The following is a 224,789-nucleotide window of genomic DNA, read 5'->3' as shown; positions in this document are numbered from 1 at the left end:
CGCGGCTGATGGCCAGGCCCAGGCCGGTACCGCCAGCGCCGGTCTTGGTCGTGCTGCTCTGGATGAACTTGTCGAAGATGGTTTCCAGCTCTTTCTCGGGGATGCCCGGGCCGGCGTCGGCGACGCTGACGTGCACCCACTCCTGGCCGTCCTGTTCCGCCAGTTGCGCCTGCACCCGGATTTCCGCGCCGTTGGGGCTGAACTTGACGGCGTTGGACAGCAGGTTGCGGATCACCTGGCCGATGCGGAAGGGGTCGATGTCGGCCGCCAGCATCTCCGGCGAGCATTCCAGATCGATGCGGATCTGGTTGAGCGAGGCCAGCGGCGTCATTTCGTCGCAGGCTTCGCGCAGGCACTGGGTGAGGTTGCCGCGGCTGATGGTGTAGTCCATCCGGCCGACTTCCATCTTGGCCATGTCCAGCAGGTCGTTGAGCAGGGTCAACAGGCGGCTACCGCTGGTGTTGATGCGGGTGAAGTACTGCTCCAGCTTGACTTCGCCCAGGCTGTGCGCGCGCAGCTGACCCATTTCGGTAAAGCCGAGGATGGCGTGCAGCGGCGTGCGCAACTCATGCGACATATTGGCCAGGAATTCGGTCTTGGCGCGGCTGGTTTCCTCGGCCAGGATCTTGGCGTGGCGCAAGGTCTCCTCCACCGAGCGTTGCGCCGAGATGTCCTGATACACCCAGATGGTGCCCAGCTTGGGCACCGAGGGATTGACCGCCTTGCCGTGCAGCCGGCACCAGAACAGCTTGTTCTTGCCGGTGCGCAATTGCAGTTCGGTCTGCACCACCTTGCCGTCGTTGAGCAGACTGTACAGGGCCCTGCCGGTGCGCTCCCATTGTTCGCGGCTTTCGAAATAAGGCATGGTGGAGTGGCCGATCACGTTGCGGCCCTGTTGCTGGAACAGCTCGAGGAAGGCGTGGTTCACCTGTCGCAGGTTGCGGTCGACGATGTAGGCCATCGCCAGCGGGCTGGCATCCAGCAGCGCCGCCAGCTGCCGGCTTTGCACTTCCACCTGCTCGGCCAGACTGTTCTTCAGCCGGATCAGCGCCTCTTCCTGTTCTTTGCGCAAGGAGATGTCGCGGCAGACGGTGACGTAGAACCAGTCGTCCGGCATCACCACCCGGCTCAGCGACAGCTCTACCGGCAACTGCAGTTCGTCGCTGCGCAGCAGGCTGGTTTCGAATGGGCGGCCTTCGTGCTGGCGCGCGATCTGTTCGAACACGCTGTTGGGGTCAGGGTTGTACAGCTCGGGGAACAGCACGCCGACCGGCAGGTTTTCCAGCGATTGCGCGCTTTGCTCCACCAGCCTGGCGGCGGCGGGGTTGGCCTGCATGATGTGGCCGCTGCGGGCGATCAGGATGATGGCGTCGGAGCTGGCCTGCAGGATGGCGCGCTGGCGAGCCTCGCTTTGCGCCAGCGCCTGTTCCGACATTTCCCGGTCGCCGATCTGTTCGCGCAGCGTGCGGTTGTTCTGCTCCAATTGCTGCTGTTGCAGCTGGAGTTGCTTGCGCAGCCGGCGATTGGCCTGCAACTGGCGCTGCTGCAGCAACAGCAGCAGCGCCAGCGTCCAGGTCGAGGCGATCAGCAGCGTCCAGGCCATGCTGCTGAGCAGCGGCCGCACCGGTTGCAGCGAATAGGCGCCCAGCAGCAGCTCATTGCCGCCGACCTTGCTGCGGCGCGAGAACATCGGCGGCTCGGTGGGGATGGGACGGCCCGGCGACGAATCCAGCAGTGGGATGTCCGGCTGGCTCTTGCTCCAGATCAGCAGCCGGACATGGTGCAGCGGATTGTCGGTGATCAGTTCGTTGCCTATCGGCTGCATCAGCTTGTCCTGGCGCAGATTGAGCAATAGCAGCGTATGGTCGTCTCCCAGCCGGGTGATGATGTCGAGCCGGGTACTGCCCGGGCCGGACGGCTGGCTGGGCAGCAGCATCGGCTGGTCGCTGCGGCGCGCCAGGTCCAGCAGCCATTTGGAATCGCCCTGGTGGCTGAGGTCCAGCCCCTGCGGCAGGGCATTGGCGTCGTCTGGCAGGTAGCTGGCCACCGGGTAGTATTGCAGCTGCGCCGGGCTGAGTTGCAGGTGCTGGTTTTTCAGGAAACGTATGCTGGTGGCGATGCGGTTTTCGAAGGCGTCGCGCTGGTTCTGCTCGACCAGCGCCACGGTGCCGATGCCGGCGAACAGGCTGTCGTCGCGAACCACGCGGCGGGCCAGCTCCGACAGGCCGTGCGCCTGGCTGTTGCCGGCCAGCTGTTGCGCCATGATCCGGGTATGCTCCAGAGCGTCTTCCAGTTGCAGCACCACCAGGCCGGTGCCCAGCGCCCCCCAGTGCTGCTGTTCCTGCAGCCGTTCGGCGCGATCATGCTCCAGCAGCAGCCAATATTCGGTGAGCAGCAAGCCGGCGCCCAGCAGGCAGCCCAGCAATAGCGAGGTGAGTCGGTTCAACCTCGGCATCTGTTTCCTCGTCAGCGCTCGCTCAATTCTTGATACAGGGCCTCGAATTCACGGGACAGCTTGTGGCGCGGGTCCAGGTACACCATCGGGCAGGCGGCCTGATGCGATTCGCGTATCTTGACCGACGCCGATAGCGGCGAGGCCAGCACTGGCAGCCCCTCGGCCTTCAGTTCCTCCACCAGCCGCACCGGCAGGCTGGCGCGCGGTTGGAACTGGTTGACCACGATGCCTTCTATGTACAAGCCGGGGTTGTGGTCGGAGCGGATCTCGTCGGCGCTTTCTTTCAGGTTATAGAGGGCGTGCCGGGAGAATGCATCGCAATCGAAGGGGATCAGGCAGCGGTCGGCGGCGATCAGCGCCGAGCGGGTGTAGAAGTTCAGAGCCGGCGGGGTATCGATCCAAATTTCATCGTAGTGCGGCGCCAGCTGGTCCAGCGCCTCCTTCAGCTTGAACATCTTGTAGCGCGATTCCAGCTTGGCCATCAGCTCGGCCAGTTCCGGCTGCGAGGCCAGCAGCGACAGGCCGTCTATGCCGGTGGCGCGGACGAAGTCGCGCGGCTCCTTGCCGAACAGCGAGATGTTGAGCATCTGCTGGAACAGGTCGGCCACGCTGGGGCCGGCCTGTTTCCATGCCTCGCCCAGCAGGTAGTGGCTGGCATTGCCTTGCGGGTCCAGGTCGATCACCAGCACGCGCCTGCCGCGGCTGGCCGCCACGGCCGCCAGGTTGACGGTGATTGTGGATTTGCCCACCCCGCCTTTCTGATTGAATACCACGCGTCGGATAGTCATGGGGGATCCCTGTTGATTGGCGGTGCGGTGGGCGATTTCAGAAGCCGGGCTGTCCTTTGCAGACCAGCAGCATCTGCTGGTAGCTGGCCGAGTTCTGCACGACGGGCATGGCTTTTATTTGACTGTCATTATAGGAGAAGCTGGCGATCTGGCGGCCGTTTTCATCGAACAGCACCATGTCCAGCAAGCGGAACGTATGCTGGGAACAGTCGATCCGCCAGCTATTGAGCGACACCTTGTGGCGCGGCGTGGAGAGGAAGTTTTCCTGCTTCAGGTTGAAGATGGTCTTGCGGTCGCGGAATGTGACCAGCGGGCCCTGGCGCTTGATAGACAACTGGTCCAGTTCATTGAGGATGTTGCCATTGGGCGAGACGCCCAGATTCTGCCAGTCGGCGCTTGCCGGGGCGGCGGAGGGTTCCGCCGGTTTGACGGTGGCCGGGGTGGTGGCTGGCTGCGGCGTGGTGGCACAGCCGGCAAGCAGTAGCAGGACGAGCAGGGGGGCGGAACGAATGCGCATGATGATCTCCAGAATATCCCGCCAGTGTCGCATAGCCGTCCGCAAGGGGAAACCGGCCGGAAGGTTGCGGCACGAATTTGCGAAAAGCGCGGAACTTTATCGCGGCGAGGCCGGTCTGTCACAGTGCGAGAGCATTTTTCCTCTTCGTTTCACATTGTCTCCATCCAACTTGTGGCCGCCATGACCTGGCGGCTTCTTTTTTGTCCCGTCGCATCCACCGCTGCCGCTTGCCGTACAATGGCGTTTTTTCCCGCAGATCGCTTCCGGCATGCACGACGCAGTCTCCATCCTCAATCATATTTTCGGCTATCCCGAATTCCGCGGACAGCAGCAGGAGATCGTCGAGCAGGTGGCGCACGGCGGCCACGCGCTGGTGCTGATGCCTACCGGTGGCGGCAAGAGCCTGTGCTTCCAGATTCCGGCGCTGCTGCGCGACGGCGTGGCCATTGTGGTGTCGCCGCTGATCGCGCTGATGCAGGACCAGGTGGCTACCTTGCAGGAACTGGGCGTGGCGGCGGCCTGCCTCAACTCCGCCACCTCGCCAGATGATGCGCGCGACATCGCCCGCCAGGCGCGCGCCGGCACGCTGGATCTGTTGTACGTGGCGCCGGAGCGCTTGCTGACGCCGCGCTTCCTGGAGTTTCTTTCCAGCCTGAACATCGCGCTGTTCGCCATCGACGAGGCGCATTGCGTCAGTCACTGGGGCCACGACTTCCGGCCGGAATACCAGCAGCTGGGACTGCTGGCCGAACGCTTCCCGCAGGTGCCGCGTATCGCGCTCACCGCCACCGCCGACGAACAGACCCGGCTCGACATCATCCACTATCTGCAACTGGCCGAGGCGCGGGTATTCCTGTCCAGCTTCGACCGCCCCAACCTGTTCTACCAGGTGGTGGAAAAGCACAACGCCAAGAAGCAGCTGCTGGACTTCATCCGCCAGGAGCACGCCGGCGCCACCGGCATCGTCTACTGCCTGTCGCGCAAGCGGGTGGAGGACACCGCGCAGTGGCTATGCGACAACGGCATCGAAGCCTTGCCCTATCACGCCGGTCTTAGCCACGCCCAGCGCGAGGCGCATCAGCGCAGCTTCCTGCGCGAGGACGGCATTGTGATGGTGGCCACCGTCGCCTTCGGTATGGGGATCGACAAGCCGGACGTGCGCTTCGTCGCCCATATCGACATGCCCAAGAGCCCGGAAAACTTCTATCAGGAATCCGGCCGCGCCGGCCGCGACGGCCTGCCCGCTGCCAGCTGGCTGTGTTACGGCCTCAACGACGTGGTGCAGCTGCGGCAGATGATAGAAGGCGGCGAGATGGCTGAACTGCAGAAGCAGGTTGAGCTGTCCAAGCTGGATGCGATGCTGGCTTTCTGCGAGGCCGCCAGCTGCCGCCGTCAGCACATTTTGGCCCATTTCGGCGAAGACAGCCGGCCCTGCGGCCATTGCGACAACTGCCTGCATCCGCCCATCACCTTCGACGCCACCGTGCCGGTGCGCAAGCTTTTGTCCTGCATCTATAGGGTCGGGCAGCGCTTTCCCACCGGGCATGTGATAGACGTGCTGCTGGGCCGGCAGAACCAGAGCGTCAGCCATCACGGCCACGACCAGCTCACCACCTATGGCATCGGCAAGGAGCTCAACCAGCGCGGCTGGCGTTCCATCGTGCGCCAGCTGGTGGCCCGCCAACTGGTACAGGTGGACATCGCCCGCGGCCAGTCGCTGGTACTGACCGACGCCTGCCGCTCGCTGCTCAAGGGCGAGGAGAGCATCCATCTGCGGCCGCTGGCCGACGAGAAGAAACCGCGCGGCAGCGCCGCGACCGAGCGCTGGCTGCGCACCGAGCGCGAAGAGCGGCTGTGGCAGGCTTTGCGCCGCTGGCGCCGCCAGGTGGCCGACGAGCACAATGTGCCGGCCTACGCGGTGTTCTCCGACCGCACCTTGCGGGATTTGGTGGAAAAGCGCCCGGACAGCCAGGCTGGCCTGCGGCATATCTACGGTCTGGGCGAGCTCAAGCTTGCCCGCTATGGTGATGCGTTGTTGCAATGCCTGCGCCAGGCGCAGGAATAAGCCATCTCACGCTATGGCTGACCAAATTCTTATATAATTAGTCGCATATTTGTAAGTTATGGAGAGTTGCATGGCTGTGAATCTGAATCCGCCGCAGGCTGATCTGCTGCCGCCGCTTGCCGGCGTTGAATTGCTGGTGGCGGAAGCTGGCATCAAGACCCCGGGACGCAAGGATGTATTGGTGGTGCGTCTGGACAAGGGCAACACCGTCGCCGGCGTGTTCACCCGCAACCGTTTCTGCGCGGCGCCGGTGCAGCTGTGCCAGGAGCATTTGGCCGCCGGCGTGCAGATTCGCGCGCTGGTGGTGAACACCGGCAACGCCAACGCCGGTACCGGCGTCGACGGCCGCCAGCGCGCGCTGAGGGTGTGCCAGGCGGTCGCCGCGCAGAGCGGCTTAGAGACCGAGCAGGTGCTGCCGTTCTCTACCGGGGTGATTCTGGAGCCGTTGCCGGCCGACAAGATTATCACCGCGCTGCCGACGCTGCGCTCTGCCAGCTGGGCCGATGCCGCCCAAGCGATCATGACGACCGACACCATCGCCAAGGCGGCCAGCCGCACGCTGCTGCTGGATGGCCAGCCGGTTACCGTCACCGGCATCGCCAAGGGCTCGGGCATGATCCATCCCAATATGGCCACCATGCTGGGATTCGTCGCCACCGACGCGGCCATTACCCGCCCGCTGCTGAACCAGTTGCTGCGCGAGGTGGCCGACCTCTCCTTTAATAGTATTACGGTGGATGGCGACACCTCCACCAACGACAGCTTCATCCTGATCTCCACCGGCAAGAGCCAGGCGGGGCTGATCGACTCGGTGGAGCAGCCGGCCTACCAGCAATTGCGCCAGGCGCTGCTGGCAGTGTCGATTGAGCTGGCGCAGGCTATCGTCCGCGACGGTGAGGGCGCCACCAAGTTCATCACCGTTGAAGTCAACGGTGGCCGCTCGGTGGCCGAGTGTAAGGACGTGGCCTACGCCATCGCCCGTTCGCCGCTGGTGAAAACCGCCTTCTTCGCGTCCGATCCCAATCTGGGCCGCCTCCTGGCCGCCATCGGTTATGCCGGTGTTGCTGATCTGGATGTCGACCGCCTGTCCTTATATCTGGATGACGTGTTGGTGGCCTGCAATGGCGGCCGCAGTCCGGACTACCGCGAAGAGCAGGGACAGGCGGTGATGAACCAGAGCGAGATCACGGTCAGGGTGGAACTGGGGCGCGGTGCCGCCAGTGCCCGGGTCTGGACCTGCGACTTCTCCTATGAGTATGTGCGCATCAACGCCGACTACCGCAGCTGATCCCCTTATATAGATAAGTTGCAAAACCGGCTATCTGTGCAAAAAGCTCCCTTCCGAGGGGGCTTTTTTCATTTCAAGCCATGAGTACGCCCGGTCTGCCGGCCATTTCGTTGGATGGTTCTGGTGGGAAATAAAAAATTTCATATTCATATATTGTTGCTTATCAGTAATTTGCGCTGCATCTCGTGAAAAACGTGCGTTTTTCTCAAAAAAGCAGTTGACCGAGGGTGAGGGCGCAGGTATAGTTCGTCTCCTCAGCTGACGCAGCGAACGAAACAAGCCGAACGAAACAGGTTCCGGCGGTGTTCGAAGCGGCCGGCACTGCTCTTTAACAGAACGAATAACCGATAGGTGTAAGTGCTTGGCGAAAGCCAAAAACTTGCACTGCAAGAGACAAGAAATACTTGTTTTATTTCTTTGAACTTGCGTGCCAGAAAATTTGCTATGAGATTGAACTGAAGAGTTTGATCCTGGCTCAGATTGAACGCTGGCGGCATGCTTTACACATGCAAGTCGAACGGTAACAGGGAGCTTGCTCCGCTGACGAGTGGCGAACGGGTGAGTAACGCATCGGAATGTACCGTGTAATGGGGGATAGCTCGGCGAAAGCCGGATTAATACCGCATACGCCCTGAGGGGGAAAGTGGGGGACCGTAAGGCCTCACGTTATACGAGCAGCCGATGTCTGATTAGCTAGTTGGTGAGGTAAGAGCTCACCAAGGCGACGATCAGTAGCGGGTCTGAGAGGATGATCCGCCACACTGGGACTGAGACACGGCCCAGACTCCTACGGGAGGCAGCAGTGGGGAATTTTGGACAATGGGCGCAAGCCTGATCCAGCCATGCCGCGTGTCTGAAGAAGGCCTTCGGGTTGTAAAGGACTTTTGTTCGGGAGGAAATTCCGCTGGTTAATACCTGGCGGGGATGACAGTACCGGAAGAATAAGCACCGGCTAACTACGTGCCAGCAGCCGCGGTAATACGTAGGGTGCAAGCGTTAATCGGAATTACTGGGCGTAAAGCGTGCGCAGGCGGTTTTGCAAGTCTGATGTGAAAGCCCCGGGCTCAACCTGGGAACGGCATTGGAGACTGCAAGACTAGAGTGCGTCAGAGGGGGGTAGAATTCCGCGTGTAGCAGTGAAATGCGTAGAGATGCGGAGGAATACCGATGGCGAAGGCAGCCCCCTGGGATGACACTGACGCTCATGCACGAAAGCGTGGGGAGCAAACAGGATTAGATACCCTGGTAGTCCACGCCCTAAACGATGTCAATTAGCTGTTGGGGGTTTGAATCCTTGGTAGCGTAGCTAACGCGTGAAATTGACCGCCTGGGGAGTACGGCCGCAAGGTTAAAACTCAAAGGAATTGACGGGGACCCGCACAAGCGGTGGATGATGTGGATTAATTCGATGCAACGCGAAAAACCTTACCTGCTCTTGACATGTACGGAACTTGCCAGAGATGGCTTGGTGCCCGAAAGGGAGCCGTAACACAGGTGCTGCATGGCTGTCGTCAGCTCGTGTCGTGAGATGTTGGGTTAAGTCCCGCAACGAGCGCAACCCTTGTCATTAGTTGCCATCATTAAGTTGGGCACTCTAATGAGACTGCCGGTGACAAACCGGAGGAAGGTGGGGATGACGTCAAGTCCTCATGGCCCTTATGAGCAGGGCTTCACACGTCATACAATGGTCGGTACAGAGGGTCGCTAAGCCGCGAGGTGGTGCCAATCTCATAAAACCGATCGTAGTCCGGATCGCACTCTGCAACTCGAGTGCGTGAAGTCGGAATCGCTAGTAATCGCAGATCAGCATGCTGCGGTGAATACGTTCCCGGGTCTTGTACACACCGCCCGTCACACCATGGGAGTGAGTTTCACCAGAAGTGGGTAGGCTAACCGCAAGGAGGCCGCTTACCACGGTGGGATTCATGACTGGGGTGAAGTCGTAACAAGGTAGCCGTAGGGGAACCTGCGGCTGGATCACCTCCTTTCTAGAGAAGGCGATCGTCAAGTACTTACAGCCTATCGGTTATTCTGTTAAGGGCAGCCAGCTCCTTGTGGGGCTGGCGTAGAAGTTTACTGGGTTTGTAGCTCAGCTGGTTAGAGCACTGTGTTGATAACGCAGGGGTCGTAGGTTCGAGTCCTACCAGACCCACCAGTTGGGGGATTAGCTCAGTTGGGAGAGCACCTGCTTTGCAAGCAGGGGGTCGTCGGTTCGATCCCGTCATCCTCCACCACAACTCAAACACAAGCGAACTCGGAAGAGTTTGGTTCTGTTTGCGTTGTAATTTTAACGCCCGATCTTTAACAAACTGAAGAAGCCGAATATATAAGACGGCGAAATGAAAGCGTAGAGTTAATTCTGTACGCGGACAAATCGTCATCTTGGGTATTTGATTGTATCTAAGGCTGCGTCGCCATATCAAAAGGGGCGGTGCAGTCGTCGCGCAAACACGCTCTGTCATGAAGTGACGTAGGTTACTGAAATGATAGGGTCAAGCGACTAAGTGCATCTGGTGGATGCCTTGGCGATCACAGGCGATGAAGGACGTGTAAGCCTGCGAAAAGCGCGGGGGAGCTGGCAATAGAGCTTTGATCCCGCGATATCCGAATGGGGAAACCCGGCCCTTAGGGGTCATCCCAGACTGAATACATAGGTCTGAGGAAGCGAACTCAGCGAACTGAAACATCTAAGTAGCTGAAGGAAAAGAAATCAACCGAGATTCCGTAAGTAGTGGCGAGCGAACGCGGAACAGCCTGTATGTGATAGAGATTGAGTTAGTGGAAGGTTCATGGAAAGGACCGCCGTAGTGGGTGATAGCCCCGTACACGAAAACGCATTCTTGGTACTAAGCATACGAAAAGTAGGGCGGGACACGCGAAATCCTGTTTGAAGATGGGGGGACCATCCTCCAAGGCTAAATACTCGTGATCGACCGATAGTGAACCAGTACCGTGAGGGAAAGGCGAAAAGAACCCCGGGAGGGGAGTGAAATAGAACCTGAAACCGGATGCATACAAACAGTGGGAGCGGACTTGTTCCGTGACTGCGTACCTTTTGTATAATGGGTCAGCGACTTACATTCAGTGGCAAGCTTAACCGAATAGGGGAGGCGTAGGGAAACCGAGTCCGAATAGGGCGAATCAGTCGCTGGGTGTAGACCCGAAACCGAGTGATCTATCCATGGCCAGGATGAAGGTGCGGTAACACGCACTGGAGGTCCGAACCCACTAGTGTTGCAAAACTAGGGGATGAGCTGTGGATAGGGGTGAAAGGCTAAACAAACTCGGAGATAGCTGGTTCTCCCCGAAAACTATTTAGGTAGTGCCTCATGTATCACTTCCGGGGGTAAAGCACTGTTATGGCTAGGGGGTCATTGCGATTTACCAAACCATGGCAAACTCTGAATACCGGAAAGTGCCAGCATGGGAGACAGACAGTGGGTGCTAACGTCCATTGTCAAGAGGGAAACAACCCAGACCGCCAGCTAAGGTCCCAAATGATCAGTTAAGTGGTAAACGAAGTGGGAAGGCATAGACAGCCAGGATGTTGGCTTAGAAGCAGCCATCATTTAAAGAAAGCGTAATAGCTCACTGGTCGAGTCGTCCTGCGCGGAAGATGTAACGGGGCTCAAACTGATAACCGAAGCTGCGGATGGGCACAGTCAAATGTGTCCGTGGTAGGGGAGCGTTCTGTAGGTCTGTGAAGGTGTGTCGAGAGGCATGCTGGAGATATCAGAAGTGCGAATGCTGACATGAGTAGCGATAAAGCGGGTGAAAAGCCCGCTCGCCGAAAGCCCAAGGTTTCCTACGCAACGTTCATCGGCGTAGGGTGAGTCGGCCCCTAAGGCGAGGCTGAAAAGCGTAGTCGATGGGAAACGGGTTAAAATTCCCGTACTTTTGTGTAGTGCGATGTGGGGACGGAGAAGGTTAGGTCAGCAGACTGTTGGAATAGTCTGTTCAAGCCGGTAGGTGTGAAGAGTAGGCAAATCCGCTCTTCTTTAACACCGAGACGTGATAACGAGGGTCTACGGACCTGAAGTGACTGATACCACGCTTCCAGGAAAAGCCACTAAGCTTCAGCTACACAAGAACCGTACCGCAAACCGACACAGGTGGGCAGGATGAGAATTCTAAGGCGCTTGAGAGAACTCAGGAGAAGGAACTCGGCAAATTGATACCGTAACTTCGGGAGAAGGTATGCCTGTTGTGGTGTAAGACTTCGCGTCTGAAGCTATGACAGGTCGCAGAGAATCGGTGGCTGCGACTGTTTAACAAAAACACAGCACTGTGCCAACACGAAAGTGGACGTATACGGTGTGACGCCTGCCCGGTGCCGGAAGGTTAAGTGATGGGGTGCAAGCTCTTGATCGAAGCCCCGGTAAACGGCGGCCGTAACTATAACGGTCCTAAGGTAGCGAAATTCCTTGTCGGGTAAGTTCCGACCCGCACGAATGGCGTAACGATGGCCACACTGTCTCCTCCTGAGACTCAGCGAAGTTGAAGTGTTTGTGAAGATGCAATCTACCCGCTGCTAGACGGAAAGACCCCGTGAACCTTTACTGTAGCTTTGCATTGGACTTTGAAGTGGTTTGTGTAGGATAGGTGGGAGGCTATGAAGCCTGGACGCTAGTTCAGGTGGAGCCAACCTTGAAATACCACCCTGACCCCTTTGAGGTTCTAACCTTGGTCCGTGATCCGGATTGGGGACAGTGCATGGTAGGCAGTTTGACTGGGGCGGTCTCCTCCCAAAGTGTAACGGAGGAGTTCGAAGGTTACCTAGGTACGGTCGGAAATCGTGCTGATAGTGCAATGGCAAAAGGTAGCTTAACTGCGAGACCGACAAGTCGAGCAGGTGCGAAAGCAGGACATAGTGATCCGGTGGTTCTGTATGGAAGGGCCATCGCTCAACGGATAAAAGGTACTCCGGGGATAACAGGCTGATACCGCCCAAGAGTTCACATCGACGGCGGTGTTTGGCACCTCGATGTCGGCTCATCACATCCTGGGGCTGTAGCCGGTCCCAAGGGTATGGCTGTTCGCCATTTAAAGTGGTACGTGAGCTGGGTTCAAAACGTCGTGAGACAGTTTGGTCCCTATCTGCAGTGGGCGTTGGAAGTTTGACGGGGGCTGCTCCTAGTACGAGAGGACCGGAGTGGACGAACCTCTGGTGTACCGGTTGTCACGCCAGTGGCATCGCCGGGTAGCTAAGTTCGGAAGAGATAACCGCTGAAAGCATCTAAGCGGGAAACTCGCCTGAAGATGAGACTTCCCTGGAGGCTAGACCTCCCTGAAGAGTCGTTCGAGACCAGGACGTTGATAGGTCGGGTGTGGAAGCGCTGTGAGGCGTGAAGCTAACCGATACTAATTGCTCGTGAGGCTTGATCCTATCATTTGAGTGGCTTGGGAAACTGAGTGACGAAGATGGAGTGTGAGTGCGACACAATTGAGTACCCGAAAAAATATTCAGAACGCGTTGAGAGACGAGTTCAGGCTTCTTGAGTTTGTACCAGTTTATGTCTGGTGGCCATAGCGAGGTGGTCCCACGCCTTCCCATCCCGAACAGGACCGTGAAACGCCTTAGCGCCGATGATAGTGTGGCATTCGCCATGTGAAAGTAGGACACCGCCAGACGCCCGATAGCGGAACCCCAGCTCAATGAGCTGGGGTTTTTGCGTTTGGCGCGCCGGATGAGTTTGTTGAAACCCCATGGACCGATTCCATGGGGTTTTTGCGTTTGGGGCTGATCGCCCGCCCGCGCCCGTCGTGCCGGCTTCTCCCCAAGACTGTCAGGATTCTCGCCGGGCTATGCCGTTTCTGCGGTCTCAATTGCGCTCGCCATGGGCAGGCAAACTGTTGTGGCCGGGCTAGCGGATGCCGTTTGCTAGGCTTGCGACCGCTTGTCGCGATTGTCAGTACTTTCGTCGGGGCGGCTTGCCGAGGCGGATGGCGTTTCTTCTATGCTTACATGAATGCTGGATGGATGGCGGCGCGACTTGAGCGGGAGGCCGGGCGATGACGTGTTGGCGGCGGCGGGCGGAAACGGGCTTTACCATGTTGGAGGTTCTGATCGCCCTGTTGGTGCTGGCCATGGGGGTGTTGGCGGCGATTGCGGTGATGCTCAACGCCGAGCGCGCCAGCGGTTCCAGCTATCTGCGCCAGATGGCGAATCAGTACGCCTACGATATGGTCGACCGGATGCGGGCCAACTCCGCGCAGGTTAGCGCCGGCTCCTACGATGTCGCCTCCGGCGTCAGCGCATCCACTTTCCAAAGCAACTGCGTGGCCACGGTCTGTACGGCGTCGGCGATGGCCACCTTCGACAAGTACCAGTGGCTGACCGATCTGCAGAATAATCTGCCGAACGGCACCGGCAGCATCTACCAGCCGGCCAGCGGCGCGACCACCGAGCGGGTAGTTCAGGTTTGGTGGACCGATGGCAATGCGGCGAGCGGCGGAGCGGTCCTCACCCAAAGCGTGAGGACCATCATGTGAGACAAATACGCGGGCAGCTTGGGTTTTCGCTGGTTGAGCTGATGGTGGCGGTCACCATCGGCCTGCTGTTGCTGACGGCGCTGGTCGGCGTGATGGTGGCGGGACGCAAGGATTATTCGACCGACTCGGGCCAAGGGGAGCTGCAGAATGCCGGCGCCACCGTTTCCGGCCTGTTGTCGCAGACCGCGAGGGGAGCCGGTTTCTTCGGCTGCTCCGGCGCCACCACCACCAATGCGCTGGTGGCGGCCAACGGCTTGCTGGGAAATTTCAGTTCCCCGGTTACCGGGTACGACGCAGTGATCGCCTCTTCCACGCTGACGCTGAGCAGCCTGAACGGCAGCAACGACAGTTCTTTGACGGACTGGAGCCCGGCGCTGGACAGCAGTCTGCAAGGCAAGGTGCAGCCAGGCAGCGATGTGCTGGTTTTCAGCGGCCAGACCAATGGCACGGTGCCGGTATGGGTCAGCGTCTACGCTTCGGCGGGCTCCACCTCGCTGCAGGCCTTGTCGGCATCCGGGGTGGCGGCAAGCAACCTGTTGTCGGTCTCCAATTGCGGCCACTCTTCGATCATGCAGGTCGGCAGCGTCGGCAGCGCCAGCGGCGGGAGCCTGATCAATCTCAACCAGGCGCTGGACAGCGATTATCCGGTCGGATCGGTGGTGGCGCTGTTGTCGCAAACGGCGTATTTCGTCGGCCAGGCTTCCGGAGCGCAGAGCGCCTTGTATCAGGCGGTATATAACGGCACGGGCAGCGGCTGGCAGGTGACGCCTATCGTCCCCGGAGTGGACATTATGCAGGTGTGGTATGGCATAGGCAGCGCGCCGGGTTTGACCACCGAGTATCTGCCGGCGAACCAGGTGAGCAACTGGAGCCAGGTCAACAGCCTGCGCATAGCGGTGCTGCTGGAGGGGCCGCAGGGTACGGCGCCGATCAGCAAGACAGGGGGGAGCTGCGCCAACCAGACGCAGTGGACGGTGCTGGGCAATACCGTCAACGTGCCTTGCGATACCCGTCTGCGCCACGTCTATACCATGACCGTATCCTTGAGGAACGCAGGGCTATGAATCCGCTACGACAACGAAGCCGGGAGCGCGGGGTGGTGCTGATCGTCGCGCTGATCTTCATGCTGGTGATCATGATCCTGGGGCTGGCCGGCAGTTCGCAATCGCTGAGCCAGCTGCACATGGCCAGCAACAATGTGCAGTACCAGAGCAATCTGGAACTGGCGGAGGGGACCTTGCGCCAGGCCTACTCCTCGATGCTGCAGGGGGTGTTCGCCAGCCAGACCTTCACCGTGGCCGGCAGCAACGGTTATTACCAGTTCAATGCCAGCGCGGTGCCGGCCTGGCAGCAGAACCTGAACACCTCGTCGTTCTGGACCAGCACTTCGACGTCTATCCCCGGCTATACCGGCACGCCGCCGATTTCCGGTGTGACCAGCAGCTATGTGGTGGAAAGCATGCCGGCCTCCTGTCGGGCGGGAACCAGTTGCGGCAATCGCGGGATCTATGGCCAGACGGCCGGCGGCAACAATTACCGCGTGACGGCCCGGGTGGTGACTTCCAGCGGGGCCAGCCCGGTGGTGGTGCAGGCAATCTTCACGCAGTGAGGCGGATATGACTGACTGGAAACCGGCAGTAGGCATCGCGGCCCGCATTCTGTTGCTGGCGGGGCTGGTGCTAGCCGCTTATTGGGTGAAGGGCGGCGGGTCGACCGCCACGCTGGCGATCTCTCAAGTGCCGCTGACCATCACCACGCCGGCGCGGCCGCAGGTGGTGATCGCCGTCACCAATTCCGAATCGATGGACGGCAGCACCATCACCTATTGCAATGGCACGGGCAATAGCGCCGCCAACTGCAGTAACGGCTTCTCCACCACCTACACCGGCCGCGGCGGCGCCTTGATGACCGGTTCGGGGGCGGTGGGCGGTTTGAGCGGCTCGTCCTCGCCAGTCAACTATCCGGTGCCGTCCGGCTTCACTCCGCCGGTCAGCGGAGGGGCGACCGGCAGTTCGCAGCCTTATACCTCGACCTCGGGTTTCCAATTGGTCGACAACAGCCCGTCCCGGCTGAACGTCGCCAAAGCCGGCGTCCTGTCCATCCTCAACACCTACCTGGCGACGACGGACTTCGCCCTGCTGTCCTACCAGATGAGCAATACCAGGATGTATACCACCTGGGTGTACTACATGTCGCCTGCCGGCGGCTTCACCTTCACTAACACGCCCACCGCCACCAGCGGCACTGATACGGTCTACAACCCCTGTTACAACTATCTCACCTCGTCCTCAATGACGGTGGCGAGTAACTGCGGTTCAATCGCGTTGGCGCAGGGTCTTAGCGGATTGTCGGTCAACGGTAGCCAGTACATGACGGTGGCGGCGACCAGCGACGATGCCAATATCAACGATGTGTTGTATTCCTCCTCGCTCAACCCGGTGTTTATGACCTATGGTACGGTCAGTCCCAGCAATCCCTACACTTATTACTCGTTGAGCAGCTACAAGTCCGGGTCGGTGTCTGTGTCCTACAGCACGATGGCGCCGGGCGGGAGGACCAATTGGGGTACTAGCCCGACCAACGCCGGCTACGTGCCTTACGCGCCGCAGGTGATGTATGTGCAGCGCGGCTGGGGCTATGGCGGTTCGCAGTCGTATTCTGCCGCCAGCGCCAACGTGGCGATGACCAGCCTGAGCAGTCCGTCATCCTCGCAGCTGACCAGCGCTTACAACACCTTTACCCCCTATTTGCAGCCGGAGACCAACTCCACCAGCAGCTCCGAGATCAAGGCGGCAGCCGGCCAGTCGCCGATCTATGCCTTGCTGAAGACGGCGCAAACCTCGTTCAACAGCTCCAGCTCGTCCAGCAGCGGCTGCACCTCGCAGAAATACGTGGTTCTGGTAACCGATGGCCTGCCCACTCAGGACAAGAGCGGTTACTTCTGGCCGCCGGCCGGGTCCGCCGCGGCCAGCGGCTACGGCGTGACCGCCAGCTTCAATGCCGACGGTTCGCTGAACATGACCAGCGGAACCAACGACCAGGCGCTGATCGACGCCGTTACCCAGATTCAGACGCTGGCGAGCAGCGGCATCAAGACCTATGTGATTGGCCTGGGGGCCGGGGTGGCGCCGGCGGAGAACCCGACCGCGGCGCAGGTGCTGACGGCGATGGCGGTGGCCGGCGGCACCGGCTCCTACTATCCGGCGGTGAATGCGGCGGCATTCTCCAGCGCCTTGAGCAGCATCCTGGTGCAAATCCAGAAGGGCAGCTACGACCAGGCCTCGGTGGCGTTGAACAGCACCACGCTGAGCACCAATTCGCAGGCTTTTCTCGCCAGCTTCAATCCCAGCGACAGTCCGTACAACGACTGGACCGGCAATCTGGCCGCCTATTCGCTCTCCACCAGCAGCGGCCTGAATGTCGGCACCAGCGCCAACTGGCAGGCGCAGACCCAGGTGGACACCTTCTCCAGCAGCAACGCCTGGCAGAATACCCGGCTGATCGCCACCTGGGACGGCATCAACAACAAGGGCGTGCCTTTTGAATGGCCGGCCACCGGGGTGACGGGCATCAACGCCACCCAGCAGCTGCAATTGCAACCGTCCGATCTGAAAGGCAGCCTGCGGCTCAATTACCTGCGGGGCGACAAATCGCAGGAGGCGCAGAACGGCGGGGGCTTCCGCAACCGCAGCCACCTGCTGGGCGACATCATAGACAGCGGTCCGGTCTATGTCGCCAAGCCGGACGGGCCTTATAGCGACGCCAGCTATCTGAGCTTCATCAGCGCCAACGCCAGCCGCACGCCGCTGCTTTACGTCGGCGGCAACGACGGCATGCTGCATGCGTTCAACGCCAGCACCGGGAACGAGGCTTTCGCCTTCATTCCCAACGGCGTGTTCGCCAACCTGTATCAGCTGACCAGCACGTCGTACAACAACAACCATATCTATTTTGTCGATGGCTCGCCGCAGGCCGGCGATGTGATGTTCTCCAACGGCTCCTGGCATTCCATACTGGTCGGCGGCCTGGGCGGCGGCGGCTCGACCGTCTACGGGCTGGATGTCACCACGCCGTCCAATTTCACCACCGAGACGGCGCTGGCCAGCTCCGTGCTGTGGGAGTTCAGCGATAGCGGCCTGGGTTACACCTACGGCCGGCCGACCATCGCTCGCGTCAACGCTTCATCCTCGTCCTTTGCGGTATTCTTCGGCAATGGCTATGCCAGCAGTCTCAACCACGCGATCCTGTACGCGCTGAATCCGCAGACCGGCGCGACCCTGGCCAAGATAGACCTGTGCAGCTCGGTGCCGTCGGCCTGCAGCAGCAGCGCGCCGCAGGGGCTGTCGGCAGTGGTGGCGATCAACAGCAGCGGCAACGCCGGCGCGGCAGTGGACATGGTCTACGCCGGCGATCTGCAGGGCAATCTCTGGGCGATCAATGTTAGCAGCGCCAATCCGGCCAGTTGGACCGTTCGCCTGCTGTTCTCCGCAACCGACAGCAGCGGCAACCGCCAGCCCATCACCGCCGCGCCGGCGGTCACCTTGAACCCCAACTTCCCCAAGCAGAAGGGCACGATGGTCTACTTTGGCACCGGCCAGCTGCTGGCCCAGGCCGATCTGACCAACACCAACACCCAGGCCTTCTATGGCGTATACGACAATCTGAGCATTTCCGGCCTGACGCCGTCCAACCTGGTGCAGCAGACCGAGTCGCTGGTTACCACCGCCCAGTCCGGTTTCTCCAACGTCGCGGTGACGTCCACCACCTATAACTGGCAGAGCCCGAATCCGCCGCTCAGCTGTGTGGTGGGGCGCACCTGCCCGACGCTGTATGGCTGGTATTACAACTTGAACTTCGCCGGCAGCGGCACGCGGATGCTGACCGATCCGCAGGTTTTCTCCGGCAATGTGGTGTACACCACCTTCGCGCCGTCCTCCACGCCTTGCACCAGCGGCGGGCTGTCGTTCCTGATGGCATCCAGCTACATCACCGGGGGGCCGCCGGCCCAGCCCTTCCTCGACGCCAGCGGCAACGGGGTGGTCAACGGCCAGGACGTCTACAACCAGTTGCCGGTGTCGGGGGTGCAGCTGGGCAGCTTCTTCGCCTCCACGCCGGCCTTCGTCACCTCCAACCAGGGCGGGTACAGCGCCAGCGTCCTGGTGGGCGGGGGCAATGGCAACAGCACCAGCAATTGCGCCAATGGCAAGCTAAGCTGCACCAGCAGCAGCCCGTCGCAGCAGTACTACTCCTGGAGCGGCTGGTGGCAGATACAGTGAGCGGGCTGGGCGGACGGAATGAGTACCGGACAAGGAGGATGGCGGATATGCGCGGCATGACCCTGGTTGAGCTGATGGTGACATTGGCGATCGTCGCCATTCTGGCGGCGATCGCCTATCCCTTGTACACCAACTATCTGCAGCAGTCGCGGCGCGGCGACGCCTGGCAGGCGCTGACGACGGCGCAGTCGCAGATAGAGCAGTGCTATGCCCAGTATTTCGCTTACAACAATGCGGCCTGCACCGTGACCGCCAGTTCGCCCAATGGCTATTATCAGGTGCAGATCGCCTCCGCCACCACGTCCAGCGGCTATGTGCTGACTGCCACGCCGGTCGCCAGCGGCCTGCAGGCGACGGACAGCACCTGCAGCAGCTTCAATGTCAGCAACAGCGGCCTCCGCAGCGCGGCGAACGCGCAGGGCGCCGATACCAGCAGCACTTGTTGGCCGCATGATGCGAGGGGATGACATGGGCGGAAAGAGCCGGGGATTCTCGCTGCTGGAGCTGATGGTCACCATTGCGGTGCTGGTGATCCTGCTGACCGTGGCGATGCCGGCCTGGCAGACTTTCGTGCAGAACCAGCGGCTCATCACCACCCGCGACAACCTGATCAATGCGATGAGCCAGGCCCGGGCGACGGCGATCAACGACGACGATGTGGCCACCATCTGCCCATACAGCGCGGCGTCCAGCAGCAGCTGCGGCAGCAGCTGGAGCGCCGGCTGGGTAATCAGCGAGCAACTGGCGAGCGGCACGGTGCTGTTGAAATCGCAGCCGCTGGTCTCCGGCTCCTCCCCGACCATAGGCACCCTGGCGGCGGGAACCTCCAGCGGCACCATTGCCAGCGTCAGCTTCAATCCGCGGCCGCCGTATGTGGCGGTGGCGCAGACCGGCGATTTCCGCATCTGCGACAGCCGCGGCGCCAGCTTCGCCCTGTCTTTCAATCTGCAGAGCACCGGCTATGTCCAGTCGGCCGCGAGCGCCGGCGCAACGTTGAGCGGCGCCGCGCTGAGCTGTCCCTGAGCGGCGGGAGTTGGGCAGACGCGGGCGACGGTGGTATGCTTCGCGACTCGTCCCATTTGCGGGCGCGCCCGCGGTTGCAGCCTTGTCTCCCGCCCGCGCCGGCATGATTCGCGCAAGGAACAGCATGACTTACCCGATGCCGTCGTTTGAAGACAAGATCTGTCCGCCGGAACAGCTGGCCGAGCGTCTGGCAGCGCTGCCGCGTCCGCTGGTGTTCACCAACGGCTGCTTCGACATCCTGCATCGCGGCCATGTTACCTACCTGGCGCAGGCCAGGGCGCTGGGCGCCAGCCTGGTGCTGGGCTTGAATACCGACGCCTCGGTCAAGCGCCTGGGCAAGGGCGACGACCGGCCGATCAACAACGAGTTGAACCGCGCGGCGGTGCTGGCGGCGCTGGCAAGCGTCAGCCTGGTCACCTGGTTCGACGCCGACACCCCGGCCGAGCTGATTGAGCAGATCCAGCCCGACGTGCTGGTGAAGGGCGGCGACTGGACGGTGGCCAACATCATCGGCAGCGCCGAAACGCTAGCCCGCGGCGGCCAGGTGCATTCCATTCCCTTCCTGTTCGACACCTCCACCACCCAGACGCTGAACAAGATCCGCGCCGGCGAGGGCAGGACGTGAGCGAGCACGCGTTCGCGGTGCTACACCACCTGTCAGACGGCCGCTTCCACTCCGGCGAAGACATCGCCCAGGCGCTGGGCTGTTCCCGGACCCTGGTGTGGCAGGCGGTGCGCGCGATCGAGGCCGATCTCGGCCTGACCGTGTTCAGCGTGCGCGGCCAGGGCTACAAGCTGGCGCAGCCGTTTTCCTGGCTGGACGTCGCCAGCGTGCGCGCCGGGCTGTCCGATGCGGCCGCCGACACCTATACCCTGGCGGTGGCCGAGCGCACCGATTCCACCAATAGCCAGTTGATGGCGCGCGCCGGCAACGGCGGGCTGCACGGGCTGGTGCTGGCCTGCGAGCAGCAGACAGCTGGCCGTGGCCGCCTGGGCCGGCGCTGGCAGGCGCGGTTGGGCTCCGGCCTGACCTTCTCGCTGCTGTGGCGCTTCGAGCGCGGTATGGCCGAACTGGCAGGACTGTCGCTGGCGGTGGGGGTGGCGCTGGCGCGGGCCTTGCGCGGGCTGGGCGCGCCGGTGCGCTTGAAATGGCCGAACGACGTGCTGCTGGACGGCAAGAAGCTGGCCGGCATCCTGATCGAGCTGTCCGGCGATGCGCTGGGGCCGGCGGCGGTGGTGATCGGCATAGGGCTGAACGTAGACGACCCGGGCGTGGTCGACCAGCCGGTGGCCACGCTGCGGCAAGGCGGGGTGGCGTTGGAGCGCAACCGCATCCTGGCGGCGCTGCTCAATGAATTGCAGCCGGTGCTGTCGGCGTTCGACCGCGACGGCTTCGCCCCCCTGCGCGATGAATGGTGCGCGCTGTCCGCGCATCAGCAGGCGCCGGTGCGGCTCAGCTTCTCCCATGGCCAGCCGGTGGATGGCATCGCTTGCGGCGTCGCCGACAACGGCGCCTTGCGCGTAGAGACTGAACAGGGGACGCGGACCTTCCATGTCGGAGAGGTCAGCCTCAGGGAACGCCAATGAAGTTATTGATAGATGCAGGCAACAGCCGGGTGAAGTGGGCGGCGTATCGCGGTGCGGAGTGCGTGGCGAAGGGCGCGGCCGAGCATGGCGAATTGGCCGGTTTGGCCGAGGTTTGGGGCAAGCTGCCCCTGCAGGGCGCCTGGATGTCGTCGGTGGCGCGCCAGGAGGTGGCCGACGCGTTGGCGGCGGCGCTGAGCTGTCCGCTGCACCGCATTCATGCCCAGAGCCAGTTGGGCGAGGTGTGTAACCATTATCGCAACACCGCCGAACAGGGCGCCGACCGCTGGCTGGCGATATTGGCCGCGCGCGAGCTGTGCCGCGGCGACGTGATCGTCGCCTGCGCCGGCACCGCGCTGACGGTGGAAACGTTGACCGCTGAGGGCGATTACCTGGGCGGGTTGATCCTGCCCGGCCACGGCCTGATGCTGCAAAGCCTGGCGCAGGGCACCGCCAATCTCGACCGCCAGGCCGGCGAGGTGGTGGATTTCCCGCGCGGCACCGAGGATGCGCTGGCCAGCGGCGTGATGGCGGCGCTGGTGGGAGCCATCGAAGGGCAGCGGCGCAAGTTGGCGGAACAGACCGGCCGCGAACCGGCGACGGTGATCCTGACCGGCGGCGACGCCGGCCGCATCGCGCCTTGGCTCGCCGCTCCGCTTGAGATCGTGGATAATCTGGTGCTGATGGGTTTACTCAAGGTGGCGAACGCGTGATCAAGTGGTTTGTGGCGCTGGTGGTGGTGCTGAATCTGGTGGTGGCCATGTATGGCTCCTTCAAGCAGCGGCCGCCTATGGATGTGCATGCGCAGGAGGTGAGTCCCGGCCAGGTGAAACTGTTGCCGACGGGCTGGACGCCGGACGCATCGGCCGCGCAGGCCAGCGCGCCGCATGCGGCGGCGAGCACGCCCGCGGCGCTGGCGAAAGCGGCATCGGCTCCGCATGAGGCGGTGAAAGCCGCAGGCAAGGCGGCGGCCAAGCCTGTCGCCAGCGCGCCCAAGGCGCTAGCCAAACCGGCGAAGCCGGAGCTCAAGCCTGCGGCCAAGCCCGAAGCCTCCGGGGCGGTGGCAGTCAAGGCCGCGGAGGCCAAGCCGCTGGCCTGCTATCGTTGGGCCGGCCTCAACGACAGCCTGCTGGCCCGGGTGAAGGGCGGCGTGCCGTCGCTGAAGCTGAAGTCCGGCCAACTGCAGCAGGACAGCAAGGAAGAAAACAAGGGTTCGGGCCGCTTCTGGGTGTATTACCCGCCGCTGGCCACCCAGTCCGAGACCAAGACCCTGTCCGCGGAATTGAAAGACAAGGGCTTTGACAACTACATCGTCAGCGGCGACGAGTTCAAGGGCAATCTGTCGCTGGGCCTGTTCGGCAAGGAGGACGCCGCGCGCACGCTGGTGGCGCGGCTGAAGGCCGCCGGCTACGACAAGGCGGTGGTCAAGTCGAAGGACCAGCCGGTCAAGCAGACCACGCTGTCCTTCAAGGATCTGGACGCGGCGCAGGCCGAGCATCTGAAGGCGCTGCAGAAGCGGCTGACGCCGGGCATCGCGCTGAAGGGCTGCTGATTCCCGCCGCGATGTGAGGCAAGTTTGATCCGGCGGCTTGCCTCTCGGCATGTTGCGGCGCAGTATCGGAAACGGCGACAAATTGTCGCCGTTTTCCTCGTCTACTGCATATGGCGCGATACTTCCACATTACCAGGCTGCTGGACCGCGGCCGCTTCAACGACAGGGTGCTGCGCCAGCTGGGCTGGTCGATGGCCTTCATCGCCGGCGCCATCAACGCCGGCGGCTTCCTGGCGGTGCACCGCTATACCTCCCACGTTTCCGGCGTCGTCTCCGGCATGGCCGACGCCTGGGCGATGGGAGAGGTGCGGCTGGCGCTGTCTCTGCTGGTGATGCTGTGCTGCTTCATCGGCGGCGCGATGCACAGCACCTGGCTGATCCTGTGGGCGCGGCGGCAGCGGCTGCGCGGCGGTTACGGCGTGTCGATGATGGAGGAGGCGGCGCTGCTGTTGCTGTTCGGACTGCTGGGCGCCGGCTTGTCGCTGCACAAGGGCCTGTTCACGCCGCCGACGGTGATGCTGCTGTGCTTCATCATGGGCATGCACAACACCATCGTCACCAAGCTGTCCGGCGGGCTTCTGCGCAGCACCCACATGACCGGCATCGCCACCGACATCGGCATCGAGCTGGCCAAGATGAGCTACTACAACCGCCAACAGGGGCCGCGGGTCCAGGCGGTGCGCGCCAATCGGAGCAAATTCCGCGTCTACAGCCTGATCTTGCTGTCCTTCTTCGCCGGCGGGGTGGTGGGCGCATTGGGCTTCAAACACCTGGGTTTCGGCTTCACGCTGCCTTTGGCGCTGCTGCTGTTCCTGCTTGGCCTCAGGCCGGCCTGGTACGACGTCAAGCTGCGCTGGCGCTGGTGGCGGATCCGGCTCGCGGCGGCCAAGGCGCAGTCCGGCGCTTTGCGCCGGACTTGAACTACGTCCCTCATCCCGGCACACTGCGGGTTTCCGCGCCACGGGGCGCGGCAGCCTCAAGCCGTCGGCTGTGAAAGATGGACGGCAATCGCCGCAATTGTCATGAAAAATCATGGTTTTGAATGATTTCGGCGTACTCTCGCCTGGAGAGTGGAATGAGTGAAGAAATGATCTACGGCGACGGCGCCATCCGCCGTCAGGGCCTGTACGGCTCGTCCATCGAAAACACCTATGCCGGCGTGCTGTCCTTCATGCGCCGCAACTACAGCCGCAATCTGGAAGGCGCTGACGTGGTGGTGTCCGGCATCCCGCTGGACCTGTCGGTGACCTTCCGTTCCGGCGCGCGCATGGGCCCGCAGGCCATCCGCGCCGCCAGTGTGCAACTGGCCGAGCTCAAGCCCTACCCGTGGGGCTTCGATCCGTTTGAAGACCTGGCGGTGATCGACTATGGCGACTGCTGGTTCGACGCGCACAATCCGCTCACCATCAAGCCGTCCATCATCGAGCACGCCCGCACCATCCTGGCCTCCGGCGCCAAGATGCTGACCTTCGGCGGCGACCACTTCGTCACCTACCCGCTGTTGATCGCGCACGCCGAGAAATACGGCAAGCCGCTGGCGCTGCTGCACTTCGACGCCCACTGCGACACCTGGCCGGACGACAGCCCGGACAGCCTGAACCATGGCACCATGTTCTACAAGGCGGTGAAGGAAGGCCTGATCGATCCGAAGAAATCGGTGCAGGTGGGCATCCGCACCTGGAACGACGACTTCATGGGCCTGAACGTGCTGGGAGCGCCGTGGGTGCACGACAACGGCGTCGACGCCACCATCGCCGAGATCAAGAAGACCATAGGCGACGCGCCGGTCTACGTGACCTTCGACATCGACTGTCTCGACCCGTCGTTCGCGCCGGGTACCGGCACTCCGGTGCCGGGCGGCCTGACCACCGCGCAGGCGCTGAAGATCATCCGCAATCTGGGCGATCTGAACATCGTCGGCATGGATGTGGTGGAAGTGGCTCCCAGCTACGACCAGAGCGAAATCACCGCGCTGGCCGCCGCCCACATCGCCTGTGACATGCTGTGCCTGATGCGCAACAAGAAGGTGGCGGGCACGTTGTAAGCGGATTGCCGCAGCCGGAATCAGCCGACCACCCCGCGGGGTGGTTTTTTCATGGCGCGCCAAAAGAGGGCTATGTTGAATGGTAGGCGGAAGAAATGACAGGGGATTGATTGCCGGGACCGGTAGCCGCGACGCAGGCAAGCTGCCGCAGCGATGGGAGCGGAGGTGAGAATAGCGTGGACCATACACTTGAGACTGGCGTTGTTGGCGGGGGCGATGGCCCTGCTGCTGTCGATGCTGTCGGTCTGGTGGGGGTATCTGGATAGTTGCCGGGCGTCGCAGGCTGATGGCGAGCGCGCGGTGCTGCAGCTGATGGCGGTATTGCGCAGGCCGGCGGCGGCGGCTGCTGCCAGCGGCAACCGGCCGCTCGCCGCGGAGGTGGTGGCTAGCCTGACGAGCAGCGACTTGGTGCGCTATGCCCGCCTCACCGGTCGCAATGGGCTGGATGTCCGCGCCGGTCTGAGCCGGCATCAACTGCGGCATTGGCTGGCCTTGCCGTCGCCCTCCGCCTCTGGCGAAGCGTCCGGCTGGCTGGAGGTCGAGCCGGACCTGCCGCGGATGGCCGAGCAGGCGCGGCTCAATGCCTGGCATGCGGGACTGTTGCTGGCGGGGCAGGCGCTGATCGTCGCGCTCACGGTCTACCTAGCGGCCAGTGGCCTGGTAAGCCGTCCATTGGCGGGCTTGTCCTCCCGATTGCATCGCATCCTGCCCGGTTCATCGGAGCGGCTGTCCTTGCGCGCGCGCTTGCGCGGCAGCGAACTGAAGCGGCTGACCGACGACATCAACGGCCTGCTCAACACCGTGCAGATGGTGGTGAATATCGAGAGAGGCCTGCGAGAGCATCTGCGCTTGCTGGAAAAGCGCTTTCGCGGCGTGTTCGAGCATGCCGGCGTCGCCATCCTGCTGATGGACGGCAATGGCAAGCTGCTGTTGTCCAATCCGGCGTTCCGGCTATTGCTGGGGCGGGAGGTGGCGCCGGATGAGCAGGGAGAGTGGATTCCCGAGTTGCTGCTGCAGCCGCAGCGGCTGTGGCTGCGCGCCGACGAGAGCCGCCGCAGCGGCGCGCCGATGGCGGAGGATCTGCAAACCGGCCGCGGCTGGCTGCATGCGATCGTGAGCGCATGCCTGGATGACGATGGCCGCCAGCTGTACCAGTGCCTGTTCTACGATATCAGCGAACGCAAGGCCTCGGAGGAGGTGATGCGGCGGATGGCGGACTACGATCACCTGACCGGGGTCTACAGCCGCCTGGCCGGCGAGCAGTTGCTGACGCGGCGCGTGGCGCAGGCGGCCGCCTCCCATCACTCGCTGGCGGTGATGATGCTGGATCTCGACCATTTCAAGCTGATCAACGACAGCTACGGCCATGAGGCGGGCGATGCGGTGCTGAAAGAGGTGGCGCGCCGCCTGCGCGCCCTGCTGGTCCAGGACGAATTGCTGGTGCGGCTGGGCGGCGACGAGTTCATGGTGGTGTTGAGCGGCGGCGAGGCGGTTCCGCGCGCGGTGGCGCTGGCCGGGCAGATGCTGGAGGCCGCCGCCGCGCCGATTGCGCTGGGGCCGGAGCGGCAGGCGCGGGTGGGCGCCAGCATCGGCATCGCCTTCTACCCCGAGCACGGCGACACCGCCAGCGATCTGCGCTGCAACGCCGACCGCGGGATGTACGAGGTGAAGCGGCGCGGCCGCAACGATTACGCGATCTTCAGCGGCAAGCGCCAGGATGTGCCGCCCAAGGTCGACGCCGACGACTGAGCGCCGCCTCAGGCCAGATGCGGCGCGGCGCGGCACAATAGCAAGCCCAGCAGCGCGATCTCGCACACCTCCACGCCCGCGCCCAGGCAGTCGCCGGTCATGCCGCCCAGTTTGCGCTGCAGATACGCGCGCCAAGCCAGGCCCGCCAGTGGCGCCAGCAGCAGCGCCGGCGCCAGCCAGGCCGACAGCGCCATGAGGGCGGCGCCATTGAGGGCCATGCCGGCCCAATCCTTGCGCCAAGCGAAACGTTCGCCGCTGCCCGGCGCCAGCGCCGGCAGCGTGGCCGACCAGAACACCGCGAAGGCGCGCGCCCAGGCTGGAACCAAGAGCAGGCCCCAGGCGGGAGAGCCGCCGCGGGCGATCAGCATCAGCAGCACCAGCTTGGCTATCACCGCCAGCAACAGCGACAGCACGCCGAAGCTGCCCAGATGCGGGTCTTTCAGCACCTCGAAAAAGCGCTCGCGCGAGCGGTGCGCCGCGCCTAGCGCGTCGGAGAGGTCGGCCAGGCCGTCCAGGTGCAGGCCGCCGGTGATGGCGACCCAGGCGAGCAAGGCCAGCAGCGCCGCCAGCCAAGGGTCGACCTGGGCGCCAAGCCGCATTGCTGCCAGCAGCAGCGCGCCTATGATCAGGCCCACTGCCGGAAACCAGCGCGCGCTGGCGGCCAGCCATTCCGGGCGGAAATCCGCCAGCTGCGGGGTGGGCAGCCGGGTGAGGAACTGCACCGCCAGGATCAGTCCACGCATGAGGACTCCAGCCGCAGCAGATAGGCTGGATGGTCTTCCAGCATCGACAGCTGAACGAAGCCGCCGCGCTGCACCGTCATCAGCTTGGCGACGGAGAAGTCGGTGCCCAGCAGCTCCGCCATCAGCACCGTGATCACGCCGCCGTGGGTCACCAGCAGGCGGTGGCTGCCGCGCGCGGTGGTCATCCATTCGGACAGGCCGGCCAGCACCCGGGTGCGGAACTGCTCGTAGCTTTCGCCACCGGGCGGGGTGAAGCCGCCGTCGGCCAGTTGCTGCCTCCAGTCGGGATGCTGGTGTTCCAGCTCTGCCAGCGGCTGGCCGTCCCAGTCGCCAAAGTCGATTTCGGCGAAGCGCGGGTCCACTTTAAGGGCCAGCGAGCCGGAGAGCGCCTGGCGCACCGCGAATTCGCGGCAGCGCTGCAACGGCGAGCTGGCGATGGCGGTCACCGGCGCCAGGCTGCTGATGCGCTGCCAGCTGCGCGCCAGCTGCTGTTGGCCGTGTTCGGTCAGCGGCAGGTCGGTCAGGCCGATCAGGCGGCCGTCGTGGTCGATCTCGCCATGGCGCAGCAGGGTGAGGGTGTACGGATTCATGCCGATTGGCCGCTGATGCCCGCCTCGGCGAAGGTGGCCATCTCGTTGTGCAGTCTCACCGCCATTTGCAGCAGCGGCACGCACAGCGCGGCGCCGGAGCCCTCGCCCAGCCGCAGCCCCAGATCCAGCAGCGGATGCAGCTGCAGCGCCGCCAGCGCCAGATCGTGGCCGGACTCCGCCGAGCGGTGGCTGGCCAGCAGCCAGTCGTGCAGCGACGGCTCCATCGACTTGGCGCACAGCGCGGCGGCGCTGGCGATGAAGCCGTCCACCAGCGAGGGCACGCCCAGGCGGGCGCCTTCCAGATAGAAGCCGGCCATCGCGGCGATTTCCAGTCCGCCCAGCTCAGCCAGCGTGTCCTGGCCGCTGAGGTTTTCCCAGGCGACCCGCGCCAGCGCGGTCTTCACCACCCGGCGCTTGTTGGCCAGGCCGGCATCGTCCACGCCGGTGCCGCGGCCCACCACCAGTTCCGGCGCGGCGCCGGTGAGGCGGCAGATCAGCGCGGCGGAGGCGGTGGTGTTGCCTATGCCCATGTCGCCGGCGATCAGCAGGTTGGCGCCGGCCTCCACCGCGCGGCGGGCGGCGGCGCGGCCGGCCTCCAGCGCGGCCAGGGTGTCCTCGGCGCTAAGCGCCGACTGCTTGGCCAGATTGTGGCTGCCGGCGCGCACCTTGGCGTGGACGATGGGCAAGGCGGCCACGTCGCCGGCCACGCCCACGTCGACGACTTCCAGCCTGGCGTCCAGCGCGCGGGCCAGTACGCAAATGGCCGCGCCGCCATTGGCGAAGTTGCGCACCATCGCGGCGGTGACTTCGGCCGGAAAGGCGGATACGCCTTCGACGGTGACGCCGTGGTCGCCGGCGAACACGGTGATGGCGGGTCGCAGCGGCTCGGGGCAGGCGCGGCCTTGCCAGGCGGCGAAGCGGCAGGCCAGCTCCTCCAGTTGGCCCAGGCTGCCGGGCGGCTTGGTGAGTATGGCCTGGCGGCTACGGGCGGCGTTGCGGGCGGAGAGGTCCAGGGGTTTGCTGCTGTTCATGGTCGAGCCTGCTGGAAGACGGGGCCGAGAGGCCCGGTGATCGATGAAATATGCCTGCCGCCGGCACCGGCGGTTTGGACTCTAAGCATATTACCGCTTGAGCGATGCCGCCATAAGCCCGGCAAGGTATAATCCGCCGCTTGCAGGTGCCCGCAGCCGCCAAATCAGGCGCGCGGGTGAAACGGGAAGCCGGTGGACAATCCGGCGCTGCCCCCGCAACGGTAAGGTCTGGCGCCACGCGCCCAGGCGGCATTCACACGCCACTGTCGGTTTCGACGGGAAGGCATGCCGCTGGCAGGACCAAGCCCGGAGACCGGCCTGCAGCAACGTCCGGATGGAAGCCGGACGGCTACTGGAGTATCGCGGGGAGGCGATCCGACAGACGGTCCGGCATCGCCGCGGCGCGCTCTCAAGTCATATCCTCTTCGCACTCGCGATTTCCCGCCAGGCGGGACACTGTTCAAACCGTGGAGTGTGTTTCATGTTCAAGCCTCAAACCTGCGCCGCCCTGGTGGCGATGGCCTGCGCCGGCCTTGCCCAGGCCGCCGATCTGCCCGAATTCGCCGGCGATCCGGTGATCGTCACCGCCAGCCGCGCTCCCCAGCCCTTATCCAAGACCCTAGCCGACGCCACCGTGATCACCCGCGAGGAAATCGAGGAGAGCGGCGCGCAGACTCTGCAGCAGGTGTTGTCGCGCCAGGCTGCGATAACAATCACTGGCAATGGCGGCCCAGGAACCCTCAGCAATATCTTCATGCGCGGGACCAACAGCAGCCATACGGTGGTGTTGGTGGATGGGGTGCGTATTTCTTCGGCTACTTCTGGTACGACGGCAATCCAGAGCATTCCGTTGGAGCAGATCGAACGCATTGAGATCCTGCGCGGCCCGGCTTCCAGCCTGTATGGCGCCGATGCGATAGGCGGCGTGATCCAGATCATTAGCCGCAGGGGCGAGGGCGAGCCGCATTTCAACGCGGGTCTTGAGGTAGGCAATCGCGGCACTGGCAAACTGACCGCCGGTGTTGCGGGGGTGCAAGGCAATACGGCTTATAGCCTGCAGTTGAGCCATGCGCAGTCGGATGGTTTCTCGGCTACCAATCCGAGCAATGCTTATTCTTATAATCCGGACAATGATGGCTACAACACGGATAGCTACAGCGCCAATCTGACCCAAACGCTTGCGCCGGGCCACGATCTGACGGTGCGGCTATTCCAGAGCTTTGCCAAGGCCGACTTTGATCAGAACCCCATTGGCCAGGATTGGACTAAGACCCGGCTGACTGGCCAGAGTCTAGAGTCGAAAAATCAGTTCACCGATATCTGGACCAGTACGCTGCGTTTCAGCCACAGCCAGGATAAGCAGGAAACCTTCAGCGACGTCACTGGTGGCCAGCGCAACAGCCTGTACCAGACCACACAGAACGAGTGGTTGTGGCAAAATGACCTGTCGACTGATTTCGGCAAGTTCATACTGGGAGCCACGCATGGCGATCAGAAAGTCGAAAGCGATAGCGTGTTTACCAAGAATACGCGCAGCACCAACGCCGGTTTCCTGACTTATCAGTTGGACCTGGATAAATACCTGCTGCAAGCCAGCGTGCGGCGCGATCATGATGACCAGTTTGGCGGCAAGACCACCGGCAAGGTCGATTATGGCTATCGTTTCGCCGAAGGCTGGCAGATTCGGGCCGGGTATGGTACGGCTTACAAGGCGCCGACCTTCAATGACCTCTACTACCCGCTGGCCTACGGTTATCAGGGCAACCCTAATCTGAAGCCGGAGAGCTCGATCAATACCGAGCTGGGGCTGGAATATCGGCATCAGGGTAGCTCCTTCCGTCTGACAGGTTTCCATAACCAGATCAGCAATCTGATCTCCTCTGGCTCGCTGGGCAATGGCATCAGCACTTCGCTGAATATCAAACACGCAACCATCCGTGGTTTGAGCTTGGAGGGGCAGACCAAGTTGGCGGATGTTGATCTGAGCGGCAACGTCACCCTGCTGGACGCCCGCGACGACTCGACTGGTCAATGGCTGGCTTTCCGGCCGCGCCAAAGCGCCAACTTCACCGCCAGCCGTGATTGGGGACGCTGGACGACCGGTGTGGAGCAGCAGATCGCCTCGGTTCGCTACGACAATTATTCCAATGTGACGTTGCATGGCTATGGCGTGACCAACGCCTATGTCGATTACCATTTCGCCAAGAGCTGGACCGCCACTGCTAGGGTGGAAAACCTGTTTGATCGCGAGTATCAAACTGTCTATGGCTACAACACCGGCGGCTTGGGGGCCTTCCTCGGTGTGCGTTACAGCCAGTAAAGGTATAAACCATGCCCCATCTGATCAGCGGCGGCGCCCGCAGCGGCAAGAGCGCTTATGCGGAAAGCCTGGCGCGCCGGCATCGCGGCCCGGTGCGCTATCTGGCCACCGCCGAGGTGCGCGACGCCGAATTCGCTGCCAGGGTGGAACGGCACCGCGCGCAACGGCCGGCGCACTGGCAGCTGGGCGAGGCCGGCCGCGGCCTGGCGGCCGTCATCGCCGCCCATGACCGCATCGACGGCTTGCTGCTGGTCGATTGCCTGGGCATGTGGCTGATGCGTTTCTTCGGCGCCGAAGGCTTCGATCAACCCGGCTATGATGCCGAGCGCGATGCGCTGCTGGCGGCGCTGGAGCAAGGGCGCGGCGAAATCCTGCTGGTCAGCAACGAGGTGGGCTGGGGCGTGGTGGCCGGGGATGCAGAAACCCGCCGCTTCGTCGACGAGCTGGGGCGGCTCAACCAGCAGGCGGCGGCGCGTTGCGACCGGGTGACGCTGATGGCCTGCGGCCTGCCGCTGGCCTTGAAGGGAAACGTGGAATGAAACATTGGCTGGGCCTGCTGGGCCTGTTGCTGGCGGGCATCGCGCAGGCCGCCATCAGCGTGACGGATGGCGCTGGAAACGTGGTGACGTTGCCGCAGCCGGCGCGGCGCATCGTCAGCCTGGCGCCGCATGCGACGGAGCTGCTGTTCGCGGCCGGCGCCGGAGATAGGGTCGTGGCCACCGTCGAATACAGCGACCACCCGGATGCAGCGAAAAAGCTGCCGCGGGTAGGCGGCTTCACCGGCTTCAGCCTGGAGGCGGTGTTGCGCCAGCGCCCGGACCTGGTGGTGGCCTGGCGGGACGGCGGCACGCCACGCGAACTGGAGCGCCTGCGGCGCATGGGCGTGCCGGTGTTCATCAGCCACCCGCTGCAGCCGGGCGATGTGGCGCTGGAAATCGGCGAGCTGGGCCGGCTGTCCGGCACCGAGGCGACCGCGGTGCGGGCCGCCGCCCAATACCGGCAGCGGCTGGCGGCGCTGCAGCAGCGCTACGGCGGCCGCGCGCCGGTGCGGGTGTTTTACCAGTTGAGCCAGACGCCGATTTTCACCATCAGCGGCAAGAGCTATATCGATGCGCTGATCCGCATCTGCGGCGGGGTCAATGTGTTTGCCGACCTGCCGCTGCCGGCGCCGCAAGTGTCCACCGCCTCGGTCGTGGCGGCGCAGCCACAGGCCATCCTGGCGGCCGACGAGGCGACGCTGGCGATGTGGCGGCGTTGGGGCGGCGTGCCGGCAGTGGCCCACGCGGCGCTGTTCGCGCTGCCGGGCGACGCCATCAGCATTCCCGGGCCGCGGTTGGTGGAGGGCGCAGCCGCCTTGTGCGAGCGGCTTGACGCCGCGCGCCAGCGGCTGGGTTTGACGCCCAACTAGCCGCCCGTTATCCTCGCCGGCATGGACAATGAACTGGAATATCTGGAATCCCGCGTCGCGGCGCTGATCGCCCGCATCCGGGAGTTGGAAACCCAGAACGGCCGCTTTGCCGAGGCGCTGTCCGAAGCGCTGAAGGAAAATGCCGAGCTGAATTTCCGCGTCAACGAAACCCGCAGCCGGGTGGCGGCCCTGGTGGCCCGCCTGCCGGGCGCGCCGGAGGATGAGCAATGAGCGACGTGGTTCAGGTCGAGATCGAACTGTTGGGCCGTCATTTCACCATCGGCACGCCGCAAGGCGAGCAGGAAACCCTGTTGGAGGCGGTGCGTCTGCTGGAGGGCAAGATCTCCACCATCCAGCAGCACGGCAAGGTGATGGACGCCGACAAGATCGCCATCATGGCCGCGCTCAACATCGCGCACGACCTGCTGAAAACAAAAGTGGGCGAGGGCTTGGAGATGGCGGCGTTTCAGCGTAAGATACGCGATATGGGCGAAGCGGCGGATGCCGCGCTTCGCCAGAGTCAGCAACCGCTGTTCTAGCGACAGCCGGTTTCAGGCTCGCACTACAGGTCAGTTTATCCCCTGCGGTGCTCGTGACGGCGCACAATTCCTTTGTACCAATGCGTTCGCTTCTGGTTGCCAGCGTGAGACATGGGCGTGCCGCGTTCCTTCGTGAACGCGCCCGAAATGTCTGGCAGGCGGCCCATCCTGGAAACAGGGTACAAGCGAATTTAGCCCGAACGGCACTCGCGGGGGTCTCCCCCCCATGACCGATATCTCCCAAAAAATCGATAAGCCGGCGCTGCGCCGTGAGCTCCGACGCGCCCGCATGGCCTTGACGCCGGCCTATCGCGCCGCCGCGACGCAGGCCATCGCCCGTCACGCCTCGCGCCTCTTGAGGCGCGGCAAGCGCATAGGCGGCTATCTGGCCGCCGGTTCCGAGCTGGATCTGGCCGCCTTGCTGAATGCCGCCTTGTGGCGCCGCGCGCGGGTCTATCTGCCGCAGATTCCGCGCCGCGGCCGCCGGCTGTGGTTCACCCGGCTGGGCGCGGCGGACCGCTGGTATCTGCATCCCCGCTACCGCATTCTGGAATACGCCGGCGCCCGCTTGCGCGCCGAACGGCTGGACGTGGTGTTCGTGCCCTTGCTGGGGATAGACGGCGATGGTTACCGGATAGGGCAGGGCGGCGGATTTTACGACAGCACGCTGGCCTTCCGCCGTCGCCACGCCCTGCACGGCAAGCCGCTGCTGGTGGGCGTGGCTTTCGATTGCCAGCGGGTGGCGGCGCTGCCGCGCGAACCCTGGGACATTCGTCTGGACTATCTTTTGACCGAGTCGGGCCTGCGGCGGCTGAGCGCGCGGGGAGAGGATTGATGCCGCTGCTATTGCTGCCGCTGCTGGCCGCCAGCCTGCTGGGCAAGCTCAGTTGGTGGTGGTGGCTGCCTTGCGCGCTGGCGGCGTTGCCGACATTCGCCGCCTACTGGTGGGACAAACGCGCCGCCTTGCGCGGCGCCTGGCGCATACCGGAGGCCAGGCTGCAGCTGTTGCATCTGGCCGGCGGCTGGCCGGCCGCTTTTCTGGCGCAGCGCTGTTTCCGCCACAAGACCCGCAAGCAGCCTTTCCTGCTGATCTACCGGCTGGCGGCGCTGGCCAATCTGGCGCTGCCCTATGCATGGTTATGGTTTTACCGGCCATCCTGACCCGGATGGGCGCGGCTCAGCGCCAGCCGTAGTGCGGGCCGTAATAATAGTAGGCCGGCGCCACCGGCACCACCACCGCGGGCCTCACCACGACGGGCGCGATGCCCACTCGCGGCGGCTCCACCACACAGCCGCTCAGGCTGCCGATCACGGCGATGGCCAGGATCCATTGTTTCATTTTCGTTCTCCCGATTCTGCTATGGGCCGGACCACGCGCGGATCCGGTTGAAATCAGCATACGCCGCAATCTTTCCAGTAAGATTGAGCAAGTCTTTCTCCTTTTGCTCAGCGATTAACAGATATTGCCCATGCGCTACTGGCTGATGAAGTCCGAACCGGACGAAACCTCGATCGACCACCTGGCCGCGGAACCGCTGCGGCTGTTCGAATGGACCGGCGTGCGCAATTACCAGGCGCGCAACTTCATGCGCGACGACATGCGGCCGGGCGACCTGCTGCTGTTCTGGCACTCGTCCTGCCCGGAGCCGGGCATCGCCGGCATCGCGGAGGTGGCGGCGGCCGCCCACCCCGATTCCAGCCAGTTCGACCCCGACAGCCCCTATCACGACCCCAAATCCGATCCGGCCAGCCCGCGCTGGCAGTGCGTGGACGTGCGCTTCGTGAAAAAGACGCGGCTGGTGCCGCCGGCCGAGCTGCGCGCGCATCCGGCGCTGGACGGCATGGCGGTGCTCAAGCGCGGCAACCGCTTGTCCATCACGCCGGTCAGCGCCGAGGAATGGGCCTATCTGACTGCGCAAGTGCTCGGATGTTGAGCCTGCCCTTGATCGCCGCGCTGCTGGCCTGCGGCGCCGTCGCCGGTTTCCTCGCCGGCTTGCTGGGCGTCGGCGGCGGGCTGGTCATCGTGCCGGTGCTGGCGGGCGTGTTGTCCGCCGCGGCGCTGGGCGGCGAGCATGCGCAGCACCTGGCGGTGGGGACTTCTCTGGCGGTGATGGTGTTCACCAGCGCGTCCAGCGTGCGCGCCCACCATCGCAAAGGCGCGGTGGATTGGCGCATCGTGCGCGGCATGGCCCCGGCTATGGTGCTGGGCACCTTTGCCGGCAGCCTGCTGGCGGGCTGGGTACCCGGGCTGGCGCTGCGCTGGTTCTTCGTGGTCTATGCCTACGCGGTGGCGGCGCAGATGCTGATCGGCCGCCAGCCGGCCGCCGGGCGCGAGATGCCGGGCTGGGCCGGCCAAGGCGCGGCGGGAGGCGTCATCGGCATGGTTTCCAGCTGGGTGGGGATAGGCGGCGGCTCGATGAGCGTGCCTTTCATGAGCTGGTGCAATGTGCCGGTGCCCAGCGCCATCGGCACCAGCGCCGCGCTCGGCTGGCCGATCGCGGTCTCCGGCGCGCTCGGCTACCTGATCAGCGGCTGGACGGCCACCGGCCTGCCCTGGGGCAGCGCGGGCTTCGTCTATCTGCCGGCCATGCCGGCGCTGATGGCGATGACGGTGCTGCTGGCGCCGTTCGGCGCCCGGATGGCGCACCGGCTGCCGGTGGCGCGGCTGAAGAAGGCGTTCGCGCTGCTGATGGCGGCGATGGCCAGCGAGATGCTATACCGCCTGCTATGAACGCCTTGTTTTTGTAAAGAAATCGGACATCCTGTCCATTTCATCCCGTCCCCTTTTTACCGCTTTTGCCGATATAATCGAGTCATTCTTCCCGAATTTCTGAATAAAAAAGACACCGGACATGCAAGAACACTACTCCCCGCGCGAGCTGGAAAGCGCCGCGCAGCAGAAATGGCAGAAAACCGCAGCCTTCAAGGCGGTGGAAGACGTTTCCCGTCCCAAGTACTACGCGCTGTCGATGTTCCCGTATCCGTCCGGCAAGCTGCACATGGGCCATGTGCGCAACTACACCATCACCGACGTGCTGGCGCGCTTCAAGCGCTTCCAGGGCTTCAACGTGCTGCAGCCTATGGGCTGGGACGCCTTCGGCCTGCCGGCCGAGAACGCGGCGATGAAGAACGGCGGCGCGCCGGCCGCTTGGACCTACGCCAACATCGAATACATGAAGACCCAGCTGGACAGCCTGGGTTTCGCGCTGGACTGGGAGCGCGAGCTGGCCACCTGCAAGCCCAACTACTACCGCTGGGAGCAGTGGCTGTTCACCCGTCTGTTTGAAAAGGGTGTGATCTACAAGAAGAACGGCATGGTCAACTGGGACCCGGTGGACCAGACCGTGCTGGCCAACGAGCAGGTGGTCGACGGCCGCGGCTGGCGCTCCGGCGCGCTGGTGGAAAAGCGCGAAATCCCGATGTACTACTTCGGCATCACCCAGTACGCCGAAGAATTGCTGAACGACCTGGACAAGCTGGAAGACTGGCCGGAACAGGTCAAGACCATGCAGCGCAACTGGATAGGCAAGAGCCATGGCTCCGACGTGTCCTTCGCCTACGACGTGGCGAGCGTCGGTCACGAAGGCGTGATGAAGGTCTACACCACCCGTCCGGACACGCTGATGGGCGCCACCTACGTCGCCGTCGCCGCCGAGCACGCGCTGGCGGCCCAGGCCGCAGCCGGCAAGCCGGAGCTGCAAGCCTTCATCGCCGAATGCAAGGCTGGCTCGGTGGCCGAGGCCGATGTGGCCAAGATGGAAAAGAAGGGCATGGACACCGGCCTGTTCGTCATCCATCCGCTGACTGGCGAAAAGCTGCCGGTATGGATTGCCAACTACGTCTTGTCCGGCTACGGCGAGGGCGCGGTGATGGCGGTGCCGGCGCACGACGAGCGCGACTTCGAGTTCGCCAACAAATACTCGCTGCCGATCAAGCAGGTGATCGCCAAGATCGCAGGCGACGGCGGCTACGACGCGACGCAATGGCAGGAGTGGTATGGCGCCAAGGACGACACCGTCCATACCGTCAATTCCGGCAAATACGACGGACTGGGCTACCAGGCGGCTTTCGACGCCATCATCGGCGACCTGCAGGCCAAGAACGCCGGCCAGAAAAAAACCCAATACCGCCTGCGCGACTGGGGCATCAGCCGCCAGCGCTACTGGGGCTGCCCGATTCCCATCATTCATTGCGCGGTTTGCGGCGACGTGCCGGTGCCGGCCGATCAGCTGCCGGTGGTGCTGCCGGAAAACGTCATCCCGGACGGCAGCGGCTCGTCGCTGGCCAAGATGCCGGAATTCTACGAGACCAGCTGCCCGAAATGCGGCGGCGCGGCCAAGCGCGAGACTGACACCATGGACACCTTCGTGGAGTCCAGCTGGTATTACGCGCGCTACGCCAGCCCCAATTGCGACACCGCGATGGTGGACAAGCAGGCCGCCGACTACTGGCTGCCGGTAGACCAGTACGTGGGCGGCATCGAACACGCCATCCTGCACCTGTTGTACGCGCGCTTCTTCAACAAGCTGATGCGCGATGAAGGCCTGGTCTCCACCGACGAGCCGTTCAAGAAGCTGTTGTGCCAGGGCATGGTGATCTGCGAAACCTTCTATCGCGACCTGCCCAACGGCAGCAAGGACTGGATCGCGCCGCAGGACGTGGTGCTGGAACGCGACGCCAAGGGCAAGATCGTCGGCGCCACGCACCGCGTCGACGGCCTGCCGGTGGTGGTGGGCGGGGTGGAGAAGATGTCCAAGTCCAAGAATAACGGCGTCGACCCGCAGGAATTCATCGAGAACTACGGCGCCGACACCGCGCGCCTGTTCATGATGTTCGCCGCGCCGCCGGAGCAAAGCCTGGAATGGTCCGACGCCGGGGTGGAGGGCTCGTTCCGCTTCCTCAAGCGGCTATGGAAAGTGGCGCGCGAGCATGTCGAGGCCGGCGTGGTCGCGCCGTACGCCGGCGGCGACTTGAACGCCAGCCAGAAAGAGCTGCGCTTCAAGCTGCACGCCACCATCCAGAAAGTGGCCGACGACTACGGCCGCCGCCAGCAATTCAACACCGCCATCGCCGCGGTGATGGAGCTGCTCAATACCTACGACAAGGCCGATACCCGCGGCGCGGCCGGCCGCGCGGTGGCGCAGGAAGTGCTGGAAGCCGTCGCCATCATGCTGTCGCCCATCGTGCCGCACATCACCGATGCCATCTGGAGCCAGCTCAAGCCTGGCACCGACATTCTGGCGCAGGCCTGGCCGGCGGTGGACGAGGCGGCATTGGTGAAGAGCGAGATCGAGCTGATGGTGCAGGTGTGCGGCAAGCTGCGCGGCAGCGTCACCGTGGCCGCCGACGCCGGCAAGGATGTCATCGAGGCCGCGGCGCTGGCGCACGACAACGTGCAGAAGTTCATGGAAGGCAAGCCGGCCAAGAAGATCATCGTGGTGCCGGGCCGCCTGGTGAACATCGTAGTCTGAAAACCGGCCGCGGCGCGGGGCAGCCTGCTCTGCCTTCGCCGCTTTGCCTGGCGGGCCTTCCGCCATCTGGGGAGTGATATGAAACAAAGCCTGAACTGCCTGTTGCTGGCCGGCCTGGTCGTGCTGCTGAGCGCCTGTGGCTTCCATCTGCGCGGCCTGGGCGGCACCATCAAGGAGTTGCCGTTCTCCACCCTGTATCTGGAGGCGGCGAATGTCAGCATCGGGAGCGATTTGCGCACCGTGCTGGCGCGCAACCCGAAGCTGACGCTGACTGCGGGTCCGAAGGAGGCGCAGGCGGTGGTCAGCGTGCTGAACGAGAACCAGTCCAAGGACATTCTCACCATCAACGCCGGCGGCAAGATCAACGAGTACCAGCTGACCTATACCGCCACGGTGCGGGTGGTGCTGGGCGGAGTGCCGATCGAGCCGGACATGGATGTGAGCGTGCGCCGCAGCATGAACTATTCGGATAACGCGGTGCTGGGCAAGGAGCAGGAGGAGAACCTGCTATGGGCCGACGCGCGCCGCGACGCCGCCGAGCAGATCGTGCGCCGCCTGGCCTATCTGAAAGTTCCGTCCGCCGCGCCGGCCGGACCGCAAAGCCTGAAGCCGGCCAATGCCGTCCCTCAGCCCTGACGCGCTGAACGCGGCGCTGGGCAAGGGACTGGCGCCGTTGTACCTGGTGCACGGCGAGGAGGCGCTGCTGGCGCTGGAGGCTGCCGATGCGGTTCGTCTGGCGGCGCGGCAGGCGGGCTATCTGGAGCGCGAGGTGCTGACGGTGGAGGCGGGTTTCGATTGGTCGCAGCTGGTCGACGCGATGAGCAGCGTGTCGCTGTTCGCCTCGCTGAAGCTGCTGGAGATCCGCATTCCCGGCGGCAAGCCCGGAACTGAGGGCAGCGAGGCGCTGCAGCGTTTGGCGGCGAATCCTCCCGAGGACACCATCGTCCTGATCACCCTGCCCAAGCTGGACAAGACCCAGCAGCAGGGCAAGTGGTTCGTCGCGCTGGAAAAGGCCGGCCTGGCGGTGGAGGCGCGGCCGGTGGGGCGCTCCGAACTGCCGGGCTGGATTGCCCGCCGGCTGAAGGCCCAGGGCCAGCAGTTGGGCAGCGAGGCGCTGGAGTTCTTCGTCGAGCGGGTGGAGGGCAATCTCTTGGCCGCGCGCCAGGAGGTGGACAAGCTGGCGCTGCTGTACCCCAAGGGCGAACTGAGCCTGGCGGATTTGCAGGTGGCGGTGGCCAATGTCGCGCGTTTCGACGTGTTCCAGCTGTCCGAGTCCTGGCTGGCGGGCGATACGCCGCGGCTGATGCGGATGCTGGATGGCCTGATGGCCGAAGGCGAGGCGCCGGTGCTGGTGTTGTGGTCGCTATCCGAGGACGTGCGCATGCTGCTCAGGCTGCGCCAGGGGCTGAAGGACGGCCGCCAGCTGCGCGACATGGCGCGCGAGCTCAGGCTGTGGGGCGACAAGCAGAAGCTGGCCGAACCGGCCTTGCGCCGCATCGGCCCGCGCAAGCTGATGCAGGCGTTGTCCGAGTGCGCGCGCATCGACCGCCAGATCAAAGGCGTGGAGCCGGGCGAGCCCTGGCAGACCATGCGGGCATTGGCGACCTTGCTGGCCGCCTGAGCCGATGTCTACTATCACGACGGGTCGCAAATGCGGCCTGTTTTTTTATGCATTGGCGAAGCGTGCGCGCTGGGCAGCACTGCCATGCAATACGCCAAGCGTAGCGAGCAAGGTCAAGCCGGCCAGGCCCGCGGCGAGTAGGCTGAGTCGCTCCAATGATCCGCCTTGATCCAGCAGCCCACCGGCCAGCCAGGCTCCCAGCGCGTTACCCAGATTGAAGGCAGCGACATTGAACGTGGAGGCGCGAGCTGCGGCTTGCCCCGCCAGACGGATCACCAGTGCCTGCAACAGCATGCACAAGGCGAACGCCATGCTTCCCCACATCGTCATCAGCGTTAGCGCCAGGCTCAGCCGCGCGGCGAGCAGATAAAAGCAAATCAGACTGGCGCATAGCAGAAGCAATGTCAGCACCAGACCACGGCTCAGGTTCCAGTCCGTCAAGCGGCCGCCCAGCCACCCGCCTATCACCAAACCCATCCCGCACAGCAGCAAGACCGGGCTGGCGTATTCCAGCGGCAGGCCACTGATCTGGTTCAATAGCGGCAGCAGATAGGTGAAGAAAGCAAACATGCTGCTGGCAGCCAGCACGCTGCAGAGCAGCGCGCACCAGACCATGCCAGGTAGACGCGGTGGCTGGATGCCGGTCTGTTTGTCGCCGGTCCGGTCCGGGACCTGCCAGCGTATCAACAGCAAGGCGACTATGCCCAGCGTCATCACGACGGCGAAACTGGTCCGCCAGCCGCTCAGTTGGCCGATCAGCGTGCCCGCCGGCACGCCCAGCACATTGGCTAGCGTCATGCCAGAAAACATCAAGGCCATTGCGCGTCCCTCCATGCCCGGCGGCGCCAGCCGCGACGCCATGACCGCTGCGGCGCCGATGAAGCTGGCGTGGCAAAGCGCGGTCAGCACGCGCGCAAGCAATAAAGGCATCAGTTTGGGTGCCAGCAGGCAGGCGAGGTTGCCAGCGATGAAAATCAGCATCAGCGCCATCAAGGCGCGTTTTTCCTCTAGGCGGGCAATGAGGCCGGCCAGCAAGGGGCCGCCGGCCACGACGCCCAGCGCATAGGCGGAAACCAGATAGCCGGCGCGGGGCAGGTCGATTCGTAAATCTGCAGCGATGATGGGCAGCAGGCCCATGATGACGAATTCGGCGGTGCCGATGGCGAAAGCGGCTACCACCAGCGTCAACAAGGCGGGGCTCAACAGGCGTGGAGAAGACATGGCGATACCTGGGTGCAAGAAAAGCTCCAGCCTAACCGCCTGCTCCGGCCGGAAACAGCCAGCGGCCGCTCCGCACTCTGCGGAGCTATTTGGCATGAATGGCGTTACACTTTCCGCTCCGGAAAGGAGGGAATGTGCTGGCTTCAATCAGTGATCTGGCGGTGTTCATCGCGGTGGCCGAACAGGGCAGCTTTGTCGGCGCCGGACGGGTGTTGGGCGTGTCGGCGTCGGCAGTGGGCAAGCGCGTCGGCCGCCTGGAGACGGCGCTGGGCGCGCGGCTCTTGCAGCGCAGTACCCGCGCGCTGGCGTTGACGGCGGAAGGCGCGACAGTGTTGAGTCGCGGCCGGCGCATGCTGGAGGAGGCCGCAGCCATGCGCGCGGAACTGGAGCGGGCGGGCCGCTTGCCCGACGGCCTGTTGCGGCTGAGCCTGCCGCCGATAGGCGGGGTAATGATGGCGGAGCTGGCGGCTTTCCAGCAGCGCTACCCCGAGGTGTCGCTGGAGCTGGACTACAGCGAGCGCAATGTGGACCTCATCGAGGAGGGCTTTGACGCCGCCATCCGTGTGGGCACGGGCGATGGGGGCAAGCTGCGCAGCCTGGCCTTGCCGGGTTTCCGCCGCCTCATCGTCGCCGCGCCGGACTATCTGGCCCGCCATGGCCAGCCGGACATCCCGGCGCAGCTGGCGGGCCACAGGCTGATCCATTACCGCTCGCCCAATAGCGGCAAGCTGGAGGCGTGGCCCTTGGCCGATGCCGTTCTGCCGCGCGCGCTGGTGTGCAACAGCGTGCATGCGCGGCTGGAGTTTGTGTTGCAGGGACAAGGCATTGCCTGTCTGCCGGATATCTCCATCCGCCGCGAACTGGAAGATGGCAGCTTGCGGCCGCTATTGAACAGTGAAAACGGAGAGGAGATAAGGCTTTGGCTGCTGTGGCCGTCGTCGCGCGGCATGTCTGCCCGGTTGGAGGCGTTTGTCGGCTGCATGCGCGAGTGGGCGGCCGCATGCTGTGGATAAAATCGTCATCGCGGGATAGTTGTTGATAAGTTGAATGGCTCGCCGGCGCGCAGCAATCGGAGGTGCGGAGCCCCATCCGACTGGCTAAGTTTAAAACGTTGATCTATTGGCGGAGGCGAAGGCATGAGCGGATTGCGCGACTGGACGGGCGGACGCTTCCACTATGCCTGGATTGCGATTGCCGTGACCTTCCTGGTGATGCTGATCACCGCCGCCATCCGCTCCGCTCCCGGGGTGATGATGGTGCCGCTGGAGCATGAGTTCGGCTGGAGCCGTTCCGCCATCTCCACCGCGCTGGCGATCAACCTGGCGCTGTTCGGCCTGATGGGGCCGTTCGCGGCGGCGGCGATGCTGCGTTTCGGCTTGCGCCGCACGGTGTTGGCGGCGCTGGCCATGCTGGCGGCCAGCGTGGCTTTGTCCAGCCTGATGCGCAGCAACTGGCAACTGCAATTGTTGTGGGGGCTGATGGTTGGCTGCGCCACCGGGGCGACCGCCATGACGCTGGGCGCATCGGTGGTCAGCCGCTGGTTCGTCCGCCATCGCGGTCTGGCGATGGGCATCCTCACCGCCAGCTCCGCCACCGGCCAGCTGGTGTTTCTGCCGCTGATGGCCTTTCTGACCGAACAGCATGGTTGGCGCAGCACGGTGTGGCTGCTGGCCATCGCTGCCGCCTGCATCATGCCGCTGGTTGTCTTGCTGTTGCCGGAGCGGCCGTCCAGCGTGGGTTTGCGCGCATTGGGCGAGCCGGAAGACGCTCCGCTCCAGCCGGCTCTGCACCACAACCCGGTGCGGATAGCCTTCGACGCGCTGGGCCGCGCGTCGAAGTCGCGCGACTTCTGGCTGCTGTTCGCCAGTTTCTTCGTCTGCGGCGCCAGCACCAATGGCTATATCGGCACCCATTTCATCGCGATGTGCGGCGATTACGGCCTGACGCCGGTGCGCGGTGCCAGCATGCTGGCTGCGATGGGCATGTTCGATCTGCTGGGCACCACGTTGTCGGGCTGGCTATCCGACCGCTTTCCTCCGCAAACCCTGCTATTTTGCTATTACGGCCTGCGCGGGCTGGCGCTGATCTACCTGCCGTATGCCTTCGGGCTGGAATATTTCTTTGGCCTGCCGCTATTCGCCTTGTTTTACGGGCTGGATTGGGTGGCGACGGTGCCGCCTACCGTGAAGCTGACCACCAACAGTTTCGGTAGCCAGCAGGCGCCGGTGGTGTTTGGCTGGATCGTCGCCGGGCATCAGCTGGGGGCGGCTTTTGCGGCGCTCGGGGCCGGGATGCTGCGCAACAGCCTGGGCAGCTACACGCTGGCGACGATGATTTCAGGCGGACTTTGCCTGTTGACGGCGGTCTGGGTGCTGTTGATCAACCGGCGTCTGCGCGGCTGGCGGATGGCTTGAACCGTGAGTTTGTGGATAAGGCCGGGTTTTGTGGTTTGCTGTGGATAACTGAGGCGCGTTTTACCGTTCCCGGCGTCATTGCTGGATAAGGTGCGGGCAGCTTGCTGCCCATGCATTAAAAATAGGCACTGGCGTGCCGGTGCAGTGCGTCGTTTTGCGTTCAATACCTTAAAGGGGGCTATATGGGCACTTGGTATGTGAGAGCGTGGGCGTTTGCGGCTATCGTCAGCGCCATCGGCCATCTGACGGCGCCGCAATTCATGGCGGCGGGCACAGTCTGGGCGGTGTCGGAGGGCTGGCAGTGCGAGATCGCGATTTTCGATCTGGTATTGGCGACTTATCTATTGTGCCGGCTGCACGCCGAGCCGGAGTCCGAGCGCCAGTTGGTGGGGCTGCTGTGCGGGCTGTCCTTGCTGCTGGGGCTCAATCACCTGTATGGCGGGTTGCTGGGCCACTGGGGCTATCTGCATATTGCGGGCGTGCTGGCCAATGGCCTGGCGGTGCTGTTGGGCATCGGCCTGCTGTGGCCGCTGAGGAGGAGCCGGGTGAGCGCCGCGCTGAGCAAGCGCCCGCAAGGCTAGGCGCGGCGATGCGCGACGGGGCCACGCGTTCGGCGTGGCTTTGTCATTCGCGGTGGTAGGGATGGTTGTTGAGGATGGAGTAAGCGCGGTAGATCTGTTCGGCCAGCATCACCCGCACCATGCCATGCGGCAGCGTCATCGCCGACAGCTGCAGCAGCACCTCGGCGCGCTGCTTCAACTCCAACGACAGGCCGTCGGCGCCGCCGATGATGAATACCACGTCGTCGCCGCCGGCCATCCATTCCTTCAATCCCTCGGCCAGCTTGAGCGAGGTCCAGCTCTTGCCGCGCTCGTCCATCACCACCAGCCGCGAACGCGGCGGGATGGCGGCGATCAGGCGTTCGTGCTCGGCGGCGATGCCCTTTTCCGCAGTGACGCCGCCGCCGCGTTTTTCCGGTTTGATCTCTTTCAGTTCCAGCGTGATGTCGCGGCCGAAGCGTTTGGCGTAATCGGAATAGGCTTCGTCCACCCAGCGCGGCATCTTGGTGCCGACGGCGAGAATGGTGATTTTCATCGGGAATGGGGCTTGCGGGATGAAACGGGAAAGAGGATGACGGGGAAGGGCCTCCCCGTCAGCGCGTCAGCGGTTTATACCGCCGACCACGGCTTGGCGGCGCCGATGGCGAAGCTGGGCTTCTGGCCGCCCCACAGCGCCTCGATGTCGTAGTAGTCGCGCACGGCCGGCAGCATTACGTGGATCACCACGTCGCCGGCGTCAACCAGCACCCATTCGCCGCTTTCGTGGCCTTCGCTGCCGACGATGTCCACGCCGGCTTCCTTCAGGGTGACCTGCACGTTGTTGGCCAGCGCCTTGACCTGGCGGTTGGAGTCGCCGGTGGCGACGATCATGCGCTGGAACAGCGAGGTGAGGTTGCTGGTGTCCAGCTCGATGATGTCCTTGCCCTTGATGTCTTCCAGGGCTTCCACTGCCAGTTTGCTGATTGCTTGAATATCCATGATTCCTTTTCCTGTGCCGGTACGTAGCAGGCACAGGCGCCGGCAAGAGGTACCACAAAGAGCGAGGGCGGCTGCGCCGCCGCCCGTTTATTGGTATAGCCGCTGCTGGCGAATGTAGGCCAGCACGGCCGGGTCGATCAGGCCATCCACCGGCTGCCCGGCGGTCAGCAACGCCCTCAGGCGGGTGGCGGACAGATCGAGCGGCGGCAGGGCCAGGGGGCGGATTGTACCGGAAGCCGTTCGATTTGAAAAATCAGATACTTGGCGGGCTTGCCACTGCTGTTGCACTTCCGTCGGCAGCGTCTGCCAATCGAAGCCGGGACGCATGGCGACGGCGAGGTTGGCGAGCTGGAACAACTGGCGCCATTCCTTCCAGCTGTCGAGGGTGGCCAGCGAGTCGCCGCCGATCAGAAACCACAACTCGGCGCCATCTCCCAGCTCGCCGCGCAGCTCGCGCAGTGTGTCCACGGTATAGGCCGGGCGGCGGCGGCGGATTTCGCGGTCATCGACTTGAAACCGGGCGTCGCCGCTTATCGCCAGCCTCACCATTTCCAGCCGCTGCTCGCCGCTGGCGCGCGCGCCGCGGGCGCGGTGGTAGGGCAGGCCGGCGGGGATCAGCAGCACCCGGTCCAGCGCCAGCTCTTCGGCGAAGGCGCGCGCCATGCGCAGATGGGCCAGATGGATCGGGTCGAAGGTGCCGCCGAACACCCCGATGCGCGCGCTCATGCGGCGGTGTGGCTCTCTTCGCCGTAGCCGTTGATGATTACTTCCAGCCGACCGGTGGACGGGTGGATCACCAGGCCGTGCACCGGAATGTCCTTGGGCATCAGCGGGTGGTTGCGTATGGTCTGCACCGAGTGGCGCACGCTGTCGGAGACGTTGTCGAAACCTTTCAGCCAGTTGTCCAGGTCGATGCCGGCATTGCGCAGAGTGGCGATGGTCTCTTCCGGGATGCCGCGCTCCACCGCGTGGTCGAGGATGTGCTTGGGGTCGATTGCGCGCATGCCGCAATCGCGGTGCGCCACCACGCAGATCTCGTCGGCGCGCAGCTCGTACACGGCGACGATCAGGCTGCGCATCACTGAGCCCCAGGGGTGGGTGATCAGCGCACCGGCGTTCTTGATCAGCTTGGCGTCGCCGTTCTTCAGGCCCATCGCCTTGGGCAGCAATTCCACCAAGCGGGCGTCCATGCAGGCCAGCACCGCCAAGCCCTTGCCGGGAAACTTGTCGGTCTTGTATTGCTCGTATTCGCGGCTTTCGACAAAGGCGCGGTTGTGGTCGAGCAGGGTATTCAGTCGGTCCATGCTTGTGGTTTTCCTGTGCAGATGACGGAAATGGAACGTATTCAGCTGTATTTTCCCGCATCGCCGCCATGACGGGTAGGAAAACGCAGCTCAATGCGCTCTAGAGGTTTTGCTCCAGTCCGCGCGGCATGCTATCACCAGTTGCCCCCGCCGGGGTGGAATTTGCGGCATTGGCGACGGAAATAACTGGAGTGGCGGCCGGCTCTTTTCAAGAGCGCCGCCGCCGGGGCGGCGCGCTGCCGGGCGCAAGGTTTGATCCAGGTGCTTGCCGGGGAGGGCGGGCTTGCCTAGAATCGCGCCTCCCTAATATTAATGACCGCTTATCTGGAGCGCTTTCGTGAACGAAAAACTGGCCAACCCGGCGCCGCTGGGCCTGATGGGCTTCGGCATGACCACCATACTCTTGAATATCCACAACGCCGGCTTTTTCCCGCTCAGCGCCATGGTGCTGGCGATGGGCCTGTGCTACGGCGGCCTGGCGCAACTCGTCGCCGGCGTCATGGAATTCCGCCGCGGCAACACCTTCGGCGTCACCGCCTTCCTGTCCTACGGCCTGTTCTGGCTGAGCCTGGTGCTGCTGCTGGTGCTGCCCAAGCTGGGCCTGGCCGACGCCACCCCGCCAGGCTATATGGCCTGGTATCTGCTGCTGTGGGGCGTGTTCACCTTGTTCATGCTGGCGGGCACCGTCAACTATCCGCGCATGAAGCAATTTGTTTTCGCCTCGCTGACCGTGCTGTTCTTCCTGCTGGCGGCGCGCGACTTCACCGGCAGCGCCGCCATCGGCGTCATCGCCGGCTTTGAGGGCATCGTGTGCGGCGCCAGCGCTGTGTATCTGGCGATGGCCACCGTGATCAACGAGCAATACGGTCGAAGCGTGCTGCCGATCGGCGCGCGCTGAACGCATCCGTCGGCGCCAAGCGCTGCCGTCCGCCTGTCGCAGACGGGCGGCATTTTTCATTCCGGAGCGCCGAACGCCAAGCATGGCTTCAGTCATGGCGCCGGCGGCCGGGGGGGCTAATGGCGATGCCGGCTGCGCCACAGCACCGCCGCCTGCACCAGAGCCGCCAGCAGCAAGGCGAATAGAAAGGCCGGTGCCAGCGCCATCCCGGGCAGCGCCCAGGCCAGGCTTAGGCAGAAGGCGACAAAGGCGTAGAAACCCTGCACCATGCCGCGCAGCAGCCGCACCGTGGCGGCGCTGCCGGCGCTCTGCTGGCTGAATACCGCCAGCACGCTGCCCAATACCGGAAACACCGCCAGCAGGCCGCTCAAGGCCGGACCCAGGCTGGCGGACACGCTGGTGATCAACAGTACCAGCGCCGCGCCGGCCAGCATCCGCGGCGCCATGCCGGCCTCGCGCAGCACGGCGCCGGGATCGGGAGGCGGCGGCTTGGGAAACAGATAGCCGGCGGCGGGCAGGAAAGCCAGGCCCAGCAGCGCGCCCTGCCCGGGCGACAGCCCGGCCAGCTGGCTCAGGCCGACGGCGGCGGCGTAGCCGGCCAAGCCCAAGGCCAGGCACGCCGGCCAGCGCCAGCGCAGCGCCGCCCAGCTGTAGGCGATGCCGAAGGCGATATTGGTGCTGGTGCCCAGCGCCGCGGCCAACGCGGCGCGCTGGGCGAAGGCCGGGCCGTGCTCCAGCGCCAGGATCAGCAGGATCGAGCCGGTGATCACCGGAAAGCCGGCCAGGGCGCCCGCCACCGCCGGACCCCATTTTTTGGCGGCGGCGCTGATCAGCCAGATCAGCGTCGGCACCAGCAGTAGTTTCAATAACAGCATCGAGTCTTTCTACCAGCGCGACAGGTGGTCTTCGGTGACGCCGGCCAGTTGCCGCACCGGATGGCGCTCGCCGCTGGCGGGATCGGTCAGGGTGCCGTCGAAGCGGCCTATCGGCTGCACGTACCGGCTGGCGGCGATGAGCAGGTTCTTGTCCTCGCGCCGCGCGCCTTCGGGCGTGAAGGCGAGATCCACCAGCCCGTCCTGGCTGCGGACGCGCCACGGCGCCAGCGGGTCGTCGGCCAGGTAGTCGAACTCCACCGCGCCGACGCGGAACAGCCGGCCGTCCAGCCACACCGCGTTTTCCGCGTTGCCCATATAGCCTTGTTGCAGATTGAACCCCATATGCCGGCCATGGGCGCTGGCCCAGCGCCAACGGGTTTCGCGCGCCAGCAGGCCGTTGGAGTAGTCCAGCGAGGCCGCCGCGCCTGACAGGGCGTAGCGGCCAGCCGGGCCGCGCGCCTCGCCTTCCACCGTCAGGCCGCCGCTTTTGTGGGTGCTGTGCGCCAGGTAGTTGGCCGGCGCGACCACCGCCAGCACCGGAGGCATGGCTGCCAGCGAGATGGCGGCGTCCAGCTGCAGTTCGCGGCTGTCCAGGCTCAATCGCAGCGTGTCGCCGTCGCGGGCGAAGCGCAGATCGACCCCGCCGAAGCGGAAATGGGCGTCGCCGAATGCGCGGTCGGCGACGCGGATGCCGACGCCGGGCAAGCCGTTGGCGCTGGCGGCGGCCGCCACCCGGCGGCTGCGGCGGTCGAACAGATAGGCGAAAGCGGTGCCGTTCCAGCCCACGTCCACCACCGCCGCGGCGATGAGGAAGTCGTCATGGGCGATGGCGGCGTATTGCCAGCGCTTGTGATGCAGGCGGCGGCCCAGCCGTTGCAGCGGCGACATCGCCAGGCCATTCCAGCTCAGGTCGGGAATGATGCCCTGATAGACGCCGAAGTCGGCCTGACCGGTTTCGGTGGCGAGCCTGGGCGGGGCAGGGGGGAGAATGGACATGGCGGCGGCTGCGGGAGTTCTGACTGCAGTCGAGTCTAGCTGGAATCCGCGTGTCATGACAGTCCGGCGGCCGGGCAACAATTGTTTAGCTTTGATCAAGGCGACAGGCATGCAACTTACGCGGCTTCGCGGCTATCATAAGCCCCATGATGAAACGCCGCCTGCTGTGCGCGCTGCTGGCCTCCGTGCTGGCGCAGCCGCTGATCGTCCGCGCCGATCTGCCCGACCTGGGCGAGATTTCCGACGCTTCCCTGTCCCTGACCGACGAGGCCCGCATCGGCCGCGACGCGCTGCGCGCGATGCGCGAGGCCGGCGACGTGCTGGACGATGCCGAGGTCAGTTCCTACCTTAACGATATCGGCGGCAAGCTGTCGGCGTCGGTGACGCTGCCCGGCGTGCATTTCACCTATTTCTGCGTCGCCGACACCGGCATCAACGCCTTCGCCATGCCCGGCGGCTACGTCGGCGTCAATATCGGCTTGATTCTGGCCACCCAGAGCGAGGGCGAGCTGGCGGCGGTGATGGGCCATGAAACCGCCCACGTCGCCCAGCGCCACATCGCGCGGATGCAGGCGGCCAGCAGCGCCACCAATCCGCTGTTGCTGTTGGGCACCATCGTCGCCGCCGCGCTGGCGGCCAAGGCCGGCAGCGGCGAGGGCGCGATGGGCGCGGTGTCGGCCGGCATGGGCCTGTCCATTTCGCGCCAACTGGCGTTCTCGCGCGATTTCGAGCGCGAGGCCGACCGCGTCGGCATGCAGTTCATGGGCAATGCCGGCTACGATGTGCGCTATATGGCGACCTTCTTCCAGCGCCTGGAGCAGGCCGGCCGCTACAGCGACACCATGGCCTACGCCTTCCTGCGCACCCACCCGGTGACGGTGGAGCGGATCAGCGAGGCGCAGAACCGCGCGCTGGACTATCCGGTGCGGATGCGCGCCGACAGCATCGACTATCTGCTGGTGCGGGAAAAGCTGCGCACGCTTACCATGACGCCGGACGAGGCGCTGTTCTACTACAACAGCACCCTGCAGCGCGGCCTGTACTTGAACGAGGGCGCCAGCTGGTACGGTCTGGCGCGCGCCAAGCTGTTGCAGCACGACCGCGCCGGCGCCAGCGAAGCGCTGGCCAAGGCCCGCGCCAAGTTGCCGGACAATCCGATGTTGTATGGGCTGGAGGTGGAGATCGCCCGCGACGGCCGCGACTGGAGCGCGGCGGCGGCGGCGGCGCGCAACGGCCTCGCAGCCTTCCCGCGCAATACCGCGCTGCAGCTGTCGCAGATCGACGTCGCGCTGGACGGCGGCGACCGCGCCGGCGCGCAGAAGCTGCTGCGCCAGCAACTTAACGACCGCAGCGCCGATCCGGCGCTGTACCGGCTGCAGGCCAAGCTGTACGCCGACAAGGACCCGCTGCGCTACCACGAGGCGCTGGGCAACGCTTTCTATTACGAGCAGCGCTATTCATCGGCGCTGGAGCAGTACCAGCTGGCCAGCCAGGCCAAGGGCGATGACTTCTACCTGCGTTCGATGCTGGAGGCGCGCTTGCGCGAAGTGGAGCGGCTGGCCAAGGACGAGCGGAAGGCTGCGCGAAATTGAAACAATTGTTTCAAGTTCGCGCTTCTTATCGCAAAAAAACAACATGATGCGGCGCAGCATCGGTTTGTTTCGCGACTTCCCGCCGTCTTAGCCGCTGTCGGCTATTCCTTTGCGAATCCTTCCGGACGTACACTGGCTGGGTCGTAGCGAACACATTCGCAAATGAACATTTTTATTTGCGAATGTGTTCGTTTATAATCTCAAATCAAATAATTGGCTCGCTTTCGAGCCGATAGCATAATTGCGGGGCCGGCCGGTACTGACGCGGTCCCCGATGTCACCCGCTGTGAGGACCAGAGATGGCTGCAACTTTCCCTGACGATATCGATCCGTTGGAAACCCAGGAATGGACTGAAGCGCTTGAGTCGGTGCTGGATAACGAAGGCCCGGAACGCGCGCATTACCTGTTGGAAAAGCTGGTGGAGCGCACCCGCCGCCGCGGTGCCCACCTGCCGTTTGACGCGACCACCGCGTACCTGAACACCATCCCGGTCGGCAAGGAAATCAAGTCGCCCGGCAACCACGAGCTGGAACACCGCATCCGCTCGATCAACCGCTGGAACGCCGCCGCCATGGTGCTGCGCGCCGGCAAGAAGGATCTGGAGCTGGGCGGCCACATCGCATCGTTCCAATCCTCCGCCACCCTGTACGACGTCGGCTTCAACCATTTCTGGCGCGCCCAGAACGACGAGCAGGACGGCGATCTGATCTACTTCCAGGGCCATATCGCGCCCGGCGTCTACGCCCGCGCCTTCATGGAAGGCCGCCTCTCCGCCGCCCAGCTGGATAACTTCCGCCAGGAAGTGGACGGCCAGGGCCTGCCGTCCTACCCGCATCCGTGGCTGAAGGACGATTTCTGGCAGTTCCCCACCGTATCGATGGGCCTGGGCCCGCTGATGGCCATCTACCAGGCCCGCTTCCTGAAGTACCTGGAAAGCCGCGGCCTGGCCAAGACCCACGGCCGCAAGGTGTGGTGCTTCTGCGGCGACGGCGAGATGGACGAGCCGGAATCGCTGGGCGCCATCGCCATGGCAGCGCGCGAAGGCCTGGACAACCTAGTGTTCGTCATCAACTGCAACCTGCAGCGCTTGGACGGACCGGTGCGCGGTAACGGCAAGATCATCCAGGAACTGGAAGGCGACTTCCGCGGCTCCGGCTGGAACGTGCTGAAAGTCATCTGGGGCTCGCGTTGGGACCCGCTGCTGGCGATGGACACCAAGGGCCTGCTCAAGAAGCGCATGGACGAGTGCGTCGACGGCGACTACCAGACCTTCAAGTCCAAGGACGGCGCCTACGTTCGCGAACACTTCTTCGGCAAATACCCGGAGCTGCGCGAAATGGTGGCCAATATGTCGGACGAGGAAATCTGGAACCTCAACCGCGGCGGCCACGACCCGCACAAGGTGTACGCGGCTTACCATGAGGCCACCCACAATGCCAACGGCCGCCCGACCGTGATTCTGGCCAAGACCATCAAGGGCTACGGCATGGGCGCCTCCGGCGAGGCGATGAACATCGCCCACCAGGCCAAGAAAATGGATCTGGAAAGCCTGCGCAAATTCCGCGACCGCTTCGGCATCCAGGTTTCCGATGAAGATCTGGCCAAGGTTCCGTACTACCTGCCGGCGGAAGACAGCCCGGAAATGAAGTACATGCGCGAACGCCGCGCGGCCCTGGGCGGCTACCTGCCGGCCCGCAAGCCGGTGAAGACCGTGCTGGAAGTGCCGCAGCTGTCGGCATTCGACGGCCAGCTGCAATCGTCCGGCGAGCGCGAGTATTCCACCACCATGGCCTTCGTGCGCATGCTGGGCACCCTGCTGAAGGACAAGAACATCGGCAAGCGCGTGGTGCCGATCGTGCCGGACGAGTCCCGCACCTTCGGCATGGAAGGCATGTTCCGCCAGTACGGCATCTGGTCCACCCAGGGCCAGAACTATGTGCCGCAGGACGCCGATCAACTGATGTTCTACAAGGAATCCAAGGACGGCCAGATCCTGCAGGAAGGCATCAACGAGCCGGGCGCGATGGCCGACTGGATCGCCGCGGCGACCAGCTACGCCAACAGCAGCCAGCCGATGATTCCGTTCTACATCTACTACTCGATGTTTGGCTTCCAGCGCATCGGTGATCTGGCCTGGGCTGCCGGCGACATGCGCGCCCGCGGCTTCCTCTTGGGCGGCACCGCCGGCCGCACCACGCTGAACGGCGAAGGCCTGCAGCACGAAGACGGCCACAGCCACATCCAGGCCGGCCTGATTCCGAACTGCATCAGCTACGATCCGACCTACGCTTATGAGCTGGCTGTGATCATCCAGGACGGCCTGCGCCGCATGTACGTGGAACAGCAGGACGTGTTCTACTACCTGACGCTGATGAACGAGAACTACGCCCACCCGGCGATGCCGGCGGGCGCGGAAGCCGGCATCCTGAAGGGCATGTACCTGCTGCAGGACGGCGGCGACGCCAAGGCCAAGGTGCAGCTGATGGGCTCCGGCACCATCCTGCGCGAAGTGCTGGCCGCGGCGGATCTGTTGAAGAACGACTTCGGCGTGGCCGCCGACGTCTGGAGCGTGACCTCGTTCAACGAACTGCGCCGCGACGGCATGGACGTGGCCCGCCACAACCTGCTGAACCCGGTGGGCGAACAGCGCGTGTCCTACGTCGAGCAGCAACTGGCCAGCCGTCAGGGTCCGGTGGTTGCCGCAACCGATTACATCCGCAACTACGCCGACCAGATCCGCGAATACGTGCCTGGCCGCTACGTGGTGCTGGGCACCGACGGCTTCGGCCGCTCCGACAGCCGCGCCAACCTGCGCTCGTTCTTCGAGGTGGACCGTCACTACGTGGCGGTGGCAGCGCTGTCCGCCCTGGCGCGCGACGGCAAGATCGAAGCGGCCAAGGTGGCCGAGGCGATCGCCAAGTACGGCATCAAGGCCGACAAGCTGGCGAGCTGGAAGGTTTAAGCCGCCGACCGGGTAGGTCGCAGGCTCCGGCAGCCGGGCGGGAACGCCGGGAAGCGCCGGAGCTTGCGCCGTAACGAAGCCGAATATCGACGGGCCGCCAGCCTGCGCAGACCAAGCGCTGCGCAGACCAGGGGGACCGCTCCACGGATGGAAAGCTCATGAGCAATCTGATCGAACTGAAAGTGCCCGACATCGGCGGGCACAGCAATGTAGACATCATCGAAGTATTCATCTCCGCCGGCCAGACCGTGTCGGTGGATGACTCCCTGATCACCCTGGAAACCGACAAGGCGACCATGGAAGTGCCGGCCGAAGCCGCCGGCGTGGTCAAGGAAGTGAAGGCCGTCGTAGGCGGCAAGATTTCCGAAGGCGACGTGATCGCCATCATCGAAGTGGGCGCGTCCGCCGCCGCGCCGGCTCCGGCCGCTGCGGCCCCGGCGCCCGTCGCCGCTCCTGCCGCGGCCCCGGCAGCCGCGCCTGCGCCAGCGGCCGCTTCCGCCGCCCCGGCCGCCAGCGGCCGCAGCGAAATCCGCGTGCCCGACATCGGCGGCCACAGCGGCGTCGACGTGATCGAAGTGTCGGTGAAGGTGGGCGATCAAATCGCCGTCGACGACAGCCTGATCACGCTGGAAACCGACAAGGCCACCATGGAAGTGCCGGCCACCGCCGCCGGCAAGGTGGTGGAAGTCAAGGTCAAGGTCGGCGACAAGGTCGGCGAAGGCGATCTGATTGTCGTGGTTGAGGGCGCTGTCGCCGCTTCGGCACCTGCCGCAGCCCCGGTGCCGGCTGCCGCCCCGGCTGTTCCGGCTCCGGCGGCCGTTGCGCCCGCCGCCGCGCCGGCCGTGGCGCCGGTTGCAGCCGCGGTGTCCGCCGCCATCGACGAAATCGCCTTCTCCAAGGCCCACGCCGGTCCGTCGGTGCGCCGCCTGGCGCGCGAACTGGGCGTGGACCTGGGCAAGGTCAAGGGCAACGGCCGCAAGGGCCGCGTCACCGAAGACGACGTCAAGGCCTTCGTCAAGGGCATCATGCAGAACCCGGCCGCGCTGGCTCCCGCCGCGCCGGCAGGCTCCGGCTCGGGCCTTGACCTGTTGCCGTGGCCCAAGGTGGACTTCGCCAAGTTCGGCCCGATCGAAACCAAGCCGCTGTCCCGCATCCAGAAGATCTCCGGCGCCAATCTGTCGCGCAACTGGGTGATGATCCCGCACGTCACGTTCAACGACGAGTGCGACATCACCGAGCTGGAAGACTTCCGCAAGACCGTGGGCAAGGAATGGGAAAAGTCCGGCCTGAAGATCAGCCCGCTGGCCTTCATCATCAAGGCCGCGGCCGAAGCGCTGAAGGCCTTCCCCAACTTCAATTCCTCGCTGGACGGCGACAACCTGGTGCTGAAGCAGTACTACCACATCGGCTTCGCCGCCGACACGCCGAACGGCCTGGTGGTGCCGGTGATCAAGGACGCCGACAAGAAGGGCCTGCGCCAGATCGCGCAGGAGCTGACCGACCTGTCCAAGCTGGCCCGCGAAGGCAAGCTGAAGCCGACCGACATGCAGGGCGCCACCTTCACCATCTCCAGCTTGGGCGGCATCGGCGGCACCAGCTTCACGCCTATCGTCAACGCGCCGGAAGTGGCCATCCTGGGCGTCTGCAAGTCGCAGATCAAGCCGGTGTGGAACGGCAAGGAATTCGAGCCGCGCCTGATGTGCCCGCTGAGCCTGTCCTTCGATCACCGCGTGATCGACGGCGCCGCAGCCGCGCGCTTCACCGTGCACCTGGGCAAGCTGTTGACCGACGTGCGCCGCCTGATCCTGTAATGGTAGGGCGGACGCCCCGCCGGGGCGCTCCGCCTTCTCCTTGCCGCTTGGAATACGGCGGAACGCCCGCGCCGCGGGCTTCCGCCCTACGGATGGAAAGCCATGAGCAATCTGATTGAATTGAAAGTCCCGGACATCGGCGGCCACAGCAACGTGGACGTGATCGAAGTCTTCGTCAAGCCGGGCGACGTGATCGCGAAGGACGACAGCCTGATCACGCTGGAAACCGACAAGGCCACCATGGAAGTGCCGGCTGAAGCCGCCGGCACCGTCAAGGAAGTGAAAGTCGCCGTCGGCGGCAAAGCGTCCGAAGGCGACGTGATCGTCATCATCGAAGCCGCCGGCGCAGCCGCGGCTCCGGCAGCGCCCAAGCCGGTGGAAACCGTGGGCGTCGCCTCCGCCACCACCCAGGCCGGCTTCGCGCCGCAAGCCGCTCCGGTAGCCGCCTCGCACAGCGGCGGCGCCGATGTGGAATGCGACGTGATGGTGCTGGGCGGCGGCCCCGGCGGTTACTCCGCCGCCTTCCGCGCGGCCGACCTCGGCCTCAAGGTCGTCATCGTCGAGCGCTACTCCACGCTGGGCGGCGTCTGCCTGAACGTGGGCTGCATCCCGTCCAAGGCGCTGCTGCACAACGCGGCGGTGATAGACGAAGTGAGCCACCTGGCCGCCAACGGCATCAAGTTCGGCAAGCCGGAAGTGGACATCGACATGCTGCGCGGCTACAAGGAAAAGGTCATCGCCAAGCTGACCGGCGGCCTGGCCGGCATGGCCAAGGCGCGCAAGGTGGAAGTGGTGCGCGGCGTCGGCCACTTCCTCGACCCGCACCATATCGAAGTGTCGGTCACCACCGGCAGCGGCAGCGAAACGACCGGCGACAAGAAGGTGGTCAAGTTCAACAACGCCATCATCGCCGCCGGTTCGCGCGTGGTGAAGCTGCCCTTCATCCCGAACGACCCGCGCGTGGTGGACTCCACCGGCGCGCTGGAGCTGAAGTCCGTGCCGGGCAAGATGCTGATCGTCGGCGGCGGCATCATCGGCCTGGAAATGGGCACCGTCTACTCCACGCTGGGCGCGCGCCTGGACGTGGTGGAAATGATGGACGGCCTGATGCAGGGCGCCGACCGCGACCTGGTGAAGGTATGGCAGAAGTGGAACGCCCACCGTTTCGACAACATCATGCTGAACACCAAGACCGTGGGCATCGAGCCCAAGGAAGACGGGGTTTGGGTGACGTTTGAAGGCGCCAGCGCGCCGAAAGAGCCGCAGCGCTACGACATGGTGCTGTACGCCACCGGCCGCGCGCCCAACGGCAAGCTGCTGGGCGCGGAAAACGCCGGCATCGCGGTGACCGACCGCGGCTTCATCCCGGTGGACAAGCAGCAGCGCACCAATGTGCCGCACATCTACGCCATCGGCGACATCGTCGGCCAGCCGATGCTGGCGCACAAGGGCGTGCACGAGGGCCACGTGGCGGCGGAAAATTGCGCCGGCCAGAAGGCCTACTTCGACGCCCGCGTGATTCCGGGCGTGGCTTACACTGATCCGGAAGTGGCTTGGGTGGGCGTGACGGAAGACGATGCCAAGAAGCAGGGCCTGAAGATCGAGAAGGGCGTGTTCCCATGGGCCGCTTCCGGCCGCGCCATCGCCAACGGCCGCGACGAAGGCTTCACCAAACTGATCTTCGACGCCGAAACCCACCAGATCATCGGCGGCGGCATCGTCGGCCCGCACGCGGGCGACATGATAGGCGAGGTGTGCCTGGCGATCGAGATGGGTTGCGACGCGACCGACATCGGCAAGACCATCCACCCGCACCCGACGATGGGCGAGTCCATCGGCATGGCGGCGGAAGTGGCGCACGGCACCTGCACGGACCTGCCGCCGCAGCGCAAGAAGTAAGGTTGGATCGGCGGTCATTTGATCGCCGTCGGATGAAGAAAGGGCAAGCCTGGGGGCTTGCCCTTTTGTTTTGATTGGATTGCATGATGATTGGGTTTTGTGGCGGAAGGCTGCCAAGCAGGTGGTTCGCCTCCACGGGTAGGGTGCGTCACCCCGCAGGGGCGACGCACCGGTTGTTGTGTCGCGGTTTTGTGTCCGCTTCGCGGATGATGATTTTCATGGCGGGGCTGCCCGCCGGGCAGGTCAGGGAGCTGTCTCGCCAGCTCCCCGACACCCCTAGGCGACCCCAACAGCGCGGCGAAACCCCGTCTCCAAAGCCATTCCCAAGGAGCCGCCGGAACTAGCGGGGCGCTAACGTCGCCCCGCGTCGGACAGCCGGCGTCTTAAAACCTTGGGAATGGTTTCGGAGCCGGCTTGCGCTGATGGGGAATGGTGGCGAGTCGGTTCGGTTTTGTGCTCAAGATGGCCTGGGATTCGTTGGCGTGTAGGTTGGCGCTGAGCACAGCGAAGCCCAACGTTTACCGCGGGTGTGCTGGAGGCAGTCCATGCGTTATCGTCGTTCAATGGCAGAAGGCGGCACATGGTTCTTCACTGTCAACTTGGCGGATCGGCGACAAGATTATCTGACTCGCCATATCGACGTTTTGCGGCAGGTTGTTCGCCAAGTGCGAGACCGCCATCCATTTGAGATCGTCGCCATGGTGGTGTTGCCGGATCATTTCCATGCGGTATGGGCCTTGCCGCAGGGCGACGCGGATTACGCGACAAGAATGGCTCTGATCAAGGCGGCATTTTCGCGCAATCTACCCAAAGTCGAACGCATCCGGGAGAGTCGAGAGCGCAAGCGGGAACGCGGCATCTGGCAGCGGCGGTATCGGGAGCATCGGATTCGCGATGAGGCGGATCTGCAGGCGCATGTGGATTATATCCATTACAACCCGGTCAAGCATGGTCATGTGGAGCGGGTGGCGGATTGGCCGTATTCCAGCTTCCATCGCTATGTCAGGTTGGGGTGGTTGCCTGAGGGTTGGGCAGGGGAAGGTGTTGTGGTGCAGTTGTAGGAGTAGGGCGCGGTGAACGTTGGGCTTCTGCGCTCAGCGCCAACCTACGATGGAGCCCAACTTACCGGGTTAAAGGGCATTTCTTTGTTTCAAAGATTTATTGATTATTTTTTCGCAAATTTCATTCGCATTGATTATTTTTATTATCTTCTGATAGGCATCCATACCAAGGGTTAAAAAAATCTTTCCAAACACTTCATCAGCAAAGCTACTGGATATAATATCAATTCCAGATAGATCAATAACGCAGGTGTAACTGTTATGCATATTGATTGGGTTTTGTAATTTTGATCTGACAAATTCCCCTGCTAATCGATTACCAAAAGCAGTACTTTCGTTTTTCATGACAAAATTTATTTTGTCCTCCTTTTCATCTTCATATCGTTTCTCAATCCTTGTCCATGGCGTGTAAGTTTTTCCTTCAAATTTTAATGCATTTTCTAATAAATTTGGGATGGAGAAATCTATTTCAGAAACTATTATTGTCCCATTATATGGTACTTTTGTATTTTTGGTAATCTTGTCTCGGTTATCTGCTTCTAGAAAGGCATTCCCTGATCTGATTTGAAATTTCCCCCCGCTTGCTGTACATATTTGATAGCTGCCAAACAATCCATTTCCCTGTCCTTTTGTTTTGTCTCTAGTGACACCCTCTTCAATTGATTGCATTAAGGCTTCCATGTCCGATTTAATCGTCGGTATGCCTTTTCGAAGAGTTTTGGGAATGCCATCACCTGAGTCACAGACTACAAACGATATCTTTTTTTGTTTGTGATGGAATTTGGAGACTTGAACAAGGCCTCGTCCTGAGTTAGCATGCATCAAAACATTATCTGTAATTTCATTGATCGCCCATTCAAAAGCAACAAAATCACCGCGCTCAATTCCATTGGAACTGGAAAGCAATACATTCACGATATTACTTACGGCATCGGACTGTTGTTGTGTGTTTTCGAATAGGGTAGCTGGAACTTGCTTAAAGCCTTTGAAGTCACTTTGGGCGTGGTTGGATGGATCAATGTGATATGCCCAATTTGTATTTGAAAATAATCGGCTAAGTTTTAAATCGGCAGGAAATATCAAATTGGCATCAATGTCTTTTGTGCGTAGCTCATACATGTAGTCACAAATAGCTAACATAAACTCAGGAGCAACAATTTTTGTATTTGCGAAGTTAAGCATGACATCTCGATATCCGGCTACGCTTGTTGCCTGATGTATTGATGCCAATGCTTCATCTATATCTGATAGATGTAATTTCTCAGGGAATGTTATTTTGTTTCCACTTCGATTGAACTTCATATTCACATTCCATATCTTACCCCTTTGGTCTTAATTGTTAATTTTACCCGACATTTAAAAATAGTTTACTTTTTTGTCAATAGTATATAGTTGGATTAATTTATAATGATTCAGCCGCGTATCTTTACGTGAGCAAAGATACGCGCGCGATTATGGTATTTAATTTTTCTTACTTTTAAAATGACTATCAAATAATAGTTCATGTCAGAATTGTTTCCCATATAAAGATTGCTAAGTATAAATGCTTATAAATATTGCGAATGGATTGGAGTGGCGGTATTTTTATGATTTCGCGTTTAGGACGATTGATTACTATAAAGTTGATAGCTGCAGAACCAAATCGACTTGACACTACTCCCCCATCAGCGCAAGCCGGCTCCGAAGCCATTCCCAAGGTCTTAAGTCGCCATTTGTTTGAGCAGGGCGACGTTAGCGCCCCGCGAGTTGGGCGGCGCCTTGGGAATGGCTTCGGAGACGGGGTTTCGCCGCGCTGTCGGGGCGGCCTGGGGGTGCAGGGGGCTGGCCGCGCAGCCCCCTGGCCCGCCCTCTGGGCGGAACCCAAACGTGATAAAACGACATGTTCCGATCAGAGATACACTGCGGTATCAAGTAGTACAAGCTGCTGATTACGCATCAATACTTAATACATTGACATGCCAGGGGAAGGGGCTTAGTTTGGAGGCTCTCTCAAAGCATAAGCTGCACCCGCCCAGTTCTGGCGGTATCATTACGCCTTCTTTCTAGGCGTGCGTTCGCACGTCGCAAGAGATCAAGGGGGGTGTCGGGTATCCGCAAGGACCCGGACGACTTATGCCGTTGAGAGCGCCCCCACCCCGATACGGTGGATTTCTCATCTCAAAGCATAAGGAGGCCATCATGGCCATGATCAATCGTATTGCTGAGGCGCTTCTTGTCCTCAGTCGCTTCCCGCTACATACCGCTAGTCCCCAAGCATCCAGCCAGCTTGAGGAGGCCCGGTCATGAACCACCACCTCGACCTCTCCGTAAACCTCCCCCTCCGCCTCGACTACGCCAAAAACTTCCCGCTGCGCGTCATCCGCCGCGAGGAGGGCTTCTGGTTCGTCGCCGCCGAAATCGCCGCCTCGATGAAGCAGGAAGTGGAAGACCTGCTGCACACGCTGGAACAACCAGCCGGCCGCTTGCTGCTGCTGGCCGGCGAGGACGAACCGGTGCTGTGCTTGTCCGAAGGCGAGTTGGACGAGGTGGTCAGAAGAATCAAGAAGCCGGGCGCGCGGCGTTTGCGGCGCTGGTGGCAGGAACAGACGCGGCCGGCGCTGCTGCATGAGGGCGGGCCGGCCACCACGGCGGAGAGTCTGCATCTGGCGCTGGCCTTGGCTGCCGAGGCGGCGCAGCAGGTGGGCAGGGCGGTGATGGAGGCGGTGCTGCGCGGCCCCGGGCCTTGGCAGCATTCGCGCTGGGTGGTGGCCCTGGATTACGAGCGCCACAACAAGCAGCGCTGGCCGCATGGCAAGCTGATCGGTCTGACCAGCTCCGTCGCCACGCTGGAGGGCTTGGCGGAGCTGATTGCCGAACCGGGCAGGATGCCGGTGAACAATACCGATCTGGTCAAACTGGCTTCCGCCTGCCATTTGCGGCTGGCGGAACGGATGGGGCGGATGGCCGGTTGATCGTACAGAGGGTTCATGATGCGGGGCAGGCTGGTGGCTGCCCTGTTTTCTGCGGCTGAGCGGCTGGTTTGGCTAAGCAGCCTAGCGCCCTTCGCCCTTTCCCGCAGGCGGCTCCACCCCCACTACCCGGTCGCGGCCGCCGTCCTTGGCCTGGTACAGCGCCTTGTCCGCCCGCGCCAGGGTGTTGTGGATGCGCTCGCCTTCCGCCCACAGCGTGACGCCGACCGAGAAGGTCTGGTTGTCAGGCAGGTTTCGCCGCAGCGAGTCGATGCGGGTCATCGCTTGCGGCAAGTCGCAGTCCATCAGCGCCAGCACGAACTCCTCGCCGCCGAAGCGGGCGAACAGGTCCGATTGCCGCATCCGCGACTTGATCAAAATGGATACTTCCCGCAGCAGGCGGTCGCCTTCCGGGTGGCCGTGACTGTCGTTGAATTGCTTGAAATGATCCAGATCGAACAGCGCCACCGCGATCGGCTGGCGGTAGCGCTTGGCTGCGGCCAGCATCATTTCTATCTGGATGTCCCAGGTACGGCGGTTGGGCAGCTGGGTCAACTCGTCGGTGCCGGCCAGCGACTCCAGCTTCTGCATCAGGCCGCGCATCTGGCTCAGCCATTTGTGCAGCAGCCGGACCAGCAGGATGCCCATGGCGCTGGCGATGATCCACATCACCAGCATCATCCAGCGGGCGACGATGCCGTAGGAGTTGGATTGCGCCACTTTCTTCATCAGGTCCAGCGTGATGGATACCGCCAGCGCGTTGGTGTTTTGCGAGATGTGGTTGAAGATCTGGATCTCCTCGCCCATCACCAGATTGGACGCCTTGTCGCGGGCGGCGGGCGCGCCGCTGCGGTACATGGCGATGATCTGGGCGTCCAGCGCCATGAAGCTGTCGAAATCCTGTTGCACGCTGTCCAGCAGGTTGCGCTGGTCGCCGGCCAGCGGCATCGTGCGCAGAACGTGAATGTCGCGGCGGAAATTGCTGGCGGAGCGCAGGAATTCGGCGCGGGATACGGCGTCGTTGCCGGCGGCGCCATCGACGTGGCGGATGATGTCGAAGGCGTAGCCGGTCTGCCAACCGTTGAGGTCGGCGGCGTCGAACTTTACCGCCATCGCCGCCTGGGCGATGGAGATGTAGTCGACGATCTCCGACCGGCCGTTTTCCTCCAGCTTTTCGATGTAAAACGACAGCACTGGCAACAGGCCCATGCAGATCAGGATGGGAGCGGCCACCATAATGGTCTTCAGGATGATGCCCTTGTCGCTTTTGTCGAACATGGCGGCCTCGCCGAAGTTTTAACGGACATTCACAAGCTTTGCGCGCAAGACGAGGCGGTGCCGATGTTTGCCCGGCCGCAGCGGCCGGCCGCAAGGCGGATGGCGGCGGGCTGGAGCCTGCCTGATTCACGATAGATGGTTTTGCCGTGGTCGCGGGCCGGGACGCGGAAATGTCCCGTTTTTGCTAAACCATCGACGCCAAGCATGCCGTATGGCCATGGCTTCGGCATGACGACGCGGTTTGCCGCGTGATGGCCGTTGCGAGCGACGATGCGGGCAAGACGGTCGTTGCGGGCCATGGGACTGGGCGCCGCCGGTGCAAGTGAACGGTTGCGGTTGGGTCCGCATGGACGAGGCGCGGATTTTCATGGTTTCATCATATTGTCCGCCATTGAACTACCTGATGCGCGCGGCTGTCTGACACCCCTTGTTCGACAATCGTTTGCCGTCGCCAGCCCGACCGACTTCCGTTACCATGCAGCATTCCCCAATGAACCGGACCATGCCAAGCGCTTCCCTCGTTTTCGACCGCCCGCATCCCCTCCGCCGCTGCGTCCGCAACGGGCGGCTGCTGGCGTTGGCGGCCTACCTGCTGGCCGCCCAGGCGCAGGCCAAACTCGACTACACGGTGGAGATAGACGCGCCGTCCAATCTGGCGCAGTTGTTGCGCGACAATCTGGAGCTGGTGGAAAACCAGCAGGATCCGGATATCGACCAGAGCTGGCTGGAGGCGCTGGTGAAGAGCACGCCCGACGACGCGAAGAAACTGCTGGAGACCGAAGGCTATTTCGGCGCCAACGTGGATGTGGCGCTGCAGAGCGGCAACCGGGTTAAGGTGAGGGTCGTGCCGGGCGAGCCGGTGCTGATCGACGATGTCACCATCCGCCTGGATGGCCCGATCCGCCAGGAGAGCGACTATCAGCAGCGCTTCGCCCAAGTGCTGGAGGCCTGGTCCTTGCCGATGGCCGCGCCGTACCGGCAGACCGATTGGGACGTCAGCAAGCGCGCGGTATTGCGCAAGGTGCAGGCCGACCGTTTTCCCAAGGCGCGCATCGTCAGCAGCGAAGCCAGGATAGATCCGTCCACGCGCCGAGCCGTGCTGGAGGTGGTGGTGGACAGCGGTCCGCTGATCCGCTTCGGCGCGATCAAGGTCAACGGTCTGAAGCGCTATCCGGAAAAACTGGCCACCGGCATGGCCGATTTCAATTCCGGCTCGCCCTACCAGCAGGACAAGCTGCTGGCTTTCCAGTCGGCGCTGGAGCAGTCGCCGCAGTTCTCGTCGGTGATCGTCAGCGCCGATTTCGACCACATCGCCGACAACCGCGTGCCGGTGACGGTGGATGTGGTGGAGCTGCCGAAGAAAAAGCTGGAACTGGGTCTGACCTATGATTCCGACGTCGGACCCGGCGTGCGGGTGGGCTACGACCACTACAATCTGTTCCAGCAGGGCTGGACCGGCTCGGCCTTGATCGACTGGAAGCGCGAGCAGCAGTCGCTGAGTTTCGGCCTGGGCTTCCCGCGCGAGTCGGACGGCTATTCGCACTCCCTCACCAGCTCGTTCAAGTCGGAAGACGTGCAGGGCGTGAAGACCAAGACCATAGACGCCGGCGCCTGGCGCCTGCGCAGCCGCGGCAATATCGAGGCGCGGATGGGGGTGGAGTTCCTCAAGGAAAGCGCGGAGGCCGGCGGCGTCACCTCCAGCGACACCCACGTCACCCAGCTGGTGTACGGCTGGACCCAGCGCGCGGTGGACGACTTGATGCGGCCGCGCAACGGCTATCTGCTGGATGGCCAGTTGTCCGGCTCGCTGGGCGCGCTGGCCTCTTCCACTTCCATGGTGCGCGCCTATGGCCGCGCGGTCGGCTACTGGTCGCCCTTCCCCAAGTACGGCACCTTCGTCGCCCGGCTGGAGCTGGGTCAGGTATGGGCCAAGGAGGGCGCGCAAGTACCTTCGGCGCTGCTGTTCCGCGCCGGCGGCGCCAATAGCGTGCGCGGCTACGATTACCAGAGCCTGGGCTTGCCCGGTCCCAATGGCTCGGTGCTGGGCGGCCGGGTGGTGGCTACCGGCAGCGTGGAGTACCAGATCCCGGTAAAGCCGGACTGGTATCTGGCGCTGTTCTCCGATGCCGGCAATGCCGCCGACAGCTGGAAGGGCTTCCAGACCATGCGCGCCAACGGCGTGGGCGTGCGTTGGATGAGCCCGGTGGCGCCGCTGTCTTTCGATATCGCCAAGGCGGAGGGGGACGGCAAGATACGCTGGAACCTCAGCCTGGGCCTGGCTTTCTAGACCGCTGCAATCATGAGCGAAAATCTAAACCATACCCCCGAAACGCCGGAAACCGCGCCCGCCGCGCCGGTCCGGCCGCGCCGCTGGCGCATGGCGTTCTCTTGCCTGGCGCTGCTGCTGGCGCTCTTTCTGGCCGCGCTGGGCTGGCTCAGCGCCAGTCCGGCCGGTTTCGCCTGGGCGCTGGGCCAACTGGGCAAGCTCACCGGCCAGCAACTGAGCGTGGGCGCGGCGCAGGGTACGCTGTGGCAGGGCTTCACCCTGCGCGACATCCGTCTGCGCAGCGCCGCCGACGACGTAGACATCGAATCGCTGCGGCTGGACTGGCTGCCGGCGGCGCTGTGGCGCGGCGAAGTGCACGTCCGCCGGCTGGCGCTCGGTCATGTGCGGGTGCTCAGCCGCCCGGCGCCGGAGCAGAAGAGCGCGCCGTTTGAAGCGCCGCGTTCGCTGGCGCTGCCGTTCCGGCTGAAGGTGGACCAACTGAGCTTGGCCAGCCTGACGCTGGAGCCGGCGCATTTCAGCCTGTACCGGCTGCAGGCGGCATACGATTACGACGGCGCGCGCCACCGGCTGCAATTGCAGCGGCTGGACTCGCCCTGGGGCGAGGCGCGCGCCGGCCTGACCCTGGCCGCCGCATCGCCGTTCGCCTTGTCCGGCCAATTGGCCGCCAGCGGCGAGCTGGAGCAGGTGCCGGTCAAGGCCAGGCTGGACCTGTCCGGCAATCTGCTCAAGCCGTCCTTCTCCGGCGAGATGGACGGCAAGGGCGTCAGCGTGGACCTGAGCGGCGCGCTGCGGCCCTTCGACGCCAATCCCTTCAACCGCCTGGTGCGGCTGGACGCCCGCGTCGGCAACATCAATCCGCAAGCGATACTGCCCAGCTGGCCCAAGGCGCGGCTCAGCTTCGCGGTGTTCGCCGAGCCGGACGCCGGCCAGCGGGTGAAGGGCGGGCTGACGCTGGTCAACACCGATCCCGGCCCGCTGTCGGCGCAGCGTCTGCCCTTGTCGCTGCTGGTGGGCGAATTCCGCGCCGACGAGCAGGCGCTGGAGCTCTACAACAGCCATGCCGAGCTGGCCGGCGGCCGGCTGGGCCTGTCCGGCGAGATCAGGCCGGACCGGCTGAAGCTGGCGCTGGATCTGGACCGGCTGGCCTTGCGCCAGCTGCACGCCTCGGCGCCGGACGATGCGATCAGCGGCCGCGTGACCGCCGAAGGCGAGTTCAGCGCTCCGCGCTTCGACGCGCAGCTGAAAGGCAAGTGGCTGCAGGCCAGCGCGCTGGCCGAGCTGAGTGGTGGCAAGCAGCCGGCGCTGCTGTTGAAGAAGCTGGAGCTGGGCGCCGGCAGCGGCGTGGTCAGCGCCAACGGCAAGCTGAGCCTGTCCGGCAAGCGGCTGTTCGAACTGAACGGCAAGCTGGGCCACGCCGACCCGTCGCGGCTGCTGGACAGCCTGCCCAAGGGCGACCTCAACGCCACGCTGAAAATGGCCGGCCAACTGGCCGAGCCGATGGAGGTGGGCGCCAAGCTGCAGTTCGCCCCCAGCCGGCTTTCCGGCGCGCCGCTGTCCGGCAGCGCCAGCGTGCTGCTGGGCGAGACGCGGCTGAAACAGCTGCTGCTGGACCTGAAGCTGGCCGACAACCGGCTGCAGGCCAGCGGCAGCTACGGCGTGGCAGGCGACAAGCTCAAGCTGGCGGTCAACGCGCCGAATCTGTCGCTGCTGGGGCCGGGTTTCGCCGGCACCGTGCAGGGACAGGGCGAGCTGGGCGGCGTGCCCAAGGCGCCGCTGCTTAACGCCAAGCTGCAGGCCGAACGCTTGCGGCTGCCCGGCGGAGTCACGCTACAATCCATGCAGTTCGCCGGCAACATCAAGGCCGACCAGGCCAGCCCTTTCCAGCTGAGCCTGGACGTGGCCGCGTTGCAGGTCGGCGATTTGCGCGCCGAACAGCTGCATGCCCGCTCGGCCGGCACCCGCGCCCGCCACAGCCTGCAACTGGACGGCCGCTTCCATCTGGAGCAGCAGAATTACGCGTTGCAGCTGGCGGCGGCGGGCGGACTCAGCCTGGACAACCGCTGGCAGGGCAGCCTGCAGAAGCTGGAGTTGGCTGGCAAGCCAAGTCTCAGCCTGCAGGCCCCGGCTGATCTGGCGCTGGGCGCCGACGGCCAAGTCAAGCTGGGCGCCGCTCGCCTGGCGCTGCTGGGCGGCAATCTGAACCTCGCCGAGCTGACGCGCCAGGCGGGCGGCGCGCTCAGCAGCCATGGCAGCGCGCGCGGCCTGCGCCTGAGCGAGCTGGGTCCGTGGCTTAAGCTGCCGGTGGAGCAGAACCTGCAATTCGACGCCGACTGGAGCCTCAATCCTGCCGGGATCGGCCAACTGGCGCTGTGGCGCAGCGGCGGCGACGTGCAGTTGCCGCTGGAAAAGGGCAGGCATGTCGCGCTGGGCCTGAAGACCGCGCGGGCGGAATTGAAGCTGGACGGCAGGCAGCTGGCCTTCAATGTCAGCCTGGACAGCCGCTTTGCCCAGGCCCAGGGCCAGGGCAGCCTGCCATGGAACGGCGGCCGCATCGACGGCCATACGCCGTTGTCCGGCACGCTGCGCGCCAGCCTGCCGTCGCTGGCGGCGCTGGCGGAGCTGACCGGCCCGGGGCTGGAGCTGGCCGGGCAATTGTCGGCCAACCTGGAGCTGAGCGGCCCGCTGCAGATGCCGCAGGCGCAAGGCCAGATACGCGGCGACAAGCTGAAGCTGGCCGACCGCCGCACCGGGGTGTCGTTGGCCGACGGTAGCCTGCTGGCGCGGATGGACGGCCGCCGGCTCACGCTGCAGCAGCTGCGTTTCATCAGCGGCAAGGGCGAGGTGAACGCCAGCGGTTCGCTGGATTTCAGCGATGCCCAGCCCGACGCCCGGGTCAAGGTGACGCTGCAGAAATTCAGCGTGTTCGACCGGCCCAACCGCCGGCTGGTGGTGTCCGGGGAGAGCGAGCTGGCCTTCGTCGGCGGCAAGTTGTCGCTGACCGGCCGCATTCGCGCCGACCAGGGCCGGGTGGGGCTGCCCAAGCTGGGCGCGCCTGATCTCGGGGCCGATGTGGTGGTGCTGGGGCGGCCGGCGGCCGAGCCTTCGGCCTTCGCCGCCATGCCGCTGACGGTGGCGCTGGACCTGGACCTGGGCGAGCGCTTCCGTTTCTCCGGCCAGGGGCTGGACGTCGAGCTGTCCGGCCTGGTGCACGTCAGCGCCAATCCGGGCGAGGCGCCGGCGGCCAGGGGCCAGGTCAAGGTGGACAAGGGCCGTTACAAGGCCTACGGCCAGGATCTGGACATCACGTTCGGGGCCATCACCTTCAACGGCCCGCTGGACAACCCGCTGCTCAATGTCCAGGCCAAACGCCGGCTGTCGCCGGTGGGGGCGGGGGTGGAGGTCAGCGGTTCGGTGGCGGCGCCCAAGGTGCGGCTGATCACCGACGACCCGATGACCGACAAGGACAAGCTGGCCTGGCTGGTGCTGGGCCGCGCCGCCAGCGGCGACCGCGACAACAACGATCTGGCGGCCTCGGCCGGCATGATGCTGGCCGGCTCGATCAACGATCACATCGGCCTGTTCGACGACCTGGGTGTATCCAGCCGCAAGGAGAAGACGTTGGCCAACGGCACGGTGAGTCCGGCGGAGCAGGTGGTGACGGTGGGCCGCCAGCTGACGCGCGAGCTTTACCTGGGCTACGAATACGGCATCAGCAGCGCCGACCAGGCGGTGAAGCTCGCCTACCAGCTGTCCAAGGGCTGGTCGGTGGTGTTGCGCGCCGGCACCGCGATGTCGGCCGAATCGCGCTATACGCTTCGTTTTGATTAGTAATGTCTAGTTATTTGACCTTGTTGCTGTTGGCAGATGCTAAAATGGCCAGATAGTACAAGGTAGCAGGCCGCAGTCGGCTGGCGCCGATTGCAGCCGGAATGGGAGGCTGCCGGCGAACCGCCGGCGGCCTTTTGTTTTGCGTATGGTTATTGGTGCGATAGATGCAGCGGCTCAATTCGGTAGTGATTGCAGGTTTGGCCTTGTTGGCGGCGGCTTGCGCCGATCCGGGCGCGCAGAGGCCGCAGTCGCGGCTGCTGGATCCCAACAGCTTGGACGCCGGCAGACTGATACAGCAGGCGGCGGCCAAGGCGGCTTGGCCGCAGGCCGACTGGTGGCGCGGGCTGCACGACGAGCAGCTGAACCGGCTGATCGCCGCCGCGCTGGCGGACAATCCCAGCCTGCATGCCGCCGAGGCGCGGCTGCGCCAGGCGCAGGCGATGTCAGGCGTGGCCGAGGCCGCCACCCGGCCACAAGTGGGCGGCGAAGCGTCGTTCACCCGCCAGCGCTATTCCGAACAGGATTTCATCCCGCCGCCGGAAGCCGGCAATTATTCCTGGTACAACCACGCCGCCCTCAACGCCAGCTACGACCTGGACCTGTGGGGCCGGCAGCGCGCCGCGCTGTCCGCATCGCTGGACGAGGCGCAGGTGCTCGCGGCCGAAGCGCAGCTGGCGCGGCTGAATCTCACCGCCGCGGTGGTGCGCAGCTATGTGCAGCTGGCTTTGCAATACGCCGAGAAAGACCTGCTGCAGGACAATCTGACGCAGCGCGAGCGCAGCTGGCAGCTGGCGAAAAAGCGCAAGGCGGCCGGTCTCGCCACCGAGGCCGAGGTGCTGCTGCTGGAGGCGCGGCTGCCGGCCGCGCGTAACCAGATCGAGCAGGTGGATGAAGCCATCACTCTGCTGCGCAACCAGCTGGCCGCGTTGTGCGGCCAGGGGCCGGCGGCGGGGGAGGGCCTGCTGCGGCCGACGCTGCGGCTGGACGAGGCGGCGCCGCGCCTGCCCAGCGCGCTGCCGGCCGAGCTGGTGGGCCGCCGGCCCGATGTCTCCGCCCAGCGCTGGAAGGTGGAGGCCGAAGCCAGGAAGATAGACGCGGCCAAGGCGGCCTTCTATCCCAATATCAATCTGTTGGCCTTCGCCGGCTTCCAGTCGATAGGCTTCGACAACTTCCCGTCCGCCGCCACCGCGGTGCGCGGCATCGGCCCGGCGGTCAGCCTGCCGATCTTCGAGGGCGGCCGGCTGCGCAGCGCGCTTTCCGCGCAGACCGCGGCCTATGACGCTGCGGTGGACAGCTACAACGCCAGCGTGGTGCGCGCGCTGAACGAGGTGGCCGGCGCCATCGCCAAGGTGGAGTCGCAGGCCGGGCAGCAAAAACAGACCGAACAGGCGCTGGCTTCGGCGCAGAAGGCGTTCAAGCTGGCGTTGCAAGGCTACCGCGCCGGCCTGTCCGACCAGGATAACGTGATCGCCGCGCGCTTGGCTTGGCTTGCCGCCCAGCAGCAACTGGTGCGGATACGCAGCGAGCGGCTGGACAGTTTCGCCGCGCTGATGAGCGCGCTGGGCGGCGGCGCGGCGGTGCACCAGCCTGCTGAGGAACAGCCGCAATGAGCGGCGGCCTGCTGGCGGCCGGCCGGCGCGTCGGCCGCGACTGGCTGGCCACCGAGGGCGAGAACTGGAGCTTCGTCGCCAAGACGCTGCTGGCGGCCTTCGCCTCGCTGTGGATCGCTTTCCGCCTGGGTTTCGATTCGCCCAGCTCGGCGATGACCACGGTGTTCATCGTCACCTTCCCGCGCAGCGGCGCGGTGCTGGAGAAGAGCGCCTACCGGATTCTGGGCACGCTGGTGGGCAGCGCGGCGGCGCTGGGCTTCGTCGGCCTGTTCGACGGCCAGGCGGCGCTGCTGCTGATCAGCCTGGCGCTGTGGGTGGGCGTGTGCACCGGCGGCGCCACCCTGTACCGCGACTCGCGCTCCTACGCCTTCGTGTTGTCCGGCTACACCGCCTGCATCATCGCGCTACCGGCGCTGAACCATCCGATGGCGGTGTTCAATCTGGCGGTGACGCGGGTGTCGGAGATCTCGCTGGGCATCCTGTGCTGCGCCATCGTCAACGACTTCATCTTTCCGCGCCACCAGGGCGATCTGGTGGTGAGCACCGTGCGCGGCCGCTACCACGGCTTCGCGCTGCTGTGCCAGCAGGCGCTGGCGCAAAGACTGGACGCGGCCACGCTGGAGGCCACCCAGCTGCGCTTCGCCTCCGACATCGCCGCGCTGGAGGCCGGCCGCGCCGCGGCCTTCTTCGAGGCCGGCAATGTGCGCGCCCGCAGCGATCAGCTGCACGCCTTCAACGCCACTTTCATGGCGGCGCTGACCACCTTCCATACCCTGCACCGGCAGATGGAGCGGCTGCGCCGCGACGCCGCCTCGCCGCTGCCGGAGCTGTTCTATCCGCTGTTCCTGCAGGCCTCCGCCGCCTTGAGCAACGAGGACGGCCCGGCCCGTACCGCGTTGGAGGCCGGGCCGACGCTGGCGCGGCTGGACGCGTTGCGTCCGGTGTTGCGTCGGGAACTGGGCGACGCGCGCGCGAGCCTGCTGGCGCAGCCGCACGACGAGGGCCTGCGCATAGAGTTCGATACCGCCAGCGAGCTGCTGACCCGCTTCGTCGAGGAGATGCATACCTTTACCGCGGTCTATCACGGCTTCCGGCAGCGCAATCCGCTGCAGGTGGACGCGCTGGCCTATTCGCCGCGCACGCCCGGCGCCATAGCGCTGGCCAGCGGCGCGCGCGCGGCGCTGACCCTGCTGACGCTGTCCATCGCCTGGTACTGGCTGGCCTGGCCCAGCGCGCTGGGCGCGGTGCTGCTGGCCACTATCTTCTGCGGCCTGGCGTCGTCGTCGCCGCGGCCGCTGCTGATGGTGAAGCAAATCCTGATCGGCTTCGCGCTGGCCACGCCGCTGGCCTATGTTTGCACCTTCCATCTGCTGAACCAGGCCGACAGCTTCCCGCAACTGGCACTGGCGCTGACGCCCTTCCTGGTGCTGGGCTGTTATCTGAAATGCCTGCCCAAGGCCGCAGGCATGGGCACCGGCATCACGCTGCTGATGGCGCAGGCGGTGAATCCGGAAAACATGATGAACTACGACGTGGTGGCCTTCTTCAACGACGGCATCGCCCGCCTGCTGGGCCTGGCGCTGGCCGGGGTGTTCTTCGTGCTGGTGTTGCCTGAGCACACCATGGGCTCGCGCCGCCATATCGCCGCCGCCTTGTGGCGCGAGGCGCTGAACGCCTGCCGCGCCGCGCTGCCGCACCTGAAGCAGCGTTACGGCAACCGCGTGCGCGACCTGCTCAACCAGTTGAACGCCGCGCCGGGATCGGCCGACGATCCGGCGCGCCAGGCCACCATCAGCCAGGCGATCACCCTGCTGGAATTGGGGCTGGCCATCATAGACTTGCGCACGCTGGCCGGCGACGCCGCGCAGAAGCCGGTGCGGCGCGCGCTGGACGACAGCGTCGCGGCGCTGGCCGCCTATTTCGCCGCACCGCAGGCATCGCGGCGACAGCAGGCGATGATGGCGCTGCTGGCGGCCGGGCCGCCGATACGCGCGGAGCTGGAGATCGCGCTGCCGGAGGCCGCGCAGAGCCTGAACCGGGCGCTGGCCACGCTGCACCTGATCCATACCTCGCTGCTGGACGCTATGCCGCAGCCCGATGCCGGCGAGCCGGCGGGAGACACCCATGCCACATGAAATCGCCGTGTTCGGCATCCTGATGCCGACCTTGCTGCCGCTGTTCGTGCTCAGCATGCTGTTGCAGATCGGCCTGGACTGGGCGCTGGGGCGGCTGGGGGTGTACGAAAAGGTATGGCACCCGGCGCTGTTCCGCTGGTGCCTATTGATCGTGATCTTCAGCGGCCTGTCGCTGCCGCTTTACCGTTGACAACGCATACTGGATTCCTCGCAATGGTCGCAAAATCGATTACCCGTTACCTGATCACCCTATTGCTGCTTGCCGCCGCCGTCTGGGCCGGCAAGGCGCTGTGGGACCACTACATGCTGTCGCCGTGGACCCGCGACGGCCGGGTGAAGGCCGACGTCGTCACCATCGCCGCCGACGTGTCCGGCATCGTCACCCAGGTGGCGGTGAAGGACAACCAGCCGGTGCGCCGCGGCGACGCGCTGTTCGTCATCGACTCCAGCCGCTACCAGGCGGCGCTGGCCCAGGCCGAGGCGACGCTGGCCGGCCACAAGGCCGACAAGAACCGCCGTGGCAAGGAGGCATCGCGCCGCGCCAGCCTGGACAGCGCCATCGTCTCCACCGAAAGCCGCGAGAGCGCCGACTTCGCCGCCGCTGCCGCCGCGTCGCAGTACCAGGCCGCCGTCGCCGCTCGCGATCTGGCCGCGCTCAACCTGCAGCGCACGGTGGTGCGCGCGCCGACTGACGGCTATGTCACCAACCTCAATGTGCATGTCGGCGATTTCGCCGCCACCGGCGCCCCGAGGCTGGCGCTGATAGACAGCGGCTCTTTCTACGTGGATGGCTATTTCGAGGAAACCAAGCTGCCGATGCTGAAAGTGGGGGCCAAGGCCGAAGTCACGCTGCTGAGCAGCGGCCAGCGCTTGCGCGGCCATATCGCCAGCATCGCCCGCGGCATCACCGACCGCGACGCCGGCACCGGCCGCGAATTGCTGGCCGACGTCAACCCCACCTTCAACTGGGTGCGGCTGGCGCAGCGGGTCCCGGTGCGCATCCAGCTGGACGAGCAGCCCAAAGGCCAGCCGCTGATCGCGGGCCAGACCTGCACGGTGGTGGTCAGCGGAAAATAGTCTATTTGCATTGCCAATGCGCTTGCGATTGGCCGTCTTTTATCCTTTATGGATTTTCTGCGCCTGCCGGTGATGGTAGGCTTGGCGATTTGCGGCGCTCCGCTGGCATGGGGCGCCTGACGGGATAAAGAGCAGAGAGGCAGGCGGCAAGATGAAGGAGATTGCAAAACTATTGTTCGGCGGGCTGGCGCTGGCCTTGTGCGCCACCGCGCAGGCGGCGGCCGATCCGATCCTGATAGTCAAAGGGAAGATCGGCGTATTCAACAATGCCAGCCGTACCGAGTACCGCTTCGATGAAGGCAGCCTATTGCGGCTGCCGCAGCGCACCATCAGCACCAAGACTACCTGGACTGCCAAATCCGCTTTTTCCGGCCCGGCCATCAGCGATATTCTGCGCGTGGTTGCGGCTGGAGGCTCGCAGATAGATGTGGTGACTTACGACGAGTACAAGGTGACGCTGCCCTTGAGCGATCTGGAGCGGTACCACCCTATCATGGCCAGGTTCATCAACGGCAAGCCGCTGCAGCGGCGCGATTTCGGCCCCTTGTGGGTGATGTACCCGGTCAGCGATTTCGCTGAACTGCAGAAGGTGAAGTCGGACGCCAAGCTGGCTTGGCAGGTCAAGTACATCGTGGTGCGCTGATGAGGATTCTCCCCGTGCACCAGGGGCGGCAGTGGCTGGTCTTTTTCTTCCTGGCCGTTTTGTTGCCGATGCTGTGTTTCTTCTATGTGCAGAGCACGCTGTTCTCCAAGCAGGCGCTGGAGCAGGCGGCGGGGCCGGGAGAGGGGTATTACTGGGCGGCGTCGCAGTACCGCTATGCGGTGCAGCGGCTGTATGGCGAAGCCAATGCCTACGCTCTGCGGATCGAGTCCTTCGACGATTTGCAGATCGCCTACGATGTGCTGGAATCGAAATATCTGGTCTTGAACCGCTCGGTCTCGCCGCAGCTGCGAAAAAATGCCGGGTATGCGGCGCTGCTGGAGCAAATCGCCGGTTTCATGCAGCGCGGCAAAACCTTGTTCCCGGCGATACGCCATGACGCGCATGCGATGACGGCGTTGCAGCAAGAGCTGAATGCCATGTCGCCGGTGATTGCGGAACTGGTGATGGCGGCCCATCTGGAGGAGGTCAGGCTGCGGGATTTGTCGATAGAGCAGACCCTGAGACTGCGCAATTTCGCCTTGGTCAGCCTGATCGTCTGGGTGGTGCTGGTGGTGTTTCTGGCGCGGGAGCTGCTGAAGGCGATACGGCGGCAGGAAATCATAGAATTGCAGCAGGGGGTGATCGCAGCGGCCAGGCAGGCGCAGGAGGAGGCGGTGCAAACCGCGCTAGCGCGCTCCACCATGCTGTCCACCGTCAGCCATGAGATATTGACGCCGCTGCACACGATACAGGGCGGCGTGGAGCTGCTGGCCGACATGGCGGCGGAGCCGCGAACGCTAAGGACGATAGCCAATGTCAGGACCGCGGCGGATTATCTGTCCAAATTGATGCAGGATCTGTTGGATATGGGGAGGCTGGACGCCGGCCGCATGATCCTGCGGCCGACGACCTTCGATGCGAGCCAGTTGATCGCGAGCGTGGTGGGTGAGTTTCAGCAGGCGGCCATGGCCAAGGGCGTCGCTTTGGCATTTGTGGCGGAGGAGGAGATGGCGCAAGCCGTCCATGCCGACATGACGCGGGTCCGGCAGGTGGCCAGCAATCTGATTTCCAACGCCCTGCGCTACACCGATAGCGGGGAAGTCCGCGTGGAGCTGGGGCTGGAGCCGACGTCCTCCCGGCCTTGCCTGGTGTTGACGGTCTGCGATACCGGCATCGGCATCCCTGAAAGCGAACAAGCGGCCTTGTTCGACGCGTTTATCCAGGCGAAGGGCTCCAATCGCGGCGGCGCGGGAATGGGGTTGGCGATTGTGAAGAAAATCGCGGCGTTGATGCAGGGGGAGGTTCGCTTGGCCGGCAGCGAGGTGGGCAAAGGCTCGGTGTTTGTCGTCCGGCTGCCGGTGGAGCTGGTTTGAGCCTGGCTTAGGCCTGCTCCCTTAAATCCTTTTTCAGCTGCGCGATGATGGGTTTGAACAGGCCGGTTTTCTGGAAATAGCGGACGCCGTGGCGATCGATGGCGCGTTCGATTTCCAGTTCGCTGGTTTCTCCGGTCATCAACATGATGGGGGTGCCGGTGGCGTGGCTTTGCCTGATTTCCTCCATCAGCGCTTCGGTGGTCTCGCCGCGTCCCATCGACCAGTCCAGAACGAAGGCATCGTAGCGCACCTGTCGCAATGCTTGGCTCAAGTCGGCGGTGCGGGTGAAGGTGTCCGCTATGTAGCCGGCGTGCTCAAGAAAGCCCTGCATCACTTCCGCAGTCTCGGCCCTGTCGTCCAGCACTGCAACCCGGTATGCGCTTATCGATGCATCGAGGAGCAGGTGGGCGTATACGCGGTGCAGAGCGGCGCCGACGGGCGCCTCGTCGAGCGCGCCTATCCACCAGTTATTGTTCTCGTCGCGCCATCCGACAATTCGTGCGTTTAATGCACGATCATTGCGAGATATCCATGCGATCAGCGCACTTCCACTGTCATTCGGCCCCGGCATCCTGGCGGCGACGGCGATGGCTTCCTGCTCGGGGAGCCGGTCGCAGAGCAAGGTGGCATGGACGCCCAGGCCCTGAAAGGACGGGCCCGGCAGATGATGGGCGCAATGTTCGTCTTTCAAGCCCAGTAGGTAGTCGCTCGAACAGCCCATCGTTTTGGCGACCTTGGCCACTTCTTCGATATTAAAGGCTATTCCGCCTTTCAGTTTGCGGTTCGCGCTGGAGAGATCGATATCGAGCAGGGTGCGGAGCCATACCGTGCGTTCGCGCTCGGCGATGCCGCGAGATTCCAGCAGTTGAACAAGCCGGGCTAGGAAGTACGACTTGAAGTCGTCGATCATATCGGCGCTTTCATCTGCATTGACGGGGGCGAAAATGCTATCAGCAATTGGCAGGACTGACAAACCCGCGTATTTTTTCTAGCGATGGTTAATTGCGTAATTCGCACACTTTTATTATTAAGAGTGCGATAAATGCAAATTTTATGGCATTGGGAAATCGAGTGCTGGTAAGGTGTCGCTGTTGCGCGGCGTGGTTGGCTGGTTTTTATAGTCGGGGCCGATCCGTTGCCGATGCTGCAATTCGCCGTAGTGGCTTGTTTGGATATTGGAAGGGTGAGTTGCGCTAAATAAACTTGTTAAAAATGTCTAAATAAAAATAGTTTTGTGAGTGATTTGATCGGCTATGACCTGTTTTTAAATGCCGATTGAAAAATGCGTGAGTATAGATAGAGGGCAGGCGTCGTAAATGGTTTCGCTGCGGTTGCCATGAATTTGATGGGCGGCGGCAGATTTTCCGCGGCGCTTGCCCTGGTCGGCATCAATTTAGGAGTCGAGGTGTAAACAATGGCATCAACACATCTGGTTCAGAGAATAGAAGACGACGACTTTGCCCTGGATACGATTAATGGCAGGCGCGTCATCGTGACTTGCCCATCGATCCTGGGCGGCAAGGGCTCGGATTGGGAGGGGGCGATGATTTTTGGCCGGGAGTATCTGGTCGATTTGCTCGCGCTCGGCCTGGCGCATCGGGTGTTGAATTTTGCCGATGTGAAGATGGCGATGCTGAAGGCCGGGGAGCATATCGCGGCGCAGAAGGTTTGATGGTGCCCGGCCCGCCTGCCTCGCGCGGCGGTTCGGACGGTTTGCATGCGGTGGGCGTCTGGAGCCTGTAGCGATTGACGGGTGCGCTGCGGCAATATTGCTATGTATATATAGCTATGAGATAGTAGCAATATGAAAACACCAGAGCTGATGCCCACTGTCGAGGCCACCCGGTTGCGTATGCAGCTGATGGCCATGGTGCGCCGGCTGCGCCGACAGGCCAGCCAGGACGTGCTGCCATTCGGTCTGCTGACCGTGCTGGGCGCGATAGACCGCGCCGGCGACGATATCACCCCTACCGAACTGGCGCGGCAGGAGAGCATGCGCTCGTCCAATCTGGCCAGCGCCTTGCGCGAGCTGGAGGCCGGCGGGCTGATCTTGCGCCAGTCCGATCCGGAAGACGGCCGCCGCGTGCGGGTGCGTCTGTCCACGGTCGGAGCGGCGGCATTGCGGCGCAACCGCCAGTTGCGCGACGGTTGGCTGCAGGCGCAACTGGCCGGATTGGCTGAGGACGACAGGACGCTGTTGTTGCGCGCGGGCGAGCTGCTGGAGCGGCTGGCCGCCGCCGAATGATGGCCGCGGCGGCATCCCGCCGCCGCGGATGGAGTGTTCTTGAAAGGATGAGCGCATGAAAACCGCATTGCTGACGCTGGACTACATCATCGACATCATGCATCCGCAGGGCAAGACCGCGCGTTGCGCCGGCCACGCGACCGAGCGTGGCGTGATCGCCGTGGCCAACCAGGCCATCGCGCTGGCGCGCCGGCAGCAATGGCCGGTCATCCACGTCAAGGTGGGTTTCTCGCCCAATTATGCCGAAATGCCGCAGGGATCGCCGATTTTCAGCCGCGCCCGCGAACTGCAGGCGCTGAACTTGGAAGATGCGGGCACGGCGTTTCATCCCGACCTGGATGTGCGACCGCAAGACGCCATTGTCGTCAAGCACCGCATCAGCCCGTTCTACGCCACCGGCCTGGAGGCGGTGCTGCGCGCGCAGCGCATCGAGCGGCTGGTGGTGGCCGGCGTCAGCAGCACCTGGGCGGTGCAGGCGGCGGCGCGCGACGCGCACGACCGCGACTACCGGGTGCTGGTGCTGGAGCCGGCTTGCGCGGCGGCCAATGAGGAAGAGCACCAGATGTCGATGAAGCAGCTGGCGGCCATCGCCGGCATCTTGGATCTGGAGCAGTTGGAAGCGCTGTGATGGCAAGCTGGAGCCGGCAATTGGCGGCGCGCTGCGACGGCTATCTGGCCGCGCGGGTGGCGGCGCTGATCCTGCCGGCCCTGCTGTTGGGGCTGGCCAGCGGCGACGAGCGTTGGCTGAAGGCCGGCATGATGGCGGTGTGCTGCCTGATCGCCGCCGAGCGGTCGCTGCTGGGGTGGCGCGCCGCCGCCGGCCAGGCGTTGTCGGCGGCGGCGGGTTATCTGCTGCTGGCTACGCTCTGGCGCTGGCCGTGGGCGTTCGCGCTGGCATGCGCCGCCATGGCCGAACTGGGCTGCCGGCTGGGCGCGCGTCAGGCGCGCTGGCGCTCGGCGGCCAATTTCACTTTTATCGCCGCCCTCTACCTGGGCTGCGAGGCGGCTGCGGCGCCAGGGATGGACCCGCTGGCGGCGTTGCCTTATCTCGCGCTGGGCGGCGCCGCGGCCGTGCTGTTGCGCGGCATCGGCGGCCGGCCCGGTCCGCTGCCCGGTTCCGCTTCGGCGCCGGGCGTCTCGCCGACCCTGGGTCTTGCGGCCTTGTGCGTGGGGCCGCTGGCCTGGCTGGCGGCGCATTACCGGCTGCCGCACAGCCAGTGGCTGGTGTGGTCGGCGGCCAGCGTCTGCGTCGGCGGCCTGGCCGCCATCCGCGCCAAATGCTGGCAACGCGCCAGCGGCGCGATGTTGGGGGTGCCCTGCGGGGTGCTGCTGGGAGCGCTGCTGCCCGCTTCGGCAGCCTCGCTGATGCTGCTGGGGGCCGGCGCGCTGCTGAGCCTGGCGTTGTTCCGCGATTACCGGCCGGCCTTCGCCGCCCGCAGCGCGCTTGCCGCCGCGCAATTGACGCTGATCGGCGGCGCGGCCGCGTTACGCTTGCTGGACGTGGGCCTGGCCGGCGCGCTGGTGTGCCTGATGCTGGCGCTGGGTCAGTGGCTGGCCGGCCGGACTTAGGCCGGTAGCAGCGGTTGCTGCGCCTCCAGCCGCCGCGTCATCATTTCCTCCGCCAGCGGCGTGCCTAGCAGATAGCCCTGCATAGCCTCGCAGCCCAGTTTTTCCAGGAAGTGCTGCTGGGTCTCGTTTTCCACGCCTTCCGCCAGTGTCTCCATGCCCAGCGCGCCGGCCAGATGGATGATGGCGCTGACGATGGCGGCGTTCTCCTCGTCGCCGGGCAGGTCGGTGATGAAGGATCGGTCTATCTTCACCGTGTCCGGCGCGAAGCGCTTCAGATAGGCCAGGCTGGAATAGCCGGTGCCGAAATCGTCCACCGACAGCCTGACGCCCATCGCCTTGATCACCGCCAGCTGGCGCGAGGCCAGGTCGGCGTCGGTCATCAGCGTGCTCTCGGTCACCTCCAGTTCCAGGCAGTGGCCGGGCAGGCGGTTCTTTTGCAGCGCGTCGCAAACGTCGTCGATGAAGTCGTGGCGCATCAGCTGGTGGGCGGAAACGTTGACCGCCACCCGGATCGGTCCCAGGCCGTCGCTTAGCCACTGGCTGGCCTGGCGGCAGGCCTCGTTCAGCACCCAGCGTCCCAGCGGCACGATCAGGCCGGTGTCTTCCGCCACCGGGATGAAGCGGGCCGGCATGATCAGGCCCTCGTCCGGGTCGCGCCAGCGCAGCAGCGCCTCGCAGCCCAGCAGGCGGTTGCCGGCCATGTCATATTGCGGCTGATACACCAGATACAGCTGCTGCTGCTCCATCGCCCTGCGGAGGCGGTTTTCCATCAGCAGCCGCTCCGCCACCTGGGTGTTCATCTCGCGGGCGTAGAAGCGGAAGGTGTTGCGGCCGTGCGCCTTGGCGTGGTACATCGCCAGATCGGCGTTCATCAGCAGGTTCTGGATGTCGCTGCCATCGTCCGGCATCAGGCTGATGCCTATGCTGCAGCTGACCACCAGCGAGTGCTCGCCGATCTGGAACGGCTGCTGCATGGTGCGCAGGATGCGCTCCGCGATCTGCGCCGCCTCGCTGGGCTGGTTGATCGCCGGCAGGATCAGCACGAATTCGTCGCCGCCAGTGCGGCCGACCGTGTCCAGGCCGCGCACCGACGAGGCCAGCCGCCGCGCCACTTCTTTCAGCAGTTCGTCGCCGGCGTTGTGGCCCAGGGTGTCGTTGATGTTCTTGAAGTGGTCGAGGTCGACGAACAGCACCGCCAGCTGGTTGTGCTGCAGCTCGGCCTGGCGTATCGCCTGGTGCAGGCGGTCGTTGACCAGCACTCGGTTGGGCAGGTCGGTCAGCGCGTCGTATTCGGCCATGTGCTGCACCCGCGCCTCCTGCTCCTTGCGTTCGGAGATGTCGGTGAACAGCGCGACGAAGTGGCTGATCGCGCTTTGGGCGTCCTGCAGCACGCTGATGTTGACCCAGCAGGGGAAGTGCTCGCCGTTTTTGCGCTGGTTCCAGATCTCGCCGGCCCACTGGCCGCGCTGGCGCAACGTCTGCCACAACTGCTGGAAGAAGGCCGGATCGTGGCGGCCGGAGAACAGCAGCGAAGGCTTGCGGCCCAGCACCTCGTCCTCGCTGTAGCCGGTGATGTGGCAGAAGGCGCGGTTGACAGTGAGGATGCGGTTGTCCGGGTCGGAAATCAGGATGGCCTCGTTGCTGGATTCGAACACCTGGGCGGCCAGCCTGAGCTGGCGCTCGGTCTGGCGGCGGCCGCTGATGTCGCGCGCGGTGGCGCACAGATAGCTGTCGCCCTCGTATCGCAACTGGTTGACGGTGATTTCCAGGTACCGCTCGGCGTCGCCTTCGCCGTGGCGGGTTTCGAAGGTCAGCGGGAAGGCGCCGGGTGGGTGGCGGAACAGCTGCTCCACCAGCTGCGGCTGCCGGCGCAGCGCCAGGTTGCAGTACACCACCTCGCCGCGGCTGCTTTGCAGCGCCACCAGGTCGGTGGCGTTGTCGATCATGAAATGGCTGAGCCGCAGTTCGCGCGCCTGCTCCTTCAGCGACAGGTGGCTCTGCGCCAGGTCGTGCTGGTAGCGCCGCACCAGCGCGCCCACCCAGCGCACGAAATACCAGCAGAACAATCCGGCGCACAGCATCGCCACCAGGGTCATGCCCAAGGTGGTGACGATGCGTTCGGCCAGGCGGCTTTTCAGCCGCTGGGCGGCGCGCAGGCCGTCGTCCTGTATCGTCTGCACCTTGAGGCTGGTGACCAGGGTCCAATCCCAGCCCGGCAGCTGCCGGGTGTAGGCGAGATAGGATTCGGCCGCGACGCCGGCCTCGTCCTGGCGGCTGTACTCCAGGAAGCCGCCGCGCTTGCCTAGCTGGATCAGCTGCTGCGCGCGGTTGCTTTCGGCCGCTGGCAACGCCCGGTAGGACTTGCCCACCAGCGACGGCCGGGTGGGGTAGAGCCGGATGATGCCCTGGCTGTCGATGATCATCAGCTCGCCGCCGTCCTGGCCGAAACGCATCCTGGCAAGCGTGTCCAGGCCCTGCTGCTGCAGCGCGGCCTCGACATTGCTGATGTATTCGCCGCTGCCCAGCAGCCAGTTGTAGGGCAGGAAGCGGCGGGCGTAGGTGATCTTGTCGTCCATGCGGCGGCTGCCGGGGAGGTACCAGCGGTAGGCGGAGAAGCCGCGCCCTTCCGGTTTGGCCACCGAGTCGATCAGGCTCTTCATGATGTAGCGGCCGCGGTCGTCGCGGCTGTCCAGCAGCGAGCGGCCCTCGCGCTCCGGCGCGGTGGGCAGCAGCACGCAGCGGCCGTCCAGGGTGTCGATGAAGAAATAGCCGCGGCCGTCGAAATAGCGCAGCGGCCGTAGCGCCTCGACGATCAGCTGGCGGACGCGCGCCGGGTTCTGCCGCGCGTGTTCGCGGCGCCAGATGGCGTCGGCCAGGCTCCAGGCCTGGTCCACTTGTTCCTGCAGCTGGTGTTTGACGGTGTCGTTGGTGCGCTCGCGCAAGGCCGACAGCAATAGCGCGGCGTGGTCGGTGTAGGCCTGCAGGTTGTCGCGCGCGCGCGCGGCGGCTTCCTGTTCGATATTCTGTCGCCCGGACTGGAAGTCGTGCCAGCTCATCATCAAGAAATAGCTGGTCAGGGTGAGGGCCAGCGCAAACACGATGGCCAGGGTGCCGAACAGTTGCAAGCGCGATAGCCTGGCTTGGTTCAACTCCATCACGGTCTCGGGACTTCAAAGGGATGATCAGTATACGGGATTATCCTGAATGTCATGAAAGATTGTCGGGCGGCGCGGACGGTTTTCCGTTAGAATCGCGACCGGAAGTCAGTCAGACAGTCGCCGCGCCCGCAAGGGCGGGGAGGAAAGTCCGGGCTCCATAGAGCAGGATGCCGGTTAACGACCGGGCGCCGCGAGGCGACGGAAAGTGGAACAGAGAGCTGAACCGCCGATGGCCGGACTTGTCGTCCGCAAGGACGACAAAGTCTTTTCCAGCAGGGCTTGCCCCGCTGGAAGATCCGCAAGGGAGGCACAGGCAAGGGTGAAAAGGTGTACCGGGCTGGTCAAAGCCAGCCGGGACAGGCGGGGCGACCCGCTTGCGGTAAGAGCGCACCGCGGACGTGGCGACACGGACGGCAGGCTAAACCCCATCCGGAGCAAGACCAAATAGGGGGGCGCTAACGCGGCTCGCGTTGTCCCCGGGTAGGTTGCTTGAACCTGTCGGCAACGGCAGGTCTAGAGGAATGACTGTCCAACGACAGAACCCGGCTTATCGACTGACTTCCACCCCATCCTGAATGGCCGATTACCCCCGGCTATCGATCCTGCCTAAAAAATAAGCAAATACTTTTCCCGCTTCAGGGGAAACGCTATACAATACCGACCCTTCCCAGCCATTACCCATATCGAACTTGTCATGCAGATAGGACCGTACCAACTGAAAAACCGGCTGATCGTGGCGCCGATGGCCGGGGTGACGGACAGGCCGTTCCGCATGTTGTGCAAGTCTTTGGGCGCGGGCATGGCGGTGTCGGAGATGATCACCTCCAACAAGGCCTTGTGGACCACCAAGAAGACGTTGCGCCGCGCCGACCACAGCGGCGAGGTGGAACCGATCTCGGTGCAGATCGCCGGTTCCGATCCGGCGCAGATGGCGGAGGCGGCGCGCATCAATGTGGAGCAGGGCGCGCAGATCATCGACATCAATATGGGTTGTCCCGCCAAGAAAGTGTGCAATGTGGCGGCCGGTTCGGCCTTGCTGCGCGACGAGGCGCTGGTGGCGCGCATCCTGGACGCGGTGGTGAAGGCGGTGGACGTGCCGGTGACGCTGAAGACCCGCACCGGCTGGAGCCCCGAGCACCGCAACGCGCTGCGGGTGGCGAAGATGGCGGAAGACTGCGGCATCGCCGCGCTGGCGCTGCATGGCCGCACCCGCGAGGACATGTACCGCGGAGACGCCGAGTACGACACCATCCGCGCGGTGAAGCAGGCGATCCGCATTCCGCTGATCGCCAACGGCGACATCGATACGCCGGCCAAGGCGCGCCGCGTGCTGGACTACACCGGCGCCGACGCCATCATGATAGGGCGCGCCGCGCAGGGCCGGCCGTGGATTTTCCGCGAGATCCAGCATTATTTGGACACCGGTGCCGAATTGCCGGCGCCGGAAGTGGGCGAAATCCGCCAGTTGCTGCTGGGCCATTTGGACGAGTTGTACCAGTTTTACGGCGAATACTCGGGCTGCCGCATCGCCCGCAAGCACATCGCCTGGTACACCAAGGGCCTGTCCGGCAGCAACGAGTTCCGCCAGCAGATGTACCGGCTGGAAAGCACCGAAACGCAGCGCCAGGCTGTGAACGAGTATTTTGGGCGGTTGGCCGATGTGTCCGATCGTCTAATCTACGTAGTCGAAGATGAGAACAGGATGGACCACGACCGGCAAGCCGGCGTGGAGGGAGAGGCCTGCGACCATGCCAGCTGATACCGCGGCGTTGGCGAACCGGCTTCCTGGGGACTCCGAAATCTGGGCACCAATAATAAACATGCAAAACAACGAACATATCGCGCAGTCGGTACGGATTGCGATGGAGCAGTACTTTCGCGATCTTGACGGCGAGGCGCCGTCGGCGATCTACGACATGGTATTGGCCTGTGTCGAGAAGCCGCTGTTGGAGGTGGTGCTGATACACACCCAGGGCAACCAGACGCGGGCGGCGGAGTTGCTGGGCTTGAACCGCAACACGCTGCGCAAGAAGATGAAGTCGTATGATTTGATTTGAAGATAAACCGGCCAGACTGCTGACACAGGATGGCCGGTTTTTTTTGTGTGTATCCTGTTAACGCGGTAGAGAATCATGACCAAAATCGAACGTGCGCTGATCAGCGTGTCCGACAAGAGCGGTGTGCTGGAATTTGCCCGTGAGCTGGCCAGCCTGGGCGTGCATATCCTGTCCACCGGCGGCACCGCCAAGCTGCTTCTGGACGCCGGCCTGCCGGTGACTGAAGTGTCCGACTACACCGGCTTTCCGGAAATGCTGGACGGCCGGGTGAAGACGCTGCATCCCAAGGTGCACGGCGGCATCCTGGGCCGCCGCGATCTGCCCGAGCACGTGGCCACCATGGCCGAGCACGATATCGGCAACATCGACCTGGTGTGCGTCAACCTCTACCCGTTCGAGGCCACCATCGCCAATCCGGACTGCGCGCTGGAAGACGCGATCGAGAACATCGACATCGGCGGCCCGACCATGGTGCGCTCCGCCGCCAAAAACTGGGCGCATGTCGCCATCGTCACCGACAGCGCCGACTACGCCGCGCTGACGGCCGAACTGAAAGCCAACGCCGGCCAACTGTCCAAAGCCACCCGCTTCGAGCTGGCCAAGAAGGCCTTCACCCATACCGCCGCCTACGACGGCGCCATCTCCAACTACCTGACCAGCCTGGCCGACGGCGTGGTGGCGGGCAAGCCGGAGCGGGTGGCCTTCCCCAACCGCCTCAACGCCCAGTTCATCAAGATGCAGGACATGCGCTACGGCGAAAACCCGCACCAGGCCGCAGCCTTCTACCGCGACCTGGACCCTGCCGCCGGCAGCATCGCCCATTACAAGCAACTGCAGGGCAAGGAGCTGTCCTACAACAATATCGCCGACGCCGATGCCGCCTGGGAGGCGGTGAAGACCTTCGACGACACCGCCTGCGTCATCGTCAAGCACGCCAACCCTTGCGGCGTGGCCGTCGCCGCCGACACGCTTTCCGCCTATAAGCTGGCCTTCGCCACCGACACCACCAGCGCCTTTGGCGGCATCATCGCCTTCAACCGCCCGGTGGACGCCGCCACGGTGGAGGCCGTCACCGGCCAGTTCCTGGAAGTGCTGATCGCGCCGGCCTTCACCGACGAGGCCAAGTCCATCATCGCCGCCAAGAAGAATGTGCGGGTGCTGGAAATCCCGCTGCAAACCGGCGCCAATCGCTTCGAGCTGAAGCGCGTCGGCGGCGGCGTGCTGGTGCAGACGCCGGACATCCGCAACGTGACGCCGGAAGAGCTGCGGGTGGCCAGCAAGCGCCAGCCGACCCCGCAGGAACTGTCCGACCTGCTGTTCGCCTGGCGCGTGGCCAAGTACGTCAAGTCCAACGCGATCGTGTTCTGCAAAGGCGGCCAGACCGCCGGCATCGGCGCCGGCCAGATGAGCCGCGTCGACTCCACCCGCATCGCCGCGCGCAAGGCGCAGGACGCCGGGCTGAGCCTGGCCGGCGCGGTGGCGGCGTCGGACGCCTTCTTCCCGTTCCGCGACGGCATCGACGTCATCGCCGAACAAGGCATCAAGGCCATCATCCAGCCGGGCGGCTCGATGCGCGACGAAGAGGTGTTCGCCGCCGCCGACGAGCACGGCATCGCGCTGGTGTTGACCGGCGTGCGCCATTTCCGCCACTGAGCATCGCCGCAGGCCGCCGTGGCCATGACGGAAACGGCGGCAATGAAACAGACTTGGCGTTATGCTATTCAGGTAGTCGCCGAGTGACGACGGCGACGGCCGGCCAGAGAGCCGCCGTCGTCCGCCCAAAATAGGATCTCACCCATGAAAGTTCTCGTGATCGGTTCCGGCGGCCGCGAACACGCGCTGGCCTGGCGCATCGCCAAGTCCAGGCGCGTGTCCAAGGTGTTTGTCGCGCCGGGCAACGCCGGAACCGCGCTGGACCCCAATTTGACCAATGTCGACCTCAACGGCGTCGACGCCTGGCTGGCCTTCGCCAAGCAGGAAAAAGTGGATCTCACCGTGGTGGGGCCGGAAGCGCCGCTGGCCGCCGGTGTGGTGGACGCCTTCCGCAGCGAGGGGCTGAAGATCTTCGGCCCCAGCCAGTATTGCGCGCAGCTGGAAAGCTCCAAGGATTTCGCCAAAGCCTTCATGCAGCGCCACGGCATTCCCACCGCCGCCTACCAGACCTTCCGCAGCGCCACCGAGGCGCATGCCTATGTGAACGAGCGCGGCGCGCCCATCGTGATCAAGGCCGACGGCCTGGCCGCCGGCAAGGGCGTGGTGGTGGCGATGACGCTGGACGAGGCGCATGCCGCCATCGACGACATGCTGCTGGGCAACAAGATGGGCGATGCTGGCAGCCAGGTGGTGATAGAGGATTTCCTGCAGGGCGAGGAGGCCAGCTTCATCGTGATGGTGGACGGCGAGCACGTGCTGCCGATGGCCACCAGCCAGGACCACAAACGCCTGCTGGACAACGACATGGGGCCGAACACCGGCGGCATGGGCGCCTACAGCCCGGCGCCGGTGGTGACGCCGGCGGTGCACAACCGGGTGATGCGCGAAATCATCAACCCCACTGTGCTGGGGATGAAGAAGGACGGCCATCCGTACACCGGCTTCTTGTACGCCGGCCTGATGATAGACGCCGACGGCAAGCCGCATACCATCGAGTTCAACTGCCGCTTCGGCGATCCGGAAACTCAGCCCATCATGGCGCGGTTGAAAACCGACTTCACCATGCTGCTGGAGGCCGGCATCAACGGCAAACTGGACAAGGTGGAAGCAGAGTGGGACCGCCGGGTGGCGTTGGGGGTGGTGCTGGCCGCCGCCGGCTACCCGGACGCGCCGCGCAAGGGCGACGCCATCCACGGCATTCCGCATGAAAGCGACGACGGCGTGGTGTTCCATGCCGGCACCGCGCTGGACGGCGAGCGCCAGCTGCGCAGCCACGGCGGCCGCGTGCTGTGCGCGGTGGGTCTGGGCGACAGTGTCAAGATGGCGCAGGGCAAGGCCTATGCGTTGGCGGATGCGATAGACTTCGCCGGCAAGCAGTACCGCCGCGACATCGGCGCAAGGGCGATAGGCCGCAAGGTCTGAGCGCTGCGTCGCAAGCAGAACAGCGCCGCCGGGCGCTGTTTTTTTGCGGGCCGGCGGCTCTTTATCATATTTTGATGCGCCGGCCAGGGATTTAGATGAAGGCTTGATACCTGGAGACATACATTAACAGCATGCCCATCCGGCATTTCGAAAGGGGTGTCGCCATGTATGTTCCCGACAATGAAGCCAGCCTGCCGGCAGAACCGGAGCCCGGAAGTCGCAGCCGGCTGATGCATTTTCTGACGCACGAACGCCGCTGCTGGTGCCGTCTGGCGTACTGGTTGAAGCAGTTCAACGCCGAGGCCGGGCCGCCGCCGCGCTGTTACGCCTGGCGCGCCGCGCCGGAAGATGTGCCTGAAGATCACGAGGATTTGCTGTTGCATTGAGGTGTCGGTCCGTCGCCGGAGTCGACCGATATCCCGCTAGTCGATTCCGGCGTCTCTCATCGCCATTTCCCCGCCTGTGTTTTTCCCCGGTTGCCGGTACAATGGCGGCTTCCTGTTTTTGTCTGGCCTGATCAATCATGAAGTCCGGTAGTCCGTTGCCGCGCCTGCCCGGCAGACGCCTGCAGCAGCGAGCACGCGCTCAGTTGCGCGATGGCGGCGTGATCGCCTATTCCACCGAATCCTGCTACGGCCTGGGTTGCCATCCGCTGGACGTCCGCGCGATACGCCGGGTGCTGGCGATCAAGGCGCGGCCCAATCACAAGGGCCTGATTGTCATTGCCGCCGACTTCGCGCAGATCCGCCATCTGGTGAAACCGCTGAATGCCGCAGAGCGCGCGGAACTGGAGCGCCATTGGCCGGGTCCATATACCTTTTTGCTGCCGGCGTCGCGGCGGGTGCCGCCCGCGCTGCGCGGCCGGCACGACAAGATCGCGGTGCGGGTGAGCGCCCACGGCGAGGCGGCGGCGTTGTGCCGCAGCCTGGGGACGGCGCTGGTGTCGACCTCGGCCAACCGCGCCGGGCAGAAGTCGCTGAAGACGGCGCAGGCCTGCCGCAAGGCGTTCGGGCGCAAGGTGCTGACCTTGCCCGGCCGCATCGGCAAACGGCGCAAGCCGTCCACCATCATCGATCTGGAAAGCGGCCGCGTGTTACGCTAGGCCATATGTGAATTGAGGAAAACGCTGTGCAACAGATTTCATTTATTAGCCTGATCCTGAACGCCAGCCTGATGGTGCAACTGGTGATGGCGGGGCTGGCGCTGACCTCCCTGCTGTCGTGGGCGCTGATTTTCAACAAGATCTCGGTGCTGCGCGCGGCCAAGCGCCACAGCGAGGAATTCGAGCGCAATTTCTGGAGCGGGGCGGATCTGAACCGCCTGTACGAGGATGTCTGCCGCCGCAGCGACACGGTGGGCATGGAGCGCATCTTCCAGTCGGGCTTCGCCGAATTTCTCAAGCAGCGCGGCCGCAGCGGCGCCGAGCTGTCTGACATCATGGACGGTTCGCGCCGGGCGATGCGCGCGGCGGCGCAGCGCGAGCTGGATACGCTGGACAGCCACACCTCCTTCCTGGCGACGGTGGGCTCGGTCAGTCCGTATGTCGGCCTGTTCGGCACGGTGTGGGGCATCATGCATGCCTTCATTGGCCTGGGCAACGCCGGCCAGGCCACGCTGAGCACGGTGGCGCCGGGTATCGCCGAGGCGCTGGTGGCCACCGCCATCGGCCTGTTCGCCGCCATTCCGGCGGTGGTGGCCTACAACCGCTTCGCCACCGACGTCGACCGCCTGGCCACCCGCTTCGACACCTATATGGAAGAGTTTTCCAACATCCTGCAGCGGCTGGCCACGCGATAGGGCTTGCCGCCGCCGCTTGCATACGACATGGTCTGGGTTCGAACCAATCGGACCCTGCCATGCCTTTTTCACGCCTCGCGCCGCTGACCCTGGCGGCTTTTTTCGCCCTCTACCTGATCTGGGGCTCCACCTATCTGGCGATACGGATAGGCGTGGAGTCGTGGCCGCCCTTGCTGATGGCCGGCATCCGTTTCCTGCTGGCCGGCAGTCTGATGCTGGCCTTTTTGCGCTGGCGCGGCCAGCCGTGGCCGACGGCGGCGCAGTTGCGCGGCGCCATGCTGCTGGGCGTGTTGATGCCGGCGATAGGCAATGGCCTGGTGACGGTGGCCGAGCGCGAGGTGTCGTCCGGCGTGGCGGCGCTGGTGATCGCGACGGTGCCGCTGTTCACCCTGTTGTTCGCCGGTCTGTTCGGCCACAAGGCGCGCAAGATGGAGTGGGCCGGCATGTTGCTGGGTGTGGCCGGCATCGTGCTGCTCAACCTGGGCTCCAGCCTGCGGGCCAGTCCCCAGGGCGCTTTGTTGCTGCTGTTGGCCTCCGCCGGCTGGGCGCTGGGTTCGGCCTGCAGCCGCAAAGTGCCGCAGCCGGCGGGAGCGATGGGCAGCGCCTGGACCATGATCTTCGGCGGCCTGGCGCTGCTGCTGTCCAGCGTCGCCGTCGGCGAGCGGTTGCAGGCCTGGCCAGGCGCGGCGGGCTGGTCGGCCTTGCTGTACCTGACGGTATTCGGTTCCATGCTCGGCTACAGCGCCTACCTCTATCTGCTGAAAACAGTCTCCGCCGCGGCCGCCACCAGCTACGCCTACGTCAATCCGGTGATCGCGGTGCTGCTGGGAGCGGTTTTCCTCGGCGAACAGGTTGGAGGGCAGGAAATGCTGGCGATGGCGGTGATCGTGGCGGCGGTGGTGCTGATCAGCTGGCGGCGCTAGCCGCAACGCAAAACGCCGCCCGGTTTGGGCGGCGTGGCGGTTTCAAGCCGGGGCGCTGATCAGATGGCCTGCCACAGCGAAGGTTGGCTGGCCGGCGTCCAGCCGGCGCCGGCCCAAGCGGTGTGCGGCTGCAGGCAGCGGTACTTCTTGCCTTGGTAGCCCACTATCTGGCCCGCCTTGTAGGCCGCGCCCTCCACCCAGGCATCCCCCACCGGCGGCGTAACGCCGGTGTTGCCTTTCTTCAGGTCGATGTTGTAGGCGTAGCCCTTATAGCTGTCGTTGAGGTAGACGCGGTTGGCGGTGGCGTCCTTGACCGGGGTGATGGTCACGTTGCGTTGCTTCTGGTTCATCACGCCGATGCGGATGGACTGGGAAGCGGCGTTGACCTTGACCGCCAGCTCGTACGGCCAGTTGGCCGCCTGGCCGCTGGCGGCGGTCAGGTTGACGGCGTGGCTTTCGGCATCGCGGCCATGGCTGTCGAACACGCGCAGCGTGGCGCTGCTGCCTGCCGGCAGGTTTTCATGCGCGGCGACATTGCCGATTTCCTTCCAGGGATTGGCTGCCGGAGGCGGTTCCGGAGTGGTGGCGCCGCCGGAGAACTTCACGTCCGAGCAAGAGTAGAACGCCTCTTCGCTGTCGGCGCGCTTCCATACGTTGAAGATGATGTGCTGGCCGGTTTTGCCCTGCGGCAGCTTCATCGTCATCTTGTAGCGCTTGTTGGCGTCCAGCGGCGGATTGCCGTTGAAGGTGCCAAACAGCTCCAGGTCCGACCATTTCAGCGGCAGATCCGGGTTCCAGCCGTTCTTGGTGACGTAGAACTTGAAGTACTTGGTGGAGTGCGGCGCGCTGGCCTTGTAGACGAATTCGAAGTTGCCGTTGGCGTCCGGCACGATGGCGGAACTGGGCCAGTCGCGGCGCGCCAGGTTGAAGCCCTTGAACTCCGCCTTGCCGCCGCCGCACAGCGTGCCATCCGGCACCACCGCCTGGTGGTTGTCGCCTTGCGGATTCTGGTTGATGCCGTTCCAGTCATACATCGCCTGCGTGCCGCCCACCTGCCTGGCGGCTTGGCAGGCGGCGGTTTTCGGCGATTCCGGGCCTTCCAGGAAGCAGCTGTAGGTGCGGTTGACCGGAACCTCCATGGTCCCATGCGCCCACAATGGGGCGCTGAGGCAGCTTAGCGTCATCACGGCGGGGAGATGCCAATGCGTTTTCATGCGAACTCCTTGTTATGAGTGGTATGCAAGTGCCAAGTCAGCAACAGGACTGGCGGGGCTCATCAAAGTGGTTGATGATTTAAAATTCGATACAAATTTTAAACATTAGTTTACTAACTGGTATTAGTGCCAGCTTCCGCCCGCGCGCTCGTCCTGGCCTGATTCTTGCAGGGATCGCCATTCGCTTGACCTGTTCTCTCGGGCTGTTCCAGCCCAATCCCCACTTTTTGCCAATACAAATCAGCGTGCTGTCGTTTTGTTGCCATGCGGCGAATGTGAACAGGGGATGTCCTGAAAAATGGTATTGACGTGGTATTAATGTGGTATTAACGTTCGCAGTGTAGAGGCGGCATGATGGCGGCTTCGGGATACCGGCGACCGGAGACTAGGCTTACACTGCAATTTTCAGACCACTTGCAGACGACTATGGAAAACCGCTGGCTTGCATTGAAACCGGACGAAAACCTGAGTACCCCGCTGTATCTGCAGCTGTCGCGCAAGCTGGCCGACGCGATCAACGCCGGCTGGTGGCAGGCGGACGAGGCGCTGCCGTCGGAGCGGACCTTCTCGGAAGAGTTGGGCATCTCGCGCGTCACGGCGCGCAAGGCGATGGACGTGTTGCTGGAGCAGGGCATGATCCGTCGGCGCCAGGGCTCTGGCACCTTCATCACCCCCAGGCTGGAGCAGCCGCTGTCGCGGTTGACCGGCTTCACCGAGCAGCTGCGGCTGCGCGGTTTCGTGCCCTCGTCGGTGTGGCTGGAGCGCGGAGTGTTCGCTCCCAGCAACGAGGAGCTGATCCGATTGGGCCTGTCGCCGACCTCGATGGTGGCGCGGCTGAAGCGCCAGCGCTTGGCCGACGGGGTGGTGATGGCGATTGAAATGAGCACGATGCCGGTGGCGTATCTGCCGGATCCGCAGGCGGTGGGCACCTCGCTGTACGCCCATCTGGACGCGGCGGGACACTCGGTGGTGCGCGCGCTGCAGCATATCCGGGCGGTGAACGCCTCCGGCGATGTCGCCCACCTGGCCGGCATCCGGCCGGGCGAGGCGATGCTCTTGATCACCCGGATAGGCTTCAATGCCGACAACGTGGCGATCGAGCTCACCGACACTTACTGCCGCAACGATTATTACGATTTTGTAGCCGAACTGAAACGATGACCCAGAACCTGACCTTGCAGGGCCGCATCCTCACAGCCTCCGGCTGGATGGATGGCCGCGTGCACCTGGCCGACGGCCGCATCGCCGCGATAGACGCCGGCCTGGCTTCGGGCCGGCAGCCGGAACGCTACATCCTGCCCGGCTTCATCGACCTGCATGTGCACGGCGGCGGCGGCGTCGACATCATGGAAGGCGGCAACGCCATTTCCCATGTCGCCCGGCTGCATGCCCGCTTCGGCACCACCTCGCTCTTGGCCACCACCATGACCGCGCCGCCGGCCGAAATCAGCCGGGTATTGGCCGATCTGGGCCGCAACTGCAAGGAAAGGGCGCCCGCCGGCGCGCGGGTTCTGGGCGTGCACCTGGAAGGCCCGTACATCAATCCCGGCAAGCTGGGCGCGCAGCCGGACGACGCCTGTCAGGCGGCGATGGCGCAGATCGACGCCTACCGCGCGCTGGCGCCGGTCGCGCTGATCACGCTGGCGCCGGAAATCCCCGGCCATCTGGACATCATCCGCACGCTGAGCGCGCAGGGCGTCAGGATGCAGATGGGCCATACGCTGGGCAGTTACGAACAGGCCGTGGAGGCGCTGCAGCACGGCGCCTCCGGCTTCACCCATCTTTTCAACGCCATGACCGGCCTGCACCACCGCGAGCCGGGCGTGGTGGGCGCGGCGCTGGCGCATGCCGAATACGCCGAGCTGATTCCCGATTTGCTGCACGTGCATCCGGGCGCTATCCGCACCGCGCTGCGCGCCATTCCGCGCCTGTACTGCGTCACCGACTCCACCGCCGCCGCCGGCATGCCCGACGGCGAGTACAAGCTGGGTTCGCACTCGGTGACCAAGTGCATGGGCGGCGTGAGGCTGGCCGACGGCACGCTGGCCGGCAGCACGCTGACCATGGACCAGGCGTTGCGCAATCTGGTGCAGATCGGCCTGCCGCTGGCCGACGCTTCGCACCGGCTGTCGCTGTATCCGGCCGACTATCTCGGCCAGTCCGAGCGCGGCCGCATCGCCACCGGAGCATGGGCCGACATCGTGGTGATGGACGCCGATCTGAATTTGCAGCACGTCTACGTAGAGGGAGAAGAGATTGGCCTCGTTGATGCTTGAAGAAGCGCTGTACGCCGCCGAGGCGGTCGCCGCGCAACACATGTACGCCGATGAAGGCCTGGCCGCGCTGGGGCGCGAGCTGGCCCGCATCGCTCCCAAGCTGGCGCTGACGGTGGCGCGCGGCAGTTCCGATCACGCCGCCAATTACTTCGCCTATCTGGTGATGCAGCGCCTCGGCATACCGGTGGTGTCGCTGCCGATGTCGCTGGTGACGTTGCATCGCGCGCCGCTGGCGGTGGACGGCCAGCTGGCGCTGGCGGTGTCGCAGTCGGGCCAGAGCCCGGACCTGGTGGACACCATGAAGGCGCTGTCGGCCGGCGGCGCGCATACTGTGGCGCTGGTCAACAAGCAGCAGTCGCCGCTGGCCGCTGCCTGCGACTGGGCGGTGCCCTTGTGCGCCGGCGAGGAAAAGAGCGTGGCCGCCACCAAGAGCTATATCACCGCCTTGTCGGCGGTGGCGCGGCTGGTGGCGCACTGGCAGGCCGACGAGGCGCTGCTGGCGGCGCTGGCCAATCTGCCGCAGCGGCTGAGCGAAGCGGCCACCCACGACTGGTCGCGCGCGGTGGAAGTGCTGGCGCCGGTTGAACGCATCATGGTGGTGGGGCGCGGCCTCGGCTTTGCGGTGGCGCTGGAGGCGGCGCTGAAATTCAAGGAAACCTGCGCGATCCAGGCCGAGGCCTTCTCCGGCGCCGAGATCAAGCACGGCCCGATGGCGCTGATAGACGACGGCTACCCGCTGTTGATCTTCGCGCCGCGCGGGCCGGAACAGCTGGGGCTGATCGCCTTGGCCGAGGAAATGCGCGGCCGCGGCGCCCAGGTATTGCTGGCCGCGCCGGAGGACGTGGCCAGCCGCGACCTGACGCTGGCTGTGGCCGACGACGAGGCGCTGGACCCGCTGCTGGCGATCCAGAGCTTCTACCTGATGGCGGCGCGGCTGTCCGAGGCGCGCGGGCTGAATCCCGACCTGCCGCGCCATCTGTCCAAAGTCACCTGCACCCGCTGAGGACGCAGGCTTTCCACCGGGGACGCCGCGGCCTGAGTACGGCGCGGCCCCGAAATAAAAAGAATTGAATAAGGCATTCCGATGACCACGACGCTCGAATTGCTGGCCCCGTTTTCCGGTCCGGCGGTCCCGCTGGAGCAGGTGCCCGATCCGGTGTTCGCCGGCCTGATGATGGGCGACGGCCTGGCGATCGAGCCTTTGTCGTCCACCTTGCTGGCGCCCTGTAGCGGCGTGGTCAGCCAGTTGGCCCGCACCAGCCACGCGCTGACGCTGACCGCCGACAATGGCGCCGAGGTGCTGATCCACATCGGCATCGACACGGTCAAACTGGAGGGCCGCGGCTTCACGCCGCTGGTCAGGCAGGGCGACCGCGTGGCGCAAGGCCAGCCCTTGATCGAGGTGGATCTGGACGCGGTGGCGCGCCAGGTGCCATCGCTGCAGACCATGTTGGTCATCGCCAATTCCGAACAGTTTGCTTTCCCCCGCCGTGCCGAAGGCCTGCTCGCAGCGGGTCGTTCGCACTTCCTGACCCTGGCGGCTCGCGGGATGTCTCCCTCCGCGAGTCCGCCGGCGGCCCGGAATGCCGCGGCGAAGCGGTGGTCCGCCACGAGGGCGGGCTGCACGCGCGGCCGTCGGCGCTGGTGCAGCAGGCGGCCAAGGCGTTTGCCGCCGAAGTCGCCATTGAATTTGGCGGCCAGCGCGCCAACGCCAGGAGCGTGGTGGCGCTGATGGGCCTGGGCGTGGCCGAGAGCGACCGCGTGGCGGTGATCGCCGGCGGCGCGGATGCCGCCGCGGCGCTGGAGGCGGTGTCGCAAGCGCTGCAAACCTATAGCGCCGCCGGCCATGCTCCCGCCGCGGCCATGGCGGCCGTAGTCGAGGTGGAAGGACGCATCGCCGGCGTCGCCGCCGCTCCGGGGCTGGCCATCGGCCAGGCGGTGCGGCTGGACGCCTTCGACATGCCGCTGCCCGAGCGCGGCCAGGACGCAGAGGCGGAACGCTCGCTCTTGGCTGCCGCCCAGCTGCAGGTGCGCGGCGCCATCCAGCGCGGCATAGATGCGGCGCTGCGCCGCGGCGCCACCGCCGAGAGCGACATTTTCGCCGCCCACCTGGCGCTGCTGGACGATCCCGAATTGCAGGCCGCGGCCGAACGCGGCATCGATGCCGGCCTGAGCGCCGGCTTGGCCATCCGCCAGTCCATCCGCGCGCAGTGCGCGGTGCTGTCGGGGCTGGGCAACCAGCTGTTGGCCGAACGGGTGGCCGACCTCAAGGATATCGAACGGCAGCTGCTGCGCGCCTTGTACGGCGACGCCGGCGCCGCGCCGGAGCTGTTCGCCGCCTCCATCCTGGTCGCCGATGACCTGGCACCGTCGGAACTGACCCGGCTGCCGCGCGAGCGCGTGGCCGGCATCCTGACCGCCGCCGGCGGCGCCAGCGGCCACGTCGCCATCCTGGCGCGGGCGATGGGCATTCCGGCGCTGGTGGCCTGCGGTCCGGCGGCGCTGGCGCTGCGGCATGGCCAGCAATTGATTCTGGACGCGAGCGCCGGCCTGGCCAATCCGCAGCCGGACGCGGCCGAACTGGCGGCGGCGCGCGCAGAAATCGAGCAACTGGCGGCGCGCCAGCGCGCGATGCAGGCCTCGGCCAACGCTCCGGCCATCACCCGGGACGGCGTGGCGATCGAGGTGGCGGTCAACATCGCCAACGCCGACGACGCGCGCGAGGGCGTGGCGCACGGCGCCGACGCGGTGGGCCTGCTGCGCACCGAATTCCTGTTCATCGACCGCTGTCAGGCGCCGACCGAAAGCGAGCAGACCGAAGCCTACCAGGCGGTGCTGGACGCGCTGGACGGCCGCAACGCCATCATCCGCACGCTGGACGTCGGCGGCGACAAGGATGTGCCCTATCTGCAGCTGCCGCCGGAGCCGAACCCGGCTTTGGGTCTGAGGGGCATCCGCACCGGCTTCGCCTATCCGGAGATGCTGGACACCCAGCTGCGCGCGCTGCTGGCGGTGAAGCCGCTGTCGCGGCTGCGCATCCTGGTGCCGATGATCGCCGACGTCGGCGAGCTGATCCGCCTGCGCGAGCGCATCGAGCAATTGGCCGCGGGGATGGGCGTCGCCGAATTGCCGCAACTGGGCGTGATGGTGGAGGTGCCGTCGGCGGCGCTGCTGGCCGACCAGTTGGCCAGGCACGCCGATTTCCTGTCGATAGGCAGCAACGACCTGACCCAATACACGCTGGCGATGGACCGCTGCAACGCCACGCTGGCGGCGCGCATCGACTCGCTGCACCCGGGCCTGCTGCGGCTGATCGCCATCACGGTGGAGGGCGCGAGGAAGCACGGCAAGTGGGTGGGGGTATGCGGCGCGATGGCGTCCGACCCGCAGGCGGTGCCGGTACTGCTGGGCTTGGGCGTGGCCGAGCTGTCGGTCAGTCCGCGGCTGGTGCCGGAGGTGAAGAACCAGCTGCGCGGCCTGTCGCAGCAACAATGCAAAATCGAAGCGGAACGCCTGCTGAGCCTGAGCTCGGCGCAGGCGGTGCGCGGCAGGGTAGTGGAGTTGTGGCCCGCCGCCTGAGGCGGGCATGAGGAGCGTTGGCGTGATGTGCTGGTGAGCCGCCGCGAGACAAGACGGCGCCAGATTAACCTGGGAGATATATGGTGAGTACTCTGAACAAGTTTGCCGGCATCCAGCAATTGGGGCGCGCCCTGATGCTGCCGATCGCCGTGTTGCCGGTGGCCGGCCTGCTGCTGCGGCTGGGCCAGCCCGACCTGCTCGACATCAAGATGATGGCGCAGGCTGGCGACGCCATTTTCAGCAACCTGGCGCTGATCTTCGCCATCGGCGTGGCGGTGGGCTTCGCCAAGGACAACAACGGCACTTCAGGCCTCGCCGGCGCCATCGGCTATCTGGTGATCACCGCGGTGCTCAAGACCATAGACGCCAAGATCAATATGGGCGTGCTGTCCGGCATCCTGTCCGGCCTGGTGGCCGGCGCGCTCTACAACCGCTACAAGGACATCGCGCTGCCCAGCTACCTGGCCTTCTTCGGCGGCAAGCGCTTCGTGCCCATCGCCACCGGCTTCGCCGCGCTGATCCTGGGCGCGGCGCTGGGCTATGTCTGGATGCCGGTGCAGAACGCCATCGACAGCACCGGCCACTGGATGATAGGCCTGGGCGAAGTCGGCGCCTTCGTGTTCGGCGTGCTCAACCGCCTGCTGATCGTCACTGGCCTGCACCATATCCTCAACAATATCTTCTGGTTCCAGCTGGGCGACTTCACCGACGCCGCCGGCAAGGTGGTGCACGGCGACCTGACCCGCTTCTTCGCCGGCGACAAGACGGCCGGCATGTTCATGGCCGGCTTCTTCCCGGTGATGATGTTCGGCCTGCCGGCGGCGTGCCTGGCGATGTACCGCACCGCCAAGCCAGAAAACAAGGCGGCGGTCGGCGGCCTGCTGTTTTCGCTGGCGCTGACCGCGATGCTGACCGGCGTGACCGAGCCGGTGGAGTTCGCCTTCATGTTCCTGGCGCCGGCTCTGTACGCGATCCACGCGCTGTTGACCGGTTTGTCGATGGCCATCATGCATGCCCTCAATGTCAAGCTGGGCTTCGGCTTCTCCGCCGGCCTGTTCGACTACGTGCTGGGTTTCGGCATTTCGACCCACCCCTGGTATCTGCTGCCGGTGGGCGCCGCCTACTTCGCGGTGTACTACGGCCTGTTCGTGTTCTTCATCCGCAAGTTCGACCTGAAAACCCCGGGCCGTGAGGACGGCGCGATGTCGGCCGCCGTCAGCGTCAAGGGAACCGAGCGCGCGCGCGGCTTCATCGCCGCGCTGGGCGGCGCCGCCAATCTGAAGAACGTCGACGCCTGCACCACCCGCTTGCGGCTGCAGGTGGCCAGCAACGACAAGGTGAACGAAGCGGCGCTGAAGGCGCTGGGCTCGCGCGGCCTGATCCGGCCCGCCGCCGGCAGCGTGCAGGTGGTGCTGGGGCCGGAGGCCGACCTGATCGCCGACGAGATCCGCAATGCGCTGGGCTCGGCCGCCGCGCCGCAGGCCGCGGCCGAGACGCTGGTTTCCGCCGCCGCCGCCAGCGGCGCCAGCATAGACAAGGGGCGCTGGGTCGCAGCGCTGGGCGGCGCCGACAATGTGCGCAAGGTGGAGGCCGTCGCCGGCAGCCGTTTGCGGGTGGAAGTGGCTGACAGCGCGCGCGTTGATCAGGCCGCCTTGCAGCAGCTGGGAGCCAGCGGCGTCACCGCGGTTTCCGCCACGCTGCTGCACATCGTCCTGCAGGGCGACGCAAGCCCCTACGCCGCTGTTTTGCAAGGGTGAAGGCGTAATTTCACCAACTCTTGATGTAGCGAGTTGATTACAGCGTCAAATCGGTGGAAAGTGACAGCGCAGGGCGGGTAACGGCCTGCGCTGTTTTGTTTTGCGCCCGCCCGTGGAATTTGCTTTTTCGGTGGCGAGGTTCAGACCATCGAATCGTTCATTGAGCTGTCACAAGCTGACAAGGAGACTTCATCATGGCAATCAAAGTGGGTATCAACGGTTTTGGTCGCATCGGCCGCATGGCGTTCCGCGCCATCGCCAAGGACTTCCCTGAAATCGAAGTGGTCGGCATCAACGATCTGCTCGACCCGGAATACCTAGCCTACATGCTGAAGTACGACTCGGTGCACGGCCGCTTCAACGGCGAGGTCAAGGTGGAGGGCAACAGCCTGATCGTCAATGGCAAAACCATCCGCCTGACCGCAGAGAAAGACCCTGCCAACCTGAAATGGAACGAGATCGGCGCCGACATCGTCATCGAGTGCACCGGCTTCTTCCTGACCCAGGAAAGCTGCCAGAAGCATATCGAGGCCGGCGCCAGGAAAGTGGTGCAGTCGGCGCCGTCCAAGGACGACACCCCGATGTTCGTCTACGGCGTCAACCATCAGAAATACGCCGGCGAGGCCATCGTCTCCGCCGCTTCCTGCACCACCAACTGTCTGGCGCCGGTTGCCAAGGTGCTGCACGACAACTGGGGCATCAAGCGCGGCCTGATGAGCACCGTGCATGCCGCCACCGCCACCCAGAAGACCGTCGACGGCCCGTCGTCCAAGGACTGGCGCGGCGGCCGCGGCATCCTGGAAAACATCATCCCGTCATCCACCGGCGCCGCCAAGGCGGTGGGCAAGGTGATCCCGGAACTGAACAAGAAGCTGACCGGCATGGCTTTCCGCGTGCCGACCTCCGATGTGTCGGTGGTGGATCTGACGGTGGAGCTGGAAAAGGAAGCCGACTACGCCGACATCTGCAAGGCGATGAAGGAGGCTTCCCAGGGCGAGCTGAAGGGCGTGCTGGGCTACACCGACGAGAAGGTGGTGTCCACCGACTTCGTCGGCAACACCGCGCCGTCCACTTTCGACGCCGACGCCGGTATCGCGCTGGACAAGACTTTCATCAAGGTGGTGGCCTGGTACGACAACGAATACGGCTATACCTGCAATATGCTGCGTTTCGTCAGGCACGTCGCGGGTTGAGCAGTATGTAAGGGAGAGTTGTTCTCTGTTCCGGCCGGCGCCCGCAAGGGCCCTGGCCGTTTTTTGCGCCTACTCGTCCTGCTGCAGCGCCGGCATCCTGGGCGAGACCGGCATGTCGATGATGATGGAGGTCTTGGTGTCGCCAAACTGCATCAGCCTAGCGATCAAGGCCTGCAGCGAAGGCATGGTGTCCACCGCCACCTTGATCATCAGTCCGCTGGTGCCGGTGATCGATGCGCATTCGATCACCTCCGGCGTATTGCGGATCTGCTCGATCACCAGGTAGTACTCCAGATGCTTGACTGTTAATTCGATCAGGCAGGAGATGGGCAGGCCCACCCGGCTGGGATCGATCTGAGCGCGGTAGCCGGTGATCACGCCGGCCTGCTCCAGCTTGGCCACCCGGTCGGCCACCGCCGGGGCGGAAAGGTTCACCCGCCGCGCCAATTCGGCGAAGCTGATCCTGGCATTTTCGTGCAGCGCAGCGAGGATTTTTCGATCAAATCTGTCCATGTTTCGATTCTAAGTAAATATGACGAAATAAACATCAAAAAAAAGGCAAAAAAAGAAAAAAACCAATGATTGAATGAGGATTGGCCGGCATTTGCTACGTAGAATGCAGCCCGTATCAAGGAGAAAGCGGCACGTCCCGCCGCGGTCTCCGTCCAAGATTGGTTGCGGATGAGCGAGTCGCTCGACCCCCTCATTTGAGACTGTCCTGGTGATCTCTTTGTCCCTGGTCTCTTGTCAGATCAAACGTTTTTGACGACGACCATTCCGGGTCTGCCCATTCGGCAGGCCCGTTTTTTTTTGTCTGGCGGTGGCGGGCCGGATGGAAGACAATCCGGGCGCGGGAACTTTCCAAGACATGTCATATTACTGTCATCAAGCGTTTGTATCCTTGCCACACAATCAAACGAGGATAGCCGAACCATGGCCGCCAATATCTTGCTTGTCGAAGACGAACCGGCGATTCAGGAGCTGATCGCCTTCAACCTGGCCCAGGCTGGCCACCATGTGTTGCGCGCCGGCACCGCCGAGGCTGCGCTCACGCTGGTGCGCAACGCGTTGCCGGACCTGGTGCTGCTGGACTGGATGCTGCCGGGCGCCAGCGGCGTCGATGTGGCCAAGCGCCTGCGCGCCGACGAGCGCACCCGCCATATACCCATCATCATGCTGACCGCCCGTTCCGACGAGCAGGACAAGATAGTCGGTCTGGAAACCGGCGCCGACGACTACATCACCAAGCCGTTCTCGCCGCGCGAGCTGCTGGCCCGCATCAAGGCGGTGCTGCGCCGCCGCGCGCCGCAAATGACCGACGACGCGGTGGACGTGCAGGGCCTGCGGCTGGACCCGGTCACCCACCGCGTCACCGGCAACGGCAACGTGATCGATCTGGGGCCGACTGAATTCCGCTTGCTGCACTTCTTCATGACCCATCCGGAACGGGTGCATTCGCGCGCCCAGCTGCTGGACCAGGTGTGGGGCGACCACGTCTTCGTCGAAGAGCGCACCGTCGACGTGCATATCCGCCGGCTACGCAGCGCGCTGGAGAATACCCGGCACGATGGCCTGATCCAGACCGTGCGCGGCACCGGCTATCGTTTCTCCGTGCAACAGTGAGGCTTGATGCGCGAATTTCTGCAACGAACCCTGCTGTGGCTGGTGACCATCGTCATCATCAGCGGCGGTTTCTGGGCGCTGTCCTCGGCCACTGACGCGCTGCTGGCGCTGGCCATCGCGCTGGGCGCCTGGCTGGCCTTCAACCTCTACCACATCGCGCTGCTGCTGCGCTGGCTGCGCCACCCGGTGCCGGAGCGGGTGCCGGATGGCTTCGGCGTCTGGCATTCGGTGTTCATGACGCTGTACCGCACCATGCGCAACCAGAGTCAGAGCAAGAAGAAGCTGACCCATGTGCTGGAGCGCTTCATCAATGCCGGCGAGGCGATGCCTGACGGCGTGGTGGTGCTGGACGAGCACGACCGCATCGAATGGGTGAACCCGATGGCGGTGGAGCATCTGGGGCTGGACCGCAAGCGCGACGTCGGCAACCAGATTCTCAACCTGATCCGCCAGCCGGCCTTCCACGGCTATATGAAGACCGCCAGCTTCAGCCAGCCGCTGGTGCTCAGCTTCTCCCAGCCGCGCGAACTGGTAATTTCGCTGCAACTGGTGCCGTTCGACTCCACCCGCAAGCTGTTGCTGACCCGCGACATCACCCAGCTGGAGCGGGTGCAAACAGTGCACCGCGATTTCGTCGCCAACGTTTCGCACGAATTGCGCACGCCGCTGACGGTGGTGGGCGGTTTTCTGGAAACGCTGGGCGACATGCCGGAAGTGGACGACCGCACCTTCCGCCAGTTCCTGCCGATGATGATGGAGCAATCGCGGCGGATGCAGAGCCTGGTGGAGGATTTGCTGGCGCTGTCGCGGCTGGAGAACAGCCCCAAGACGGCGAGCTCGGAAAAGGTGGACATGCGCGACATGCTGGACACGCTGATGGTGGAGGCCGAAGGTCTGTCCCAGGGCCGCCATCAGGTGAAGCTGGCGGGCTGTTGCGACGCCGGCTTGTGGGGCAGCGGCCAGGAGCTGCACTCCGCCTTCGGCAACCTGGTGTCCAACGCGGTGCGCTACACGCCGGAGGGCGGCAGCATCACGCTGGCCTGGCTGGAGGAGGGCGAGCAGTTGCGCTTCTCGGTCAGCGACACCGGCATCGGCATTCCGCGCGAGCACATCCCGCGGCTGACCGAGCGCTTTTACCGGGTTGACCGCGGCCGCTCGCGCGGCAGCGGCGGCACCGGCCTGGGCCTCGCCATCGTCAAGCACGTGCTGGCGCGCCATCACGCCCGGCTGGAAATCAAGAGCGAGCCGGAGCGCGGCAGCACCTTCAGCGTGGTGTTCCCGCGCGAGCGCCGCAACGACAGCCAGGCGGCCTGAGCCATCTTCGATCCAGCGCAAGCCGCCGCGACAATTTCCTTGGCGCGGCGGTGTCGGCGCGCTACGATGTGGAACCCTTTACGTTAAGCAATCGCCTGGACCGCATCACCATGAACCGACTTCAAGCCATCCGTCCGTTCGGCCAACGCATCTGGCTGGACAACCTTTCCCGAGAACTGATCGCCTCCGGCGAACTGGCGCGCCTGCTGGCCGATGACGGCATCGCCGGCGTCACTTCCAATCCGGCCATCTTCTACAAGGCCATCAGCAGCGACGCGAGCTATCAGGGTGAGCTGGAGGTTCTGAAGCAGAACGCCGCGCTGTCGGCCGAGGCGCGCTACGAAACCCTGGTGGTGGCCGACATCCGCGCGGCCTGCGACCTGCTGCTGCCGCAGTATGAGTCCAGCCAAGGCAACGACGGTTACGTCAGCCTGGAGGTGTCGCCGGAGCTGTCCAACGACGAAGCCGGCACCCTGGCCGCCGCCCGCCGATTGTGGGCCGAGATCGGCCGCGCCAACGCGATGATCAAGATTCCCGCCACCGCCGCCGGCATCCGCGCTTTCCAGCAGCTGACCCGCGAAGGCGTCAACGTCAACATCACGCTGCTGTTCTCGCTGCCGCAGGTGGAAGCGGTATGGGATGCCTACATCGCCGGCCTGTCGGCGCGCCTGGCCGACGGCCAGGCGGTAGCCGGCGTCAAGGCGGTGGCCAGTTTCTTCCTGTCGCGGGTGGACAGCCTGCTGGACCCGCAAGTGGCCGCGCCGCACCAGGGCAAGGTGGCCATCGCCTTGTCCAAGGCCGCCTACGCCCGTTACCAGCAGCGTTTCCACGGCGAAGAGTTCGCCAAGCTGCGCGCCGCCGGCGCCCGTCCGCAGTTCCTGCTGTGGGCGTCCACCGGCACCAAGAACCCGGCCTACCGCGACGTGTTGTATGTCGAGAGCCTGATCGGCGACGAGACCGTCAATACGGTGCCGGACGCCACCCTGGCCGCTTTCCGCAACCATGGCGACGCGGAGCTGACGCTGCCGCTGGCCATGGACGAGGTGCAGGCGCTGCTGGCCGAGGTGGAGGCCGCCGGCATCGACCTGGCCGCCGTGGGCGAGAAGCTGCAGAAGGACGGCCTGAAGCTGTTTGAGGACGCGTTCACCCAATTGCTGAAGCTGACCGCCTGAGCCGGGCTGCGCGCAATGAAAAAGGGTTGCCGGCGCAAGCGGGCAACCCTTTTTTCGCAGCCGGACCGGATCAGTCGGCCAGATGGCGGCGCTCGGCCATACGGGTGCCGGCTGCGCGCAGCTCCTGCTCGCTCAGCGCCTTGGCCGCGGTGGGAAATAGCCAGGCCTCCTCGGCGGCGGCGTGCTCGCGGTATTGGCGGGCGAATTCCTGCAATTCGTTCCTGCTGATCTGTTTGATGCGGCCGTCGCGCAGCGACATCAGATCGTCGCGGATGGCGTTCCAGCACGAGTGCAGGTAGCCGTGCTCGGCTGTCAGCTGTTCCAGCCGCGAGGCGGCGGTGGGAACGCGCTCTTCTATCAGCGGGAACAGCTCCTCCTCCTCGTCGGTGTGGTGGGCGGGGCCGGCGATGTCGAAATAGCGCACCACGCTGTCTATCGCGTTGCGGGCGGCTTCGTCCACGCCGTGCTCCTCGATGTACGGTGGCAGCTTGTCCAGCTGGTCGCAGAAGCGGCGGATCTTGTCGTGACAGGCCTGCAGCATTTCCAGCGGTTGTTCGAAGCTGGGCGCCGCCGCGTCCCCAAGGGTGTCGAGCGTGAGCATGAGGGTGGTCTCCTGCGTTGGTTCTGGCATGATTGTGGCTCAATGCCGAACCCATGGACATGACGCGCCTCAAGCATAAGTTCGATGTGGCTGAACGATCTGCCGCTGACGGAATGCGTGGCGCAAGTTCTTGATACTGCTTTGCGCGATGGAACACAAGCCGGATTTGTACGGGGCAGTCCGGAACCTAGATGACCGAGGACGAGTATGGATTTGCCGTTTGAAGTGAGGGCGCTGGACCGGGACGACGCGGAGCTGGCGCAGCGGGCCTTACAGCTGCAATTCGCCGCCCACCGGGTGGAGGTGGCGTGGCTGGATTACCCGGCGCTGCCGCTGTTGTGGACCGATCTGGCGGCGTTGCGTTCTTGCCGCGACCGCATCCTGGCGGCCTTCGAAGGCGGGGCCCTGCGTGGCCTGCTGGTGGTGTCGCGCCGGCTTGACGGCGGCCTGCACATCGAGCGCACGGTGGTGGACCCGGAGCATTTCGGCGCCGGCTGGGGCTACCGGCTGCTCAACCACGCGCTGCATGGCGAAGCGCGCGCCAGCGTCGACACCGCGGAAGTCAACCAGGCGGCGATCGCGCTCTATCACAAGGCCGGCTTCGTGCTGGAGCGGCGCTGGAACGTGCCGGACGGGCTGGTGCTGTGGCGGATGGACTACCGGCCCGCCACGCCGCCAGCCTTGGCGCTGGGGGCGGACGGCTGGATGCGCGGCGCCCTGCAGCAGGCATCGCCCAATTGCGACGAGCGCAGCCCCGGCTGCGTCCCCGAGCTGCTGGTGATCCACAACATCAGCCTGCCGCCTTGCCGCTATGGCGGCCCCGGAGTGCAGCAGCTGTTCGGCAACAGCCTGAATCCGGACGACGATCCCTACTACCAGAGCATTCACCAGTTGCGGGTGTCGTCGCACTTCTTCATCCGCCGCGACGGCCGGCTGCTGCAGTTCGTGCCGGTGGGGCAGCGGGCCTGGCATGCCGGGGTGTCCAGCTGGCGCGGGCGCGAGAAGTGCAATGACTTCTCGATAGGCGTGGAGCTGGAGGGCTGCGATTTCGAGCCGTTCAGCGAGGCGCAGTACCGGATGCTGGCGGCGCTGAGCGCCGAACTGCGCCGCCATCTGCCCTTGTCGGCGCTGGCCGGCCATGAGCACATCGCCCCGGGGCGCAAGACCGATCCCGGTCCCTGGTTCGACTGGGCGCGCGCGCAGGCGGAGTGCGGCCTGGCGTTGTAGCGCCGTCACTTCAGCGTCAGATAGGGGCGGGGGTGGTCCTGGAAGGTCAGTTCTGCGTCCGGCAGGATGAAGGCGGCGTAGAGGAAGCCGATGTAGAACGCCAGCTCGTCGGACAGCTTGCCGATGACGTCCAGATTGCTGAGCAGGTCCCGGCATGGGATGCTGACCCTGGCGCTTTCGTCGGCGACGAAGGACACGTTCTTGTCGAAGGCGATGCTCTTCAGCCGGAAGTCGCCGCCTATCGCGATCTGGCTGAAGTCGTATTGGGCCAGCAACGGCGGATGGCGGCGGGCCACCTTGCCGGCCACCACCCCCGCCAGCAGGATCTCGTCCTTGTCCAGCCCCTGGATGTCCTGCAGCTTCACCATCTTGTCCAGCGCGATCCGGTAGGTCTTGGCGGTATTCACCAGCCGGATGGTGATGGCGTCGCCGTCGATGTCTTCTATGGTCAGCGGTTTCATAGCACGCCCAGGATCAGCGCCGCCTTGGCTTCCAGTTCCTGCTGCTCCAGCTGCGCGCTGGAGTGGCGGGTGAGGGTGCTGCCGACGCGGGTGGTGGCGACGCCGTCCCGGATCAGCGCGGTGCGGATGATGGTGCCCAGGTTCACTTCGCCGGCGGCGGTGAGGTAGCCGAACGCTCCGCCATACCAGTGGCGGCTTTCCTGCCCGGCCAGCAGCCGCGCGGCGTCGGCGGCGGGGGTGCCGATGATGGTGGCCGGCCACAGGTGGTCGGCGATCGCGTCGCCCGGCGTGCATCCCGCCTTCAGCGTGGCGCCGACATGGGCAGAGGTGTGGAAGACATTGGCGAACTTCTCGATCTCCTTGGCGGCCAGCAATTCGACATCCTGGCAACTGGCCTCCTTGGCCGCGATGTCCGCCCGTATGCACTCGGCCAGTTCGAAGCCGTCTTTTTCCGATGCCAGCAGCGTCTCCATCCGCAGGCGATCCTCCTCTTCGCTTCTGCCCCTTGCCGCGGTGCCGCAGATCGGGCTGGTTTCCACCCGTCCGCCGTGGATGCGCAGGAACATCGCCGGCGACGCGCCCGCCAGCTGAAAGGCTCCGGCGTCGAAGAACAGGTTGTACGGCGCCAGGTTGTTCTCCTGCAAGGCCCGGTAGATCTGGTAGGCGCTGCGGGTGGTCGGGCGGCGGATGACGAAGCTGGGGTTGACCGAACGCAGCGCGCCATCGGCTATCCGCAGGCTGACTGCACGGTATATCTGCTCGTAAGGCTGGCAACGTCCGGCGGCGAAGCGGTCGATGTCGATGAAGCGCGCGAGGTCGGGCGGCGGCGGCGCCTGGCCGTCGTCTGCCGCCGGGCCGATGAAATAGCCGCGCGCCTGGCCATCCGCCAGCAGCCGCTCCGGCAGATGGAAGATGCCCAGCAAGTCGCAGGGCAGGCCCAGTTGGGCGTGGATCAGCTCGTAAGCGAAAAATCCGTACAGGCCGAAGCCGGCGTCGGCCTGGAAATGCGCGGGCAGTTGGCGCAGTTGCTCCAGCCTGTGCCTGAGCGGCGCGGCCGCATCCAGCGCCAGGCTGCGGGCTTGCTCGTCGCGCGCGTCGCGCCGCAGCGGCAGGCGCGCTTCCAGCGCCTCGAGCATGCGCCGGCCATTGCCGCTGCGCGGCAGCAGCACGATGCTGTCGGCGAAGAACAGCAAGGTCAGCGACGCCTGTTCCACCCGCCGCGACTGGCGGCGGTACTTGCTGGTGTAGTCGTAATTGCTTTCCAGCGCGAACAGCGGCGGGGCGGCGGCTTGGTCGGAGGGAGGGCGGTCATGCAGGAGGATGGGATTCATACTTGCAGATACCGTGAGGAAAATTTGACTTTCTTGCTGGACGGCGCGGGTTCCAGCCAGGCCTGGTAGCGGTACAGCAGTTGGACGATGTATTGCGAAATCCAGGACAGGATCACGGTGGACGAGAATTTGAACACCAGGCTGAAGGCGAAAATCTTCACTATCGTCGCAAACGGAAACACGCCGTAGAACGCGATCATGAAGCAGATGGCGGTGTACACCACTTCGCCGACGATGGAGGAGAAGATGTCGCGGATGAAATAGAAGCGGCTAGACCACAGGGTCTTCAGATAAAGCAGGAAGCGGGTGTTGAACTGGCTGCCAATCAGGCAGCCCAGCGCGAAGGAGACGGAGCCTCTGACGATGTGTTCGCTGATCAGGATGTAGCTGCTGTTCAGCGCCTCGCAATGGCTGCGTTCGCCGGCCAGCGCCATCAGGCTGCAATCGCGTTGCGACTGGCTGAGCGCGGAGAAGGAGACGGCGAAGATGATTTCCGCCAGGCAGGTGGCGAACAGGATCTGGTTGGAGCGGTTCTTGCCGTAGACCTCGGCGATCGGGTTGAGCAGCATCAGGATGATGGGCATGGTGAACGTGCCTAGGCTGGCTTCCGTGCCGAAGATCTGGATCACCTTGTAGGAAGTCAGATTGGAGGCGATGGCGGAAACTAGTATCAAGAAGGACAAGATGACGATGGGGTCTATGGCGGTCATGGTTTTCGCCGCCAGTTCTCTGACTATTTTCATTTGTTTTTCCTGAATGTGATGCCGATAATTTTTCCAAGCGGCGGGTGGCCGATATTGCTCAGCGCAAGATAGGAATGATTGAGGTAGGCCAGATTGACGCCATGTTTTATTTCTGTCTGGATCAACAGCACGGAACGGTCTGGAAAAATCGCAGGCCGGAATAGGGACTGATCGATGGCCAGAATATTTTCTTCCGCCATTTGTTCCAGCAGCACATATTCATCCCATACCGGCTGTGAGGCGTGATGAAGCGAATCCAGTTGAGCCAAGCTGGTAATGACGGGCGCCATCCGATTATTGGTTGGCGGATTGTTTCCGGCCAGACTGATATCCAGCGCATTGCTAATTGCGCTAGCGTTGCTGAATGTCAGCTCGCGCGCGTCGTACAGTCCCTTGTGCAAGGTGGATTGTTTGATGCCGGTGATTCTTGCCAATTCGCTGATGGATAACTTTCGGTCGCGGATTTTCCTGATGGCCGCTTGTTTGAATTCATTCAGGAAGTGATTTTTTTTGGCGGGGTCCTCTGCATGCACTGTGCGATTTCTCCTATCGAGTCAGTCTTGTTTTTGATTGTATGGCGCATGTATGTACATGCCGATCTGAAAATTCGGTGCAGGATCAAGGTATTGGGTACTGGCAACGGGATTTCACTTCATGCTACATTGGCATGGTTAATGACATATGTCATATAAAGTTCTTGTTTGGTTTATTTTTGATGAGACTGTTCGATATGTGATTTTTTCTTTGAATGATTGACAGCCATCCGAATGACCAGGCAGCAAGAAAGTGAGTGGGTCGTGTGGAGTGCGAGTCGATACCAACACAGGCAGAGCATTCAATTCAGTGGGTATTAAAGAATGAAATTCTATGCTTTTGGAATTGATGATTTCAATACTTCAGGTGAAATAAATTTCAACTTGATGCGGGGCAGGACCCGGATGGGATTGGCCGTGGAGCGTGTTTCATGCGCTTATCGGCGGCTAGTGGCGCGGCGGAATTCGGGCTGGCGGGCTTTTTCCAGGCGCGGCGCGCATCTGTGGCGCGGTGGATGGGGTGGACGTGCCGGTATTTTGATCGTTCAGGAGAACGTTTGATGGTGAACGCATTTATCCAGACTGTGTCCGGCCGCTATCTCAATGTGCTGGACCCCAAGCCGGACGACATCGACATCGCCGATATCGCCCATCATCTGGCGCACATCTGCCGTTTCGGCGGCGCCTGCCGCCAGTTTTACAGCGAGGCCGAACATGCGATCCGGATGGCGGAGATATTGCCGCCGCGGCTGCAGTTGGCCGGCCTGCTGTATGGCGCGGCCAAGGCGTATGGCGGCGAGGTGGTGCGGGCCGACTCTTACGACAGGCCGATGTCGTGCCGGGTGACGGAGGTGGTGGAGGCCCGCTTCCGCCTTGACCTGTCCGGCGAGGACCGGGCGATGCTGGCGATGGCGGATACCCGCCTGCTGGCAACCGAGCGCCGTGACCTGATGCCGCCGGACAATGTGGAATGGCCTATCCTGATGGGCGTGCCGCCGCTACCCGACCGAATTTGGCCGATGACCATTTCCCAGGTGCTGGCGACGTTTTGCACGGTTTACGAGCAGTATTTGTGCTGGGGGGACAAGAGGGACGCGCCCCTGCGCAGACTGAGGGGCAGAGGCTGAGAGCCGGATTGCCGGATAAACCAAGGCGCGCCGTTGCGGCGCGCCTGGTGTTTTGCGGAGCGCCGCCGTCGCGCTTACAGTTCCACCTGGGCGCCCAGCTCCACCACCCGGTTGGTGGGCACTTGGAAAAAGTCGGTGGCGCGCATCGCGTTCTTGCTCATCCAGACAAACAGCTTCTCGCGCCAGCGCGCCATGCCGGGGCGCTCGGTGGGAACAATGGTTTCGCGCGACAGGAAGAACGAGGTGTCCATCAGCTCCAGATCGAAACCTTCCCGCTTGCACATTTCCATCACTTCCAGCACGTTCGGGTCCTCCTTGAAGCCGTAGCGCGCCATCACGCGCCAGAACGAGGCCGACATCTGCACCACTTCCAGCCGCTCGTCGTCCGCCACGTAGGGCACATCCTCGGTGCGCACCGTCATCAGCACCACCCTTTCGTGCAGTACCTTGTTGTGCTTTAGATTGTGCAGCAGCGCGTGCGGCACGCCGTGCAGCGTGCTGGTGAGGAACACCGCGGTGCCCTCCACCCGCGCCGGCGGATAGGCTTCCAGGTTCTGGATGAAATCGTCCAGCGGCAGCGCTTGTTCGCGCAGGCGCTTGAACAGCAGTTCGCGGCCCAGCTTCCAGGTGCTCATCAAGGTGAAGATCACCATCCCCATCACCAGCGGCAGCCAGCCGCCGTCGGCCACCTTGTGGACGTTGGCGGCGAAGAAGGCGGTGTCGATCACGCCGAACAGCACGGTGATGCCCAGCGCCAGCGGCAGCGGCCAGCGCCAGTTGACGCGCGCCACCACGAAAAACAGCAGGGTGGTGATCAGCATGGTGCCGGTGACGGCGATGCCGTAGGCGGCGGCCAGGCTGGACGAGGTTTTGAAAGTCAGCACCACCACCAGCACCGCGATCAGCAGCGCCCAGTTGATGAAGGGCATGTAGATCTGGCCGATTTCCTTTTCCGAGGTGTGGTTCACCTCCAGCCGCGGGCAGTAGCCCAGCAGAATGGCCTGGCGGGTCAGCGAATAGGCGCCGGAAATCACCGCCTGCGAGGCGATCACCGTCGCCAGCGTGGCCAGCACGATCATCGGCAGCAGCGCCCAGTCAGGCGCCAGCAGGAAGAATGGGTTCTTGATGGCGGCCGGATTGTGCATCAGCAGCGCGCCCTGGCCGAAATAGTTGAGCGCCAGGCCGGGCAGCACCAGCGCGAACCAGGCGCGGCGGATCGGCGTCTTGCCGAAGTGGCCCATGTCGGCGTACAGCGCCTCGGCGCCGGTCAGCGCCAGCACCACCGAACCCAGCGTCAGGAAGGCGTGGAAGCCGTGCTTGTGCAGGAAGACGAAGGCGTGCCAGGGGTTGAGCGCCTGCAGCACCGCCGGCTGCTGCAGGATCTGGTTCAGGCCCAGAATGCCCAGGATGGCGAACCAAACCATCATCACCGGGCCGAACAGCAGGCCGACGCTGGCGGTGCCGTGGCGCTGCAGCAGGAACAGACCCACCAGCACGCCCACCGCCACCGGCAGCACGTAGGCCTCCATGCCGGAGGAGATGACTTCCATGCCCTCGGCGGCGGACAGCACCGACACCGCCGGGGTGATGATTGCGTCGCCGTAGAACAGCGCGGCGCCGAACAGGCCGAGCATCACGATCTTCCAGCGCGCGGCGTGGGTGGTGTAGTGGCGGGCCAGCGCCATCAGCGCCATGATGCCGCCTTCGCCGCGGTTGTCGGCGCGCAGCACGAAGGCCACGTACTTGATCGACACCACGAAGATCAGCGACCAGAAGATCAGCGACAGAATGCCGAATATGTTGTCAGGAGTGGTGGGGATGTTCTGGCTGACGAAACACTCGCGCAAGGTATAGAGCGGGCTGGTGCCGATGTCGCCGTAGACGACGCCGAGCGCGGCCAGCGTCAGGCCAGCCATCGCCTGTTTGTTGTGATCCTGCATAAGTTTCCATAACGGTTGTGCATCGCTGTCCGCATTGCCGCAGCGACGTGGGGGCCCGGAGGCATTCATGGCAGCCGCCATTACCCTCATTGTTGATGATGGTGGCGGAATAAAAAAGCCATAAAAACTCCGGCTGCGCGCAGGTTACTCCAGACGCGGGGTCGAGCCAAGTACAGGCTAGGACGGTGTGCACACGGTTGTTGTACTGCAGCAACTGGAAAAAAGCGCCGGCCTCGGCGATGGCGCCGGCGCCGGCGCTTGGCCGCCAGCCCCGGTCAACGCTACAATCGAAGCCATTTAGCCGAATTCCAAGGACGCACCATGCGCGCATCGCAGTTTTTCATTTCCACTCTGAAGGAAGCTCCCGCCGACGCCGACATCACCAGCCAGAAACTGATGATCCGCGCCGGCTTCATCCGCAAGCACGCCGCCGGCATCTATTCCTGGATGCCGATGGGCCTGCGGGTGGTGCGCAAGGTCGAGAACATCATTCGCGAGGAAATGAACCGCGCCGGCGCGCTTGAACTGTCGCTGCCGGTGGTGCAGCCGGCCGAGCTGTGGCAGGAAACCGGCCGCTGGGACGCGATGGGCGCCGAGCTGCTGCGCTTCAAGGACCGCCACGAGCGCGATTTCGCGCTGCAGCCGACCGCCGAGGAGGTGATCACCGACATCGCCCGCCGCGAGCTGCGCAGCTACCGCGCGCTGCCGAAGAGCTTCTACCAGATCCAGACCAAGTTCCGCGACGAACGCCGTCCGCGCTTCGGCGTGATGCGCGGCCGCGAGTTCACCATGAAGGACGCCTACTCCTTCGACCGCAGCGCCGACGATGCCGGCAAGAGCTACGAGAACATGTACGCGGCCTACCGCCGCATTTTCGACCGCATGGGCCTGACCTACCGCGCGGTGGCGGCCGACACCGGCGCCATCGGCGGCGACCGCTCGCATGAGTTCCAGGTGATCGCCGACACCGGCGAGGACGCCATCATCTACTGTCCGACTTCGGAATACGCCGCCAACATCGAGCTGGCCGAAGCGCTGGCCCCGGCCGGTGAGCGCCCGGCCGCGTCGGCCGCGCTCTCCAAGGTGCACACCCCCAAGGTCAAGACCATCGCCGAGCTGGTGGACTTCCTCAAGATCGACATCAAGCAGACCGTCAAGGCGGTGGTGGTGGAGGGCGAGCAGGGCGACGCGGTGCTGATGCTGGTGCGCGGCGACCACGAGCTGAACGAGGTGAAGGCGCAGAAAGTGGCCGGCATCAAGAACCCGCTGACCTTCGCCAGCCCGGCCGCCATCCGCGCCGCTTTCGGCGCCAACCCCGGCTCGCTGGGCCCGGTGGGCTTCCAGGGCCGCGTGATCGCCGACCGCACCGTGGCCAAGATGGCCGATTTCGTCATCGGCGCCAACGAGGACGACCAACACTACACGGGCGCCAACTTCGGCCGCGATTGCGCCGAGCCGGAAGTGCTGGACATTCGCAACGTGGTGGCAGGCGATCTGTCGCCGGACGGCAAGGGCGTGCTGGCGATCCAGCGCGGCATCGAAGTGGGCCACGTGTTCTATCTCGGCACCAAGTATTCGGCAGCGATGAACGCCACCTTCCTCGACGAGGACGGCAAACCCAAGCCGTTCGAGATGGGCTGCTACGGCATCGGCGTCACCCGCATCCTGGGCGCCGCCATCGAGCAGAACTACGACGACAAGGGCATGATCTGGCCGGACGCCATCGCGCCGTTCTCCGTGGTGATCTGCCCGGTGGGCTATGACCGCTCCGAGGCGGTGAAGGAAGCCGCCGACAAGCTGTATGCCGAACTGGCGGCCCGCGGCGCGGACGTGATCCTGGACGATCGCGGCGAGCGCCCGGGCGCGATGTTCGCCGACTGGGAGCTGATCGGCGCGCCGCACCGCGTCACCATCGGCGACCGCGGCCTGAAGGAAGGCAAGGTCGAGTATCAGCAGCGCCGCGACGCCGAGGCGACCGCGGTGGCCGCCGATGCTATTCTGGAGCATATCGTCGGCAAACTGGCCTGATGAAGACACGCCTGCTGTTTCTGCCCCTCTGCCTCGTGCTGGCGCATGCGCCGGCATGGGCCGGCGCGCAGAAGGAGGAGGCGCTGTCGGCCAATGTGGCGTCGGCGATGAGCCGCTCGGTGTCCGACGTCAACGCGCCCCGGCTGGTGTTCGACGATGCCCGTCAGGGCCGGGCCTGGCTGGCCGAGATGTCTGCCCGGCTGCAGAAGCGCATCCCCGATCCGTGGGTGCGTGAACGCCTCCTTACCGCCATCCAGTACGAGTCCACCCGCGCCGGGCTGGACCCGCAGCTGGTGCTGGGGCTGATCCAGGTGGAAAGCGGTTTCAACAAGTACGCGATCTCCGGCGCCGGCGCGCGCGGCCTGATGCAGGTGATGCCGTTCTGGACCCGCCATATTGGCACGCCGCAGCACAATCTGTTCGACCTCAGCACCAATCTGCGCTACGGCTGCACCATCCTGCGCCATTACCTCGATGTCGAGCACGGCAACCTCTATCGCGCGCTGGGCCGCTACAACGGCAGCCTGGGCAAGCCGGAATATCCCAATCTGGTGATGGGCGCCTGGAAGGCTCGCTGGCATTGGGAAATGCCAGCCGCGTTGCGGACGGCGTCGCTGCCATGAAAAAACCGGCCTGTCGGCCGGTTTTTTTCGCGCTTCAGTCTTCCTGCGCCTGCAACATCTTCTTCAGCAGCCGCGCCAGCGTGGCGCGCTCTTCCGCGTCCAGCATGTCCATCAGTTCGGCCTCGGCCGCCAGGTGGTGGCCGGCGGCGTCCTCTATCACCTGGAAACCCTTGGCGGTGAGGGTGACGATCACGCCGCGGCGGTCGTCCGGGTCGGGCGAGCGGCTGACCAGCGCGGCCTCTTCCAGCCGGTTGATGCGGTTGGTCAGCGCGCCGGACGAGATCAGCACCATGCCTTGCAGCTGGTTGGGCGAAAGCTGGTAGGGTTCGCCGCCGCGGCGCAGCGCCGCCAGCACGTCGAATTCGCCTACATTTAAATTGTGCCGGGACAGATCTTGCAGCACCCGGCGGGTGATGAAGTATTCCATCCGCACGATGCGGCCGATGATCTGGGTGGAGGAGGTATCGAGGTCGGGACGGACTTCGTTCCACAGGGCGACGATACGGTCAATCTGGTCTGGTACTTGCTGCATGCTGCTGGTTCCTGATCCAAAGGTAAACGCGGCAAACGGGACGGGCGCAAGAGTATCACGACTTGAAAATATACTATCTTCATTTAAAGACAAGTTGTTGAGGGCGGCTAGCTCGGCTTGCGGCGGGATCGAGATTTGCCTGGGCAGGCAAACGGGGTTATATTTGCAAGTGAAGATTCTTTATATGAAGATAATTGCCGGAGGTGGAACGCCGCCGGCGCGATACAGCCGCGGCATGCGGCGGGAGTGAAGCTTGAAGACAGCGGTGCGCGGCGATGTGCTGACTTTCCGGGGCAACCCGTTCCGGGAGGCCGAACAGGACAGCCTGGTGTTCCAGCGCGATGCGCTGGTGGTAATGGAAAACGGCCGCATCGCGGCATGCGGGCCGGCGGCGCAGCTGTTGCCGACGCTCGGCGCCGACGCGGTCTTGGCGCATTATCCCGACCATCTGATCCTGCCGGGCTTCATCGACTGCCATGTCCATTATCCGCAGACCGAGATGATGGCCGCCTATGGCGAGCAGCTGCTGGACTGGCTGCAGCATTACACCTTCATCACCGAGCAGGGTTTCGCCGACGAGGCCCACGCTCGCGAAGTGGCGCGGGTATTCCTCTCCGAGCAGCTGCGCAACGGCGTCACTACCAGCTGCGTGTTCGGCACCGTGCATGCCGGCTCGGTGGATGTGCTGTTCGAAGAGGCGGCGCGCATCGATCTGCGCATCCTGGCCGGCAAGGTGTGCATGGATCGCCATGCGCCGGACGCGCTGCTGGACACGCCCTTGACCGCCTACGAGGAATCGCGCGCGCTGATCCGGCGCTGGCATGGCCAGGGCCGCGCCGAATACGTGATCACCCCGCGTTTCGCTCCCACCTCCAGCCATGGCCAGCTGGAAATGCTGGGCGCGCTGGCGGCGGAGTTTCCCGACGTGCCGATCCAGTCGCACATCGCGGAAAACCTGGACGAAATCGCCTGGGTAAAGCAGCTGTTCCCCGATTGCCGCGATTACGCCGGCGTCTATCAGCGCTACGGCCTCTTGCGGCCGCGCGCGATCTACGGCCATGGCATCCACCTGTCCGACACCGAGCTGGAGATGTTCCACGCCAGCGGCGCCGTGCTGGCGCATTGCCCGACCTCCAATTTCTTCCTGGGCTCCGGCAGCCTGGACCTGCGCCGCTGCGTGCTGGGCGATCGCCCGGTGAAAGTGGGCCTGGGCAGCGATCTGGGCGCCGGCACCAGCTTCTCCATGCTGCAGACCATGAACGGGGCCTATATGGCGGCGCAGAGCCACGGCAAGCCCTTGTCCGCCGCGCAGGCCTTCTATCTGGCCACCCGCGGCGGCGCCGAGGCGCTGGGCATAGCCGACCGCGTTGGCAGCGTGGAGGCAGGTATGGAGGCTGATCTGGCGGTGCTGGACTTGCGCTCCACGCCGCTGCTGGATTTCCGCATGCGCTACGCGAGGGATCTGGGCGAGGCGATGTTTGTGCAGATGATGCTGGGAGACGACCGCGCGGTGGCGGCGACCTATGTGGCGGGAAAACGAGTTTACCAGCGGCAGCCAAACTGATTGTCTGCGGCGGCATGCCTCCCCATGGAGTGGGCGCGCGGCGCGGCAGCGCTATGGATTGTGGATAATTTCCATTTTTCCCGATGTTTGTGGATAAGCCCACAGCGTGGCGCGGATGGCTATGATTTTGCGAGAAAGGTCAGAATGACCGACAGTGCCGAGTCGCTGGCCTCATTCAATACGTCGTGGCCGGCGAATTAAGCAAGTGCGCATGTTTCGCGCGAGCCTGAAACTGGCTCATCTCGTCCAGTTCTAACAGGAAATCGCGACTCCCACCCGAATCAACAAAGTAGGGATGGAGATCTGGCTAATGCTCTCATTGGGCTAGTCTTGGCCTGATTCATCTAGCCAGAGAGCTTTGCCTTCTTGAACCAGCCGGTCGAAATCTGGCTCGGGATTGACCCGCTCATAGTGATCGACCGCGTCAGGAAACCGTAGCCGCCATGAGCGACTATCGATACGGGCATAACGATGCCGAGCCGGCGCCCCGGCAAGCAAGCGCCGGTGCGCGCCGGCAGCGATCAAATGGCTGATGCGCGGATGCCGGGCGGCTGCCAGTCTAAATGCCGCGATGCCGAGAACGATGGCGTCGGGCAAATCAAGCTGTTCGCATAGCGCGGCTACATCCGCTTGGTAGCGCCGTTAGCTGAGCGCATCGCTGCCCAATGTGGAACGCCCTTGGCCTCGCAAATCCATTCCGACCAAGCGCAAGCTCGATGGCAAGCGTTCCAGCAAGGCATTGCAGACCGTCAAACATCCAAGCCCGCCGTGCAGAAACAGCAAAGGCTGGCTCGCAGGGTTGCCGCACTCTTCATAATAAATTTGCGCATGGTCTACTGACAAATGGCCGCCATTTTCATGGGTAAAAGGAATAAATAATCTCTGAATGTTTTGCATTTGAATTTTATGCCTTTGGCTTGACAGATTTTGTCAGCAGCGGCGCGGAACCCCCTTACTGCCTCATCGCCACCGCAATCCGGGTGAAGGCGTTCATCAGCGCGATGGCGAAGGTAAGGTCGGAGATTTCCGCGTCGTTGAAGTGTTCGCGCAGCGGTTGATAGACGCTGTCCGGCGCGCGGCTGTTGGCCACGCCGGTGACGGCTTCAGTCCAGGAGATGGCGGCCGCCTCCCGCGGCGAGAGAACTTCCGCTACGTCCCAGCCGGCCAGCGCGTCCAGCTTTTCCTGGCTTGCGCCGCGGCCGCGCAGCGCCTTGCTGTGCAGTTGCAGGCAGAAGGCGCAGCCGTTGAGCTGGGCCACCCTCAGGTAGACCAGCTCCACCAGCGACAGCCCCAGGCTGCTCTCCGACAGCGCGTTCTTGCAGGCGATCAGCCCTTGATAGGCCTTGGGCGATAGCTTGGCATAGTCGATTCTCATCATGTCATCCTTTCTGGTTGAGCGCCTGTTGAAGCGGCGGCGCAGGCGCGCCGCCGCTTCAACAGGCGCTGGGTGAGTTTGCGCCCGGCCGCGCCAGCAGCTCCGCGCCGGGAGCGACCCGCTGGGCCGACAGCAAGGCGCGCTGCCAACGGGAAACGAATCCGGCTTGCAGGTCCGGGCTTAGCCTGCGGACCCAGGCGGTCATCCGCAGCGAGAGCAGCAGGCGTTGGCGTAGGGTTTGGCTCAATGGCGGCGATCTGCATTGGTTTCGATGAGCGGAGTCTAGTAAAAAGATGATTGTGAAAATAGAATCAAAAAATCAATTTCAAATTCCATTTTTGCAATCATGCTGGATGATCTGGATCTGTTTGTGGCGATTGTGGATGCCGGCAGCTTAAGCGCGGCCGCCAAGCGGCATGGCATGCCGGCGCCGACGCTGACCCGGCGCCTGCAGGCGCTGGAAGCGAGGCTGGGCTGCAAACTGCTGAACCGCAGCGCGCGGCGCATGGTGCCGAGCAACGAGGGTTGGCAATATTACGAGCAGTGCAAGCCGCTACTGAGCGCGCTGCGCCAGGCTACCGATTCGCTTGATGCGACGCTGAACCGGGTGGAAGGGCTGGTCAAGGTGATGGCGCCGGTCAGCATGGCCAACGGCCTGCTGCTGCCGGTGTGGCAGCGTCTGCTGCAGCGCCATCCGCAGGTGAGGCTGGAGCTGCTGCTGAACAACGGCATCGGCGACGTGCTGGAGGCGGGCGCCGATCTGGCGATCCGGGTGGGGCCGCAACCGGATTCGCAATTGAACCAGCGCCGGCTGGGGCAGGTCAGCGCGGTGCTGGCCGCCGCGCCGTCGTATCTGGCGGCGCGCAGCTGGCCGCAGTCGCCGGGGCAACTGGCCGGGCACGACCTGTTGCTGACCACGCCGCTGCAAAACTGGAAGCTGCATCATGTCGACACCGACGAGCCGCAGCCGTTGCCGGACGGCGCGCGGCTGTTGGTCAACGATATGTTGCTGGGGGTGAGCCTGGCGGAGGCTGGCTGCGGCATCGTGTTGTGTCCGCTTAGTCAGTGCCGTCGCCAGTTGGCGTGCGGCAGCCTGCTGCGGGTGATGCCGGATTGGCGGATTCCGCCGCGGCCGGTCTATGCGCTGTGGCCGCAACGGCGGGCACTGCCGGCGCGGGTGCGGGCGTTGCTGGACATCCTGCTGGAGTTCGCGGCTGAGGAGCCGCTGTTGCAAGCGTGAGCCGGTTCAGGCCTTGCCGCCGCGCGTCGGTTTGGGCAGCAGCACCAGGCGGGTGCCGGCCAGACGGTCGTGCAGGTGGCGCTTGTCCTTGTCGTAGTAGCGGGCGAGGAAGGGCAGCAACCACCAGATCAGCGCCAGCCATTTGACGGCGGGATGGTCGCCGTAGCTGCGCTGCCAACCGAGGTAGGAAACCACCGGCAGGCCGATGAACAGCATGGCGGCGATCAGGAAGCGCGCCAGCGCCTGCTGCCAGCGCAGCAATTGGCCGTCGGCGGACACCAGGCGGATGTACCAGGTCTTCATCGCCACCGTCTGGCCGCTCCTGGTCCAGCAATAGCCGAAGTAGGCGAACAGTGCGGCGGCCACCACCAGCTGGATCAGCGTGTGCAGCAGAACCGAGTCCCGGCCCAAAACCAGCTGCAGCGGGGTGAGAGCGGCGCTGACCACCAGCATGATGGCGACCAGCAGCAGCGATTCGTAGAACAGGCTGGCCAGGCAGCGGGACAGGCTGGGGACGGTGGATGGGTTCATTTGGTTTGCGAGGCTTCCGGTATGGCGCTGCGTTCGCGCAGGCGCCGCATCACCAGTTCGCGCTGTTCCGGCGGCAGCTGCTGCAGCTTTTTCCAGTTGGCGCGGATCTGGTCGCGCTGCGGCTGGCTCAGCTCGGACCAGGTTTTCAGTTTCTGCCGCACCCGCTGCTGCTGCTGGGGCGGCAGGCCGATGAAGCGGGGAACGATGGCCAGCAGGTTGCGTTTCTTGTCTGGCGCGTAGCGGTTCCATTCCGCCGCCAGCGGCGACAGGACTTGCTGCTGTTCGCTGTTCAGTTGGTCCCAGAGCGGGTCGGCGGGAGGGGAGGCGTGCGATGACTGCGGGACGAGCAGGCTGGACAGGGAGAGCAGGGCGCAGGCCAGGCGTCTGGCCTTATTCATGCAGCCCCCGGCTGAAATTGGGCTCCAGCAGGGAGTTCAGCGGCAGGTCCTGCGACAGCACCGCGGCGTCCACCGCCTCGCTTTCCACCAGCAGGCCGTCCAGCAGCATCAGGCCGGCGCCGGTGACCACGGCGAAGCCCAGCGCCGCGCCGCCGCGCTTGATCAGCACGGTATGGCGCTGCGCCCATAGCGCCAGCCTTTCCTGCAGGCTGATGTTCTCGGCGGCGCGCTGATCGAAGCGCTGCATCGCCCGGACGCGGGCCAGTTTCAGGCGCTCCAGCTGCTCATGGGTGGGTTCGGCGGTGGGGGTGTCCAGAATACGGGTGATGCGGGCTGGCAAATGGTCGCCCTGGCTATCGTTGGCATGATTCATAGCAGTACTCCCTTTTGCGCAAGAATGGCGGCCAGGGTGTGGTTGGCGCGCGAGCAGTGCGTCTTGACGCTTCCCTCGGAACACCCCATCACCTGGGCGGTTTCGGCAACATCCAGTCCCTCCCAGTAACGCAGCAGGAAGGCCTCGCGTTGACGGGCCGGCAGGAGCTGCAGCGACGCGTCTATCATCAGCGCCACTTCCTTGCGCTGGTACCATTGCTCCGGATTGGTGTGCGCCTCGTCGGCGGCCACATCCAGGGTTTCCAGCGGATCGAGGCTGTCATCCTCGGCATGGGTGGGGATCAGCGAGGACAGCAGGGTGCTGACGAAGCTGCGTACCTTGCTGCGTCGGTAGTGATCGCGGATGGTGTTCTGCAGGATGCGCTGGAAGATGAGCGGCAATTCCGCGGCCGGCGCGTGGGCGTAGCGGTCGGCCAGTTTCATCATCGAGTCTTGCACGATGTCCAGCGCATTGTCTTCCTGGCGTACCGCGTACAGCGCTTGCTTGAAGGCGCGTTTTTCTACCGACTGCAGAAAGTCGGCCATTTCCTTGCGGCTTGCCATCTGTGCGTTTCAGGTTGATGCCAACCTGGGATGTTAACAGAGCAGGAATCACTAGGCTAGCACGAGTTTTTCTCCTGAAATAACCGTGATTTAGCGCTTTTTTGCACCTGCACAAAAGCACTTGACCATGCTTTGAGCAATACGATAAGGTCTTTGAGCAAACGGGATGAAATCAACATGAAATAGAGGCGATATGCAGATATCGGGCGCCGAAATAGTAGTCCGCTGCCTGCAGGAAGAGGGGGCCGAGTTCGTATTCGGCTATCCGGGCGGCGCGGTACTGGAAATCTACGATGCCATCTTCCGGCAAGACAAGTTCAAACACGTGCTGGTCAGGCACGAACAGGCGGCGGTGCATGCCGCCGACGCCTATTCGCGCTCCAGCGACAAGGTGGGCGTGGCGCTGGTGACCTCTGGTCCCGGCGCGACCAATGCCGTCACCGGCATCGCCACCGCCTATATGGACTCCATCCCGCTGGTGGTGATCTCCGGCCAGGTGCCTTCGCCTGCCATCGGCCTGGATGCGTTCCAGGAGGTGGACATGGTGGGCATCACCCGTCCCTGCGTGAAGCACAACTTTCTGGTTAAGGACGTGGGCGAGATCGCCTCCACCATCAAGAAGGCGTTCTACATCGCCAAGAGCGGCAGGCCCGGTCCGGTGGTGGTGGACATTCCCAAGGACATCACCCAGCAGCGCGCGGAATTCCATTACCCGGAAAGCGTGCACATCCGCTCCTACGTGCCGGCCACCCGCGGGCACAGCGGACAGATCAAGAAGGCGGTGAACCTGCTGCTGGACGCCAAGCGTCCCTTCATCTATGTCGGCGGCGGCGCGGTGCAGGGCCGCGCCGAAGCCGAAGTGACCGAGCTGGTGCGCTCGCTCAATCTGCCGTGCACCAACACGCTGATGGGCCTGGGCGCCTATCCGGGCTCAGACCGCCAGTTCCTCGGCATGCTGGGCATGCACGGCACCTATGAAGCCAATATGGCGATGCAGCACTGCGATGTGCTGGTGGCCATAGGCGCGCGCTTCGACGACCGCGTGATCAGCGTGCCGTCGCATTTTCTCGGCCGGGCCAAGAAGATCATCCACATCGACGTCGACCCGTCGTCGATCTCCAAGCGCGTGCGCGCCGACATACCCATCGTCGGCGACGTCAAGCTGGTGTTGAAGGAGATGCTGGAGCAACTGCGGCAGTCCGGCCAGAAGCCGGACGGCTCGGCGCTCAACCAGTGGTGGCGGCAGATCGAGGAATGGCGCGGCCACAACTGTCTGCTGTACGCCCCGTCCAGCGAGCTGATCAAGCCGCAGTACGTGGTGGAGCAGCTGTACCAGATCACCGGCGGCCAGGCCATCGTCACCTCCGACGTCGGCCAGCACCAGATGTGGGCGGCGCAGTACTACAAGTTTGACCGTCCCAAGCAGTGGCTGAACTCCGGCGGCCTGGGAACCATGGGCTTCGGCCTGCCGGCGGCGATAGGCGCGCAGCTGGCCAACCCCGGCGCGCAGGTGGCCTGCATCACCGGCGAGGGCTCGATCCAGATGAACATCCAGGAGCTGTCCACCGCCAAGCAGTACCACACTCCGGTGAAGGTGCTGGCGCTGAACAACCGTTACCTGGGCATGGTGCGGCAGTGGCAGGAGTTCTTCTACGGCACCCGTTACTCGGAGTCGTACATGGACGCGCTGCCGGACTTCGTCAAGATCGCCGAGGCCTACGGCCACGTCGGCTTCCTGGTGGAGAATCCGTCCGATGTGGAGCCGGTGCTGCGCGAGGCCTTCAGCGACAAGCTGAAGGAGCGCCTGGTGTTCATCGACTTCCGCACCGACCAGTCGGAGAACGTGTTCCCGATGATCCAGAACGGCAAGGGCCTGGATGAGATGGACCTGCCGCCGCACATGCGCGACATCCAGCAGGTGCCTTTCGAGAACAACCGTGACTACGGCAATATGTGCTAAGGCGGGCGGCATGCGACATATTTTATCCATACTTCTGGAAAACGAAGCGGGGGCCCTGTCCCGCGTGGTGGGGCTGTTTTCGGCTCGCGCCTACAACATCGATTCGCTGACAGTGTCCACCACCGAGGACCCGACGCTGTCGCGGATGACCATCGTCACCCACGGTTCCGACGAAGTCATCGAGCAGATCACCAAGCAGCTCAACAAGCTGATCGAGGTGGTCAAGGTGATAGACCTCAACGAATCCGAACACATCGAACGCGAGATGATGCTGATCAAGGTCCGCGCCGTAGGCAAGGACCGCGAGGAGATGAAGCGGATGGCCGACATCTTCCGTGGCCGCATCATCGACGTGACGGAAAAGACTTACACCATCGAGCTGACCGGTACGAGCGAAAAGCTCGGCGCCTTTATCGAGGCGGTGGACCGCACAGTGATCCTGGAAACGGTCCGTACCGGCGCATCCGGCATTGGTCGAGGCGAGCGGGTTCTGAAAATCTGAGCGGGGCTTTGCAGTCCCTTAGCAAACAAATACCAAGGACATTAGAGAATGAAAGTTTATTACGACAAGGACGCCGATCTCTCCATCATCAAGGGCAAGAAAGTGGCCATCATCGGCTACGGCTCGCAAGGTCATGCCCATGCGCAGAACCTGAAGGAATCGGGCGTCGACATCGTGGTCGGCCTGCGCAAGGACGGCGCGTCGTGGAAGAAGGCCGAAGCGGCCGGCCACAAGGTGAAGGAAGTGGCCGAGGCGGTGAAGAAGGCCGACGTGGTGATGATCCTGCTGCCGGACGAGTCGCAGCCGGACGTCTACCACAAGGACATCGCCCCCAATCTGAAGAAGGGCGCGGCGCTGGCCTTCGCCCACGGCTTCAACATCCATTACAACCAGATCGTGCCGCCGGCCGACGTCGACGTGATCATGGTGGCGCCCAAGGGCCCAGGCCACACCGTGCGCTCCGAATACCTGAAGGGCGGCGGCGTGCCGACCCTGATCGCCGTATACCAGGATAAATCCGGCAAGGCGCGCGACGTGGCCCTGTCCTACGCCGCGGCCAACGGCGGCACCAAGGGCGGCGTGATCGAGACCAACTTCCGCGAGGAGACCGAGACCGACCTGTTCGGCGAACAGGCGGTGCTGTGCGGCGGCGCGGTGGAGCTGGTGAAGGCTGGTTTCGAGACGCTGGTGGAAGCTGGCTACGCGCCGGAAATGGCCTACTTCGAGTGCCTGCACGAACTGAAGCTGATTGTCGACCTGATGTACGAAGGCGGCATCGCCAACATGAACTACTCGATCTCCAACAACGCGGAGTACGGCGAGTATGTGACCGGCCCGGAAGTGGTGACCTCGGCCACCAAGGAAGCGATGAAGAAGGCGCTGTACCGCATCCAGAGCGGCGAATACGCGAAGATGTTCATCCTGGAAGGCAAGACCAACTACCCGAGCATGACCGCCCGCCGCCGCCTGACCGCCGCGCATCCGATCGAGAAGGTCGGCGCCGAGCTGCGCGCGATGATGCCGTGGATCGCCAAGAACAAGCTGGTGGACCAGTCGAAGAACTGAGCTGTCGGTTTGAACTGCTGTTGTGAGAAAGCCGGGCGCGATGCCCGGCTTTTTCATGCGCTCGGTTGGATCACTCGGTCGGGAAGGCCGGCACCGCTCCGCTTTGCCAGACGGCGGTGATCAGGTTTTGCAGATTGAACATGCTGTCGTAGAAGCTGTTCGGCATCATGTTTTTCGGTTGCGCGGTGTTGAAGCCGGTTTGCAGCTCGGAGATGAAGCCGCGGAAGCCGCTGCTCAGCTGGTTTTGCGCCGTCGCCTGCACCGCCAGTTGCTGCTTGTCGGGATGGGGGATCAGCGGATAGGTGGCGGGAGTCCATGGCGACAAGCCGCCCTGGAGAATATCCAGGATCAGATTGAATTTCAGGAAATGGCTCTGCGCCGGATCGAAATCGCTGGGGTCGTAATTGGCCGGTTTTTCCTTCGGCGGCTGGTCCTTGGGCGGAATCTCCTCGGTGGAGCGGTTGCCTTCGCCCTGTTTGACGATTGCCTGCATCGCTGCCAACGCCTCGTCCAGGCTGTTGATGATCTGGCTGAAACCGACGCTCGTGTGATTCTTCTGGCTGTAATCGGTGAAGTTGGCTTGTTGCTTGTCATTCTTGGTGGCGCCGATGTATAGCGTCTTCCATTGCTGGCTGATGGCGATTTCCAATGCCTGGTACAGCTCGCCTATCGAGTTGTAGCGGGTCTGCTTGTTCCAGTCCGGCTTGCCGGGCGGTTCCGGCAACTCGATCACACAGAACAGCTTCAGCTGGTTGACGTCCAGCGCGCCCAGCTTGACCTGGTAGCCGGCGTATTTGGGCGGCACATCCGGCTTGAGGAAGGGAATGCCTGCCGTTTCCTTGTAGGTGGGGAAGGGATAGCGGGGCGCATAGCCCAGCGCGTTGCACAGGTTGGAGACCAGTTCCAGGTGCAGCATCTCCTGGATCACCACGCTTTCGATCAGCTTGGCCGCGGCGGGGTAGGCTTTTTGATTGCCGGCATCCAATCCCTGCACCGAGTAGAGGGCGGTCAGGTACAGCGGAATGGTCCACAGTTCGACATCCACCGCGGCCTGCAGGTTGTCGTACAGTTCCTGTTTGCTCCAGGTGGCGGGATTGCTGATCCTCATGTTCAGTATGTCGGCGATGTGCATGGCTGGAATCTCCGGTTCGGCATCAAATGAAAGGCGCTCGCGGCTACCGGGCGTCGGCCAACGCCATGGCGCGGCAGCGGGAAGGCCTAATCATTTTTGGATAGCCAGCCATGCATTCCAATCGGATAGTTATTTCTACCTAGTAGCAAATTGTCTGCAGATTTCGAACCGCATGGCTTGCCGGACAAGAAAAAACGCGGCTGCAAGCCGCGTTTGTCCGATTGAGACCGCGCAGGCGAACACTCAGTCCGCCATCGCCTCGCCCAGCCTTACCGGGCTGGCGGCGCGCCACTGCCGGTTGAAGGCCAGCGGTCCTTGCGGGAACAGCAGCACCACGGTGGAGCCCAGCAAGAAGCGGCCCATCTCCTCGCCCTTGGCAAGGCGGATGTCCTGAGCGCGGTAATCCCACTTATGCACATCCGGCCGGCGCGGCGGGTTGACCACGCCGTGCCAGACGGTGGCCATGCTGCCGACGATGGTGGCGCCCACCAGCACCATCACGAAAGGTAGACCCTGATTGTCCTCGAACAGGCACACCACCCGCTCGTTGCGGGCGAACAGCCGGTCCACGCCGCGCGCGGTGGCCGGGTTGACCGAGTACAGATCGCCAGGCACGTAAGTCATCTCCAGCAAGCGTCCATCGCAGGGCATATGGATGCGGTGGTAGTCGCGCGGGCTGAGATAGATGGTGGCGAAGCGGCCGTCGGCGAAACAGGCGGCCAGCTCGGCGTCGCCGGCCAGCAGCGCCGTCGCGCTGTAGTCGCGGCCCTTGGCCTGGAAGATGCGGCCGCTGTCTATCGGCCCCAGCTGGCTGACCGCGCCGTCCACCGGACAGACCAGGCGCGCGTCGGCCAGCTGCCGCGCGCCGGGCTTGAGCGCGCGGGTGAAGAAGTCGTTGAAGCTGGCGTAGGACGCCGGGTCGCTGTTTTGCGCTTCGCTCATGTCCACGTTGTAACGGGCGATGAAGCGGCGGATGGCGGCCGTGGTGAAGCCGCCGCCTTTCCAACTGGCGAAGCAGCCGGCGAGTCGGGTCAGCACCAGCTTGGGCATCACGTGCTGCAGCAGCACGAACAGGCGTTCGGACACGGGCATTTCCTGATGATGGGTTAACCGCCCATTATATCGCAGCTAAGCACGGCTGGCCCGCCGTCAGCCGATGACGCGGCGCTTTCGCGCGGGCTATGCCGATTTCCCCTAATGGCCGAGCGCGCGACAGGAGGCGCCGCAGCCATCTGGCGCTGCGCTGAATAGCGGGCCGCCAGCGTGCGCCTTGGCGACGATGGCCGCGCGTTTCGACTGGATCAAAAATGGTAGCCCAGGCCGATGGACACCTCTCGGATATGCGCGTTGAAATAAGCAAGGTCCGAGTTGAAGCGGCCATAGTTGCCGCTGAGAAAGGCGGACCAGGCCTTGGCGCCGAGCAGGTTTTTCCGGGTCAGGCCCAGGCTGAGCAAAGCGTCGCGGCTATCGGCTTTCTGGCCGGCGAAAACCGGATTACCGGCTTGATAGCGGGTGCGAAGCGCGACGAGGGAAACCGTGGCATCCCAGTCCGCGCCTTGGTAGGCGTAAGCCAATTGCATCCCGTAGCGTCGGGTGCTCATGGCCTTGCCATCCAGATCTGCGCGCGCGTATATCATGCCGGGGGTCAGCGTATGCGCGCCCTGGCTGTCCAATTTCCAGGCATAAGAGGCTTGGACGCCGTAGTTGTTGCCATTGCGCTGCAGCAGGGCTTGATCTGCCAGCGTCAAGCCTTGCGCCTGTCCGCTCCGCTCATTGCCCAGCTTTTGCCTGGCGTAGCTGAAGTTGGCGCTGAACGGCGTATTCAGGATGTTCGACCAGCCCAGCGCCAGACCCGCGTTTTTCAGCTTGCCGTCCTGGCGGGCGACATTCAAAGCATAAGGGTCCAGCCAGACTTCGCTCTCGCCATAAGTCAGCGCTGCCGATACCGCGCCGACTTGCGGCAGTTGCTGGCGCACGCCCAACTGCAGGCCGCCTCCCGCAGCGAAGGTGCTGGTATTGGAGGGCGAGATGAAGAGCCGGGTGCCTGTGCCGGCGAAGCCATAGCTCCATTCGCCTTCGACCAGGGGGGCAGTACCGGATTGCGAGGCCGGCGCTTGCGTCAAGCTGGCGGCGCTGGGGCGACCGTCGTTTGGCGCCTTGAGGAAATTGCTGGCCAGTTGATAGTGGCTGACGCCTAGCTGTAAGGCCCCGGAGAAACCGTCTTGTTCATTCTCTGCGGCGACTGCCAGCAAAGGTGCGCTCAGCAGTATCAATACGGCATGATGTTTCATCGGATATTCCTTTGGATGGAGTTAAAAGAGCGGGTCGCCGGGCGGGCAATTCATCCTGGCGTTGGATGGCCAAGCCGATTGTCTGTCTTGAGTGCGCGACCATATACTCGATGGCCAGCGCAAAGAGAGGGCATCCCGTTTGCATGGCGCAAGTATGCGTATGCCAACCTTTTGCTAAGCCAAAGATTGTCGCGGTGAAAACGAAAATGCATCTATTGATTGTTGAGGATGACTTGGACCTGGGGCGGGCTTTACAGGCCGCGTTGAAAGCCGAAGCGGTGACGACCGAGTGGGTGCGGAAGCTGGCGGATGCGGATGCCTTGTTCGAGCCGGACCGGTTCGATTGCGTATTGCTGGACTTGGGCCTGCCGGACGGCAGCGGCTTGGCATTGTTGCGCGCCTGGCGGGCCAGGCAGATCGCCGTGCCGGTGATCATGATCACGGCCAGCGCCGATTTGAACGATAAATTGGCGGGTTTGGACGATGGCGCCGATGATTATCTGTGCAAGCCGTTCGCGGTGTCGGAAATGGTGTCGAGAGTGCGGGCGGTATGCCGCCGCAGCGCCCGCCAGGCCAGCGAAGTCTGGAGCCTGGGCGCGCTGAGCCTCAAACCCCGCGTGCACTTGGCTTGGCTGGACGGCCTGGCGTTGGACTTGTCGCCTCGCGAATTCCGTTTGCTGGTGGAACTGGCGCGCGACCCTGGCCGCATCGTGTCGAAAACGGTGCTGGGGCAACGCCTGGAGCCGCTTGGCGATATTGTCGATGGCGCGACGATAGAGGTGCACTTGTCCAATCTGCGCCGCAAGATAGGCGCCGAACGCATCCGCACCGTGCGCGGCGTGGGCTATCAATATGTGGTTTAAGCGGCTGGCGGATGGTTTGGCGCCGTCGTTGACGAGGCGGGTCTTGCTGGCTTTGTTGCTGGCTTTCGCCTTGATATGGCTGGTGCTGGTCGGGCGGGAATACCATGAGTCGAGGTCATCGGAATCCCGCCGCCAAGTTTTGTGGAAAGTGGCCGATCTGCTTTCCGTGGTGCTGTCGCCCGGCGGAATGGAGCGCAATCGGCAAGCCTTGGAGACGGCGGATCGTTTGTTCAACGCATCGCGGCGCATCAACGTGGCTGCCAAGGTCGAGGTCGATTACCCGGGCGATTTATTGATTTCCGCGCGCACGCGGCAAGGCGAGCGGATCTACGCTTCGCCGGGCATCCCGGCCATCGCGCTGCCGGCGCGCGATTTGAATAAGGGCGTGGTGCAGCTGCAAGGAAAAGCGTATCGGGTGGCGGAGCGTCTCTATCCCGCTGGATATTTGACTGTGTTCGAACCGCTGATTCCAGACGAGGAAGTACTGCCTTTCATCACTAAGCAATATATCGCGCCCCTGGCCATCTCCTTTTCGTTGATCCTGCTGCCGCTGTGGCTCGCCATTTCGCGCGGCTTGCTGCCGCTGAGGCGCTTGGCCGATTATCTGAACCGTCGCGCCTCCGATGATTTTTCTCCTTTGTCCATGCGCTTGCCCTACCGTGAGTTGAAGCCGATTGTCGAGGCGCTGGATCAGTTGCTGAGGCGCAGCCGCGACAGCATCGCTCGCGAACGCGCCATCGTGCAGGATGCCGCCCATGAGATGCGCACGCCATTGGCCGTGATTTCCACGCAGGCGCATGCTTTGGCCCGCGAGGAGGATGCCGAAGCCAGGCAGCAAAACCTGGCCGCTTTGGAGCAGGCGGTGGCACGCCATTCCCATTTGGTGCAGCAGCTGTTGCGGCTGGCGGCGCTGGAAGGCGTGGAGAGCGAGCGCCGGCAACAGGTCGATCTGGTCGAGGTGACGCGCAATGCCTTGATCGGCTTGTCGCCGCGGGCGGAAGAAAAGGGCATGGAGCTGGAGCTGGACTCGCCAGATGGCTTGCTGGCCAGCCTGGCCTTGGTTTCCTTCCTCTCGATTGTGGACAATTTACTGTCCAATGCGGTGGCGTATGGCCGCGCCGGCGGTCGCGTCCAGGTGCGCCTTGCCGCCGCTGATGGATGGATAGAGTTGGCGGTGGCGGATGACGGGCCTGGCATCGCCGTCGACGACAAACCGCATCTGTTCGAGCGCTTTTACCGGGGCAAGACGGCATCTGCGCCAGGTTCCGGCCTGGGGCTCGCCATTGTTTGGCAGGCGGTGCGGGCGCAGGGTGGCCGCATCCGGATGACGGAGGGGCTGGAAGGCCGGGGCGTGGCGTTTCATGTCAGCCTGCCCTGGTTGTCGCCAAGTTAGATGCTTTGCCACGGTTGTGCGGGTGCCAGAGGGCCCTTTTTTTACGATTAAATTCTACAATTTGTCTAAAAAATAAAGTTAGACATGTCTTGTGACGAATTTGACACAGATTTTTCCTGTCAAATTTGACCTTGTGTCTCATGTTTGAGTAGTCTGGTTCAAAACATGCTGCAGGAGCACATTGATGCAAGTGGATATTGAACGACTGGTCGCGGACTTCGGCGGGCCGAGCCATCTGGCCGACGAACTGAACCGTCTGTTCCCCGACGAGCCGGTGAGCCGCGCAGCGATATACAAATGGAGGGAACGCGGCAGCCTGCCGCTGGTGCAGCTCAGCCGCCTGGCGCAGCTGGCCGCAGGACAGGGCAGGCGCTTTGATTTCAACGACTATCTGGTCGGCGAGCCGGCACAGGGAGCAGGGAGAACTATCGATATGGGCGACCGCCTCTATATTTTCGACACCACCTTGCGCGACGGCGAGCAATCGCCGGGCGCCTCGATGACCAAGGAAGAGAAAATCCGCATCGCGCGCCAGCTGGAGCGGCTGGGCGTGGACATCATCGAGGCCGGCTTTGCCGCCGCCAGCCCCGGCGACTTCGACGCCATCCGTTCGATTGCCGAAACGATCAAGGAATCCACCGTCTGTAGCCTGGCCCGCGCCAACGAGCGCGACGTGCGGGCCGCCGGCGAGGCGATCAAGCCGGCGGTCCGCGGCCGCATCCACACTTTCATCGCCACCAGCCCGATCCACATGGAGAAGAAGCTGCGGATGAGCCCGGACGAGGTGGTGGAGGCGGCGGTGAAGGCGGTGAAGATCGCCCGCGAATACACCGACGACGTCGAGTTCTCCGCCGAGGACGCGCTGCGTTCCGACATCGATTTCCTCGCCCGCATCTTCGGCGCGGTGATCGAGGCCGGCGCCACCACCTTGAATGTGCCCGACACCGTGGGCTACGCGGTGCCGCGTCTGACCGAGGCCTTCTTCCGCGAGTTGATCGCCCGCACGCCCGGCGGCGACAAGGTGGTGTGGTCCGCCCACTGCCACAACGATCTGGGCATGGCGGTGGCCAACAGCCTGGCGGCGGTGCTGGGCGGCGCGCGCCAGGTGGAGTGCACCATCAACGGCTTGGGCGAACGCGCCGGCAACGCCAGCCTGGAAGAGATCGTGATGGCGGTGAAGACCCGTCGCGACGTGTTCGGCGTCGACAGCATGGTCGACGCCACCCAGATCGTGCCGGCGTCCAAGCTGGTGTCCACCGTCACCGGCTACCCGGTGCAGCCCAACAAGGCCATCGTCGGCGCCAACGCCTTCGCCCACGAATCCGGCATCCATCAGGACGGCGTGCTCAAGCACCGCGAAACCTACGAAATCATGTCGGCCGAGTCTGTGGGGTGGAGCGCCAACCGGCTGACGCTGGGCAAGTTGTCCGGCCGCAACGCGTTCAAGACCAAATTGGCCGAACTGGGCATCGTGCTGGACAGCGAGGAGGCGCTCAACGCCGCCTTCGCCCGCTTCAAGGAGCTGGCCGACAAGAAGCGCGAGATCTTCGACGAAGACCTGCACGCGCTGGTGTCTGATGAGATGGTAGCCGACCACGAGGCCTATAAGCTGGTGTCGTTGCAAGTGGCCACCGAAACCGGCGAGCCGCCGCTGGCGCGCATCGTGTTCGCCGAGCGCGGCCATGAGGTGAGGGCCGAATCCAGCGGTTCCGGCCCGGTGGACGCGGCGTTCAAGGCGATAGAGAGCGTGGCGAACAGCGGCGCCGAGCTGCAGTTGTACTCGGTCAACGCCATCACCAAGGGCACTGAGTCCCAAGGCGAAGTCACCGTGCGCTTGGAGCTGGACGGCCGCATCGTCAATGGCCAGGGCGCCGACACCGACATCATCGTCGCCAGCGCCAAGGCCTATTTGTCGGCGCTGAACAAGCTCAGCAGCGAGGTGAAGGTGCACGCCCAGGCCATCGTCTGATTTTTCGATTTCCCGGCGCGGCGGCGCGGTCCGGGGGAGGCGGCAAGGTTTTCCATCCCGTTCTTGTCGTTGCGCCCACCGGCCCGCCCGCCTAACCGAAAGGCTTTCACTCCATCCCGCGTGAAATCCGCAGGCCCATCCGGCCAAACCATTGCGCCCACGCTCACAAGGCAGACGGCACAACGCCGACCCACGAGGTCGGCGTTGCCACGTCGCGGCGCTGCGGCTTCAGGTTGCCAACACGGGCTGGGCCGTCTGCAGCAGCTTGCGGTAGCCGGCCATCTTCACCCAATGCATCAGCCACAACACGAGGGCGGGGATGAAAGCAATCAGATTGGCGTAAGGCACGAAACACAACGCCAGCAGGATCACCAGCGCCAGGCTGATGCCGGCGGCGCCGTCGCCCGCTAGCCCGCGTTGCGCCAGCTCCCGCTTCAGCGCGCGGGACAGCAGGATGATGTAGACCATGTACCAGATCGCGCCGACGAAGGGAATCAGCGCCAGCCAGATCAGGCCGCCGGCCAGCGGCCGGTTGATCTCGCTCACCGAGTCCATAGTCTGGTGCAGGGTCAGGTAATAGAAGATGCCGACTGCCAGCGCCAGCGCGCCGATCACCACCAGCACCATGATGCCCATGCCGCCCAGCGCGGCGGCGGCTTCGCTTTCACTCATGGTTTGCTCCTCCTCGGGGTTGGGAGCTTGATTCTGGCATGGCGGTTGCGTTGTTTCTTGTGGCCAACCCCAGCATTTATGCCACTTCACAGCCGTTATTTCACCATTCTCCACGATGCGCCGCGGATGCCGGCGCTCGTGACAGCATGCGCGCTCTGGTGTAGAACTGCGGCTGTTTGGCCATTTTCACTCCGGCATGTCGATGCCGGCGTTTTTGCACAGGAAGCCACCGCCATGAAGCAGGGATTTTTCATTACCGGCACCGACACCGAGATCGGCAAGACTCACGCCGCGGTCGCCTTGATCCATCACCACCGCCAGCAAGGCCGCGGGGTGCTGGCGATGAAGCCGGTGGCGTCCGGCTGCGAAATCCTGGCCGACGGCAGCTGGCTCAACGACGATGTGGCCCGGCTCGCCGCCGCCAGCGGTCAGACCGATCTGGAGCTGATGAACCCCTACCGCTTCCTGCCACCTGTGTCGCCGCACATCGCGGCGCGCCAGGCCGGGGTGGAGATCGACCTGAAAGTGATCCAAGAACATTGCGACCGCTTGCAGGCACAGGCCGACGTTCTGCTGGTGGAGGGAGCGGGAGGCTGGCTGGCGCCGCTGTCGGACAGTCTGTTCATGGCCGATCTGGCGCAGGCGCTGGCCTTGCCGGTGATCCTGGTGGTGGGCATGCGGCTGGGTTGCATCAATCACGCGCTGCTCACGGCGCGGGCGGTGCTTGACAGCGGCTTGCCGCTGGCCGGCTGGGTGGCCAACTGCGCGCAGCCGCCGCAGGCGGCCTATGCGGAGAATCTGGCTACGCTGCAACGCCACATCCCGGCGCCGCTGCTGCTGGAGATTCCCCACCAGCCTTGAGTCTGTGCGGTGCCGGGAACATCCGCGCCGTTTGCCTGACAGATGCTGGGGGGCATCCGTTGCCCCGCATCCGATCATCCAGTCAGGGAAAGATATGAAAAAACTGTCATGCGCGGCGGCCGGTTTGCTGGCCGCCGTTTGCGTCGCCGGGCCGGTGCAGGCCAAAACCATCTGTACGGCGCTGGCCGACGCCGATACCGGCGACATCCTGCTGCGGCAGGGCAATTGCAGCGAGCGCGTCACGCCGGCCTCCACTTTCAAGATTCCGCTGGCGGTGATGGGCTACGATTCGGGCTTCCTCAAGGACGCGCACGCGCCGGCGCTGCCGTTCCGCCAGGGCTATGTGGACTGGGGCGGCGACAACTGGCGCCAGAGCACCGATCCGACGCGCTGGCTGAAATATTCGGTGGTGTGGTATTCGCAGCAGATCGCCCATCAGCTCGGCGCTGACACGCTGAGCCGCTATGCCCGGGCCTTCGGCTACGGCAACGCCGATTTCGCCGGCGACCCTGGCAAGAATAACGGTTTGGAGCGGGCCTGGATCGGCTCCTCGCTGAAGGTTTCGCCGCTTGAGCAGTTGGCCTTCCTGGGCAAGTTGCTGAAGGACCGGCTGCCGGCATCGCCGCAGGCGCAGCAAATGACGCGCCGCATTGTCGAACAGACCGCCTTGCCCGGCGGCTGGACGGTGCACGGCAAGACTGGCATGGCCTACCCGCTGCTGCGCGACGGCGCGCAGGACCAAGAGCATCCCTATGGCTGGTTCGTCGGCTGGGCGGAGCGGGGCGAGCGCCGGCTGGTGTTCGCCCGTTTGATCCAGGACGACAGGAAAGAGCCCGGCACCGCCGGCGTGCGCTCGCGCGAGGCCTTTCTGAAGGAGCTGCCGGCGCTGGCGGCCGGTTTGCCGCGCTGAACGCTCAATGCTCCATCAGGGCGTTGGCCAGCGCCATGAACGGTACTTGTTCGTGAGGATGCAGCTTGTCGATGCGCAGGGCGATCTGGCGCGCCAGGTTGCGCAGCCGCCAGCGGGTTTCGCCGATGACGCACCAGAGCTCGCGCTGCAGCTCGTCGTCTTTCTGGTCGTGCGGCAGCTCCCCGGCTCCGGTACTGGAAATGGCACGCTGTATGGTGTTGAAGCGCTGCATGCTGCCATCCAGCAGCTTGCGCGCCGGCGGGGACTGGCCGATGTCCAGTTCCGCCATCGCCCAGAAGCGCTGGGTCAGCCGGCCTATCTGCTGCAACAGTCGCTGCACTTGCTTGGACAGGTCGGGTACGTTCACCGGCGGCGGCGGCAGGTGCTTGCTGCTGAGCCGGTTGATCCGGCATAGCGTGGACACGATGTCGTAATCGAATTCGCCCGGCAGGATTTTCAGCGCGATGTCTATCCGCTGCGGGAAGAACGGCTGGCGGCCGAGCAACTGGCAGATGGTGTCGGCCAGCATCAGGACCTGGCCGCCCGGGTTCAGCTTGTCGCCCTGCGCGCTCAGCGGGTAGCCGCTGCCGTCCAGCCGTTCGTGGTGCTGCAGCACCGCCAGCGCCACCGGCCGCGGCTGTTCCAGCTCGCCCAGCGCCAGCAGCAGCTGGCAGCCCAGTACCGGGTGGTTGACGACGTGGCGCCACTCCTCCGGTTGCAAGGTGTGCTCGGCGGCCAAGTAGGCCGGGTCGATGTAAAGCTCGCCTATGTCGTGCAGCAGCGCGGCCAGCGCGACCTGCTGCTGCTCCTGCGGCGACAGGTTGAGATGGCGTGCCAGTCCAAGCGGCCAGCGCGACCTGCTGCTGCTCCTGCGGCGACAGGTTGAGATGGCGTGCCAGTCCAATGGACAGCAGGCAGACGCGCAGCGCGTGGTCCAGTTCGCCGCGTTGGTGCATGATGGCCAGCCAGATGGCGATGGCGCCCTTCAGCGGCAGCAGCTTCAGAATGGCGATGCTGAGGCCGCACTCGTCGGCTTGGCCGAGCAGCGCCTGCAGGAAGCGCGACTCCTGCAGCAGCAGCCGGCTGCGCTGCGGCAGCAGCAGGCGCGGTTCGAACGCGTCTATCCGCAGCAGCTTTTCCAACGGCTGCTTCAGCCGGCGCTGTGCCAGCATTGTTTTCCAGCTGGCATCAGGCATGTCGCCGGCAGGCAGCAGTACGCGTCCTTCCTGATCCAGCGCGTCCTCGATCAGAACCGGCCGATAATCGTCCCGCAGCGCCAGCAAGTGGTCGAGCCAGTGGGGGTTGACCGTGGTGAAGTCGTGGTCGCTCATCGGTGGCGGGCATTCGAAAAAGGGCGGGGCGTTTTTCAGTTAAGGCGATCTGGCCGCGCATGCAAGCCGCTGGTCCGCACTTATCCTGATGTCTCGCTCTGCTACGCCGCATCATGACACCTTCTTGTTTTTCCCCGCCGAACTCCTACGATGAAAGCATGCCGGCTCCAGCCGGCGGCTGTGCATGCATTTCATTGTGTCGGTCATTTGACCACTAGGGGGCGACATGGCTTGTTTGCGCATTCTGTGCTGTTTGCTGCTGGCGGTGGGAAGCGCGTCGGCGGCGGAGTTCAACCTGCAGACGCCGGTTACCCCGCTGGCGCGCACCGAATATCATCTCCACACCCTGCTGTTGATCATCACCGGCGTCATCTTCGTCGTGGTGTTCCTGGTGATGCTGTACGCCATCGTCCGCCACCGCAAGTCGGCCGGCCACGAGGCCAAGCAGTTTCATGAAAACACCACGGTGGAGATCATCTGGACCGTGGTGCCGCTGCTGATCCTGATCCTGATCGCCCTGCCCGCCACCCGCGCGGTGCTGGCGCAGAAGGGCACCCGCAGCGAGGACATGACCATCAAGGTCACCGGCTACCAGTGGAAGTGGCGCTACGACTATCTGGACGACAATTTCGGCTTCGTCAGCCACTTGTCCACGCCGCGGGAGGCGATCGAGGGCAAGATCGCCAAGCCGGCGAATTATCTGCTGGAGGTGGACGAGCCGCTGGTGGTGCCCACCAACCGCAAGATCCGCCTGCTGCTGACCGCCAACGACGTCATCCACTCCTGGTGGGTGCCGCAGCTGGGCGTCAAGCAGGACGCCGTTCCCGGTTTCCTGCGCGACAGCTGGATGCTGATCGAGCAACCGGGCACCTACCGCGGCCAGTGCTCCGAGCTGTGCGGCAAAGACCACGGCTTCATGCCCATCGTGGTGGTGGCCAAGTCGCCGGACGACTACGCCAAGTGGCGCGACGCCAAGATCAAGCAAATGGCCGCCAGCGCCGACGATCCCAACAAGGTGTGGCAGCTGGCCGACCTGAAGGCCCGCGGCGAAAAGATCTACACCCAGAACTGCATACCCTGCCACCAGGCCAACGGCAAGGGCATACCCGGCACCTTCCCGGCGCTGGACGGCTCGCCTATCGCCACCGGCGACAAGGCGGCGCATATCGAGATCGTGCTATTCGGCGGCAAGAAGAATCCGGCGATGGCGGCCTGGGGCAAACAGTTGTCCGATACCGACATCGCGGCGGTGGTCACCTACGAGCGCAACAGCTGGGGCAACCATACCGGCCAGGCGGTGCAGCCCAAGGAAATCAAGGCTGCGCGCGGCAAGGCGGCATAAGGAGACGTCATGGCAATTGCAGAAACCACCCACGCCGGCGGCGCCCACCACGGCAAGCCACACGGCATCATGCGCTGGCTGATGGCCACCAACCACAAGGACATCGGCACGATGTACCTATGGTTCTCCTTCACCATGTTCCTGTCCGGCGGCGTGCTGGCCTTGTGCATTCGCGCCGAGCTGTTCAGCCCCGGCCTGCGCTTCTTCCAGCCGGAGCTGTTCAACCAGTTGACCACGCTGCATGGCCTGATCATGGTGTTCGGCGCCATCATGCCGGCCTTCACCGGCATGGCCAACTGGATGCTGCCGTTGATGATAGGCGCGCCAGACATGGCATTCGCGCGGATGAACAACTGGAGCTTCTGGCTGCTGCCGCCGGCGGCCTTGCTGCTGCTGCTGTCGTTCGCGGTGCCGGGCGGCGCGGCGGCCGCCGGCTGGACGCTGTACGCTCCGCTGTCCACCCAGATGGGGGTGGGCATGGACATGACCATCTTCGCCATCCACATCCTGGGGATCAGCTCCATCATGGGCTCGATCAACATCATCGTCACCATTCTCAATCTGCGGGCGCCGGGGATGACGATGATGAAGATGCCGATGTTCGCCTGGGCGTCGCTGATCACCGCCTACCTGATCATCGCGGTGATGCCGGTGCTGGCCGGCGCGGTGACCATGGTGCTGGCCGACCGCCATTTCGGCAGCCACTTCTTCAATGCCGCCGGCGGCGGCGATCCCATCCTGTACCAGCACGTGTTCTGGTTCTTCGGCCACCCCGAAGTCTACATCATGGCGTTGCCGGCTTTCGGCATCGTCAGCCAGGTGATTCCCACCTTCGCCAGGAAACCGCTGTTTGGCTACACCTCGATGGTCTACGCCACCAGTTCCATCGGCGTGCTGTCCTTCATGGTGTGGGCGCACCACATGTTCGCCACCGGCATGCCGGCCACCGCCCAGCTGTTCTTCATGTACGCGACGATGCTGATCGCGGTGCCCACCGGGGTAAAAGTATTCAACTGGATCGCCACCATGTGGGAAGGCAGCATGACCTTCGAGACGCCGATGCTGTTCTCCATCGGCTTCATCCTGCTGTTCACCATCGGCGGCCTGTCCGGCATCACCCTGAGCGTGGCGGCGGTGGACATCCAGCTGCACGCCAGCTACTACGTGGTGGCGCATTTCCATTACGTGCTGGTGGCCGGGGCCTTGTTCAGCCTGTTCTCCGCCATCTACTACTGGTTTCCCAAGATGAGCGGACGGATGTACAACGAGAAGCTGGGGAAATTCCATTTCTGGTGGTCGATGATCTGGTTCAACGTCACCTTCTTCCCGATGCACTTCCTGGGACTGGCCGGCATGCCGCGCCGGATCCCCGACTACGCGCTGCAGTTCACCGAGTTCAACCAGATAGCCAGCGTCGGCGCCTTCATGTTCGGCTTGGGGCAGCTGATTTTCCTCTACAACATCCTGCATTCGCTGCGGCATGGGGCCATCGCTCCGCAACGGCCATGGGAGGGGGCGAACACGCTGGAGTGGGAGCTGCCGACCCCGGCGCCCTACCACAGCTTCGAGCAGGCGCCGAAGCTGGAGGTGGGAGAGAACGGTGTGATCCTGTCCTGCCGGCAGGACGGCGGCTCGCACCCACATTGAGGATTGCGCGATGGACATGGCCAGGATGCAGCAACGCAATCTACGCCTGATGGGGCGGCTGATGGTGATTGCCGCGCTGATGTTCGGCGTCGCCTGGGGCATGATCCCCTTGTACCGGATCGTTTGCGAACAGACCGGCCTGAACGACGTGGTGAAGGCGGATGAACTGGCCAAGGATGATCTGGTGGCCGGCGGCGGCGAAGTAAGCATGACTTTCGACTCCACCGTGCAGGCTGGGCTGCCATGGCAGGTGAAGCCGCTGACCACCCACCTTAAGGTCAGGCCCGGCACCTTCGTCCAAGTGCAATACCAGATCACAAATGCCAGTTCGCGCGCGGTGGTGGGGCAGGCGCTGCCGCGCTATCTGCCCGGCGAGGCGGCCCAGTACGTGAAGAAGCTGGAATGCTTCTGCTTCACCCAGCAGCGCTTCCTGCCCGGTCAGACCCGCACCTTCCCGGTGGTATTCGTGATAGACAAGGCGCTGCCGGCCTCGATCACCAGCATCACGCTGGCTTATACGGTGTTCGACGTGCCCGGCCAGGGAGGAGGGGCGTCATGAGCTGGGGACAGGGGGTCAGGGCGGTGCTGGGGGCCTTCATCGGGGTGCGCAAGGGTTCCGCGGCCCGAGTGGATCAGATATTGAAGCCGTGGCAGTTGATCGCAACCGCCTTTCTGCTGATGGCGGGTTTGATCGCGCTGCTGTTGTTGGTGGTGACCTGGGTGACCAGCTAGGAGAGAGGCATGGCAACTGAGCAAATGGAGTCTGTCGCCGATCAGGACCGGTACTTTGTGCCGCCGCCGTCGCGCTGGCCCGCGGTGGGCGCGGTGGCGCTGTTCTGCATCGGTCTGGGGGCGGCGTTCGCGGTCAACGGCATGCTGCTGGGCAAGCTGTCGCTGGGGCTGGGCTTCCTGATCCTGGTGTTCATGCTGGTGGGCTGGTTCGGAGACGTGATCCGCGAAAGCCGGCTCGGGGTGTATCTGGGGCGCGAGGACATGTCCTTCCGCTGGGGGATGGGCTGGTTCATCTTTTCCGAAGTGATGTTCTTCGGCGCCTTCTTCGGCGTGCTGTTCTGGGTGCGCACGGTGTCGGTGCCGTTGTTGGGCTCGCTGGACTACAAGATGCTCTACCCGGATTTCGAGGCATCCTGGCCGTTGTCGACCGGCCCCGGCATCAGCCAAGCCTACCAGGCGATGGAGGCCTGGGGGCTACCGGCGCTCAACACGCTGATCCTGCTCAGCTCCGGCGCCACCGTCACCTGGGCGCATTGGGGCTTGCTGCAGGGCAAGCGCGGACAACTGAAGCTGGGTTTGCTGTTGACGGTTCTGCTGGGATTCACTTTCCTGACCTTGCAGATGCACGAATACGGCCACGCCTTCTCGGTGCTGCACCTGACTTTGGGCTCGGGAGCCTACGGCATGACCTTCTACATGCTGACCGGCTTCCATGGCCTGCATGTCCTGCTGGGCTCAATCATCCTGCTGGTGGTGTGGCTGCGCAGCTTGAATGGGCATTTCGACGCCAGCCAGCATTTCGCTTTCGAGGCGGCAAGCTGGTACTGGCATTTCGTCGATGTGGTATGGCTGCTGTTGTTCATTTTCGTCTACTGGCTATGAACCGCATGGAGCCTTCAAACCTGGTGCGGGCGCCACCAACCGAACAGCGCGCCCAGCAGCAGTAGCAGAAACAGGCCGATAGAGAGGCCGACCCGCAGGGTCAGCGACCTGACCAGACGTTGAGAACCATGCTCCGCCTTGAGCAGTCCGGTCAACCCCCAGAACAGCGCCAGGACGATACAGGCCAGCAAGAACAGGATGACGAGTTTCATGACCGTATCCTCCACACATTCCGATTCGGAAAAAAAGCAGGCCAGACCAGGGTGGCAGCGGCTGCTATGGCTGTTTCTGCTGCTGATCACGCTGTTGCCTTATGCCTTGGCAGTATGGCAGTGGCAACGGGGTCAAGACAAGGAGCTGCTGCTGCGCTCGCTGACCAGCGCGATGAGCACGGCGCCGGTGGGTCTGGTGTACCGCGAGGTGGAGCCGCCGCCGGAGTTCACCCGGGTGAGGCTGATCCAGGGCGAGCCGGCCGGGCCGCTGCTGGAGTTGCGCAACAGCTATCTGGGCGGCCAGAGCGGCCGCCGCATCCTGCAGCCCTGGCGCCAGGGGCCGGACCGGTCTCTGATCCTGCTGGATCTGGGCTGGCTGGTGGATGGCGCCAGGGTGCCGGACTTCAAGCCCGAGCAGATCCAGCCGCAAGGCTACCGGATGCCGACCCCCCATCACTTTGTCCTGTCCGGCGCGGTCAAGGGCGTGGCGGGGCCGGTGGACGAAGTGGACGAGGCCGCGCTGCGCCGCCGTTATCCCGGGCGCTGGTTCCAGGGCGTGGTGGTGCTGGAAAACTCGCCCGATCCGCTGCTGCACTGGCCTGTGGTCCCGGAATTCATGCCGGACCGGCACTATGCCTATGCCATCCAGTGGCTGCTGCTGGGCTTTTGCCTGACCGCCCTGAGCTGGCTGATGTGGAGGCGCAGACATGAAATCCATTAGGCGCGGGCAAAAGGTGTTGATCGCGATGGGCCTGCTGTGCCTGGCGCCGGTGCTGGCGGCGTGGCTGGCCTATGCGCTGCTGCCGCCGGGAGGCGGGCGCAGCTACGGCCAGCTCTTGCCGACCCACCCCTTTGCCGCGGCCGGCCGGCCGGAGTGGCCGCGTGGCAAGTGGGTGCTGGCTTCGGTGCTGGGGGCGGATTGTCACAACCGCTGCCAGCAGCGCTGGTATGCGATGCGGCAGATCGAGCGGGCCCAGGGCGAGGCGGCGGTTCGGCTGACCCGGGTGGCGCTGCTGGTGTCGGCGCGGCCGGCGGCGGTGGATGTGCCGCATCAGCTGCCCCATGTCGCCGACCATGCGCTGCCGGCGGGCAACCAGGGCTTCTATCTGGTGGACCCCTTGGGCAATCAGGTGATGTTCTACCAGGACGGCGCCGATCCGCGGCGCATCATCGACGAAGTGGCGAAGGTGTTGAAGGTGAACAACGGTTTGGGCTGAGCCGGCGGCTGACCGGCGGACGCGTTGTGCTATGTGGGGGCGCTTGTCATGCGGAAGCTGGTTTGGCTGGCCTTGCTGCTGGCCGCTATCGTGGTGCCGTTGGGCGCCTATGTCCGATTGTCCCATGCCGGCCTCGGCTGTCCCGATTGGCCCGGCTGCTATGGCCAGTTGTCGCCGTCGCATGCGGCCGGCCCGATCCAGCAGGCCCAGGCATTGGCGCCGGACGGCCCGGTCAGCCCCGGCAAGGCCTGGCGCGAGATGTTGCACCGTTATCTGGCAGGCAGCCTGGGGCTGCTGATCGCCCTGATCGCCTGGCGGGCATGGCGGGAGCGGCGGCAGCGCCTGCCGGCCAGCCTGCTGCTGCTGGCGCTGCTGATGCAAGGCCTGCTGGGCATGCTGACCGTCACCCTATTGTTGAAACCGGCGATCGTGACATCCCATCTGCTGGGCGGCATGTGCGTATTGCAAATTCTGGCCTGGATGGCGCTGGCTCCCGGACTGGCCGCGGTTTCCGCGCCGCCGCTGCTGCACCGGCTGTCCGGCCTGCTGGTGTCGGCACTGGTGCTGCAACTGGCGCTGGGCGGCTGGGTGTCCAGCAATTACGCGGCGCTGGCCTGCCAGGGCTTTCCCGGCTGCAATGGCGACGCCTGGCCGGCCCTGCGTTTCGATCACGCTTTCCATCTGCTGCGCGAGCTTGGCGAGGCGCCGGACGGCAGCCTGCTGGATTTCGCCAGCCTGGTGACCATACATTGGCTGCACCGCTTGGGCGCGCTGGCGGTATCCTTGCTGCTGCTGTCGGTGCTGGCGCAGGGCTGGCGATTGCCGGCACTGAGGCGGCACCTGGCGTGTCTGGGCGCAGCCTGGTTACTGCAACTGGGGCTGGGCATCGCCAATGTGCTGTGGCAGCTGCCTTTGCCGCTGGCGGTGGCGCACAATGCCGGCGCGGCGCTGTTGGTGATGGCCGCGCTGTTGTTGCTGTCGCGCTTGCGGACCTGGGCGCCGGTCGCGCGGCGCGCGTCTGCCGCCGTCGCGGGAATGATCAGACCGGGAGAGGGCCGATGAGCGAACTGAGTTTGCCGCAGTGGCGGCAGCATGCGCAGGCCTTGTGGCAGTTGTCCAAGCCGCGGGTGGTGGCGTTGATCGTGTTCTGCGCGGTGATCGGCATGTTTTTGGCCAGTCCCGGGCAGCCGGATGCCGCCGTGGTGGTGCCGGCCACGCTGGGCATCGGGTTGGTGGCGGGGGCCGCGGCGATGATCAATTGCCTGGTGGAGCGCGGCATCGATGCCCGCATGCGCCGCACCGCGCGGCGCGCCACCGCCACCGGCGAAGTGGGCGGCCTGGAGACGCTGCTGGTGGCGCTGGCCTTGGGCGGCATGGGCCTGTTTCTGCTGTTCGTCGGCTGCAACGCGTTGACGGCCTGGCTGACGCTGGCCACTTTCGTCGGCTACGCCATCGTCTACACCTTGCTGCTCAAGCCCAATACCCCGCAGAACATCGTGATCGGCGGCGCCAGCGGCGCCATGCCGCCGGTGCTGGGCTGGGCGGCGGTCAGCGGCGAGATCAGCGCCTTCGCGCTGGTGTTGTTCCTGATCATCTACGCCTGGACGCCGCCGCACTTCTGGGCGCTGGCGCTTTACCGCCGCGACGACTACGCCCGCGCCGGACTGCCGATGCTGCCGGTCACCCATGGCCAGCGCTTCACCACGCTGTCCATCGTGCTGTACACCCTGCTGCTGACGGCGATCACGCTGCTGCCAGTGGCTTTGGGTGAGGCGGGCTGGATTTACATGGCGGTGGTATTGCTGCTGGACGGCAGGATGCTGTTCCTTGCTGTCAGCCTGCATCGCCAGTATGCTGACGCTCTGGCGCGCCGCACGTTTGGCTGGTCGATCTGGTATCTGACCTGCCTGTTTGCGGCCTTACTGATTGATCACTACTGTCTGATACCCCTCACCTGATGTCCAAAATCCTGCAGATGCTGTTTGGCCTGCTGATGGCTTTCGCGCTGTCGGCCTGTGCGCCGCCTACCGTCAACTTCAAGGGCACGGCGCTCGACGACGATTCCATGGGCGGCAATTTCACGCTGACCGACTTCAACGGCCAGCCGCGCAGCCTGGAGTCCTTCCGCGGCAAGGTGGTGGCGCTGTTTTTCGGCTATACCAATTGTCCCGACGTATGCCCGACCACCATGCTGGAGTACGCAGCGGTGATGAAGCAACTGGGCGCGGATGCGGACAAGGTGCAGGTGTTGTTCGTCAGCGTCGATCCCGAGCGCGATACGCCCAGAGTGCTGGCCGGCTATGTGCCGCATTTCGACAAGCGTTTCATCGGCCTGACCGGCACGGTCGAACAGATCGAAAAAGTGAAGAAACAATACAAGGTGGTGGCGCAGAAGGTGCCGACGCCCGGCGGAGGCTACAGCGTGGACCATAGCGCAGGGTCTTATCTGCTGGACCGGGATGGCAAGCTCAGGGTGTTCCAGTCTTATGGCACACCGGCGGCCAACCTTGCTTATGATATCAAGCAGTTGATACGCTAAACTTGGCGTATCACTCTCATTCGCAGACATGAAGGTCGGAACATCGTGAGCAACGAAATCTCCCCTGGCAGTCCGACAAACCCGCATCAACCGCTGGATCTGGCCAGGTTCACCCTGGCCGCGCCGGCGGAAATCGCCCAGCACCTGGCGAATATCGCCAAGCATGGCCATATGGTGACGGTTTTTGCCAACAAGGGGAAAAACTTCATCCTGACGCGCCTGCTCAGTGTCGACTATCAGGCCGGGCAGTTCACGTTCGACTGGGGCGCGGAGGAGGAAACCAATGCCCAGGTGCTGAACAGCGAGCGCAATGTGTTCGTCTGTTCGCCGGAAGGGGTGAAGACCCAGTTCGTTACCGGACAGGTGAGCAAGGTGATGCTGGAGGGCCGCCCAGCCTTCCTCTGCGAACTGCCGGAGCAGGTGATCAAGCTGCAGCGGCGCGAGTTCTTCCGCATCCAGACGCCGCTTGGCACGCCGATCTTCTGCCATGTCGCCGATTTCAACCAGCGCGAGATAGATCTGGCGTTGTTCGACATCAGCCTGGGCGGCATGAGCCTGTGGCTGCCGGCGGTGGACTCCCCCGGCTTCGACATCGGCCAGCAGTACCGCCAGTGCACGATAGACCTGAAACCGTTCGGCATGCTCAAGCTGGGCATAGAGGTGCGCCACCGTCTGACCGCGCACATGCGCAACGGCAACGAGGCGATGCGAATAGGCTGCTCCTATCTCAACCTCACCCCGGCGATGGAAACGCTGATCCAGCGTTATGTCGGCTTCCTGGAGCGCGAGCGCCGCGCTCTGGTCGGCTGACCCGCAAGACCCACCATAACTTTTTCGTAGTAGAAACATCATGAAGCTGACCATTGCCCTGTCCAAGGGCCGCATCTTTGAAGAAACGCTGCCCTTGCTGGCGGCTGCCGGCATCGTGCCGGCGGAAAATCCGGAATCCTCGCGCAAGCTGATCATCGGCACCAATCATCCCGAGGTGCAGCTGGTGATCGTGCGCGCGTCCGACGTGCCCACCTATGTGCAATACGGCGCGGCCGATCTGGGGATCGCCGGCCGCGACGTGCTGATCGAGCACGGCGGCGCCGGTCTGTATCAGCCGCTGGACCTCAACATCGCCAAGTGCAAGATGATGGTGGCGGTGCAGGAAGGCTTCGACTACGACGCGGCGGTGCGCCACGGCGCGCGGCTGAAGATCGCCACCAAGTATCCGCAGATCGCGCGCGAGCACTTCGCCAAGAAGGGCGTGCACGTCGACATCATCAAGCTGTACGGCTCGATGGAGCTGGCGCCGCTGGTCGGCCTGGCCGACGCCATCGTCGACCTGGTGTCCACCGGCGGCACCTTGCGCGCCAACAAGCTGGCCGCGGTGGAGCACATCATCGACATCAGCTCGCGGCTGGTGGTGAACCAGGCGGCGTTGAAGCTGAAATACGACGCGATCCAGCCGGTGCTGGACGCCTTCGCCGGCGCTGTGCCGGCCTGATCATCCGCCTGAATCGCAGGCGACACCGGTCAACCGAAACCACGCGGCCGGCGTTGGCCCTTGTTCAGGCTCCAAGCATCAGAGAATCATCATGTTGAAACTGTCTTCCTCCCAGCCCGATTTCGCCGAGCGCCTCAAGGCGTTGCTGGCGTTCGAAACCGCACAGGATCCGGCGGTGGACGCCGCGGTGGCGGCGATCTGCGCCGATGTGCAGCGGCGCGGCGACGCGGCGCTGGTCGAGTACACCAACCGTTTCGACCGCATGCAGGCTGCCGGCATGGCCGACCTGACGCTCAGCCGCGCCGAATTGGAAGCCGCGTTCAAGCGGCTGCCGGACGCGGTGCGCAACGCGCTGACCGCCGCCGCCGAGCGGGTGCGCCGCTACCATGAAAAGCAGCTGGCGCACTCCTGGAGCTATGAGGACGAGGACGGCACGCTATTGGGCCAGCAGGTGACGCCGCTGGACCGCGTCGGCATCTACGTGCCGGGCGGCAAGGCGGCCTATCCCAGCTCGGTGCTGATGAACGCGCTGCCGGCCAAGGTGGCCGGCGTCGCTGAAATCATCATGGTGGTGCCGACTCCGGGCGGTGAGCGCAACGATCTGGTGCTGGCCGCGGCTTATATCGCCGGAGTGGACAAGGTGTTCACCTGCGGCGGCGCCCAGGCGGTGGCCGCGCTGGCCTATGGCACCGAAACCATTCCGCAGGTGGACAAGATCACCGGCCCGGGCAACGCCTACGTCGCCGCCGCCAAGCGTCGCGTGTTCGGCGTGGTGGGCATCGACATGGTGGCCGGCCCGTCGGAAATCCTGGTGATCTGCGACGGCGACACGCCGCCGGACTGGGTGGCGATGGACCTGTTCAGCCAGGCCGAGCACGACGAGATCGCCCAGGCCATCCTGCTGTGCCCGTCGGCCGACTACATCGCCAGGGTGGAAGAGAGCATAGCCCGCCTGCTGCCGCAGATGCCGCGCCGCGCCATCATCGAAGCCAGCCTCGGCAACCGCGGCGCGCTGATCGCGGTGAAGGACCTGGCCGAGGCCTGCGAAATCTCCAATTACATCGCGCCGGAACACCTGGAGCTGTCGGTGGCGGATCCGGACGCGCTGCTGGGGCAATTGCGCCACGCCGGCGCCATCTTCATGGGCCGCTTCACCTCGGAGAGCCTGGGCGACTATTGCGCCGGGCCCAACCACGTGCTGCCCACCAGCCGCACCGCGCGCTTCGCCAGCCCGCTGGGCGTGTACGACTTCCAGAAGCGCAGCAGCCTGATCCGCGTGTCGCAGGCCGGCGCGCAGAAGCTGGGCCGCATCGCCAGCATCTTGGCGCACGGCGAGGGCCTGACCGCCCACGCCCGCGCCGCCGAACTGCGGCTGGACGATTGAAGCGCAACGGTTTCGTCCGCGCCGGACACGGCGCGGACGGCTAGAGCGACGGGCCGGTAGCCCGCCGCAGTTGAACGCGGTACGATGAAGCCGCTGCCCGCAACGCGGGCGTACCGCATCGCCACACCGCCGCAAGGCCAGATCATGACGACGAAACTTTCAGCCCGACAACTCGTGCGCGAGGAAATCACCGCCATCGGCGCCTACCCGGTGGCCGACGCCAGCGGCTACATCAAGCTGGACGCGATGGAAAACCCGTGGCCGCTGCCGCTGGAGCTGCAGCACGAGCTGGCGGTGGAACTGGCCCAGGTGGCGCTCAACCGCTATCCCGACCCCAATGGCGGCGGGCTGAAGGAGCAACTGCGCCAGGCATTCGCCATTCCGGCCGCGGCCGACATCCTCTTGGGCAACGGCTCGGACGAGCTGATCACGCTGATCACCCAGGCGCTGGCGCGCCCGGGCGCCAAGTTATTGGCGCTGGAGCCGTCGTTCGTGATGTACAAGATGAACGCGCTGCTCTCCGGCCTGCAGTACGTCGGCGTGCCCTTGAGGGAAGATTTCACGCTGGATCTGCCCCTGTTGCTGGCGGCGATAGCGCGCGAGCAGCCGGCCGTGGTGTTCGTCTCCTATCCCAACAATCCCACCGGGCCGCGTTACGCGCGCGAAGAGGTGCTGGCGGTATGCCGCGCCGCGCCGGGGCTGGTGGTGGTGGACGAGGCCTACCAGAGCTTCGCCGACGACAGCTTGATGGATTTGGCCGGCGAGCTGGATAATCTTCTGGTGATGCGCACGCTGTCCAAGCTGGGCCTGGCCGGCATCCGCCTGGGCTACGCCGCCGCCAGCCCGGCCTGGATCAATGAGCTCAACAAGGTGCGCCCACCGTACAACGTCAATGTGCTGACGCTGGCCGCCGCCGGCTTTGCCTTGCGTCATCTGGACGTATTCAATCGCCAGGCGGCGGAATTGCGCGCGGAACGCGGCCGTTTGTTCGCCGAGCTGTCGTGCCTGCCTTTGGTGCGCGCCTTCCCGTCACAAGCCAATTTCATCACCATCAGGGTACCGGACGCGCCGGCGTTGTATCAGCACATCAAGCAGCGCGGCATCCTGATCAAGCAGCTGCACGGCAGCCATCCATTGCTGGCCAACTGCTTGCGCCTGACCGTGGGCAGCCCGGACGACAATGCCGCGCTGCTGTCCGCCATTCAACGTTTTTTCGCCTGAATCATGAGAACCGCCACCGTCACCCGCAATACGCTGGAAACCCAGATCACCGTCAGCCTCAACCTGGACGGCACCGGCGTCGGCCGCTTTGAAACCGGCGTGCCCTTCCTGGACCACATGATGGACCAGATCGCCCGCCACGGCCTGATCGACCTCGACGTCAAGGCCGTCGGCGACCTGCACATCGACGCCCACCACACGGTGGAAGACATCGGCATCACCCTGGGCCAGGCCTTTGCCAAGGCGATAGGCGACAAGAAGGGCATCCGCCGCTACGGCCACGCCTATGTGCCGCTGGACGAGGCGCTGAGCCGGGTGGTGATAGACTTGTCGGGTCGCCCGGGCATGGTTTACAACGTCGAATACACCCGCGCCAGCATCGGCCAGTTCGATGTCGACCTGTTCTCGGAGTTTTTCCACGGCTTCGTCAATCACAGCATGACCACGCTGCATATCGACAATCTGCGCGGCCACAACAGCCACCACCAGGCCGAGACCATCTTCAAGGCCTTCGGCCGCGCGCTGCGGATGGCCTGCGAGGCCGACGAGCGGATGGCGGGTATCACGCCGTCGACCAAGGGAACCTTGTCGGCATGAAAGTCGCGGTCATCGATTACGGCATGGGCAATCTGCATTCGGTGCTGAAGTCCCTGCAAGCCGTCAATGAAAACGGCGCCGACATTTTCCTTAGCAGCGACCCGCACGCCATCGTCAAGGCTGATAAAGTGGTGTTTCCCGGCCAGGGCGCGATGCCGGACTGCATGCGCGAACTAAACCGCCACGGCCTGGCCGACGCGGTGCGTGAAACCACGCAGAGCAAGCCTTTTTTTGGTATCTGCGTCGGCGCGCAGCTATTGTTCGAGCATAGCGAGGAAGGCGATACCGCCGGCCTGGGCCTGTTTCCGGGCAAGGTTGTGCGCTTCGCCGACGATCTGGTCGCCGGCGGCGAGCGCCTGAAGGTGCCGCACATGGGATGGAACCAGGTCTACCAGACCAGCGCCCATCCGCTGTTCGCCGGCATCGAGGACGGCGAGCGCTTCTATTTTGTGCATAGTTACCACTTTGCGCCCGGCGATGCGTCGCTGACCCTGGCGGAAAGTGATTACCCCGAGCGTTTTTCCTGTATCGTCGGGCGTGGCAATATTTTCGCCACGCAGTTTCACACCGAAAAGAGCCACCGGGCCGGACTTCAGATGATGAAGAATTTCCTCGCCTGGGACGGCAGTCTTTAACTTACGTTTGATTTAGCACCATGCTGCTGATACCCGCGATAGACCTGAAAGACGGTCAATGCGTACGCCTGAAACAGGGCGTGATGGACGACGCCACCATCTTCTCCGACGACCCGGTCAAGGTTGCCGCCCACTGGCGCGACCAGGGCGCGCGGCGCCTGCATTTGGTCGACCTGAACGGCGCCTTCGCCGGCAAGCCCAAGAACCTGTCGGTGATCCGCGACATTCTGGGCGAAGTCGGCGAGGACATGCCGGTGCAGCTGGGCGGCGGCATCCGCGACCTGGACACCATCGAGGCCTACCTCGACATGGGCCTGTCCTATGTGATCATCGGCACCGCCGCCGTCAAGACCCCGGGCTTCCTGCACGACGCCTGCGACGCCTTCCCCGGCCAGGTGATAGTCGGCCTGGACGCCAAGGACGGCATGGTGGCGATCGACGGCTGGGCCAAGATCACCAACCATAACGTCATCGACCTGGCCAAGCGCTTCCAGGATTACGGCGTCAACTCGGTGATCTACACCGACATCGGCCGCGACGGCATGATGAACGGCGTCAATATCGAAGCCACCGTCAAGCTGGCGCAGGCGCTGACCATTCCGGTGATCGCCTCCGGCGGCCTGACCAACCTCGACGACATCCGCGCGCTGTGCGCGGTGGAGGACGAGGGCATCGAGGGCGCCATCACCGGCCGCGCGATCTACGAAGGCAGCATCGATTTCGCCGCCGCCCAGACGCTGGCGGACGAGCTGGCCGAATAACCACGGCTGAAGGCGGCGCGCAGCCGGCTGCCGGGTTCGCACCCGAGGCTTGGCTGTGCGCCGCCGGTTTCTGGACACACACATGCTTGCCAAACGCATCATCCCCTGCCTGGACGTGACCGCCGGCCGCGTGGTCAAGGGCGTCAATTTCGTCGGCCTGCGCGATGCCGGCGACCCGGTCGAAATCGCCCGCCGCTACAACGAGCAGGGCGCCGACGAACTGACTTTCCTCGACATCACCGCCAGCGTTGACCAGCGCGACATCATCCTGGACGTTATCGAGGCGGTGGCCGACCAGGTGTTCATCCCGCTGACGGTAGGCGGCGGCGTGCGCACGCTGGCCGACATCCGCCGCCTGCTCAACGCCGGCGCCGACAAGGTCAGCATCAACACCGCCGCCGTGACCCACCCGGAATTCGTGCAGCAGGCTGCCGACCATTTCGGCAACCAGTGCATCGTGGTGGCGCTGGACGCCAAGGCGGTGACGCCGGAAAACGACCGCTGGGAAGTGTTCACCCACGGCGGCCGCAACCGCACCGGCCTGGACCCGGTGGCGTGGGCGCGCAAGATGCAGGCGCTGGGCGCCGGCGAAATCCTGCTTACCAGCATGGACCGCGACGGCACCAAGGCCGGCTTCAACCTGCCGCTGACGCGCGCGGTGTCCGACGCGGTAGGCATTCCAGTGATCGCCTCCGGCGGCGTCGGCAATCTGCAGCACCTGGTGGACGGCGTGGTGGAAGGCCATGCCGACGCGGTGTTGGCCGCCAGCATCTTCCATTTTGGCGAATACACGGTGGGCGAAGCCAAGCAGGCGATGCGCGCCGCCGGCATCGAGGTGAGGCTATGAGCTGGCTGGACGAAGTGAAGTGGGACGACAAGGGCCTGGTCACCGCCATCGCCCAGGATGCGGCCGGCGGCCGCGTGCTGATGGTGGCGTGGATGAACCGCGAAAGCCTGCAGCTGACCGCCGATACCGGGATTGCCCATTATTTCAGCCGCTCGCGGCAGAAACTGTGGAAAAAGGGCGAGGAGTCCGGCCACCTGCAAACCGTCAAGGAGCTGCGGCTGGATTGCGACGGCGACGTCATCGTGATGCAGATAGAACAAATCGGCGGCATCGCCTGTCACACGGGGCGGGAGAGCTGCTTTTACCGCAAATTCGACAACGGCGGCTGGGTGACGGTGGATGCGGTGCTGAAAGACCCGCAGCAGATCTACCAGGCCTGAGTTGCCGCCGCTCAACGTCGCCCGCGCCGGAAGGAGTACAATGCCAGTCCGGGCCGGCATGTTATCAAAATGCCATGCCAGGGCCGCATACTCGCCGGATGACGGGCGCAAAGGATATGAATATGACGCCGGATGTGCTGAAAAACATCGCTGACACGCTGGAAGCCCGGCGCGAGGCCAGTTCCGAGTCCTCCTACGTGGCGTCCCTGTTCCGCAAGGGCGAAGACGCCATCCTGAAGAAGGTGGCGGAAGAGGCGGCGGAAACGCTGATGGCCTCCAAGGACAAGGACAAGCTGCACCTGGTGCGCGAAGTGGCCGATTTATGGTTCCACACCATGGTGCTGTTGACATATCATGGCCTGCGCCCCGAGGACGTGATAATGGAGCTGCACCGCCGCGAAGGCATTTCCGGCCTGGACGAGAAAGCCTCGCGCAAACCTTCTGCCTGATTACGGAAAAAAAATGAGCGATTGCCTTTTCTGCAAGATCGTGGCGGGCCAGATTCCCGCCAACAAGGTGTACGAAGACGACGACGTGCTGGCTTTCCACGACATCCGTCCGATCGCGCCGGTGCATTTCATGATCATCCCCAAGCTGCATGTCGATTCTCTTGCCCATTGCGGCCCGGAGCACGAGGCGCTGCTGGGCCGGATCCTGACGCTGGCGCCCAGGCTGGCGCGCGAGCAGGGCCTGGAGGCCGGCTTCAAGACCGGCATCAATACCGGCCGCGGCGGCGGCCAGGAAGTGTTCCACCTGCACGTGCACGTATTCGGCCACAAGGGCTGATCGCGACGCGCGGCTTCGCGCCGGGCCGCAGTCCGGCGCCTGTTTCTTGAAAAGGAAGAGTCACAATGGGTTCTCTCAGCATCTGGCACTGGCTGATCGTGCTGCTGATCGTGGTACTGGTGTTCGGCACCAAGAAGCTGCCCAACATCGGCAAGGATCTGGGCAATGCGGTCAAGGGCTTCAAGGAAGGCATGAACGAAGGCGGCAAGGGCGCGGCCCAGCAGCAGCCTCCCGAGCAGACCGGCCGCATCATAGACGGCGAAGCCGACAAGAAATAACCACGGTGACGCGGCGTGCTTGACATCAGCTTTGGCGAATTCATCCTGATAGGCGTGGTGGCGCTGGTGGTGCTCGGGCCGGAGCGCCTGCCGACGGTGGCGCGTACGGTGGGCGCCCTGGTGGCGCGCGCGCAGCGCTTCGTCGCCACGGTGAAGGCGGACATCCACCAGCAGGCCAATCTTGGCGGGCTGGACAGCATACGCCAGGACCTGCAGGACGCCGCCCATACTTTCCGCGGCCAGTTGGAGGCGGAGGTGCAGGAAGTGCGCCAGGCGATGGACAGCCACGCTGCCGAGGCGCGCGCGCTGGCCGAGGAGGCGGCGGAGCCGTTCGACGAGGCCGGGCGCACCATACACCAGAGCCTGCATCCGCAGCCGGAAAGCGCCGCGCCCGCGATGGCGGCGGCGGCCGCGCCGCGCGACGAAAACCAGCTGGACCTGTTCGACGGCACGCCGCATGCCGCGCCGGCTCCCCTCCCACCCACGCACCCGTCCTCCGCGAATGAATGAACAACCGCTGCTCGCGCATCTGATCGAGCTGCGCACCAGGCTGGTGCGCGCCCTATTGGGCATCGCCCTGGTCTTCTTCGGCTTGTTCCACTGGTCGTCCGACATCTACCACCTGCTGGCCAAGCCGCTGCTGGACGCGCTGCCACAAGGCGGCAGCATGATCGCCACCGAAGTCACCTCCACTTTTTTCGTGCCGATGAAGGTCACCATGCTGGTGGCTTTCCTGGTGTCGCTGCCCAACACCTTGTACCAGGTGTGGGCCTTTGTCGCGCCGGGCCTCTACAGCCATGAGAAGAAGCTGGTGGCGCCGCTGGTCGTGGCCAGCCTGCTGCTGTTCCTGCTGGGCATGTCCTTCGCCTATTTCCTGGTGTTTCCGGTGGTGTTCCACTTCATGTCGGCGGTGACGCCGGCCGGGGTGAGCATGATGACCGACATCGACAAATACCTGTCTTTCGTGCTGGGCATGTTCCTGGCCTTCGGCACCACCTTCGAGGTGCCGGTGATCGTGATCCTGCTGACGCGGATGGGCGTGGTGACGGTGGCCAAGCTGCGCGAGGCGCGGCCGTACATGATCGTCGGCGCCTTCGTCGTCGCCGCCATCGTCACGCCACCGGATGTACTGTCGCAGACCATGCTGGCGGTGCCCTTGTGGCTGCTGTTCGAAGTGGGCGTGCTGGCGGCCACGCTGATGGAGCGAAAGGCGCGCGCGCGCGAACAAGCGGAGTCGGCGCCGTGAACCGCGACGCCTTCCGCCGCGGCGCGGCGGCGGCGCTGATCGCGCTGATCCTGCTGACCCTGGCCTGGGAGCTGTGGCTGGCGCCCTTGCGCCCGGGCGGCTCCTTTCTGGCCTTCAAGGCCTTGCTGCTGCTGCTGCCCTTGCGCGGCATCCTCGTCGGCAGACTCTATACCTATCAGTGGTCCAGCATGTTCATCCTGGCTTTTTTCAGCGAAGGCGTGATGCGAGGCTGGGCTGACAGCGGCTTGGCGCGGCAGATTGCCTTGGGTGAAATTCTACTTAGTACACTATTCTTTATCTGTGTATTGGGATTTGCCAGGAGCTTCAAGCGTCGCGTTTGACCTGAGCGCGCAGAGATATCCGACCGGCGGCCCATGCCGCCGGTTTTTTTTTGAGGTTTTTGATACTGCATTGACGTGAATTCAACCGTTGGGGATGTTGTAACTGGTTTGTAATGTCAGTCGTCAACTAGAATCGCAGCACTAAAACGGATCGGGCTCAGCCCGGCCAGATTCAATCTCATCGGGTATGGGGAAATACCATGCGGAATTTGTCTATCGCGGCCAGGATCACCCTGGGTTTCGGCTTGTTGCTTGCGGCTCTGATTTGCACCGGCTTGCTGACTCAGCTCGGGCTGAGCAAGATTTCCAAACGGGTGGAGGAGGTCAGCTCGCACGACCTGGTGTTCTACACCGACATCGTCCAGTTGCAGCGCGCCATGGGCAATCTGCGGCGCTTCGAAAAAGACTACTTCATCAATATCGCCGACGACGCCAAGCGCGCCGACTACATGGGCAAATGGAAGGGCGCCCAAGCCGACGCGCAAAAGGCGATCCAGCAGGCGGGCAGCCATCCGCTCAATGACGATGCCTCTCAGCAGCTCGCCAAGCTGTCCACGCTGCTGGCCGGCTATGCCGACGGCGTCGGCAAGGTGTCCGGCATGGTGGAGGGCAAGCGGGTCACCGCCACCGCCGACGCCAACAAGATGCTGGAGCAGTACAAGGACAATATCCACCAGATGGAAGGCGTCAGCGAGGGCCTGGGCAAGGTGGCCGCCGACGCGGTGGGCCAACTGGACGACCAGATCGACGCCACCGCCGCCGGGGTGCGCAATCAGCTGCTGACGGAAATCGTCATCGCGCTGCTGGCCGGCATCCTGGTGGCATGGTTCATCATCGCCTCGATCCGCCAGCCGCTGCTGCAGATGCGCGACGCCAGCCACGAGCTGGCCGACCAGCGCAACCTCAAGCTGCAGCTGCCCGATTTCGGCCAGAACGAGCTGGGCAATGTCGCGGGATCGCTGACCAAGCTGGTGGACACGGTGCGCGCGGTGGTGGTGGAGTCGCAAGGCCACTCCACCAGCCTGGCCAAGGCGGCCAACCAGCTGAGCAATGTCAGCGAGCACGTGTCGTCGGCGTCGGCCCATCAATCGGAGGCGGCCTCCAGCGGCGCGGCGGCGATCGAGCAGATGTCGGTCAGCATCAATCTGGTGGCCGACAGCACCCAGGACGTCGAGCGCCAGGCGCGCTTGACCATGGAGCAGGCGACGGCCGGCAACGAGCTGGCGCAGAAGGCGGCCGGCGAAATCCGCCAGATCGCCAGCAGCATCACCGAGACCGCCGCCGTGATGGAAGGCCTCAACCAGCGTTCCGCCGATATCGGCGACATCGTGCGGGTGATCCACGACATCGCCGACCAGACCAATCTGCTGGCGCTGAACGCGGCGATCGAGGCGGCGCGCGCCGGCGAAATGGGCCGCGGCTTCGCGGTGGTGGCGGACGAGGTGCGCAAGCTGGCCGAGCGCACCAGCCAGGCCACCACTGAAATCTCCAGCCATATCGACGGCGTGCTGGCCGATACCCAGCGCGCCTACCAGAGTATGCAGCAGGCCAACAACCGCACCGAGAGCGGGGTGGTCAGCGCTTCCAGCGTGGCCGACGCGTTGCAGCAGATCCGCGATCTGGCCGGACAGTCGGTGGAGCGCATCAGCGACATCTCCAGCGCCATCAAGGAGCAGAGCCTGGCCAGCCAGCTGGTCGCCCGCAATGTCGAGCAGATTGCGCAGATGAACGGCCAGACCACCCAGGCGGCCAACGAGGCCAGCACGCTGGCGTCCGAGCTGCAATCGCTGTCGCACGAGTTGGACGGCTGCCTGCAGCGTTTCCGCACCTGAACACAGACGGAAGACGCGTAAAACGAACGCCCCGGCCGGATGCCGGGGCTTTTCATTGATCAGGCGGTCATTGCAACGCCAGCGCTGCCAGCGTGTTGGCGCGCAGCGCCCGTCGCAGCTCGCCTTGTTCGATGCCGCGCAATTCGGCCAACACCTCGACGAAGCGGGCCAGTTGCGCCGGTTCGTTGGGCACGTCCTGCGCGTATTCCGGGCGGATGTCCGGCGCGTCGGTTTCCAGCACCAGGCTTGCCAGTGGCAGCGCGGCCGCCAGCGCGCGGATGCGGCGCGAGCCGCTGTAGGTCATCGCGCCGCCGAAGCCCAGCCTGAAGCCCTGGCGGATGAAGGCCTGCGCCTGCTGTTCGCTGCCGTTGAAGGCGTGGGCGATGCCGCCTTCCACTTTCTGCTCGCGCAAATGCTTGAGCACCCGGTCGGCCGAGCGGCGCACATGCAGCACTACCGGCAGGCCGTGCTTGCGCGCCAGTTTCAGCTGCTCCGCCAGCAGGGCCTCCTGCTGCGCCGGGTCTAGCTGGGGCAGGTAGAAGTCCAGGCCGATTTCGCCGACGGCGACCGGCGCATGGGCGGCCAGCGCGGCATCCAGCTGCACCAGGTGGTCGTCCAGATGCCGCTCCAGGTAAATGGGATGCAGGCCGAAGGCGATCCAGCAGCCGTAGCGCTCGCGCATCGCCAGCACCGCGGCGAAATTGTCCGCCGCCACCGCCGGCACCAGCAGCTGGCCGACGCCGGCGGCGCGCGCGCGCGCCACCACGCCGTCCAGATCATGCGCCAGTTCCGGCGCGTCCAGATGGCAGTGGCTGTCTATCAGGCAGCCTGGCGGCGGCAGGGCGTCGAAGCGCATCTCACAGTTTCCAGGTAAAGCCCAGCAGCGTTTGCCAGCCGGCGGTGTGGCTGCCGGTGTTTTCCGCCGCCCAGCGGCTGCCGGCGCCGACATCCAGCGTCCAGCGCTGTCCCAGCGGATGCGACATCACCAGCAGCAGATTGCTCTGCTCCAGCTGCCAGCCGGCGCCGTCGTCGCTGTGGCCCAGCGACAGCCGGCGCGTCTGGTTGGCCAGGCTGGCCCAGCCCAGCAGGCTGAACTTCTGGCCGCGCCAGTCGAAGAGCGGCGCGTCCAGGCTGGCCACCAGCAGGTGGCCGGGGTGCTGGTCGCCGATGCGGTCGGCGTAGCCGAAGGACAGGCTGCCGTCCTTGGGCAGGTCGAAGCCGTAGCGGGCCACGCCCATGCTTTGCGACACGCCGCCGCCCAGGCTCCAGATCGGCTCGCTGGCCACGCCCAGCGACACCCAGCCGGCCGGCGCCGGCAGCGCCCAGCCGCCTTCGCCGTCCTGGATGTACAGCGCGCCGAAGCGGGTGCGGTATTGCATGTCCACGCTGGGCTGCAGCCGGGACGAGTTGCCGTAGCTGGTCTGCCGCGTCATCAGCTCGGTGCTGATCGACAGGTCGAGGTCCTTGCCGTCGTCGGCGCGGCAGGGCAGGGTGGCCAGCAGCGCGCAGGCTGCGGCCAGGAATTTCATCAGGCTCATCAAGTCTCCCGTTAACGGGCCCTAGTCTACGCTTTCCGGCTGCATCTGTTGCAGCAGGTAGAGGCGCTGGTAGATGCCGCCTTGCAGCATCAGCTCTTCGTGCGTGCCGGTTTCGGCGATGCGGCCATGGTTCAGCACCACGATGCGGTCGGCGTCGCGGATGGTGGACAGGCGGTGGGCGATGGAGATCAGCGTGATCTTGCCGGCCAGCCGGCTCAGCGCCTGCTGCACCAGCTGCTCGGTGGCGCTGTCGATGTGCGAGGTGGCTTCGTCTAGCAGCAGGATGCGCGGCTGGCCGGCCAGCGCGCGGGCGATGGCGATCAGCTGCTTCTGGCCGCTGGACAGCCGCGCGCCGCTTTCGCCCATATTGCTGTCGTAGCCGTTCTCCAGCGACAGGATCAGCTCGTGCACGCCGGCGGCGCGGGCGGCGGTTTCGATTTCCTGCTGGCTGAGGCCGCGGCCCATGTCTATGTTGTCGCGGGCGCTGGACGCCAGCAGGAACGGGTCTTGCGGCACCAGGCCGATGCCGGCGCGGAAGGCGGCGTCGCCTATCTCGTCCAGCGGTTGGCCATCTATGGTGATTTCGCCCTGCTGCGGCTGGTAGAAGCGCAGCAGTAGCGACAATAGCGTCGACTTGCCGCTGCCGGTGTGGCCGACGATGCCGATGAAGCTGCCGGCCGGGATGTCCAGCGACAGCTCGTGCAGTACCGGATGGTCGGGCTGGTAGCCGAAGCGCAGTCGGCTGAAGCTCACCGCGCCGGCGCCGATCCGGCCTTTTTCTTCCGGCATGGCGGCCAGCGGCTCCTGCAGCAGCTGGCTGACTCGCGAGGCGGCCACCACCGCCTGCTGCAGCTGGCCGAACTGCAGTGTGATCTGGATCAGCGGCTCCACCACCCGGCCGATGTAGCCGACAAAGGCGTACAGCACGCCAATTTCCATGCCGCCCAGCTCGCGCAGGCCAAAGCTGTAGATCACCACCGTCAGCAGCAACACGTTGAGCAGGTCCAGCGCCGGGCGCAGCAGCCAGGCGTTGGCGGTGAGTTCGCGCAGGCGGGCGCGGTAGTAGCGCTGGTTGACGTCGTCGAAGCGCTGGACGAAGCGGCCTTCGGCGTTGCTGGCCTGCAGCACGCCGATGCCGGCGATGGATTCCGCCATCTGGGCGTTGATGTCGCTGCGCAACGCGCGGGCGCGCGCCACCGACGGCGCGCTCAGCCGCTGGTACAGCCAGACGATGCCGAAGGTGGCTGGAAACAGCAGCAAGGAAACCAGCATCAGCCGCCAATCCAGCCAAGCCATCGCCGCCAGCGCGCCCAGCACCACGATGCTGCTGTTGAGGATAACGAACAGCGCCTGCACGTACAGCGCCTTGACCGACTCGGTATCGTTGGTGACGCGGCTGACCAGCTGGCCGGTGATGGCCTTGTCGAAGAAGGGCATCGGCAGGCGGATCACATGGCGGTACACCTGCTCGCGCAGGCGCAGCACCGAACGCATCGCCACGCCGGCCAGCCGCGTCAGCTGCAGGTAGCGCAGCGCTGCGGCGGCCAGGCCCAGCAGCAGCACGGTCGCCAGCAGGCCGCTCATCGCCGGCAAGTCCAGCTGGCGCGGCAGCAGGTAGCTGTCGATGAATATCTTGCCCAGCAGCGGCCCGGCGGCCTCCAGCAAGGCGGCGATCAATAACCAGAAGGCGCCCAGCTTCAGATGGCGCAGGTCGGGGCGGGCGGCTTCGCGCAGCAGTTGCAGCGCGTCGCGACGGTTCACGGGATTGGCGTCAGATTTCATCCAGGCTGGCCTCCAGTTGTTGATAGCGCCACTGGCTGGCGTACCAGCCGTTTTGCGCCAGGAGGGCGTCATGGCTGCCCTGTTCGCTGATGTGGCCGTTTTGCAGCACCACGATATGGTGGGCGTCGGCCACCGCCGACAAGCGGTGGCTGACGATGATCACGCTGCGGCCCTGCCGGGCGGCGCGCAGGTGCTGCAGAATCTGGCTTTCGGTCTGGGTGTCCACCGCGGACAGCGCATCGTCCAGCAGCAGCAGCGGCGCGTCGGCCAGCAGCGCGCGGGCGATGGCCAGGCGTTGGCGTTGGCCGCCGGACAGCGCCACGCCCTTCTCGCCTACCGGCGTGGCGTAGCCCAGCGGCAGGCGCAGGATGTCGTCGTGCACCGCCGCCAGCCGCGCCACGCGCTCGATGTCTTCCTGGCCGGCTTCCGGCCGCGCCAACGCGATGTTTTCCGCCACGCTGGCGGAAAACAGGAAAGCTTCCTGCGGCACCCAGCTGATGGAGCCGCGCAGCGTGGCCAGCGTGTAGTCGGCGACGTCGCCGCCGTTCCAGCGGATGGCGCCCTGCTGCAGCGGGTATTGCCGCATCAGCAATTTCAGCAGCGTGGATTTGCCGCTGCCGGTGGGGCCGACCACGCCCAGCGTGTGGCCCACCGGCAGCCGGATGTCCAACTGGCGCAGCGCCGGCTGGGCATCGCCCGGGTAATGGAAGGTGAGCTGGTCGAAGGCCAGCAGGCCCGGCGACAGCTGTGCAGCCTCGCCCAGGTCGGGTACCGAGGGTTCGGCGTCCAGCACCGGTTGCAGCCGCTGCCAGGCGGCGCTGCCGCGCTGCAGCAGCGACAATACCCAGCCGGCGGCGAACATCGGCCAGATCAGCTGCACCAGATACATGCTGAAGCTGGTGAGCGCGCCTATGCTCAGTTGGCCGTGCCATACCAGATAGCCGCCGACGGCCAGCGTGATCACGGTGGCGCTCACCAGGGTGGCGCCCACCACCGGCTCGAAGGCGGCTTCCCAGCGCTGCGCCTCGAAGCTGTGGTCGGAGGCCTCCGCCGCCAGCCGCGACAGCTCGGCGTCGTTGCGCGCCTCCAGGCCCAGCGCGCGCAGGGTGCGCACGCCGGTGAGGGTTTCTTGCACATGGTCGTTGAGCTGGCCGAAGCTGGTGAGCGCCCGGCCCCAGGACTGGTGGATGTGTTCGGAGATGCGGGCGAAGCCCAGCGCCATCAGCGGGAAGGGCAGCAGCGCCGCCAGCGCCAGCTTCCAGTCCACGCCCAGCGTCATCATCGCCAGCACCAGCACCAGAGTGAGCATGCCGTCGAAACCGGCCAGCATCGCTTCGCCTGCGGCCATCTCCACCGAATCGATGTCGTTGGTGGCGCGCGCCATCAGGTCGCCGGTGCGCTGCTGCTGGAAAAAGCCCGGCCCCTGGCGCGATAGCTGGCGGTACAGCCGGGTGCGCAGCTCCACGCCCAGCTGGTAGGAGGTGGAAAACAGCTGCAGTCGCCAGCCCACCCGCAGGAAATAGATGGCCAAGCCCATGCCCAGCAGCTTGGCCAGTTCCCATAGCAGCGCTTCGCCGCCCAGCTTGCGGGCCACCAGCGCGTCGACGATATGGCCCACTTCGCGCGGGATCATCACGGTTAGCGCCGCCACCGCGGCCAGCATCAGCGCGGCCAGCAGGTAGGAGCGCATATGGCGCCGGACGAAGGAAAACAGCAGGCGGGAAAGATTCATGGGCGGGTCTTGGTTGGGGCTGGCGGTTTTAGAGTGCACATTCTAAGCAAAGGCCATTGTCATTGCCAGCCAGGGATTGTGACTAGTGCAGGTAGATTCCATGACGCGGCGGCGGCGCCACTTCCAGCGGCAGGCCCTGCATCTCGCGCAGCGACGATTCGATGCCGTGGCACAGGGTGGAGAGCGGCAGGTCGTTGCCCACGGTGCCGAACGGTTCTTCCAACTCCTCGGCTATCTGCTCCAGCGCGAAATAGGTGTAGGCGATGAACACCGCGATCGGCGGCGTCAGCCAGCCTATGCTGCTAACCAGCCCGGCCGGCAGCAGCAGGCAGTACAGGGTGACGGTGCGGTTGAGCAGCACCCGATAGGTGAAGGGGATGGGGGTGCCGGCGATGCGTTCGCAGCCGCCGAGGATTTCCGACAGCGTGTTCAGGTTGCGGTCCAGCGCGTGCCACTGCAACTCGCTGAGCTTGCCCTCGCGCTGCATCCGTTGCGCCTGTTCGCCCAGCCACAGCAGGATCAGCGCCGGGCGGAAGCGGCCGGCGGCGATGGTCTGGTTGACTTCCGGGGGCAGCAGCCGTGCCAGGTGGGCATCGGCCGGCTCGCCCCGCAGTTGCGCCTTGAGCGCGTAGGCGAAGGCGCAGCAGCCATCGACGAACCGCCGGCTGTCGGCGCCGCGGCCGGCCAGCGAGATCATTTGCCGCGCCAGCGAGCGGCTGGTGATGACCAGGCTGCCCCACAGCTTGCGCGCCTCCCAGAAGCGGTCGTAGCTGACCGAGTTGCGAAAGCCCAGGAAGATGGCCAGCGACACGCCCAGCAGGGTGAAGGTGGGGATGCTCAGCGACGAGTCGGCCAGGCTGTGCAGCCACCAGTGGCGGATGGCGGATGCGATGACCGCCAGCGCGAAAACCAGCAACAGCCGCGGCAGGATGCGCGGCAGCACCGAGCCGTGCCAGACGAACAGCAGGCGGAACCACGAGGGGATGTTGCGGACTATCATGGCGCGGCGGCATCAGACGGAGATGCTGAATGGTACACAAATATCCGCGTATTGACTGTGTCTATCCGCCGTCGGCGGCCGATGGCGCCGGCAGGGTCAGCGGCTGGTTGATCAGGCCGGTGTTCTCGTCGCGGCTGTCTTCGCTCAACCGCCATTGCAGTACGCGGCCATTGCGGTCGAATAGCACCACCAGTTCCTTGATCTGATGGTTCTGCGCGCGCAGCCAGATGCCCAGATCGGTGAAGTTCTGCGCCTTGGGCGTGTATTTGTCGGAACGGTACACCCACAGCTCGCGGCCATTGCCGAAGGGTATGCTGTCGTCCGGCTTGCCCAGCAGCGCCTGCAGCGGCTGGCGGCCGGCCGGCTCTCGGCTCAGCAGGGCGGTGATTTTGGCGCCGTCGGTATCCTGCAGCTTGCCGTTGCCCACGGTGGCGCAGGCGCTCAGGCCGAGCAGCATCGCGCAGGCCAGCGCGCATCTGCGGCGGGTAGTGGCGGCGCGGCGGAAAATCGTCGTCATGATTTGGCCATATTGTCGAAAATCACCAGCGTGTCATCCGGCCAGTCGGCGGAGTCCAGCGGCAGCGAATACAGGTATTCGCGCGGGTATTGCCAGGCGAAGAAGGGGCTGGGTTGCAGCACGCTGCCGTACAGCCAGACGGCGGGCAGGGTGAGCCGTTGTTCGCCGTGCGCCAGCTGGATGGAAAATACCGGCTGATCGGCGATGAACAGGTAGTGGAAGGGCTTGGTCTGATAAGGGCTCTTTTCCACCTGCAGCCGGCTGAATTGGTTCAACTGGTCAAGCAGCGCCAGCGACGCGCCGCGCAGGCAGTCCTCCATTTCCTCCAGGCAGTTGGCCTTGCGGTTCTTGGGCTGGCAGCTGTCGTGGTCGCCCAACTGGTTGAGTCCGCTTTTCAGGTCCACCAGACATTCCAGCCGCAGGTCGCCCAGGCGGCGACTTCCTGGCGGCAGGCCCTGGGTGCGGATGTCCGGCCGCCAGGCGATCTGTGCGGCAGGCCCGCGCGGGATGGCCACAATGCTTTGCCCGGCGGACAAGCCGGTGGGGTTGAAGCTGGAGTCCTGTCCCAGCTGCAGCATGGTTCTGCCGGCGGAGCCCTTCATCCACAAAGACACTTCCACGGCGGCGCCGTGTCCGCCGGCCGCCAGCACCCGGTAGCGCAGGCTGGCTTTGGGCGCCAGCTGGCGCTGCTGCTCGAAAACCGTCACGCCGTGGCTGAAGACGGCGGTGGGACGGGTGAAGCTGTCGGCAATGGCGGCGGTGGCGGGTATGGCGGACAACACGAGCGCCAGACCCGCGATGGCGAACCGAGCGCCGGCTGCGGCAAGGAATTTCACGCTGACTCCCTGGGAAATTTTATAGCATCGTCATTTTATGTCGGCAATCATACCACACCGAAAATGGCCGAAGTGCAAGCAGGAAGGCAGACCGCGGCCGAGTTCCGCTAAAGCACTCCCTGCGCATTGCAATAAACATGCATGGCCGGTTATTTTGATCTGGCCGAAAATAACCTCGTCATTGTATTTGATGGTTTTGATTGCCAATTCATTTGCCGGATTGGAAAAATGTAAAACCGCTATTACAAGGTTTGATTCACCGCCTGCGCTGGTTTATAGTCTGCGCCATCATTGATAAAGCAAAGGTTCATCGTGAACAACGACGACAGTAGTCGATCTACGATTGCAATGTCGCTTTGCCGGATTCCGCAGAACTGATTTTCTCTGCCGCGTCCTGCAAAGCCAGGATGTGGTTGCCCAGGGCCGTTTCAGGCCTGCCCGCTTCCCCTCCAGTATTCGGCCCATACGGGCCCGCCATGCGCGTCAGCGCATGCTTGATCGATCCGCCATTCCTTGTCGTTTTGCATCAAACCAGCATGCCTTCGGGCTGCTGTCCATCATTCCGCCACACGGAGGCTGTCATGCCCGAAGAGCCAGAACCTCGACCGTGCCGGCCGGCGCGCCTACGCGACTGATCCCGCCCGGATGGCGGGGCCGCCCAGCGCGCCGCCGACACCGCATTTGAATAGCCTGCCCGATTTTTCTTATTGCCCGTTTTGAATCTGGATTCAATGCGCCGATAAAGCGGGTTATTCCATACCTTAATTGCCCGTTTTAAAAATCGGAATGCAATGGCATCGCCTTTTATTTGCCAAGGCGGTGTGGCCGGCTGCGCCTGACGACTTGCGCCGCCGCGCCTCGCCATTTCTTCCCGGCGCGTCCGCCGATATGGACGTGCCGCCCGCTTCAGCAGAGGACGCCGTAATGAATCAAGAACAACTGCAAGTTTCGCTCCGCGCCCAGCTGCGCGCTTTTGACGGCGACGCCTTCGACCGCCTGACCCGCGCGTTGCCGCTGGCCGACGTGGTGGAAGCGCTGATGGCGCATCCGCCGGAGGCGGTGTCCAGCCTGTTGCAGGCGATGCGGCCCAAACTGGCGGCCGAGGTGCTGGCTCTGCTGCCGTCGGAGAGCCAGGACGAACTGCTGCAACGGCTGCCGCAGCAGGTGGTGGTGGCGATATTCGAGCGCCTGCCGTCCGACGTGCGCGCCGACCTCTACAAACGGCTGGGCCAGACCGCGCAAAGCCGGCTGTTGCTGGCTTTGGGCCAGATGGTGCGCGACGACATCCTCAAGCTGTCCAGCTATGGAGAAGACACGGTGGGATCGGTCACCAGCTCCGACTACGCCGCCATCGCCCCGCAACTGACGGTGGCGGAGGCATTGGCCGCGCTGCGTGCCGGCGCGCAGGACACGCGGCAGATAGAAGTGATCTACATCCTGGGCCACGAGCACCAGCTGTTGGGCACCTTGACCTTGCGCGAGCTGGTGCTCTCCCCGCTGGAGGCTAATGTTTCCGAGCTGATGCAGCACAATCCGGTACATGCCGAGGCCGGCTGGGCGCGCCACCGCGCCGCCGACATGATCCGCCACTACGAATTGCTGGCGCTGCCGGTGCTGGACGACGCCCGCCGCATGATAGGCATCGTCGCGATAGACGACGCTATGGATATCGAACGCGAGGACGACACCGGCCGGCTGGCGAGCTTCGGCGGCGCCGCGCCGCTGGACCGGGGCAATCTGGACGTGGTGAATTCCAGCATCAGGCGCATGTTCTCGGTGCGGGTGTTCTGGTTGCTGATCCTGACGGTGTTCGGCGCCATCACCAGCACCTTTGTCGCCCACCAGGCAGAACTGCTGAGCAATGCGGTGATCCTGGCCGCCTTCATCGCTCCCATCGTGGACATGGGCGGCAACGCCGGCAGCCAGTCGGCCACCCTGGTGATCCGCTCGATGGCGCTGGGCCAGCTCAAGCTGCGTTGGCAGGACGTGTGGTTCATCATCAAGCGCGAGCTGCCGGTGGCGGCGGCGCTGGGTGTGGCGGTGGCGGTGCTGGACATGGTGCTGTCGCATTTCAGCAAGGGCGTGGGTGGCGACATTCTGCTGGTGGTGGGCCTGAGCATGATGCTGTGCACGCTGGCCGGCGGCGTCATCGGCGCGCTGCTGCCCTTCCTGGCCAAGCGCCTGGGCACCGACCCGGCCACGCTGAGTTCGCCCTTGATCACTTCCATCATGGACATGCTGGGGGTGTTCATCTACTTCGGCCTGGCCTACGCCTTCCTGGGCCATCTGCTGGCCTGACCCGCCGCGCGCAGCGGGTCATCCCAGGCCGGGATGGCCTGTCTTCCGCGCTCAACTCCACTTGAGCGCGCCCTTTTTCCATTCGTAGACAAAGCCTATGGTGAGGATGCCTAGAAACACCGCCATCGCGCCCAGGCCGAACAGGCCCAGCTCATCCTTCAGCGTGACTGCCCACGGAATCATGAACGCCACTTCCAGATCGAACAGGATGAACAGGATGGCCACCAGGTAGTAGCGGACGTCAAAGCGCATCCGCGCGTCTTCAAAGGCAGAGAAGCCGCATTCGTAGGACGAGAGCTTTTCCGGGTCCGGCCGGTTGGGGGACAGCAGCTTGCCCAGCAGCAGCGGCAGCACGCCCACCAAAAGCCCGACCAAGATGAATAACAAGATGGGAAAGTAGTTCTGCAGCATGTTTCTGTCTACTCCTGTGCAGGGGGTGGAACAGGAATAGACCGCCGCAGCTTATCAAGTGCCGGCGGAAACGGTAAAAGTTTGGTAAAAACGCAGCCGTAATAACAAAGGCCATCCGCTGGATGGCCTGAGTTGATGTTGTCGCGCGCTGGGCGCTGGCAATCTGGCGTCGCAACCTGTTGCCGTCTCGCAGTGTGGCCGTCGCCGGGGTCCTGGCCTAAGGCGCGGTCGGGTGGAAGCTGCGGATGGTTGAAAGGCTGCGGCGCGAGCAAACGATATTCTGGATCGAATGGTGCGCCTGGGTTTGCCGCTATTTATCTCCTCGCGGTGAGATTATCGGAGCTGCTGGCTTTATATCGGTCTTTTATAGCTGGCCTAAATAGCTGTTTTCATTATTTTTTGTTACGGCTGGTACGGTTCTTGTTTGGCGAGGGGCGGTATGGCGGATGCGCGCGCGTGGCTGCTTGCCCGCCGCGGCGAAAGGCCATGCCCGCCGGTCCAGGTTTACAGCACCTTCCTTATTTGGCGGCAAGCCTGATCTAGTTGCTCCTGCAGCGGTTCCAGCAGGCAAGCCAGCCGGCTGGCCTGAACCGCTTTCTCATCGGCGTGGCTCCGCAGCCGCTGGCCAGCGCCTTCACGCCATCGTCGAGTACGTCGCCCAGCGCATCATGCAGATCCAGCAATTGCCGCGCCGTGTTTTCCAGCTTGGGCTGGGGCGCTTGCGCGCAATTCAGGCGCAGCGATTGCAGCTGTTGCTGGATATGGGCCAGGGTAAGGTGGGCGTCGGGAGGAGCGTTGAGCTTGGCCCGGCTGCTGAGGATATTTTGGGGGATGGGGAAAAGCAGGGATGAAGCGAGGCGCTGCATAGCGAGGCCTCCTGTGTGAGTTAGGCCAGCTGCCCCGCTACTAATCGGGGGTAGCAGGCGCATGGCAGGGTTAGCAGACCGGACACCGGACCGGCAGCCTGTAGGCTTCCCACCTCGGCGCGCCATGGTAAAAGGCGCACGCATGGCGTGAAGGCATGATCGCTGGCGCGATGGTGCCCACCTGTGTCTTCAGGCTGCTAAACCCGGTGCCGCTATTGAACAGCACAGGAAGATTGTGGGGGGAAGGCGGGTAGGGGAGTCAACCAAAGGAAGGGTACCTTGGGTTGATGGGGCTTTTGGAAATTGCCGGTAACCGGTTTAGCATGCTGGTAACCGTGATGCGCATCTAGAGAATTGGGGGCATATTGCTAAAAGTTGAGTGATGCGATAACACCTCATAATTATTGCAATAGTCAAATCATTGGCTGTTTAAAATAATTTAGCTAGGCATGCGAAGCGGTATTAGACCGTATGCCGTTGCACGCTCTAATAATTGACTTGTCGTGTTTACATCGAATTTTACATACAGTCTATCGCTAATTGCTGTTTGCACTGCTCGAATTGAGATATCCTTGTCATGAATTATAGACAATATTCTTGCTATCTCTTTGGGTGACTTATAGATGGAAAGATAATAAATAATCTCTTGCTCTCGATTGCTCAGGCTGATTTGCTCTCTATTTATTCTGTCACTTTTCTGATTTAAACCAAGACGTTGATCCAGGATAGAAAGCTTAGTGTGCTGCGCTTCGTTCATGAATTTGTCAACCAAATCAGCTAACTGCAAATGTAGTCTGTCAATACTTCTCTCGCGCTCTATCTCCTGCAACCGCCGCTCAATTGTTACATCCTTACAGAAGCCCACAAGTCCCACGATCTCGCCATCTCGCATGAGGGGATGCTTGATGGTTTCAGACCAAACGACCTCACCGTCTCCAGACGGAATCTGTTCCAACCTTGATACCGTTTGTCCTGCTTCTAAGACTTGCCTATCATCTCTCTCGAATAACTCCCAATTGCGTGCCCAAGGTAGATTGATATCACGTTTTTCAAGAAGGCTATTGATATCTTCGATATCAACCATGTCTAAAAACTTCTGATTGCAGCCCATGAAGTATCGTTCAGCATTCTTCCAGAATGTAGGAACCGGGCTATAGTTTATGATCTGAAAGTACTTGTCTGTCTTGTCCATACCGCTTTCCAATATCTGCATCTTTAATCCAGGCGACAAAGGCATTTACTTCGTCCCCACCTTCGTCCGGTGCCCAATCGGCAAATGTTCGATCCGCCTCCGGGCGCCCGTAAATAAAATTACAGTTTCGTATCTCAAGATACGCACAGTCAGACAGGGGGACATAACTGTGATACTGATTGCGTTGTATCTCTATCACGCGATTGCTGTACTGACTCATTTCAACTTTATTCAATATCTTACCTGAGTCATCGAAGATGATGACAAGCATTTCTCCCGATATCCAAGTAACCAGTTCCCATTGGTTATCACTTTCATGCTTATGCGGTTTGATGTAGGAGTCCGATGCCATGCAGTTTACGAAACGCTGTGGAATCTCGTCGTAGCTGTTGTGAACGAGTATCGGGATGCGCTTCCGAGGCGCCCTTTTGCTTTCTTCTATTACAGCTTTGATGTAGTCATTGCTGATAAGTTTAGATTGAATTGGCTGCATGCGAATTGTTCTTTCTAGAACTATTTGGGGCGATACTCTTAAAATATCATACTTTTATGCCATTGGGAACAGTTGTTATTGCGTCATAAAGTTTTTTAAAACCATATAAAATTCCGCCATCTTTGCTCGTTGGAATTTTTTGCCATGAATCCAGAAGAATATGCGCATAAACACCCTTCCTGTGTAGGACTGTTGTCTTTCAAGAATTTGTTCGCGCAAGTGGTCTCGCAGCATGTTTCATCATTGCCCGATGACGAACTGTGCCAGCTTGATGCGTGTGAGCGGAAGCATGGCAAGATCTCAGATATGGTCTGCATAGATGAGGTGTCGGTTAGCGATATGCTTGCATCGCCCTTTTATCAGCCAAGAGCTGCTGTTATCGCCTACATCAACCGTAAACCAGTGCTCTATTACACAGGGGCCGGTATCTACCAGTGGAGCGATACGCTCGATAAAGAATGCTTGAGCTACTGGATAAGCTACCCGGAGCTGCCACCTGGCTGGGAACTTAACTAAAATGGTACTCGAATTTTCGCGGGTGAGGAGTCTTAGGCTGGTGAGTGAGGAGGACTGCAATGATACGGTTGTGTTGTTCACCAGTTGCATTAAGCCCCAAGAACTAGATAGTGTGGATATTGACTGTTACAAGGTTAGTAAAGCAGATATGGCATTGATCCGTGATGCTTTTAAGAGATAATAAGAAGAAGTGTGAGGAATAGAAGCCCGCGTAAGCGGGCTTTGTTTTTATTCTTGACTATCTTGTTTTTAACCCCTGCCTTGCTGCTGGATGAGGCCCGCCCAAAGCCCGGTGGCGCGGGCTTTGGGCGGGTTTATGCGGTTGCATGATTAGCGGCACATGAAGCGCGGGGGGCGAGGCGGGGCTTCGAGGGCGCGCGCTGGGTGCTGGGTAAAAGAAGCCGTTAACACCCCGTAGCGCTGCCTGGTGCGGCAAACCTGCGGGACAGTTCATTGTAGGGTAGCGTTCAGTGGCGGGTGTTTATGAGGCAAGCAGGTGGTGAAACTTGAGCGTTAGCCTGGAATGGCAGGAATCGACCCTAAGCTGCCGTTGGCCGAACAGAAAAGCGGACACTAGCCGGTAGCACAGCATGCAACGAATCGGGAACCTTGGTACTTGCCAATTTAGACATCCAAGTGATCGAATTGTCAGAAGCGTTCAGAGCCAGCACTCTTTGACTCCATTCTTGAGTCATGCGGTCCACAGTATCCGTAGCTAGACACTAAATGCCTCTTCTTCATGTCATCGATTATTTCTACAGTAATCTTGAATAGATTACCCCGAATAGTTATTGGAACATGCTTGCCGGATGGGTATTCGGGCCTGAAATCAAGTTCAATTACTGCGCAGGATACCCAAGAAACTAGAATGGCCCTCGCAATAAGATGCCTCTGCATTAAAAAATAATATCCAGTAACAAGTTTGGAAAGATCAAGACTGGCAGGTACGATCGATTTTGCAAGCAATTCAATGCGCACTGCATTGGTTTCATATTGTTGTGCAAGCAAACATAGCTTTCCGATACCCCAATATCCTCCTACGTCATTATTTCGACTTATGAAAGAACCCAATAGGCCAGATGCGATGCTCTTAAGTTCTTTCCTACGCGCCATGGGAACTCCTAGCCTTATGTGTTGGTTGCATAAGCGATACGTACTTTAGCTTGCCCGTACGTTCTAATGACTGGTATGTGGCGAGCCAATTGAGAGACTGTTGCTGGCCGCTAGCTGCCATCATTACCTTCATTTAACACGCTTGTCCTCGACCCAATGGGGGCATGTACATGCCAATGAGAGCTAAGTCTTACATAAAGAACTCTTCTTGAGGAACGTCTAAATCCAGTGCCCCAAAGACAAAAGTAACCTTTGCACCTCTCATGAATGGAAGTAGTTCAAGATCACCTAGAATGATGCCATATAGGGTTTGTGCGCTATGACAGGAAAAGACCGCCTCGGCATCTCCGCCGTCAATTGCCATGTCATCTCCCAAATACTCTCCAGCCCCGTTTCTCTCTAGAATTGGGCGCAATTTATCAATAAACTCGCTATAAGGAATAATGTCTCGGATACCGTGCTTAAAATTGATAATAACGTGCTCCATCGAATGCCCCCAACTCCTGATCTTAATATTGTGCTGCTGCTTTTGGCCGAAAGTGGCCGTATTTTTCTGCCTTGCTAAGCGACGCCGTTCTCTTGATGCCTACCTAAGAATTCAGCCCACTACTGCATCATTTTCCTACGCTCTTCCAGATATTCTGCCCTGTGATATGCAGCCCTAACCTTATTGCGTTCTGCGTGTGCAAGCTGCTTCTCTATGATATCTGGATCGAAGCCTTCTTCATTAAGAACTGTCGAGGCCAGAGCGCGGAAGCCGTGAGGGGTTGCCGTGCCTTTATAGCCCATGCGGCCCATGGCATAGCCCAGGGTGTTCTCGGACATCGGCTTTTTGAGGTCTGTCACAGCGGGGAAAAGCAGGGCGCTTCTGCCGGTCAGAGGCCGCAGTTCTTGCAGTAGCTCCAGTGCCTGGCGTGATAGCGGTACAAGGTGAGGTTCGCGCATCTTCATGCGCTCGCCCGGGATACGCCATTCGGCGCGCTCTTCGTCAAACTCTTCCCAGCGTGCGGCGCGCAGTTCGCCAGGACGGACAAAGGTCAGCATCAGCAGATGCATGGCAATGCGTGTCGGGATATAGAGCGGCTCGGCCGCCAGGCGGCGGTAGAACTCGCGCAGCTCGCCGCGAGGCAGCGCTGGGCGGTGTTCTACCTTCTTTGCGCGTATCGCCCCAACAAGGTTGATTGCTGGGTTATCCGTAGCTCTGCCAGTTTGGATGGCAAAGCGGATGATGGCGCTGATGCGCTGCAAAACTCGTTGTGCAGTTTCTACCGCGCCGCGCTTCTCGATTTTGAGAATGGTGTTCAGGATCAGGGGGGCTGTCAGGTCGGGTACGGGCAGCTTGCCCAGGTCGGGGAAGGCGTCTATCTCCAGCGAGTCCATCACTCGCCGCGCATGATCTGGCGTCCAGCGGTCGATCTGCTTCTCATGCCATTCTCTGGCAACCAGCTCGAAAGCGTTGGTTGCCGCGATCTGGGCGACAACCTTGGCTTCTTTCTTGGCCTGGCTGGGATTGATGCCTTGGACGAGCTGTACTCGCGCCTCGTGGGCTTTCTGGCGTGCATCGCTCAAGCCGACAGCGGGGTACTTGCCCAGGGCCAGGATGCCGGCCTTGCCTTGAAAGCGGAAACGGAAGCGCCAGAGCTTGCCGCCGGATGGGGACACTTCGAGATAGAGGCTTTCGCCGTCGGCGAGTTGGTAGGGCTTGTCTGGGGGCTTGGCTTGCCGGATAGCAAGGTCGGTCAGGGCCATGTGCATAGATTCCTGTGTATAGATTCGCTCTTGGTGGCGATGGGCGCGCAGCCTTGAGCTGCAGGCCTCTGAGGAGGGTGTGTATAGATTTTAGCCCTGCGTTGGCATCTATACACGGATCTATACACAAAAATGCTGGATCTGGCTGGATGAGTCCGGACGGAAATGGACAACAAAAAACCCGCAAAGCCTTGTACTGTGCGGGTTTCCTGGTACTTCTCGGACTCTCTCGGAGTTGTCGCTGGTGCCAGAGTCTCTCTCGAAAACATCATTCAATGCATTGAAATTATTGAAGTATTTTTTATTATAAAAATTAAATACCAACAAATGTACCAACATTGATGCGTCTTTGGTCAAAGTCAGCTTGATTGGACTCAAGACGGTGTGAAGGTCGGTAGTCTTTGAAGGGATCGAATTGGTTCTCTAATGTATTGAATTAATTTAGTTTAATTTTTGGAAGCCATTTCATCGTCCCCGACAGGGATTGAATAGTGTCTATGCCGTATTGTTTAAAATGGGATTTTGTAATTGATCTGTCTGAAGTGCCCCCGTTTGTGCCCCCAGCATCCAATTCTATCCATGAATGTACGGCAGCTTGCAACCAATCACCCCGCGTGAATGAGGTATCAGTTTTTCATAGAGGCCGATAGACGATCTCGAAGTTGGGCCCTAGCTCGTCCTGCAATCGTTGCAGCATAAGCTGTGCGGCAATCTCAAAACGGAGGGTCTCATCCTTGCTCCAAGGGCTCGGATCTAGTGGATAGTCCCAATTGAGTGATTGGTCATGCCAAGCAGAGATGTCGCTAAGGTCGCTCTTGGTTGCCTCAGACAGCGGGAGGATATTTTCAATTGGACCGACACAAAATGTAGAGCGTTTTATTTCATTATCAGCCCCAAGGCAACCGCCAGACCACTATCAAACGAACCCGGTAGATGGGTGTCATTTTTTCCTAGTGTGCTATAGAGTCTGTTTTCTTACGTTGTATATGCAAGTTGTGATAACAACCCCAATCAATTTTCGACTCTACATGCCATTTATGACTGATTAAGGGTTGCATCGCGTATATGTCGATTTATATAAGATTACGCAGTGTTTCGCTGAGGGCCTTGGTTAGGTATCCTGATTCCAGGCCCATAAATCATAACCTCTGAGCCTTGTTTTTTTTCTTGAGCCGTATAGCTTAGGAAATATTCATCTTGGCGATAATCTTGATAAATTTCTCTTATTTCTTTTGTGTCGTCATATGAAACAATCCATGGGTGGCTTACATTGGACAATGCAGTCGCAATTTGTACATGATCATCGTGGTTGTAGAAGTTTCGATAAAGCCCAGATCCTTTTATATAGTACGGTGGGTCTAGATAGATCAATGTTTTCTCTGGAAGTGACGGAGTAATTTCAGTTATTAAAGAAACCGCATCTAAATTGTAAACATTGATTCTATCTTGAAAACGACCAATGAGTTCTATTCGGCGAATGAGGTCTTCTTTGTTGTAACGAACATCGAGCTTCCACTTTCCAGATTGAGCCTTTCCTCCAATTACTCCTGCATTTAATATGCCAGAACGATTTGTTCGGTTTAGAAAGAATGTCGCTAGAGCAACTTCCAACATTGAATGTTGCTCAATGTTTGATAGAATTCCTTTCATTTTATGCCAATTGTCCATCGTGACCGGGGTGTCATGAATCAGCCGGCAGATATCCTCTGTGTGATGGATTGCAGATTCCCAGAATGCAAAAATTGCGGGATCTATATCATTGATATAGATCCTAGAAGCATATTCGTGAAATAGTAACTCTAGCGCGACTCCCGCACCACCAGCGTATGGTTCAACATAGTGTCCATCAAGGAGGTCGTTAGCTTCAAAGACCTGTTTCACGAAATGTGCAAATTTACCCTTTCCCCCGGGATAACGCAGGGGAGTGGAGAATGCTTTAACGCCCATATGCAACCTGTTAATCGCTCATTGTTACTTCTATGAGAACACATTTGTCCATAATTGGACAGAAAATCACCTTTTCCATATTGCTTCAAGCATCGGTCGATACTCATCCGCAATATCCTTGAGTTCTGATGGAATAGGGGGTGTAGCACTGCTGTGTACAAATTGATTGAAATGGTCGACAGATCCTACCGAGTCATGAGTGCCTGCACGTTTAATTAAAGATCTTGATTGTTGCTTTGTGATTAAATTTAGGTTTTCCAAATGTTGAGCAACAGCTTTGACTTTGGCTGAAAGTTTGTCGTCATCCGTAATGGATTTTTTGTTATCTTCTCTTATGATCGGATTGCCAAGATCTCTTTGTCGATGAGCAAAATCATCACAGCTAACTTCAATAAAAACACGAAACATTACCGCTGTGGCGTTAGGTACAGTCTCGACTTCTAAATTCATTCTAAGTTCTCTGTAGATTTCATTTATTCTATTATTTGAAATGCTTAAAGACCAGGGGATTAGATATTTTCTTGCTCGAGAGGATGGTTTGGCTTTCGCTCGCTTCTCTGCGGGAGGTTCAGAGTTATTATTGTCTTCAGTGTTGTTGTTAATTTCATTTTCTACTTCAGGACCATCGGTAGAAGTTGATTCATTTTCTGCTTCTTGTCCTGATTTAGAATAGCCATTCTGAGTGTTATTGTTTTCAGCATGTGAGCTTGCGCTGTTTCCACTCATTTGAGCAGCTTTTGCTAAGGTATTTGGGTGAATGTCTTGAGGTATGCGTGCAACAAATCTACATCGATCGGCATCGCTGCGAATATCATTCACGTTATAGCCTTCGTTTGTAAATAAGTTAATAGCAAACTCTACGGATGGCGCAATAAATTTTAGATCAAGAGTGTGTACTAATTGCTTGTTTTCGACTTTTAATTGAAATGCATCTTGGGCAGGTGTCGACGAAAACAAACGCGTTAAAGTAGTTACATCGATAGAGAAAACACCTTCAACAGCCTCTTTAGAAAATATTCTTTCATTTTCTTTTACTAGGTTGCGAATTTGACGACCGATTGATTCAATTCCAGTCTGTCTTCCTCTTCGCTCATCTCGAATGTCACTATCCCAATTTACTCGACCTACACCACCATTTTGGCCTGTATGTTTTAGTTCAACCCATATGTCGCCAGCTTCTCTAGATGAAACTATACTGCATTCAATTTCAATAGGAAGATTGCCATTTAACTTCTTTTGTATTGCAATGAAACCCTTTACTAGTCGCTCGTCAGGGCACAAGTCGGGCTTCTGAATAAGTTTAAGAGCAGTCAGTCTACGATTTCCTTCCAGAACGATATAGCTCCCATCCTGATCAGGCGTTACGAGTTGCAGCTCAGTTGGATCTAGTCCATATGTGACAATATGATCTGCAAGTTTGAGTATTTTTTTTGCATCATCAGGGTCTGCCATCATGAAATTAATTGCCTCACGCTGATTTTGCGCTATGTCACCCCCAAAGCGAACATTCTCTTGGTCTAGTTTTATTAGATTTAGGGGTATTAATTCAATTTTACGTTTCATGACATTTTGCTCAGTATTAATTTTTTAGTTTGAAAAGGATAGTTTAGTTTATTGGCACATTTGAATTTATTTTATGTGGTGCCCTCGAAATAGGAAAGCTTCCAATGCCTTATGATATATGTTGGGTTTCTTGTCCTGCTTGGCAACACTTATGTAATCAATCAGGTACCCTCATATAACAAATCCCACCGAAACCGTGGATACCCCTCTCGAACCCTTGCCAGGCAAGGCTTTCCGCCCCACGGTTTCGTCCACGCCCTTTTTGCCGATTCCGTGGGCGTTCCAGAAACCTCAATAAAATCAACACATTGAAGGAAGAAGCCAATCCACCATTTCCACCGCTTGCCGTGGTGAAACCGTGGATGCGTTTTTCCGCTCCGTGGCCATTCCGTGGATGGGCCTATCTTCCCTTTTTCACTGCTTTCTTTCTCTATCTATTTGTTTTTATAAAAGAAGAAGAGAAGAGGAGGTCAAGTCGGTCAAATGACTATTTTAGCAAATCGTGGGCAAACCGTGGATATTGGGAGCAAACCGTGGATTTCGACAGCCAAACCGTGGGCCATGTTTTCTCAACAATCAATGACTTAGCGTCAAGAGGACACGCCATCCATGGATTTTTCCTCTGTGCTCCCCACCCTGATGGCCCGGAAACCGGCGCTTTTCGTTCGATTTTTCCATAATAGACTTGCCCTTGTCATAATCAAGGTCAGGAACGCCCAAGTTTTTGGTGACGTGCCGACAGCACAAGCAACAGCCCGCGCGGGGCGGGCTGTCGTCGGGGTGGGAAGGAGCGAGGGTTTAGCGCTGGATGTCCGGCGCGGCGTACAGGCCCAGCTTTTCCAGCTGCGCCAGGCTGATGGCGGTCAGATGGCCCTGGCGCCGGCCGTGGATGGTCTTCTCGACGCCATCGGCCAGCACCACCGGGCTTTGCAGCAGCTGGTTCTTGAAGATGCGGCCGGTCTTCACCGGCAGCGCGTCGAACTTGGCGCGCAGATGCGGCGCGGTGGAGAGATGGTCCATCACATGGTTCGGCCGGATGAATAGCGCCATTTCGGTGTGGCCGTCGGCATGCTTCACCCGGTCCCAGCAGTGCGGGTAGTCGTAGCGCCTGGCCTCCAGCTCGGACAGCAGGATTTCCATGATCCACACCCAGGGCAGGCGGCTGCCGTCGGTGTCCACGATGTGGCTGTTCATCTCGGCCAGCAGGTCTTCGATGAAGCCGCCTTGCTGCGGGTCGAGGTCGGCGAACTCGCACAGCAAGGCCCAGCTGCACAGCAGGGCGGCGTAGTTCTCCATCATCCGCCGCGCGGTGGCGTCGCCGGCCGGGGCGCGGCTGTGCCGCTCGCACACGCCCAGGTAGTGGCGATGCAGATCGCGCAGCCGGGCCGGCTCGACGTCGGCCAGGAACTGCAGCCAGGGCCACAGCGGGAACACCGGCAGATCATGCGGAATGATCGCCCCTTGCCGCTCTTTCGACAGGCTGCTGCGGCACAGCTTGGATTGCAGGCTTTGCGCGTCCACCTCTTCGCCGGCCAGCAGCACCGGCGCGCACATCAGATAAGGCGTCAGGCTGGCGCCGACGCGGGTGAACTCAAAGCGATAGGTCGATTGCAGCAGCGCGTCGATGTCCGACAGCACCGTCTTGGGCAGCTTGGAGAATTCATCCCAGCCCACCGGCTGAGAAGTGAACGACACCGACGCGCGGCGGCGGTGGTCGGTTTTCAGCATCTGGCCGGACAGCACCTGAAACGCCAAGGTCGTCTGCAGGCTCTCCAGCAGCTTGGACTTGCCCGATCCCTTCTCGGCCTGCATCTGGAAGTGCGGATAGTAGCCGAGCAGGTTTTTCAGATGGGTGCCCAAGCCCCAGACCAGCACGATGGCGGCCGCATTGTCGCGGAAGGTGTCCTGATACGCCTGAATCACCGTGCGCGCCTGCTGCTGCGTGCCGCGCGGGAAGGTCAGGTTGTAATAGAGGCATTGCTTCTGCGGCTCGATGAAATAGCAGTCTTGCCCCTCCTGCGCCGCCAGCGCGCCGGCCTTCCACGACAGGCCGACGAAGTTGACCACATCGCGCGCGCCCAGGTCGGCGGCCCGCTCCATCAGATTGACCAGGCGCTGGAACTGCGCCGGCTTCCAGATCGCGCCGAAACGCCCCTTCCACCATTCCAGGTTGTACAGCTTGTCGTCGGTGGCCACTTCTCGATGCAATACCGTGCCATGCCGCGCCAGCTGGGCGCTGATGCCGAACACGGTTTCCGGCTGATGGTCGGCCGCGCCGCTGATGGTGGCCAAGTGGCTCTGAATGCGCAGCCGCGACAGGCTGGCCACGCGGAAGGAGCATAGATCGCCCAGGGTTTCCGAACGCTTGCCGTCGTCGTCGGTTTTGAACTCGTCCACATATTGGGTGAAGTCCTCCTTCACCCGGAAGCGCCAGTACACCGCGAAGTCATGGCCCGGCAGCTGCACCCGCCGCGTGCCTTCCAGCCGCTCGCCGCCGCCCGGCATGCCCGGCACCAGCCACGGCTCCAGCTTGCGCAAGCGCGCGGTCAGCACGTCCTTGCCATGGCGCTGCAGCACATCGTTGATGTCCTCGCCTTCGTCCCATTCCTGCATGTCCACCAGCAAATGGCCGATGTCGGCGGCAATCAGCTTCTCCGACAGCTTCCAGGCGGCGGCCAGGCCCGGCCGCAAGCCGGTGGCCGGGTTGACCGGGTCGCTGTGGTCCAGCGCCACTAGCACCCGCTTGCCGCGCAAGGCGGTCCAGTCGATGCTGTCCACGTTGCCGACGCCGCGCAGCGCCAGCGCCGCCACATCGGATGATGCGCAGCACTCCACCGACAAGGCATTGATCGGACTTTCCACGATCACCACCATCCGCGCCCGCTTCAGCCGCGCCGGATCGCTGCACCAGCCATGGCCCTCGCGTTCGCCCTGGCATTGGGCTTTGACCCCGCCATTCAGGGCCGGATCGACATAGCGCAGATCCACCGCTACCAGCCGGCCGCCGCTGCGAACCAGAAAGGCGACGGCCGCGCCGCCGTGGCCGACTTCGCCAGCGGCCACCTTGGCGCTGTGCCAATCGTTCCAGCCCAGCGTCTTGCATTGGATGGCGCGGCGAATCACCGCCTCGTCTATGCCCCGGCCGGCCAGGTAGGGAATCACTCCCTCCGCCTTGGCCAGGCAGCGTTCGCCGATATAGTCCAGCGTGGACTTGCGCGCCGGTTCAGCCCTTTCTTTCATCGCCGGTTTCGGTTGCGGCATGCCGTACCAGTCGCCCAGCAGCTGGGCCGCCGCCAGCGGGCTGGCCAGCTCCGGCCGGCAGAACTGCACCAGGTCGATGCAGCTGCCGCCGGCGTCGCCGCTCCAGTCCTTCCAGCCGCGGCCGTCGGCGAAGATCGACAGCGAGGCGTTGCTGTCCGGGTGATGCGGGCTGTGATAGTTGCCCTTGCCGCCCTGGCGTTTCAGGCCCAGCCGCTCGGCCAGGTCGTGCAAGTCGATGGCGGTCTTGAGCTGGACGAACCACTGGCCCAGCTCGCTGTTTGGAAGGCGGGCATTCATCGCAGACCTTTCGACGACAGGGAAACGATAGACAAGCCGGTAGCGGCTCGCCCGCGAAGGGAGAGAATCAAAAGCGTGTGCATGGGATTGCCTTAGAGGATTTGGCCGATTTCGGAGCAGGCGTGGACCACCTGCTGTTGCAGCGGGGCCAGCAGGCCGACCACGCGATTGGCCGGCAACGGCCGGTCCTCGGCATGGCGCAGCAGATCGAGCAGCCCTTGCAGCGTCTCGGTGGTGCCGGACAAGCGGCAGATGCCGCCGGACACCACGTCTTCGACGGATTCGCACAGGCCGGCCAGCTGGGCCACCGGCTCGCGCAAGGCGGCGTACTCCGGCAGGACGGTCAGCTGTTGCAGGCGGGACAGTTCCCGATGGATGGCGGCCAGCGCCAGCGGGGCGAGGATGGGCAGGGTGCTCATGCGATCACCTCCACGGCAAAGCCAGCGGTAGTGCGATGAAACACCGCGCGTTGGCCCTGGGCCACCAGCAAAGCGGCGAGCGCGCGGGCTTCGGCCTCGTTGGGCAGGGTGGAAATCGGGCGGGTAGTGTGCGGAAATAGGGCGCGGAGAGTGCGCAGGGTGATACGGGGCATGTTGGGCCTCCTTACTGAGCGTTAAGCCCGTCCCTCGTCGCCAAACGAGGGTGGCAGGCACATGGCAGGGTTGGCGAACCGGCAGTAAGGAACCGGCATACCCGAAGGTATCCCCACCACGGCCCGCCATAGAAAAGGACGCACCAATGGTGTGTAACGGACGTAAAAATAGCCGCAATAGGCGGCTGTCCGCCTTACTGTACAGGTCGCCAAACCCGGTCGCGCTATTGAACGCGACAAGGTAATGGTGCGGGAATCGCGCGGGACTGTCAAGCATGTGATTCACATATTGGATTTGAGCGGTGCATTTCATACGGATATAATGGGCGTTAGATGGTTTGAATTATGGCGATGGAATCAAGGCCCTGGCAGGGGCCTTTTTTATTTTGGAGTGGCAATGGCAGGTGCATTTAGTTTTGTGGTGTGTCCGAAGTGCGGCGAAAAGGGAACGGCTAAAGTCAGAAGTAGTCGCCAGATAACCAAAAACTTTACCGAGTACTATTTGCGGTGCAGCCACTGCGATGGAAAAATCAAAGGGTTTTATTCGGTTGAAAGCCATATCTGGCCAAGCAAATTGTGGGATGAAGACAAAATCCGCAGCGAGTTCAAACCCTGGCAGGTAGTGGAAAACATCTTTGAAATTCATCAGACTTACAAAGCGCGAACCAAGGATGCCAAGGCTGAAATCGCCAGGTTAAAAACCGCGTTGAAGGCGGCTAAAGATGAAGTCGAAAACATAGAGCGAACCTATAATTTATTGCTGGATATTGGCCATGAAGCCAGTGCCAAACAGAGAATCTGAAGCGTCAAAACGGCCCGCCCTAAAGCGGGCCATTTCTTTTACTTCAACACGGTATGGCGGATGCGCCCCTGGCCAGTGGTCAGCGCCAGGGCGGGCGCAGTGGCCAGCCCCGGCAGCTGGCGCAGCTGCTCCAGCGGAATCGCCATCCCGCCCTTGATCGGCTGGGCCAAGGTGCGCGGATCGCCCTCCAGGGTCTTGTACTGGTGGCAGCAGTCGTCATTGCTGCAGTTGTAGTAAATCTCCTTGCTGGTGGCGCTCATCATCCGGCTGGTGCGGACCCGCGACATAGCGCCGCACAGGGGGCAGGGGAAAGCCATCTCGCGTCCTTTAGCAGTCGGTGTGTTGGGGAATGTCGCTCAGCGTGCGTTTGCGGTGGCTGAAGCCCGGCTGGTCGCGCTCGGCGTTGCCGCAGCCCTCGCAGACTTTGCCGGTGTTGCGCTCCACCCGCACCGCCTTATCGTCCCAAAGCTCGATCATGTCGCGGTCCTTGAGGTGGGTGACTTCCAGGCCGGCCAGGCCGTTGCGGCTCAGCCAGTCCTTGACCTTGCCGATCTGGTTCGGGTCGGCGGCGCGGGCGGTAAAAATCCGCACCTCGTAATCCCCCTCATTCAGCCAGGCTTTGACCCGGTTCATCATCGCTGCCACCGGCCGGCCTATCATGCCGAAATTGCCGTGGCTCACTTGCGCCAGCGTACCGTCCAGGTCCACACCAATCCATTTAGTCATCTTGTTCATCCCGGTTCTGTTTATCAGTTATTGGTTAGCGGCTTCCAGCGCCTGGCGACGCTCGGCAAAGGCTGCTTTCTGCTTGTTGTACTTGCAGAGGCTCAGGCCTCGGGCCTCCTCCAGGCCATGCGCCCAGGGCACGGCTTGATGGACCGAGTCGGCGTGATGGTCGTACTGGTAGCTCGACAAGCGCCGGGTCAGCTGGGTATTGAATTCCGACAGCGCGGCGGCTTGGGCGCTTTCAAAGCCCAGCTGTCGCCAGGTGGCAAACTGGCCTTCGCGCAGCAAGCCATCCTCATGCATGGCCAGCGCCTTGAGCAGCGGCTCCAGCTGGCTGGCCTGATCCAGCAAGCCGGCGGTGTAGACCTGCAGCGCGTATTGGCGTTTCTCCACATAGTCGCGGCCGATATCCAGCATCGCCAGCGCGGCCTCGTCGCGGTCCAGCTCCAGCTCGGCCAGGAAGGTGCGGTAGTCTTCGGCCTCGCTGTAGGCGGCGCGCTCCTCGGAGCGCAAGTCCTGCATTTGCTTGGAGGGCTGGCCCATCATTTCGCGCAGCAGCGCACGGGCTTTGCCGCGCAGGGTCTTGGCCTTTTGCTCGGCGTCGTCGGCCGCCTGCTGTTGCTTGGCGAACAGCTCGGCTTTGCTCTGGTGGTCTTGCTGGGCTTGCTGATAGCTGGCGAACAGCTGTTTGCAGATATCCAGTTGCTCGCACAGGTAGGCATTCCGTTTCGGGTCGGTCAGGTGCATGGGAAGGTTCCTTGTGGGTTAGGGTTGACGGGCGGCGATGCGCTCGGACATCCAGCCTTCGATCTCGGAGGACAGCCAGGCCACGCTCTTGCCGCCCAAGGACACCGGGGCCGGGAAGTGGCCGCGCTTGATGGCGTCGTACACCGACGAGCGGGACAGGCCGCAGGTGGTGATGACTTCCGGCAGTCGCAGAAAGCGCAGCGGCTGGGAGGGAGAGGGGGCAACAGCATTCATGTTTGGCGTCCTTGTCGTCTTGTCTGGATAGCAGGGGATGCAGCCGGATACGTCGGTCAGCGGGGCCAGTATCCAGCAAAAAACAAATGCTGTTTTGGGGCGGTGTTGTGTGGGATAGCCACACAACAACGAAACTTTTGGAGCTGAAAAAACGCCGTTTCGGCTATTGACGGGCAGAAAGTTTCGTTAGGCGTTTAATGGGAGGCGAGGGGCTAAAACGGGCAAATGGACGGCGTCGGACGCAGGGGGACGGCGCGGGAAGGATGCGAACGGATCAAGGCAAGGGAGAGGGCAGGACTACGCGGCCAGGCGGTGGCGGCCGGCGCGGAGACTGCATGCGCAGAGTGCATGAAAACGCATGAGTTTGCAGAGGGGGCCAGACGTGAACAAAGCCCGGTGGCGCGGGCTTTGGGCGGGTTCATGCGGTTGCATGATTAGCGGCACATGAAGCGCGGGGGCGAGGCGGGGCTTCGATTGCGCGCGCTGGGGGGCGGGCTACTTGGCTATATGAATGCACATAATGTCATAATTATGCATCTGGTTGTTCGGGGATGAAATTTTGCTGGTACTTACCGAGGTTTGAGTTTCTGGTGAGTGAGATATATGTTGAGCTTATAATCACTGGGGTTGTAAGACCAACCTGCCATGCAGCAATTGTATTATTTATTCCATATATCCCAGCAATAATAATTCCTATAAGTGGCAAAAACAGAAGGCCGAATATCATTAAAAATATGGCTAAAAAATGATCCTTGCTAATTAGATCTTTGTCAAACGACTTGTAGAATTTATGAATGTAATAGCCCCAGAGGCATAGGCCACCAAATGCAGAGGAGGCGACGACGGTTCCGGGCATGGCAGTCGCTGAATTCAGCACATCGTTAAAAATGCTGATAATCCAGTTGATGAGGCGGTCGTGTAGAGAAAGAGTAATGCTTTCACTCATTGGTGTATTCTTTCTTTCTCATGAAGTTCATGATTCTAACCGTAAGTGGTGTTCGTTTTTTGTATCGATCAACTGTTACATATAAAGGCTTGTTTTCCTTTTTTACGCCAGGGACGATCATGACTTTGCTTTTTAGGAATTCGTCACCATTAAGAGCTGCTTGTACTATGTTGAGAGGAATTCCTGTTTCTCTGGAAATTCCATTAACTGTTCTGGATTTGTATTTTGTGTTTTCAACTGCTGCAAGAATTTTCTTTACTCTTGAGCTAACTTTTACATTTCTGCTCATGGACTCCTCCTCGATTTGCTATGTTGGTAAATGAGCTAGTGACTGAAGAGTTTATTGGGGTGTACAGTAAGAGCTTTAATGATAAAGCTAGTCTGGCTATTAATTTGCTGTGGTCATTTGGGAGAGTAATGCTGTGCAAGTAATGCCTTCAGACTGTGCGTTGTTGCTTTTAAATAACTTTTTAGCATATTTTGAGCCGCCTGCCTTATAGCGCTGTAGTGCGCTACCATATAGTTGTTCCTATTCTTGGTGGGTGGCATTGTCATTTTTGATGCCTACCTAAGAATTCAGCCCACCACTGCATCATTTTCCTACGCTCTTCCAGATATTCTGCCCTGTGATATGCAGCCCTAACCTTATTGCGTTCTGCGTGGGCAAGCTGCTTCTCTATGATATCTGGATCGAAGCCTTCTTCGTTAAGAACTGTCGAAGCCAGCGCGCGGAAGCCGTGCGGTGTCGCAGTGCCTTTATAGCCCATGCGGCCCATGGCGTAGCCCAGGGTGTTCTCGGACATCGGCTTTTTGAGGTCTGTCACAGCGGGGAAAAGCAGGGCGCTTCTGCCGGTCAGAGGCCGCAGTTCTTGCAGTAGCTCCAGTGCCTGGCGTGATAGCGGTACAAGGTGAGGTTCGCGCATCTTCATGCGCTCGCCCGGGATACGCCATTCGGCGCGCTCTTCGTCAAACTCTTCCCAGCGTGCGGCGCGCAGTTCGCCAGGACGGACAAAGGTCAGCATCAGCAGATGCATGGCAATGCGTGTCGGGATATAGAGCGGCTCGGCCGCCAGGCGGCGGTAGAACTCGCGCAGCTCGCCGCGAGGCAGCGCTGGGCGGTGTTCTACCTTCTTTGCGCGTATCGCCCCAGCAAGGTTGATTGCTGGGTTATCCGTGGCTCTGCCAGTTTGGATGGCAAAGCGGATGACGGCGCTGATTCGTTGCAGTACGCGCTGGGCGGTTTCCACCGCGCCGCGTTTCTCAATCTTGCGGATGGTATCCAAGATCATCGGGGCGGTGAGTTGGGAAATCGGCTGCTTGCCGAGGTCGGGGAAGGCGTCAGCCTTGAGGGAGTCGAGAATTCTGACAGCGTGGTCATCGGTCCAGCGTGGCAGCTGTTTGTCGTACCACTCGCGGGCGACAATCTCGAAGGAGTTTTCAACGGTGAGCTGCCTTTCGCGCTTCTGCTCTTTCTTGGCTGCGTTTGGGTCGGTCCCTGCAGCCAGCAGTTTGCGCGCGGCCTCGCGCTTCTCCCGTGCGTCTTTTAGCGAGGTGGCGGGGTAGACGCCGAAGGCGAGGGTTTTCTGCTTGCCATCGAAGCGGTAGGCCATGCGCCAGTACTTCGCGCCGTTGGGCATCACCCACAGAAAGAGGCTGCCTCCATCTGCCAGCTTGGCAGGTTTTCCGTCTTCCCTGGGCTTGGCATTGCGGATGGCGGTGTCTGTAAGCGGCATGTTGGCATTTCCTGCTGTTGGTATCAGCAGCGATGGTATCTCGTACCAAAATATATACCAACATTTTGCGCCGGCTTTGGCTGGATGGTGCTGGACGGAAATGGACAACAAAAAACCCGCAAAGCCTTGTGCTGTGCGGGTTTCCTGGTACTTCTCGGACTCTCTCGGAGTGATCGCTGGTGCCCAGAGTCGGACTCGAACCGACACGCCTTGCGGCGGGGGATTTTGAATCCCCTGCGTCTACCAATTTCGCCATCCGGGCGACACCTGCGAGACACGGATATTAACCTTGCGCCAACGGCTTGTAAATAGTCGGCGCTCAGTCTTTTTTCATTTTCAGCGCGTGGTCATATAGCTGCTTGCGGTTGGCGCCGGTGATCTGGGCGGCCAGCGTGGCGGCTTGCTTGGTGGGCAGCTCCGCCGCCAACAGTTGCAGCACGCGCACGGTTTCGGCTGGCAGCGCGTCGTCGCTGGCTTCCACCGCCGGCGCGGCGTCTATGATCAGCGCGATTTCGCCGCGCTGCTGGTTGCTGTCGGCCTTCACCCACTCCAGCAGCTCCGCCGCCGGCAGCGCCTGGAAGGTTTCGAAGGTTTTGGTCAGCTCGCGGCTGAGCATCACCCGGCGCTCCGGTCCCAGCTCCGCCACGATGTCGGCCAGGGCGTCCACGATGCGGTGCGGCGCTTCGTAGCAGATGGTGAGGTGGAGAGCGTCCTGCCATTGCTGCAGCGTCTTGCGGCGCTCGCCGCTTTTGGATGGCAGAAAGCCGTGGAACAGGAAGGTGGGCGCGGTGAAGCCGCTGGCGGATAGCGCGGCGATCACGGCGCTGGCGCCGGGCAGCGGGCGCACCGGATGGCCGGCGGCGCGCACGGCTTCCACCAGGCGGGCGCCGGGGTCGGATACCGCCGGGGTGCCGGCGTCGGACACCTGAGCGACGATCTGGCCTTCGCCCAGCCAGCGGATCACCTGTTCCGCCATGCTGCGTTCGTTGTGTTCGCGCAGGCTGACCAGGCGCTTGGCTCGTATGCCATATGCGGATAGCAACTGGCCGGTAACCCGAGTATCCTCGGCGCAGACGACATCCGCAGCCTCGAAGACCGCCAGGGCGCGGGCGCTGATGTCGGCCAGATTTCCAATGGGCGTGGCCACCACATATAATGTGCCGCGACAGAAACTTTCCCTGGCAGCATCAAGCAGGTGGGCGAACGAAGTATGCAAAGACTGACTCCGCTGTTGGTTGGCGTCTTGTTGACGTGGTTGACGCCGACAATGGCGCAAACCCCCGACTATATCATCCAAAGCAATAGCGCGCCGATCCGCTCGCTGAGCGCGCCGCCCGGCCAGATGCCGCGCTTGGAGCCGGCTCCGGCCGCCGCCGCGCCTGTCGGCAGCCCGCAATCGTCCTTGCCGACCAGCGCGCCGGCAGCCAGGGCCCCTGCCCGCGCCAGGGTGCGCATCGGCGTGATCCTGCCGGTGGAGTCGTCAGCGTTGGGTGAGGCGGCGGCGGTGGTGCGCAGCGGCGTGGAGGCGGCGGCGCAGGTGGACCAGAGTGCTGAGCTGATCAGCGTGGACGCCACCACCGACAATGTGGTGCAGCGCTACCGCGCGGCGGTGGCCGATGGCGTCAACGTGGTGATCGGCCCGCTGTCGCGCGACGCCATCGCCCAATTGGCGCCGTCGGTGACGGTGCCGACGCTGGCGCTCAATTCCGTCGGCCGCGAGGTGGCGGCCAATCCCAGGCTGTATTCGCTGTCGCTGATCGTGGAGGGCGAGGCCCGCCAGCTGGCGCGGCTGATGCGCGACGACGGCCGCACCAGCCCGATGCTGGTGGTGGGTCGCGACGCGCTATCGCAGCGGCTGGGCGCAGCCTTCGCCGACGAGTGGCGCGCGCTGACTGGCAAGCCTGCGCTGCAGCAGCCGTTTGACGCCGACAATCTGCCTGCGCTGCTGCAGGCCAGTGGCCAGGCCGACGCGCTGGCGCTGGCGCTGGACGCCGCGCAGGCGGCGAAACTCAAGGCGGCGCTGACGCCGGACATGCCGGTGTACGGCACTTCGCAATTGAATGTGGGCGGCAGCCAGCCGGAGTTGGCCGGTGTGCGCTTCATCGACATGCCATGGTTCCTGATGCCGGACCATCCGGCGGTGAAGCGCTACCCGCGCCCGGCCAACGCGCTGACGCCGCAGACCGAGCGTCTGTACGCGCTGGGCATCGACGCCTACCGGCTTGCGGTGCAGATGGCCGGCAGCCGTCCCGGCGCGATCATCCGGCTGGATGGCGTGACCGGCGATTTGAGGCTGGGCCGCGACCGGGTGTTCGAGCGCCAGCTGCCCGCCGGTGTGATGGGCGGCAACGCGCTGCAATGAACCAGGCCGGCCGCGAAGCCGAAGACCGCGCGCTGGCGCTGCTTGAGGCCCGCGGCCTGAAGCTGGTGGCGCGCAACTGGCATTGCCGCGGCGGCGAGATCGATCTGATCATGCGCGATGGCGGCTGCTGGGTGTTCATCGAAGTCCGCCATCGCGGCGGCAGCCGCTTCGGCAGCGCCGCCGACAGCATTACCCAGGCCAAGCAGCGGAAACTGCTGCTGGCTGCCGAGGTCTATCTAGCCAGCCACAATATCGACGCTCCCTGCCGTTTCGACGCGGTGGTGAGCGTGGGCGGCGATCCGCCGCAGTGGCTGAAGAACATTTTCACGCAGTAAGTAGAGAAAAGGGGATCCCCCAATGGATCTGATTGACCGGGTCAACGGCCACTTCCTGGAAAGCATCGCCACCAAGCAGGAGGCGATGGAACTGCTATCGCCGGGCGTGGCGGCCGCCGCGGAGCGCATGGTGGCCTGCCTGATGAACGAGGGCAAGATTCTGGCCTGCGGCAACGGCGGCTCTGCCGCCGACGCCCAGCATTTCGCCGCCGAGATGTTGGGCCGCTTCGAGAAGGAGCGCCCGGGCCTGGCGGCGATTTCGCTGGCCACCGACACTTCGGCGCTCACCGCAATCGGCAACGATTACGATTTCGACATGGTGTTTTCCAAGCAGGTGCGGGCCTTGGGGCATACCAACGACCTGCTGCTGGCGATCTCCACATCCGGCAATTCCGCCAACGTGATCGAAGCCATCTACGCCGCGCATGAGCGTGGCATGAGCGTGATCGCGCTCACCGGCAAGGACGGCGGCAAGATCACGGAAATCCTGTCGCCGGAAGATATCCATTTGAACGTGCCGTCGCTACGCACCTGCCGGATCCAGGAAGTGCATATCCTGCTGATCCACGCGCTATGCGATGCCATCGACTGCATGCTGTTGGGAGGGGAGTGAAATGAAGCGTAGCGTATTTGCGTTGTTGCTGGCGGCCGGTTGCGCCAGCGCCTTGAGCGGTTGCGTGGGCCTGGTGGCGGCTGGCGCCGCCGGCGGCGCGCTGGTGGCGTCCGACCGCCGCACCAGCGGGTCTTATGTGGATGATCAGGGCATAGAGCTGAAGTCCGGCGAGCAGATCGCCAGCCGGCTGCCGTCGGCCCACGTCAACCGCACCAGCTTCAACCGCGCGGTGCTGCTCACCGGCGAGGTGCCCAGCGACGAGGCGCGCCAGCAGGCCGAGTTGATCGCGCGCGGCATCCCCAATGTGCGCCGCGTCTACAACTATACGGTGGTGGCGCCGGTGTCCGGCTTCTCCGCGCGCAGCAACGACACCTGGATCACCAGCAAGGTGCGCGCGCGGCTGCTGGACGGCAAGGGCGTGAATCCCAACGACGTCAAGGTGGTGACCGAGGCCGGCGTGGTCTACATGCTGGGCCTGGTGACCCAGGGCGAAGGCGCCGAAGCGGCGCGCGTGGCCAGCGAAACCGCCGGCGTGCAGAAGGTGGTGACGCTGTTCGAATACATTCAGGATGTGACCCCGGCGCAGTAAGGTCGGGACGGCGGGAAGGAGAAGGGCGGCCCAGGCCGCCCTTTTTCATACCGTGCTGCTTTGCGGCACCAGCAGGTCGGCGCACAGCACATGCATGCACTCGTCGATCTCTATCGCCATCGACATCGTCAGGCAGGAGCGCGGATCGGTCATCGACAGGTAGGGCTCGCTCATGTACAGCACGCCGGGCTGGTCGACCGCGTGCTGGAAATAGCTGCGGCGCGACCACACCGCGCCGGTGGTGTCGGCCAGCGGCGCGTAGCGCGGGTCGGTGGCGGCGGGCGACTGGCGGCTATTGAGGTTGCGGCCTATCTGCCGGCCTTCGCTGTCCAAAAGGAAGCAGCGGATCACGTCCGGCAGGCTCAGCATGGGTTTGGCGGCTAGGTCGAACGGCGTGCCCTGCATCAGCGAGATGGCGCTTTGCACGAAGCATTGCCGCGCCAACTCGATCTGGCGGCGGGTGAGCTTGCGCTTGAGCAGCGAGTGCGCCATCAGTTCATCCCAGCGCTCGTCCAGCCTGGGGGTGATGATCTCGTCGCTGGTCGGCTGCTCGGCCGGATGGGCGATGAAAAAGCCCTGGATCAGGTCGCAGCCCGAGTCCATCGCAATCAGCACGTCGCGTTCGGTTTCTATCCCTTCCACCACCACCAGCGCACCAATTTCGTGCATCAGCCGCACCAGCCTGGTCAGCAGGCTGCGGCTGCGCGGCTGCAGGATGGCGTTGCGCAGCAACTGGCGGTCGAACTTCACCAGGCTGGGCTCCAGCTGGCATACCCGCTCCAGGTTGGAGTGGCCGACGCCGAAGTCGTCGATGGCGATCATGAAGCCATGGTTCTTCAGGATGTTGACGCCTTCGATCAGCGCCTCGTCCACTTCCAGCACGTGCTCCAGCACTTCCAGCACCACTTTGTGCGGTTCCAGGCCGGCCTGGCGGATGTTGTTGACCAGCGCCATCGCCCGGTCCGGGCGCGACAGCGAGGCGGCGTCGATATTGAGGAACAGCCAGTGCGGCTTGTCGGTCGGCAGCTGCAGGAAGCGCTGGATATGGGCGTGGCAGACGGCCAGGTCGAACTGGTGGCGCTTTTCCGGCGACACCATGGTGTAGAAGGCCTCGGCGGGGCTCAGCGCGGTAATGCCCTGCTCGGCACGCAACAGCGCTTCCATGCCTATGCTGCGTCGATGCGCCAGGCTGTAGATGGGCTGAAAGTGGCTGCCGATTTTCAGGCCGGCGTGCTCGAATGCTGTCATCGCGATACTGCCTCCATGTGTCCGGGCTCTATTGGTCCGTATCCCCGCTGCTCAAGCAATCGGCATTCCAGTTTAGTGCATGGGCAATAAAATAAAAAACGGGCCCGAGGGCCCGTCGTCAACGAATGTTAAGTTGACGGGGAAAACAACAGCCCCGTCGGCCGAACAGTCAGTTTTGCTGGATGCCGGCCACCAGCCACTTGCCGCCGGTGCTGCCGTCCTTGATGTAGTGCCAGGTTTCGCTGAACGGCACGATGGGAGAGCCCACTTCTTCGCTGACGTTGCCGCTGAACTGCACGCTGGCCACGTAACGGCCGTTTTCCACGGTGGCGTCGGCCAGTTGGCAGTCCAGCTGCGGGAAGTCGGCCACCGCGCTGTTGCCGCCGATGTCGTCGCGCAGCGCGTTGAACAGCTCAGGCGTCATGTACTTGCGCACTTCCTCCAGGCTTTCCGGCGTGTTCAGGCTTTGCAGGTGCAGGAAGGTGGCCTTGGCCTGACGCAGGAAGTTGGGGGTTTCGGTGCCGTCGGGCAGGCGCGCCGGCGCGCTGGCCGGCGCGGCATTGAAGCCGCCGCCATTGCTGAAGCCGCCATTGTTGCTTAGGCCGGAGCCTATCTTGGGGATGGCGTCAAAACCGCTGGCCTGGCTGTTCATGCCCTGCGGCATGCCCGCCGGTTGCGGCGCGTTGCCCACCGGATTGCCGGCTTTGCGGCGGAAGTACATCATGCCGCCGACCAGGGCCAGACCCAGCAGCGCCAGCATGCCCCAGGGCATGCCGCCTTTTTCCTGCTGCGCCGGAGTCGATTGCGCGGCTTGTTGCTCGGTCGGCGCGGCGTTCTGCTGCGCCGGAGCGGCCTGCTTCTCGTTGCCGGAGGAGCCGATCATGTAGCCGGCCGCGGCGCCGACTGCGCCAGCCGCCAGCGCGGTGCCGATGCCCGGGCCGGATTTCTGCGGAGCCTGAGCCGGGATGCCGCCTGCCTGCGGCGCGGCCATCGGCTGCGGGGCCGGGGTGCTGGGTTGATAGGTACGGGTGGGGGCGGAGCGCTGCATGCCTGCGCTCTTGCCTTTGCCCAGGCGCGCGGCCTCGGCAAATGGACTGGCCAACACGGAAACCATGGTGAAGGCGAGTACGATCGTCTTCGCACGAGTGGTCATGTTTTATTTTCCTGAGTGGTTTGAGTTGCCCGGATATGACCGGGAAGATGCAATTTAGTTTTGGTTTTATTCAAGAATTTCAAGCACAGTGGCGATTTCTTCGCGGATGCCGAAGCGGACATTGTAGCAGTATAGCGACACGCCATAGATCCGGCCGGGATCATCCTGGTAGGCCGGGCGGGGATCTTGCGCCAGCACCTGCTCCACCAGCAGGGCGAAGTCCGGCGGCGCATCCAGGCCGGCGAGCTGTTGCAAGGCGTTCGCGCTCCATTCCACCCGCAACTGCGGCGGGGGGCCGCTGACAAAGCCGCCGCTGGCCTCCGGCCGGGCTTCCGCAAACGGTATGTAAGGCTTGATGTCCACCACCGGCGTGCCGTCCAGCAGATCGGCCCCGGCCAGCCGCAACCGCACGCCATGGTCGCATTCCACTGCCGCCAGCTCCACCAGCGACAGGCCCAGGGGATTGGGCCTATGGGTGGAACGGCTGGCGAACACGCCCACCTTGGCGTTGCCGCCCAGGCGGGGAGGGCGCACCAGCGGTTGCCAGCCGCGGCCCATGGTCTGATGGAAGATGAAGCTGATCCAGACATGGGAGAACGCCGCCAGGCCGCGCACGCAATCAGGCTGATTGTAGGGCGGCAGCAACTCCAGGGTGACGCGGGCGGCATTGGCCAGAGAGGGCTGGCGTGGAATGCCGAATTTTTCCCGGTAAGGCGAGCGGATCACGCCCACTGGTTCGAAAGCGTAAGTCATGGCCGGATTGTAGCATCCGCGCGCGCCGCATCCGGCGGCGGCGCGGATGGCCGGCGTCAGCTGATAAAATGTTTGTTGTAGCGGGCGTTAAGCTGGTTCATCGGCAGCAGCATGAAGAAGTCGGCGCAGTTGAAGTCAGGGTCCCAGGCCGGCTCGCCGCAGACGTGGGCGCCGGCGCGCAGATAGCCCTTGATCAGCGGCGGCAGCGGCACCGGCGCGGAGTTGTCGATCACGCGGTCCAGCGGCAGCGGCAGGTGGGGGAACACGCGCCAGTCGGCCGGCGCCAGGTGCTTGCCTTCCAGCTGGCGGTATAGGCTCACCGCCTGGTGGCCGCCGTCGGTCAGCGACACGCTGGCGCAGCCGGCCAGATAGGCGCCGCCCTGTTGCTGTACATAATCGGCCAGGCCGGACCACAACAGCGCGATCACCGCGCCGGAGCGGAAGTCGCGGTGCACGCAGGAGCGGCCCATTTCGATCAGGCTGTCGCGCAGGTGGGCGAGGCGGCCCAGGTCGAACTCGTGTTCCGAGTACAGGCAGGGCGCGCGGCGGGCGGCCGCGGGCGGCAGCATGCGGTAGGTGCCTACTATCAGGCCGCTGGTGTGGTCTTCCACGATCAGGTGGTCGCACAGTTCGTCGTACTCGTCGCAGTCTATGCCCAGCTCGCGCGAGGCAAGTTCGGCGCCCATTTCGCCGGCAAACACGTCGAAGCGCAGCTTCTGCGCGCGGCGGATGTCTTCTGCGCTGTTGGCCAAGCGGACGGCCAGCCTCGGTTTGGTCCTGCCTGCAAGCTGTTCATTTAGCAGCATGTTTTGCCCCTCGTGGTGATGAGCCACATGCTAGGGGCGCTGTTTGACGTGTTAATGTCTGTGCGATGACCTTGTTATGACTGTGGCTTGACGATAGCGTTACGCGCTTGGATTTATTGAAATCAAGGACTTATCAGCTAAACCGTTTTGGCGTAGAATAGGCCGTTTTTCCGCCAGATTTGCTCCTTCAGCCATGATTTATCCGACAAGCTTCGACGTGATAGTGGTGGGCGGCGGTCACGCCGGCACCGAGGCCGCGCTGGCCGCGGCGCGCATGGGGTGCGCCACCCTTCTTCTGACGCACAATATCGAGACCCTGGGTCAGATGTCGTGCAACCCGTCGATCGGCGGCATCGGCAAGGGCCATCTGGTGAAAGAGGTGGACGCGCTGGGCGGCGCGATGGCGCTGGCCACCGACATCGGCGGCATCCAGTTCCGCACGCTCAACGGCTCCAAGGGCCCCGCGGTGCGCGCCACCCGCGCCCAGGCCGACCGCGTGCTGTACAAGGCCGCCATCCGCGAGATGCTGGAGAACCAGCCTAATCTGACGTTGTTCCAGCAGCCGGTGGACGACTTGTTGATGGAAGGCGACCGCGTCGCCGGCGCCATCACCGCCATCGGCATCACCTTCCGCGCCAAGACTGTGGTGCTGACCGCCGGCACTTTCCTGTCCGGCAAGATCCACGTCGGAATGGAAAATTACACCGGCGGCCGCGCCGGCGACCAGGCGGCGTCCACGCTGGGCGCGCGCTTGCGCGAACTGAGCCTGCCGGTGGGCCGGCTGAAGACCGGCACGCCGCCGCGCATCGACGGCCGCAGCGTCGATTTCTCGGTGATGGAGGAGCAGCCGGGCGACATCCCGGAGCCGGTGTTCTCCTACCGCGGCAAGCGCGAAATGCATCCCAGGCAGCTGCCGTGCTGGATCACCCACACCAACGAGCGCACCCACGACATCATCCGCAGCGGCTTCGACCGCAGCCCGATGTTCACCGGTGTGATCGAAGGCGTCGGCCCGCGCTACTGCCCGTCCATCGAAGACAAGATCAACCGCTTCGCCGACAAGGACAGCCATCAGGTGTTCTTGGAGCCGGAGGGCCTGACCACCCATGAGTTCTACCCTAACGGCATTTCCACCAGCCTGCCGTTCGATATCCAGCTGGCGGCGGTGCGCAGCATCCGCGGCATGGAGAACGCCCACATCCTGCGCCCCGGCTACGCCATCGAGTACGATTACTTCGACCCGCGCGGCCTGAAGGCCTCGCTGGAGACCAAGGCGATCAAGGGCTTATTCTTCGCCGGCCAGATCAATGGCACCACCGGCTACGAAGAAGCCGCCGCGCAGGGCCTGCTCGCCGGCCTCAACGCCGGCCTATACGTTCGCGAGCAGGACGCCTGGTGCCCGCGCCGCGACGAGGGCTATCTGGGCGTGCTGGTGGACGACCTGATCACCAAGGGCGTGTCCGAGCCGTACCGCATGTTCACCAGCCGCGCCGAGTTCCGCCTGCAGCTGCGCGAGGACAACGCCGACCTGCGCCTGACCGAGATGGGCCGCAAGCTGGGCTTGGTGGGAGACGCGCAATGGGACGCCTTCTGCAAGAAACGCGATGCCGTCGAGGCCGAGAAGGCGCGTCTCGCGACCACCTGGCTGCATCCGTCCAAACTGTCCGATCCGACCGGCCTAGAGCGCCTGCTGGGCAAGGGCATCGAGCGCGAGTACGCGCTGTCCGACCTGCTCAAGCGCCCCAATGTGCGCTACCGCGACCTGATGTCGGTGCCGGAAGCCGGCGCCAGTGCCCCCGAGCTTGACGAGGTGGTTGCCGAGCAGGTGGAAATTCAGGTCAAATACCAGGGATACATCAACCGCCAGAACGAAGAGCTGGCGCGCCGCGACAATCTGGAAGACATCCGTCTGCCGGGCGACATCGACTACAGTCTGGTGAAGGGCCTGTCCAAGGAAGTGCAGCAGAAGCTTAACCAGCAGCGCCCGGAAACCATGGGCCAGGCTTCGCGCATCCAGGGCATCACTCCCGCCGCCGTCGCCTTGCTGATGGTGCACCTGAAGCGCGGCTTCACCGACGCCACGAAAACCGCATGACACAACATATCGCAGAATTGCACCAGGGGCTGGCCAAGCTGGCCCTGGACTTCACCGAACGGCAGCAGGAATTGCTGCAGCGTTACCTGGCGCTGCTGGTGAAATGGAACCAGACCTACAATCTCACCGCCATCCGCCAGGAAGAACGCATGGTCAGCTATCATTTGCTGGACAGCCTGAGCCTGGTGCCGCACCTGGCCGGCGGCGCGCGCATGCTGGACGTGGGTTCCGGCGGCGGCATGCCGGGCATTCCCACCGCCATCGCGCGGCCGGACCTGCAGGTGGTGCTGCTGGATTCCAACCACAAGAAAACCACTTTTCTACGCCAGGTGGTGGTGGAACTGGGCCTGCCCAACGTCCAGGTGGTAACCGACCGCGTCGAGGCCTACCAGCCGGAGGCGAAGTTCGACCGCATCACCAGCCGGGCGTTCTCCGAGCTGTCCGAGTTCGTCAAGCTGACCCGCCACCTGTTGGCCGAAGACGGCCAGTACGTGGCGATGAAGGGCGTGTACCCGTATGAGGAAATCGCCTTGCTGCCGCAAGGCGTGGCGGTTTCGGAGGTGCTGCCGGTAACGGTGCCGGGGCTGGACGCCGAACGCCATCTGGTGAGGATGGTGCTGCAATGAATCCACGCGTGATCGCGGTGGCCAACCAGAAGGGCGGAGTGGGCAAGACCACCACCGTCGTCAATCTGGCGGCCGGTTTGGCCGATCTGGGCCGGCGGGTGCTGATCGTCGATCTCGATCCCCAGGGCAACGCCACCATGGGCAGCGGCATCGCCAAGCAGTCGCTGGAGAAGTCCGGCTACCACGTGCTGCTGGGCGAGGCCACCGTGGAGGAGGCGCGCCAGGATGCCAAGGCGGGCGGCTACCACGTGCTGCCGGCCAACCGCGATCTTGGCGGCGCCGAGCTGGAGCTGGTCAACGAGCTGGCGCGCGAGGCGCGGCTGAAAAATGCCTTGGCCGCGGTGGAGGACCAGTACGACTATGTGCTGATCGACTGCCCGCCGTCGCTGAACCTGTTGACGCTGAACGGCCTGGTGGCCGCGCACAGCGTGCTGATCCCGATGGTGTGCGAATACTACGCGCTGGAAGGCCTGTCCGATCTGGTGTCCACGCTGCGCAAGGTGCGGCTGGCGGTCAACCCCAAGATCGAGATCATGGGCCTTTTGCGCACCATGTTCGACGCCCGCAACAATCTGTCGCAACAGGTTTCGGCGCAACTGGCGCGCCATTTCGGCGACAAGGTGTTCCAAACCGTCATCCCGCGCAATGTGCGCCTGGCCGAGGCGCCCAGCCACGGCTTGCCGGGCCTGGTCTACGATCGCAACTCCCGCGGCGCTCAGGCGTACCTGACGCTGGCGCAAGAGCTGATCGAGCGCCTTGAACCCGCAACCGCAACTCCCACCGTCTGACAATATGGCCAAACTCAAAGGATTGGGGCGCGGACTTGACGCGCTCCTGTCCACCGCTGACACGGTGGACGACAGACTGACCACCCTTCCCATCGACAGCATCCGTCCCGGCAAGTACCAGCCGCGCAGCTTCATGGACGAAACCGCGCTGGAAGAGCTGGCGGCCTCCATCCGCGTGCAAGGCATCATCCAGCCGCTGATCGTGCGCGAGTTGGGATTGGGCGACTATGAGCTGATCGCCGGCGAGCGCCGCTGGCGCGCCTCGCGCAAGGCCGGCCTGGCCGAGGTGCCGGTGGTGATCAAGAGCGTGCCCGACGAGGCGGCGCTGGCGATGGCGCTGATCGAGAACATCCAGCGCCAGGAACTGGACCCGATCGAGGAGGCGCAGGGCATCAAGCGGCTGATAGACGAATTCGGCCTCACCCACGAAGCCGCGGCCGACGCGGTGGGCCGTTCGCGCAGCGCGGTGTCCAATCTGCTGCGCTTGTTGGTGCTGCCGCAGCCGCTGCAGCAGATGATGCACGAGGGCCAGCTGGAGATGGGCCACGCCCGCGCCTTGCTGTCGCTGCCTACCGTTTCCCAGCTTGAACTGGCGCAAGAGGTGGTGCGCAAGGGCTTGTCGGTGCGCGAGGTGGAGCGCCGGGTGCAACAGCATGATGTGCAAAAAACCACAGTTGCTCCGCAACAAAATCGCGTCGATCCCGATGTGGAGCGGCTGGAAAACCAGGTGTCGGAAGCGATAGGCGCCAAGGTCAGCATTCGTCATGCCAATGGCGGCAACGGCAGGCTGGTCATAGAATATGCCAGTCTGGACGAGTTGGATGCGCTGCTGGAGAAATTGCAGAAAAAACCCCAAAAATGAGAATGTTGCGCCGCAAAAGCCGCCCAGCGGCAAAGTTGACGCAACTCAAGCGCAAAGCCTATAATCCAGCGGTTTTTTTGCACTGGCAGTCATGGTAAATCCGGAAGTGAGGCGCGTGCTGCGCCTGCAGGCCAGCCTGGTCGGGCTGGCGGTGCTGATTTCACTGCTTGTCGGCGCCGGAAGCCTGGTAGTGGTGGTGTCCACCCTGCTGGGCGGAGTGGTGGTGCTAGTGCCGGCCCTGGTGTACGCCAGGATCGCCTATGCCAAACGTCATGTCCCTCCCGCGGCGTTGATCAAGGCGCATTTTCTGGCCGAAGCGGTAAAGTTTTGCCTGACCGTGCTGTTAAGTGGCGCGGTTTTGGCTGGTTTCAAGGATTTGTCCGTAGTCGGCTTTCTCGGTGGGTTCTTTGCCGCCATCTCCGGCTACGGTTTCGGGCTTCTAATCAAAAATTGAGAAAAGAGCGATGGCAAGCAACGCAACTGATTACATCAAGCACCACCTAACCTTTTGGAACTCGGATCCCTCGGCCGGCTTCTGGAGCCTGCACGTCGACACGTTCTCCATCTCCCTGCTGCTTGGCTTCCTGTTCGTAGGCGTGTTCGCCATGGTGGCGCGCCGCGCCAGCATCGAAGCGCCGGGCCGCCTGCAACTGTTCGTGGAGATGATTATCGAACTGGTGCAGACTCAGGTGCGCGAAGTGTTCCACGGCAAGAGCAAGATGATCGCCCCCCTGGCGCTGACCATCTTCTGCTGGGTGTTCCTGATGAACTTCATGGACCTGTTCCCGGTGGATCTGTTCCCGATGGCCGCGCAGTGGATCGGCTACACCTTCTTCGGCCTGGAGCCGCATCACGTGTATTTCCGCGTGGTGCCGTCCGCCGACGTCAACTCCACCTTCGCCATGTCGCTGTCGGTGCTGATCCTGATCGTCGCCTTCTCGATCAAGGCCAAGGGCCTGGGTGGCTGGGGCAAGGAGTTGCTGACCGCGCCGTTCCATTCGTCCCATCCTGTGGGCGCCGTGATCCTGGCTCCGCTGAACTTCGCGTTCCAGCTGGTCGAACTGGCCGCCAAGCCGATTTCGCTGTCTCTTCGTCTGTTCGGCAACCTGTACGCCGGCGAACTGATCTTCATCCTGATCGCGCTGCTGCCTTGGGGCCTGCAGTGGGTGCTGGGCGCGCCGTGGGCGATCTTCCACATCCTGATCATCACCCTGCAGGCCTTCGTGTTCATGATGCTGACCATCGTGTACCTGAGTCTGGCAGTGGAAGCGCACTGATTTACCCGTAGATTGACCATACTTTTTTACCAACCATCCTTGCTTTAAGTCTTAGGAGATACACAATGGAAGCACTCGTTTCTCAGATCCAGTCGATGACCGCTATCGCTGCAGCCCTGATCATTGGTTTGGGCGCTCTGGGCACCGCTATCGGTTTCGCCATTCTGGGCGGCAAGTTCCTCGAGTCCTCCGCTCGTCAGCCGGAAATGATCCCGGTTCTGCAAACCAAGCTGTTCATCATCGCCGGTCTGCTTGACGCGATCTCCATGATTGGTGTCGGTGTTGCCATGCTGTTCACCTTCAACAACCCGTTCCTGGCTGCCGCCCTGGCCGTTGTCAAGGCTGCCCACTAATCCGTTTTCCAACGGACGTGTAAACGGTTGTTGTAGTCATACTCTGGAGGAAAACAAGCGTGGAATTTAACGTAACACTACTGGGCCAGGCGATCACGTTCGCCATCCTGGTATGGTTCACCATGAAGTTTGTTTGGCCTCCGCTTACCAACATGATGGATGAGCGGGCCAAGCGCATTGCTGATGGCTTGGCCGCTGCGGAACGTGGCAAGCAGGATCTGGAAGCCGCTGAAAAACGCGTAGCGGACGAAATCCGCAAGGCGAAGCAGCAGGCTACCGAGATCGTGGTTGCAGCCGAGAAGCGCGCCAACCAGATCGTGGATGAAGCCAAGGAAGCGGCCCGCACTGAGGGTGCCCGCATCGTGGCCGACGCCAAGTCGGAAATCGATCAGGAAGTGCTGCGCGCCAAGGAATCCCTGCGCGCGCAGGTGGCCGAGCTGGCCGTCGCCGGCGCAGAGAAGATCCTGCGCAAGGAAATCGACGCGGCCAAGCACGCCGACCTGCTTGCCTCCATCAAAGCGGAGTTTTAATTAACTCATGGCAGAACTCATTACCGTCGCAAGGCCCTACGCCGAAGCGGTATACAGCCTCGCCACCGAACAGCGTAGCCTCGATCAGTGGTCGGATGCGCTGTCGTGGCTGGCTGCCATGGTGAACAACCCGGATCTGGCGCAGGTAGTCACCAATCCGAAACATACCGCACAAGAGGTTGAGGCGCTGATGCTGGATGTGCTCGGCAACCGCGGCAACGAGGAAGTGAAACGCTTCCTCGCCGCGCTGATCGAGAACGCCCGTTTGACGCTGCTGCCGGAAATCGCCGCGCAGTTTGAACTGCTGAAGGCGCAATCGGAAGACATAGTGGACGCCCAGGTGGAGTCCGCTTTTGCCATGTCCGATGCACAACAAGCCGAACTGACCACCACGCTTTCCAGGAAGTACGGCAAGACCGTACGTCTTGACGTGCGTGAAAACCCCGCGCTGATTGGCGGGGTGCGTGTGCTGGTTGGCGACGATGTCATCGACGCTTCCGTGCGCGGCAAACTGCAAGCAATGGCAGCAAGCCTCAAGAATTAGGAGAGATCATGCAGTTGAACCCCTCTGAAATCAGCGATCTGATCAAGGCCAAGATCCAGAATCTGGCTGAAGGCGCTGAAGTTCGCACCAAGGGCACGGTTATCTCCGTGACCGACGGTATCGTCCGCATCCACGGCCTGGCCGATGTGATGCAGGGCGAAATGCTCGAATTCCCGGGCAACACCTTTGGCCTCGCCATGAACCTGGAGCGCGACTCTGTCGGCGCCGTGGTGCTGGGCGAGTACGAGCACATCTCCGAAGGCGACGAAGTCAAGTGCACCGGCCGCATTCTGGAAGTGCCGGTTGGTCCGGAACTGATCGGCCGCGTGGTCAACGCGCTGGGTCAGCCCATCGACGGCAAGGGTCCGATCAACGCCAAGCTGTCCAGCCCGATCGAAAAGATCGCGCCGGGCGTGATTGCGCGCCAATCGGTATCGCAGCCGATGCAGACCGGCCTGAAGGCCATTGACTCGATGGTTCCGGTCGGCCGCGGCCAGCGTGAGCTGATCATTGGCGACCGTCAGACCGGCAAGACCGCCGTGGCTCTCGACGCCATCGTCAACCAGAAGGGCAACGGCGTCATCTGCATCTACGTAGCCGTAGGCCAGAAGGCATCGTCGATCGCCAACGTGGTGCGCAAGCTGGAAGAGCACGGCGCGATGGAACACACCATCATCGTCGCCGCCACCGCTTCCGAAGCCGCCGCGCTGCAGTTCATCGCGCCGTACTCCGGCTGCACCATGGGCGAATACTTCCGCGACATCGGCGAAGACGCGCTGATCGTATACGACGACTTGTCCAAGCAAGCCGTTGCGTACCGTCAGATTTCGCTGCTGCTGCGCCGTCCGCCGGGCCGCGAAGCCTACCCGGGCGACGTGTTCTATCTCCACTCCCGTCTGCTGGAGCGCGCTTCCCGCATCAACGAGGACGAGGTGGAAAAACTGACCAAGGGCGCCGTGAAGGGCAAGACCGGTTCGCTGACCGCTCTGCCTATCATCGAAACCCAGGCCGGCGACGTATCCGCCTTCGTTCCGACCAACGTGATCTCGATCACCGACGGCCAGATCTTCCTGGAATCCGACCTTTTCAACGCAGGTATCCGTCCGGCCATCAACGCCGGTATCTCGGTATCCCGCGTCGGCGGCGCGGCCCAGACCAAGGTCATCAAGAAGCTGGGCGGCGGTATCCGTCTGGCCCTGGCCCAGTACCGCGAACTGGCCGCGTTTGCGCAATTCGCTTCCGATCTGGACGAAGCGACCCGCAAGCAGCTGTCGCACGGTGAAGTCGTGACCGAGCTGATGAAACAGAAGCAGTTCTCCACCCTGTCTACCGCCGAAATGGCGCTGACGTTGTGGGCGGTGAACAAGGGTTCGTACGAAGACGTACCGGTGAAGAAGGCTCTGACGTTTGAAGCCGAGTTCCTCGCCAACGTGCGCGCGAACCACGCTGACGTGCTGAAGGCGATTAACGCTTCCGGCGATCTGTCTGCCGACAACGAGAAGGTACTGGCCAAGGCGATGGAATCGTTCAAGGCTGGCTACAGCTTCAACTGAGCCTTCGACTCACGTCGTAGCTAGAGAAAGGTTCAGGATATGGCAGTCGGTAAAGAGATTCTCACCAAGATCCGCAGCGTGCAAAACACGCAGAAGATCACCCGCGCTATGCAGATGGTGTCGACCTCGAAGATGCGCAAAACGCAAGAGCGTATGCGCGCTGCCCGTCCTTACGCCGAGAAGGTGCGCACGGTTATGGCGCACCTCGCTCAGGCGAACGCGGAACTTGGTCACCCGCTGCTTGCCCGTCGTGACGTGGTCAAGCGCGCCGGCATCATCCTGGTTTCTTCCGACAAGGGTCTTTGCGGCGGTTTGAACGTGAACACGTTCAAGCGCTTCTTTGCCAAGGTCAAGGAACTTAAGGATCAGAACGTCGAAATCGACGTTTGCTGCCTGGGCCAGAAAGGCCTGGCGGCTGCTCAGCGCGCCCGTCTCAACGTGGTGGCTAGCGCGGTCCATCTCGGCGACGTGCCGAAGATGGAAAAACTGATTGGCCCGCTTACAGTTCTGTTCAAGCAGTACGCTGAAGGCGAACTGGATGCGGTCTACATCGTCTACTCCGGCTTCGTGAACACCATGAAGCAGGAGCCGGCACTCGAACAACTGCTTCCGCTGACCCCGCATCATATGGTGGTGGAGCATTCGCACTCGTGGGATTACCTGTACGAGCCGGATGCGCCGACGCTGATGGAATTCCTGGTGCGGCGTTATCTGGAGTCGGTGGTGTATCAGGCTCTGGCCGAAAACATGGCCTCTGAGCAAGCCGCCCGTATGGTGGCGATGAAATCCGCCACCGACAACGCGGGCAACACCATCAAGCAGCTGCGCCTGGTTTACAACAAGGCGCGTCAGGCCGCGATTACCACCGAGTTGTCGGAAATCGTGGCAGGTGCCGCAGCGGTGTAAGCCGTTCACGGACTGTAAAAGTTTATTGTTTAGGAAGCGATAATGAGCCAAGGCAAAATCGTACAAATCATTGGCGCGGTAATCGACGTGGAGTTTCCGCGCGATGCCATGCCGAAGATTTATGATGCCCTGAAGCTGGTTGACGTCGATCTGACGCTTGAAGTTCAGCAACAGCTGGGCGACGGCGTGGTCCGCACCATTGCTATGGGTAGCTCCGACGGTCTGAAGCGTGGCATGCAGGTTGCCAATTCCGGTGCACCGATTTCGGTGCCGGTTGGCACCGCCACTCTCGGCCGCATCATGGACGTATTGGGTAACCCGGTGGACGAAGCTGGTCCGGTGGCTACCGACAAGCGTCGCGCCATTCACCAGACTGCTCCGAAGTTCGACGAGCTGTCCCCCGCCACCGACCTGCTGGAAACCGGCATCAAGGTGATCGACCTGCTGTGCCCGTTCGCCAAGGGCGGCAAGGTTGGTCTGTTCGGCGGCGCCGGCGTGGGCAAGACCGTGAACATGATGGAACTGATCAACAACATCGCCAAGGCGCACTCGGGTCTGTCCGTGTTCGCCGGCGTTGGTGAGCGCACTCGTGAAGGCAACGACTTCTACCACGAGATGAAGGACTCCAACGTGCTGGACAAGGTGGCGATGGTTTACGGCCAGATGAACGAGCCGCCGGGCAACCGTCTGCGCGTGGCGTTGACCGGCCTGACCATGGCCGAGCACTTCCGCGACGAGAAGGATGAAAACGGCAAGGGTCGCGACGTGCTGCTGTTCGTCGACAACATCTACCGTTACACCCTGGCCGGTACCGAAGTGTCCGCCCTGCTGGGCCGTATGCCGTCCGCGGTGGGTTACCAGCCGACCCTGGCCGAGGAAATGGGCCGTCTGCAAGAGCGTATCACTTCGACCAAGGATGGTTCCATCACCTCCATCCAGGCCGTATACGTGCCTGCGGATGACTTGACCGACCCGTCCCCGGCCACCACCTTCGCCCACTTGGACGCAACCGTGGTACTGTCGCGCGACATCGCCTCGCTGGGTATCTACCCGGCGGTCGATCCGCTCGACTCCACCTCGCGCCAGCTGGACCCGCTGGTGGTAGGCGACGAGCACTACTCGGTAGCCCGCGGCGTGCAGTCCACGCTGCAGCGCTACAAGGAACTGCGCGACATCATCGCGATTCTGGGCATGGACGAACTGTCCGAGGAAGACAAGCTGGTCGTGGCTCGCGCCCGTAAGATCCAGCGCTTCTTGTCCCAGCCGTTCCACGTGGCTGAAGTATTTACCGGTTCTCCGGGCAAATACGTTTCGCTGCGCGAAACCATCAAGGGCTTCAAGGCGATCATTGCTGGCGAATACGACCACCTGCCGGAACAAGCGTTCTACATGGTTGGTGGCATCGAAGAAGCCGTCGAGAAAGCCAAGACGCTTAACTAAGGAGAGGGCTAATGTCCAAGATGCATGTGGAAGTGGTTAGCACCGAACAACTCATCTATTCCGGTGAGGCCGAGTTTGTAGTGGCGCCGGCTACCGAAGGTGAGATCGGCATCTATCCGCAACACGTGCCGCTCCTGACCCGTATCAAGCCTGGTGTGCTGCGCCTTCGGGTGCCGGACAGCAAGGAAGAAGTACTGGTGGCGGTGTCCGGTGGCATGATGGAAGTGCAACCGACGCTGATCACCGTACTCGCCGATACGGCGATTCGCGGCGAGGATCTCGATGAGGCCCGCGCCAATGAGGCGAAACGCGCTGCCGAGGATGCCCTCAAGCACGCGACCGACGACATGAGCACGGCCAAGGCCCACGTTGCATTGGCGCTGGCCATTGCCGAGCTCAAGACGCTGGACTACCTCAAGAAGCGCGCTCACTGAATGCGCGAGACGTAATCGTGTATAGTGCAGGCTGCCACGCAAGTGGCAGCCTTTTTCCGTTTTTGGCCCAAGCAAAAAATCATCATGGATAGTCTGAGTATCGTTATTCTTGCCGCCGGCAAAGGCAAGCGCATGTATTCCTCTATGCCGAAAGTGTTGCACCCGATAGCCGGAGAGCCGATGCTGGCGCGGGTGATCCGCACCGCGCGCAGTCTCAATCCCTCCCGTCTGGTGGTGGTGTACGGCCACGGTGGTGAACAGGTGCGCGGCCGGATTCAGGACGCCGACATCGTCTGGGCCGAGCAGGCCGAACAACTGGGCACCGGCCATGCGCTGAAAATGGCGCTGCCGCATCTGCCGGCCAGCGGCAAGACCCTTGTGCTGTATGGCGACGTGCCGCTGACGCTGTCCGCCACCTTGCGGCAGCTGGTGGAGGCGGCCGGCGACGGCATGGCGGTGCTGACCGACGTGCTCGCCGACGCCAGCGGTTACGGCCGCATGGTGCGCGGCGTCGACGGCAAGTTGAAGGCCATCGTCGAACACAAGGATTGCACGGCCGAACAGCTGGCGATCCGCGAAATCAACACCGGCATGATGGCACTGCCCAATGCGCAGTTGGCCGGCTGGCTGAACGCCCTGAAAAACGGCAATGCCCAGGGCGAGTATTACCTCACCGACGTGCTGGAGCTGGCGGTGAAAGATGGCGTGGCGGTGGAAAGCGCCAGCGTCGCGGCCTCGTGGGAGGCCGCCGGCGTCAACAACAAGCTGCAACTGGCCGAGCTGGAGCGCATTCTGCAGCAGAACCAGGCGCACGCGCTGTTGGAAGCCGGGGTGACGCTGGCCGACCCGGCGCGTATCGACATCCGCGGCACGCTCAGGCACGGCATGGACGTGGCCATCGACGTCAACTGCGTGTTCGAAGGCCTGGTGGAGCTGGGCGACAATGTCGAAATCGGCGCCAATTGCGTGCTCAAGAACGTGAGCATCGCCGCCGGCAGCAAAATCGCGCCGTTCTCGCATCTGGAAGACGCCGTGGTCGGCGCGGATTGCCGAATCGGTCCGTACGCCCGCCTGCGCCCGGGCGCGGAGCTGGCCGACCATGTCCACATCGGCAACTTCGTCGAAGTGAAGAAGAGCACAGTGGGCGAGGGCTCCAAGGTCAATCACCTGAGCTATATCGGCGACGCCGAGATCGGCAGTAAGGTCAATGTCGGAGCTGGTTCGGTCACTTGCAACTACGATGGCGTCAACAAGTTCAAGACCGTGATAGGCGACAATGTTTTCGTCGGCTCCGGTACGTTGATGGTGGCGCCGGTGACGCTGGAGGATGGCGCAACCATCGCCGCTGGTTCGGTGATCAACAAGACCGCGCCGGCGGGACAACTGACGGTGGCGCGCGCGCGGCAGATGACTGTGCCGGGCTGGCAGCGTCCGCAAAAGAAAAGCTGATTCAGTTTGACCCGCCGCGCAGGCGGGGCTGGCAGGACCGCGAACGGCGTCCGGTTCTCCCCGGAAAATGGGGAGAGCCGGACGCCGTTTTCGCATTGAGGGGTAAGGGGCTTGCCATGCTGAAACTTGCGCTGCTATCATTACGAAACTTTCGAAACGAAACTTTTCATGACAAAGCGAAACACCCAGCAACGCCGCCATGCCATCGCCACTCTGGTGCAGGAGTACGGCGAAGTCAGCGTGGACGAGCTGACCAGGCGTTTCTCCACCTCGGAAGTGACCATACGCAAGGACCTGGCGCTGCTGGAGACCGGTGGCCTGCTGCTGCGGCGCTACGGCGGCGCGGTGTCGCTGCCCAGCGAGATGATGGCGGAGGCGGATGCGGAACAGGTTTCAAAACGAAAGATGACGATCGCCCGCGCCGCGGCCGAGCGCATCCGCGACCACAATCGCGTGATCATAGACAGCGGCACCACCACCAGCGCGATGATCCCCTTGCTGGGCAACAAGCGTGGCCTGGTGGTGATGACCAATTCGCTGAACGTGGCTGGCCAATTGCGTGAACTGGAAAACGAACCGACGCTGCTGATGACCGGGGGAACCTGGGACCCGCACTCTGAATCGTTCCAGGGCCAGGTGGCGGAGCAGGTGCTGCGTTCCTACGATTTCGACCAACTGTTCATCGGCGCCGACGGCATAGACTTGGCGCGCGGCACCACCACCTTCAACGAACTGGTGGGCCTGTCGCGGGTGATGGCGGAAGTGGCGCGCGAGGTGATCGTGATGGTGGAGTCGGACAAGATAGGCCGCCGCATTCCCAATCTGGAGTTGCCTTGGGACAAGATCCATACCCTGGTCACCGACGACGGCTTGGCGGTGGCGGCCAGGGAAAGCATTCAAGCGAAGGGCGTCACGCTGATCTGCGCGTCCTCGCCAGTCGATAGTTCAAGGAGAAAGTAATGTGCGGCATAGTTGGCGCCATCGCGGCGCGTGATGTGGTTCCGGTGCTGGTGGAAGGCCTGAAGCGGCTGGAATACCGGGGTTACGATTCGGCCGGCGTGGCCGTATTGGCCGGCGACGAGATTCGCCGGGTGCGCCGCGTCGGCCGCGTGGCGGAGATGGAGGGCGCGGCGGCGGAGGAAAACCTGCACGGCCTGCTGGGCATCGGCCATACCCGCTGGGCCACCCACGGCGGCGTAACCGAACCCAACGCCCACCCGCATGTGTCTTTCGACAAGATCGCGGTGGTGCACAACGGCATCATCGAAAACCATGAAGAACAGCGCCAGCGCCTGAAGGGCCTGGGCTACGCCTTCGAATCCCAGACCGACACCGAAGTGATCGCCCACCTGGTGCATCACTACTACCAGGCCGGTGGCAGCTTGTTCGACGCGGTGAAACAAGCCACCCGCGAGCTGACCGGCGCTTACGCCATCGGCGTGATCGCGTTGGACCGCCCCGACGAACTGGTATGCGCCCGCATGGGTTGCCCGCTGCTGGTGGGTCTGGGCGATGGCGAAAACTTCATCGCCTCCGACGTCTCCGCCATCCTGTCCGCCACCCGCCGGGTGATTTTCCTGGAAGAGGGCGATATCGGCCTGCTGACCCGGGACGGCGTCAAACTGATAGACAAGGATGATCAACCGGCGGCGCGCCCGGTGCATTTGTCCGACGTGTCGCTGGCATCCCTGGAACTGGGCCCGTACAGCCACTTCATGCAGAAGGAAATCCACGAGCAGCCGAAGGCCTTGTCCGACACCATCGAGGCGGTGCAGGATGCGGGTTTCAACGCCGCGCTGTTCGGCGAGGCCGCGGCCGAAATTCTGCCGCAACTGGAGGGCGTGAAAATCCTCGCCTGTGGCACCAGCTACTACGCCGGTCTGACTGCCAAGTACTGGATAGAGAGCATCGCCGGCATCGCCTGCGACGTGGAGATCGCCAGCGAATACCGCTACCGCGCCGCCTTCGCCAATCCCAAGCACCTGGTGGTGACCATCTCGCAATCGGGCGAGACGCTGGACACCATGGAGGCGCTGAAATACGCGCGCGAGCTGGGCCACGCCTACGCCTTGTCCATCTGCAACGTGCGCGAATCCGCGATCCCACGCGCCAGCGACCTGGTGTTCTACACCCGAGCCGGCGCCGAGATCGGCGTGGCCTCCACCAAGGCTTTCACCACCCAATTGGTAGGCCTGTTCGCGCTGGCGGTGACGCTGGGCAAGGTGCGCGGCAAGGTATCCGCCGCCGATGAGGCGCAATACCTGGACGACTTGCGCCACCTGCCGGGCAGCGTGCAACACGCGCTCAATCTGGAGCCACAGATCAAGGCCTGGTCGGAACGCTTCGCCGTTAAGGACAACGCGCTTTTCCTCGGCCGGGGCCTGCATTACCCGATCGCGCTGGAAGGCGCGCTGAAGCTGAAGGAGATCTCCTATATCCATGCCGAGGCCTACCCGGCGGGCGAGCTGAAGCATGGCCCGCTGGCATTGGTGGACGAGGACATGCCGGTGGTGGTGATCGCCCCCAACGACGCGCTGCTGGAGAAAGTGAAGTCGAACATGCAGGAAGTGCGCGCTCGTGGCGGCGAGCTGTTCGTGTTCGCCGACGCCGACAGCCACTTCCACGAGTCCGACGGTGTGCATGTGATCCGCACCCCGCGCCATGTCGGTGTGCTCAGCCCCATCGTCCACACTATCCCGGTGCAGATGCTGGCCTACCACGTGGCCTTGTCGCGCGGCACCGACGTCGACAAGCCGCGCAATCTGGCTAAGTCGGTAACCGTAGAATAAGGGGATACGGCAGAGCTGACTAGAGCGAATAAAGTCCGTCGGATCCGAATAAAGTTCGTCGGAGTCTGACAACAGAGAAGGGGCCGCTGGCCCCTTCTTCTTTAGTGATGTCGTATCAATTCTTCAGATGTCCGCTTTTCGGCCAAAGCGGCCCGTCAGTGCGAGGCTTGTGTGCGACTGCTTCCGAACCTCAGCGGATGCTCGCGCAATTGAGAAGTCTCCATTTTGATCTAAAGAAACTAGTAGCAGGCTGTCGTTTTTATGATGCATCGGATTAACGGCCTTGTCCCCTCGTAAGTAAATGCTACTGTAACTTATCTGCAAACCGGCGTAAGACCACGACGGCTAGCAAGAATGGCAACGTCTTTTGAGTTGGCGCTACGGCTGAGCCGCTTTAGAACACTCTGTTGTGTCTCGGGGGTCCAGAAGATCCGCAGACGTTCACGTGCTCGAGTTACGGCTGTATAGAAGATACTGTGGGTAATGTCGTCTTCGTTCGCATCGGTAATGACGATCTTGACGGAGTCGTATTCGAGTCCCTGCGCCTTGTGGATCGACACGGCGTAAGCAACTTGGAATGGTACAGCGGTATTCAGCGAGTCGTCGTCGTCGTCGCTAGTCTCGGACTCGTAGACGGAAAAGCGTACTGTCGAACCCTCTACCCATTCGAGTTCATCACTATCTATGTCGAACTCGCTGAGCGGTCGATCAAGCTCTACATCGAACTGGATCCTGCCACGAACTTGGTCGATGCCGACGATCCGGCCCTTGAGGTTGTTGTAGATGACCGGTCGGAACCTCTCGGTCTCATGGAAGAGCACGGGGTCACCGATCTTGTAGGTGGATACGCGCCACGTGGTCGCCGCGCCGGGATTGCTAGTCTGCAAAAATCGGTTGATATTGTTGATGCCATAGAGACCATCATAGTTCAGGCACAGGATGATCTCGTCTCGCCCTTGGGGCTCAAACAGTGTTTTGTCGAGCACGGTCGAGTACCCGTTGCGCGCCATGACCTCGGTGAGGTCGTCTTCGATAGCTCGCACTTTGTGCCAGAAGCTTAAGAGCGAGTCGTTCTTTGTTCTGTAGGGTGTTGTCAGCTCGAACACGGATGTGCTCGGGATAAATGAGCGGATGATCTCAAACCAGTTGCCAAACTGGATTGACTCGATCTGGTAAACGTCGCCAACAAGCACCAGCAGCTTAAAGGATGTTTTCTCCAACACTGCGATAAGGTCTGCGTTGCTGACGGTGCTGCATTCGTCGATAACTAGAAGGTCGTACTCCTTAGCGGAGGCTCTTTTGCCAATCTGGCTGCTGATTGTCCGGAATTCAGCGTTCTGCGCGGTTACCTTACGTTTGAGGTTGTCGATCGCTGGATTTGTATGCGCAAGGAAGAGTTTATCCTTGTCATTGAAGTAGTGCGCGATGTGGTCGACCATCGTTGATTTGCCTGTGCCAGCCGCCCCGTAGACTAAGGCGACGCGCGACTGGCTGAATAACTGCTTGAGTGCATTCTTCTTTGCCGGATCGTCAATGCTACGGGGAGTTTCATTGAGCCAGCGCTCGACGGCTTGAGTGTAGCCATCGATCTTGGTCGATGCGAACCCCTGAAGCCTCTCGACGATAGAGACCGTTTCATTCTCATACCCACGGACAAAGACGTGCCCTTTGTCGAGGAGGAGCTGACGCTCCGTATGCTTGTAGTAGAGCTTTTTGTTGTACGCGGAGACCAAATCATTGATGTCTCCGAACTCTTCGAGGTCAGCTATGGGGGTGTAGAGGTTGCCGTGACGTTCCACGTTGTTCTTCACTCGCCGAACAAGAAGTTCGTGAGTCCTGCCGGTCGTATCAAGGTTTTCGACAAGGTCCCAGTACCGAGGATTGTGGCCGGTCAGAGAGGTACAGAACGGCATCGTGTCAAAAGGGATGCAGCCATATGGAAGCTTCATTCCAGAAAGACGCTCACAGCCGTCTCGGTGGTACTGGGACTTGAGTATCTGGTTCTGCATCCGCAGCATAAGATATCGAATGACGTTGTTCCCCGGAGCGCCTGACCTTACTATGCGACGCGCTTCATCCAGTGCCGGGAAAATCAGCGGCTGCGCGCTGCCAGCAGTAGCCTCTGCTCTTGCCGCCGCGTATTTGTCATCGGGGATATCAAGAAGATCAAGCAGGCTGCCCGAGCTAGTCGTCAGCCAGTACATCAGATAGCGATACTCTGTGGAGGCAGTCCGCACTTTAGTGGCAAAACCCAAAATACGTGCAAAATTATCGAACTCGCATGGACGGATCGAAACCTCCCACTCGCTGATGATCGTGATTGGCATCATCTGGCCGAGCACTTCGATCGAGTCTCTCCGGAACGTCAGCATGGCCGCGTACTTATCAGTCATGTCGATGTCAGTGAAGGCGATGATGCGGTCAAATTTGCTCACCTTGTTTACGGCGCGATATAGGGTGGCCTCGTAGTAAATCCGACCGGAGACGAAAAACGGGCGAATTTTATGGATGTAGTACCGATCTCGAGGACTGTTGTCAGGCGCGGAAGAGCGGGCCACATCAATTCTTACGGCAATCTTCTCGTGATACTCACGCAGAGATGGATCGAGGTCGACCGGGAAGTCATTAAGGTTTGCCAACACAGTCATTCCACAGCTGGTTTGAAGCAAGCTGCGGAGGCGACAGAGGTACTCGTAGTACTTGAGCATCAGGCGCTCGGAAGCGTCCCCGTCCAAGGTGTAGTGGGAAGCACTAATCTGAATCAGTTTGTGGAACCTACCGAGGAAGTTGAGCTTTCCCTTGCTCTTGACGAAGGCAAGTCCTGGCTCTACTCCGGCGTAATTGAATTCGGTATCGGGCGCGCCCGTATGGAGACGAACTACTACGCCTTCAACTAGGTTTCGGAGCTGAGCGAGTATGTTCTGCGAGAGCAATGCCCGCTGGTCAGCGAGCGACTCGATATTCCGACAGATCGCCTCTTCAGCGCTCTGGATCTGCTTGCTGACAGTCGCCATTTATTTCTCTGTTCCTTTGGCTCAAAAAACATACAAAAAGGGCATGCCTCTGGTCAACACTACCTAGGACATCCGATTTCTGTACATCTGCCTGATCTTCCGCTCCTAGCCGGCAACAGCCATTCTAGCCCGTTGGCATCAATGGCCGCAAAGGCCGAGAACCAGTCGCCAGCCCTCCTTGGGCATCCTCCTTGTGCGGGGAGATTTGTGTTTGGGAGACGCGGGGAGTTGTGTCGTTGATCAATCGCTAGCAGAGGCCGCTCATGCTTGGTGCTGCTTTATAGAAAATTATGGGGAACCCATAATTATTGGTTTCCCATAATTTCCCATAAAACGATCGGCTGCAGTTGTGTCCTGCTTCTTGCGTGTGAACCGCAGCATGGTACGGATGACCTCCTCCCGCAAAAACGTAGCGGCGAAAAGTAGAGATTTCTGGCAAATTTAAGCCCATCCGGGCAGGAGGTCTGTCATGAAGAAATCGAAGTTCAGCGAAGAGCAGATCGCTTTCGCGCCGCGAGCGGCATCGCCGCCAGGGCTGGAGCGCTAATTCGGAGAGAACGTCCGGCCATCCATTTTAACGTTTGCGCCCAGCCGCCGCGCCAGCCCCCTGGCGCCTTCCCGCATGACCACGTCGTGGTTCCAGCGAAACAGCCGGCAAGCCAGTGGTGCTAGCCAATTCATCCACCAAGTAGTGGTATGGATATGCCAGTTGTACCTTACGATGGTACAGCCTTCGTGGTTGGAAAAACTCCATACTCCCTTTCCCTCCACCGCGCCGCTGGCCTGCCCCTCCAAGATACGCAAGGGTTCGATGCGAATCACCCGCATATCGAAAGTCAGCTGGTATGGCAAGGCTCCTTTCCAGGTATAGCGGTGCAGAGCTCCTACTCCGCGCACACCGCCCCTTTCGATTTCGACAACCCGTATTGCGCTTTTCCACCAGGTCGGCCAAACATCGGCATGAAATATCGCATCCCAGACCGCAGGTAGCGGCGCGTGGATCCGCCATGTGGTGGAAAATCGATACTCTGCCATCTGCCATCTGCCATCTGCCATCTGCCATCTGCCATCTGCCATCTGCCATCTGCCATCTGGCTTCCTGGCGCTCAGGGGTCGAAGAAATGATTGGGAAAAGACGCGTTGACTTCCATATCGTCCATTTGCACGGTTTCCAGAGGCTCGTCTCCCACGGCATAGCTGATCACTCGCAGCGGGAAGCCAAGACCGGCATCCAGCCAAATCTGATAGCGGTGAATCCCAGCCACGGAGCTTCCGGCAGCGCCCTTTATGGCCAAGTGTAAGGCTGGCCGGCGACCCAGGGTTTCCTCCCCCAGTGTCATGATCTCTCCTCCGCGCTGCAGGGTCCGGATATTGCGCAGCAAGCTCCCGACATCTGATTGATCCACCCGGTGGCCGCTTCCATCCCGCAGCAATGGATTGGCGGGTGAAAGCGTCAGCGCGGGAAGCGAGCCGACTCCAAACGGCCAGACGCGTACTTTGTGGGTGTTCGGGTTGTAGATCAGGGTGGCACCGCGATGCGGTTCGAGAAAGTCCATTCTGATGTAGCCGGGCTTGCGGTAGCTGTAACGGATTTCACTACGCGCGCCGTGAGCGGACCAAGAATGTACCGTAGTCCGGTAGGACGCGGCCTGATTGAAGCGCTGCTCGGCAAAGGCGATGGGGTCCATCGTGCCGGTTGCAAGCAAGACTGCTGTCGTCAGGGCAGCAAGCATGGCTATGGCACCGCCTTGGACAGCCCCCCGGCGATGGCGTTGTCGGAATGAAGGCAATAGCACCTGCCGGCTATCGGCTGCGGAACGGCGGTTCTAGACATGGCATTTTCCCTTTTGCAGACGGGCTTAAAAAGCAGGTCTTGTTTACGTGCCCGCATATTGCGCGGTCAGTTATGGGGAGGTGGCTGGTGAGATCATGCGGCGACGCCAAGCATCGCGCCGACCCCAGCGGTCATGCCCATTGCCAGCGCTCCCCAGAAGGTGACGCGGATGGCGCCGGTGGCGACCGGCGCGCCTCCCGTCCAAGCCGCCAGTGCGCCCAGCAACGCCAGAAACACCAAGGATGCGGCCGAAACAATAGGAATCAGGCTGGTACCGCTGGACAAAATCGCCACCGCGATGGGAAAAATTGCCCCGACGGTAAAACTGGCGGCCGAGGCCAGCGCGGCCTGTAGCGGTCGTGGGCGCTGCGTAGCCGAAATGCCGAGCTCGTCGCGCGCATGTGCGCCGAGCGCGTCATGTGCCATCAATTGTTCCGCGACCTGCCTGGCCAGCGCCGGATCCAGCCCACGACGTACATAGATGGCCGCCAGCTCCTTATGCTCTGCCGCATTGTTGGTCTGCAACTCCATTTTCTCCAGCTCGAGCGCGGCCTGCTCGGTGTCTTCCTGCGAGTGGACCGATACATATTCCCCGGTAGCCATCGACATCGCCCCGGCTACCAGACCGGCGGCACCGGCAACCAGGATATTGTTGTGGCTCCCATGTGCGGCGGCCACACCCACGATCAGGCTGGCGGTGGAGACAATACCGTCGTTTGCGCCAAGCACCGCGGCGCGCAGCCAGCCTATCCTGTCTGACAGATGCCGTTCCCTATGGTGGCCTGCCTGCATGCTCAAGCTCCTATACATCCCGCCTGTCGACTGCAACGCGTTACGCGAAATCTGCTGCTCCAGCTTATTTTTTAGGCGAGTGCTGGCTCACTCGTCCTTGTGTTTGATGCCCGAGCGTTCCAATGCGCCGTTTCGGCTAGGTTTGTGTGCTGGCGAACAGACGCAATTCTCCCGGCTGGATATCTGATGGCAGAGCCGAATGTGGCGTGAGCGGCAGTCAGCCTGGGTTTGCCGCCGGATCCAATCGTTCATGATCTGGAGCGCTAAACCATAGCCCCAATCCATGTTGATGTGGCCATCATCGGAGCCGGCACTGCCGGGATGGCGGCCTATCGGGCGGCCCGGGCGCATACCGATTCCGTGCTGCTGATCGAGGGGGGCGCATATTGCACGACTTGTGCCAGGCTTGGCTGCATGCCAAGCAAATTTCTGATCGCCGCGGCGGAGGCGGCCTACCATGCGCGGCAGGCTGTAGCATTTGGAGTCCGCGTGGATGGCGTGGCGGCCGAACATCTAGGTCATCTGCTGGCCTGGGCGGCACAACAACGGATGACAGTGGATGAAATACTGCAGATGCCTTTCTATCATCCGGTGATTGCAGAGGGGCTGCGTACCGCGCTATTGGACCTCAAGCGCAAGCTGCATGGCGGACCGGATTTTGGCCGACACGCTGGAGCGCTATGTATTGCTCTATAACCAGCATCTGCTGCAACTGGCGCTCCAACATCGGACGCCGATTCAGGCCATGAAGGACTGGCAAAAACAGCGGCCCGATTTATTCAAAAAGCGCGTGAGCAATCGTACGGGACTGGACACATAAGCCGGATACTGAACAGACTGTCAATATGAAGATAAATAACCTTTACCTACCTGCAGGTGCTAACACCTGATCGTCTGTTTTGGCCGAGAAATGGTCGTTGCGTTGCAGTCGATCCAAAGTCTTTGAATAGACCGCAGCATAAGGGTCAGATTTGTCTACTAGAGCTGAGGCCATCCACGCTTCATTTTAGTTTCCCCTTCTCCCGCGATAGCCAAACAGCAAGAAAGAGATGATCACTACGGCAACGATCAGTCCGATAGGGCCAATTCCCCAGCCCATGCCCAGACCCCAATATAAGCCGCCGCCGCCGCCAAACAGCAGCAAGAACAAAATTGCGATAATGAGCAAGTCCATGTTTTCTCTCCTAATTTAAGAAGCAAAACTTTGACCGTCAACATTGGCGCACACCGATTGCCACTACACTAGTGCTGACGGCCACGATTAGCCGCTAGCGCGGCATAACGGTCAGGTTGTTGTGAACCGCGATGACCGATTTGACCTGCGATGCCAGTTCCGTGGCATGATCGGATTGATTCTGGCTGTTGACGGTGCCATTCAGGTCGACAACGCCATGGTCAGTGCGGACATTGATGCTAAATCCTTTGACCCACTTGTCTTCGGCGAATGCAGCTTTGACCTTGGTGGTGATGACAGAATCATCTAGGTACTGTCCAGGTGTGTCTGTCGTTGAGTCTTCAGCGTATGCACCTACTGGACCGAGCATGGCACCCAACAAAAGCAGGGTACCGGTGAGTTTGATGTTCATGATTTCTCCATTTGCTTTGTTTCAACCAAACGGGCGTCGAACGAATTCATACGACGGTTCCGCGTGGTGATTAAGGCGTGTTCTGCTTCTTCGCGAGATATGCTTTCGCGTCGCCTACAGATGCTTGAACAGTGCCAACGTTTTTCTGAAAGTTGCCTTTCACTTCCAGTTCTCCTTGTTACCCACGGCCTTGCCGACGGCCTCCTTCACTTTGCCCTTCATCTCTTCCGTACATTTTTTGACCTGATCTTTGTCGATGCCCATCATGCGTTCCTGAAAAAATTCAGCAGACTCGATGTCGACACATGATGACAGCCACACATTCGCACCGTAGTGCATCGGTTGCGTCAGGTCTGTTCGTTGTCAGACACATTTGGAAGTTTCGGGATTTTCAGGATTGATACTGTTAAGACAGGCGCTATTCCGGAACGTCAGAATGATCCTGTGTTATGTGGCTGAAACTAAGCCTCGTATCGGTTCAGCATTGGTTAGCGGGTAACGCGAATACGCCACACTTTGCTAGCCACATTAATGGCTGCGTTCCGATGTGAAAGCAGTCATTTCTCATTATGGGCTTGAGCGACTGCGCGCCGGCGCCGGCTTCTGTCAGCAACTGCTGACGCTGCGCTATGGATTGCGGCGTGTCCTGTCCGGGTATTACGGGCCGCGGATCGACACCTGGATCACCACGCACGAAGAGCTGCGCCACTGTCTCGCCGGCAAGGCGGTGTTCGACGTTCTGGTCGAAGGCATGCAGTGTTACATGGGATATCGCGCCCCCGATTGATTAGCCGCGACGAAGGCGGGCGGCTTCTTGGCGCAGCACGCCTTGCGCGGCCGCTGCGGGTGTCGGCGTTCTGGATAGCGGGGCGATTTCGTAAATGGCCGCGTTGCAAATGAGGCGGCTTAAACCATCCGCGCAGGGCTGGCAGTGGTTTTGCCGCAGTATCCCTTAATATGGTATGGCTCCGATTGCCGCAGGCCTGGTTGCGGTATGCTTGGCAAGCAGGAGTTTGCCCACCAATTTGCTCCCCATTGTTTTCCGCCAGGCTAGCGCGTCCAGCCTGTGTCGCGATTGGATAGGGCTGCCGCCGTGATCCCTGCGGAAAAAGTAGGAATCCCATTTCGGAGAAGCCTCATGACCTTGAATTCGTTTGCTCTTGCCGGTTTCGCCTGTGCCACGCTGCTGAGCGCCGCGATGGCATCCGCGCAGAACGGCGCCGTTGCCCCGTCCGCGCCGATCAAGAATGTCGTGCTGGTTCACGGGCTGTTTGCAGATGGCTCTAGCTGGCAGAAAGTGATTCCGCTGCTGCAGGCGAAGGGCCTGCATGTCACGGCGGTGCAGAATCCGACGACGTCGCTCGACGCGGATGTGGACGCGGTCAGGCGCACGCTTGCACAACAGGATGGCCCGACGCTGCTGGTCGCGCATTCTTACGGCGGGATGGTGATCAGCCAGGCCGGCGATGATCCTACGGTAGCCGGCCTTGTGTATATTGCCGCGCGCGCGCCGGACGCCGGCGAGGACTATCCGGCGCTGACCAGGAAATTCCCTGCCGCGCCTGCGTCGGCGGGGCTGCAGTGGTCGGCCGATGGCTACGGCAAGCTATCCGAGCAGGCATTCGTCCAAGACTTCGCCGGCGATCTACCGGTTGTCGAGGCCGAAACCTACTATGCGGTTCAGCAGCCGGTAGGCAAGGCGATCACGATGGCGAAGACGACCGTCGCCGCCTGGCGCGACAAGCCAAGCTGGTATGCGGTGTCGAGCGAAGACCGGACGATCAATCCCGATTTGCAGCGCTTCATGGCGAATCGGATGCACGCGCGCACGATCGTGCTTAAGTCCAGCCACGTGTCGCTGCTATCGCATTCGGCCGAAGTGGCGGGTCTGATCCTGCAAGCGAGCGGCGAGTAGAGGCAAGGCGGGGCTGCCTTGCATTGCGCATGGAACGTCGGAGCTGACGAATTTGAAGGCCCTGCCATGAGCAGACCGTTGCTTAAGTCCTTCGTGAACTGGCTTGCCAATCATCGGCAGGCGCAAAGCCTGCAGGACAGGTAGTGAGAGCAAAAAGCCCGCCTTGCCTGGCGAGGCTTTTTTCATTTTTTATCACCTGAGGTTGTTGGTGCAAAAAAACGGATTTATGCGCAGGGTGATGAAAAAAACCGCTCAAGCCTCGGCTGCGGTCGCCGCGTGGGGGAGGGCTGGAACCATGTCTGTTGATCGGTCAAAGCGGAATTTTGTTCTCGAAAAGGGATATGACTGCTTTTCGAGCAGAAGCGGCCATGGAATATCTAGTAAACAGGGGGCGGCTCAGTGGATGGTCGCCATGTGAGTCACCGCACAGACGCTAATGAGTCTTTTTCTGCAGATTAAGCTCCGCTCAATACAAATCCCCTCCGGTTCATGAAGCCTTTATCAGGAGCGCAATCATGGAAAACCCAGATTCATCCATCTACGTTTTCAACACCCATATTGAGGCTGAAGAGGCGATTCGGTTGCTGAGTCGGTCTGGTTTCGATCTGCAGAAATTGTCCTTGGTCGGCAAGGGCTATCACAGCGACGAGCATCCGGTCGGTTTCTATACCGATGGCGACAAGGTAAAGTCCTGGGGAGGGGTTGGCGCCTTCTGGGGTGGGATTTGGGGCTTATTGTTCACGCCCGCCGTTTTCTTTTTGCCCGGCGTAGGCCTTATCGCGCTGGCCGGGCCTCTGGTGTCTACGTTGATCAGTGTGCTTGAGGGCGCAGTGGTCGTGGGCGGCCTTTCCGCCCTCGCCGCGTCGTTGACCCGGATAGGCATCCCGCAAGATCGGGTCATCAAGTATGAAACCCTGCTGAAATCAGATCGATACCTTCTCGTCGTGCATGGCAGCATCGATGACGAAATGAAAGCTCGTGCGGTGTTGGAAGGCGCCAAAAAGGTGAAGTCCGTTTAAAGACAACATCATGAAATCCAATGCCGGGCAGTCCAAGACGCTTGCATCCAGGCCCGGGCAGCCATCGCCGCTTAGTCCGCAAGATGCCTGGGAAACCCTCCCCCTGGCGGAGGTGGAGCAGGCATTGGGATCGTCGGCGGATGGGCTCAGCCAGGCCGAGGCGCAGAAACGGCTGGCCCAATACGGGCCGAACGAGATCCGGGAAAAGCAGGTCAATCCTTTCCTGAAATTCCTCAGTTATTTCTGGGGACCCATCCCGTGGATGATTGAAGCGGCGGTGATCCTGTCGGCTCTCGCCAGGCATTGGCCGGACTTCGGCATCATCCTGGCGCTGCTGCTGGCCAACGCTGCGATCGGCTTCTGGGAGGAACGCGAAGCCGGCAACGCCATCGCCGCCCTGAAAGCCAAGCTGGCGATCAAGGCCCGGGTGAAACGGGGGGGGAAATGGATTGCCCCGGCCGCGCGCGAGCTTGTTCCGGGCGACATCATCCGCCTGCACCTGGGCGACATCGTGCCAGCGGACGCCCACCTGCTCGCAGGCGATCCGGTCGAGGTGGATCAATCGGCGCTGACCGGCGAGTCCTTGCCCGCGGCACGCAAGTCCGGCGATGCGGTCTTTTCCGGATCCATCATCCGCCAGGGCGAAATCAACGCCCTGGTCTATGCCACCGGCGTCCACACCTATTTCGGCAAGACGGCGCAGCTGGTGCAGGAGGCGCACACCGTCAGCCATTTCCAGCGCGCGGTGTTGAAGATAGGCAATTACCTGATCATGCTTGCGGTATTGCTGGTGACGGTGATCATCGGCGTCGCCATTTATCGCGGCGATGCAGTGCTCACCACCCTGCAGTTCGCCCTGGTGCTCACCGTGGCCGCGATTCCGGTGGCGATGCCCACGGTATTGTCCGTGACGATGGCCGTCGGCGCGCGCCTGCTCGCCAAAAAACAGGCGATCGTAAGCCGCCTGGTCGCCATCGAGGAGCTGGCCGGCGTGGATGTGCTGTGCGCGGACAAGACGGGAACCCTGACCCAGAACAAGCTGACGCTGGGCGAGCCCTTCGTCGTGGGCAAGATCTCGGCTGAGCAAGTGATATTCAACGCCGCGCTGGCGTCGAGCCTGGAAAACAACGACGCCATCGATCTCGCCATCTTTGGCGCGCTCAAAGACAATCAGGCCTTGAACGGCTATCAATTGACGCACTTCCAGCCGTTCGACCCCGTGCACAAGCGCACCGAGGCCACCGTCCAAGGACCGGACGGCAAGATTTTCAAGGTGACGAAGGGCGCGCCGCAAGTGATTGCGGCCTTGTCCGCCAACATCCGCAGAACCCAGGCCGCGCTGGACAAGGCGGTTAACGAATTCGCGGCGCGCGGCTTTCGCTCGCTGGCGGTGGCCCGAGCCGAGGGGGATGGCCCATGGAAGCTGCTGGGCGTGCTGCCGATGTTCGACCCGCCGCGCGAAGACGCCAAGGCGACCATTGCCAGCGCGCGCGATGGGCGTGAAGATCGAGATGCTGACCGGCGATGCTTTGGCCATCGCCAAGGAAACCGCCAAGAAACTGGATATGGGCGTCGCCATCCTCGATGCCGGCAACCTGGACGACGCCAAGCGCCGGGAGACGGCCGCGATATCCGACCTCATCGAACAAGCCGACGGATTCGCCCAGGTGTTCCCCGAGCACAAGTTCCACATCATCGATGTCCTGCAAAAGCGCGGCCACATCGTCGGCATGACCGGCGACGGAGTGAACGACGCACCGGCGCTGAAGCAAGCCGATTGCGGCATCGCCGTCGCCGGCGCGACCGACGCGGCGCGCGCGGCGGCGGCCATCGTGCTGCTGGCCCCGGGCCTGTCGGTGATCATCGACGCGATCAAGGAGAGCCGGAAGATTTTCCAGCGAATGAACAGCTATGCGATCTATCGCATCGCCGAGACGCTGCGGGTGCTGTTCTTCATGACGCTGTCCATCCTGATCTTCAATTTCTACCCCTTGACCGCGGTGATGATCGTGATGCTCGCGCTGCTCAACGACGGCGCCATTCTGTCCATCGCTTACGACAACGTCCGCTACAAGAACCAGCCCGAAGCCTGGAACATGCGCATGGTGCTCGGAATAGCGACCGTACTGGGGCTGATCGGCGTCGTATCGGCATTCGGCCTGTTTTATCTGGGCGAGCGCGTGTTCCATCTTGACCGCGCGCACATCCAGACGCTGATGTATTTGAAGCTGTCCGTGGCCGGGCATCTGACCATTTTCCTGACCCGCGCGCGCGGACCGTTCTGGTCGATACGGCCTGCCGCAGCGCTATGGGCGGCGGTGCTCGGCACGCAGGCCATAGCGACGCTGATAGCGGTCTACGGGCTGTTCATGACGCCGCTGGGCTGGGCTTGGGCCGGATTTGTCTGGGCCTATGCGCTGGCTTGGTTCCTGGTGAACGACCTAGTGAAACGGCTCGCCTACCGGATTCTGGACCCCGTCAAAACCGCGGCCGGGATGGCAAGCGCGGCCAAGCCGCCCGAGGCGAAACCCGACGGCGAGATCAAGCCGATATTGGGCGCCGGCAACGGCTCTCAAGCCGATGCCGAGCTCAAGGCCGTGGCAGAACCGGCGCCGCAGACCATAGAACGGGTCCACCGGCTTTATGAGGAACTGGGGCGCGAAGATGTCCGCGCCGTTCAGGAGTGGGAGCAAAGCAAGCGGAATCGCTCGCGAGACGGGAGATGAACATGAACCGGCACGAGGCCGCGGCAACCATTCTGAGCGCTGGCCGGCCATGCGAAGACGATGCCGCCGACGCCATTGCGGCAGGTAGCATGGCGATGGCCGCCAGCCAGGCGCCATCCGCCACGCTCCCGTCGGGCGTTGAGCCGCCGGCATGGCCGAGCCCCGCCGCGATATTCTCCGGCAGACTGGCCGCGGCGTGGCGGGAGTATGCGCTGGACGCATTCCAGCGCGGCGCGCTCTTCCTGGATCTGCTGCGGCAACGCGGCAACGAACAGAAAGAGATCACGTCGCGGCCGATGGCGACCGTCCTGCTGTTCGAGCAGGAAATTTTGATGCACGGCCGGTCTCTGCCGCGGCCGATCAATTATGCGCTGTCGCGCATCCTGCCGCCGCCCGGCGTGGCGACCGACCCTTGCATGCGGCCCGTGGTGGTGGTGGATCCGCGGGCGGGACAGGGGCCGGGCATAGGCGGCTTCAAGGCGCAGAGCGAGATCGGCGATGCCCTGAACGCGGGCCACCCGGTCTACTTCATCGGCTTTGGCGCGATGCCCGAGCCCGGCCAGCAGTTTCTTGATGTCGTCGAAGGTCAGGTGAAGTTCTTCGAACGCGTGGCCGAGCTGCACCCGGACGCGCCGCGTCCGTTCGCCATCGGCAATTGCCAGGCGGGCTACCAGACGCTGATGGTGGCGATGCTGCGCCCCGATCTGTTCGGCCCCTGCCTGCTCCCCGGCTCGCCGATGTCGTACTGGCAGGGGGTGCGCGGCAAGGCTCCGATGCGTTACTCGGGCGGCCTGCTCGGCGGCAGCTGGCTCGCCGCCATGATCAGCGATCTGGGCAAGGGAAAGATGGACGGAACCAATCTGATCCTGAATTTCGACAACCTGAATCCCGCCTACTGGCTGTGGGGCAAGCAATACCAGATCTACGCCGATATCGACGCCGGGGCGCAGCGCTACCTCCAGTTCGAGCGGTGGTGGGGAGACTTCACCCAGCTGAACGGCGACGAGTTGCAGTTCCTGGTGGACCAGCTCTTCATCGGCGACAAGCTTGCCCGCAACCAGCTTCAAGCCAGCGACGGCACGACCTTCGACATACGCAATGTGGTCTCGCCCATCATCGTGTTCACCTCCTCGGCCGACGATATCAGCCCGCCGCCCCAAACGCTCGGCTGGATACCCGATTTGTACCGCGACGTCGACGATATCCGCGCCGCGGACCGGACGATCGTATACTGCCTCAGCCACAAGGTCGGCCATCTGGCGATCTTCGTCTCCTCCAAGGTTGGCGCGGAGCAAGATCAGGAATTCGTGCAACTGATGGATGTCATCGACTGCCTGCCGCCCGGCCTCTATGAAATGGCCATCTCCGCGCGGAACGCCGACCTGGTGCCGGGGGGATTCGATACCGGCAACTGCTTTGCCCGCTTCGAGGCCCGCACCCTTGACGACATCCGCGCGCTTGGCCGCAACAGCCCGGAGGATGACCGCGCCTTCGCCGCCGTGGCGCGGCTGTCGGAATGGAATCTCGCGGTGTACCGCATCCTGGCGCAGCCCTGGGTGCGGGCGCTGGTCAGCCAGCCGGCGGCGGACCTGGCCGGCATCTTGAACCCTCTCAGGCTCAGCTACGCGATTTTTGCCGACGGCAATCCGTGGATGAGCGGCGTGCCCGCGCTAGCCGCCGAGGCTGAAGCCGCGCGCCAGCCCGCCGCCGCCGACAACCCCTTCCTGGCCTTGCAGGC

General features: G+C 62.9%; 218 protein-coding genes, 3 tRNA genes, 3 rRNA genes, 2 other RNA genes, 3 pseudogenes and 1 riboswitch (2 of these 230 only partly in view). Of the genes and pseudogenes, 149 read left to right on the top strand and 80 right to left on the bottom strand.

What is annotated here, in order from left to right:
* The 3 genes in view from BI344_RS03220 to BI344_RS03210 are tightly spaced (at most 37 nt apart) and all read right to left on the bottom strand, a layout consistent with a single transcriptional unit that may run on beyond the window.
* Nucleotides 1-2,455 carry the 5' portion of an ATP-binding protein gene (locus tag BI344_RS03220; RefSeq protein ID WP_071111498.1) on the bottom strand. It extends 143 nt beyond the left edge of the window, so 2,455 of the gene's 2,598 nt are visible here — the first part of the coding sequence; the start codon lies at nt 2,453-2,455; its stop codon lies beyond the left edge, outside the window.
* 11 nt (nt 2,456-2,466) lie between these two features.
* Nucleotides 2,467-3,243 carry a ParA family protein gene (locus BI344_RS03215; RefSeq protein WP_083338632.1) on the bottom strand — a complete coding sequence of 259 codons (777 nt, stop codon included), beginning with the start codon at nt 3,241-3,243 and terminating at the stop codon, nt 2,467-2,469.
* A 37-nt stretch (nt 3,244-3,280) separates the two neighbouring features.
* The gene (locus BI344_RS03210) at nt 3,281-3,760 is read right to left on the bottom strand and encodes a surface-adhesin E family protein (RefSeq protein WP_071112044.1); all 480 of its coding nucleotides are present in this window, start codon (nt 3,758-3,760) and stop codon (nt 3,281-3,283) included.
* A gap of 268 nt (nt 3,761-4,028) precedes the next feature.
* On the opposite strand from BI344_RS03210, the gene recQ reads away from it, so the two are divergent.
* The 20 genes from recQ (at nt 4,029) to BI344_RS03110 (ending at nt 26,833) form a co-directional block, all read left to right on the top strand.
* Entirely contained in the window at nt 4,029-5,825 is a 1,797-nt protein-coding gene (gene recQ / locus BI344_RS03205) for a DNA helicase RecQ (protein WP_071111497.1), read from the top strand.
* Nucleotides 5,826-5,895: 70 nt separating this feature from the next.
* Complete coding sequence (gene argJ, locus BI344_RS03200; protein ID WP_071111496.1) at nt 5,896-7,113, top strand: bifunctional glutamate N-acetyltransferase/amino-acid acetyltransferase ArgJ; 1,218 nt, start codon at nt 5,896-5,898, stop codon at nt 7,111-7,113.
* A gap of 452 nt (nt 7,114-7,565) precedes the next feature.
* A 16S ribosomal RNA gene (locus BI344_RS03195) occupies nt 7,566-9,101 on the top strand.
* 90 nt (nt 9,102-9,191) lie between these two features.
* A tRNA-Ile gene (locus tag BI344_RS03190) sits at nt 9,192-9,268 on the top strand.
* Nucleotides 9,269-9,271: 3 nt separating this feature from the next.
* A tRNA-Ala gene (locus tag BI344_RS03185) sits at nt 9,272-9,347 on the top strand.
* Between the two features lie 256 nt (nt 9,348-9,603).
* A 23S ribosomal RNA gene (locus tag BI344_RS03180) occupies nt 9,604-12,499 on the top strand.
* Between the two features lie 130 nt (nt 12,500-12,629).
* Nucleotides 12,630-12,744, top strand: a 5S ribosomal RNA gene (rrf, locus tag BI344_RS03175).
* The 16S, 23S and 5S rRNA genes sit together here with 2 tRNA genes alongside, the layout of an rRNA operon.
* Before the next feature lie 381 nt (nt 12,745-13,125).
* On the top strand, nt 13,126-13,605 hold the full coding sequence (gene pilV, locus BI344_RS03170) for a type IV pilus modification protein PilV (protein ID WP_083338633.1): 480 nt from the start codon (nt 13,126-13,128) through the stop codon (nt 13,603-13,605).
* Entirely contained in the window at nt 13,602-14,669 is a 1,068-nt protein-coding gene (locus tag BI344_RS03165; protein WP_158020698.1) for a PilW family protein, read from the top strand. The genes pilV and BI344_RS03165 overlap by 4 nt, the downstream gene beginning before the upstream one ends.
* A complete protein-coding gene (locus BI344_RS03160; protein WP_139166867.1) occupies nt 14,666-15,214 on the top strand; it encodes a pilus assembly PilX family protein in 549 nt (182 codons plus the stop codon). The genes BI344_RS03165 and BI344_RS03160 overlap by 4 nt, the downstream gene beginning before the upstream one ends.
* A gap of 7 nt (nt 15,215-15,221) precedes the next feature.
* Nucleotides 15,222-18,881: a pilus assembly protein gene (locus BI344_RS03155; RefSeq protein ID WP_071111492.1), complete on the top strand. Its 3,660-nt coding sequence runs from the start codon at nt 15,222-15,224 to the stop codon at nt 18,879-18,881.
* Nucleotides 18,882-18,928: 47 nt separating this feature from the next.
* Nucleotides 18,929-19,348, top strand: a complete 420-nt coding sequence (locus BI344_RS03150) for a type IV pilin protein (RefSeq protein ID WP_277620419.1) — start codon at nt 18,929-18,931, stop codon at nt 19,346-19,348.
* Between the two features lies 1 nt (nt 19,349).
* Nucleotides 19,350-19,904, top strand: a complete 555-nt coding sequence (locus BI344_RS03145; protein ID WP_071111490.1) for a pilus assembly FimT family protein — start codon at nt 19,350-19,352, stop codon at nt 19,902-19,904.
* A 124-nt stretch (nt 19,905-20,028) separates the two neighbouring features.
* Nucleotides 20,029-20,529 (top strand): D-glycero-beta-D-manno-heptose 1-phosphate adenylyltransferase, encoded by a 501-nt coding sequence (gene rfaE2, locus BI344_RS03140; RefSeq protein ID WP_071111489.1) that lies wholly within the window; start codon nt 20,029-20,031, stop codon nt 20,527-20,529.
* Nucleotides 20,526-21,491, top strand: a complete 966-nt coding sequence (locus BI344_RS03135; RefSeq protein WP_071111488.1) for a biotin--[acetyl-CoA-carboxylase] ligase — start codon at nt 20,526-20,528, stop codon at nt 21,489-21,491. Before rfaE2 ends, BI344_RS03135 begins: the two co-directional genes overlap by 4 nt.
* On the top strand, nt 21,488-22,201 hold the full coding sequence (locus BI344_RS03130; RefSeq protein WP_071111487.1) for a type III pantothenate kinase: 714 nt from the start codon (nt 21,488-21,490) through the stop codon (nt 22,199-22,201). Before BI344_RS03135 ends, BI344_RS03130 begins: the two co-directional genes overlap by 4 nt.
* A complete protein-coding gene (locus BI344_RS25730; RefSeq protein ID WP_277620418.1) occupies nt 22,198-23,040 on the top strand; it encodes an SPOR domain-containing protein in 843 nt (280 codons plus the stop codon). Before BI344_RS03130 ends, BI344_RS25730 begins: the two co-directional genes overlap by 4 nt.
* A gap of 110 nt (nt 23,041-23,150) precedes the next feature.
* Nucleotides 23,151-23,960 (top strand): YoaK family protein, encoded by an 810-nt coding sequence (locus tag BI344_RS03120; protein WP_083338634.1) that lies wholly within the window; start codon nt 23,151-23,153, stop codon nt 23,958-23,960.
* A 155-nt stretch (nt 23,961-24,115) separates the two neighbouring features.
* Nucleotides 24,116-25,084 (top strand): agmatinase, encoded by a 969-nt coding sequence (speB, locus tag BI344_RS03115; RefSeq protein ID WP_071111486.1) that lies wholly within the window; start codon nt 24,116-24,118, stop codon nt 25,082-25,084.
* 165 nt (nt 25,085-25,249) lie between these two features.
* Nucleotides 25,250-26,833, top strand: coding sequence for a sensor domain-containing diguanylate cyclase (locus BI344_RS03110; protein WP_158021025.1), 1,584 nt, complete (start codon nt 25,250-25,252; stop codon nt 26,831-26,833).
* Between the two features lie 8 nt (nt 26,834-26,841).
* Here BI344_RS03110 and cobS read toward each other — a convergent pair whose 3' ends face one another.
* The 3 genes from cobS to cobT are packed head-to-tail and all read right to left on the bottom strand — an operon-like array spanning nt 26,842 to nt 29,197.
* The gene (cobS, locus tag BI344_RS03105) at nt 26,842-27,576 is read right to left on the bottom strand and encodes an adenosylcobinamide-GDP ribazoletransferase (RefSeq protein WP_071111484.1); all 735 of its coding nucleotides are present in this window, start codon (nt 27,574-27,576) and stop codon (nt 26,842-26,844) included.
* Nucleotides 27,564-28,166, bottom strand: a complete 603-nt coding sequence (locus BI344_RS03100; protein WP_071111483.1) for a histidine phosphatase family protein — start codon at nt 28,164-28,166, stop codon at nt 27,564-27,566. The genes cobS and BI344_RS03100 overlap by 13 nt, the downstream gene beginning before the upstream one ends.
* A complete protein-coding gene (gene cobT / locus BI344_RS03095; protein WP_071111482.1) occupies nt 28,163-29,197 on the bottom strand; it encodes a nicotinate-nucleotide--dimethylbenzimidazole phosphoribosyltransferase in 1,035 nt (344 codons plus the stop codon). Before cobT ends, BI344_RS03100 begins: the two co-directional genes overlap by 4 nt.
* 127 nt (nt 29,198-29,324) lie before the next feature.
* Nucleotides 29,325-29,533: riboswitch (cobalamin riboswitch) on the top strand.
* Here cobT and BI344_RS03090 point away from each other — a divergent pair.
* From BI344_RS03090 to BI344_RS03055, 8 genes are all read left to right on the top strand, one after another.
* Entirely contained in the window at nt 29,532-31,517 is a 1,986-nt protein-coding gene (locus BI344_RS03090) for a TonB-dependent receptor domain-containing protein (RefSeq protein WP_083338636.1), read from the top strand. Its footprint overlaps the riboswitch before it by 2 nt.
* A gap of 11 nt (nt 31,518-31,528) precedes the next feature.
* Nucleotides 31,529-32,056 carry a bifunctional adenosylcobinamide kinase/adenosylcobinamide-phosphate guanylyltransferase gene (cobU, locus tag BI344_RS03085; protein WP_071111480.1) on the top strand — a complete coding sequence of 176 codons (528 nt, stop codon included), beginning with the start codon at nt 31,529-31,531 and terminating at the stop codon, nt 32,054-32,056.
* Nucleotides 32,053-32,925 carry a cobalamin-binding protein gene (locus tag BI344_RS03080; RefSeq protein WP_071111479.1) on the top strand — a complete coding sequence of 291 codons (873 nt, stop codon included), beginning with the start codon at nt 32,053-32,055 and terminating at the stop codon, nt 32,923-32,925. The genes cobU and BI344_RS03080 overlap by 4 nt, the downstream gene beginning before the upstream one ends.
* 21 nt (nt 32,926-32,946) lie before the next feature.
* Complete coding sequence (locus BI344_RS03075) at nt 32,947-33,156, top strand: hypothetical protein (protein ID WP_043578911.1); 210 nt, start codon at nt 32,947-32,949, stop codon at nt 33,154-33,156.
* A complete protein-coding gene (locus BI344_RS03070; RefSeq protein ID WP_071111478.1) occupies nt 33,153-33,464 on the top strand; it encodes a cell division protein ZapA in 312 nt (103 codons plus the stop codon). Before BI344_RS03075 ends, BI344_RS03070 begins: the two co-directional genes overlap by 4 nt.
* A gap of 36 nt (nt 33,465-33,500) precedes the next feature.
* Nucleotides 33,501-33,684: non-coding RNA, 6S RNA (gene ssrS, locus BI344_RS03065), on the top strand.
* Nucleotides 33,685-33,690: 6 nt separating this feature from the next.
* On the top strand, nt 33,691-34,299 hold the full coding sequence (locus BI344_RS03060; protein WP_071111477.1) for a 5-formyltetrahydrofolate cyclo-ligase: 609 nt from the start codon (nt 33,691-33,693) through the stop codon (nt 34,297-34,299).
* Nucleotides 34,299-34,625, top strand: a complete 327-nt coding sequence (locus tag BI344_RS03055; RefSeq protein ID WP_239690803.1) for a DUF1294 domain-containing protein — start codon at nt 34,299-34,301, stop codon at nt 34,623-34,625. The genes BI344_RS03060 and BI344_RS03055 overlap by 1 nt, the downstream gene beginning before the upstream one ends.
* A gap of 16 nt (nt 34,626-34,641) precedes the next feature.
* On the opposite strand, the gene BI344_RS24280 is transcribed toward BI344_RS03055, so the two are convergent.
* A complete protein-coding gene (locus BI344_RS24280; RefSeq protein ID WP_158021024.1) occupies nt 34,642-34,803 on the bottom strand; it encodes a hypothetical protein in 162 nt (53 codons plus the stop codon).
* 130 nt (nt 34,804-34,933) lie between these two features.
* On the opposite strand from BI344_RS24280, the gene BI344_RS03050 reads away from it, so the two are divergent.
* The 5 genes from BI344_RS03050 to holA all read left to right on the top strand — a co-directional run bounded on the left by BI344_RS03050 (nt 34,934) and on the right by holA (nt 40,556).
* Complete coding sequence (locus tag BI344_RS03050; RefSeq protein ID WP_071111475.1) at nt 34,934-35,398, top strand: EVE domain-containing protein; 465 nt, start codon at nt 34,934-34,936, stop codon at nt 35,396-35,398.
* Entirely contained in the window at nt 35,392-36,195 is an 804-nt protein-coding gene (locus BI344_RS03045; protein WP_071111474.1) for a sulfite exporter TauE/SafE family protein, read from the top strand. Before BI344_RS03050 ends, BI344_RS03045 begins: the two co-directional genes overlap by 7 nt.
* 121 nt (nt 36,196-36,316) lie before the next feature.
* A complete protein-coding gene (leuS, locus tag BI344_RS03040) occupies nt 36,317-38,935 on the top strand; it encodes a leucine--tRNA ligase (protein WP_071111473.1) in 2,619 nt (872 codons plus the stop codon).
* A 78-nt stretch (nt 38,936-39,013) separates the two neighbouring features.
* Complete coding sequence (locus BI344_RS03035) at nt 39,014-39,571, top strand: LPS-assembly lipoprotein LptE (RefSeq protein ID WP_071111472.1); 558 nt, start codon at nt 39,014-39,016, stop codon at nt 39,569-39,571.
* Nucleotides 39,552-40,556: a DNA polymerase III subunit delta gene (gene holA, locus BI344_RS03030; RefSeq protein WP_071111471.1), complete on the top strand. Its 1,005-nt coding sequence runs from the start codon at nt 39,552-39,554 to the stop codon at nt 40,554-40,556. Before BI344_RS03035 ends, holA begins: the two co-directional genes overlap by 20 nt.
* Nucleotides 40,557-40,601: 45 nt before the next feature.
* On the opposite strand, the gene BI344_RS03025 is transcribed toward holA, so the two are convergent.
* Nucleotides 40,602-41,777 (bottom strand): MFS transporter, encoded by a 1,176-nt coding sequence (locus BI344_RS03025; RefSeq protein ID WP_071111470.1) that lies wholly within the window; start codon nt 41,775-41,777, stop codon nt 40,602-40,604.
* Between the two features lie 134 nt (nt 41,778-41,911).
* On the opposite strand from BI344_RS03025, the gene BI344_RS03020 reads away from it, so the two are divergent.
* The 3 genes from BI344_RS03020 (at nt 41,912) to BI344_RS03010 (ending at nt 44,772) form a co-directional block, all read left to right on the top strand.
* Nucleotides 41,912-42,790 carry a LysR family transcriptional regulator gene (locus tag BI344_RS03020; RefSeq protein ID WP_204377987.1) on the top strand — a complete coding sequence of 293 codons (879 nt, stop codon included), beginning with the start codon at nt 41,912-41,914 and terminating at the stop codon, nt 42,788-42,790.
* A 123-nt stretch (nt 42,791-42,913) separates the two neighbouring features.
* Nucleotides 42,914-44,191: an MFS transporter gene (locus tag BI344_RS03015; RefSeq protein ID WP_071111468.1), complete on the top strand. Its 1,278-nt coding sequence runs from the start codon at nt 42,914-42,916 to the stop codon at nt 44,189-44,191.
* A gap of 182 nt (nt 44,192-44,373) precedes the next feature.
* Nucleotides 44,374-44,772 carry a hypothetical protein gene (locus tag BI344_RS03010; RefSeq protein ID WP_071111467.1) on the top strand — a complete coding sequence of 133 codons (399 nt, stop codon included), beginning with the start codon at nt 44,374-44,376 and terminating at the stop codon, nt 44,770-44,772.
* Nucleotides 44,773-44,815: 43 nt separating this feature from the next.
* Here the strand turns inward: BI344_RS03010 and rlmH are convergent, their stop codons facing one another.
* From rlmH to BI344_RS02990, 4 genes are all read right to left on the bottom strand, one after another.
* Nucleotides 44,816-45,286 (bottom strand): 23S rRNA (pseudouridine(1915)-N(3))-methyltransferase RlmH, encoded by a 471-nt coding sequence (rlmH, locus tag BI344_RS03005; RefSeq protein ID WP_071111466.1) that lies wholly within the window; start codon nt 45,284-45,286, stop codon nt 44,816-44,818.
* Nucleotides 45,287-45,360: 74 nt separating this feature from the next.
* Nucleotides 45,361-45,729, bottom strand: coding sequence for a ribosome silencing factor (rsfS, locus tag BI344_RS03000; protein ID WP_071111465.1), 369 nt, complete (start codon nt 45,727-45,729; stop codon nt 45,361-45,363).
* An 87-nt stretch (nt 45,730-45,816) separates the two neighbouring features.
* A complete protein-coding gene (gene nadD, locus BI344_RS02995) occupies nt 45,817-46,455 on the bottom strand; it encodes a nicotinate-nucleotide adenylyltransferase (RefSeq protein ID WP_071111464.1) in 639 nt (212 codons plus the stop codon).
* Nucleotides 46,452-47,033, bottom strand: coding sequence for a beta-class carbonic anhydrase (locus BI344_RS02990; RefSeq protein ID WP_071111463.1), 582 nt, complete (start codon nt 47,031-47,033; stop codon nt 46,452-46,454). The genes nadD and BI344_RS02990 overlap by 4 nt, the downstream gene beginning before the upstream one ends.
* Nucleotides 47,034-47,370: 337 nt before the next feature.
* Between BI344_RS02990 and BI344_RS02985 the strand changes: the two genes are divergently transcribed.
* Complete coding sequence (locus BI344_RS02985; RefSeq protein WP_071111462.1) at nt 47,371-47,931, top strand: acetate uptake transporter; 561 nt, start codon at nt 47,371-47,373, stop codon at nt 47,929-47,931.
* Nucleotides 47,932-48,047: 116 nt separating this feature from the next.
* On the opposite strand, the gene BI344_RS02980 is transcribed toward BI344_RS02985, so the two are convergent.
* A complete protein-coding gene (locus tag BI344_RS02980; protein WP_071111461.1) occupies nt 48,048-48,806 on the bottom strand; it encodes a hypothetical protein in 759 nt (252 codons plus the stop codon).
* A gap of 9 nt (nt 48,807-48,815) precedes the next feature.
* Nucleotides 48,816-49,802 carry a DUF2804 domain-containing protein gene (locus BI344_RS02975; RefSeq protein WP_071111460.1) on the bottom strand — a complete coding sequence of 329 codons (987 nt, stop codon included), beginning with the start codon at nt 49,800-49,802 and terminating at the stop codon, nt 48,816-48,818.
* Between the two features lie 146 nt (nt 49,803-49,948).
* On the opposite strand from BI344_RS02975, the gene BI344_RS02970 reads away from it, so the two are divergent.
* The 5 genes from BI344_RS02970 (at nt 49,949) to BI344_RS02950 (ending at nt 59,128) form a co-directional block, all read left to right on the top strand.
* Nucleotides 49,949-51,394 (top strand): M48 family metalloprotease, encoded by a 1,446-nt coding sequence (locus tag BI344_RS02970; protein WP_239690804.1) that lies wholly within the window; start codon nt 49,949-49,951, stop codon nt 51,392-51,394.
* A 299-nt stretch (nt 51,395-51,693) separates the two neighbouring features.
* Nucleotides 51,694-54,357: a pyruvate dehydrogenase (acetyl-transferring), homodimeric type gene (gene aceE / locus BI344_RS02965; protein WP_071111459.1), complete on the top strand. Its 2,664-nt coding sequence runs from the start codon at nt 51,694-51,696 to the stop codon at nt 54,355-54,357.
* A gap of 158 nt (nt 54,358-54,515) precedes the next feature.
* Nucleotides 54,516-56,168, top strand: a complete 1,653-nt coding sequence (gene aceF, locus BI344_RS02960; RefSeq protein ID WP_071111458.1) for a dihydrolipoyllysine-residue acetyltransferase — start codon at nt 54,516-54,518, stop codon at nt 56,166-56,168.
* Between the two features lie 102 nt (nt 56,169-56,270).
* Nucleotides 56,271-58,067: a dihydrolipoyl dehydrogenase gene (gene lpdA / locus BI344_RS02955; protein WP_071111457.1), complete on the top strand. Its 1,797-nt coding sequence runs from the start codon at nt 56,271-56,273 to the stop codon at nt 58,065-58,067.
* A gap of 545 nt (nt 58,068-58,612) precedes the next feature.
* Nucleotides 58,613-59,128 carry an REP-associated tyrosine transposase gene (locus BI344_RS02950; RefSeq protein ID WP_071111456.1) on the top strand — a complete coding sequence of 172 codons (516 nt, stop codon included), beginning with the start codon at nt 58,613-58,615 and terminating at the stop codon, nt 59,126-59,128.
* 69 nt (nt 59,129-59,197) lie between these two features.
* Here the strand turns inward: BI344_RS02950 and BI344_RS22675 are convergent, their stop codons facing one another.
* Nucleotides 59,198-60,430 carry an ATP-binding protein gene (locus BI344_RS22675; protein WP_083370040.1) on the bottom strand — a complete coding sequence of 411 codons (1,233 nt, stop codon included), beginning with the start codon at nt 60,428-60,430 and terminating at the stop codon, nt 59,198-59,200.
* Nucleotides 60,431-61,410: 980 nt separating this feature from the next.
* On the opposite strand from BI344_RS22675, the gene BI344_RS02945 reads away from it, so the two are divergent.
* Nucleotides 61,411-62,079, top strand: a complete 669-nt coding sequence (locus BI344_RS02945) for a BRO-N domain-containing protein (RefSeq protein WP_071111455.1) — start codon at nt 61,411-61,413, stop codon at nt 62,077-62,079.
* 81 nt (nt 62,080-62,160) lie between these two features.
* Here the strand turns inward: BI344_RS02945 and BI344_RS02940 are convergent, their stop codons facing one another.
* Nucleotides 62,161-63,354 (bottom strand): GGDEF domain-containing protein, encoded by a 1,194-nt coding sequence (locus BI344_RS02940; protein ID WP_071111454.1) that lies wholly within the window; start codon nt 63,352-63,354, stop codon nt 62,161-62,163.
* A 29-nt stretch (nt 63,355-63,383) separates the two neighbouring features.
* Nucleotides 63,384-63,653, bottom strand: coding sequence for a hypothetical protein (locus BI344_RS23665; RefSeq protein WP_139166866.1), 270 nt, complete (start codon nt 63,651-63,653; stop codon nt 63,384-63,386).
* 203 nt (nt 63,654-63,856) lie between these two features.
* Between BI344_RS23665 and BI344_RS02935 the strand changes: the two genes are divergently transcribed.
* From BI344_RS02935 to BI344_RS02900, 8 genes are all read left to right on the top strand, one after another.
* Nucleotides 63,857-65,641, top strand: a complete 1,785-nt coding sequence (locus BI344_RS02935; RefSeq protein ID WP_239690805.1) for an autotransporter assembly complex protein TamA — start codon at nt 63,857-63,859, stop codon at nt 65,639-65,641.
* Between the two features lie 12 nt (nt 65,642-65,653).
* Nucleotides 65,654-69,469: a translocation/assembly module TamB domain-containing protein gene (locus BI344_RS02930; protein ID WP_071111453.1), complete on the top strand. Its 3,816-nt coding sequence runs from the start codon at nt 65,654-65,656 to the stop codon at nt 69,467-69,469.
* Nucleotides 69,470-69,633: 164 nt separating this feature from the next.
* Nucleotides 69,634-71,079 carry an efflux transporter outer membrane subunit gene (locus tag BI344_RS02925; protein ID WP_071111452.1) on the top strand — a complete coding sequence of 482 codons (1,446 nt, stop codon included), beginning with the start codon at nt 69,634-69,636 and terminating at the stop codon, nt 71,077-71,079.
* The gene (locus tag BI344_RS02920; RefSeq protein WP_071111451.1) at nt 71,076-73,214 is read left to right on the top strand and encodes an FUSC family protein; all 2,139 of its coding nucleotides are present in this window, start codon (nt 71,076-71,078) and stop codon (nt 73,212-73,214) included. The genes BI344_RS02925 and BI344_RS02920 overlap by 4 nt, the downstream gene beginning before the upstream one ends.
* A complete protein-coding gene (locus BI344_RS02915) occupies nt 73,204-73,404 on the top strand; it encodes a DUF1656 domain-containing protein (RefSeq protein ID WP_071111450.1) in 201 nt (66 codons plus the stop codon). Before BI344_RS02920 ends, BI344_RS02915 begins: the two co-directional genes overlap by 11 nt.
* A gap of 23 nt (nt 73,405-73,427) precedes the next feature.
* Complete coding sequence (locus tag BI344_RS02910) at nt 73,428-74,291, top strand: efflux RND transporter periplasmic adaptor subunit (RefSeq protein WP_071111449.1); 864 nt, start codon at nt 73,428-73,430, stop codon at nt 74,289-74,291.
* Between the two features lie 151 nt (nt 74,292-74,442).
* Complete coding sequence (locus BI344_RS02905) at nt 74,443-74,934, top strand: putative pterin-binding protein (protein ID WP_071111448.1); 492 nt, start codon at nt 74,443-74,445, stop codon at nt 74,932-74,934.
* Entirely contained in the window at nt 74,934-76,307 is a 1,374-nt protein-coding gene (locus BI344_RS02900; RefSeq protein WP_083338641.1) for a sensor histidine kinase, read from the top strand. Before BI344_RS02905 ends, BI344_RS02900 begins: the two co-directional genes overlap by 1 nt.
* Nucleotides 76,308-76,314: 7 nt before the next feature.
* Here BI344_RS02900 and BI344_RS02895 read toward each other — a convergent pair whose 3' ends face one another.
* Entirely contained in the window at nt 76,315-77,217 is a 903-nt protein-coding gene (locus BI344_RS02895; RefSeq protein ID WP_071111446.1) for a helix-turn-helix domain-containing protein, read from the bottom strand.
* A gap of 504 nt (nt 77,218-77,721) precedes the next feature.
* On the opposite strand from BI344_RS02895, the gene BI344_RS02890 reads away from it, so the two are divergent.
* From BI344_RS02890 to BI344_RS02875, 4 genes are all read left to right on the top strand, one after another.
* Complete coding sequence (locus BI344_RS02890; RefSeq protein WP_071111445.1) at nt 77,722-77,979, top strand: hypothetical protein; 258 nt, start codon at nt 77,722-77,724, stop codon at nt 77,977-77,979.
* A 132-nt stretch (nt 77,980-78,111) separates the two neighbouring features.
* On the top strand, nt 78,112-78,552 hold the full coding sequence (locus tag BI344_RS02885) for a MarR family winged helix-turn-helix transcriptional regulator (RefSeq protein WP_071111444.1): 441 nt from the start codon (nt 78,112-78,114) through the stop codon (nt 78,550-78,552).
* Nucleotides 78,553-78,607: 55 nt separating this feature from the next.
* Nucleotides 78,608-79,180, top strand: coding sequence for a cysteine hydrolase family protein (locus BI344_RS02880; RefSeq protein WP_071111443.1), 573 nt, complete (start codon nt 78,608-78,610; stop codon nt 79,178-79,180).
* Entirely contained in the window at nt 79,180-80,121 is a 942-nt protein-coding gene (locus BI344_RS02875; RefSeq protein WP_071111442.1) for an FUSC family protein, read from the top strand. The genes BI344_RS02880 and BI344_RS02875 overlap by 1 nt, the downstream gene beginning before the upstream one ends.
* Here BI344_RS02875 and BI344_RS02870 read toward each other — a convergent pair.
* The gene (locus BI344_RS02870) at nt 80,118-83,276 is read right to left on the bottom strand and encodes a bifunctional diguanylate cyclase/phosphodiesterase (RefSeq protein WP_071111441.1); all 3,159 of its coding nucleotides are present in this window, start codon (nt 83,274-83,276) and stop codon (nt 80,118-80,120) included. The two genes, BI344_RS02875 and BI344_RS02870, sit on opposite strands and share 4 nt — an antisense overlap.
* A gap of 104 nt (nt 83,277-83,380) precedes the next feature.
* Between BI344_RS02870 and rnpB the strand changes: the two genes are divergently transcribed.
* From rnpB to yedA, 9 genes are all read left to right on the top strand, one after another.
* Nucleotides 83,381-83,845, top strand: an RNA gene (gene rnpB, locus BI344_RS02865) — RNase P RNA component class A.
* A gap of 128 nt (nt 83,846-83,973) precedes the next feature.
* On the top strand, nt 83,974-85,038 hold the full coding sequence (dusB, locus tag BI344_RS02860; protein ID WP_071111440.1) for a tRNA dihydrouridine synthase DusB: 1,065 nt from the start codon (nt 83,974-83,976) through the stop codon (nt 85,036-85,038).
* 61 nt (nt 85,039-85,099) lie between these two features.
* A complete protein-coding gene (locus tag BI344_RS02855) occupies nt 85,100-85,336 on the top strand; it encodes a helix-turn-helix domain-containing protein (RefSeq protein ID WP_043578218.1) in 237 nt (78 codons plus the stop codon).
* 75 nt (nt 85,337-85,411) lie between these two features.
* A complete protein-coding gene (gene purH, locus BI344_RS02850; RefSeq protein ID WP_071111439.1) occupies nt 85,412-86,989 on the top strand; it encodes a bifunctional phosphoribosylaminoimidazolecarboxamide formyltransferase/IMP cyclohydrolase in 1,578 nt (525 codons plus the stop codon).
* Nucleotides 86,990-87,133: 144 nt separating this feature from the next.
* Complete coding sequence (purD, locus tag BI344_RS02845; protein ID WP_071111438.1) at nt 87,134-88,411, top strand: phosphoribosylamine--glycine ligase; 1,278 nt, start codon at nt 87,134-87,136, stop codon at nt 88,409-88,411.
* 164 nt (nt 88,412-88,575) lie between these two features.
* Complete coding sequence (locus tag BI344_RS02840; protein WP_139166865.1) at nt 88,576-88,797, top strand: hypothetical protein; 222 nt, start codon at nt 88,576-88,578, stop codon at nt 88,795-88,797.
* 137 nt (nt 88,798-88,934) lie between these two features.
* Complete coding sequence (gene tsaC, locus BI344_RS02835) at nt 88,935-89,513, top strand: L-threonylcarbamoyladenylate synthase type 1 TsaC (protein ID WP_193430949.1); 579 nt, start codon at nt 88,935-88,937, stop codon at nt 89,511-89,513.
* Nucleotides 89,514-89,539: 26 nt separating this feature from the next.
* Nucleotides 89,540-90,208, top strand: coding sequence for a protein TolQ (tolQ, locus tag BI344_RS02830; protein ID WP_083338642.1), 669 nt, complete (start codon nt 89,540-89,542; stop codon nt 90,206-90,208).
* 59 nt (nt 90,209-90,267) lie between these two features.
* Nucleotides 90,268-91,131, top strand: a complete 864-nt coding sequence (gene yedA, locus BI344_RS02825) for a drug/metabolite exporter YedA (protein WP_071111436.1) — start codon at nt 90,268-90,270, stop codon at nt 91,129-91,131.
* A 59-nt stretch (nt 91,132-91,190) separates the two neighbouring features.
* Here yedA and BI344_RS02820 read toward each other — a convergent pair whose 3' ends face one another.
* On the bottom strand, nt 91,191-92,345 hold the full coding sequence (locus tag BI344_RS02820) for a lytic polysaccharide monooxygenase (protein ID WP_071111435.1): 1,155 nt from the start codon (nt 92,343-92,345) through the stop codon (nt 91,191-91,193).
* 414 nt (nt 92,346-92,759) lie between these two features.
* On the opposite strand from BI344_RS02820, the gene BI344_RS02815 reads away from it, so the two are divergent.
* The 7 genes from BI344_RS02815 to gap all read left to right on the top strand — a co-directional run bounded on the left by BI344_RS02815 (nt 92,760) and on the right by gap (nt 101,150).
* Entirely contained in the window at nt 92,760-93,506 is a 747-nt protein-coding gene (locus BI344_RS02815) for a GntR family transcriptional regulator (protein WP_241499241.1), read from the top strand.
* On the top strand, nt 93,503-94,621 hold the full coding sequence (gene nagA, locus BI344_RS02810; protein WP_071111433.1) for an N-acetylglucosamine-6-phosphate deacetylase: 1,119 nt from the start codon (nt 93,503-93,505) through the stop codon (nt 94,619-94,621). The genes BI344_RS02815 and nagA overlap by 4 nt, the downstream gene beginning before the upstream one ends.
* On the top strand, nt 94,602-95,624 hold the full coding sequence (locus BI344_RS02805) for an SIS domain-containing protein (protein WP_241499240.1): 1,023 nt from the start codon (nt 94,602-94,604) through the stop codon (nt 95,622-95,624). The genes nagA and BI344_RS02805 overlap by 20 nt, the downstream gene beginning before the upstream one ends.
* Nucleotides 95,625-95,705: 81 nt before the next feature.
* On the top strand, nt 95,706-96,353 hold the full coding sequence (locus tag BI344_RS25110; RefSeq protein ID WP_241499239.1) for a PTS sugar transporter subunit IIA: 648 nt from the start codon (nt 95,706-95,708) through the stop codon (nt 96,351-96,353).
* Nucleotides 96,266-98,200 carry a phosphoenolpyruvate--protein phosphotransferase gene (gene ptsP / locus BI344_RS02800; protein ID WP_241499259.1) on the top strand — a complete coding sequence of 645 codons (1,935 nt, stop codon included), beginning with the start codon at nt 96,266-96,268 and terminating at the stop codon, nt 98,198-98,200. The genes BI344_RS25110 and ptsP overlap by 88 nt, the downstream gene beginning before the upstream one ends.
* An 83-nt stretch (nt 98,201-98,283) precedes the next feature.
* On the top strand, nt 98,284-99,957 hold the full coding sequence (nagE, locus tag BI344_RS02795) for an N-acetylglucosamine-specific PTS transporter subunit IIBC (protein WP_241499238.1): 1,674 nt from the start codon (nt 98,284-98,286) through the stop codon (nt 99,955-99,957).
* Between the two features lie 194 nt (nt 99,958-100,151).
* Nucleotides 100,152-101,150: a type I glyceraldehyde-3-phosphate dehydrogenase gene (gap, locus tag BI344_RS02790; RefSeq protein ID WP_071111430.1), complete on the top strand. Its 999-nt coding sequence runs from the start codon at nt 100,152-100,154 to the stop codon at nt 101,148-101,150.
* A gap of 69 nt (nt 101,151-101,219) precedes the next feature.
* On the opposite strand, the gene BI344_RS02785 is transcribed toward gap, so the two are convergent.
* Entirely contained in the window at nt 101,220-101,663 is a 444-nt protein-coding gene (locus BI344_RS02785) for an Lrp/AsnC family transcriptional regulator (RefSeq protein ID WP_071111429.1), read from the bottom strand.
* Between the two features lie 420 nt (nt 101,664-102,083).
* Between BI344_RS02785 and phoB the strand changes: the two genes are divergently transcribed.
* The 3 genes from phoB (at nt 102,084) to tal (ending at nt 105,259) form a co-directional block, all read left to right on the top strand.
* On the top strand, nt 102,084-102,773 hold the full coding sequence (phoB, locus tag BI344_RS02780) for a phosphate regulon transcriptional regulator PhoB (protein WP_071111428.1): 690 nt from the start codon (nt 102,084-102,086) through the stop codon (nt 102,771-102,773).
* 6 nt (nt 102,774-102,779) lie between these two features.
* Entirely contained in the window at nt 102,780-104,087 is a 1,308-nt protein-coding gene (gene phoR / locus BI344_RS02775; protein WP_071111427.1) for a phosphate regulon sensor histidine kinase PhoR, read from the top strand.
* Nucleotides 104,088-104,197: 110 nt separating this feature from the next.
* Nucleotides 104,198-105,259, top strand: a complete 1,062-nt coding sequence (gene tal, locus BI344_RS02770; RefSeq protein ID WP_071111426.1) for a transaldolase — start codon at nt 104,198-104,200, stop codon at nt 105,257-105,259.
* Between the two features lie 70 nt (nt 105,260-105,329).
* Here tal and BI344_RS02765 read toward each other — a convergent pair whose 3' ends face one another.
* The gene (locus BI344_RS02765; RefSeq protein ID WP_071111425.1) at nt 105,330-105,860 is read right to left on the bottom strand and encodes a hemerythrin domain-containing protein; all 531 of its coding nucleotides are present in this window, start codon (nt 105,858-105,860) and stop codon (nt 105,330-105,332) included.
* 207 nt (nt 105,861-106,067) lie between these two features.
* On the opposite strand from BI344_RS02765, the pseudogene BI344_RS26305 reads away from it, so the two are divergent.
* A pseudogene (locus BI344_RS26305) lies at nt 106,068-106,508 on the top strand (GNAT family N-acetyltransferase); the annotation flags it as partial.
* Nucleotides 106,509-106,511: 3 nt separating this feature from the next.
* Nucleotides 106,512-107,087, top strand: a complete 576-nt coding sequence (ampD, locus tag BI344_RS26300) for a 1,6-anhydro-N-acetylmuramyl-L-alanine amidase AmpD (protein WP_476727295.1) — start codon at nt 106,512-106,514, stop codon at nt 107,085-107,087.
* Nucleotides 107,088-107,092: 5 nt separating this feature from the next.
* Here ampD and BI344_RS02755 read toward each other — a convergent pair whose 3' ends face one another.
* The 4 genes from BI344_RS02755 to BI344_RS02740 are packed head-to-tail and all read right to left on the bottom strand — an operon-like array spanning nt 107,093 to nt 110,155.
* Nucleotides 107,093-107,548, bottom strand: a complete 456-nt coding sequence (locus tag BI344_RS02755) for a hypothetical protein (RefSeq protein WP_071111423.1) — start codon at nt 107,546-107,548, stop codon at nt 107,093-107,095.
* Complete coding sequence (locus BI344_RS02750) at nt 107,545-108,879, bottom strand: chorismate-binding protein (RefSeq protein WP_071111422.1); 1,335 nt, start codon at nt 108,877-108,879, stop codon at nt 107,545-107,547. Before BI344_RS02750 ends, BI344_RS02755 begins: the two co-directional genes overlap by 4 nt.
* Nucleotides 108,876-109,622, bottom strand: a complete 747-nt coding sequence (locus tag BI344_RS02745) for a queuosine precursor transporter (protein WP_071111421.1) — start codon at nt 109,620-109,622, stop codon at nt 108,876-108,878. Before BI344_RS02745 ends, BI344_RS02750 begins: the two co-directional genes overlap by 4 nt.
* Entirely contained in the window at nt 109,619-110,155 is a 537-nt protein-coding gene (locus tag BI344_RS02740; RefSeq protein WP_071111420.1) for a helix-turn-helix domain-containing protein, read from the bottom strand. Before BI344_RS02740 ends, BI344_RS02745 begins: the two co-directional genes overlap by 4 nt.
* A gap of 324 nt (nt 110,156-110,479) precedes the next feature.
* Between BI344_RS02740 and BI344_RS23660 the strand changes: the two genes are divergently transcribed.
* Complete coding sequence (locus BI344_RS23660) at nt 110,480-110,716, top strand: hypothetical protein (protein ID WP_139166864.1); 237 nt, start codon at nt 110,480-110,482, stop codon at nt 110,714-110,716.
* Nucleotides 110,716-111,282, top strand: coding sequence for a phosphohydrolase (locus BI344_RS02735; RefSeq protein WP_071111419.1), 567 nt, complete (start codon nt 110,716-110,718; stop codon nt 111,280-111,282). Before BI344_RS23660 ends, BI344_RS02735 begins: the two co-directional genes overlap by 1 nt.
* 74 nt (nt 111,283-111,356) lie before the next feature.
* On the opposite strand, the gene kup is transcribed toward BI344_RS02735, so the two are convergent.
* A complete protein-coding gene (gene kup, locus BI344_RS02730; protein ID WP_071111418.1) occupies nt 111,357-113,222 on the bottom strand; it encodes a low affinity potassium transporter Kup in 1,866 nt (621 codons plus the stop codon).
* Nucleotides 113,223-113,543: 321 nt separating this feature from the next.
* On the opposite strand from kup, the gene BI344_RS02725 reads away from it, so the two are divergent.
* Nucleotides 113,544-115,250 (top strand): proline--tRNA ligase, encoded by a 1,707-nt coding sequence (locus BI344_RS02725; RefSeq protein ID WP_071111417.1) that lies wholly within the window; start codon nt 113,544-113,546, stop codon nt 115,248-115,250.
* The gene (locus BI344_RS02720; RefSeq protein WP_071111416.1) at nt 115,250-115,873 is read left to right on the top strand and encodes a lytic transglycosylase domain-containing protein; all 624 of its coding nucleotides are present in this window, start codon (nt 115,250-115,252) and stop codon (nt 115,871-115,873) included. Before BI344_RS02725 ends, BI344_RS02720 begins: the two co-directional genes overlap by 1 nt.
* Before the next feature lie 34 nt (nt 115,874-115,907).
* Here the strand turns inward: BI344_RS02720 and BI344_RS02715 are convergent, their stop codons facing one another.
* Nucleotides 115,908-116,405 (bottom strand): MarR family winged helix-turn-helix transcriptional regulator, encoded by a 498-nt coding sequence (locus BI344_RS02715; RefSeq protein ID WP_071111415.1) that lies wholly within the window; start codon nt 116,403-116,405, stop codon nt 115,908-115,910.
* Nucleotides 116,406-116,658: 253 nt separating this feature from the next.
* On the opposite strand from BI344_RS02715, the gene guaD reads away from it, so the two are divergent.
* A complete protein-coding gene (guaD, locus tag BI344_RS02710) occupies nt 116,659-117,969 on the top strand; it encodes a guanine deaminase (RefSeq protein WP_071111414.1) in 1,311 nt (436 codons plus the stop codon).
* 324 nt (nt 117,970-118,293) lie between these two features.
* Here guaD and BI344_RS23655 read toward each other — a convergent pair whose 3' ends face one another.
* Genes BI344_RS23655 through BI344_RS23645 form a run of 4 tightly spaced genes read right to left on the bottom strand, consistent with a single transcriptional unit; the run spans nt 118,294 to nt 119,591 of the window.
* Nucleotides 118,294-118,566, bottom strand: a complete 273-nt coding sequence (locus BI344_RS23655; protein ID WP_139166863.1) for a hypothetical protein — start codon at nt 118,564-118,566, stop codon at nt 118,294-118,296.
* A gap of 45 nt (nt 118,567-118,611) precedes the next feature.
* Nucleotides 118,612-118,866: an alpha/beta hydrolase family protein gene (locus tag BI344_RS23650; protein ID WP_139166862.1), complete on the bottom strand. Its 255-nt coding sequence runs from the start codon at nt 118,864-118,866 to the stop codon at nt 118,612-118,614.
* Between the two features lie 55 nt (nt 118,867-118,921).
* Nucleotides 118,922-119,344, bottom strand: coding sequence for a carboxymuconolactone decarboxylase family protein (locus BI344_RS02705; protein WP_071111413.1), 423 nt, complete (start codon nt 119,342-119,344; stop codon nt 118,922-118,924).
* Between the two features lie 58 nt (nt 119,345-119,402).
* Nucleotides 119,403-119,591 carry a hypothetical protein gene (locus tag BI344_RS23645; protein ID WP_139166861.1) on the bottom strand — a complete coding sequence of 63 codons (189 nt, stop codon included), beginning with the start codon at nt 119,589-119,591 and terminating at the stop codon, nt 119,403-119,405.
* Nucleotides 119,592-119,690: 99 nt separating this feature from the next.
* Between BI344_RS23645 and BI344_RS02700 the strand changes: the two genes are divergently transcribed.
* Nucleotides 119,691-120,584, top strand: a complete 894-nt coding sequence (locus tag BI344_RS02700; RefSeq protein ID WP_071111412.1) for a LysR family transcriptional regulator — start codon at nt 119,691-119,693, stop codon at nt 120,582-120,584.
* A gap of 6 nt (nt 120,585-120,590) precedes the next feature.
* Here BI344_RS02700 and BI344_RS02695 read toward each other — a convergent pair whose 3' ends face one another.
* Genes BI344_RS02695 through BI344_RS02680 form a run of 4 tightly spaced genes read right to left on the bottom strand, consistent with a single transcriptional unit; the run spans nt 120,591 to nt 122,449 of the window.
* The gene (locus tag BI344_RS02695) at nt 120,591-121,115 is read right to left on the bottom strand and encodes an RDD family protein (protein ID WP_071111411.1); all 525 of its coding nucleotides are present in this window, start codon (nt 121,113-121,115) and stop codon (nt 120,591-120,593) included.
* Entirely contained in the window at nt 121,112-121,513 is a 402-nt protein-coding gene (locus tag BI344_RS02690; protein WP_071111410.1) for a DUF3106 domain-containing protein, read from the bottom strand. The genes BI344_RS02695 and BI344_RS02690 overlap by 4 nt, the downstream gene beginning before the upstream one ends.
* Nucleotides 121,506-121,886, bottom strand: a complete 381-nt coding sequence (locus BI344_RS02685) for a DUF3619 family protein (RefSeq protein ID WP_071111409.1) — start codon at nt 121,884-121,886, stop codon at nt 121,506-121,508. Before BI344_RS02685 ends, BI344_RS02690 begins: the two co-directional genes overlap by 8 nt.
* Nucleotides 121,883-122,449, bottom strand: coding sequence for an RNA polymerase sigma factor (locus BI344_RS02680; RefSeq protein WP_071111408.1), 567 nt, complete (start codon nt 122,447-122,449; stop codon nt 121,883-121,885). Before BI344_RS02680 ends, BI344_RS02685 begins: the two co-directional genes overlap by 4 nt.
* A 193-nt stretch (nt 122,450-122,642) precedes the next feature.
* Here BI344_RS02680 and ilvB point away from each other — a divergent pair, with 193 nt between their 5' ends.
* The 3 genes from ilvB to ilvC are packed head-to-tail and all read left to right on the top strand — an operon-like array spanning nt 122,643 to nt 125,976.
* Nucleotides 122,643-124,409: a biosynthetic-type acetolactate synthase large subunit gene (ilvB, locus tag BI344_RS02675; RefSeq protein WP_071111407.1), complete on the top strand. Its 1,767-nt coding sequence runs from the start codon at nt 122,643-122,645 to the stop codon at nt 124,407-124,409.
* Between the two features lie 10 nt (nt 124,410-124,419).
* Nucleotides 124,420-124,911 carry an acetolactate synthase small subunit gene (gene ilvN / locus BI344_RS02670; RefSeq protein WP_071111406.1) on the top strand — a complete coding sequence of 164 codons (492 nt, stop codon included), beginning with the start codon at nt 124,420-124,422 and terminating at the stop codon, nt 124,909-124,911.
* 48 nt (nt 124,912-124,959) lie between these two features.
* A complete protein-coding gene (ilvC, locus tag BI344_RS02665; RefSeq protein ID WP_021478383.1) occupies nt 124,960-125,976 on the top strand; it encodes a ketol-acid reductoisomerase in 1,017 nt (338 codons plus the stop codon).
* 70 nt (nt 125,977-126,046) lie between these two features.
* Here ilvC and BI344_RS02660 read toward each other — a convergent pair whose 3' ends face one another.
* The 3 genes from BI344_RS02660 to BI344_RS02650 all read right to left on the bottom strand — a co-directional run bounded on the left by BI344_RS02660 (nt 126,047) and on the right by BI344_RS02650 (nt 129,399).
* Complete coding sequence (locus BI344_RS02660; protein ID WP_071111405.1) at nt 126,047-127,108, bottom strand: ferritin-like domain-containing protein; 1,062 nt, start codon at nt 127,106-127,108, stop codon at nt 126,047-126,049.
* 243 nt (nt 127,109-127,351) lie between these two features.
* Complete coding sequence (asd, locus tag BI344_RS02655; RefSeq protein WP_241499237.1) at nt 127,352-128,200, bottom strand: archaetidylserine decarboxylase; 849 nt, start codon at nt 128,198-128,200, stop codon at nt 127,352-127,354.
* Between the two features lie 209 nt (nt 128,201-128,409).
* Nucleotides 128,410-129,399: a DUF2860 domain-containing protein gene (locus tag BI344_RS02650; RefSeq protein WP_071111403.1), complete on the bottom strand. Its 990-nt coding sequence runs from the start codon at nt 129,397-129,399 to the stop codon at nt 128,410-128,412.
* Nucleotides 129,400-129,605: 206 nt separating this feature from the next.
* Here BI344_RS02650 and BI344_RS02645 point away from each other — a divergent pair, with 206 nt between their 5' ends.
* The 3 genes from BI344_RS02645 to BI344_RS02635 all read left to right on the top strand — a co-directional run bounded on the left by BI344_RS02645 (nt 129,606) and on the right by BI344_RS02635 (nt 133,624).
* Nucleotides 129,606-130,262 carry a response regulator gene (locus BI344_RS02645; RefSeq protein WP_071111402.1) on the top strand — a complete coding sequence of 219 codons (657 nt, stop codon included), beginning with the start codon at nt 129,606-129,608 and terminating at the stop codon, nt 130,260-130,262.
* A gap of 43 nt (nt 130,263-130,305) precedes the next feature.
* Entirely contained in the window at nt 130,306-131,655 is a 1,350-nt protein-coding gene (locus BI344_RS02640) for a HAMP domain-containing sensor histidine kinase (RefSeq protein WP_158021023.1), read from the top strand.
* Between the two features lie 184 nt (nt 131,656-131,839).
* Nucleotides 131,840-133,624 (top strand): 2-isopropylmalate synthase, encoded by a 1,785-nt coding sequence (locus tag BI344_RS02635; RefSeq protein ID WP_071111400.1) that lies wholly within the window; start codon nt 131,840-131,842, stop codon nt 133,622-133,624.
* A 228-nt stretch (nt 133,625-133,852) separates the two neighbouring features.
* Here BI344_RS02635 and BI344_RS02630 read toward each other — a convergent pair whose 3' ends face one another.
* Entirely contained in the window at nt 133,853-134,296 is a 444-nt protein-coding gene (locus BI344_RS02630; RefSeq protein WP_071111399.1) for a hypothetical protein, read from the bottom strand.
* A gap of 234 nt (nt 134,297-134,530) precedes the next feature.
* Here BI344_RS02630 and bioD point away from each other — a divergent pair, with 234 nt between their 5' ends.
* On the top strand, nt 134,531-135,157 hold the full coding sequence (bioD, locus tag BI344_RS02625) for a dethiobiotin synthase (RefSeq protein ID WP_071111398.1): 627 nt from the start codon (nt 134,531-134,533) through the stop codon (nt 135,155-135,157).
* 94 nt (nt 135,158-135,251) lie between these two features.
* On the top strand, nt 135,252-136,067 hold the full coding sequence (blaOXA, locus tag BI344_RS02620) for a class D beta-lactamase (RefSeq protein WP_071111397.1): 816 nt from the start codon (nt 135,252-135,254) through the stop codon (nt 136,065-136,067).
* 4 nt (nt 136,068-136,071) lie between these two features.
* Here the strand turns inward: blaOXA and BI344_RS02615 are convergent, their stop codons facing one another.
* Nucleotides 136,072-136,971: an HD-GYP domain-containing protein gene (locus BI344_RS02615; protein WP_071111396.1), complete on the bottom strand. Its 900-nt coding sequence runs from the start codon at nt 136,969-136,971 to the stop codon at nt 136,072-136,074.
* A 25-nt stretch (nt 136,972-136,996) separates the two neighbouring features.
* Here BI344_RS02615 and BI344_RS02610 point away from each other — a divergent pair, with 25 nt between their 5' ends.
* The 6 genes from BI344_RS02610 to BI344_RS02590 all read left to right on the top strand — a co-directional run bounded on the left by BI344_RS02610 (nt 136,997) and on the right by BI344_RS02590 (nt 142,001).
* On the top strand, nt 136,997-137,515 hold the full coding sequence (locus tag BI344_RS02610) for a hypothetical protein (protein WP_071111395.1): 519 nt from the start codon (nt 136,997-136,999) through the stop codon (nt 137,513-137,515).
* A 109-nt stretch (nt 137,516-137,624) separates the two neighbouring features.
* Complete coding sequence (gene coxB, locus BI344_RS02605; RefSeq protein ID WP_071111394.1) at nt 137,625-138,740, top strand: cytochrome c oxidase subunit II; 1,116 nt, start codon at nt 137,625-137,627, stop codon at nt 138,738-138,740.
* A gap of 9 nt (nt 138,741-138,749) precedes the next feature.
* Complete coding sequence (gene ctaD, locus BI344_RS02600; RefSeq protein ID WP_071111393.1) at nt 138,750-140,387, top strand: cytochrome c oxidase subunit I; 1,638 nt, start codon at nt 138,750-138,752, stop codon at nt 140,385-140,387.
* A gap of 10 nt (nt 140,388-140,397) precedes the next feature.
* Nucleotides 140,398-140,946: a cytochrome c oxidase assembly protein gene (locus BI344_RS02595; protein ID WP_083338643.1), complete on the top strand. Its 549-nt coding sequence runs from the start codon at nt 140,398-140,400 to the stop codon at nt 140,944-140,946.
* A complete protein-coding gene (locus BI344_RS22670) occupies nt 140,943-141,119 on the top strand; it encodes a DUF2970 domain-containing protein (RefSeq protein ID WP_083338644.1) in 177 nt (58 codons plus the stop codon). Before BI344_RS02595 ends, BI344_RS22670 begins: the two co-directional genes overlap by 4 nt.
* A 9-nt stretch (nt 141,120-141,128) precedes the next feature.
* The gene (locus tag BI344_RS02590; protein ID WP_338152203.1) at nt 141,129-142,001 is read left to right on the top strand and encodes a cytochrome c oxidase subunit 3; all 873 of its coding nucleotides are present in this window, start codon (nt 141,129-141,131) and stop codon (nt 141,999-142,001) included.
* A 14-nt stretch (nt 142,002-142,015) separates the two neighbouring features.
* Here BI344_RS02590 and BI344_RS02585 read toward each other — a convergent pair whose 3' ends face one another.
* Nucleotides 142,016-142,213 (bottom strand): DUF2909 family protein, encoded by a 198-nt coding sequence (locus BI344_RS02585; RefSeq protein WP_071111391.1) that lies wholly within the window; start codon nt 142,211-142,213, stop codon nt 142,016-142,018.
* Here BI344_RS02585 and BI344_RS02580 point away from each other — a divergent pair.
* The 21 genes from BI344_RS02580 to BI344_RS02480 all read left to right on the top strand — a co-directional run bounded on the left by BI344_RS02580 (nt 142,212) and on the right by BI344_RS02480 (nt 157,769).
* Nucleotides 142,212-142,934 (top strand): SURF1 family protein, encoded by a 723-nt coding sequence (locus BI344_RS02580; protein WP_158021022.1) that lies wholly within the window; start codon nt 142,212-142,214, stop codon nt 142,932-142,934. The genes BI344_RS02585 and BI344_RS02580 overlap by 2 nt on opposite strands.
* Nucleotides 142,921-143,430 carry a hypothetical protein gene (locus BI344_RS02575; protein ID WP_071111390.1) on the top strand — a complete coding sequence of 170 codons (510 nt, stop codon included), beginning with the start codon at nt 142,921-142,923 and terminating at the stop codon, nt 143,428-143,430. Before BI344_RS02580 ends, BI344_RS02575 begins: the two co-directional genes overlap by 14 nt.
* 48 nt (nt 143,431-143,478) lie before the next feature.
* Entirely contained in the window at nt 143,479-144,492 is a 1,014-nt protein-coding gene (locus BI344_RS02570; protein ID WP_071111389.1) for a COX15/CtaA family protein, read from the top strand.
* Complete coding sequence (locus BI344_RS02565; RefSeq protein ID WP_071111388.1) at nt 144,489-145,388, top strand: heme o synthase; 900 nt, start codon at nt 144,489-144,491, stop codon at nt 145,386-145,388. Before BI344_RS02570 ends, BI344_RS02565 begins: the two co-directional genes overlap by 4 nt.
* Nucleotides 145,388-145,969, top strand: a complete 582-nt coding sequence (locus BI344_RS02560; protein ID WP_071111387.1) for an SCO family protein — start codon at nt 145,388-145,390, stop codon at nt 145,967-145,969. Before BI344_RS02565 ends, BI344_RS02560 begins: the two co-directional genes overlap by 1 nt.
* Nucleotides 145,970-146,014: 45 nt before the next feature.
* A complete protein-coding gene (locus BI344_RS02555; RefSeq protein WP_239690807.1) occupies nt 146,015-146,779 on the top strand; it encodes a flagellar brake protein in 765 nt (254 codons plus the stop codon).
* A gap of 40 nt (nt 146,780-146,819) precedes the next feature.
* Nucleotides 146,820-147,461, top strand: a complete 642-nt coding sequence (gene hisG, locus BI344_RS02550) for an ATP phosphoribosyltransferase (protein ID WP_071111385.1) — start codon at nt 146,820-146,822, stop codon at nt 147,459-147,461.
* A 91-nt stretch (nt 147,462-147,552) separates the two neighbouring features.
* Entirely contained in the window at nt 147,553-148,845 is a 1,293-nt protein-coding gene (gene hisD, locus BI344_RS02545; protein ID WP_071111384.1) for a histidinol dehydrogenase, read from the top strand.
* A gap of 144 nt (nt 148,846-148,989) precedes the next feature.
* Nucleotides 148,990-150,066 carry a histidinol-phosphate transaminase gene (gene hisC, locus BI344_RS02540; protein WP_071112035.1) on the top strand — a complete coding sequence of 359 codons (1,077 nt, stop codon included), beginning with the start codon at nt 148,990-148,992 and terminating at the stop codon, nt 150,064-150,066.
* Nucleotides 150,067-150,069: 3 nt separating this feature from the next.
* Nucleotides 150,070-150,663: an imidazoleglycerol-phosphate dehydratase HisB gene (gene hisB, locus BI344_RS02535; RefSeq protein ID WP_071111383.1), complete on the top strand. Its 594-nt coding sequence runs from the start codon at nt 150,070-150,072 to the stop codon at nt 150,661-150,663.
* A complete protein-coding gene (gene hisH, locus BI344_RS02530) occupies nt 150,660-151,298 on the top strand; it encodes an imidazole glycerol phosphate synthase subunit HisH (protein ID WP_071111382.1) in 639 nt (212 codons plus the stop codon). The genes hisB and hisH overlap by 4 nt, the downstream gene beginning before the upstream one ends.
* Nucleotides 151,299-151,318: 20 nt before the next feature.
* Nucleotides 151,319-152,059 (top strand): 1-(5-phosphoribosyl)-5-[(5-phosphoribosylamino)methylideneamino]imidazole-4-carboxamide isomerase, encoded by a 741-nt coding sequence (hisA, locus tag BI344_RS02525; protein ID WP_071111381.1) that lies wholly within the window; start codon nt 151,319-151,321, stop codon nt 152,057-152,059.
* Nucleotides 152,060-152,141: 82 nt separating this feature from the next.
* A complete protein-coding gene (gene hisF, locus BI344_RS02520; RefSeq protein WP_071111380.1) occupies nt 152,142-152,906 on the top strand; it encodes an imidazole glycerol phosphate synthase subunit HisF in 765 nt (254 codons plus the stop codon).
* On the top strand, nt 152,903-153,286 hold the full coding sequence (hisI, locus tag BI344_RS02515; protein WP_071111379.1) for a phosphoribosyl-AMP cyclohydrolase: 384 nt from the start codon (nt 152,903-152,905) through the stop codon (nt 153,284-153,286). The genes hisF and hisI overlap by 4 nt, the downstream gene beginning before the upstream one ends.
* 122 nt (nt 153,287-153,408) lie before the next feature.
* Nucleotides 153,409-153,735, top strand: coding sequence for a phosphoribosyl-ATP diphosphatase (locus tag BI344_RS02510; protein WP_071111378.1), 327 nt, complete (start codon nt 153,409-153,411; stop codon nt 153,733-153,735).
* Nucleotides 153,736-153,748: 13 nt separating this feature from the next.
* Nucleotides 153,749-154,072: a histidine triad nucleotide-binding protein gene (locus BI344_RS02505; RefSeq protein ID WP_071111377.1), complete on the top strand. Its 324-nt coding sequence runs from the start codon at nt 153,749-153,751 to the stop codon at nt 154,070-154,072.
* Between the two features lie 65 nt (nt 154,073-154,137).
* Nucleotides 154,138-154,350 (top strand): Sec-independent protein translocase subunit TatA, encoded by a 213-nt coding sequence (gene tatA, locus BI344_RS02500; RefSeq protein ID WP_071111376.1) that lies wholly within the window; start codon nt 154,138-154,140, stop codon nt 154,348-154,350.
* A gap of 15 nt (nt 154,351-154,365) precedes the next feature.
* Nucleotides 154,366-154,860, top strand: coding sequence for a Sec-independent protein translocase protein TatB (gene tatB / locus BI344_RS02495; RefSeq protein WP_071111375.1), 495 nt, complete (start codon nt 154,366-154,368; stop codon nt 154,858-154,860).
* Nucleotides 154,853-155,596 carry a twin-arginine translocase subunit TatC gene (gene tatC, locus BI344_RS02490; protein WP_071111374.1) on the top strand — a complete coding sequence of 248 codons (744 nt, stop codon included), beginning with the start codon at nt 154,853-154,855 and terminating at the stop codon, nt 155,594-155,596. Before tatB ends, tatC begins: the two co-directional genes overlap by 8 nt.
* Nucleotides 155,593-155,937 carry a DUF2069 domain-containing protein gene (locus BI344_RS02485; protein ID WP_071111373.1) on the top strand — a complete coding sequence of 115 codons (345 nt, stop codon included), beginning with the start codon at nt 155,593-155,595 and terminating at the stop codon, nt 155,935-155,937. The genes tatC and BI344_RS02485 overlap by 4 nt, the downstream gene beginning before the upstream one ends.
* 200 nt (nt 155,938-156,137) lie before the next feature.
* On the top strand, nt 156,138-157,769 hold the full coding sequence (locus tag BI344_RS02480; protein WP_071111372.1) for a methyl-accepting chemotaxis protein: 1,632 nt from the start codon (nt 156,138-156,140) through the stop codon (nt 157,767-157,769).
* Between the two features lie 67 nt (nt 157,770-157,836).
* Here BI344_RS02480 and BI344_RS02475 read toward each other — a convergent pair whose 3' ends face one another.
* From BI344_RS02475 to BI344_RS02445, 7 genes are all read right to left on the bottom strand, one after another.
* The gene (locus BI344_RS02475; RefSeq protein WP_071111371.1) at nt 157,837-158,625 is read right to left on the bottom strand and encodes a TatD family hydrolase; all 789 of its coding nucleotides are present in this window, start codon (nt 158,623-158,625) and stop codon (nt 157,837-157,839) included.
* A gap of 1 nt (nt 158,626) precedes the next feature.
* The gene (locus BI344_RS02470) at nt 158,627-159,307 is read right to left on the bottom strand and encodes a hypothetical protein (RefSeq protein WP_071111370.1); all 681 of its coding nucleotides are present in this window, start codon (nt 159,305-159,307) and stop codon (nt 158,627-158,629) included.
* Between the two features lie 21 nt (nt 159,308-159,328).
* Complete coding sequence (locus BI344_RS02465) at nt 159,329-161,068, bottom strand: ABC transporter ATP-binding protein (RefSeq protein ID WP_206600318.1); 1,740 nt, start codon at nt 161,066-161,068, stop codon at nt 159,329-159,331.
* 10 nt (nt 161,069-161,078) lie between these two features.
* Nucleotides 161,079-162,821 (bottom strand): ABC transporter transmembrane domain-containing protein, encoded by a 1,743-nt coding sequence (locus BI344_RS02460; RefSeq protein ID WP_071111368.1) that lies wholly within the window; start codon nt 162,819-162,821, stop codon nt 161,079-161,081.
* Nucleotides 162,822-162,903: 82 nt separating this feature from the next.
* Nucleotides 162,904-163,821 carry a bestrophin family protein gene (locus BI344_RS02455; RefSeq protein WP_071111367.1) on the bottom strand — a complete coding sequence of 306 codons (918 nt, stop codon included), beginning with the start codon at nt 163,819-163,821 and terminating at the stop codon, nt 162,904-162,906.
* A 61-nt stretch (nt 163,822-163,882) separates the two neighbouring features.
* Complete coding sequence (locus tag BI344_RS02450; RefSeq protein ID WP_071111366.1) at nt 163,883-164,338, bottom strand: hypothetical protein; 456 nt, start codon at nt 164,336-164,338, stop codon at nt 163,883-163,885.
* The gene (locus BI344_RS02445; RefSeq protein WP_071111365.1) at nt 164,335-165,174 is read right to left on the bottom strand and encodes a hypothetical protein; all 840 of its coding nucleotides are present in this window, start codon (nt 165,172-165,174) and stop codon (nt 164,335-164,337) included. Before BI344_RS02445 ends, BI344_RS02450 begins: the two co-directional genes overlap by 4 nt.
* Nucleotides 165,175-166,098: 924 nt before the next feature.
* On the opposite strand from BI344_RS02445, the gene mgtE reads away from it, so the two are divergent.
* Entirely contained in the window at nt 166,099-167,472 is a 1,374-nt protein-coding gene (gene mgtE, locus BI344_RS02440) for a magnesium transporter (RefSeq protein ID WP_071111364.1), read from the top strand.
* 51 nt (nt 167,473-167,523) lie between these two features.
* On the opposite strand, the gene ndhC is transcribed toward mgtE, so the two are convergent.
* The 4 genes from ndhC to BI344_RS22665 form a co-directional block, all read right to left on the bottom strand.
* On the bottom strand, nt 167,524-167,883 hold the full coding sequence (gene ndhC / locus BI344_RS02435) for an NADH-quinone oxidoreductase subunit A (RefSeq protein ID WP_071111363.1): 360 nt from the start codon (nt 167,881-167,883) through the stop codon (nt 167,524-167,526).
* 539 nt (nt 167,884-168,422) lie between these two features.
* On the bottom strand, nt 168,423-168,749 hold the full coding sequence (locus BI344_RS02430) for a hypothetical protein (protein ID WP_071111362.1): 327 nt from the start codon (nt 168,747-168,749) through the stop codon (nt 168,423-168,425).
* A gap of 439 nt (nt 168,750-169,188) precedes the next feature.
* A complete protein-coding gene (locus BI344_RS02425) occupies nt 169,189-169,941 on the bottom strand; it encodes a helix-turn-helix transcriptional regulator (protein ID WP_071111361.1) in 753 nt (250 codons plus the stop codon).
* Entirely contained in the window at nt 169,901-170,434 is a 534-nt protein-coding gene (locus BI344_RS22665) for a WbuC family cupin fold metalloprotein (RefSeq protein ID WP_083370038.1), read from the bottom strand. The genes BI344_RS02425 and BI344_RS22665 overlap by 41 nt, the downstream gene beginning before the upstream one ends.
* Before the next feature lie 144 nt (nt 170,435-170,578).
* Here BI344_RS22665 and BI344_RS23640 point away from each other — a divergent pair, with 144 nt between their 5' ends.
* On the top strand, nt 170,579-170,950 hold the full coding sequence (locus tag BI344_RS23640) for a hypothetical protein (RefSeq protein WP_071115227.1): 372 nt from the start codon (nt 170,579-170,581) through the stop codon (nt 170,948-170,950).
* Nucleotides 170,951-171,598: 648 nt separating this feature from the next.
* On the opposite strand, the gene BI344_RS23635 is transcribed toward BI344_RS23640, so the two are convergent.
* The 5 genes from BI344_RS23635 to BI344_RS22650 all read right to left on the bottom strand — a co-directional run bounded on the left by BI344_RS23635 (nt 171,599) and on the right by BI344_RS22650 (nt 177,322).
* Nucleotides 171,599-172,063: a hypothetical protein gene (locus tag BI344_RS23635; protein ID WP_139166860.1), complete on the bottom strand. Its 465-nt coding sequence runs from the start codon at nt 172,061-172,063 to the stop codon at nt 171,599-171,601.
* 190 nt (nt 172,064-172,253) lie between these two features.
* Nucleotides 172,254-172,550 (bottom strand): hypothetical protein, encoded by a 297-nt coding sequence (locus BI344_RS02415; protein WP_071111359.1) that lies wholly within the window; start codon nt 172,548-172,550, stop codon nt 172,254-172,256.
* 119 nt (nt 172,551-172,669) lie between these two features.
* Nucleotides 172,670-173,812 (bottom strand): tyrosine-type recombinase/integrase, encoded by a 1,143-nt coding sequence (locus BI344_RS02410; RefSeq protein ID WP_071111358.1) that lies wholly within the window; start codon nt 173,810-173,812, stop codon nt 172,670-172,672.
* Nucleotides 173,813-174,895: 1,083 nt separating this feature from the next.
* On the bottom strand, nt 174,896-175,759 hold the full coding sequence (locus tag BI344_RS22655) for a DNA adenine methylase (RefSeq protein WP_083370037.1): 864 nt from the start codon (nt 175,757-175,759) through the stop codon (nt 174,896-174,898).
* A 66-nt stretch (nt 175,760-175,825) separates the two neighbouring features.
* The gene (locus BI344_RS22650; RefSeq protein WP_083370036.1) at nt 175,826-177,322 is read right to left on the bottom strand and encodes a ParB N-terminal domain-containing protein; all 1,497 of its coding nucleotides are present in this window, start codon (nt 177,320-177,322) and stop codon (nt 175,826-175,828) included.
* A 308-nt stretch (nt 177,323-177,630) separates the two neighbouring features.
* Between BI344_RS22650 and BI344_RS23630 the strand changes: the two genes are divergently transcribed.
* Complete coding sequence (locus BI344_RS23630) at nt 177,631-178,002, top strand: hypothetical protein (protein WP_139166859.1); 372 nt, start codon at nt 177,631-177,633, stop codon at nt 178,000-178,002.
* Between the two features lie 118 nt (nt 178,003-178,120).
* On the opposite strand, the gene BI344_RS02405 is transcribed toward BI344_RS23630, so the two are convergent.
* From BI344_RS02405 to BI344_RS24550, 3 genes are all read right to left on the bottom strand, one after another.
* Complete coding sequence (locus BI344_RS02405; RefSeq protein ID WP_071111357.1) at nt 178,121-180,880, bottom strand: toprim domain-containing protein; 2,760 nt, start codon at nt 180,878-180,880, stop codon at nt 178,121-178,123.
* 92 nt (nt 180,881-180,972) lie between these two features.
* On the bottom strand, nt 180,973-181,299 hold the full coding sequence (locus BI344_RS02400; RefSeq protein WP_071111356.1) for a DUF1484 family protein: 327 nt from the start codon (nt 181,297-181,299) through the stop codon (nt 180,973-180,975).
* The gene (locus BI344_RS24550; protein WP_193430948.1) at nt 181,296-181,472 is read right to left on the bottom strand and encodes a hypothetical protein; all 177 of its coding nucleotides are present in this window, start codon (nt 181,470-181,472) and stop codon (nt 181,296-181,298) included. The genes BI344_RS02400 and BI344_RS24550 overlap by 4 nt, the downstream gene beginning before the upstream one ends.
* A 397-nt stretch (nt 181,473-181,869) precedes the next feature.
* Between BI344_RS24550 and BI344_RS23625 the strand changes: the two genes are divergently transcribed.
* Nucleotides 181,870-182,274, top strand: a complete 405-nt coding sequence (locus BI344_RS23625; RefSeq protein WP_071115231.1) for an ogr/Delta-like zinc finger family protein — start codon at nt 181,870-181,872, stop codon at nt 182,272-182,274.
* 38 nt (nt 182,275-182,312) lie between these two features.
* Here the strand turns inward: BI344_RS23625 and BI344_RS02390 are convergent, their stop codons facing one another.
* The 9 genes from BI344_RS02390 to rsmI all read right to left on the bottom strand — a co-directional run bounded on the left by BI344_RS02390 (nt 182,313) and on the right by rsmI (nt 187,810).
* Nucleotides 182,313-182,591, bottom strand: coding sequence for an Ogr/Delta-like zinc finger protein (locus BI344_RS02390; protein ID WP_083370035.1), 279 nt, complete (start codon nt 182,589-182,591; stop codon nt 182,313-182,315).
* Between the two features lie 10 nt (nt 182,592-182,601).
* Nucleotides 182,602-183,000 carry a hypothetical protein gene (locus BI344_RS02385; protein WP_193430947.1) on the bottom strand — a complete coding sequence of 133 codons (399 nt, stop codon included), beginning with the start codon at nt 182,998-183,000 and terminating at the stop codon, nt 182,602-182,604.
* Nucleotides 183,001-183,027: 27 nt separating this feature from the next.
* Nucleotides 183,028-183,747, bottom strand: a complete 720-nt coding sequence (locus BI344_RS02380; protein WP_071111352.1) for a hypothetical protein — start codon at nt 183,745-183,747, stop codon at nt 183,028-183,030.
* Nucleotides 183,748-183,765: 18 nt separating this feature from the next.
* Complete coding sequence (locus tag BI344_RS02375) at nt 183,766-183,981, bottom strand: helix-turn-helix transcriptional regulator (RefSeq protein ID WP_071111351.1); 216 nt, start codon at nt 183,979-183,981, stop codon at nt 183,766-183,768.
* A 529-nt stretch (nt 183,982-184,510) separates the two neighbouring features.
* Nucleotides 184,511-184,927, bottom strand: coding sequence for a hypothetical protein (locus BI344_RS02370; RefSeq protein WP_071111350.1), 417 nt, complete (start codon nt 184,925-184,927; stop codon nt 184,511-184,513).
* Nucleotides 184,920-185,216, bottom strand: a complete 297-nt coding sequence (locus tag BI344_RS23620; RefSeq protein ID WP_139166857.1) for a hypothetical protein — start codon at nt 185,214-185,216, stop codon at nt 184,920-184,922. Before BI344_RS23620 ends, BI344_RS02370 begins: the two co-directional genes overlap by 8 nt.
* Before the next feature lie 262 nt (nt 185,217-185,478).
* Nucleotides 185,479-186,660 carry a tyrosine-type recombinase/integrase gene (locus tag BI344_RS02365; RefSeq protein ID WP_071111349.1) on the bottom strand — a complete coding sequence of 394 codons (1,182 nt, stop codon included), beginning with the start codon at nt 186,658-186,660 and terminating at the stop codon, nt 185,479-185,481.
* Nucleotides 186,661-186,837: 177 nt separating this feature from the next.
* Nucleotides 186,838-186,922, bottom strand: a tRNA-Leu gene (locus BI344_RS02360).
* Between the two features lie 57 nt (nt 186,923-186,979).
* Nucleotides 186,980-187,810, bottom strand: coding sequence for a 16S rRNA (cytidine(1402)-2'-O)-methyltransferase (rsmI, locus tag BI344_RS02355; protein WP_071111348.1), 831 nt, complete (start codon nt 187,808-187,810; stop codon nt 186,980-186,982).
* Between the two features lie 60 nt (nt 187,811-187,870).
* On the opposite strand from rsmI, the gene BI344_RS02350 reads away from it, so the two are divergent.
* From BI344_RS02350 to BI344_RS02335, 4 genes are read left to right on the top strand one after another with little or no spacing between them, the layout of a single operon-like run.
* The gene (locus tag BI344_RS02350; protein ID WP_071111347.1) at nt 187,871-189,022 is read left to right on the top strand and encodes a penicillin-binding protein activator; all 1,152 of its coding nucleotides are present in this window, start codon (nt 187,871-187,873) and stop codon (nt 189,020-189,022) included.
* Nucleotides 189,019-189,357, top strand: a complete 339-nt coding sequence (locus tag BI344_RS02345; RefSeq protein WP_071111346.1) for a YraN family protein — start codon at nt 189,019-189,021, stop codon at nt 189,355-189,357. Before BI344_RS02350 ends, BI344_RS02345 begins: the two co-directional genes overlap by 4 nt.
* A 22-nt stretch (nt 189,358-189,379) precedes the next feature.
* On the top strand, nt 189,380-189,970 hold the full coding sequence (locus BI344_RS02340; protein WP_071111345.1) for a phosphoheptose isomerase: 591 nt from the start codon (nt 189,380-189,382) through the stop codon (nt 189,968-189,970).
* Between the two features lies 1 nt (nt 189,971).
* Nucleotides 189,972-190,559, top strand: a complete 588-nt coding sequence (locus BI344_RS02335) for a BON domain-containing protein (protein ID WP_071111344.1) — start codon at nt 189,972-189,974, stop codon at nt 190,557-190,559.
* 45 nt (nt 190,560-190,604) lie between these two features.
* Here the strand turns inward: BI344_RS02335 and BI344_RS02330 are convergent, their stop codons facing one another.
* From BI344_RS02330 to BI344_RS02315, 4 genes are all read right to left on the bottom strand, one after another.
* Complete coding sequence (locus BI344_RS02330; protein WP_071111343.1) at nt 190,605-191,807, bottom strand: sensor domain-containing phosphodiesterase; 1,203 nt, start codon at nt 191,805-191,807, stop codon at nt 190,605-190,607.
* A gap of 169 nt (nt 191,808-191,976) precedes the next feature.
* On the bottom strand, nt 191,977-192,960 hold the full coding sequence (locus tag BI344_RS02325) for a Tim44 domain-containing protein (RefSeq protein WP_071111342.1): 984 nt from the start codon (nt 192,958-192,960) through the stop codon (nt 191,977-191,979).
* A gap of 66 nt (nt 192,961-193,026) precedes the next feature.
* On the bottom strand, nt 193,027-193,713 hold the full coding sequence (tsaA, locus tag BI344_RS02320; RefSeq protein WP_071111341.1) for a tRNA (N6-threonylcarbamoyladenosine(37)-N6)-methyltransferase TrmO: 687 nt from the start codon (nt 193,711-193,713) through the stop codon (nt 193,027-193,029).
* A 56-nt stretch (nt 193,714-193,769) separates the two neighbouring features.
* Nucleotides 193,770-194,519 carry a GNAT family N-acetyltransferase gene (locus BI344_RS02315; RefSeq protein WP_071111340.1) on the bottom strand — a complete coding sequence of 250 codons (750 nt, stop codon included), beginning with the start codon at nt 194,517-194,519 and terminating at the stop codon, nt 193,770-193,772.
* Between the two features lie 193 nt (nt 194,520-194,712).
* Between BI344_RS02315 and mnmG the strand changes: the two genes are divergently transcribed.
* The 16 genes from mnmG (at nt 194,713) to glmS (ending at nt 210,165) form a co-directional block, all read left to right on the top strand.
* Nucleotides 194,713-196,614 carry a tRNA uridine-5-carboxymethylaminomethyl(34) synthesis enzyme MnmG gene (gene mnmG / locus BI344_RS02310; protein WP_071111339.1) on the top strand — a complete coding sequence of 634 codons (1,902 nt, stop codon included), beginning with the start codon at nt 194,713-194,715 and terminating at the stop codon, nt 196,612-196,614.
* On the top strand, nt 196,611-197,240 hold the full coding sequence (rsmG, locus tag BI344_RS02305; protein WP_071111338.1) for a 16S rRNA (guanine(527)-N(7))-methyltransferase RsmG: 630 nt from the start codon (nt 196,611-196,613) through the stop codon (nt 197,238-197,240). The genes mnmG and rsmG overlap by 4 nt, the downstream gene beginning before the upstream one ends.
* Entirely contained in the window at nt 197,237-198,028 is a 792-nt protein-coding gene (locus BI344_RS02300; RefSeq protein WP_071111337.1) for a ParA family protein, read from the top strand. Before rsmG ends, BI344_RS02300 begins: the two co-directional genes overlap by 4 nt.
* 4 nt (nt 198,029-198,032) lie before the next feature.
* A complete protein-coding gene (locus tag BI344_RS02295) occupies nt 198,033-198,890 on the top strand; it encodes a ParB/RepB/Spo0J family partition protein (RefSeq protein ID WP_071111336.1) in 858 nt (285 codons plus the stop codon).
* 115 nt (nt 198,891-199,005) lie between these two features.
* A complete protein-coding gene (locus BI344_RS02290) occupies nt 199,006-199,344 on the top strand; it encodes an ATP synthase subunit I (protein WP_241499236.1) in 339 nt (112 codons plus the stop codon).
* Nucleotides 199,345-199,354: 10 nt separating this feature from the next.
* Entirely contained in the window at nt 199,355-200,167 is an 813-nt protein-coding gene (gene atpB / locus BI344_RS02285) for a F0F1 ATP synthase subunit A (RefSeq protein ID WP_071111334.1), read from the top strand.
* A 65-nt stretch (nt 200,168-200,232) separates the two neighbouring features.
* Complete coding sequence (gene atpE / locus BI344_RS02280) at nt 200,233-200,520, top strand: F0F1 ATP synthase subunit C (RefSeq protein ID WP_043581017.1); 288 nt, start codon at nt 200,233-200,235, stop codon at nt 200,518-200,520.
* A gap of 59 nt (nt 200,521-200,579) precedes the next feature.
* On the top strand, nt 200,580-201,050 hold the full coding sequence (locus BI344_RS02275) for a F0F1 ATP synthase subunit B (RefSeq protein WP_071111333.1): 471 nt from the start codon (nt 200,580-200,582) through the stop codon (nt 201,048-201,050).
* A 7-nt stretch (nt 201,051-201,057) separates the two neighbouring features.
* Complete coding sequence (locus BI344_RS02270; protein ID WP_071111332.1) at nt 201,058-201,594, top strand: F0F1 ATP synthase subunit delta; 537 nt, start codon at nt 201,058-201,060, stop codon at nt 201,592-201,594.
* An 8-nt stretch (nt 201,595-201,602) separates the two neighbouring features.
* On the top strand, nt 201,603-203,147 hold the full coding sequence (gene atpA, locus BI344_RS02265) for a F0F1 ATP synthase subunit alpha (RefSeq protein WP_071111331.1): 1,545 nt from the start codon (nt 201,603-201,605) through the stop codon (nt 203,145-203,147).
* A gap of 39 nt (nt 203,148-203,186) precedes the next feature.
* Nucleotides 203,187-204,053, top strand: a complete 867-nt coding sequence (gene atpG, locus BI344_RS02260; RefSeq protein ID WP_071111330.1) for a F0F1 ATP synthase subunit gamma — start codon at nt 203,187-203,189, stop codon at nt 204,051-204,053.
* Between the two features lie 42 nt (nt 204,054-204,095).
* On the top strand, nt 204,096-205,493 hold the full coding sequence (atpD, locus tag BI344_RS02255; protein ID WP_071111329.1) for a F0F1 ATP synthase subunit beta: 1,398 nt from the start codon (nt 204,096-204,098) through the stop codon (nt 205,491-205,493).
* Between the two features lie 11 nt (nt 205,494-205,504).
* Entirely contained in the window at nt 205,505-205,927 is a 423-nt protein-coding gene (locus BI344_RS02250; RefSeq protein ID WP_071111328.1) for a F0F1 ATP synthase subunit epsilon, read from the top strand.
* A gap of 84 nt (nt 205,928-206,011) precedes the next feature.
* The gene (glmU, locus tag BI344_RS02245; protein ID WP_071112034.1) at nt 206,012-207,376 is read left to right on the top strand and encodes a bifunctional UDP-N-acetylglucosamine diphosphorylase/glucosamine-1-phosphate N-acetyltransferase GlmU; all 1,365 of its coding nucleotides are present in this window, start codon (nt 206,012-206,014) and stop codon (nt 207,374-207,376) included.
* Nucleotides 207,377-207,544: 168 nt separating this feature from the next.
* Nucleotides 207,545-208,336 carry a DeoR/GlpR family DNA-binding transcription regulator gene (locus BI344_RS02240; protein ID WP_071112033.1) on the top strand — a complete coding sequence of 264 codons (792 nt, stop codon included), beginning with the start codon at nt 207,545-207,547 and terminating at the stop codon, nt 208,334-208,336.
* Nucleotides 208,336-210,165, top strand: a complete 1,830-nt coding sequence (gene glmS, locus BI344_RS02235) for a glutamine--fructose-6-phosphate transaminase (isomerizing) (RefSeq protein ID WP_071111327.1) — start codon at nt 208,336-208,338, stop codon at nt 210,163-210,165. Before BI344_RS02240 ends, glmS begins: the two co-directional genes overlap by 1 nt.
* Nucleotides 210,166-210,479: 314 nt before the next feature.
* Here the strand turns inward: glmS and BI344_RS02230 are convergent, their stop codons facing one another.
* The 4 genes from BI344_RS02230 to BI344_RS02215 form a co-directional block, all read right to left on the bottom strand.
* Complete coding sequence (locus BI344_RS02230; protein ID WP_071111326.1) at nt 210,480-213,179, bottom strand: ATP-dependent DNA helicase; 2,700 nt, start codon at nt 213,177-213,179, stop codon at nt 210,480-210,482.
* A gap of 543 nt (nt 213,180-213,722) precedes the next feature.
* Nucleotides 213,723-214,256, bottom strand: coding sequence for an SRPBCC family protein (locus BI344_RS02225; RefSeq protein WP_241499235.1), 534 nt, complete (start codon nt 214,254-214,256; stop codon nt 213,723-213,725).
* Nucleotides 214,257-214,285: 29 nt separating this feature from the next.
* Nucleotides 214,286-214,912 (bottom strand): LolA-like protein, encoded by a 627-nt coding sequence (locus BI344_RS02220; protein WP_071111325.1) that lies wholly within the window; start codon nt 214,910-214,912, stop codon nt 214,286-214,288.
* Between the two features lie 194 nt (nt 214,913-215,106).
* Nucleotides 215,107-215,805, bottom strand: a complete 699-nt coding sequence (locus BI344_RS02215) for a VIT1/CCC1 transporter family protein (RefSeq protein ID WP_071112031.1) — start codon at nt 215,803-215,805, stop codon at nt 215,107-215,109.
* A 291-nt stretch (nt 215,806-216,096) separates the two neighbouring features.
* Here BI344_RS02215 and BI344_RS24705 point away from each other — a divergent pair, with 291 nt between their 5' ends.
* Both BI344_RS24705 and BI344_RS25095 read left to right on the top strand, forming a co-directional pair.
* Nucleotides 216,097-216,501: an FAD-dependent oxidoreductase gene (locus tag BI344_RS24705; RefSeq protein ID WP_420912597.1), complete on the top strand. Its 405-nt coding sequence runs from the start codon at nt 216,097-216,099 to the stop codon at nt 216,499-216,501.
* Nucleotides 216,464-216,625 (top strand): annotated as a pseudogene (locus BI344_RS25095) (IS481 family transposase); the annotation flags it as partial. The gene BI344_RS24705 and the pseudogene BI344_RS25095, both read left to right, overlap by 38 nt.
* Before the next feature lie 186 nt (nt 216,626-216,811).
* Here BI344_RS25095 and BI344_RS23385 read toward each other — a convergent pair.
* Entirely contained in the window at nt 216,812-216,979 is a 168-nt protein-coding gene (locus tag BI344_RS23385; RefSeq protein ID WP_095210770.1) for a DUF3309 domain-containing protein, read from the bottom strand.
* 94 nt (nt 216,980-217,073) lie between these two features.
* On the bottom strand, nt 217,074-217,391 hold the full coding sequence (locus tag BI344_RS02210; RefSeq protein ID WP_071111324.1) for a BON domain-containing protein: 318 nt from the start codon (nt 217,389-217,391) through the stop codon (nt 217,074-217,076).
* 547 nt (nt 217,392-217,938) lie between these two features.
* Here BI344_RS02210 and BI344_RS02200 point away from each other — a divergent pair.
* The 6 genes and pseudogenes from BI344_RS02200 to BI344_RS02175 form a co-directional block, all read left to right on the top strand.
* The gene (locus BI344_RS02200; protein WP_071111322.1) at nt 217,939-218,178 is read left to right on the top strand and encodes a hypothetical protein; all 240 of its coding nucleotides are present in this window, start codon (nt 217,939-217,941) and stop codon (nt 218,176-218,178) included.
* A gap of 351 nt (nt 218,179-218,529) precedes the next feature.
* Nucleotides 218,530-219,306, top strand: a complete 777-nt coding sequence (locus BI344_RS02195; protein ID WP_071111321.1) for an alpha/beta hydrolase — start codon at nt 218,530-218,532, stop codon at nt 219,304-219,306.
* Between the two features lie 515 nt (nt 219,307-219,821).
* Nucleotides 219,822-220,325, top strand: a complete 504-nt coding sequence (locus BI344_RS02185; RefSeq protein ID WP_071111319.1) for a DUF1269 domain-containing protein — start codon at nt 219,822-219,824, stop codon at nt 220,323-220,325.
* A gap of 10 nt (nt 220,326-220,335) precedes the next feature.
* Nucleotides 220,336-221,757 (top strand): annotated as a pseudogene (locus BI344_RS26045) (HAD-IC family P-type ATPase); the annotation flags it as partial.
* Nucleotides 221,758-221,818: 61 nt separating this feature from the next.
* Nucleotides 221,819-223,051: an HAD-IC family P-type ATPase gene (locus BI344_RS25085; RefSeq protein WP_241499233.1), complete on the top strand. Its 1,233-nt coding sequence runs from the start codon at nt 221,819-221,821 to the stop codon at nt 223,049-223,051.
* Nucleotides 223,052-223,053: 2 nt separating this feature from the next.
* Nucleotides 223,054-224,789, top strand: the 5' portion of a protein-coding gene (locus tag BI344_RS02175) for a DUF3141 domain-containing protein (RefSeq protein ID WP_206600315.1). It continues 598 nt past the right edge of the window; the window shows 1,736 of its 2,334 coding nt (coding positions 1-1,736); its start codon is at nt 223,054-223,056; its stop codon lies off the right edge, out of view.

Source organism: Chromobacterium sphagni, assembly GCF_001855555.1.
GTDB lineage: Bacteria > Pseudomonadota > Gammaproteobacteria > Burkholderiales > Chromobacteriaceae > Chromobacterium > Chromobacterium sphagni.
This window is presented reverse-complemented; position numbering and strand designations above follow the sequence as displayed.

Bases quoted from the DNA above. Each gene is read 5' to 3' on its own strand.
- BI344_RS03215 (WP_083338632.1), bottom strand. From the start codon at position 3,243: ATGACTATCCGACGCGTGGTATTCAATCAGAAAGGCGGGGTGGGCAAA.
- BI344_RS03210 (WP_071112044.1), bottom strand. From the start codon at position 3,760: ATGCGCATTCGTTCCGCCCCCCTGCTCGTCCTGCTACTGCTTGCCGGC.
- recQ (WP_071111497.1), top strand. From the start codon at position 4,029: ATGCACGACGCAGTCTCCATCCTCAATCATATTTTCGGCTATCCCGAA.
- argJ (WP_071111496.1), top strand. From the start codon at position 5,896: ATGGCTGTGAATCTGAATCCGCCGCAGGCTGATCTGCTGCCGCCGCTT.
- pilV (WP_083338633.1), top strand. From the start codon at position 13,126: ATGACGTGTTGGCGGCGGCGGGCGGAAACGGGCTTTACCATGTTGGAG.
- BI344_RS03160 (WP_139166867.1), top strand. From the start codon at position 14,666: ATGAATCCGCTACGACAACGAAGCCGGGAGCGCGGGGTGGTGCTGATC.
- BI344_RS03155 (WP_071111492.1), top strand. From the start codon at position 15,222: ATGACTGACTGGAAACCGGCAGTAGGCATCGCGGCCCGCATTCTGTTG.
- BI344_RS03150 (WP_277620419.1), top strand. From the start codon at position 18,929: ATGCGCGGCATGACCCTGGTTGAGCTGATGGTGACATTGGCGATCGTC.
- BI344_RS03145 (WP_071111490.1), top strand. From the start codon at position 19,350: ATGGGCGGAAAGAGCCGGGGATTCTCGCTGCTGGAGCTGATGGTCACC.
- rfaE2 (WP_071111489.1), top strand. From the start codon at position 20,029: ATGACTTACCCGATGCCGTCGTTTGAAGACAAGATCTGTCCGCCGGAA.
- BI344_RS03130 (WP_071111487.1), top strand. From the start codon at position 21,488: ATGAAGTTATTGATAGATGCAGGCAACAGCCGGGTGAAGTGGGCGGCG.
- BI344_RS03120 (WP_083338634.1), top strand. From the start codon at position 23,151: ATGGCGCGATACTTCCACATTACCAGGCTGCTGGACCGCGGCCGCTTC.
- speB (WP_071111486.1), top strand. From the start codon at position 24,116: ATGAGTGAAGAAATGATCTACGGCGACGGCGCCATCCGCCGTCAGGGC.
- cobS (WP_071111484.1), bottom strand. From the start codon at position 27,576: ATGCGTGGACTGATCCTGGCGGTGCAGTTCCTCACCCGGCTGCCCACC.
- BI344_RS03100 (WP_071111483.1), bottom strand. From the start codon at position 28,166: ATGAATCCGTACACCCTCACCCTGCTGCGCCATGGCGAGATCGACCAC.
- cobT (WP_071111482.1), bottom strand. From the start codon at position 29,197: ATGAACAGCAGCAAACCCCTGGACCTCTCCGCCCGCAACGCCGCCCGT.
- BI344_RS03090 (WP_083338636.1), top strand. From the start codon at position 29,532: ATGGAAGCCGGACGGCTACTGGAGTATCGCGGGGAGGCGATCCGACAG.
- cobU (WP_071111480.1), top strand. From the start codon at position 31,529: ATGCCCCATCTGATCAGCGGCGGCGCCCGCAGCGGCAAGAGCGCTTAT.
- BI344_RS03080 (WP_071111479.1), top strand. From the start codon at position 32,053: ATGAAACATTGGCTGGGCCTGCTGGGCCTGTTGCTGGCGGGCATCGCG.
- BI344_RS03075 (WP_043578911.1), top strand. From the start codon at position 32,947: ATGGACAATGAACTGGAATATCTGGAATCCCGCGTCGCGGCGCTGATC.
- BI344_RS03070 (WP_071111478.1), top strand. From the start codon at position 33,153: ATGAGCGACGTGGTTCAGGTCGAGATCGAACTGTTGGGCCGTCATTTC.
- BI344_RS03060 (WP_071111477.1), top strand. From the start codon at position 33,691: ATGACCGATATCTCCCAAAAAATCGATAAGCCGGCGCTGCGCCGTGAG.
- BI344_RS03055 (WP_239690803.1), top strand. From the start codon at position 34,299: ATGCCGCTGCTATTGCTGCCGCTGCTGGCCGCCAGCCTGCTGGGCAAG.
- BI344_RS24280 (WP_158021024.1), bottom strand. From the start codon at position 34,803: ATGAAACAATGGATCCTGGCCATCGCCGTGATCGGCAGCCTGAGCGGC.
- BI344_RS03050 (WP_071111475.1), top strand. From the start codon at position 34,934: ATGCGCTACTGGCTGATGAAGTCCGAACCGGACGAAACCTCGATCGAC.
- BI344_RS03045 (WP_071111474.1), top strand. From the start codon at position 35,392: ATGTTGAGCCTGCCCTTGATCGCCGCGCTGCTGGCCTGCGGCGCCGTC.
- leuS (WP_071111473.1), top strand. From the start codon at position 36,317: ATGCAAGAACACTACTCCCCGCGCGAGCTGGAAAGCGCCGCGCAGCAG.
- BI344_RS03035 (WP_071111472.1), top strand. From the start codon at position 39,014: ATGAAACAAAGCCTGAACTGCCTGTTGCTGGCCGGCCTGGTCGTGCTG.
- holA (WP_071111471.1), top strand. From the start codon at position 39,552: ATGCCGTCCCTCAGCCCTGACGCGCTGAACGCGGCGCTGGGCAAGGGA.
- BI344_RS03025 (WP_071111470.1), bottom strand. From the start codon at position 41,777: ATGTCTTCTCCACGCCTGTTGAGCCCCGCCTTGTTGACGCTGGTGGTA.
- BI344_RS03015 (WP_071111468.1), top strand. From the start codon at position 42,914: ATGAGCGGATTGCGCGACTGGACGGGCGGACGCTTCCACTATGCCTGG.
- BI344_RS03010 (WP_071111467.1), top strand. From the start codon at position 44,374: ATGGGCACTTGGTATGTGAGAGCGTGGGCGTTTGCGGCTATCGTCAGC.
- rlmH (WP_071111466.1), bottom strand. From the start codon at position 45,286: ATGAAAATCACCATTCTCGCCGTCGGCACCAAGATGCCGCGCTGGGTG.
- rsfS (WP_071111465.1), bottom strand. From the start codon at position 45,729: ATGGATATTCAAGCAATCAGCAAACTGGCAGTGGAAGCCCTGGAAGAC.
- nadD (WP_071111464.1), bottom strand. From the start codon at position 46,455: ATGAGCGCGCGCATCGGGGTGTTCGGCGGCACCTTCGACCCGATCCAT.
- BI344_RS02990 (WP_071111463.1), bottom strand. From the start codon at position 47,033: ATGGACCGACTGAATACCCTGCTCGACCACAACCGCGCCTTTGTCGAA.
- BI344_RS02980 (WP_071111461.1), bottom strand. From the start codon at position 48,806: ATGCTGTTATTGAAACTACTGCTGGTGCCGACGCTGATCTGGCTGATC.
- BI344_RS02975 (WP_071111460.1), bottom strand. From the start codon at position 49,802: ATGTCCATTCTCCCCCCTGCCCCGCCCAGGCTCGCCACCGAAACCGGT.
- BI344_RS02970 (WP_239690804.1), top strand. From the start codon at position 49,949: ATGATGAAACGCCGCCTGCTGTGCGCGCTGCTGGCCTCCGTGCTGGCG.
- aceE (WP_071111459.1), top strand. From the start codon at position 51,694: ATGGCTGCAACTTTCCCTGACGATATCGATCCGTTGGAAACCCAGGAA.
- aceF (WP_071111458.1), top strand. From the start codon at position 54,516: ATGAGCAATCTGATCGAACTGAAAGTGCCCGACATCGGCGGGCACAGC.
- lpdA (WP_071111457.1), top strand. From the start codon at position 56,271: ATGAGCAATCTGATTGAATTGAAAGTCCCGGACATCGGCGGCCACAGC.
- BI344_RS02950 (WP_071111456.1), top strand. From the start codon at position 58,613: ATGCGTTATCGTCGTTCAATGGCAGAAGGCGGCACATGGTTCTTCACT.
- BI344_RS22675 (WP_083370040.1), bottom strand. From the start codon at position 60,430: ATGAAGTTCAATCGAAGTGGAAACAAAATAACATTCCCTGAGAAATTA.
- BI344_RS02945 (WP_071111455.1), top strand. From the start codon at position 61,411: ATGAACCACCACCTCGACCTCTCCGTAAACCTCCCCCTCCGCCTCGAC.
- BI344_RS02940 (WP_071111454.1), bottom strand. From the start codon at position 63,354: ATGTTCGACAAAAGCGACAAGGGCATCATCCTGAAGACCATTATGGTG.
- BI344_RS23665 (WP_139166866.1), bottom strand. From the start codon at position 63,653: ATGGCCCGCAACGACCGTCTTGCCCGCATCGTCGCTCGCAACGGCCAT.
- BI344_RS02935 (WP_239690805.1), top strand. From the start codon at position 63,857: ATGCCAAGCGCTTCCCTCGTTTTCGACCGCCCGCATCCCCTCCGCCGC.
- BI344_RS02930 (WP_071111453.1), top strand. From the start codon at position 65,654: ATGAGCGAAAATCTAAACCATACCCCCGAAACGCCGGAAACCGCGCCC.
- BI344_RS02925 (WP_071111452.1), top strand. From the start codon at position 69,634: ATGCAGCGGCTCAATTCGGTAGTGATTGCAGGTTTGGCCTTGTTGGCG.
- BI344_RS02920 (WP_071111451.1), top strand. From the start codon at position 71,076: ATGAGCGGCGGCCTGCTGGCGGCCGGCCGGCGCGTCGGCCGCGACTGG.
- BI344_RS02915 (WP_071111450.1), top strand. From the start codon at position 73,204: ATGCCACATGAAATCGCCGTGTTCGGCATCCTGATGCCGACCTTGCTG.
- BI344_RS02910 (WP_071111449.1), top strand. From the start codon at position 73,428: ATGGTCGCAAAATCGATTACCCGTTACCTGATCACCCTATTGCTGCTT.
- BI344_RS02905 (WP_071111448.1), top strand. From the start codon at position 74,443: ATGAAGGAGATTGCAAAACTATTGTTCGGCGGGCTGGCGCTGGCCTTG.
- BI344_RS02900 (WP_083338641.1), top strand. From the start codon at position 74,934: ATGAGGATTCTCCCCGTGCACCAGGGGCGGCAGTGGCTGGTCTTTTTC.
- BI344_RS02895 (WP_071111446.1), bottom strand. From the start codon at position 77,217: ATGATCGACGACTTCAAGTCGTACTTCCTAGCCCGGCTTGTTCAACTG.
- BI344_RS02890 (WP_071111445.1), top strand. From the start codon at position 77,722: ATGGCATCAACACATCTGGTTCAGAGAATAGAAGACGACGACTTTGCC.
- BI344_RS02885 (WP_071111444.1), top strand. From the start codon at position 78,112: ATGAAAACACCAGAGCTGATGCCCACTGTCGAGGCCACCCGGTTGCGT.
- BI344_RS02880 (WP_071111443.1), top strand. From the start codon at position 78,608: ATGAAAACCGCATTGCTGACGCTGGACTACATCATCGACATCATGCAT.
- BI344_RS02875 (WP_071111442.1), top strand. From the start codon at position 79,180: ATGGCAAGCTGGAGCCGGCAATTGGCGGCGCGCTGCGACGGCTATCTG.
- BI344_RS02870 (WP_071111441.1), bottom strand. From the start codon at position 83,276: ATGGAGTTGAACCAAGCCAGGCTATCGCGCTTGCAACTGTTCGGCACC.
- dusB (WP_071111440.1), top strand. From the start codon at position 83,974: ATGCAGATAGGACCGTACCAACTGAAAAACCGGCTGATCGTGGCGCCG.
- BI344_RS02855 (WP_043578218.1), top strand. From the start codon at position 85,100: ATGCAAAACAACGAACATATCGCGCAGTCGGTACGGATTGCGATGGAG.
- purH (WP_071111439.1), top strand. From the start codon at position 85,412: ATGACCAAAATCGAACGTGCGCTGATCAGCGTGTCCGACAAGAGCGGT.
- purD (WP_071111438.1), top strand. From the start codon at position 87,134: ATGAAAGTTCTCGTGATCGGTTCCGGCGGCCGCGAACACGCGCTGGCC.
- BI344_RS02840 (WP_139166865.1), top strand. From the start codon at position 88,576: ATGTATGTTCCCGACAATGAAGCCAGCCTGCCGGCAGAACCGGAGCCC.
- tsaC (WP_193430949.1), top strand. From the start codon at position 88,935: ATGAAGTCCGGTAGTCCGTTGCCGCGCCTGCCCGGCAGACGCCTGCAG.
- yedA (WP_071111436.1), top strand. From the start codon at position 90,268: ATGCCTTTTTCACGCCTCGCGCCGCTGACCCTGGCGGCTTTTTTCGCC.
- BI344_RS02820 (WP_071111435.1), bottom strand. From the start codon at position 92,345: ATGAAAACGCATTGGCATCTCCCCGCCGTGATGACGCTAAGCTGCCTC.
- nagA (WP_071111433.1), top strand. From the start codon at position 93,503: ATGACCCAGAACCTGACCTTGCAGGGCCGCATCCTCACAGCCTCCGGC.
- BI344_RS25110 (WP_241499239.1), top strand. From the start codon at position 95,706: ATGACCACGACGCTCGAATTGCTGGCCCCGTTTTCCGGTCCGGCGGTC.
- gap (WP_071111430.1), top strand. From the start codon at position 100,152: ATGGCAATCAAAGTGGGTATCAACGGTTTTGGTCGCATCGGCCGCATG.
- BI344_RS02785 (WP_071111429.1), bottom strand. From the start codon at position 101,663: ATGGACAGATTTGATCGAAAAATCCTCGCTGCGCTGCACGAAAATGCC.
- phoB (WP_071111428.1), top strand. From the start codon at position 102,084: ATGGCCGCCAATATCTTGCTTGTCGAAGACGAACCGGCGATTCAGGAG.
- phoR (WP_071111427.1), top strand. From the start codon at position 102,780: ATGCGCGAATTTCTGCAACGAACCCTGCTGTGGCTGGTGACCATCGTC.
- tal (WP_071111426.1), top strand. From the start codon at position 104,198: ATGAACCGACTTCAAGCCATCCGTCCGTTCGGCCAACGCATCTGGCTG.
- BI344_RS02765 (WP_071111425.1), bottom strand. From the start codon at position 105,860: ATGCTCACGCTCGACACCCTTGGGGACGCGGCGGCGCCCAGCTTCGAA.
- ampD (WP_476727295.1), top strand. From the start codon at position 106,512: ATGGACTACCGGCCCGCCACGCCGCCAGCCTTGGCGCTGGGGGCGGAC.
- BI344_RS02755 (WP_071111423.1), bottom strand. From the start codon at position 107,548: ATGAAACCGCTGACCATAGAAGACATCGACGGCGACGCCATCACCATC.
- BI344_RS02750 (WP_071111422.1), bottom strand. From the start codon at position 108,879: ATGAATCCCATCCTCCTGCATGACCGCCCTCCCTCCGACCAAGCCGCC.
- BI344_RS02745 (WP_071111421.1), bottom strand. From the start codon at position 109,622: ATGAAAATAGTCAGAGAACTGGCGGCGAAAACCATGACCGCCATAGAC.
- BI344_RS23660 (WP_139166864.1), top strand. From the start codon at position 110,480: ATGAAATTCTATGCTTTTGGAATTGATGATTTCAATACTTCAGGTGAA.
- BI344_RS02735 (WP_071111419.1), top strand. From the start codon at position 110,716: ATGGTGAACGCATTTATCCAGACTGTGTCCGGCCGCTATCTCAATGTG.
- kup (WP_071111418.1), bottom strand. From the start codon at position 113,222: ATGCAGGATCACAACAAACAGGCGATGGCTGGCCTGACGCTGGCCGCG.
- BI344_RS02725 (WP_071111417.1), top strand. From the start codon at position 113,544: ATGCGCGCATCGCAGTTTTTCATTTCCACTCTGAAGGAAGCTCCCGCC.
- BI344_RS02720 (WP_071111416.1), top strand. From the start codon at position 115,250: ATGAAGACACGCCTGCTGTTTCTGCCCCTCTGCCTCGTGCTGGCGCAT.
- BI344_RS02715 (WP_071111415.1), bottom strand. From the start codon at position 116,405: ATGCAGCAAGTACCAGACCAGATTGACCGTATCGTCGCCCTGTGGAAC.
- BI344_RS23650 (WP_139166862.1), bottom strand. From the start codon at position 118,866: ATGCAAAACATTCAGAGATTATTTATTCCTTTTACCCATGAAAATGGC.
- BI344_RS02705 (WP_071111413.1), bottom strand. From the start codon at position 119,344: ATGAGAATCGACTATGCCAAGCTATCGCCCAAGGCCTATCAAGGGCTG.
- BI344_RS02700 (WP_071111412.1), top strand. From the start codon at position 119,691: ATGCTGGATGATCTGGATCTGTTTGTGGCGATTGTGGATGCCGGCAGC.
- BI344_RS02695 (WP_071111411.1), bottom strand. From the start codon at position 121,115: ATGAACCCATCCACCGTCCCCAGCCTGTCCCGCTGCCTGGCCAGCCTG.
- BI344_RS02690 (WP_071111410.1), bottom strand. From the start codon at position 121,513: ATGAATAAGGCCAGACGCCTGGCCTGCGCCCTGCTCTCCCTGTCCAGC.
- BI344_RS02685 (WP_071111409.1), bottom strand. From the start codon at position 121,886: ATGAATCATGCCAACGATAGCCAGGGCGACCATTTGCCAGCCCGCATC.
- BI344_RS02680 (WP_071111408.1), bottom strand. From the start codon at position 122,449: ATGGCAAGCCGCAAGGAAATGGCCGACTTTCTGCAGTCGGTAGAAAAA.
- ilvB (WP_071111407.1), top strand. From the start codon at position 122,643: ATGCAGATATCGGGCGCCGAAATAGTAGTCCGCTGCCTGCAGGAAGAG.
- ilvN (WP_071111406.1), top strand. From the start codon at position 124,420: ATGCGACATATTTTATCCATACTTCTGGAAAACGAAGCGGGGGCCCTG.
- ilvC (WP_021478383.1), top strand. From the start codon at position 124,960: ATGAAAGTTTATTACGACAAGGACGCCGATCTCTCCATCATCAAGGGC.
- BI344_RS02660 (WP_071111405.1), bottom strand. From the start codon at position 127,108: ATGCACATCGCCGACATACTGAACATGAGGATCAGCAATCCCGCCACC.
- asd (WP_241499237.1), bottom strand. From the start codon at position 128,200: ATGCCCGTGTCCGAACGCCTGTTCGTGCTGCTGCAGCACGTGATGCCC.
- BI344_RS02650 (WP_071111403.1), bottom strand. From the start codon at position 129,399: ATGAAACATCATGCCGTATTGATACTGCTGAGCGCACCTTTGCTGGCA.
- BI344_RS02645 (WP_071111402.1), top strand. From the start codon at position 129,606: ATGCATCTATTGATTGTTGAGGATGACTTGGACCTGGGGCGGGCTTTA.
- BI344_RS02635 (WP_071111400.1), top strand. From the start codon at position 131,840: ATGCAAGTGGATATTGAACGACTGGTCGCGGACTTCGGCGGGCCGAGC.
- BI344_RS02630 (WP_071111399.1), bottom strand. From the start codon at position 134,296: ATGAGTGAAAGCGAAGCCGCCGCCGCGCTGGGCGGCATGGGCATCATG.
- bioD (WP_071111398.1), top strand. From the start codon at position 134,531: ATGAAGCAGGGATTTTTCATTACCGGCACCGACACCGAGATCGGCAAG.
- blaOXA (WP_071111397.1), top strand. From the start codon at position 135,252: ATGAAAAAACTGTCATGCGCGGCGGCCGGTTTGCTGGCCGCCGTTTGC.
- coxB (WP_071111394.1), top strand. From the start codon at position 137,625: ATGGCTTGTTTGCGCATTCTGTGCTGTTTGCTGCTGGCGGTGGGAAGC.
- ctaD (WP_071111393.1), top strand. From the start codon at position 138,750: ATGGCAATTGCAGAAACCACCCACGCCGGCGGCGCCCACCACGGCAAG.
- BI344_RS02595 (WP_083338643.1), top strand. From the start codon at position 140,398: ATGGACATGGCCAGGATGCAGCAACGCAATCTACGCCTGATGGGGCGG.
- BI344_RS22670 (WP_083338644.1), top strand. From the start codon at position 140,943: ATGAGCTGGGGACAGGGGGTCAGGGCGGTGCTGGGGGCCTTCATCGGG.
- BI344_RS02590 (WP_338152203.1), top strand. From the start codon at position 141,129: ATGGCAACTGAGCAAATGGAGTCTGTCGCCGATCAGGACCGGTACTTT.
- BI344_RS02580 (WP_158021022.1), top strand. From the start codon at position 142,212: ATGACCGTATCCTCCACACATTCCGATTCGGAAAAAAAGCAGGCCAGA.
- BI344_RS02585 (WP_071111391.1), bottom strand. From the start codon at position 142,213: ATGAAACTCGTCATCCTGTTCTTGCTGGCCTGTATCGTCCTGGCGCTG.
- BI344_RS02575 (WP_071111390.1), top strand. From the start codon at position 142,921: ATGAAATCCATTAGGCGCGGGCAAAAGGTGTTGATCGCGATGGGCCTG.
- BI344_RS02570 (WP_071111389.1), top strand. From the start codon at position 143,479: ATGCGGAAGCTGGTTTGGCTGGCCTTGCTGCTGGCCGCTATCGTGGTG.
- BI344_RS02565 (WP_071111388.1), top strand. From the start codon at position 144,489: ATGAGCGAACTGAGTTTGCCGCAGTGGCGGCAGCATGCGCAGGCCTTG.
- BI344_RS02560 (WP_071111387.1), top strand. From the start codon at position 145,388: ATGTCCAAAATCCTGCAGATGCTGTTTGGCCTGCTGATGGCTTTCGCG.
- hisG (WP_071111385.1), top strand. From the start codon at position 146,820: ATGAAGCTGACCATTGCCCTGTCCAAGGGCCGCATCTTTGAAGAAACG.
- hisD (WP_071111384.1), top strand. From the start codon at position 147,553: ATGTTGAAACTGTCTTCCTCCCAGCCCGATTTCGCCGAGCGCCTCAAG.
- hisC (WP_071112035.1), top strand. From the start codon at position 148,990: ATGACGACGAAACTTTCAGCCCGACAACTCGTGCGCGAGGAAATCACC.
- hisB (WP_071111383.1), top strand. From the start codon at position 150,070: ATGAGAACCGCCACCGTCACCCGCAATACGCTGGAAACCCAGATCACC.
- hisH (WP_071111382.1), top strand. From the start codon at position 150,660: ATGAAAGTCGCGGTCATCGATTACGGCATGGGCAATCTGCATTCGGTG.
- hisA (WP_071111381.1), top strand. From the start codon at position 151,319: ATGCTGCTGATACCCGCGATAGACCTGAAAGACGGTCAATGCGTACGC.
- hisF (WP_071111380.1), top strand. From the start codon at position 152,142: ATGCTTGCCAAACGCATCATCCCCTGCCTGGACGTGACCGCCGGCCGC.
- hisI (WP_071111379.1), top strand. From the start codon at position 152,903: ATGAGCTGGCTGGACGAAGTGAAGTGGGACGACAAGGGCCTGGTCACC.
- BI344_RS02510 (WP_071111378.1), top strand. From the start codon at position 153,409: ATGACGCCGGATGTGCTGAAAAACATCGCTGACACGCTGGAAGCCCGG.
- BI344_RS02505 (WP_071111377.1), top strand. From the start codon at position 153,749: ATGAGCGATTGCCTTTTCTGCAAGATCGTGGCGGGCCAGATTCCCGCC.
- tatA (WP_071111376.1), top strand. From the start codon at position 154,138: ATGGGTTCTCTCAGCATCTGGCACTGGCTGATCGTGCTGCTGATCGTG.
- tatC (WP_071111374.1), top strand. From the start codon at position 154,853: ATGAATGAACAACCGCTGCTCGCGCATCTGATCGAGCTGCGCACCAGG.
- BI344_RS02480 (WP_071111372.1), top strand. From the start codon at position 156,138: ATGCGGAATTTGTCTATCGCGGCCAGGATCACCCTGGGTTTCGGCTTG.
- BI344_RS02475 (WP_071111371.1), bottom strand. From the start codon at position 158,625: ATGCGCTTCGACGCCCTGCCGCCGCCAGGCTGCCTGATAGACAGCCAC.
- BI344_RS02470 (WP_071111370.1), bottom strand. From the start codon at position 159,307: ATGAGCCTGATGAAATTCCTGGCCGCAGCCTGCGCGCTGCTGGCCACC.
- BI344_RS02460 (WP_071111368.1), bottom strand. From the start codon at position 162,821: ATGAATCTTTCCCGCCTGCTGTTTTCCTTCGTCCGGCGCCATATGCGC.
- BI344_RS02455 (WP_071111367.1), bottom strand. From the start codon at position 163,821: ATGATAGTCCGCAACATCCCCTCGTGGTTCCGCCTGCTGTTCGTCTGG.
- BI344_RS02450 (WP_071111366.1), bottom strand. From the start codon at position 164,338: ATGACGACGATTTTCCGCCGCGCCGCCACTACCCGCCGCAGATGCGCG.
- mgtE (WP_071111364.1), top strand. From the start codon at position 166,099: ATGAATCAAGAACAACTGCAAGTTTCGCTCCGCGCCCAGCTGCGCGCT.
- ndhC (WP_071111363.1), bottom strand. From the start codon at position 167,883: ATGCTGCAGAACTACTTTCCCATCTTGTTATTCATCTTGGTCGGGCTT.
- BI344_RS02430 (WP_071111362.1), bottom strand. From the start codon at position 168,749: ATGCAGCGCCTCGCTTCATCCCTGCTTTTCCCCATCCCCCAAAATATC.
- BI344_RS02425 (WP_071111361.1), bottom strand. From the start codon at position 169,941: ATGGACAAGACAGACAAGTACTTTCAGATCATAAACTATAGCCCGGTT.
- BI344_RS22665 (WP_083370038.1), bottom strand. From the start codon at position 170,434: ATGCAGCCAATTCAATCTAAACTTATCAGCAATGACTACATCAAAGCT.
- BI344_RS23640 (WP_071115227.1), top strand. From the start codon at position 170,579: ATGAATCCAGAAGAATATGCGCATAAACACCCTTCCTGTGTAGGACTG.
- BI344_RS23635 (WP_139166860.1), bottom strand. From the start codon at position 172,063: ATGGCGCGTAGGAAAGAACTTAAGAGCATCGCATCTGGCCTATTGGGT.
- BI344_RS02415 (WP_071111359.1), bottom strand. From the start codon at position 172,550: ATGGAGCACGTTATTATCAATTTTAAGCACGGTATCCGAGACATTATT.
- BI344_RS02410 (WP_071111358.1), bottom strand. From the start codon at position 173,812: ATGGCCCTGACCGACCTTGCTATCCGGCAAGCCAAGCCCCCAGACAAG.
- BI344_RS22655 (WP_083370037.1), bottom strand. From the start codon at position 175,759: ATGGGCGTTAAAGCATTCTCCACTCCCCTGCGTTATCCCGGGGGAAAG.
- BI344_RS22650 (WP_083370036.1), bottom strand. From the start codon at position 177,322: ATGAAACGTAAAATTGAATTAATACCCCTAAATCTAATAAAACTAGAC.
- BI344_RS02405 (WP_071111357.1), bottom strand. From the start codon at position 180,880: ATGAATGCCCGCCTTCCAAACAGCGAGCTGGGCCAGTGGTTCGTCCAG.
- BI344_RS02400 (WP_071111356.1), bottom strand. From the start codon at position 181,299: ATGAGCACCCTGCCCATCCTCGCCCCGCTGGCGCTGGCCGCCATCCAT.
- BI344_RS24550 (WP_193430948.1), bottom strand. From the start codon at position 181,472: ATGCCCCGTATCACCCTGCGCACTCTCCGCGCCCTATTTCCGCACACT.
- BI344_RS23625 (WP_071115231.1), top strand. From the start codon at position 181,870: ATGGCAGGTGCATTTAGTTTTGTGGTGTGTCCGAAGTGCGGCGAAAAG.
- BI344_RS02390 (WP_083370035.1), bottom strand. From the start codon at position 182,591: ATGGCTTTCCCCTGCCCCCTGTGCGGCGCTATGTCGCGGGTCCGCACC.
- BI344_RS02385 (WP_193430947.1), bottom strand. From the start codon at position 183,000: ATGACTAAATGGATTGGTGTGGACCTGGACGGTACGCTGGCGCAAGTG.
- BI344_RS02380 (WP_071111352.1), bottom strand. From the start codon at position 183,747: ATGCACCTGACCGACCCGAAACGGAATGCCTACCTGTGCGAGCAACTG.
- BI344_RS02375 (WP_071111351.1), bottom strand. From the start codon at position 183,981: ATGAATGCTGTTGCCCCCTCTCCCTCCCAGCCGCTGCGCTTTCTGCGA.
- BI344_RS02370 (WP_071111350.1), bottom strand. From the start codon at position 184,927: ATGAGTGAAAGCATTACTCTTTCTCTACACGACCGCCTCATCAACTGG.
- BI344_RS23620 (WP_139166857.1), bottom strand. From the start codon at position 185,216: ATGAGCAGAAATGTAAAAGTTAGCTCAAGAGTAAAGAAAATTCTTGCA.
- BI344_RS02365 (WP_071111349.1), bottom strand. From the start codon at position 186,660: ATGCCGCTTACAGACACCGCCATCCGCAATGCCAAGCCCAGGGAAGAC.
- BI344_RS02350 (WP_071111347.1), top strand. From the start codon at position 187,871: ATGCAAAGACTGACTCCGCTGTTGGTTGGCGTCTTGTTGACGTGGTTG.
- BI344_RS02345 (WP_071111346.1), top strand. From the start codon at position 189,019: ATGAACCAGGCCGGCCGCGAAGCCGAAGACCGCGCGCTGGCGCTGCTT.
- BI344_RS02340 (WP_071111345.1), top strand. From the start codon at position 189,380: ATGGATCTGATTGACCGGGTCAACGGCCACTTCCTGGAAAGCATCGCC.
- BI344_RS02335 (WP_071111344.1), top strand. From the start codon at position 189,972: ATGAAGCGTAGCGTATTTGCGTTGTTGCTGGCGGCCGGTTGCGCCAGC.
- BI344_RS02330 (WP_071111343.1), bottom strand. From the start codon at position 191,807: ATGACAGCATTCGAGCACGCCGGCCTGAAAATCGGCAGCCACTTTCAG.
- BI344_RS02325 (WP_071111342.1), bottom strand. From the start codon at position 192,960: ATGACCACTCGTGCGAAGACGATCGTACTCGCCTTCACCATGGTTTCC.
- tsaA (WP_071111341.1), bottom strand. From the start codon at position 193,713: ATGACTTACGCTTTCGAACCAGTGGGCGTGATCCGCTCGCCTTACCGG.
- BI344_RS02315 (WP_071111340.1), bottom strand. From the start codon at position 194,519: ATGCTGCTAAATGAACAGCTTGCAGGCAGGACCAAACCGAGGCTGGCC.
- mnmG (WP_071111339.1), top strand. From the start codon at position 194,713: ATGATTTATCCGACAAGCTTCGACGTGATAGTGGTGGGCGGCGGTCAC.
- rsmG (WP_071111338.1), top strand. From the start codon at position 196,611: ATGACACAACATATCGCAGAATTGCACCAGGGGCTGGCCAAGCTGGCC.
- BI344_RS02300 (WP_071111337.1), top strand. From the start codon at position 197,237: ATGAATCCACGCGTGATCGCGGTGGCCAACCAGAAGGGCGGAGTGGGC.
- BI344_RS02295 (WP_071111336.1), top strand. From the start codon at position 198,033: ATGGCCAAACTCAAAGGATTGGGGCGCGGACTTGACGCGCTCCTGTCC.
- atpB (WP_071111334.1), top strand. From the start codon at position 199,355: ATGGCAAGCAACGCAACTGATTACATCAAGCACCACCTAACCTTTTGG.
- atpE (WP_043581017.1), top strand. From the start codon at position 200,233: ATGGAAGCACTCGTTTCTCAGATCCAGTCGATGACCGCTATCGCTGCA.
- BI344_RS02270 (WP_071111332.1), top strand. From the start codon at position 201,058: ATGGCAGAACTCATTACCGTCGCAAGGCCCTACGCCGAAGCGGTATAC.
- atpA (WP_071111331.1), top strand. From the start codon at position 201,603: ATGCAGTTGAACCCCTCTGAAATCAGCGATCTGATCAAGGCCAAGATC.
- atpG (WP_071111330.1), top strand. From the start codon at position 203,187: ATGGCAGTCGGTAAAGAGATTCTCACCAAGATCCGCAGCGTGCAAAAC.
- atpD (WP_071111329.1), top strand. From the start codon at position 204,096: ATGAGCCAAGGCAAAATCGTACAAATCATTGGCGCGGTAATCGACGTG.
- BI344_RS02250 (WP_071111328.1), top strand. From the start codon at position 205,505: ATGTCCAAGATGCATGTGGAAGTGGTTAGCACCGAACAACTCATCTAT.
- glmU (WP_071112034.1), top strand. From the start codon at position 206,012: ATGGATAGTCTGAGTATCGTTATTCTTGCCGCCGGCAAAGGCAAGCGC.
- BI344_RS02240 (WP_071112033.1), top strand. From the start codon at position 207,545: ATGACAAAGCGAAACACCCAGCAACGCCGCCATGCCATCGCCACTCTG.
- glmS (WP_071111327.1), top strand. From the start codon at position 208,336: ATGTGCGGCATAGTTGGCGCCATCGCGGCGCGTGATGTGGTTCCGGTG.
- BI344_RS02230 (WP_071111326.1), bottom strand. From the start codon at position 213,179: ATGGCGACTGTCAGCAAGCAGATCCAGAGCGCTGAAGAGGCGATCTGT.
- BI344_RS02225 (WP_241499235.1), bottom strand. From the start codon at position 214,256: ATGGCAGATGGCAGATGGCAGATGGCAGATGGCAGATGGCAGATGGCA.
- BI344_RS02220 (WP_071111325.1), bottom strand. From the start codon at position 214,912: ATGCTTGCTGCCCTGACGACAGCAGTCTTGCTTGCAACCGGCACGATG.
- BI344_RS02215 (WP_071112031.1), bottom strand. From the start codon at position 215,805: ATGCAGGCAGGCCACCATAGGGAACGGCATCTGTCAGACAGGATAGGC.
- BI344_RS23385 (WP_095210770.1), bottom strand. From the start codon at position 216,979: ATGGACTTGCTCATTATCGCAATTTTGTTCTTGCTGCTGTTTGGCGGC.
- BI344_RS02210 (WP_071111324.1), bottom strand. From the start codon at position 217,391: ATGAACATCAAACTCACCGGTACCCTGCTTTTGTTGGGTGCCATGCTC.
- BI344_RS02195 (WP_071111321.1), top strand. From the start codon at position 218,530: ATGACCTTGAATTCGTTTGCTCTTGCCGGTTTCGCCTGTGCCACGCTG.
- BI344_RS02185 (WP_071111319.1), top strand. From the start codon at position 219,822: ATGGAAAACCCAGATTCATCCATCTACGTTTTCAACACCCATATTGAG.
- BI344_RS25085 (WP_241499233.1), top strand. From the start codon at position 221,819: ATGGGCGTGAAGATCGAGATGCTGACCGGCGATGCTTTGGCCATCGCC.